Raw genomic sequence first — 230,686 nt, forward strand, 5'->3', positions numbered from 1 at the left:
TGCCGGCCGGGAACACCGGCTCGTAGGTGAAGACGCCGAGGATCCGGTTGTGCCGGGCGGCGAGCCGCCGGGCCACCGGGTCGGCGACGTACCCGGTGGCCCGGATGGCGCCCAACACCCGTTCCCGGGTCTCCGGGGCGATCCGGACGCTGCCGTCGTCGCGGCCGTTGAGCACCAGCGAGACGGTCGCCTGGCTGACGCCGGTCATCCGGGCGATATCCTGCTGGGTCACCCGCCTGCGCGATCCGGTCACGTTCCGTGTCCAATCGTTTCTTCGCTAATACGCATTAGCTACGTTGATGTGAAATCCTGCGATCCGTCACCGCCCGTCGTCAACCCCCGACGACGGAAAAGTTCTCCGGATAATCGGCGTGATAATTCGTATTAGCACCTTGACCCGGGCTCGTCGCCAACCGCAGACTCATCGATCACAAGGTTCGCTCCCGCATGGAGCCCGATCTCACGCACGGTCACCGGCATTCGGTGCGGCGACCGCCCCTGCACGCCGCCACCACACCGGCCTGTCACGTCCCAGCCGGCAGTGCGGCCCCACCACCGTCCCCAGCTCCGCCATCGACGAGCGTCCCACTCACGATCGGAGATCCGCATGACCGACCGATCCCTACCGGAACCCGCCTCGGTGAGCCGCCGGGGCCTGCTGCGCGGCGCAGCCCTGATCGGCACCGCCACCGCCGCCGGCACCGCCCTCGGCGGCACCCTCGCCGCCGGCACCGCCCTCGCCGGCCCGGCCGGCTTCCCCAGCTACCGGTACGTCCGCGACGCGTTCGCCGCGCCGCTGCGCTACGACCCCACCGGCGAGACGATCTTCCCCTGCGTACGCGGGGTCTACGACAAGATCTCCGGGGCCCGGGGCCGGTACTACCTCTACTACGCCCCGCACGACGCGCCGGGCGGCATCTGTCTGGCCTACGCCGACCGGCTCGAAGGCCCCTACACCGAACACCCCGCCAACCCGATCGTCGACCGGGTGCTGCCCACCACCACGGTCAGCCACGTCTCCTCACCGCACGTGGTGTGGAACGCCTCCACCAGGGAGTTCTTCCTCTACTTCCACGGGGAGAACTTCACCACCCGGGTGGCCCGCTCCCGCGACGGCATCACCTTCACCAACGAGACACCGATTCTGAGCACTCGGCTGGTGCCGAACACCACCGAGACCTCGTACGCCCGGGTCTTCGAACACTCGGTCGCCGGGAAGAACAACAAGTACGTCATGCTCTTCATGGGCGCGCACACCGTCGGCCCGGGCACCCGGAAGATCTTCTGGGGATGGTCACCGAACGGCTGGGACCAGTGGCAGTTCGCCCCGAACCCGCTGATCTCGCCGGCCGGCGACGGATTGACCGACATCTCCAGTCCGCACCTGCTCAAACGCAACGGCACCAGCTACGTCGCCTACCACGGCAACGACGGCCGCATCCGGCTCACCGAGGTCGGCAACAACTTCGACCGGGAGGTGCACCTCGGGGTCTTCCACGCCCCGATCGCCTCCGACAACGGTCGGGTCGCCGCGCCGGCCTTCGGCACCGACGGTGGCGTCTCGTACATGATCTACGAGGCCGGCCCTCGGCTGGACGCCCGCATCTGCATCGCCCGCGCCGTCTGAGCGGTGCGCGGAGGTCGCCCCGTACCGGTGGTCCTGGCCCGTTGCCGGACGGTCACCACCGCCGGACGGTGACGAAACCGGCGAGCGCCGCGGCGGCGACGAAGGTGACGACCACGGCTGACGCCTGACCCAGGGTGGCGCCACCACCCTGGGTCGGCTCCGTGCCGCCGGCCGCCGCGTCCGGCGGCGCGGCAGGCACCTGCGGCTGCTCGGCGAGCACGGCGTTGGTCGCGATCAACCGGGGTGCCGGATGCTCACTGTCGGCGGTGATGTCGATCCAATCGTACGAACCACCGTCGGCGCACCGCTGTAGTACCGGGAAGGTGAGGGTGTCCCCGGCCCGGGCCACGATCCGGGTGGTCACGCCCACCTCGGCGGTCTCCCGGCCGGGTCCGGTGAAGGTGACTCGCTGACCGGCGACCGTGGCGGTCCAGCCCTCCGGTGGCACGGTGCCGGACGCGGTCACCCCGTCCGGCAGGGCGACGACCAGTTCGGTGGTTGGGGAGTCGTCGCAGCTGTGGTCGAAGCTGAACGTCAGCGTTGTCGTACCGTCACCGTTCGGCTGCGCGCTCGCGACCTCGACATGGGCGGCGGCAGGTACGGCGCCGAGCACCAGGTACCCGATGGAGCCGGCCACCACCAGGCCCGCCATCCCGATCCATCGCCGTGGGCTCATCGCACGTCCACCGTGAACCGGGCGATCGGATTCTCGTACTTCGAGGTCCGCACGCTGGCCTGCACCACCCACGAGCCGGCGAGGGGCAGGTCGACGACGGCCTCGTACCGGCCCGGGCCGGTGGACGCCAACGTCCGTTCCAGCGGGCCGATGTCCATCGCCGGCAGCAGCACCGTCAGCTTCGGGTCCGCCACCGGGACCACGGGCTGACCGGCGGCGTCGACGAGTTCCAGTTCCATCGAGTTCACTCCTACCTTTCCGGGGGTGAACCGGGCGACCGCGCGACCCGTGCCGAGCGGCGTCTCCACCACTGTCGGACCGGTGGCGACGTCCGCCGCCGGTCGGGGCGCGGCCTCGACGACCGGGCTCTGTGTGACCAGGAACCCGGTGGCGACGACGACACCGACAAGCAACGCGGCCTCCACCCGGACGGTGCGGCGCAGCAGCCGCCAGGCCACCTCGGAGCCGTCGTCCCGGTCGGCGGCGACGACGCGGGGCACGAGGCGAAACCGGTTGTGGGCGGCGACGAGGAGCACCACGACGGTCAGCGCGATCTTGGCGAGCAGCGCCAGACCGTACGAGGTGGCCCACAGTGCCTCCCAGGACCGCAGGATGCGCCACGCGAGCAGCAGTCCGGCGGCGCCGAGCAGGCCGACCAGGACGGCGGCGATACGGGAGAACGCGGACACCGCCCGGACTGCCGCGCCTGCCCCCAGGTCGACCGACCGGCTCAGCGTCCAAGGCAGTGCCACCAACCCGCCCAGCCACACCCCGGCGGTGCTGACGTGCAGGATGTCGGCCGGAACGACCAGCCAGGCCGGACCGTAGGTGCGGGTATGCCCGACCAGGGCGACCGCTCCCCAGGCGAGGGTGACACCGGCGAACGCGAGAGCGGCCAGCACGGCGGGTCGAGCCGGTCGGCCGCCGGGGACGGCGGACCCCACGTCCGTCTCCGCCTCGACGACTGCCGGGCCTCCCGGCAGCGGCGGTGTCTCGACGACAACGGGCTCCTGGGGCGGTGCCCCGGGGGATCCGGACCGCTGTGCCGCCGGTGTCCCGACGGCGGCTGCGGTGGCAGGCTCCGGGCGCGCCCGCATCCCGGCGGCGGCGGTGGCGGGCTGCTGGATTGCCGGTGCGCCGGCGGCTGCCGTGGCCCACAGTGCGACGCCCAGCCCGAGGACGACCAGCACCGAACTCAGCGCCTCCTCCGACCGCAGACCGGTCAGCCACTGGGCCCCGTCGATGAGCCCGGTCAGTTCGCCACCGTCCTGCCATGCGGGGACGGCCGGCACCAACACCAGCCGGGCCAGCACGGTCAGGCCCGCCGACCAGCCGGCGAGCCGCAGCAGCCGCCGCCGCAGGATCGGTGCCTCCGCGCGCAGCAGTACGAGCAGGAAGACCAGCAAACCCGCACCGACCAGCAGGCCGAGGTAGGCGACCGCCTCGGCCGTTTGGCGCAGGAGGTCCAGGGCGCGGCTCGGGCTGCTCTCCGGCAGCGCGACTGCCGCGCTGCTCGGCGCACCGACGGCGAAGCTGAAGCCCCCGGATACGGGATGACTGTCCGCCGAGATCACCCGGAACGCCACGATGTAGGTGCCACTGGCCAGGTCCGGTGGGACGGTCAGGACCACGGTGGTGTCGACCGACCGGCTGTCGGTGGACAGTTCCTCGCCCGCCGCATCGAGGAGCCGGACCCCGCCGGGGCGTACCGTCACCGGCTCGTTGAACGTCAGTGACACCTCGGCCGGGACGGTGGCCAGCACGGCACCGTTTGCCGGGTCGGTGCCCAGCAGCACCGCGTGGGCGGCGGCCGGCGTCGCCGGCGCGACAGCGGCCAGCAGGCCGAGCAGCGCGGCGAGCGCGGCGGTCCACGCCCGCCGCGCACGCCGACCCGGCACCGCCCACGTGCCGCGCGACCTCACCCGCAAGGTCGCCCGCCCGTCAGGCGGCCTTGCGGGTACGCAGCAGCGCCAGCCCGCCGGCCACCAGGCCCAGGGCACCGAGCACCAGGGCGATCCAACCGACGACACCGGTGCCGCCAGCCGGCTCCTCGGTGGTCTGCGACACCGGCTGCACGGCCGCCTCCTCGGCGTCGGCGTCGGCCTTCGCGGTCAGCACGAACGTCGGTGCCGGGTGCTCCAGCTCATCGGCGTCCTGACCGGCGGCGGGCATCTCCACCCACGGCGTCTCACCCTGCTCGCAGGTCTGCACGGCCGGGAAGGCCAGCGTCTCGCCGGCAGCGTCCGGCAGTTTCAACGACAGCTCGAAGGTGTCCCGCAGGTCGGCCGGCAGCGGCGTCTTCGCGGTGTAGACCACCTCGGTGACCCGCTGCGTGATCTCGTTGCCGTGGCTGTCCTTGACCGGCGGGTTCAGCTCGGCCATCACCTTCTGCACGGTCCAGTTCGAGTTGACCGTCGGAGTGACCGAGACGATCTGCTCCGGCATCTTGATGGACACCTTCGTGGTGGCCGACTTGTCGCAGCCGTGCGGTACACCGAACGTCAGGACGGTGTAGGAACCTGCGGTGGTGACCGACGGGCTGACCGTGACGTGCGCGGCGGCCGGTGCTCCGGTGAGCGCCACCGCCGTGGCGGTGAAGACTCCGAGGGCGCCGGCCTGCGCGAGCCTGCGACGTCTGAGAACCATCATTGCAACAACCTTTCCGGAGGGTGGTCCGCGACCTGCGCGGCACGTCACGGTCAAGTGGTCGGTCGCGGGTCGTCCGAAGTTCCCGACCACGCCCACTTTTCGCGATTCGGGCGACGCTCGTGCCCGGCAGGGCGTGCCGAGTCGGGTCGCCTCCGGGCCGGCCGGATCGCGGACAGGCCGGTGGCGGCCACCGCCCTCAGCGGGCAGTGGCCGCCACCGGAACCACCTCACCGGCCCGGCGGCATGTCCGCCGCCGTGGCCCGGCCGGGTGTCACAGGTTGGCGCAGTATCCGATGCTGAAGGTGCTGGCGCCGGCGGCCAGGGTCCGGTTCCAGTCGACTCCCCGGATCCGGTAGCTGCCGTCGGTCAGTCGCTCCCGCTTGAAGTTCCAGGCGGTGTAGATGTCACCCTCCAGGTCGACCACGGCCGTCCACTCGACGGCCTTGTCGCCGTTGTTGGTGGCGGTGACGGTGGCGCAGTAGCCGCCGCCGCTGTCGGAGTTCCACCGGGCGATCCGCTCCATCGCGATCTCCACGTTCGAGCCCGCGACCAGCCGGCCGACGCCCCAGCGGGCGGTGGTCTGGTAACCCTCGCCGTTCTGCTCCGCCCAGTTGCGGATCGACGTGCGTGCGCCGTCGGAGGCGTCGTTGACCTGGAAGTCCAGGCCGTGGAACGTGCCGAGGCCACCGTATTCGAGCAGGCTGATCGCCGCCTCGACGGTGTATCCGGTGTCGGTACGCACGGCCGCGCTCTCCAGCCGTCCGGCCTGGAACGCCTCGTCGCCGGTGCCGAAGGAGACGACGTTGTCGGCGTTGATCCGGATCTGGGTGTCGTCGTAGCGGAAGGGACCGTTCTTGGCGTTGCCGGCGTCGACGTAGATCTCGACCGAGTCCTGGGTCCACGGGTCGGAGCCGGAGACGTCCACCACCGGATCGGTGACCTCGGCCAGCACGTACAGCGTCTGGCCCCGCCAGAGGGTGCGGACGTTCGCGGTCGCGCCGTCGGTGCCGGAGACCTGCTTGGCCGTGGTGACCGAGGTGGCCTGGGCCCAGCCGGCGTCCACGGTGCCGTCGATGGCCGGCGCGGTGGCCGTCTCCCGTACCTCCAGATACGACAGTTCCTCCACCAGGCTCAGGGTGCCCACGGCGCCCGGGGTGTTCCAGCCGGAGGTGGTGCCGTCGTCGGTCACCCGTACGTCGAAGGTGCGGGTCTGCCCCTCGGCGGCGTCGGCCAGCGGCAGGTGGGCGACCAGGTGGTAGCCACCGTCCCGCTCGGCCGCCACGGCCGGCACATCGCCGTCGCCGTCGCGGGCGACCCGGTACGTCTCGTCGCCCAGGGCGAAGGTGACCTGGTCGTCGCCGGAGACCGAGGCGTCGTCGACCGTGACGTACGCGGTCAGGTGGTCCGGTGCCCAGCGCAGCTGGAACCGGGCCGTGTCCTCGATCGGGTGCAGGGGCAGCTTGCGCCAGGTCAGGTCCTTCGGTGCGGCGGCGGTGAGGGCCACGTCACCGGCGAAGACGTTGGCCGTGCGCAGACGTGCCGGCAGGTCGCCGTCCACCGCCCCGTAGTAGGCCGGCTTGGCCCGCAGGTTGTCGTCGAACAGCAGCGGCGCGTTGGCCGACCGCCACGAACGGCCGTCGGTGAGCCCCCACACGGTGACGGCGAACAGGTCGTCGGTGTGCTCCCGGAAGATCCGGAAGGCGTCCCGGTAGAAGTAGCCCTGCTCGATCAGCCGTGCCTGGGTCACCGGGGTGCCGGTGGTGACGTCGAGTTCGGTGACGGCCTGGGTCAGCGGCAGGTCGGCGAAGGTGTCCAGGGTGGCCGCCAGGCTGCTGACCGGTGTGGCCAGCGAGACGTGGAACTGGTGACCCACCCCGTCGATCGGCACGTCCCGGTCGACCAGCCGCTGCACCAGCGCCCGGTAGCGGGCCTGCTTGCCGCTCTGCTCGGTGTTGTAGTCGTTGATGAACAGGGTGACCGGGTCGCTGCCGGGTACGGCGTGGACGTCGTTGAACGCCTCGTGCGCGTACTCGAACGACAGGTCGATGAAGCTCTCGCCGAGGATCCGGTACCACTCGCTGCGGCGCAGGCCGTCGGCGTACTCACCGCTGTCGCTGATGACCTCGTTGACGACGTCCCAGGCGTACAGCGGGTTGGTGGGGGAGCCGAACGGGCCGTAGCGCTCGGACAGTGACTCGGCGATGTCGAAGATGTGGGTACGCAGCCGGTCGCGCAGCAACTGCCGGTCTGCCGCGGACGTGGTCAGCGGCTGACCGTCGGCGTCCTGGAAGAACCAGGCCGGGGTCTGGCTGTGCCAGACCAGCACGTGACCGTAGACGCGCAGGTCGTTGTCGCGGGCGAAGTCCATCACCGCGAGCGCCTGCTCGTGCGGTCGGAAGGTGCGCTCGTCGTCGTACCAGGCCTCGGGCTTCATGTGGTTCTCGTGCGTGACCTGGTTGAAGTGCCGGTTCAGCAACTCGGCGGCGCCGCCGACGGTCTCCCGGGCGTCGATGGCCACGCCGACGGGGAAGTCGGTGGTCTCGTGAATCGGGGTGAGGTCCTCGATGACCGGTGGCTCCGGCACCCGGACGACGATGTCGTCGACCAGGAAGTCGCTGGTGTTGCCGGCCACGTCCGCGCCCTGCCAGCGGGTCTCGAAGTAGAGCAGCGCCTCGTCCGAGGCGGGCATGGTGAACCGGGCGCTCACCTCGGTCCAGCCCGTGTTGGTGATGGACTCGAACTGGGCGAGGGTGCTGAACGACTGGCTGCCGCCGGCGGTGCTGGCCAGGCTGAGCCAGATCTGGTCGGTCGGCTGCCCGTCGGCGAACCGCAGCCAGGCGTTGAACTCGTAGGTGACGCCCGCCTCGAACAGGCCGGCCACGTCACGTCCGAGCCCGGCACCCTGGTTGACCCGGTCGGTGACCAGCGCCGCGGCCGTACCGCCGTGCGCGACGTCGCTGATCTCGACGGTCGGGGCGCCGGGACCGCTGTCGCGGGGGCCCCAGCCGTCCAGCCCGTCCTCGAAGTCGGTGTCGATGACGACGGTGCCGGGCTCGGGTCCGCCCGGTTCGCCGTCCGGTGCGGTGATCAGCACGTCGTCCACGAGGAACGGGGTGCTCTCCGCCGCCTCGACGTAGAGGGTGGCGGCACTGAGCCCGTCGGGCAGCGTGTACGTGCCGCCGATCTGCACCCAGCCGTCGGCGGTGGTGGCGACGTCCCCGCCGATCCAGGTATAGGTGTTGTCGCCGCCGTCGGCGGGGGTCGCCTCGACGGTGAAGTGCACGCCCGCGGTGCCTTCGGTGCCAGCCGGAAGCTTCACCCAGGCGGTGACCGAGTACTGCGTACCGGGGCGGAACAGTGCCGTCGCGCTCGTGGCCGGGCCCTGCCAGTTCGCCGTGCGGCCGGTGACGGACAGGCTGCTGTCGCTCTCGTGGCCCTCGTCGGTGATGGCGAGGGTGATGTCGCCGCGCGGTCCCCACGGTGCGTACGAGCCGGACTCGAAGTCGTTGGCGAGGACGACTTCGGCGGCGGCCGCCGGTGCGGGTGCCACGGCGACCGCGGTGACGAGCGCGGCCGAGCAGAGCAGGGCGATGGTTCGGGATCGGCGTCGTGATCGGCGGGAGAGGTTCCAGAGGCGCATCGAAATCCCTCTATTTAATATCGGTGCTGGTGGGGTGTGTCTGACGTGGCTCTTCGGACGGATTCAAGCGCGTGCATGCTATGTCGACACCACCGTGGTGGCCAGAACTTCCGGAAGTTTCCGGTAACGACGCAGCGCCGCCCGCCGTCGAACCGGTGCCGGGCGACAGTGCCGTCGCCGCCTATCCGAGCGGTTGTCCGGCCGGCCGTGACGGCGCGGTCGGACGGGCCGTCGCGCCGGCCCGGTACCGGAAGACGTGCCGGTAGGTCTGTGGGGTCATTCCGCTGATCCGGCCGAAGTGCTGGCGCAGGTTCGCACCGCTGCCGAAGCCGGTGCGGTGCGCGATCCGCTCGACCGGATCCTCGGTGGTCTCCAGCAGCTCCTGGGCCAACCGGACCCGCTGCTCCAACAGCCACTGCAACGGGGTGGTGCCGAGCGAGTCGCGGAACCGGCGGGCCAGGGTGCGCGGACTCAGGTTCGCCGCGCGGGCCAGGTCGTTGACCGACAGCGGCCGGTCCAGGCGTTGCCGGGCCCACTCCAGCACCGGGCTCAGGTCGGCCGGCGAGACTCCCCGCACCGGCGGCGCCGGATACTGGGTGTGGTCGGCACCCCGCGGCGGTGCCACCACCATCCGCCGCGCCACCTCGTTCGCCACCGCGGCGCCGTGGTCCAGCCGCACCAGGTGCAGACACAGATCGATGGCGGCTGCCGTACCCGCCGAGGTGAAGACGGTGCCCTCCGCCACGTACAGCACCCGGGGGTCGAGGTCGACGAGTGGGAAGCGGCCGGCGAAGTCCTGCGCGTTCATCCAGTGCGTGGTGGCGCGGCGGCCGTCGAGCAGACCGGCCGCGGCGATCGGGTACGCGCCGGTGCAGATGCCGACGATGCGTCGGCCCCGCGCGTACGCGATGCGCAGCGCCTCGACCAGCTCGGCCGGGGGATTGGTCTGGGTCGGTCGGGCGCACCCGGGCACCAGCACGGTGTCGGCCTCGGCCAGGTCGTCCAGGCCGTACGCGGGGTCGAGCCACGATCCACCGGTGGTACGCAGCGGGCCCGGCTCGGCCGCGCACAGCCGCAGCTCGTACCACGGGTCGACGATGTCCCGCCGGTCGGTGCCGAACACCTCCTGCGGGACCGCCAGCTCGAAGATCGGCAGGTTGTCGGTCACCGCCACCGCGACGACGTGCGGACGCATGGCAGAAATCTAACGCAGCTCGTCGCCAATCCGGCTGTCCCGGCCGGCCGGCCCGGACGACGGTGATCACATGACCCAGACCCGTGCCACGCCGGTGACCGGCGGACGGCTCACCGCCGCCCAGGGCACCGCACTCTACGTCGGTGCCGTACTGGGTACCGGGGTGATCGCGCTGCCCGCGTTGGCCGCCGAGGCCGCCGGTCCCGCCTCGCTGCTCGCCTGGCTCCTGCTCGTGCTCGTCTCCGCCCCACTGGCGGCCACCTTCGCCGCGCTCGGTTCCCGCCACCCGGACGCCGGTGGCGTCTCGACGTACGCCCGGATGGCCTTCGGGTCGCGGGCGGCGGCCGTCGTCGGATGGTGTTTCTACTTCGCGGTGCCACCGGGCGCGGCCGCGGCGGCGCTGTTCGGCGCGGCCTACGTCGAGGCGGCGGTCGGCGGCGGTACGCGCACCGTCGCGGTCACGGCGGTGCTGCTGATGGTCGCGGTCACCGTCACCAACCACGCCGGAGTGCAGCTCGCCGGCCGGGTGCAACTCGCGCTCGCCGGGGCCCTTGTCGTGCTCCTGTTGCTGGCGGTGCTGTTGTCGCTGCCACACGCGGACGCCGCGAACCTCACGCCCTTCGCCCCACGTGGCCTGGCCGCCGTGGGCCCCGCGGCGGCGCTGCTGATGTGGAGCTTCGTCGGTTGGGAGGCGATCACCCACCTGACCGGCGAGTTCCGCCGTCCGGAGCGGGACCTGCCCCGGGCCACCGCCGCGGCGGTCGTCGTGGTTGGTGCGCTGTACCTGGCGGTGGCCTTCGCGACCGTCGCCGTACTCGGCTCGGCGGCAGCGGACTCCACGGCGCCGCTTGGTGAACTGTTCGCGGTCGCGCTCGGCGGCGACGTCCGCTGGTTGGTCGCCGGGGCGGCATTGCTGCTGACCTTCGGCGCGATGAACGCCTACTACGCCGGAGCGGCGAAGCTCGGTGCGGCCCTCGGCCGAGACGGGGCGTTGCCCGCCTGGCTCGCCCGGGGCAGCGTGGCGGGCGAGGTGCCCCGCCGCAGCCTCGCGGTCACCGCCACCCTGGCGTTGCTCGCGCTCGGCGCGACACTTGTCACCGGTCTCGACACCCACTCGCTGGTGCTGGTCACGACCGGTTCCTTCAGCACCGTCTACGTGATCGGTATCGCGGCGGCGCTGCGGCTGCTGCCCCGCCGCAGCGCCGCCTGGTACGCCGCCGCCGCGGCCATCGGTGTGGTGCTGTTCCTCCTGGCCATGACCGGTGTCTACCTGCTCTGGCCGGTGGCGGTGACCGCGGCGGCGCTGCTCTACCTGCGGGTGCGCGGTCGAATCCGGTCCTGATCGGCGACCCGCCCGCCGGGGTTCGGGGCTCGGCGGGTGGGTCGCCGGCTCGGGCCCGGCCGGGACCGGCACTTGCTAGGCTTGGCCCCCGCGGTTCAACCGCCCGGTACACAGCGAGGAGCGCGCGACATGCTTTCGGGGGACGACGACATCTCGGGGTGAGCACCCCCGCCGCCTGACGGCGGCCTGTCGTGTCGTGGCCCTGTCTGCCTGACCGGGGCGTAGTCTCCCCGGCTTCTCATCCGAGGTCTTACTCGATGTCCGACGCCTGCGTCGTCTGCACCAGTCTCTTCTTTTCCTGGCCGGACGACACCCCGGTCTTCCAGGACCTGTCCCTCACCGTCCCGCCGGGTCGCACCGGCCTGGTCGCGCCGAATGGCGCCGGCAAGTCGACGCTGCTGCGCCTGATCGCCGGTGACCTCGTACCCACCGGCGGCGGCGTCACCGTCGAGGGAGTGCTCGGCTACCTGCCGCAGCACCTGCCGCTCACCGGTGACCTGACCGTGGCGGAGGTGCTGGGCGTCGCCCCGGCGTTGTCCGCGTTGCGGGCCATCGAGGCCGGCGACGCCAGCGAGGACAACTTCGCCGCGATCGGTGACGACTGGGACGTCGAGGAGCGTAGCCGCGCCGAACTCGACCGGCTCGGGCTGGGCGAGGTGGCGCTGGATCGACGCCTGGACACCCTCAGCGGCGGCCAGGCGGTCTCCCTCGGTCTCGCCGCCCAACTGCTGCGGCGTCCCGATGTGCTGCTGCTCGACGAGCCCACGAACAACCTCGACATCGACGCCCGGCACCGGCTGTACGCGGTGCTGGAGAACTGGTCCGGCTGCCTGCTGCTGGTCAGCCACGACCGGATGCTGCTGGACCGGATGGACCGCATCGCCGAGCTCGACGGCGGGCAAGCGCGGATGTTCGGCGGGAACTTCACCGCCTACGAGGCGGCGGCACGGGCTACCCAGGAGCTGGCGGAGCGCCAGGTGCGCAGCGCCGAGTTGGACCTCAGGCGGGAGAAGCGGGAGATGCAGCAGGCCCGCGAGCGCGCCGAGCGGCGGGCCGGCAACGCCGCCCGCAATCTCGGTAGCGCGGGTCTGGCCCGCATCGTCGCCGGTGGGCTCAAGCGCAGTGCCCAGGAGTCGGCGGGCCGGGCCCAGCAGGCACATGCCAGCCGGGTCAGCGCCGCGCAGTCCCGGCTCGACGAGGCCGGTCGGGCACTGCGGGACGACCAGACGCTGGCCGTGGAACTACCGGAGACCGACGTCCCGGCCGGCCGCACCCTGGTGGAGGGGCAGCGGATGCAGGTCCGGTACGGCGGCCGGGCGGTGTTCCCCGGGGACGGGCTCGACCTGACCATCCGCGGTCCGGAACGGATCGCGCTGACCGGCCCCAACGGGGTCGGCAAGTCCACCCTGCTGCGCCTGCTGCTCGGCGACCTGGATCCGCAGGGCGGGCGGGTGCGTCGCGCCGACGGCCGGGTGGCCTACCTGTCGCAGCGGCTGGACCTGCTCGACCCGGAGCGCACCGTGTTGGAGAACCTCACCGGGTACGCCCCGGACCGTCAGCAGTCGGAGCGGATGAACCTGCTGGCCCGGTTCCTGTTCCGGGGTGCCCGCGCCCAACTGCCGGTGGGCGTCCTCTCCGGCGGTGAGCGGCTGCGCGCCACCCTGGCCTGTGTCCTCTACGCCCAGCCGGCGCCGCACCTGCTGCTGCTCGACGAGCCCACCAACAACCTCGACCTGGTCAGCGTGGGCCAGTTGGAGAACGCGTTGCACGCCTACCGGGGCGCCTTCGTGGTGGTCAGCCACGACGAGCGTTTCCTGCGCGACATCGGTGTGCACCGATGGCTGCGGCTCGACGGCAGCGGCGTGCGCGAGATCCCCGCTCCCGAGGCCGACCGAGCAGAACTGAGGGGCTTGCCGGGCGATTGAACAAGTGTTTAATCTGGTGGTGTGACGTCCCTGGGCGGAGCTTCGGAGGAGCGCGGCGGCGAGTTGGCCGCCGCGGGCCGCATCCGTGACGCCGCCATCGTCCGGTTCGCCCGCGACGGCTTCCGGGCCGGGCTGCGCACCATCGCCGCGGACGCCGGGGTGACCGCCGGTCTGATCGTGCACCACTTCGGCTCCAAGGACGGGCTCCGCCGCGCCTGCGACGAGCGGGTGCTGGAGATCATGCGCCGGGAGAAGAAGAAGGCGCTCACCGACGGCACCGGGACGATGCTGCTGGCGCAGATGGCCCAGGTCGAGCAGTTCGCGCCGATGGTGCAGTACCTGCTGCGCAGCATGCAGGCCGGCGGGGAACTGGCCGCCCAGCTGATCGAGCACATGATCAGCGACGCCGAGGCGTACCTGTCCGCCGGGGAGGCGGCCGGGGTGGTGCGGCCCAGCCGTGCCCGGGCCGCCCGCGCCCGCTACCTGGCCTACCAGGCGACCGGCAGCATGCTGCTCTGGTTCACCCTGCACGGCGCCGACGCGGAGCCCGAGAAGTTCCCCGCCCTGTTCCGTCAGTACATGGGCGAACTGACGCTGCCGGCGCTGGAGCTGTTCACCGAGGGGCTGCTCGTCGATCGGTCGATGCTCGACGAATACCTGATGTACGTGCCGGATCCGCCGTCGCCCGCACCGAACGCCGCCGACCCCGACGGTACGGCGAGCTGAACCGCCACCACGCCGCGGCGTGGCCCACTCATCCGCGCACCACCGCGAAACACACCGGACTCCGCGTGGCGCTGCCCCGGATCCGTCGATCGACCACATCGCACCCCGGTACGCCCCGGGACTACCTCGAATGAGGTCAAACGACCATGACTGCTGCCATCGACATCCACCACCTCGACAAGTCCTTCGGTCGGGTCAAGGCACTCGACGGACTCGACCTGCGCGTCGACGCCGGCACCGTGCACGGCTTCCTCGGCCCCAACGGCGCCGGCAAGTCCACCACCATCCGGATCCTGCTCGGGCTGCTGCGCGCCGACGGCGGCCGGGCCCGGCTGCTCGGCGGTGACCCCTGGGGCGACGCGGTCGCCCTGCACCGGCGGCTCGCCTACGTGCCCGGCGACGTGGAGCTGTGGCCAAACCTGACCGGCGGCGAGGCGATCGACCTGTTCGCCCGACTGCGCGGCGGCACCGACCCGGTGCGCCGGGACGAGCTGTGCCAGCGCTTCGACCTGGACCCGAGCAAGAAGGGCCGCACCTACTCCAAGGGCAACCGGCAGAAGGTGGCGCTCATCGCGGCGCTGGCCAGCGACGTCGAGCTGCTCCTGCTCGACGAGCCGACCGCCGGGCTGGACCCGTTGATGGAGGCGGTGTTCCAGGAGTGCATCCGCGAGGTCAAGGACGCCGGGCGCACCGTGCTGCTGTCCAGCCACATCCTGGCCCAGGTCGAGGTGCTCGCCGACCAGATCTCGATCATCCGACAAGGCAAGATCGTCGAGACCGGCTCGCTCACCGAACTGCGCCACCTCACCCGTACCTCGGTCGAGGCCGTCACCGACCGGCCGGCCGACGGCCTGGCCAACCTGGCCGGCGTGCACGGCCTGCGTACCGCCGACGGGCAGGTCCGCTTCGAGGTCAACGGCGACCAGCTCGCCGTCGTGGTACGCGAACTCGGTGACCTCGGTGTGCAGGGACTGACCGTCCGGCCGCCGACGCTCGAGCAACTCCTGCTGCGGCACTACGGTGACCGGCTCGTCGGCAACGGTGCCGGGGAGGTGGCGTGATGACCGCGACGACGCCGCACCGCGCGACACCGGTGGGCACCGGCACCGCCGTCACCGGGACCGGCAACCTCCTGCGGTTCATGCTGCGCCGCGACCGGTTCCGGCTGCCCGCCTGGACGCTCGGTCTGCCCCTGCTGATGACGTACTTCGCCGCTGCGCTGGACACCATCGCGCAGACTCCCGAGGACCTGGCGGGGCTGACCGCCTTCACCAGCAGCCCGGCCGGAGCCCTGTTCGGTGGACCCGGCTTCGGATTCGACGACCTGACCATCGAACGCTTCCTGGCCGGCCAGTACGGCCTCTACGTGCTGCTCGGCGCGGGGCTGATGGGCCTGCTCACCGTGGTCCGGCACACCCGGACCGAGGAGCGGACCGGCCGGGCCGAACTGGTCCGCGCCAACGTGGTCGGTCGGCACGCCCAGCTGACCGCCGCGCTCACCCTCACCACCGTGATGGCGGTGCTTGTCGCCCTGCTGATCGGCGCGATGATGACCAGCCGTGGCTTCGACGCGGGCGGATCCATGCTGTTCGGCGCTTCCGTCGGTGCGGTCGCCCTCGCCTTCGCCGGCATCGCCGCGGTCACCGTCCAGCTGTCGGAGTACCCCCGGGCCGCCTCCGGCACGGCCGGGACCGCGCTCGGTGCCGCGTTCGTGTTGCGCGGCCTCGGCGACATGGCCGCGGTGCAGGGCAGTGGGCCGTCCTGGCTGTCCTGGCTGTCACCGATCGGCTGGTCGCAGCAGACCGCCGCGTACGTCCACGACCGCTGGTGGCCGTTGGCCATCGCGCTGGCGTTCGCGGCGACGACCGCGGCCACCGGCTACGTCCTGTCGGCGCGGCGCGACTTCGGTGCCGGCCTGGTGCCGCCGCGCCCGGGCCCGCCCCGGGCCGCGAGCTGGCTGGCCGGCCCGCTCACGTTCGCCTTCCGGCTGCACCGGGCGAGCCTGATCGGCTGGAGTGCGGCGTTGCTGGTGGCCGGCGTGGCCTACGGATCGTTCACCCAGCCCCTGCTCGATGGCTTCGAGAACGCACCCGCGGACCTGGTGGAGGTCATGGGTGGTGGTTCGGGCGACCTGCTCGCCGGCTATCTCGGCATGATGGGCCTGACCATGGCGCTCGTCGTCGGGGTCTTCGCGGTGCTCGCGGTGCAGTCGCTGCGCGCCGAGGAGACCGAGGGCCGGACCGAGCCGGTGCTGGCGACCTCGGTCAGCCGGGCCGCCTGGATCGGCGGCCACCTCGCCGTCGTGGCGCTCGGCGTACCGTGGCTGCTGCTGGTCGCCGGTGCGGGCATGGGCGTCGGCGCGGCGGCGAGCACCGGCGACGCGGGTCTGCTCGGTGACCTGCTGGTCGGCCACCTCGCGCACACTCCGGCGGTCTGGCTGGTCCTCGGTGCCGCCACCCTGCTCTACGCGGCGGCACCGAGGATGCTGCCGGTGATCTGGGTGGTGCTCGGCTACGGGCTGATCGCCGGCTACTTCGCCCCGATCCTGGAGCTACCCGAGAATGTGCTGCGACTGTCGCCCTTCGAGCACGTGGGGGAGTACCCGCTCGAGGACGTCAGCGTGGTCGCGGTGGTGCTGCTCACCGTCCTCGCCGGCGCACTCGCGCAGGCGGCCGTGTCCGCCTTCCGCCGGCGCGACCTGGCCGGCGGCGCCTGAGCTGGCGTGAGCCTGTCGACGCGACGTGCGGCGCGTCGACAGGCTCGGCAGGCGGGTGGGCCACGCCGCCCGGTGACGGTCAGTCCCGGTGCGGCATCGGGAAGCCCGCCACCACGATGCCGTACAGGAGATGGTCGGCGACCAGGGCCACCTGCTCGTGCCAGTCGGACAGCCGACGGTCGATGCCCAGGGCCGGCGCGATGGTGGCGTGGAAGCCGAGCAGCAGCACCATGCCGTAGAGCGGGCCGACCCAGATCCGATGACGGAGGCGTTTCGGCAGCGCGCCGAAGGCCAGCCCGGCGCTGAGCCCGTAGCCCCAGTGTGCCGCCGCCAGGGCCGCCGGATGCTGGTCGCCGGGCAACCGGTCGAGCAGCCCGGGCACCAGCTTCTCCATCACCGACTTCGGCGGCGAACTCTGCACCAGATTCAGGGAGGTGGTGGCCTGCCGTAACCCGGACATCGCCATCGCGGCGATGACCCCTCGGATGCCACTGCGCATGATGATCGTCGTGCGTGCCGACAGCTCCATGACCCGTTTTCCAATCCGTAGCCGCAGCAGCGCGGCTACCCGCAACTCCCGGCGTCAAACGTGTGCCGTACACGCCAGCACACGCCCGGGGCCGCTGGTCAGAGGTTGTCCCGCACCCAGCCGGCGAGGACGCGGGCGCAGCCGTCCACGGACTCCTGCCAGCTGCGCTCCGCCCCGTCGCCGGCCTCGTCGCTCACCTGCTTCACCACCCGGACCGGTACCCCGAGGGCGTGCGCCGTCGACGCCACCGCGTACCCCTCCATGTCGACCAGGTGGGCGTGGCGGCTCAGGGCCGCGCGGGCCTCGTCGTCGGCGATGAACCGGTCGCCGGTGGCCAGCGTCGGCCCGTCACCCAGGGTCAGCGGCGCGCCGACGGTCTGCCCGGTGAGCCGGCGGATGAACTCGGTGTCCAGGTCGTGCTGGAGGATGCTGCCGATCTCGTGGGTGCCGGTCCAACCCGGATGCAGCGCGCCGGCGGTGCCGAGGTTGACAAGGACCGACGGCAACGGTGAGCGGGCCAGCGTCGCCGCCACCGCGGCCGCCGCGTTGACCTTTCCCATCCCGGTCAGCAGCACCGGAAACTCCGCGTCGAGGTGGGCGGCCTCCTCGGCGATGGCCAGGACGAGCAGCGGACGGTCCGGGCTGATCGTGCCGCGAAGATCCATCGGGCGATGGTAGCCGCCGTCCGTGACGGTCCCGCGTCGGCGCGGTGCCACCGGTGGGTACGGCCACACCGACGTACGCTGCCCGGGTGGAGCATGAAGACCGGATCGCCCTGTTTCTGGACTACGAGAACCTGGCGCTGGGGGTGCGCGACCACCACGGCGGGGCAATGTTCGACTTCCGACCGATCGCCGACGCGCTGGCCGAGCGCGGCCGGGTGGTGGTGCGCCGGGCGTACGCCGACTGGTCGTACTTTGACGAGGATCGACGGATGTTGACCCGCTCGCACGTCGAGCTGATCGAGATTCCGCAGCGGATGGGTGCCACCCGCAAGAACGCCGCCGACATCAAGATGGCCGTCGACGCGATCGAGTTGGCCTTCGAACGCGGGTACATCTCGACCTTCGTCCTCTGCACGGGCGACAGCGACTTCACGCCGCTGGTGCACAAGCTCCGCGAACTCAACAAGCAGGTGATCGGGGTGGGGGTGGAGAAGTCCACCTCGGCCCTGCTGCCACCGGCGTGCGACGAGTTCCTCTACTACGACCGGTTGGAGGGCGTCGACATCCTGCCGACGCGGGGGCGACGGAGCCGTCCGGCCCGGCTGCCCGAGCCGGAGCCCGTCGAGCAGATGGAACCCGAGGCGCCGCCGACCGAGGAGCCGGCCCGGGACGCCGACGCGCTCGCCGTCCTCGTCGCCCAGACCGTGGCGGGTCTGCAGCGCAGCTCCGGTGGGGAGGTGACCGCCTCGCGGTTGAAGCGGACCCTGTTGCGCAAGGATCCCACCTTCAGCGAGTCCGACCACGGGTTCCGCACCTTCGGAGAACTGCTGCGCCATCTTGCCGAACTGCGGGTGGTCGAACTGGCGGAAGGCCCGGCCAAGGGCGATCCGGAGGTCTCCCTGCCGGAACACGGCGACCGGGAGACCGGGTTCGCGTTGCTCAGCTCGGTGGTCCGCGACCTGGGCGGCGGCACCGGCGAGGTGGCCCTGTCCGGCCTGAAGAACCAGCTCCGACGGGTGCGGCCGGACTTCAGCGAGAAGAAGCTCGGTTATCGCGGCTTCCTCCAGTTCTGCAAGGCCGCCGCCACCGAAGGGGCGGTCGGCCTGCGGTGGAGCAGCGAGGCGGACGACTACCTGCTCTCCGCCGAGCCGTCCTGACCGACCGGTCCGGCCTCCTCACGTCCGGCCGCCGTTCGGCGGCGCCGGGGTCGGCGGGCGTGACCGGGACGGGTTCACTCCCAGCGGAACAGCACGCCCGCGACCACGGCTCCGCCGACCACCGTCGCGCCGAGGCCGACCAGGTTCGCCGTCGACACCGCGGTGCCGGCCCAGGCGGACGACAGGGCCTCGACGGCCGCGCCGAACGGCAGCCAGCCGCCGACCTCGGCGAGCGGCTCGGGTAGGGAGTCCCGGCCGCCGAACATGCCGCCGAGGGCACCGAGGACGAAGAAGGCGACCAGGCCGATGGCGACGGCGGAGTTGGGAGTGGGAGCGACCGCCGCGACGATCATGCCGGCGCTGTACATCGCCGTCATCGTCAGCGCGACCACTGCGACCGCCCGGCCGAGGTCGGCGGGCGGGTTGGCGCCGAAGGCCAGAAACGCCACGACCAGGGCGACCGCGATGCCGACGAGTGCCTGGAGAACGCTGACGACGGCCTGTGCGGCGAGGACCATGGCCGGTGCGGCGGGGGTCACCCCGAGCCGGCGGAGGATGCCCGAGCGCCGGTAGTAGGCGAGGAAGCTCGGCATGTTGATGATGCCGATGATCGCGACGACCATGGTGAACACGAGCGGCAGGACGTACAGGTCCAGCGCGGTGCGTCCGTTGGCGACCACCGTCCGGCTCGCGCCGGAGGCACTCGTCAACATGATCAGCAACGGCAGGCAGAGGGGAACCACCAGCCCGGCGGTGTCCCGGACGACCATTTTCGCCTCGCACCGGATCAGGGTCACCAGCGAACGCGGCCCGGGCCGGCGGGCCTGCACGAGCGGGGTCATGCGGGTTCCTCCGTCAGCTGCCGGCCGGTGAGCGCGACGAAAGCGTCGTCGAGGGTGCTGGTACCGGCGCGGGCGACCAGGCCCGCCGGGGTGTCGAGCGCGACGACCCGGCCGGCGTCGAGCACCGCCACCCGGTCGCAGAGCCGCTCGACCTCCTCCATGGTGTGGCTGACCAGCAGCACGCTGACCCCTTCGGAGCTGAGTCGCTCGACCGTGGCCCACATCCGTCGCCGAGCCGCCGGGTCGAGCCCGGTGGTCAGTTCGTCGAGGATCACCACCCGGGGGCGACCGGCGAGGGCGAGGGCGATGGACAGCCGCTGCTGCTGGCCGCCGGAGAGCTTGTCGAAGCTGGTCCGGCGCTGTCCGGTCAGCTCGACCAGGTCGAGCAGCTCGCCGGTGGGCCGGGGATCGGGATAGAAGCTGCGGTAGAGGTCGACCAGCTCGGTGACCCGGAGCGCGTGATGCAGGTGGGCCTGCTGCAACTGCACGCCGAGGACCTGTCGCAGCCGCGCCCGGTCGCGGCGCGGATCGAGGCCGAGTACGCGTACCCGCCCCTGTTCGGGTACGCGTAGCCCGGCGATCATCTCGACGGTCGTCGTCTTGCCCGCGCCGTTGGCACCGACCACACCGACCGCCTCGCCGAGCTCGACCCGCAGGCTCACGTCGACGACCGCTCGCCTGCCGCGGTAGCTCTTGGCGAGATGCTCGGCGAGGATCGCCGGTTCGGTGCTGGTCATGCCTTGAGGCTACGAACGCTCCCGGCCGGTGTCGGGTCCCGAAAGTCATCACCCGCGGGCATGACTTCCGGCACAGGTGGGCTGGCCACGGCCCGACCTAGAGTGGACCGGTGCGACGCGTCGGGACAGACGAATGGTCCGGCCTCGCGATGCTCGTGGTGGCGGTCGCCGTCGCCGGTCCAGGCCTCGTCGGTGCCGTCGGGACCACGATCGCGCGCGGCTGGTGGATCGTGCTCTTCGCCGGCTACCTGGTCGCCCTGCTCGGCGCGGTCGCCACCCGGGTGTCCCGGCTGGTGCGGTACGCGGCGTTCGCCGGGGCAGTCGTCGCCGCCTGGGCTCTGCTGTTGACGGCTGCCACCCTGGGCCTGCTGCCGGTGCTGCTGGTCCTCACCGCCGCCGTGAGCGTGTACGTGGTGCCGGTGCCGGTGGGCCTGGCGGTGGTGATCGCCAACACGCTGGTGATCACGTTCGGCGCGGCATCGCTGACCCGGGCCCCGGCCGACGGCGTCATGATTCTGGTTTTCTACCTGCTGATCCAGGTGGCGACGCTGCTCAGCTCGGTCACGCTGCTGCGGGAACAGCGCATGCGCCGCGAGTTGGCCGAGGCGCATGTCGAGTTGCAGGCCGCCAGTGTGCTGCTCTCGGAATCGGCCGCCACGGCGGAACGGCTGCGCATCTCCCGTGAACTGCACGACCTGATCGGCCACCAGCTGACCGTGCTGACCCTGGAACTGGAGACCGCCCGTCACCTGGAGGGTCCGGCCGTGCGCACCCACCTCGACCGGGCCGACCGGGTCGCCCGGGACCTGCTCGGCGATGTGCGGGCCACGGTCGGGCAGCTGCGGACCGAGAGCCCCGACCTGGAGCAGGCGTTGCGCCGGGTGACGCGGGATCTGCCCGGTCTCGACGTGACGATCGAGGTGTCGCCGGAGGTGCGGATCGACGAGGACGACAGCGCGGCGTTCGTCCGGGCCACCCAGGAGATCGTCACCAACACCATCCGGCACGCCGACGCGCGTACCCTGCGGATCTCGGTGACCGGCGACGATCGGGAGACCGTGCTCGACGCCCGGGACGACGGTCGGGGCGCACCGGAACCGTCGCTCGGCAACGGGCTGCGTGGCCTGGGCGAGCGGTTCGCCGCCCTGGGCGGTGAGCTCTCCGTGGACGGGTGCGACGGGTTCCGGGTGACCGCGCGGGTGCCGGCGCGATGACCAGGGTGGTGGTGGTCGACGACCAGACCCTCATCCGACAGGGCATCCGTGGGCTGCTGGAGGTCGCCGGCATCGACGTGGTCGGCGAGGCCGACGACGGTCGCGCCGCGCTGCCGGTCGTCGTGCGTACCGCCCCCGACGTGCTCCTGCTCGACCTGCGGATGCCCCGGTTCGACGGCATCTGGACGCTGGAACGGCTACGTGCGGAGAACGTCGACGTCCCGGTGCTGGTGCTGACCACCTTCGACGACGACGAACTCGTGCTCGCCGCGCTGCGCGCGGGTGCCCGGGGTTATCTGCTCAAGGACGTCACGCTGGAACAGCTCACCCGGGCCATCCGTACGCTCGCCGACGGCGGCACGCTCATCGCTCCGTCGATCACCGACCGGATGCTGCGGGCGATCCGCTCCGGGCCGTCCCCGGCCGGACCGCAGGCGCCACCGGTGCAGGGCCTCACCGAACGCGAGCAGGAGGTGCTGCGGCTGGTGGCGCACGGCTACAGCAACCGGCAGATCGCCGAGGTGCTCTTCCTCGCCGAGGGCACCGTCAAGAACCACGTCTCCACGATCCTGACCAAGCTCGGCGCGCGGGACCGCACGAACGCGGTGCTCCGCGCGCTGCACGAGGGCATCCTCGGCTGAGCGCCCACCGCCCGGCCGCCGCCGGTGCGGGACGGCGGCCGAGGGACGGTACGGCTATCGGGTGGTGAGTCCCAGACTGATCGTCCTGGTCAGGGTGGCGTGGTCGTCGTCGCCGTCGAGCGACCAGATCATCGCCCCGCCCAGGCCGGTCCGGCGGATGTAGAGCGTCTTCTGGAGCACCACCACCGGATCGTCGTACGTCCAGAAGGTCGTGCCGTCGAACAGCCAGGCGTGCCCGGCGCGCAGGTCGCGGTGGACGGTGAACCCGTCCCGGGCCAGGTTCTTGAGCTGTTTGTAGTCCTCGAACCCGGCGGCGTGGGTGGCCGGAGCGGGCCCGGTGGCCGGCTGGAACAGCCCGTCGCTGCCACCGGTGACGCCGGTCCAGCCCTGGCCGTAGTAGGGGATGCCCAGGACCAGCTTGTGCCGCGGCGCCCCACGGGCGATCCAGCCGTCGACCGCCACCTCCACGGAGAAGTCCGGGTCGTCCGGTGCGCCCTTTGGTATGCGCAGTGCGGACTGCTGGTTGGTCACCGCCTCCCAGGTGCCGTGGAAGTCGTAGCCCTGCACGGTGGCGAAGTCGAGGTACCTGAAGATCTCGCGTCCCTCGTAGCCGGCGTCCATGGCGGCCGGGTTGGCCGGGAGGAAGGCAGTCAGCGGGTGGTGGCGACGGGTCTGCCGGCCGTACGCGTCGAGCTGTCGGCGGAACTCGGCGAGCAGTTTGGTGAAGTTCTCCCGGTCCTCGGGGCGGATGACGTTGCCGGCCTCACCGGGCCAGTTGGGCCACTCCCAGTCCAGGTCGATGCCGTCGAACACGCCTGCGGCGGCACCGGGACCGCCGCTGCCGCCGTCCAGGATCGGCAGGTTGCCCCTGAGGTACAGGTCGATGCAGGAGGCGACGAAGGCTCGGCGGGAGGCGTCGGTGCGGGCGGCGTTGGAGAAGTACGTGGACCAGCTCCACCCGCCGAGCGAGATCATCACCTTCAGGCCGGGGTGCTTGGCCTTGAGCTTGGCCAACTGGCCGAAGTTGCCGTTGAGCGGCTCGCCCCAGGCGTCGGCGACGCCGTCGACGCTCTCCTGCGCCGGGACGGGACGCTGGTAGTCGGCCCACGCGTCACCCTCGCCCGGGCCGCCGTCCACATAGCACCTTCCGTCCTCGCTCACGTTGCCGAAGGCGTAGTTGACGTGGGTGAGCCGGCTCGCCGCGCCGGAGGTGTCGAGCTTCTTCACCGGGAACGCCCGGCCGTAGATGCCCCACTGGGTGAAGTAGCCGACCCGGTGGTACCCGTCGCTGCGGCCCGGGCTCGCTTTGGCGGCGGCCGGTGGCGCGGCGGCGACGAGCAGGGTGGTCAGGACGACGAGGGCGGTGAGGTGGCGGGGACGCAACGATCGCATCGGCACTCCCGGCGGGGTGGGCGAAATCAGTTAAGAGACCTTCCTGATCGATGAAGCTAAGCCGATCAGGGTTTCCGGTCAAGGGCCGGCGCGGGTGTACGCACAGGACCGAGCAGCCCCGGTGCGCCTGACGACGAAGGGATCTCGCGTGTGCCGACCACCGCAGGTGGGACCAATCGGTCCTTCCGCCGTCCCGCCCCTCCCGCCGCAGGTCAGTCCCGCGCTAACATCCGGCCAACCTCGACGACGGCGGGAGTCACGTGGTGCTGGGTGTACGGGTCCGGGAACTGCTCAGGCGGTCGCGCAGGTGGGTACTGATCGAGCTGGTGGTGTTGGCGGTGCTGGTCGTCGGGGCGACGCTGGCCCTCCGGTGGCCGGACGGCGATTCGGAGCCGACGGCGACGACCCGTACGCCCGCGCCGATCGAGCTGCCGGCGAACCCGGACGCCACCGCGCCGGTGCTGATGCCCGGACGCCCCGGCGAGCCGGCGACGTCGCTGCCGGCGAACGAGACGTCGGCGAGGCCGCGTCCGCCGTACAACAACGCCGACGTCCGCTTCGTGACCATGATGATCCCGCACCACGAGCAGGCGCTCGTGATGGCCCGGTTGGCCCCGGAGCGCGGCGAGAACCCGCAACTGAAGACGATCGCGGATCGGATCCTGGCCGCCCAGGGGCCGGAGATCAAGGTGTTGGAGGCGTGGCTGGCCGACCGTGGCCTCGACCGTGACGCCGCTGGCGACCATCGGCATGACATGTCCGGCATGCAGTCGGCGGCGGCGCTGAACCGCCTCACCGCCGCTCGGGGGGCCGAGTTCGATCGCCTGTTCGTCGAGTTGATGTCCGATCATCACCAGGGCGCGATCGACATGGGCAAGGAGGCGTTGACGCTCGGCTCCGACGTGGCCGTCAACGAGATGGCCGGCAGCGTCGTGGTGGAGCAGGGTGTCGAGATCAGCCGGATGCGCGCGGCGTTGGCGCAGGGAACTGTCGGTGGTGGCCGATAACATCCGGCTGACCGCCGACGAAGGGCCGACCATGACCGAAACCGATCTGCCAGCCGAGCGTGCCGACCTGCTCCAGGCCCTGCGCCAGCACCGCTTCTTCCTGCGAAACACCGCGCGGGGCCTGACCGACCAGCAGGCCGCCGAGCGCAGCACCGTGAGTGAGCTGTGCGTGGGTGGCGTGATCAAGCATGTCGCGCACACCGAGCGCGACTGGGTCGACTTCATCCTGAACGGCCCTACGGCGATGGGCAGCTCGGACGACCCGGGCGCCTACGAGCGCCACACGCAGTCGTTCCAGATGCTGCCGGGGGAGACCCTGGACGGCATTCTGGCGGCGTACGACGAGGTGGCACGCCGCACCGACGAACTCGTCGTCACCCTGGCCGACCTCGACGCCGGTCAGCCGTTGCCGGAAGCGCCCTGGTTCGAGCCGGGCGCCCGCTGGTCGGCCCGCCGGGTGCTGCTGCACATCATCGCGGAGACGTCCCAGCACGCCGGGCACGCCGACATCCTCCGGGAGGCCATCGACGGTGCCAAGTCGATGGGGTGATCCCGCGTGACGGACGCGGTTGCGGCGCCCGGGTCCTGATTCGACATCCGGTCACCGGCCCGGGTCCGGTCCGCCGGATCGGCCGGTTGTATCGAGGGACGTCGACTGAGAGACTCGGCTCGTCGACCGCGTCTGGGAGCCGGTGCGGTCGCTCGACGGGCGTTGGCGCGCGCCGTGCGTGCCACGCATCCGGGCAGTTCTCTCTCGCGTGCCGCCACCGTGACATCCGCTGACGACGCCGTCAGCGGTCCGTTGGCCGGCGCCCGACGACCTACCGGCCGTCGGTTGGCGCTGAGCCGACCCGGCCGGCCACCGTCCCTTGGAGGTAACGGATGCTTCGCACGTTCGGCGTGGTGCTGACCGCCGTGACCCTGGCCGCCGTCGCCGGGGTCACGGCGGCCGGTGCCGCCAACACCCAGGCCGCCCCACTCGGGACGCCACGCCTGATGACGACCGTGAGCCCGACCGCGACCCCGACGGTCGCGTGCCCGCCGGCACTGCCGATCAGCGGCAGGGTCACCGGGGTCACCGCCACCACCGTCACCATCAGCTACACCCTGCAGTTCAGCGGCCCGCCCTGCGGTTACGACCTGCCGATGACCGTGCTGCTCTTCGCCAGCTACGAAGACGCGGCGACCTGGCAGAATCCGGTGGCCGAGGCGGTCACCGGGCTGGAGCGCAACGGGCAGGTGACGCTCGACGGGCTGACCCCGGACACCGAGTACTGGTTCCGGTTCAGCGACGTCGAGGCCCGGCGTGACCCGTACGTAATCGGTGGGCCGGTGCGGACCGAACCGGTGTCGGGGTGCGGCGCGACGGCGACGATCGACGCTCGGTGGGGCAGCGGCTTCGTTGCCACGGTCACCGTACGCAACACCGGCAGCGAGTCACTCGACGGTTGGCTCGTCCGGTGGCGGTGGTCCGGCGACGAGCGGATCCAGTCGGTCTGGGGTGGCGTGTCCGACGGCACCGGCGCCGACGTCACGATCCGCAACGCGTCGTACAACGGCACCGTCGCGCCGGGCGGTAGCACCACGTTCGGGCTGCTCGCCTCGGCCGGCACGGCGCCGTCCGGGATCACGGCGACCTGCGCCGGCTGACAAGCGACCACGTTGGTCTGTGGACCGCTGACCGGTCCGCAGACCAGCGGGGTGCGCCGGGCCACCGGCGGGTCCACTGTCCGCAGGCTTGACTTTGCGTCATAAAGTAGTTTGCGTGACAGCCGACGATGACCTGCCGCCCGAGAACCCGGCCGCGGCCCTTCGACTGATCGACGAGCAGCGGGCGACCGCCGCGCGTCAGTTCGAGCCGGACCCACGTGCCTACTACTGGCCCTGGGGTCTGGCCTGGCTGATCGGCTTCGGGCTGCACTTCCTCTACTTCTCGCCGGGTGACGTGCCCCTGGTCGAGATGCCCTCCTGGCTGCCGCTGACCACGTTGTTCGTCCTGCTGGCCGCCGCGGGTGCCGTCTCGGCGGTGGCCGGCGCGCGGGCGTACGGGCAGGTGGCCGGCGAGTCCGCTCAGCGTGGCGCCTGGTACGGCTGGTCCTGGGGGCTCGGTTTCCTCACCCTCTTCGTGCTCGCCGGCCGGCTGTCCGACAGCCTCCCGCCGGACCTCGTCGGGCTGCTCTGGTCGGCCCTCGCGGTGGGCCTGACCGGCATCCTGCACATGGCCGGCGGCGCGGTCTGGTTGGACCGCACCCTGTTCCTGCTGGGCGTCTGGATCACCGTGGTCAACCTGCTGGGCACCATCGCCGGTCCCGGCTGGCACGCCCTGGTCGTCGCGGTCGCCGGCGGCGGGGGGATGCTGCTCGCCAGGCTGCTGGGCTGGCTGCGTCGCCGGGGCCGGCAATGACCGAACTCGACCCGGTGATCCACGCGCAGGCCCGGCTGCGGGTGGTCGCCTCCCTGTCCGCCCTGCCCGATCGTGATCAGGTGACCTTTCCGCGCTTGCAGGAGCTGCTGGGAATGAGCGCGGGAAACCTCTCGGTGCACCTGCGGCGGTTGGAGGAGGCCGGCTACGTCGCCGTCACCAAGACCCACCGGGGTCGTACCCCGACCACCCTGATCGCCCTCACCAGCCGTGGTCGCCTGGCCTTCGAGGAGTACACGGAGGCGATCCGGGCGCTGCTGGCGCCCGCCCACACCAAGGAGACGCCATGATCCTCGCCCGGGCCGAACAGGCCACCCGACGCTACGGTGACGTCCTGGCCCTCGACCGGGTGGACCTGGACGTGCGGGCCGGCGAACTGGTCGGTCTGCTCGGGCCGAACGGCGCCGGCAAGAGCACCCTGCTCAACCTGCTCGTCGGGCTGCGCCGCCCCACCGGCGGCCGGGTGCTGCTGTTCGACGGCGATCCCCGGGATCCCGCGTACCGCCGCTGGGTCGGGGTCACCCCTCAGGAGACCGGGCTGCCCGGCTCGCTCCGCGTCGGTGAGGTGATCGACTTCGTCGGCGCGCACTTTCCCGACCCGGTTCCACGGGCCGAGTTGCTCGACCGGTTCGGTCTGGCTGATCTCGCCCGGCGGCAGACCGGTGGTCTGTCCGGCGGGCAGCGGCGGCGACTGGCGGTGGCGCTGGCCTTCGTCGGTCGGCCCCGGCTGGTCCTGCTCGACGAGCCGACCACCGGGCTCGACGTCGAGGCCCGGCACGCGCTGTGGGAGGCGATCCGGGCCTTCCACGCCGACGGTGGCACGGTCCTGCTCACCAGCCACTACCTGGAGGAGATCGAGGCGCTGGCCCAGCGGGTGGTGGTCATCGGGCAGGGCCGGGTGCTCGCCGACGACAGTGTCGCCGCCATTCGTGGCGTCGTCGGCCTGCGTCGGGTCAGCCTGACCGCCGACGAGCTGCCGACCCTGCCGTACGTGGTCCGTGTGGAACGGGACCGGGAGCGGATCCACCTGCTCACCGGCGACGCCGACCAACTGGTCCGCGACCTGGTCACCGCCGGTGTGTCCTTCCGTGACCTGGAGGTCCGACCCACCTCGCTGGAGGAGGCGTTCCTCACCATCACCGCCGAGAGCCGGCCGGCGGAGGCCGGCGTACCGACCACCGCCTGAGGAGACGCCGTGCAGTACGCCCTGGCTCACGCCCGTTACCAACTGCTGGAACTCGTCCGGACCCCGGTCGCGGTGTTCGGCAGCGCGTTCTTTCCCGCCGTCGCGATGCTCTTCTTCGTGGTACCGGCCGTCGGTGACGACGCCGTCGGGGCCACCTACGCCACCGCCGCCATGGTCACCTTCGCGGTGCTCAGCGCGAACGTCTTCCAGTACGGCGTCGGCGTCGCCGAGGACCGGGCCCAACCGTGGGATCCGTACCTGCGGACCCTGCCGGTGGGGCCGGCACCCCGGTTCGCCGGCCGGGTCCTGGCCGGGCTGACCCTCACCTACCTGTCGCTGCTGCCGGTGGTGCTCATCGCGGCGCTGCTGACCGAGGCGCACACCACCGCCGCGGGGTTCGCGCTCGCCGCCGCCACCGTCGCGCTGGTGTCGGTGCCGTTCACGCTGATGGGGCTCGCCATCGGGTACGCCCTGCCGAGCAAGGCGGCGATCGTGGTCGCCCAACTGGTCTTCTTCCCCCTGGCCGTCGGCGGGGGTCTGCTCACCGCGCCCGGGCAGGCACCCGCCTTCATCGAGGCGATCGCGCCGTTCCTGCCGACCCGGGGGGCCGTGGAACTGATGTGGACGGCGGTTGGCGACTTCCGGCCCGATCCACTCTCGATGGTCATGCTGGGGGTGTGGATCGTCGGATTGGCGACGCTGGCCGGCTGGGCGTACCGGCGCGACGAGGGGCGGCGCTTCTCCTGAGAAACGTCACCGGGGCACCGAGGTGATCGCGCGTGCCACCATGCAAGGTGAGTCGACTTCGGTACCGAGGGGTGGCGCATGCAACCTGATCATTCTCGGCGCAGACACGTGGAGGCGATCCGCTCCGGTGAGGTCGAGTTCTTCGCGGAACTGCTGGACGGCGGTGGCCCGGAGAACGTCTCACCGGCGAGACTGCTCTCCTTCGACGGCGTCCGTGAGACGGTCGAGGTCATCGCCGACGAGCTGTCCCGAGCCTGGCAACAGGCCAAGCCGACGGAGGCGACCGTCGAGTTCGGCCTGTCGCTGACCGCCAAGGCGGGCCCGCTGACCGGGCTCATCGTAGCCGGCGACGGAGCGGCCACCTTCAAGATCACACTGGTCTGGAAAGGCGGTTCGTGACCCCGGTCGGTCAACCGTCCGGCGGTGGCCCGGTCGACTCTCGCCAGTTGCGCCGGCACGTGGTCCGGGTGGCCGGGCCGGACGGGACGTTGCTGGGCAGCGGCTTCTTCATCGCCCCCGGCTGGGTGGTGACGGCCGCGCACGTCGTGTTCGACCGCGACCGCCAAGGCTTCCACACGGCGGTCGATGTGACGCCGGCCGCCGCTGACGTCGGTGACGGTGCGGTGCCCGCCGACGTGGTCGCCCACTCCGATCCGCCGGAACGCACCATCCTGTGGCCGTTTCCGGATCTGGCGCTGTTGCGCCTGAAACCAACCCGGCCATGGGTGGGCCGACACCCTGTCGTGTGGACGGCCAGCGGTGAGCCACTGGGCGACGACTGCCACGCCTACGGATTCGCGGCACGGGAGTTGGTCGGCCCACCGCCGGGCGCACCGGCACGGTTCATCTTCGAGGGGGTCGACGGCGACGGGTTCTTCCGGCTCAAGGCGGGCCAGGCGGCTCCCGGCCTGTCCGGGGCACCCTTGCTGTGCCCGACCCGGCGGGCCGTCGTCGGGGTGCTGACCGGTACCCGGGACCGCGACGGTGACCTGGGAGGCTGGGCGGCACCGATCTCGGCGTTGCTCGGCGAGCTGCCCGGTGTGCCCGAGGCACTCGTGGCGCACGGGCGCGATCTGCTGCGGCTCGGGGCGCAAGCGGTGCTGGCCGACCGCCGGACATGGCACGCGGTCCTACCGGTGCCGGAGGCCGCGGCCCTGCGGCCGAGCTGGGAGGGGTTCGTCCGGATGCCCGGCTCCCTGCCGGCCGAGATGCTGCTCGCCGACGCGCGGGTGGTGCCGTACCGACTGCGCGACGAGGACCTCGCGCACGCCGTGCGGTGGTGCGAACGACCCACCGCGATGGAGGTGTGGCGTTTCGCCGGCGTCGGAGGTGCCGGCAAGACCCGGCACGCCATCGAGTTGTGCCGGTCCATGGACCGATGCGGCTGGCTGGTCGTCCGGTGGACCGAGCTCACCGCCCTGTCCAGCGCGGTGCACGAGGTCGCCGGACTGCCGCTGCCCCGGCTGATCGTGATCGACTACGTCGAGGCGATCGCGATCCACACGCTGCGGGAGCTGCTCGACAAACTGCGACGCAACGCCAGCCAGCTCGCGCCGGTACGGGTCGTGCTGCTGACCCGGACGACGGCCCGTGGCACGGCCAACGGGGACATCGTCCGGGAACTCGGCAAGGGCGCCGAGCCGGCCCTGCGCACGATCCTCAGCGGCAGCGGAGACCCGATCGCGATTCGTGGTCTGCCGCTGGCCGAGCGCCGTGATCTGTACGGGGCGTCGTTCAAGGCTTTCCGGCGTGCCTGGTTCGGCGAGAAGTCGCCGCCGACGCCCCCGGTGCCGCCGCTGGGCGAGAAGCGGTACGAGGTGCCGCTGGAGGTGTTGCTCGAGGCGTTCGACCGCGCGCTGTCCGACCAGGACGCGGCGCGGGACCGGCCGCCCGTCGACCGCGCGCTCGATCACGAGGCGCGCCACTGGAACGGGCAGGCGCCGGCGGCACTGGCCGAGCGGACCCGCCGTGCCGCGGTCGCCCTGGCCAGCCTGGCCGGCGCCGAGGACGGCGACCAGGCCGACGGGCTGCTCCAGATCCTGCCCGAGCTGCGCGGTGAGCGCAGGTCGGCAGTGCGGGGTGAGACGGTGCTCTGGCTCTCCGCGCTGTACGCCGGGCCGTTGCAGGTCAATCCCGTCCGTCCGGACCTGCTCGGCGAAGCGCTGGTCGCCGAGACCCTGGCCGGTCAGCGTGACGCTGGACGTGAACTGCTCGCGGCGGTGTTCGACCTGGCCGACGACGGGCAGGTCGCTCGGAGCCTCGACCTGCTCGCCCGGCTGGCGGCCAGCGACTCCGTCGCCGCCACGGCGGTGGCCGCGGCACTGTTCGACAGGCACACCAGCCTCACCGACCGGGCAGAGGTCCGGGCGCACGGCGGCGGTGACCGGCCGGGCAACCTCGACCTCGCGATCGGGCTGCAACGGCTGCTCGCCGGTGGCGTGGAGGCGCAGGTGGAGGAGGCGGCCCGGACCGGGCAGGCCGGCGACATCAGGATGATCGAACTCTCCACCTCGTACAACAGGATCGGTGACCTGGCCCGGGATTCCGGGCAGAGCGAACGCGCCGAGGCCCTCTACACCCGCGCGTTGGGCATCCGGGAGCGCCTCTCCTGGGCGCGGCCGGACGACGACCACCTCGCCCGGGAGTTGTCGATCTCGTACAACAAGCTCGGGCGGCTGGCGGCCTGGCTGGGTCAACCGGAACTCGCGCGTGGGCTGTACGAGAAGGGGCTGGCCATCCGGGAGCGACTGCACCGGGCGCATCCCGGCGACAGTGCCTACGCGCGTGACCTGGCGGTGTCCCGGCAACGGCTCGCCGAGGCCATCCGTGAGACGGGCGACCCGATCCGGGCGGAGGCGTTGTACCGGCAGGTGTTGGAGATCCGCGAGCGTCTGTTCACCCAGGAGCCGAACAATCCGACATTCGCTCGGGATCTGTCCATCTCCTACGACGTGCTCGGTGATCTCGCTTTGGAGAGCGGCGATCCCACGCAGGCGCGGCACCTGTACGAACGAGGCCACCAGTTGCGGGAGCGACTGTCGAGTGACGATCCGGACAACGTCACGTTCGCCCGGGACCTGTCGGTCTCCTACGAGCGTCTGGGCGATCTCGCGGCGGAGGCGACGCAGTTCGCGGAGGCCCGGCGGCGATACGAACTGGCACTGGACATCCGACGTCGGCTGCGGGACGTGCAGCCGCGCAACACCGAGTTCTCGCACGATCTGCTGGTGTGCCACGGCGGGCTGGGTGAGCTCGCCGTGCAGGAGGGCCAGTTGGCCGACGCCGAGCGGCACTACCGGCTGGGGCTCGACGTCGCCGAGGATCTGCTCGCGGTCGAGCCCCGCAATGCGAGGTTCGTCCGCGACGCGCTGTTCTTCTACTCCGGCCTCGGCGCACTCGCCGCCGAACGCGGCGACGGCGAAGCGGCGGAGCGCTTCTACCGGCTGGGTCGGACCAGGGCCGAGCAGATGCTCGCCGCCGAACCAGGGAGCATCCACTTCGCCCGGCACCTGGCGTCCTTCTACGACAGACTCGGTGAACTGGCGCTCGGCGGTGTGACCCGGCCGCGCTCCGGCAACGCGGAGACGCTGCTCAGCGCGGCGGCACACGTCCGCCGCGAGCTGAGGGGCAGGGATCCGGCGAACGTGGAGCTGGCCGAGGAGCTGGCGCAGTCGTTGCTGCTGTTCGGTCGGGTTCTCGCGGAGCCGGCACGGACGGCGACGCTGGCCGAGGCGCGCGAGGCGCTGGAACCGTTCGAACATTCGGGGAGACTCAGCCGAGGCGGACGCGAGTTGTTGTATAGACTGCGCCCGCTGGACCCGGCGGCACCCTGGTGATCCCATCCTGCCGCCGACATCTCGGCATGTCGGGCTGGGCAGTATCGACCGATTGACTATGTTCATCCCGATGCTGAGGAATCATGCTGAGCTGGGAAGGACCTGCGCCGTTCGTCGGGGGTGATCGCCCGTCGGTGCCGCTCCGCCCCGAAACATCGATGGAACATCCAACCCGGATCGTGGTGCCCGCGCTCCGCCCAGAAAGAGCAAGACCATGAACATTGCCGAGAACCAGCAAGTCAGCATGACCGAGTGGCTCTCCGAGCTGCGACGTCGGCCGTTGGGTGAGATCCCGGTGGCGCGGGCGGTGGACGTGACCCGAACGGTCCTGCGTCATCGCGACGACGCCGAGGGTGGCGTGGAGGTTGCCCGGTTCGGATCCGTCGCGTAGGCCCCGGTCGTCGTGCCGACCAGCGGGTCACCGGGGACGGCCTGGCCCATCAGCCAGTACGTGCTGAAGGTCCACAGCCGGTGCGACCTGGCCTGTGACCACTGCTACGTCTACGAGCACGCCGACCAGAGCTGGCGCGGCCGTCCGATGGTCATGGACGCCCGAACGGTGGCGGCGGTCGCCGAACGGATCGCCGAGCACGCCGCCACCCATCGGCTGCGGCGGGTGAGCGTCGTCCTGCACGGCGGCGAACCGCTGCTGCTCGGACCCGACCGCATGCGGCAGGTGCTGGCGGTGCTGCGGCGACGGATCACTCCCGTCAGCCACCTCGACCTGCTGATGCAGTCCAACGGGGTCCGGCTGTCCGAGCCGTACTGCGACCTGTTCGCGGAGTACGACGTCCGGGTGGGCATCTCCCTCGACGGTGACCGGGCCGCCAACGACCGGCACCGGCGGTTCGCCAACGGTGCCAGCAGCCACCCCCAGGTGCTGCGGGGCATCGGGCTGCTGCGAACACCGGCCTATCGTCGTCTCTTCGCCGGCATCCTCTGCACGGTGGACGTCCGCAATGACCCCATCGCCGTGTACGAGGCGTTACGAGCCGTCCGGCCGCCCCGCCTCGACCTGCTGCTGCCGCACGCGACCTGGGCGAATCCGCCGTACCGGCCCGCCGGGCGGGCCACGCCGTACGCGGACTGGTTGCTGGCTGTGCACGAACGCTGGACGGCCGACGGGCGGCCCATGCCGATCCGGCTGTTCGACTCGCTCCGTTCCACGGCGGCGGGCGGCCACAGCGGCAGCGAGTGGGTCGGTCTCGATCCCGCGGACCTGGTGGTCGTCGAGACCGACGGCACCTGGGAGCAGGTCGACTCGTTGAAGACGGCGTACGACGGGGCCGCGGCCACCGGCCTGAGCGTGTTCACGCACACCGTCGACGAGGTGTCGAGACTGCCCGAGATCGCGCTCCGGCAGACCGGACTGGCCGGGCTGTCGGCGCAGTGCCGGACCTGTCCGGTCGTGACCCAGTGCGGCGGTGGGCTGTTCGCCCACCGGTACCGAGAGGGCAACGGCTTCGACAACCCGTCGGCCTACTGCGCCGATCTCAAGGAGTTGATCGTGTCTCTGAGCGCCCGACACGACGTCGAACCGGTGCCGGTCACCGCACCTCTCGATCAGGACGGCACGGACCTGCCCGACGGTCTGCTGGACCGGATCGCCGCCGGTCGTACCGACGCCGACGCCGTCCGCTTCCTCGCCGAGTCCCAGCTCGCGATCACCCGGGCGATGCTCGTCGAGGTCGCCGACGGCACGCCGGTCACCGAACGGACCGGCTGGGAGGCGTTGGTGCGGCTCGACCGGGAGGTGCCCGACGCGGTCGAGGAGACGCTGCGACATCCGTACGTGCGGGTGTGGGCGGTCGACGCGCGGCGGCAGCTCGGCACCGACTCCGCCGCGGCGGCCCAGCTGTCCTGTGTCGCCGCGGCGGCCGCGGTGCGGGCCGGCGCCAACGTGGAACTCGACGTGCCGATGCGCGCCGGGGTGCTGCATCTGCCGTCGCTGGGCGCGGTGACGGTGCCGGAACCGGTGACCGGCGCCGCCGTCCTGACCGTCGAGCCCGGCAGGTGGCGCCTCCGGCACGCCGCCGGTACGACCCTGGTGTCCTTCGACGGGGATCTCCACGCCACGGCGCCGCAGGTGACGGGGGGCCGCTGGCAGGCCAACCGCCGGCTCGCCTTCGCCGGCACGACGATCCTGTTCGAGGACCTCGACCCGCACCGGGACTGTCACGACTGGAAGGCCGCGGAGCGCCCCGACGCGTCGACGCTGGCCCGCTGGGGTGAGGTCCTGGCCGGTGCCTGGTCGAGCATCGAGGCCGATCTGCCACACCAGGCCGCCGCCGTACGGGCGGGACTGCGGGCGGTGGTGCCGCTCGTCGACGACCCGACCGGTACGCTGCGCAGCTCCACCGCCCGGCAGGCGTTCGCGTCGGTCGGCGTCGCGCTGGCCGACGCCTCCGCCACGGCCGTGATGATCGCCCATGAGTTCCAGCACAGCGTGCTCGGGGCCCTGCTCGACCTGTGCGACCTCTTCGCACCCAGCCCCGCCGTCCGGTTGACGGTGGGCTGGCGATCCGACCCGCGGCCGGTCGAGGGGGTGCTCCAGGGCACCTACGCGCACCTCACCATCACCGAGATGTGGCGGCAGCGGGCCAGCCGGGAGGCACCGGGCGGCCCGGCGCACCAGCGCCACGAGCAGTTCCGGATCTGGACCGCGGACGCCGCCGACGCCCTGCTGGGCAGCGGTGCGTTGACACCGGCCGGTGACCGGTTCGTCCGTCGACTCGCGGCGGCGTTGACACCGTGACCACGGCCGTGCGGGTGGCCACCGCGACGGAGCTGGCCGACCAGCTCGCCGCGGTCGGGCTTGCCCCGGGGCGACACGTACTGGTGCACGCGTCGATGCGGGCGGTCGGTCCGGTGGAGGGCGGCGCGGCGACCCTGCTCGCCGCGCTGCGTCGGGTCGTCGGTCGGGCCGCCGTCGTGGTCCCCGCGCAGACCGCCCACAACTCCACGTCCAGTCCCGCGTTTCGCGCCGCGACCAGCGGACTCAGCCCCGCCGGGGTGGCCCGGCACATCGACCGGATCGAGGCGTTCGATCCCGCGGACACGCCGTCGCGCGGGATGGGGGTACTCGCCGAGCAGGTCCGCCGGAGTCCGTCCGCGGTCCGCAGTGGACATCCGCAGACCTCCTTCGCCGCCGTCGGTCCCGGCGCGACCGACCTGATGCGGGTGCACGACCTCGACTGCCATCTGGGGGAGCGGTCTCCGCTGGGCGCCCTGTACGACGCCGACGCGACGGTGCTGCTGTTGGGGGTGGACCACCGGGTCTGCACCGCCTACCACCTCGCCGAGTACCGGCTGCCGACGCGGCGGACCCGCGCCTACTGCTGCTTCGTGCGCGACGGCGACCGTCGGGTGCGAATGGACTTCACCGGTCTCGATCTCGACGACAGCGACTTCGGCCGGCTCGGCCGGGCGCTGGAGCGGTCGCCCGATCCGGTGGTGGTCCGCGGCCGGGTCGGCGGCGCGGTCGGGCGCAGCATGCCCGTGCGCCGCGCGGTCGACTTCGCGGTCGGCTGGCTGTCCCGTCACCGTCAACATCGCGACGCTGGTGAGTGTTGGCCCTTTCACGTATCGTGATGTTCGCCTGACGTGTGGACGGTTGGGGGAACGGCGGTGCGACTCGGCTCAGCCTCTCCCACTCGGGAGCGGCCTCGATGACGCCAGACGAGACAGAGTCGCCTTCCGGGCAGCAGCCCTGCTACTTCTTTCTCAGTCACGCGCATCCGACCACCGTGGACCGCGCCGTCGAGCTCGACTACTACGAGCGGACGGTGTTCGAGGACCTGGCCCGGGTGGTCGGTGGGCTGCCGAGGGAGCGGCCACACTGGCGGACCGGGATGTTCCGGCCGTGCGGCGACCCCTCGGCCCGGTCGGCGGCTCGCGTCGAGCGGGCGTTGGCCACGGTCGCGGTGTTCGTCGCCCTGCGTTCGGAGTGCTACGACACCGACGAGGTGGCCGCCACGGAACGCGCCGCCTTTCTCCGGCAACCGGCGACCCTGCACTCCCGGCTGCCGGGCCAGCGCCTGTTGCCGGTGCTGTGGGAGGTGCCGCCGGGCGGCGCGGGCGAGGACACCGTCGCGGCCATCCCGGGTGTGCCGCAGTACGCCGAGACCGGACTGATCGCCCTCAGTCGCCGGCGCGGTGAGCGCGACGCGTACGAGCGGGTGCTCGCGTACCTCGGCGACTCGATCATCGAGCTGGCCGAGGGGCGGGGCGACGCTCAACCCGTCCCCTGGCCGCCGCGCCCGGCCCAGACGCGGCCGGAGTTCGTGATCGCGACGCTCGCCGTGCCACCGGACCTCGATCCGTCCGGCGACGCTCAGCCTGCCGCCCGGCAGGACGGTCCCGACCGCCTGCGAGAGATCGCGACGCGGGTCGCCGCGACCGTCGACCGCGCCAGATTCGACGTGCAACTGGTCGAGGTGAGCGCCGGGTACGAGCAGTTGGGGCGGCGGCCTGCCGTGCTGCTGGTCGAGGAGCGGGTCTGGGTCGACCCGGCGACCGGGGTGAGCGTGCGGCGCCTGCTGGGGGCGCTGCCCGCCTGGGTGCAGCCGTTGATCGTGCCAGCCGGCGACGAACCCCTCCGGGCTCCCGAGGACGACGCGTGGGCCGGGCGACCGGCCCGAGCCGCCGTCGGGCACCGGGCGTCTCGACCCCGCATCATGGCCGCCGCCGACGATCCACTCACCATCATCGCGGTCACGATCGGCCGGGCCGTCCGCCACTTCGACGACGAACACCTGGTGGAACGCCGGTACCCGCCCCGACCTCGGTCGAACAGCCATCCGGAGGAGTAGCCGACATGACGGACACCCGGGACGGTCAGATCATCACGTTCTACTCCTACAAGGGCGGCACCGGCCGGACCATGGCGCTGGCCAACACGGCGTGGATTCTCGCCGCGAACGGCAATCGTGTGCTCGTCGTCGACTGGGATCTGGAATCGCCGGGCCTGCACCGCTTCTACCGGCCGTTCATCCACGAGGGCATGCTCCGTGGCGCCGGTGGTGTGATCGACATGTTGGTGGGCTACGAGGGTGCGGCGAAGGAGGCGGCCGGTCGCGACCCGGCCGCGCCCGGGGAGCTACGGCACGCGACCTTCGCCGACGTACGACGACACGCCTTCTCGATCAACTGGCGGTGGCCACCGGGCGGAACGCTCGACTTCCTCGGCGCGGGCCGGCACAACCACAGTTACAGCCGATCGATCTCCGGGCTCGACTGGGACCACTTCTACGAGGTGCTGGCCGGCGGCGCGTTCTTCGACGCGCTGCGCGCGGACATGAAGCGCAACTACGACTACACCCTCATCGACAGTCGTACCGGGCTCAGCGACGTGGCGGACATCTGCACGGTGCACCTGCCGGACACCCTGGTCGCCTGCTTCACCCTCAGCGAACAGGGCATCGAGGGTGCCGCCGAGGTGGCCCAGTCGATCAGCCGCAAGACGATGCCCCGGCGGATCCGGGTGCTGCCGGTGGCGATGCGGATCGACCCGGCCGAGAAGCTCAAGGCGGACACCGGTCGGCTGGTGGCCCGGCAGCGCTTCGACGGCCTGCCGGCGCACCTCGGTGACGAGGCACGGGAGCGCTACTGGGCCCAGGTGCAGGTGCCGTATCTCGCCTACTACGCGTACGAGGAGACACTGGCCACCATCGAGGACAGTTCGGGTGCGCCCGGCAACCTGCTCGGTGCGTTCGAGAAGCTGACCGACGTGATCAGCGAGGGCCGGGTGACCCGGCTGCCCACCATGGACGAGGCCGACCGGGTGCGGGTCAAGGCGCAGTTCGTGCGGATGGCGGCGGTCCGCGAGACCGAGGTGGCGCTGCGGTACGACATCGCCGGTGTCGGGTGGGCCGAATGGATCTCCTGGATCCTGCGTGAGGTGGGCGTTCAGGTGCACGACCCGGGTCCGGCGGGGCGGCTCGAGGGAATCGCCGTGGCCGCTCGTCCCCTGGTTATCAACACTGCCTCGGAGGAGGTCGAGCTGGGGCTCAACGCCGCCCTGATGCGCCCGTCGCGCCGGCCGCTGATCGTGCACGTCGGCACGGCCCAGTCCACCGTGCTCCCGGTGACCGCCGCCAACTCCATCCGGCTGGGCCGGCTGGACGAGCGGCCGGCCGCGGAGCAACTGCTGCAACTGGTCGGCTTCCCGCCACCGAAGACCGAGTTCCTGGTCGGTGCGCCGCGCTTTCCCGGCCGACCGCAGACCGTCTTCCAGGCGCCGCCACGCAATCTGCTCTTCACCGGTCGGGACGGGCTGCTCGCGTCGCTGCGCGGGCTGCTGCGCGCCCAGAGCGACGCCGCCGTGCCCGTGGTGCTGCAGGGCATGGGCGGGTTCGGCAAGACCCAGCTCGTCACCGAGTACGCCCACCGGTTCCGGGGCGCGTACGACGTGGTCTGGTGGATCGACGCGGACGGCGCCGCGGACGTCGACGGCGGGCTCTACGATCTCGGTCGCCGACTCGGCATGAATCTCTCCAGCAGCGTGCGCGAGGGAGCGCAGACGGTCAAACAGGCGTTGTCCCGTGGCGAGGGCGGGCTGCGCTGGCTGGTGGTCTTCGACAACGCCGAGCGGCTGGACCGGATCAAGCAGTTGCTGCCCAACGGCCCTGGGCATGTCGTCATCACCTCTCAGGGCCCCGGTTGGCTGGAGCAGGCGCACGTGGTGCCGGTGGACGTGTTCGACCGAGCCGAGAGCGTCAACCACCTGCGCCGCCTGCTGCCCGACCTCGGCGAGCGGGACGCCGACCGGATCGCCGAGGCGCTGGGGGATCTGCCGATCGCCGTGGCCGCCGCCGCGGCGTGGCTGGTCGAGACCCACTCGCCGGTGTCGGAGTACCTGGCGGCGATCGAGCAGGGTGACCTCGGTGCCCTCGGCTCGGAAGCGGACATCGGCCGGGTAGAGGCGGCGTGGCGGCTGTCGCTGGACCAGTTGGCGACCCGCCGGCCGGCCGCCTACCGCCTGTTGCAGCTCTGCGCGGTGATGGCACCCGAGGTGTCGCTCGACATCGTCTACAGCACCGCGATGGCCGAGCACCTGCGGGCCATCGACCCGACGGTCACCAGCCGACTGATGATCAACAGGCTGGTGGAGCAGATCAAGCGGTTGGCGCTGCTCCGGCTGGACCAGCAGAGCGAGTACGACAGCCAGGGCACCGAACGCGAGAGCACCCGGATCGTGATCCACCGGCTGCTGCACTCGGTGGTGCGATCCAGGATGACCGAGGAGGAGATCGAGGACGCCAAACACCAGGTGCACCTGCTGATCGCGTCGGCGGCCCGCACGCTCGGCGAGGTGGATCTGCAGGACGAGTGGCGTAAGTACCGGATGCTGTGGCCGCACGTCGAGGTCTCCGACGGCACGACCTGTGACTTCGCCCCGGTCCGGCAACTGCTCGTCGACCAGGTTCGCTACTTCTTCGTGCGCGGCAACCCCGACGGCGGGCTGGAGGTGGCCGAGCGCGTCGAGGCGGCCTGGACCGAGGCGCTCGGGCGGAACCTCGCCGAACCGGTGCGCCGCGAGGTACTCGTGCAGCTGCTGCAACTGCGGTTCAACAAGGCGAACGTGCTGCGCGACAAGGGTGCGTTCCAGGAGTCCTACGACCTGGACCGGGACGTGCACGCCCAGCAGGTCGACCTCCTCGGCGGCGACCACGCCGACGCGCTGATGACGGCCGGCAGCCTCGGTGGGGACCTGCGTGGGCTCGGACGCTACCCGGAGGCGCTCCAGCGCGACATCGACACCTACCACGCCTGGCGCCGGGAGTTCGGTGACGACCATGCGCGTACCCTCAACGCCCTGAGCAACCTGGCGGTCTCGCGGCGACTGATGGGTGACGTGACCGAGGCGTTGCGGCTGGACCAGGAGGTCTACGAACGACGCCGGCACCTGCTCGGCGAGGACAATCTCAGCACGCTGCAGTCCGCCACGTCTCTCGGGCGGGATCTGCGCGACGCCGGGCACTACGAACGCTCCGTCGAGTTGCTGACCCACGTGCGGGACGTCTACGTCACGGTAATGGGGGAGGACGCCCGCTTCGTGTACGACGCCAACGCCAACCTGGCCGTGTCGCTGCGCAGCGCCGGCCGTACCCGCCAGGCGGGTGACCTGTTGGAGGTGGCCTACCACCGACTGGCGGAGATCCTCGGGCCGGATCACCCGGAGACGCTCGCCTGCCGGCTGAGCCGTTCGGTGACCCTGCTGGAACTGGGGGACTGGGAGCAGGCGGAGACCGAGACCAGCGCCGTGCGCGACGCGTACGCCCGGCAGCTCGGTGACCGGCACCCGCACAGCCTGGTGTGCCTGAACAACCATGCCGCGGCGGTGCGGGCCGGCGGCGACGTCGACGCGGCCCGGTCGCCGGCTCGGCAGGCGTGGGAGGGGCTCGGGGCGGTCCTCGGCGATCGACACCCGTACACCGTGGCCGCCCAGATCAATGTGGCGGTCATCGAGGCCGACCTGCATGAGCCTACCGAGGCGCTCGCCCTGTTGAGTGCCGCCGCCGATCTGCTGACGGACCTGCTCGGGCCGGCACATCCGCACACCCTGCGGTGCCGGGCGAACCACGCCCTCATCCAGCGTCGGCTGCACGGTGTGGACCATCAGGCGCAGGTCGACGAGGCCGTCGAGGCCGTGGTGGCCAGGATCGGCGGCAACCACCCGTCGGTGGCGGAGCTGAAACGGGGACGTCCGGTCCGCCGGGTCATCGACCCGCACCCGTTCTGAGGCGGGTGTCCGGCTCACCAGTTCGACAGCCACTCCAGCATCTCGGGCAGGATCTCGACGGCACCGAAGTGGGCGGCGCCCGGCTGGACGTCGACCTGCGCGGTGTGGATCTGCCGGGCGAGCCACATGGTGTGGCTCACCGGCGCGAAGGTGTCCTGTTCGCCGTGCCACAGCCGGACCGGCGCGGTGATCGCCGACAGGTTGAATCCCCAGTCCTGCCGTAGCGCCAGCACGTCGTCGATCCACCCCTGCGGGCCGCTGCGCAGCGCCTCTCGGTACGCCTGGGCGATCAGGCGTCGGATGGCCAGATCCCGCACGACGCGCCGGTCCGGCCAGGTCATGTCCGTCTCCAACTGGGTCAGCAGACTCTCCGGGTCGCGCCGGGTCCGCGCGGCCTGTGCCCGCAGCCGCTCCGTCAGCCGGAGCCGATCGTCGGTGGCGGCGGTGAAGTCCCGCACGTTGCTGGCCGCCATCCCGCCGAACCATTCGAGATCGGCGACGTCGGGTCTGGCGAAGCCCACGAGCACCGCTGTCCGGGTGACCGCGTGGGGCAGCAGCGCCGCGCAGGCCAGCGCGTGTGGTCCGCCGCCGGAGCGTCCGACCACGGAGAACCGGTAGATGTCCAGGTCCGCCGCGATCGCGGCGATGTCCTCGGCCGCGTCGGCGACGGTACGTCCGGGGCGGGGGGTGGAGCCGCCGTAGCCGGGCCGGTCGTAGCTGATCAGCCGGATGCCGTACCGGTACAGAACTCCGCTTCGTGGCTTCGGGCCGCTGCGGCTGCCCGGGGTGCCGTGCAGCAGGAAGATGGGTACCCCGTCTGGCTTGCCGGTGATCTCCACAGTCAGCCGGCGACCGCCGGCACCGCTCGTGAACCGCACCTCCGTTGCCAGGCTCGTTCCCCCTTCCAATCGTCGGGGACCGCGATACCCGGCGGCGCCCAGGTCGCAGCCGTCGATGTCGTCAGGAACAGGGTAGCCCGCGGTGTCAGTCCGCCCGGCCATCCGACACCCGAAACATCGACCGGCGGTCATGCATTGTGCATCGATGGTCGTGTCCGTGACGCGACCAGGCGTCGGCGACGCGGCGTCCGGCCTAGAGTCGGGACATGCCGGAGATCGTCCAGTTGCTGGCCTCACCCGTACACCGGTTCGTGGGCCGCCCGGCGGACGGACCGGAGCCGGCACCGGCCGACGAGCTGGTCGACGAGATCCAGCTCCGGGCCGAGCTGGGCATCGTCGGGGACCGGTACTTCGGCAAGGCCGCGCACCGGCAGGCCAGCGTCACCGTCATCGCGGCCGAGTCGTTGCCACCGGGGGCCGGCCTGGCTCAGGTCCGGCGCAACATTCTGACCAGCGGGATCCCCGTGGACGACCTGGTCGGCTCGGTGCTGGTGCTCGACTCGGGTCAGGGGCCGGTGCGGCTGCGGCTGAACCGGGCGGCACACCCGTGCGCCTGGATGGACGTGACCGTCGGGCCGGGCACGTGGCGCGGCCTGCGCGGCCGGGGCGGTGTCCGCTGCACCCCGCTCACCGACGGCCTCCTGCGGGTGGGCCCGGTCGACGTGACCGTCGCTGACGACCCGACCCGGCCCAGCTGAGCCGGGCCGCGGGCGCCGGGTCCGGCCGGTGTGACCGGCCGGACCCGCGTCGATCGGTCTACGGGTACGCGGTCAGGTAGGACACCTGGTTGCTGGCGTTGACCGTGTTGCCGACATTGTTGATCATCCGGTTGATTGTGCCGACACCACCGAGAGACACGGTCACCATGTTGGTGAACCGCACGTTCGGATTGTTCGGCACCTCGAACGACCGCTCGGCGACCACCGATGGATCGACGTTGAAGTAGGCGTAACTGCCCAGCCCCCACGCCTGGTGACTGGTCACCGAATTGGCCACCTTGTACGCGGCGTAGCCCCGGGTCGAGCCGTTCATCCAGGCCGCCTGGTTGGGCGGGTCGTACGGCAGCTCGTTCTGGTAGAAGTACGTCCGCCCGCCGTTGCCGTTCCAGATGGTCTGGTACTTCTGGTAGTGCTCGACGAAGAGGCCGTACATGGTGACGTCGTCGCCGTTGACGATCAGTCCGGTGTCGGCGGTGTTGACCGTCCAGCCGACGCCGTCGCCGTGGTCGGCCCGCCACAGCCACATGTGGTCGCCGATGACGTTGTCGCTGTTGACCACCAGGCTGGTGGCGGCCCGGCCGACGCCCGGCCCGCCGATGCGGAAGAAGACGTCGTGCAGCGAGGTGGGGTTGGCGGCGTGGCTGGCCGTGGAGCCGGTGGGGCCGACCTCCATCAGCACCGGGGAGCTGACGGCGCCGGCCTCGAACATGATGCCGGCGACCTTGACCCCGTCGACGTCGGCGACCCGCATCGCCACGGTCCCGTTGTCGGCCTGGATGGTGGCCAGCCCGAGGCCGAGGACGACGGTGTTGGCCCGGTTGACCTGGATCGGCTCGGTGACCCGGTGCACGCCGGGTGTGAACAGCAGGTGCCGGCCCTGGGCCAGGGCGTTGTTGATGGTCGCCGCCGAGGTGCCCGGCCGGACGACGAAGAAGTCGGCGAGCGAGATCGACGAGCCGGCCGGGGTCTTGTTGTACCAGCTGGTGCCGGCGGAGTTGGCGCGCAGCGCCGGCACGAAGACCCGGTACTCGCCGGTGCCGTCGACGTAGAGGAAGGGCTTCTCCCGCACCAGCGGTGTGGTCGGGATGACGGTGTGCGACGGGTTCGGGAAGTTCGGCGTCGGCGCGCCGGCCACCCCCTGGAACACCATGTTCCACACCGAGCCGGTCCACCCGTTGCCGAACTCGCTGTTGCGGGAGTACCACTGCTGCTGCGAGCCGGAGACCACCAGCCCGTCGATGCGGGTGTCGGCCATCAGTCCGCCGCTGGACCAGCCGGTGTATCCGTCCCAGAGCTGGATCTGGTTCTGCCCGCCACGCAGGTGCATCCGCCGGTACGGCGCGGCCTGCGACACCGCCCACCGCTCGACGACCGTTCCGGCGGGCAGGGTCACCGACAGGTTCTCCGCGGCTCGCCAGAAGTTCTGCGTGGCGTTGCCGCCGAACCAGGCCGCCTCGGCGCGGACGTGCCCGTTGAGGTTGACGTCGTCGGGGGACATGCCGAGCCCGGCGACCTGGGTGAAGAAGCCGAGGTTGACGTCGGCGGTGTAGTTGCCCGGCTTGAACAGCACGGCGTACCGCTGCGGGCCGAACTGGTTGGTCTCCTGCTGGCTGAAGATGGTATTGAGCCGGCTCTGGATGGTGCGGTGGGAGTGGCGGGATCGAACACGTAGGTGTTCGGGCCGAAGTTCGGGTTCCGTGGATCGGTCGGTTCGACCGGGTCACCCGGTCCGCCACCGCCGAACTCGCCGAAGACCTGGAACTCCCACAGCGAGTAGCCGTAGCCGGTGCCCCGCTGGGTGCCGTACATCCGGACGTAGCGGCCGCTGCCGGTGACGGTCAGCGTCTGGGTTCCGCCGCCGCCGTTCGTGGTGTTGTGGATGGTGGTCCAGGCGGTGCCGTCGTCTGAGGTCTGGATCTGGAAGGCCCGGGCGTACGCGGCCTCCCAGCGCAGGGTGACGCCGGTGATGGTGGCGCGGCTGCCCAGGTCGACTCGGAGCCACTGGGGGTCGCTGAAGGCGCTGGACCAGCGGGTGCCGGTGTTGCCGTCGACGGCCGCCGAGGCGGGGAAGGCGCCGCCTTCGGTGGAGGACGCGGTGACCGGCCTGCCCTGGGAGAGCAGGACCGGCGCGGCCTGGGCGGGCACCGCGCCGACGGTCGGAACCAGCGCGGCGGCCAGAGCCACCGCGAGGCCGGTGAGCAGGCTGCGGGTGCGCGGTCTGCGGCCTGGCGCGGTTGGTACGAGGGAAACGGATGGTGTCATGACGTCGCCTGTCGGTCGAGGGGCTGCTGACGACGGGCGCGACGGGGATTCGGGACGGCTGACGCTGCCGCACGATGATGCCGCCGGGTTGGCACCGCTGTGCGGGGAGCGCGCTTGCCGAAGAGTGTTGCGGCGACGTTGCGTCGCCGTCAAGACATCGATCTGCATTCGCCCTGTCGATGACACTGGGTGGACCTCACTGAGCGTGTCGCCTTCGGCCGCCCTCTCCAACTGCACTCGCCACGCTTTGCTCTGCTTCAACCCACGCAATAGCCGTTGAGCAGCGGTAGCGCCTTGGAGGTAAGGCGCCGCTCGACCGCGTAGCGCCACGGAGCGTGACCGTTGCGTCGGTTGAAGCAGAGCAAAGCGTGCCGTGGGTAGCTGGCCGGTCGGACGTGATGTCGCCGAGGGTGACGGCTCGGCGGACCGGGTCGCCGGGATTCCCGCGCGGGAAGAAGTGCCCGCGGGGGAGGGCTGCCGTCGTATGACGTTCCGGCCGAGGCGGAGACGAGCGGGCCTGCCGGGTGTCCGGGGCCTGCGGCCGTGAGGGTCTCCGTCAGCGGCGGGTGCCGCCGTTGGCGAGCAGGCGGGCGATGGGGAGGGTGGCGGCGCCGAGCGCGACCGCGTCGACGCCGAGCCGGCCCAGCTCGATGGTGGCCTGCGCGTACGGCGCGCGCAGGGCCTGGCGGCCGGCGGCCGCGCGGATGGCGGGCAGCAGTCCGCCCAGCGCCATCGCGGCCCAGCCGCCGAGCACCACCCGCTCCGGGTTGAACAGGTTGATCAGGTTGGCCACACCGGCGCCCAGGTAGTCGGCGGTCTCGTCGAGGATCCGGCGCGCGGTCGCCGATTTCTCCGCCGCCGCCACCAGCGCGCCGAGCTGGGACTCCTCGTCCTCGCCGGGCACCGGTCGGCCGCGTCGGGCCTCCCGGTAACGGTCGATGACCGCCTCGGCCCCGACGTACGCCTCCAGGCAGCCGCGAGCGCCGCAGCGGCAGGGCCGGCCGCCGTACACCAGGGTGGTGTGACCCCATTCGCCGGCGCTGCTGGAGGCGCCCCGGTAGGTGACGCCGTTGGTCACCACGGCCGCGCCGACGCCCGATCCCACCAGGGCGAACACGGCGTGCCGGGCACCCCGCCCGGCGCCGAACCACATCTCCGCCTGGCCGAGGGTCTTCGCGCCGTTGTCGAGGTGCAGCGGCAGGTCGGTGCCCTCGGCGATCAGCCGTTGCAGCGGCACCCGGTGCCAGCCCAGGGTCTGTGCGTCCACGATCGCGTGGGTGCCCTGTTCGACCACCCCGGAGACGCCGATGCCGACGCCGAGCACCTCGGACCGGGTGATCCCGGCGTCGGCCAGCACCCGGTCGAGGCCGGCCAGCACGTGCCCGGCCACCGTCGCCGGCTCGGTGCCGTTGTGTTCCAACGGGTACTCGACGCTGCCCAGCACGGTCATCGTGAGGTCGAACAGTTCGACGCGTACCCGCGTCTCGCCCACGTCGACGCCGACCACGACGGCGTGGCGCGGTGCCACCCGCAGCATCATGCTCGGCCGGCCACCGTCGGACTCGGCGGCGCCGGCCTCCATCACCAGGCCCTCGTCGATCAGGTCGCCGACCACGTTGCTGACCGCCGGCTGGCTGAGCCCGGTGCCCCGGACGAGGTCCTGCCGGGTCAGCGGGCCGTCGAGGAAGATCCGGGACAGCAGGGCCGACCGGTTGCGTAACCGGACGCTGCGGTTCGTCGCCCGCGCCAGCTCCACGTGTCACCTCATCCCGTCGGCCGCCCCCGGCGACTGTACGACCCCGTGCTTGACGACCCCCCGCCGAACCATTTTAATGACGAAATTAATTAAGCCGTGATGTAACTCCCCCCACCACCACTCTGAGACCGAAGGGGCAGCTCGTGTCGAGACGACACCTCGCGATGCTCACCGCCACCGTCCTGGCCGCCGCGTCGCTGACCGCCTGCGGCTCCGGCGACGAGCCGGGCGACGGCGGCACGACCCTCACGTACTGGGCCAGCAATCAGGGCGCCAGTTTGGAGGCCGACAAGGAGATCCTCCAGCCCGAGCTGGACAAGTTCGAACAGCAGACCGGCATCAAGGTCAACGTCGAGGTCGTGCCCTGGTCCGACCTGCTCAACCGACTGCTGGCCGCCGCCACCACCGGGCAGGGCCCGGACGTGGTGAACATCGGCAACACCTGGTCGGCCTCGCTGCAGGCCACCGGCGCGCTCGTCGAGTTCGACGACGCCACCCTCGACAAGGTCGGTGGCAAGGACCGGTTCGTCCCGGCCGCGCTCGCCGCCGCCGGAGCACCCGACAAGCCGCCGGCCGCCGTGCCGCTCTACAGCCTCGCCTACGCGCTGTACTACAACAAGCAGTCCTTCGCCGACGCCGGCATCACCGCCCCGCCCACCACCTGGGAGGAGATGGCCGAGGTCGGCCGCAAGCTCACCGGCGACGGCACGTGGGGCCTCGCCGTGGAGGGCGCCAACCCGTCGGAGAACGCCCACCACGCCTTCACCTTCGCTCAGCAGTACGGCGGGGAGTGGTTCGACGCCGCCGGTAAGCCGACCTTCGACACCCCGCAGAACGTCGCCGCCGTCAAGCGCTACGTCGACCTGATGGCCGTCGACAAGATCGTCAACCCGAGCAACGCCGAGTACGCGCAGAACCAGTCCGTCTCCGACTTCGCCAACGGCAAGGCCGCGATGCTGCTCTGGCAGGCCGCCGGCGCGAACCTCAAGTCACAGAGCATGGCGGCCGACGCCTACGGGGTGGCCCCGGTGCCGTTCCTGGCCAACCCACCGGCCGGTGGCAAACAGGTCAACAGCATGGTCGCCGGGATCAACATCGCGGTGTTCAAGCACACCAAGAACCTCGACGGGGCGTTGGAGTTCGTCAAGTTCATGACCAGCGACACCGAGCAGGTCACGTTGAACAAGACGTACGGCTCGCTGCCGGCGGTCGGCACCGTCGCCGCCGATCCCGCCTTCGCCGCCGACGAACAGAAGGTGCTCGCGCAGACCCTGGCCACCACCGCGGCACCGCTGCCGCAGGTGCCCGAGGAGAGCACCTTCGAGACGCTCGTCGGCACCGCCATCAAGGAACTCTTCGCCGACGCGGCCAGTGGCAGGCCGGTCACCGAGGACAGCGTCCGGGAGAAGCTGACCCGAGCCCAGCAGCAGATGCGCTGACCACGGACCGCTGGCCGTGGGAGGTGCCGCCGACCCTCCCACGGCCAGCCCGCGAAGGGACCTCGATGACCACCACCACCTCGCCACCCGCCGCCGACCGGGCCGCCGGCACCGGCCGGCCGGCCCGACCCGCCGCCCGCCGCCCCCGCCGGTCCCTGCTGCCGTACCTGCTGCTCGCCCCGGCCGTGGTGCTGGAGCTGGCGATCCACGTGATCCCGATGCTCGTCGGTGCCTGGATGAGCCTGCTGGAGCTGACCCAGTTCCACATCCGCGACTGGTCCGGGGCGCCCTTCGTCGGGCTGGACAACTACCGGGTGGTGTTCGACGTCGACTCCGCCGCCGGAGCCGAGCTGCTGCGCTCGTTCCGGGTCACCGTGCTCTACACGGTGCTCTCCGTGGGCCTGTCCTGGATGCTCGGCACCACCGCCGCGGTGCTGCTGCAACGACCGTTCCGGGGCCGGGCCGTGCTGCGGGCACTCTTCCTCACCCCGTACGCGCTGCCGGTCTACACCGCGGTGATCACCTGGACCTTCCTCTTCCAGCGCGACACCGGCCTGGTCAACCACGTCCTGGTCGACCAACTGGGCCTGGTCGACGAGCCGCCCTTCTGGTTGATCGGCGACAACAGCTTCGTGGCCCTGCTGATCGTCTCGATCTGGCGGACCTGGCCGTTCGCGTTCCTCTGCGTGATGGCCGGCCTGCAGAACATCCCGGACGAGCTGTACGAGGCCGCCGCGATGGACGGCGCGGGGTTCTGGCGGCGGCTGCGCTCGGTCACCCTGCCGATGCTGCGCCCGGTCAACCTGGTCCTGCTGCTGGTGCTCTTCCTCTGGACCTTCAACGACTTCAACACCCCGTACGTCCTCTTCGGCGGCTCCGCTCCGGCCGAGGCCGACCTCATCTCGCTGCACATCTACCGCAGCTCCTTCCAGACCTGGGACTTCGGCACCGGCTCGGCCATGTCGGTGGTGCTGCTGCTGTTCCTGCTCCTGGTCACCGCCGGATACCTGTTGCTGACCAACCGACGGAGGAACGATGCGTGAGACCGCCGCCGAACGCTGGTCGCGCCGGATCGTGCTGACCCTGCTCGCCGGCTTCGTCCTCGTCCCGCTCTACGCGATGGTCAGCTCGGCGCTCAAACCCTTGCGGGACGTGCAGGGCGCCTTCACCTGGTGGCCCCGACATCCCACGTTGCAGGCGTTCGTGGACATGTGGTCGACCGTGCCACTCGGCCGCTACCTGCTCAACAGCCTGCTGGTGGCCAGCGTCGCCGCCATCTTCTCGGTCAGCGTGGCCATCTTCGCCGCGTACGCGGTCAGTCGCTACCGGTTCCGGGGCCGGCAGGTCTTCTCGGTGACCGTGCTGTCGACGCAGATGTTCCCCGGCATCCTGTTCCTGTTGCCGCTGTTCCTGATCTACGTCAACCTCGGCAACGCCACCGGCATCGCGCTCTACGCCAGCCGCACCGGCCTCATCATCACCTACCTCACCTTCTCGCTGCCGTTCTCGATCTGGATGCTGGTCGGCTACTTCGACTCCATCCCGCGCGGGCTGGACGAGGCCGCCCAGGTCGACGGTGCCGGCCCGCTGCGCACCCTGTTCCAGGTGGTGCTGCCGGCCGCCGTGCCCGGCGTGGTCGCGGTGACCGTGTACGCCTTCATGACCGCCTGGGGCGAGGTGCTGTTCGCCTCGGTGCTGACCAACGAGGACAGCCGCACCCTCGCCGTCGGACTGCAGGGCTACTCCACCCAGTTCAACGTCTACTGGAACCAGGTGATGGCCGCCTCCCTGGTGGTGAGCGTGCCGGTGGTCGCCGGGTTCCTGGCGTTACAGCGTTTCTTCGTCGCCGGCCTCACCGCCGGGGCGGTCAAGTGAGCCCGTCCACCACCAGAACCGAGGAGAACCCGCCCGTGCCGGACCTGTCCACGCTGCCGCCCGACTTCCGCTGGGGTGTCGCCACCTCGGCCTACCAGATCGAGGGCGCCGCCACCGCCGACGGCCGCAAACCCTCCATCTGGGACACCTTCTGCACTCGGCCGGGCGCCATCGACAACGGCGACACCGGGGAGGTGGCCTGCGAGCACTACCACCGGTGGCCGCAGGATGTGGCGCTGATGCGGAGCCTGGGTGTCGGTGCGTACCGTTTCTCGGTGGCCTGGCCCCGGGTCCGTCCCGACGGGGCCGGCCGGGTCAACGCCGCCGGCCTGGACTTCTACGACCGCCTGACCGACGGGCTGCTGGCCGCCGGTATCCGGCCGTACGTCACCCTCTACCACTGGGACCTGCCGCAGGCGTTGCAGGACCGGGGTGGCTGGCCGCGCCGGGAGACCGCCGAGGCGTTCGCCGACTACGCCGCGGTGGTCGCGGCCCGCCTCGGCGACCGGGTGACCGACTGGTGCACCGTCAACGAGCCGCTCTGCATCGCCTGGATCGGCCACCTGGAAGGGCGGATGGCCCCCGGCGAGCGGGATCTTGGTCGGGCCGTGTCAGCCGCGCACCACGTGCTGCTCGGCCATGGCCTGGCCACCGCCGCGATCCGGGCCCACGCCGGTCGGCCGGCGTCGATCGGCCCGGTGCTGAACCTCAGCCCGATCGACGCGGCCAGCGATCGCCCTGCCGACGTGGCCGCCGCTCACCGGCTGGACGGGCACGTTAACCGCTGGTGGCTGGACCCGCTGCACGGTCGCGGCTACCCGGCCGACATGGTCGCCACCTACGGTGTCGAGCCGCCGGTACGCGGCGACGACCTCGCGGTGATCGCCGCGCCGGCCGACTTCCTCGGTGTCAACTACTACTTCCGGCAGGTGGCGGCCGACGACCCGGACGGACCGGCACCGTACGCCCGGCAGGTCCCGGTGGCGGGCGCGGCGCACACCGCGATGGACTGGGAGGTGCACCCCGAAGGGCTGGAACGGCTGCTTGTCGAGGTGAGCCAGGAGTACGCCCCGGCCCGCATCTTTGTCACCGAGAGCGGTTCGGCCTGGCCGGACGTGGTCACCGCCGACGGCACGGTCGACGACACCGAGCGCACCGACCATTTGGAACGACACCTGGCCGCCTGCGCCGCGGCGGTCGGCCGGGGTGTGCCGCTGGCCGGCTACTTCGCCTGGTCGCTGCTGGACAACTTCGAATGGGCGTACGGCTACGACAAGCGGTTCGGTCTGGTGCACGTCGACTACGCCACCCAACGGCGGACGGTCAAGGCCAGCGGCCACCGCTACGCCGAGCTGATCCGCTCCCACCAGCGGCGCACCGCGACGGCCGACACCGTCGCGGTGCGCGGATAAGCGGGCCGACGGGGCCCGGGACGCCCCGGGTGCCGCGCCGGGCGGCACCCGGGGCACCCGTGTGTCGGCCGTCGGCGCCCGGCTGGTCAGGAGTCGGGCTCGTCGTGGCGTTTCGGCAGCGCCCAGGGGTCGATCGGGACGGGCAGGACGGTGATCTCGTCGGCTCGGGCGCGTAGCCTGCGGGCCAGGGCCTGATTGGCGAGGCTGAAGCCGATGGTGAAGCTGTCGGTCGTCCCGGCGTTCGGTGTCACGGTGTCGGCCTGCTGGCGCAGCTCCCCGGCCAGCGCATTGCGCCAGCGTATCTCGGGCTGGGTGAGCCCACGGTTCGCCTGCTCCTCGGCGAGCCGCTGCCAGCGAGAGAGCAGTTCGTCCTCACTGGCCCGCAGGGCGTCCAGCGCCTCCGGCAGGGTGTCGATCTCCGGTAGCGCGGTCAGCACGAGATCGGCGACGGTTGACGCCAGCTCGGTCGAGTTGACCCCGGTGTCGAGACCGTAGCGGACGAGTTCGTTGCCGACGAGGATCCGCCGGTCGTGCTGTCGCGCAGCCGGATCGGCCGGCAGCCTCGCGACGCGTGACTCGACGGCGAGCCGTACCGAGTTGGGACGTTCGTCCGGCACCGAAGGCGCCGGGCTGTCGCCGGCGGGATCCGGGCGCGACCGCGGGGGCACGGTGGAGGCGCGTGCCTCCAGGGAGCGCAGGAACGCCGCGCTTCCGGCGGCGAATCCGACGGCATAGGGGCCGGTCCGCGTCGCGGTGTTTCGCCGCAACAGCCGGGCCTCGCCCCGCAACGCCTCACTGAGGTCGGTCCCCGGCGGCGGCAGCTCGACCGTCCAGGGGCTGCGGTCCAACTCCGCCTGAATCCGCTCGATCGTCTGCTCCATGGTGGCCCGGGCGGCGCGGGCGTCGTCGAGTAGACGCAGGTCGGGCAGGACGTCGAGGATCTCGCGGGCCATCGCCAACGGCACGTCGGCGGCGGTCCCGGGCAGCGCCCTGGCCAGGACGGTCGCCACGGTGCTGCGGCGTTGCTGATCTGCGTCGACCATTCCCGACCTCTCCCTGTGACGGCCAGGCGATTGGCCGGCGGCGCTCACGACGCCGTCGGCGGACCGGCCCGTCCGTCGGAGACTCTACTGAAGACGGTGCGCGGCCGCCGCTGGCGCTCAGTCGCTGAACTCGACGCGGTCGACGGTGAAGAGGGTGCCGGGACCGCCGGTGAACACCAGGTAGAGGTCGTGGAAGCCGTTCGCCGCCTGCGGACCGGTGTCGATCCAGGTCGTCGCGGTCACCCAGTCGGAGCCGGACCCCGCCAGCACGGTCGTCGAGCCGACCAGCGGACCGTCCGGGCTGCCGATCCGTGCCTCGATGACACCGCCGGCCCTCGGGGCCACGGTGGCGTGCAGCCGAAGTTGACCCTTCTGGTCGGCGAAGCCCGCCGCCGAGCCGTCCGCGAAGTTGACGTTCGCCCAGCGCAGGTGGCTCCCGTCGCGTACGCCCGTGACGACCTTGCCGTGCTCGGACGTCCTGGCCACCCGCAGCCCGGCGGACTGCCCGTCGTTCTCCTCGGCCAGATAGGTGGAGAAGACGTCCTTGCGGTCGGGCAGCGCCGGCAGCTCGGACCACTTCGGCACGAACGTCGTGACGCTGCGGCCACGGAGGTCCGTGCGGAAGGACCCGCCGTGGATACGGATGTCGGCAAGCTTCTTCATGTTCTCGCTGCCCGAGGTGCGGTACGGCACCACCGACGGACGTGGACCCTTGCCGGCGGCGACGTGGGAGACGCACTCACCCTGGTTGCGGAACGTCGGGTTGACGAAGTGGGCCCACCCGCCCTTCTGGCAGTCTCGCCCGGTCTGCGGCGGCAGCGGGAAGCCGCCGGTGAGATCGACGGTCAGCGGGACGTCGTCCGTGTTGTTGTTGACCACGACGACCGTGAAGTCGTGCGTCGCCTCGTCCTTGTAGGCGGTGACCGTGACCCCGGGTGCCGGGGTGCTGGTGGCGCCGATCATCACGTCACCCGGGTCGAGGAAGCGGCTGTACTGGCCGAAGGTGTAGTACCGCTTGAAGATGCGGTACTGGCCGTTCTCGGTCGGGTTGCCGCTCTGCGGGGTGCCGGTGTTGACCAGGCGGATCAGGTCCGAGCCGTCCGCGCCGTTGTTGGCCACCGGCCACCACCAGAAGTATCCGCTCAGTCGGGTCTCGTCGAACAGGTTGCCGATCAGGGTCGCGTAGCGCAGGCCGTCGCTGATCGTGTTGTTGACGAACAACCGGTCCCGCGGCGCGCCCTGGTTCATGTACTCGGTCTGCCAGATGGTCTTGCCCAGCGTGTGTGAGGTGGTGAAGGCGGTGGGTGCGGCCCGGGTGGCGTCGTCGACCAGCCCGGCGTAGCCGTGCGCCGTCACCACGTCGACGTACCGGTTCGCCGCCGGGTCGCTGATCGCGGGCAGCGCGTACCCCTCGTGGAAGCCGACACCCTCGCCGAGCACGATCTTCGCGGTCACGCCCCGTCGCGCGAACGTGGGACCGAGGTGGTCGCGGACCAGGACACGTAGTTCCTCGGCGGTCCACTGGCAGCTGGAGTACCCGGTGGAGATGTCGGGTTCGTTGGTCGGTGACAGGTGCGTGATCCGGATCCCGAACTCGCGTTCGTAGCCGAGCACGTACTCCGCGAGGTAGTCCGCGAACTCCTGGTACATCTCGGGTCGGAGCTTGTTCGGTGGGCCGGACGGGCCGGAGGAGGTCACGCTGTCGTTCTGCTTCATCCACGCCGGCGGGCTCCACACGCTGGCGAGGATCGTCTCGACGCCGCGCGCCTGCGCCTGCCGCATCAGCCAGACCTGGTACGCGTCGAAGTCGGCCTTGCGCTGGGGCCAGTCGGGTCGGTCCCAGACGAAGGTGCCCGGTTCGGGGGCGATCGTCTGCGTCGGGCCGTCGTAGAGCTGGTCGCCCCACCCGCCGCCGTCGCCGACCATCACCCGCACGATGTCCAGGCCGATCCCGGCCCGGTCGTCGAAGACCATGTCGAGCATCTGGGCGGTGAGTGGCTCGCCGAGCCGTTGGATCCCGCCGGCCTTGTGGAACGCGAACGACCCGCCGAAGCCGTCGACCCGCTGCCGCTCGGCGCTCCAGTCGACCATGACGGTGGGTGTGGTGGTGGGTGGGTGCGCGGGGCTGCCCACCGCTGTCGAGACCACCAGACTGCCCGCCGCGATCAGGGCGGTGGCCAGCCGGATCCGCCACACCGTCCGTCGCATCAGGGATCCCCCCGCCGCCGCAACCACCCGGCGGTACGGCCGGCGGGAACGAAGCCGGCCACACCACAGCGACGTCGCGGGTGGTAATCCATTGACGTCGGCGAATCAAGGCTATGGGTTCGGGGATCGGCGGGCAAGGTGGGCGGCGGTCCGGACCGGTGACTGGGACGGCGGTGTCGCACCTCCGAGCTACTCTCGCCGCGATTCGTTCACGGGAGGAGTCCGGATGGTGCAGGAGTTCGTCGACCGGGACCTGGCCGGGGCGCGGTTCATCAGGTCGACGTTGGCCGGGGCGGTGATGCGCGGCGTCGAGGTGCGGGGGCTCGACATCGACGCACCCTGGTTGGCGGAGGGGTCGCTGCTGGTCAACGGGGTCGACGTCGTGCCGTTGGTCGAGGCCGAGCTGAACCGGCGGTTCCCGGGTCGGGAGCTGAGGCGGGCCGAAGATCCGGAGGGACTGCGGGCGGCGTGGGCGGCGCTCGAACGGGCCTGGGCGGCGGCGGTCGAGCGGGCGATCGCGATGCCCGCCGGCACCGTCGACGCCTCGGTCGGTGGTGAGTGGTCCTTCGCGCAGACGCTGCGGCACCTCGCCTTCGCCGCCGACGTCTGGCTCGGCCAGGCGGTGCTGCGCCTTCCTCAGCCCTTCCACCCGCTCGGGCAGCCGCACGCCGAGTACGCGATGGACGGCTTCGACACCTCGATCTTCGCCGCGGGGCAGCCGGGGCTGGCCGAGGTCCTCGACCTGCGTGCCGAACGGCAGGCCATGGTCCGCGAGTTCCTCGCCACCGTCACCCCGCAGATGCTTGCCGAGCCTCGACGCAACCCCTGGTCGGCGGAGACCGAGGTGTCGGTCCTGCGCTGCCTGCACGTGATCATCGGTGAGGAGTGGGAGCACCTCCGCTTCGCCCTGCGCGACCTCATGACGATCGACACTGCCCGGACCGGCGGCTGACGCGATGTACCGAGCCCCGCCGGAGCCCGGCAGGCGTCTATCGGGACAGGATCTCCACGTAGCCGTCGGTGGCGTGCACCCGGATCCGCTGCCCGTCGCGGATCAGCCGGGTGGCGTCTGCCACCCCTACCACGGCTGGCAGGCCGTACTCCCGGGCGATCACCGCGCCGTGGGTCATCAGCCCACCGACCTCCGTCACCAGGCCGGCGACGGCGACGAACAGGGGCGTCCAACTGGGATCGGTGTGGACGGTGACGAGGATGTCGCCCGGTTCGAGATCGGCCTGGGCCAGGTCCAGGATGACCCGGGCGCGTCCTGCCACGGTCCCGGCGGAGACCGGCAGGCCGACCAGCGCACCGGCTGGCACGTCGTCGCGCCGGTACGCCCCGTCGACGGCCTCACCGTCCGAGGTGAGCACTCGGGGCGGCCGGAGTGCCTGGTACGACCGGAACTCGTCCCGGCGCTGACGGATGAGCCGGTCGTCGACCTGGTTGGTGCGCACGGCGTCGCGGAACTCGTCGAAGGTGAGGAAGAAGACGTCCTCCCTCTCGCGGATCACCTGCGCCAGCGCCAGGCGGTCGGCCTCGACCAGCAGGGCCTGCTTGTAGAGGAAGTAGCGGCTGATGATGTCGTACTTCGGGTACTCCCGGTAGCCGGCGAAGGTCCGGACCCGGTCGATCATCCGTTTGGTCTCGGCGGCCTTGCGTTCCCCGTCCGGCAGGGCCCGTAGCCGGGACAGCACCTCGCGCGCCTTCTGCTCCGCGGCCTGCCGTCCCCGCTCGAAACGACGCTCGGCGGCACCCGGCTCGGCGTGCCGGACGTGTTCCAGCAGCACCGGCAGCAGGGTGGTGGGACGTTCGCGCCACCGTGGCCTGGTGATGTCGATCTCGCCGACGCAGCGCATGCCGTACCGGTCGAGGTACGCCTCGATGGCCTGGCGCGCCTCGGTGCCGCCGGGCAGCCTCGGCAACTCGTCGAGAAAACTCTCGTCCTCGACGCCGTGCAGGAACGCCACCACCTCGGGATGCGGGCGGGTCACGTCGGCGACGTCGAGCAGCGCCAGTCCCATCTCCGAGGTCACGTTGCCGGGAGCGGAGAGGGTAAGCGTGTCCACCGCGTTCTTCTCGCCCAGCCACTCCCGGAGGTGGTCGTTGAGCCACCAGGTGGCCTCCATCCCCGCCATGATCACCTGCATGCTCAGCGGGTCACTGAGCACCCGTTTGTGCTCGTCGAAGGCACTGGTCAGGAAGTCGAACAACGCCGCTCCGGTCTTCGTCCGGATCTCGCGCCGTAGGGCGGCGATGGAGGCTTGGCTGCGCTCGACCAGCCCGGCGACCACGGCCGGATCCGGGTCGATCGGAGTGACCGCCGGGCCGGCGGCCGGTGGGCCACCGGCCGTTCCGTCGGGCCGCGTCGCAACGGTCGGTTCCGGCCTCGTCGACCTGACGTCGGCGCGGTCGAGGACGGTCTCCAGTGCGTCCCTGACCAGCGGATCGCCCCTGCCCATGATCTCCAGGAGGGCGCTGCGGGTCGCGGGGGAGGCCAGCCGTTGGGTGACGTCGACGAACAGCCTCCCGCCGGCCGCCCGCATCGGGGCCATGGCCGTCAACTGCCACATCGACAGCCCAAGCGGCTTCATGGCGTCGGTCATCATCTGCTGATGGCCGACCGAGACGTAGACGTGGTCGTCCCAGTCGTGGGCGGCCGGGACGGGGAACAGCGTCGTGATGGGCCGACTCTGCACGATCTGGAAGGCGTCATCCACCAGGCACCATTCGATGTCCTGCGGGCGGCCGAAGTGCGCCTCGATCCGCCGGCCGAGCCGCGCGAGTCGTACGACCTGGGTGTCCGTCAACGCCGGCTGCTCCCGCCGTCGCGGGTCGATCGCCTGCTCCCGGGTACCGCCGCCGGGCAGGGCGTGCAGGGCCCGCTGCTTGGTGGCGACCGTCCGGGTGACGATCTCGCCGTCGCGCACGGTGAACACGTCCGGGTTCACCAGGCCGCACACCAGGGCTTCACCGAGACCGAAGCTGGCGTCCACGGAGGAGACCCTCCGGTTGCCGGTGACCGGGTCGGCGGTGAACAGGATGCCGGCCGCGTCCGGGAAGACCATCCGCTGCACGACAACGGCCATCCGGACCGTATGGTGGTCGACGCCGTTGCGCTGCCGGTAGGTCACCGCCCGCTCGCTGAACAGCGACCCCCAGCACCGGCGGACGTGCTCGACGACCGCGTTCGTACCCACCACGTTCAGGTACGTGTCGTGCTGGCCGGCGAAGGAGGCCGTTGGCAGGTCCTCGGCGGTCGCGCTGGACCGGACGGCGTACCCGGCCCGCCCGCCGAGTTCGTCGACGAAGCCGCTGATCGCCGCCGCCAGGTCGGCCGGCACGGGCGTGGCCTGGATGGCGTGCCGGATCTCGGCACTGACTGCCCGGATGGCATCCCGATCGTCCGGGCACAGCCGGGCCAGCCGATCGAGCCGATCGTCGATCGACGGCACCTCCGCCATGATCCTCCCGAAGGCGTGGGTGGTGACGCAGCAGCCGGCCGGCACGGGGACGCCGTCGATCCGCGACAACGCCCCCAGGTGCGCCCCCTTACCGCCTACGACGTCGACCCGCGTCTCATCGACGTCGTGCAGGCTCAACACATACCGCCCGGTCGTCTCGTCCGTCGTCAGCTCCCGCACGGTGTGCCCCGTCTCTTCGTCAGTTCCGCGTCCGGCCGACGATTCTGCGGCAGAACCCGGGTCTTGCCACAAGCCCCCTGGTGCGCTATACGTTAGGAGTGGCAGGGAGGTGACTCTCTGCCTTTTGTCTTTGTCGCCCGTCGCGGGGCTCCGCCACCGGCCGGACGGGGAGGCCAACCAGTGGATGTCACCTCGCGTCGCGAGCCGCCCCGGATCGGTCTGGACGGGCCGTTGGGTGGTAACGCCGCCTCGATGCAGGCCACCGCCCGTGCTCTGGCCCAGGCCGAGTCCGCCGTCGCCGTGGTGCTCGTCGAGGGCATCAGCGACCAGATCGCGCTGCAGGCGCTGGCGGCCGGACGTGGTCGCGATCTCGGTGCCGAGCGGATCGTCATCGTCCCGATCGGCGGGGCCCACGCGATCGGTCGCTTCCTGACCAGGCTTGGCCCGCCGGGCGTCGGCTTGCGCCTCGCCGGCCTCTGCGATCTGCGGGAGGAGGAGATCTTCCGGCGCGGGCTGACCGAGGCGGGCGTCGGTACGCCCCGCACCCGCGCCGACATGGCGCAGCTCGGCTTTTTCGTCTGCGTCGACGACCTGGAGGACGAGCTGATCCGGGCGGTCGGCGCCGCGGCCGTCGAAGCCCTCTTCGAGGCTCAGGGTGACCTGCGGCTGTTCCGTGGGTTCCAGAGCCAGCCCGCCTGGCGTGGTCGGGATCCCGAGGCGCAGTTTTGGCGGTTCCTGCGCAGCAGTTCGCGCCGAAACCAGCGTTACGTCCGCCTACTCGTCCAGGCCGCTGTCAGCCGGGACACCGTGCCTCAGCCGCTCGACGCCCTGCTCGCCAGCGTATGAGCAGCGTGGTGGCGTGGTCGGGGTCACGGGGTCGCGCACGGGGGCCACGGCCGGGATGAGTTTCCGGCTGGCCGCCTACGCCGTGTGCATCGACGCCGAGCGGGTGTTGCTCGTCCGATGTGTGGGGTCGTCGGGCGAGACGACCTGGTCTCTTCCGGGCGGCCGGGTCGAGCATGCGGAGGATCCGTTCGACGCGGTGCTTCGGGAGGTTGCCGAGGAGACCGGCTGCGACGGGATGATCGAACGCCTGCTGGGGGTGGACTCCCGGGTGATCCCCGCCGCCGAGGCACAGTCAGGACGCGAGCACCAGAATGTGGGCGTCTTCTACCAGGTCCGCATCACGGGTGGACTTCTCCGGCCGGAGCTGAACGGCGCAACCGCCGGATCGGTCTGGACTGCCGTGCCGGATGTGGTCCGCCTGCGCCGATCCTCCCTCGTGGACGTCGGTCTCGCCCTGGCGCGGACCCGTCCGGCCACCGGACACGTCCCGCCGGTCCCGGTCGGCGGGCTCGTCCAGCACTGAAACCACGGCCAGCCGTCGGCGTCCCCACCAGGGGCGCAGGGCGTTGGCCGGGCCGCGATCGGCTGGCTGCGGCGGTGACCTCAGTCGACGCCCACCCGGGTGTACGGCTCGGCCGGCAGCTGAACAAGGGCGGCAAAGCCGGGGGAATCTACCGATTCAAGTTTCGGCTGGCCGTGCTGGAGTGGGGTCATCGGCGGCAGGCGGTGCCGCGTCGGAGGGATGACCTATGGAGATCCTCAGCAGGCTGGTAAAGGCCGCGATCGTCGGTGCGGCGCTCGCCACGCTCGTGGCGTGCGGGGGTGAGGCGGGCACAGGTTCTTCGACGCCGGGGGACAAGCCGGGCGACGCCCGGACCGCCGACGATGCGGCAGGCTCTCTGACCGAGCCGGAGGGCGACGAGTGTGAACGCCTCACCACCGACGAGGTCGCGGACGCGATCGGGGCCCACGACGGTGGCCAGCACGACTACCAGCTCGGCGGTTGCGTCTGGACGGCGACCTCGGGCGGGCAGGCGCTCCACGCGTCGGTGCTGTCCAAGGACGAGTACGAGGCGGTGGCCGAGATCGGGGAGCCGGTGAGCGGATCGGCCGAGGGTGCGGTCTACGACGACACTCACGGCGAGCTGTGGTTCCCGTGCGGCGGCGGGGAATTCTGCGGCATCAAGGCCGACATCGGTGACTCGGACCGGCGCAAGGAGGTCGCGTTGCGGATGGGCACGGTCCTGCAGGGCCGGGTGTAGCAGGCGCCGCACCGGTGGCGCAGCCTGACCCACGAGCGCACCGGACGCACCCGACACGCCCGGCTCGCCTCGGTCAGACCTGAGTCCGGACCGGGGCGGCCGGGCGCGCCGAGGAGTTGTTGCCGCGTCCGCTGACGGATCAGCCCTTCACGGCTCCGGTCAGTCCGCCGACGATCCGGCGTTGGAACAGACTGAAGAACACCAGTGCCGGGATCATCGACAGGGAGGTGAACGCCAGGACCTTCGCCGTGTCGACCGAGTACTCCGAGGCGAAGGCCTGCACGCCGAGGGGCAGCGTGAAGGTCTCCTCCCGGTTCAGGATGAACAGCGGCAGCAGGTAGCCGTTCCAGCTCTGGATGAAGGTCAGGATGGCCACGGTGATGACGCCCGGCATGGCCAGCGGGAGCACCATCCGCCAGAAGAAGCCGAGTCGGCTGCAACCGTCGATCGAGGCGGCCTCCTGGATCTCGTCGGGGATCGCCCGTACGAACGGGACCAGGATGATGATGGTCAGCGGGATGCCGAAACCGATCTGCGGCAGGATCACCCCCGGCAGCGTGTTCATCAACCCGAGCGTCTTGACCAGGATGTACAGCGGGGTGATCGCCACGGTCAGCGGGAACATCAGACCGGCGGCGAACAGCGCGTACATCGCCCCCCGCCCCCAGAATCGGTAACGCGCGATGATGAAGCTGGTCATCAGACCGAGCGTGACCACCCCGGCCGTGGTGGCCAGGGCCACGATGGTGGAGTTGGCGACCTGCTGCCAGAAGGTGCTGCCGGTCAGCACGTCTAGGTAGTTCTGGGTCTGCCAGGTGGTGGGCAGTCCGGCCGGGTCGGTGGTGATCTCCGCGTTGGTCCGGAAGCCGCCCAGGATGATGTAGACGACCGGGGCCAGCATCGTCGCGATGAGCAGCAGTGCGACGAAGTACACCGACGGGTCCGTCCAGCTGAACGGCTTCTTCGACCGGGATGACCTGCGCGGTGCCCTGCGTCCGGCTACGGCGGTCACGGCCATCAGCGCCTCCCTCCGGTGATCGCGCCCTCGGTGTCCCGGCGCAGGATGAACCGCTGGTAGAGCAGGGCGGCGAAGAGCGAGATGAAGAACAGCACCACGGCGACCGCGTTGCCGTACCCGTACTCTCCGGCGTTCCGTCCGTTGGCCACCATGTAGGTGGCCATCGTCGACGTCCCGGCGGTCGCCGCCACGTACTGGCCCCAGATGATGTAGACCAGGTCGAACAGTTGCAGGGCGCCGATCATCGACAGGAAGGCCCAGATGCGGATCGTCGGCCCGAGCAGCGGCAGCGTGATGCGCCGCTGGATCTGCCAGTACGACGCGCCGTCGATCGCCGCGGCCTCCGTCAGTTCCTCCGGGATGCCCTGGAGGCCGGCGAGGAAGAGGATGACGGCGAAGCCGATGTACTTCCAGGTGAGGATGCCCATCAGCGTCCAGATCGCGATCTTCGGATCGGCCAGCCAGTCGTTCTGGAGCCAGCCGAGCCCGATCTTGCCGAGGACGGCGTTGACCACGCCCTCCCCGTGCAGCATCAGGCTCCAGCCGGTGCCGACCACCACTTCGGCGATCACGTACGGGATGAAGACCAGCACCCGGATCAGCGTCTGCCCGCGCATCTGCCGGTTCAGCAGCAGGGCGAGCAGGATGGCCGCCGGCCCCTGCAGCAGCAGTGACAGCACCACGATGATGCCGTTGTGCCGCAGGGCGTCGATGAAGGTGCTGTCTTCGAAGATCAGCAGGTAGTTGCGGAGGCCGACGAAGTCCTCAGCGGGCCCGTACCCCTGCCAGCTGAAGAAGCCGTAGTAGGCGGCCATGGCCACGGGAAGGATGACGAAGGACAGGAACACGATGAGTGTCGGCCCCGTCATCAGTGCGATTTCCAGCCGGGCGGCCCAGCCGATGCCCTTGCGCCGGCGGCGCCGGGCCGGGGGCGACACGACCGGCGTGTCACCCCCGACCTTCGTCAGACCCGGTGTCGGGTCCGGCGCGAGCCGTACGCTCTCGTGTTGCGTTTCAGACATGGCGGTTGGACTACTGTGCCCTCTTGGCGGCGTCCTTGACCGCGTTGACGATGCTCTGCGGGTCCCCCTTACCGGCCAGCATGTTCACCACGGCGGTGTTCAGCGCGTTGCCGACGTTCTGCCCGTAGACCGTGTCGAGCCACTGCGAGACGAACGGCGCCTGGTTGTAGGCGGCGAGGATGGACTGCAGGTGCGGCTCGGTGACCGCGGCCTGCGCCTCGCTGTTCACCGGCGGCGCGTTGAACGCCTCGTAGTAGGCCTTCTGCACCTCGGTCTTCGCGATGTAGTTCAGGAAGGCGGTGCACTCGGCCTTGGGGGCCTGTGCCGAGCAGGAGTAGCCGTCGACACCACCGAGGATCGCGCCGGGCTGACCGGCACCGCCCTCGATGCTGGGGAAGGGGAACCAGCCCAGGTCGGGCAGCGGCTTCTGGTCGGGGGTCAGGGAGGCGATGACGCCGGGGTTCCAGGCGCCCATGAGTTCCATCGCCGCCTTCTTGTTGGCGAGCAGACCGGCGGAGCTGCCGGCACCCTGCTGGGCCGAGGTGGTCAGGAAGCCGCTGTTGAACGGCTCGGTCGCGGCGAAGTTCTGCACGTCCTGGCCGGCCTTGAGCCAGCAGGGGTCGTCGAAGGTCATCGTCTGACCGGCCTGGGTGATGGTCTCCGAGCTGCACTCCCGCAGCGCGAAGAAGTAGTAGTAGAAGGCGGCCGGCCAGGCGTCCTTGGCGCCGAGCGCGATCGGCTGGACGTCTGCCGCCTTCAGCTTGGCCACGGCGTCCTGAAGCTCGGTGAGGGTGGCCGGCGGCTGGGCGATGCCCGCCTTGGCGAACAGGTCCTTGCTGTAGAAGAAGCCGCCGGGCAGTACCGCCACGGGCATGGCGTAGACCTTGCCCTCGATCGTCTGCGCGGTGAACGATCCCTCGGAGATCACCTTCTTGGTGTCGTCGGTGATCGAGTCGGTGATGTCCATCAGCTGGCCGGCCTTGACCATCGCGGCCATCTTGCCGCCGCCGCGCTGCATGAACACGTCCGGTGCGTCGCCGGAGTTGAGCGCGGTCTGCAGCTTGCCGTCCAGGTCCTCGTTCTGGATCGACTGGATCTCGATCTTCACGTTCTGGTTCGCGGCCTCGAAGTCGGCGACGGTCTTCTCCCAGAAGGCCTTGCCCGGGCCGGTGCTGGCGTTGTGCCAGAAGCTCATCGTGACCGAGCCGTCACTGTTGCGGCCCTCCGAGTCGCCACCGCCGCAGGCCGCCGTCGCCAGGACGCCGGTTGCCAGGGCTACCGACACAGCCAGTAGTTTTTTCGCCCTCATCAATCTCCCTCTCTACCGAGTCGCCCACCTGAAACATCCCTGGGGCGAGCCGCTGGCCGGAACATGCACCACGGCGACGCCGAAGGGTTGTCTCTCGTCGACAGGCGCTGGTCCGGGCTCGACTCGCGGTCGCATCGCGATCAACCTCGGAGTGACCCAGGCCACCGACGGCCAAAACGGTCGCAGACTTGTCCGAAAAAAACAACACACGTTTCCGAAACTTCCGTGACCTAGGGCCTGAGGTGGCGACCTCCCTGGTCAGTCGGTCTTGCCGACGGCGGTAGCAGGGCCGCCACGACCGTGGCTCTGTGTGACAGCGTGTTCGCGCTAACAAGCGCTGCCCCGCATTGGGGTCGGAATCGTCCGGTAGCTGAACCGAGCGGTCCTCCGCGCCGCTGCGGCGGCCTGGACGCTGCCGTCCTGGTCCCGGAAAAATCCCGGTAGGAGTTCCGCCGCCGTCACCCGGTCCGCGGGAGGGAATCGTTGTCGGCCCGTTACGAAGGTGATACCGGACCGCAGCGGGCGAGCCAGCCGGGGAAGCGCGGAGCAGATTGGTTGATCACGCTTACATCCGCAATTCGGCGAAAGCGTCATCGGCATCGGATGACCGTGACGAAACGCGGAAAACCGGCGGGTACCGCGTCACTGGAGTGTGGTGGCGATCGCGACCGCCTCCGCCAAGGTCAGGTCGCCTTCCAACCGATACGTCACCCCGGCGTCCTCCCAGATCAGGGTCGCGGCGGCGAGGCGGCCGCTCGCCTGGCGGACAACCCCGTCGCGGTCGACGTAGGAGATCGGGTGCGGTCCGCCGATCCAGATCGCCTGGGCCGCACCCACCTGCGTCCACTCGGCGTCCGACCCGCCGGCCTGCTTGACGAAGACCGGATCGAGGCGGCCGTCGAAGATGTCCAGGCGGAGGGTGCCGGCCCGGTAGAGCAGGCTCGCCACCCGGTGCCCGCCGGTGTCGTCCGGGTCGGCCAGCAGGACCTGCTCGGGTGGGCCCAGCACGGTCGGCGTCCGGATCGGGAAGCGCACCAGCCGCCGTGCCTCGTCGAGGGTGGCGGAGCGCTGCCCCGGCGGCGGCGACGGGACGCCCGACGGCGGCGCCCCGACCGGGGAGGCGCTGATGGTGACCCCGGCGAAGCGCAACAGGCCCGCCATCGCGTCGGCGAGCGCGGCCCGTCCCGGCGGCAACGCCGCCACCAGCAGCGCGGCCAGGGCCGCCGCCAGCACGTACCGCCAACGTCGTCGGCCGGTGTCGCGGCCGGCGGGCGGCGCGGCGGCCAACCGGGCACGGACCCGGGCCGTGACGTCCGGTGGCTCGGGGGTCGCCAACCAGGCGGACAGGTCACGCAGCTCCCGCTCCAGGTCATCCACGGCTGACCTCCTCGACGGCGAGCAGACCGCGCAGTTTCACCAGCGCCCGCGAGGTACGCGACTTCACCGTTCCCCGGGGCCAACCCAGCATGGTGACCGTCTCGTCCTCGGTCAGGTCCAGCAGGAAGCGGCAGACGATCACCTCCCGGTCCCGGGGCGGCAGCGTCCGCAGGGCCCGCACGAGGGCGGCCCGGCGCTCCCCGGCGAGGACCGCGCCGACGGCGCCGTCCTCGACGATTTCCGAGCCCGGTGCCACCCGCGCCGCGCGCAGCACCAGCCCGTCGCGCCGCTGCCGGGTGCGGTGCAGGTTGCGCGTCTCGTTGGCCACGATCGCCAGCAGCCAGGAGCGGAACGACGATTCGCCGCGATAGCGGTCGAGCTTGCGGTACCCCTTCACGAACGCCTCCTGGATGACGTCCTCGGCGTCGGAGCCCGCGCCGAGCAGCACCGCGGTGCGGTACGCGGCCGCGGTGTGCCGGGCGACCAGGGACTCGTACGCCGCCAGGTCACCTGCCTGCGCGCGGGTGACGAACTGCTCGTCGTCCAGGGCAACCTCCGGTGGGATCACCACTACTGACACCGCCCAGGCCGAACGGGTTCCATCGGGTCGAGGGGGAACCCGGGCCGCTCCGGCGGTGTCACCGGGTCATGATGGCGAACACGACGATCTCGCGGCGTACCCTGCTGACCACCCTGGCCGGGGTCGGAGCCGCCACCCTGGTCGGCTGCGACTCGACCCCGGCCGCCGCCGACCCGCTACCGGACCGCCTGCTCGTCACCCTCGACGGCGGCCTGACCGTGTTGCGGGGCACCGACCGGCAGTCGATCGGCACCGGGGTGGCCACCGCCGCCGGGCGGCTGGTGTGGACCGCCGTGGCCGACGGAGCCGACACCCTCCTGTGGCGCGTCGACGCCGGCCGGGGCAACGCCTCCGAGCGGGTACGGCTGCCGGGCCGGTGGGTGCCGCAGACCACCACCACCGACGGCACCCGGCTGGCGCTGACCACCGAACACCTCAGCGCCACCGGGGACCGTCCCGCCGGGCGCGACCAGACACTCGTGTTGATCGCCGACGCCGCCGGGGTGCGGCAACGGCTGCGGCTACCGGGCACCGTCGTACCGGAGGCGTTCACCCACGACCTGGCCGGACTGTTCGTGCTCGAATGGTTGCCGCCGGCCGCACCGGACCGCTACCGGGTACGTCTGGTCGACCTCGCCACCGGCGTCGCCGGGCCGCTGCTCACCCGCGCCAAGACGGCGGTTCCGCCGGGCGCGGAGGAGGAGATGCGCGGCGACGGACGGCAGGCGGTGCTGGCCCCGAACCGCACCGTGCTCTACACGCTCTACACCCACCAGCCCGACCACCAGCACACCCGGGACCGGATCAGCGGCCGGCCGGGCCGCGACGTGCACGCCTTCGTTCACACGCTGCACCTGGAACAGCGGTGGGCGTACTGCGTGGACCTGCCGCACCCGTTCGGGGAGGGCGGCGCCGACGGCCACACCATGGCGATCACCCCCGACGGCGGCCGGCTCTACGTCGCCGACGTCGGCTCCGGCGCCGTCGCGGAGATCTCCACCGAGGAGCTGACCGTACGCCGTGTCGCAGCCCTCGCCGCCGGCGGTGCTCCGGCGTACGCGGCGGCCTCCACCGAGCGGCTGTTCCTCGGCGCCGGCACCGCCGTGCGGACCGTCGACCTGACCGGTCTCGCCGTCACCGCGGAGCGGGCGACCGCCGACCCGGTCGGCGGCCTCGTGCTCAGCGCCGACGGTACCCGTCTCTACCTGGGCCAGCGGGCGGCGGTGTGCTGGCAGGATCCGGTCACCGGCGGCGAACTCGGCCGCGCCGCCGTGCCCGGCCTGGTCGGCCTGCACGGTCCCGCCCGGCCCGCCTGACCGGGTACCAGTCTCGGCGCGGCCGGTCGTCGTCTTCGCCCGGCGCGGTCCGGGAACGTTCGTGGACACCGGCCCTAGCGGGCGTGGGCGGCGGCCAGGTCGGCGAGCAGGCCCTCGCAGCTGCGGGCCACCACCCGCGCGCCGCGGCGCTGCGGCAACGGGAGTCCGGGGTCCTCAGCCCGTTCCCGCCACCGCCAGCGCGCCTCGGCGGCGGTCTCCCACAACCACGCCAGCGTCGCCTCGGGGGCGATGCCGAGCCGGGCCGCCGGGTCGTCACCGTCCCCACCGACCAGTCGCCGTGCCTCGGCGGCCAACTCGGTGTCGAGGCCGAGCCGGCCGTCGCGCAGCGCCGCCAGCAGCCGCGACTCGGCGAACTCGTGCGCACCGGCGAGCAGCTGCTCCAGCGCGGTGAGCAGGTCGCCGGTGGCCGGACCGGGTTCGTCGCGCAGCAGCGCCTCCACCGCGGTCAGCGCCGACCGGGCCTTGAGCACGTGCCGGCGGTCGACGAAGAGGCGGTTGAGGGACTCGCGTAGCTCGCCGAGGCCGCTGCGCCGGACCAGCTCGGCGGCCAGGGCCACCCGGTTGTCGCAGCCGGTGCGGACGAGGGTGGTCGCCAGGCGGATCCCGACCACACCGAGTCGCTCCAGCAACGCGCCACGGGTGGCCGCGTCCAACCCGGCCGGTGGCTCGCCGCGGGCGAACCGCTCGGCGGAGAGGAGGTACGGCTCAAGCTCGGCACGCGGCATCCGGGACAGGGTCGCCAGCGCGGCGAAGTCGGTCTCGCCGAGTACTCGACCGGCCAGGCCGAGCAATCCGCTGCACGGCACCACCGTCAGGCACAGCGCGTCCACGTGCGGGTCCCGCAGTGCCCGCCGGGCGAGCTGACGGGCACCGAGCAGCGCGTCGACCCGACCACCACCGGACTCGTCCACCCGGGACAAGACCATGATCGTGTGAACCGGTGCCGCCTGCCCCACGACGCCCTCCCGGGTCTCCGCCAGGATCCGCAGGTCGGCGCCCCTGGCGTCGCGGGACAGGTACAGCAGCGCGTCGGCCTCCCGCAGCACCCGGGTCAGCACCGGATCCGCGGTCGGCTCGTCGGTCGCGCCGATCGCCGGGGTGTCCAGCAGGGTAACCTGCCGCAACGAGCGTGCCGGCCACCGCACCACGATGTCGCGCAGCTCTCCGGCCCGCCAACCGGTGAGGTCGACCCGCATCCCGGTGCCGGAGCGCAGCACTGCCAGCCGCTGCGGCGGGTGACTCGTGGAGTATCCGGTGGCGTCCGGCTGCGGCCCGTCCTCGTACCAGGTGAAGGCGCTCCCGTCGACCGGGGCCACCTCCTCACCCATCAGGGCGTTGAGCAGCGTCGACTTTCCGCTGCGCCAGCCACCGACGACGGCGACCCGCAGCGGCTGGTCGTAGCGGGCCAGTTGGTGCCGCAGCAACTCGGTGGCGCGGGGGTTGTCGCGGTAGCCGTGCAGCACCCGGTGCAGCAGATCCCGGACCACCGCGTCCAGCCGCGCGCCGGTCATGCCAGTGACGCCGGGCGGGCGGCGGTGACCTGCTGCGCCTGCTCGTACAGCTCGGCCAGGCGGATCATCCGCTGCTGGATCTCGCGTTGCCGTCGTTCCCGAACCGCCGCGTCGGTGTCGGCCGCCTCCTTGGCGCTGCGCAGCGACTCGATGATGGCGGTCTGCAACTCGTCGGTGAGCGCGGCGAAGTGGTCCCGCAGCACCCGTTGCGCCCGGCGGGCCGCGTCCCGGCTGTCCTTGCTGACCTGGATGAAGAAGTCGTCGACGTGCCGCTGGACCGCCGCCTTGACCGTGGCCTGCCGGCGACGCAGCAGCTGCTTGCCCTCGTCGCGGATGCTCTTGCCACCGAACAGGGCACCGGCGCCGATCGAGATCGGGTTGATCATCGGCAGGCCGGCGAGCGTCAGCGCCAAGCCGAACATCAGCAAACCGCCGTAGGAGCCCTTCATGCCGGTGAACACCTTCTGGCCGACGGTGAACCGGTCGACGGTGGGGCGTTCCAGTTCCGGCACCGCAGCGCCGTACTCCACCGAGGCGGTCAGCGGCCACGGCGGCAGCGAGCCGTGCCCGTACCGGGCGAACGACTCGGCGACCCGTCGGGCGATCCAGTCGCACCGCTGGACCAGCCACCGCCGGTTCGCCGTGGCCGCCTCGACGAGGCTCTGTTCCAGCCACTGCGCGACGGCGTCCCACGCCACCAGCGGGTCGGCGGTCTCGAACGCCTCGTCGACCATCCGCAGGATCTGCCGGGTGCGCTCGCGCAGGTCGTGCTCGACGTCGGAGATCAGATCGGCCATCTCGTCGGTCAGCGTGTTCTGCCACCGGGTGGCACACCGGCGCAGCTCGTCGACCTCCCGCTGCGCCGCGTGCAGCCGGGCCATCGGTGCGGACTCCTCGGCCGAGCGCTGGTCGGTCAGTTCCGCCCGCAGCGGCGCGGCGAGCTGCTCCACCACGGTACGCGCGGTCAGCACCACGGCGGCTCGGGCCAGGGTGTCGGGCTTGGCGGCCAGATGCCGCCGGAGCAGGGCGATCAGCGCCGGGAAGCCGGACTCCGCGTTGAGCGCGTGGTCGTCGGTGGCGGCGGCGTGCAGGCGCAGCGCGGCGGACACCGGGATCAACGGGACCTGCACCCCGGCGTCGGCCAGGTGCCGCCGGTTGCGGTCGGCCACGGCCCGCCAGTCCGGCACCAGGTCCGTCTTGGTCTGCACCACGGCCACATTGGAGTGCGACCTGGTGAGGTGCAGCAGCATGTTCAGCTCGTTCACCGACAGGTCCCGAGTGGAGTCGGTGACCAGCAGCACGGTGTCCGCGCGGGCCAGGGCGGCGACCGGGGTGCCGGCACCCACGGCGGCGACGTCACCGCCGCCCGGCATGTCGACGAGCACCACGCCGGCGCCGAGCAACGCCCGGGGCAGGCCGATCTCGATGTACGCGGGACCGCCGCCGGGCAGCCGACCGGTGCTGCCACCGACTCCCGCGGCGATCTGGTCGGTCGGCACCGGTGTTCGTCGCACGGCCGGCGGATCGGCGGCCGGCGGCGTTCCCGGCCTCGACAGCGGCGTCTGCACCACCGTCGCCGAGGCGACCTCGGCGTGCCGCAGCACCGTCGGCAGGACGGTGGTGGTTCCGTCACCGACCGGGCAGACCGGCGCGTTGACGATCGCGTTGACCAGCTGGCTCTTTCCCTGGTTCGGCTCGCCGACGACGAGCACGGTCAACGTCGGATCGAGCAGGTGGGCGCGCTTGAGGCGAACCGCCTGAAGCAGGTCGCCCCGACCGTGTTCCTGGCACGTGCGGGCGATGTCGTCGAGCGCGTCGAGCCAGATTCCCGCCATCACCGCACCAAGTGTGCTGAATTCGGCGCAATTATCAAGTGCGAGGCGGCGGGTGGGGTCGACACCGGCCGGTGCCGACCCCACCCGCCGGCGGGTGTCAGAGGAGACCGTCGGTGAGGCCCAGCACCCCACCGGTCGAGGTGGAGGCCTCGCCGTGGGTTGCCGTGTCCCCGCTCACCGAGCCGCTGACGCCGCCGTCCAGCAGCCCCTTCGTGCCGCCGGTGACGTTGCCGGTCACCCCGCCCAACAGGCCGTCGACCTGCCCGGTCACACCGCCCACAGTGGAATCGAGATCCAGCGACGGCGCCACACCACGGGTGTCGCCGGTCAGGCCCAGCTCGCCGAGGGTGTCGTCGACACCGAGCGAGCCGACCAGGTCGCCGACCTGACTGGTGGTGCCGGGAAGCAGACCCGACGTGGTGTCCAGCAGCCCGGAGCCGGTGCCGTGCACCGCCGACGCGAGGTCACCCACCGTGCCGGTGACGTCACCGAGTGCCGGCTCGGTGACGCGATCGATCGGGGCAACCACGTCCGCGTCGAGGGTGTCGGCCACGTCGTGCACCCCGGACAGGTCCACACCGACCCCGGTGGGGGTCACGCCGACGCCGACACCCGGGAAGACACTCGCCCCCGCGGTCACCGTCGACGGGTCGACGGCGATGGTGCCGAGCACCCCGGCCTTGACGTCCACCCCGGAGTGGGAGCTGCCGACGCTGATCTGCTGGGCCACGGTCTGCAACTGGCTGATCGCGTCGGTGGCGTCACCCACCAGCGGATCGAGGCCGAGCTGTCCGGTGACCGGGGCGACCGGGGCCAGCCCCTGCACCGGGGCGTAGTCCACCACCAGCGGCACCACGTCCTGGACGTCGGCGGCGGTGATGTCGCCGAGGCCGGCGGCCCGCAGCGCGCCCTCCGGGTCGAGGTCGAACGCCGACCGGGCGTCCGCGTCGGTCAGCAGGTTGAGCACGAAGTCGTGCAGGGTCTGGTCCATGGTGGGGGTTCACTCCTCGGCGAAACGTCAACGACCGGTGATCGCCGACGACGCTACGGGCGGTGCCCGGGACCGGGCATCGGGGACGATCCCGCAATCCGACCCGTTCGATTAGGGGCGACGGGACTCTCGTACGTTAGGGGGAGTGGGGGACCGGCGCCCGCCGAAGTTGGGGCTCCTGATGCCGGAGTGATCTCTGGTACGAACGTAGGAGCCCACGGGGTTCCCCCGGGGCGGCCCGCATCGGCGGGCCTGTCCGGCCCGCCCCCACGGCCGACGCGGTCAAGGAAGAAAGCAGATGGCCTACGTGCTCGGGATCGACATCGGCAACACCAGCACCGTCGCCGCGGTCGCCCGCCACCGTGACGGGCACTGGGGTCACCCGGAGCCGGTCGCCCTGCACCCCGGGCCGGGCCCACTGCCGTCGACGCTGCTGCTGTCCACCGACGGGACCTTCACCCTCGGTGAGGGCGACGGGCCGGAGCGTACCGCCCGGGGAGTGCTGAGCCGGGTCGGCGACGATGTGCCGCTGCTGCTCGCCGGCGAGCGGTACCGGCCGGAGACGCTCGTCGCGCTGCTCGCCGCGCACGTGGTCGACCAGGTGCACGGTGCCCGGGGCGCGCCGGCCGAGATGATCGTGCTGAGCCACCCTGCGTCCTGGGGTCGGTACCGTCGCGATCTGCTGCACCACGCTCTGTGGGACTACGGCCTGGGTGCGGTGACGCTGCTGCCCCGCACGGTCACCGTGGCGGAGGGACACGCCGTCCGGGGCTTCGCCGGTGCAGTCGCCGCCGTGTACGCGCTCGGCGGCGGCACCTTCGAGACCGCGCTGGTCCGACGCAACGACCGGGACCGGTACGAGACCGTCGGCGTCCCCGCGACGCTTTCCCGGCTCGGCGGCACCGACTTCGACGAGGCGCTGGCCGCGCACGTACGGTCCGTGCTCGCCCGGGACCTGGCCGCCGCCGGACCCGGTGCCCGTGCCGCCCTGCGGCAGCTGCCCGTCGAGTGCGAACGTGCCAAACGGGAGCTGACCGTCGGGTCGCAGACCGACGTGGCGTTGGCACTGCCGGCCGGGACCGTCCGCGCGCCGGTGACCAGACTGGAGTTCGAGGAACTGATCCGGCCGGCCGTTCGGGCCACAGTGGAACTGCTGGCGCAGGCCGTCCGCGCCGCCGACCTGACACCCGCGCAACTCGACGGCGTGCTGCTGGCCGGCGGTGCCAGCCGCGTGCCGCTGGTCGCCGAACTGCTCGCCACCGCCGGCTTTCCGGTGGAGACCGCGCCCGACCCACAGCACACCGCCGCGGCCGGCGCGGCCGCCGCCGGCACCCGGATCCTGTCCCCACGCCCGCTGCCGGCCGGCCCGCCGCCACCGGCCGGTCCACCCGCGACCGTCGGCACCCCCGCCACCGTCGCAGCCGCCTCCGTCGGTTCGACGGCGCGCACCGCCGGCCTGCTCCCGGCCGACGACCTGACTCCGTCCGACGAGCCGCCGCCCCGCCCGCCGATCCGCTACCCGCCCCTGGACCTGCCGAAGCGATCCCGCCGGAAGCTGGTACGCAGCCCGGGGCACGAAGGATGACCGCAATGATGCCGAGCGCCGTGGCGGACAGCCCGCTGGTCCTCGCCGCCGACGCGACCGACCTGCTCGACGCGATCACCGCGGAGCCGGCGGCACCGCTCGCCCTCGGGGTGACCGGACCGGGCGGCCACGGCCGCACCACCTACCTTCAGGAGGTGGCCATCCGGTACGCCCGGGCCGGTGTCGCCGTGCACACCGAGGTGCCGGCCACCGACGACGCGTACGCCCCCGACACGGTGCTGCTGATCGACGACGCGCACCTGCTCGACGAGGCCCGACTGCGCACGCTGCGGCGACTGGTGGCCGACCGTCGACACCGCATAGCGATCAGCTACCGCCCCTGGCCGCGACCGGCGGCCCTGACCGAGCTGACCGACACGCTGCGCCGCGAGGGACGCCAGCTCCTGCTCACCCCGTTCACCCGGGCTCGCACCGCCGCGTACCTCGCCGCCGTGCCCCGCCTCGGCCGCCGCGCCGACCTGGTCGACTACGTGCACAGCCAGACCGGCGGGGTGCCCCGGCACGTGGCATGGCTGACCGACGGGCTGCGCGAGCAGGAGACGGTCGGTGTACCGAGCGACCTGCCCCGCCAGGTGGTGCTGCATCTCGGTCCCGACCTGGAACAGCTGCCCGCCGACGTGCGGCGGCTGCTGATCGCGCTGGCCGCCGGCGTTCCGCTGCCCGCGGAGGCACTGCGCCCGCTGCTGAACCGCGAACCGGCGGAGATCGACGACCTCGTCGCCGAGGCCCGGGCTGCGGGCCTGGTCGGCGCCGACGGCCGACCCACTCCGCTGGTGCGCCGGGCGGTGACCGTGCTGAGCCCGGCCGCCGACCGTACCGCCGTCTGGCACCTGCTCAGCGAACTCGCGTTCAACCGGGGCGCACCGGTGTTGCCGCTGGTGCGTTCGCTGCTGGCAGCCGGTGTCGCCGGTGACTGCCCGGCCGGCACCCTGGAGGCGGCGGCGGAGGAAGCCCTCGGCGGCGAGCCGGCGCTGGCTGCGCGCCTGTTCGCCGCGGCCGGTGCCGCCGGTCGACCCACCGCCGTCCGGCAGGCGGTCGCCGCCGCTCTGGCCGGTGACCTCGACCTGGCGTTGCGGTTGGCCGACCGGCTGCTCACCACGGGGGCGCCGGACGGCCGGGCGGAGGCCGCGCTGGTCGCCGCCACCGCCCTCGCCCACCGTGGACAGACCGACCGCAGCGTGGAGTTGTACCGCTGGTCCGGCGGGGGCAGCGCCCACGCCTTCGCGACCGTCGGCGCCCTCGCCACCGGCCGACCGGCCGGGCACCCCGAACCCGTCGCGGACGGTCCGCCGACGTTGCCGGCCGGTGCCGCCCGGCTGATGGCCGACGGGGTACGCGAGAGCGTGCACGGCACCCCGTCGGCGGCCCTGTCCACTCTGGTGCAGGCGGCGGCCCTGCTGGAACCGGACGGGCGGGCGGTGCTGCTGCCGGACAGCCCCGCCGCGCTGGCGGCGCTGACGGCCGTGCACTGCGGCGAACTGGACATCGCCGAACGGGTCCTGGACCGGGCCCTGACCAGCGGTATCGGTGGGCCGCTGCTGACCGGCCGGCACCGGCTGCTGCGTGCCTGGATCCTGATGACGCGGGGGCGGATCGCCGCGGCGAGCGAGCAGCTCGCCGAGGCGAGCGCCGGCGTCGCGCTCGGACCCCGCGACCTGCTCTTCGCCGCCGGGCTGACCATGGGTATCGCCCGGCGCGTCAGCGACCTCGGCGCGTTGCAGCGCGAATGGGTGCCCGCGTTGGAGGCGGTGGTCCGCCACCCGGTGGACCTGTTCACCCTGCTGCCGTTGGGCGAGCTGGCCATCGCCGGTGCCCGGCTCGGTGACCTGGGCCGCCTGCAGCCCTACCTGCGCGACGCCCACGAGCTGCTCGGCCGGCTGGCCGACCCGCCCCTGTGGCGTACCCCGCTGCACTGGAGCGGACTGCACGCGGCGATCCTCACCGACGATCCGGCCGCAGCCGACGGGCACGTGACCGCCCTGGTGGCCGCCGCCGGCCACAGCCGGTACGCCGCCGTGGTGGCTGCCGCGGCCGAGTGCTGGCTGGAGGCGCTGCGCGGCACCGTCGACCCGGTCCGGGTCGAGGCGGCCGCCCGGGGCCTGCACGACACCGGCCTGTGCTGGGACGGTGCCCGGCTGGCTGGCCAGGCCGCCATCCGGACCGCGGATCGGCGGGCGATGACGACGTTGCTGGACTGCGCCCGGGCGCTGCAGGGTCGGTCCGCCGCCGAGGACCGCAAACCGGCAGCCGGTACCGTCTCGCACCGGCTCAGCGACCGGGAGCGGGAGGTGGCCGAGCTGGTGGTCGCCGGTCTCACCTACCGGGAGATCGGGGACCGGTTGTTCATCTCGGCCAAGACTGTGGAGCACCACGTGGCCCGGATGCGTTCGCGGCTCGACTGCGCCAACCGCACCGACCTGTTGGCCCTGCTTCGAACCATCCTGGCCGAACCGTCGTACACCACGAACGGACAGCCGTGGTCCCGACGGGCCGTGAACTGAGCCACGGGGACCGGTCCGGATCACCGGTTCCGTAAACGAGAGGACCTGCCATGACTTCTGCGGTGGCCACCGCCGACAACCTCGGCCGCGCGCTCGACAACATCGTCGACCGCGTGCCGGGTGCCCAGTTCGCGGTGGTGCTCTCCCCGGACGGGCTCCTGCTGGGCGCCTCCCGGGGCATCGACGACGAACTCGCCGGCCAACTGTCCAGCATGGTCTGCGGGCTTCAGGCGCTGGGCCTGGCCGCCGCACGGGTCTGTGGTGACGGCGAGCTGCACCAGGTCGTGGTGCAGATGTCGCGGGCGTTCCTGTTCCATGCCACCACCGGCAACGGGGCCGTCCTGGCCGTCGGCATCGACGGCGACGCGGAGGTCGGCGACATGGCGTACGAGGTGGCCATGTTCGTCGCGCAGGCCGGTGACCACCTCCCGGTGTACCTGGAACCGGTGGCGCAGCGCGTCGCGCTGCACTGACTGCGACGTGGGTCGCCTCGGGTGCCGGTGCGTCGAGCCTCGCCACCCGCTCCCCGCGTGATCGGATCGGGCCAGAACGATCGGGCACTGGCTGGGCGGACGGGCCAGGCTGGATCTCGAAGGGGGGTCCCATGATCTCGGCACTCAACCGGCTCGTCGATCTCGTCGAGGAGCACCTCACCGAGGAACTCGACGTCACCGGGGCGGCTCGGGCACTCGGCACGACCGAGTACCACCTGCGTCGGATGTTCTCCTCACTGGCCGGCATGCCGCTGTCGGAGTACGTGCGCCGGCGGCGGATGACCGTCGCCGCAGCCGACGTCGTCCGCGGCGAGGACGACCTGCTCGGCATCGCGGTGCGGTACGGGTACGGCTCCACGGAGGCGTTCGGACGCGCGTTCCGGGCCGTCCACGGTGTCGGCCCCGGTGAGGTACGCCGTGACGGAGGCCCCCTTCGTACCCAGCCACAGCTCAGGTTCCGCCTGACCGTCGAAGGGAGCGTCCCCATGGACACCCGCATCGTCGAGCGCCCCGCGTTCCGGCTCATCGGACACGCCGCCCGGGTTCCGCTCATCCACCACGGCGTCAACCCGCACGTCCAGCGGCACGTCACCGGCCTGCCGGCCGAGGAGCACCAGCGGCTCAAGGAACTCGGTGACACCGAGCCGGCCGGTCTGCTCCAGGTCACCGACGACGTCGCTCCCGACGCCGTCGAGGGCACCGAGCTGACCTACCTGCACGGGGTCGCCGTCACCGGCGACACCACGGTGCCCGAGGACCTGGACAGCATCGCGGCGCCGGCCGGCACGTGGGCGGTCTTCCGGACCGCCGGAGCGTACCCGCAGACCCTGCAGCAGACCTGGGCCGCGACCGCGGCCGAATGGTTCCCGTCGAACCCGTGGCGGCTGCGGCCGGGCCCGTCGATCGTCGCGATCCTCGACCGCGCGGCCGACTTCAGCACCGCCACCTGCGAGCTGTGGCTGCCCGTCGAGCCGGCCTGACGGGGCTGATCGAAGAGCCGGTGGGCACCCCGCGCGGTGGTGCCCACCGCTGCCGGAACTTCCGGAAGTATCTTGACGTGTTTGGTGGGAACGTTACGATCTGCGCGATGACCGCCCCCGCCCCGACCGACGTCCACCCCGCCTGGTTGCCGCCCGAGGCGTTTCGCGCGATCGGCTCCCGGCACTGCCTCGTACTCGGTGACGGAGGGCTCGTCGACACGGTCGTCACCGAGGTCGAGCGGACCTGCGCCGAACACGGCGGCAGCGTCCGGCGAGAGGCGGAGGGGCCACCGCCGAGCCTGGTGCTCGCCCTGGTCCCGGCCGTCGGCGACGGCGTCCCGGCCGAACTGGTCGCCGCCCTTGCCGAGGTCGACGCGGCCGGTGCGGGGCCGCTCGGCCCGGAAGGCTACGCCCTGGCCCGCCACGGCGAGGTCACGGTGCTGCTCGCCGACCAACCGGCCGGGCTGCTCTACGGGCTGTTCCACCTGACCCGCCTCGGCGAGTCGGCGTTCGGCGCGCCGCAGGCGGCACGGTCGCACCGTCCCGCGATGCGCCGTCGCATGCTCGACCACTGGGACAACGTCGACGTGCACCCGGTGATGGGGCAGGTCGAACGCGGCTACGCCGGTGGGTCGATCTTCTGGCAGGCCGGCCACCCCCGCCGCGACCGGGCCCGGGTGCGCGCGTACGCGCGACTGCTGGCCGCGTGTGGGATCAACGCGGTGGCGGTGAACAACGTCAACGTCCACGCCACCGAGGCGCGGCTGCTCACCGAGCGGCTCGACGACGTCGCCGAGATCGCCGACGAGTTCCGCCCGTACGGCATCCGGGTGCACCTGTCGGTCACCTTCGCGGCGCCCGTCGTCCTCGCCGGCCTGCCCACCGCCGACCCCCTCGACGACGCGGTGCGGGCCTGGTGGGCCGGGACCACGGCAGCGGTGTACGCCCGCATCCCCGACTTCGGCGGCTACGTGGTCAAGGCCGACTCGGAGGGACAACCGGGCCCGTTCAGCTACGGTCGCGACCACGCCGACGGGGCGAACCTGCTCGCCGAGGCGTTGGCTCCGCACGGCGGTGTGGTGCACTGGCGGGCCTTCGTCTACAACCACCGGCAGGACTGGCGGGACCGCTCCACCGACCGGGCCCGGGCCGCGTTCGACCACTTCGCCCCGCTCGACGGCCGCTTCCGGGACAACGTCATCGTGCAGGTCAAACACGGCCCGATGGACTTCCAGACCCGGGAGCCCGTCTCCCCGGTGATCACCGCGATGCCCGGCACCCGGATGGCGGTGGAGTTCCAGGTGACGCAGGAGTACACCGGCCAGCAGCGGCACGTGTGCTACCTGGCCCCCTGGTGGAGCGAGGTGCTGCGGTTCGGCTGGGGCGACGACGGACACACCGTCGCCGGTGTGGCCGCCGACGGCGGCGGCCTGGTCGCCGTCTCCAACGTGGGCGACGACCCGTTCTGGACCGGGCATCCGCTGGCCCAGGCCAACCTGTACGCCTTCGGCCGGCTGGCCTGGGATCCGCGAATGCGTCCGGCGGAGCTGCTCGACGAGTGGATCGAGCTGACGTTCCATCCGGACACCACCGCCGACCCGGACCTGCTCCGCCGCACCCTGCACGAGATCATGGACGACTCGTGGCGCACCTACGAGCGCTACACCGCTCCGCTGGGCGTGGGATTCATGGTGCGACCGGGCCTGCACTACGGCCCCGACGTCGACGGATACGAGTACAGCCGGTGGGGGACGTACCATTTCGCCGATCGGGACGGTGTGGGCGTGGACCGTAGCCGGGCCAGCGGCACCGGGTTCACCGGCCAGTACCCGCGGCCGTGGTCCCGGGTGTACGAATCCCCGGAGACCTGCCCCGACGAGGTGCTGCTCTTCTTCCACCACGTGCCGTACGAGCACGTGCTGCACAGCGGTCGCACCGTCATCCAGCACATCTACGACACCCATTTCGACGGGGTGGCCGAGGTGGAGGCGGCCCGCCTGCGGTGGACGTCGCTGGTCGGCCTGGTGGACGCGGCGGTGCACGCCCGGGTGACCGAGCGGCTCGACGAGCAGCTGCGCTGTGCGCGGGAGTGGCGCGACCAGATCAACGCGTACTTCCACCGCAAGTCCGGGGTACCCGACGCGCACGGCCGGCCCCTGCACTGAGCCGGCCTGCGGTGCCGGCCGGTGTCGTCCGGCTCAGGGTGCCTCGGCGCGGTAGCAGGCGAAGCGGCCGAACCACGCCTTACCTCCGCCGTTCCTCGCCACGCCGGTCAGGCCGGCGTCGGCGAGCGCGGCCAGCACCCGCTCGGGAAGGCTGGCGGCCACCCGGGCGTTGCGGTGCGCCGCCGCGCCGCCCCGCCCGGAGGGGGTGCCGTCGATGTCGAGCACGTGCAGCTCACCGCCGCTGCGCAGCACCCGCCTGGCCTCCCGTAGCGCCCGGGCGCGCTCGTCGTCGTCCAGGTGGTGCAGCATGAACGCGGACAGCACCCGGTCGACGCTGTCGTCGGGCAGCGGCAACGCGCCGGCGAACGCCTGCTCGTACCGGATCGGCAGCCCGTACCGGGCGGCCTTGCGGCGGGCCCGGCGCAGCGCGGCGGGGTCCGGGTCGATGCCCAGCGCGTCGATGTCCCGCAGGCGACGCCCGAGCGCGGTCAGCAGGTTGCCGGTACCGCAGCCGATCTCCAGGATCCGCTGGTCGGACCGGAGGTTCGCCCGGTCCATCAGCTGTCCGTGGATGCGCCCGATACCGGCGAGGCGGGAGAACGGATCGTAGAGCGGAAGCAGCCAGTGCTTACCCATGCCGGGCAGGTACTGCTGCGCGTCGGTGTGATGGGACTGTCCGGTCATGTGCGGCTCCGATATCAGATGAAGTTTGGTCGTACTCTCAGCGTCATGGAGCGCGACACCGTGGACAATGGCGTAACTGTGGACCGGATGCGACAAAGTTCGGTTCCGGCGGCGCGCGCCGTCGGGGTGACCGGGCAGGGCGTGCCGGTCATCGGGTTCGACCGGGTGGCCGGCCTCGCCCCGGTGGCCGTGGCCCGCCTCGCACCGGGCTCGCCGGTCACGGGCCCGGCCGCCGGCGGCGCGCACACCCACGACTTCCTGGTGCTGTGCTACGCGCACCGCGCCGACGGCAGGCTGGTGATCGACGGCCGCAGGTGGACGGTGACCGACGGGGATCTGTTCGTCATCGCACCGGGGCAGGTCGTCTCCTTCCTCGACCCGATCGAGACCACGGTCACCGACGGATGGGCGGTGTGGTTCCCGACCGACGTGGTGCGGCCCGGAAGGTCGGGCGCCTACGCGTCGTGGCGGTCGCACCCGTTGCTCCTCCCGTTCGCCCACGGCACCGACCGGGCCCAGCGGCTGCGCGTCCCGCCGTCCGACCGGGCGGGCTGGGTCGAGCGCTTCGTCTCGCTCGACACCGAGTTGCGCGCCCGGCGCGACGGTCACCAGGAGGCCGCCCTCGCCCACCTGACCCTGTTGCTGGTGGCCGCCGCCCGGTTGCCGGCCGGGGTCGCCGACCAGCTGCGGTCGGCGGAGGAGCCGCTGCTCGCGGCCGTCTTCGACATCATCGAGCGGCGTTACCACGAGCCCATCTCACTCGCGGACGTCGCCGCCGAACTGGCACTCACGGCCGGGCATCTCACCACCGTGGTACGCCGCAGGACCGGCCGGACCGTTCAGCAGTGGCTCGCGCAGCGTCGCATGCAGCAGGCCCGCCTGCTGCTCAGCGACACCGACCTGACCGTGGCGACGATCAGCCGCCGCAGCGGGTACCCCGACGTCAGCTACTTCATCAAACGCTTCCGAGTCGAACACGGGGTCACCCCGTCCCAGTGGCGCCACGCCACCCCCGGCACCTCCTGACCGGCCGTCGGACAGTTCTGTCGGTCCCGCCGCGTAGCGTGCGGCAGAGTTCGCGACGAAGGAGGAGAGATGATCGACAGTGCCGGCAGCCCGGATCTCGCGCCCGCAGCCCGCGCGTTGCAGGCGCTGCTGCCCGGGGTCACCGACGACCAGCTTCCCGATCCCACTCCGTGTGCCGGCTGGACGGTCGGTGATCTGCTCGACCATCTCATGGGGCTGACACTCGCGTTCCGGACGGCTGCCGAGAAGGGACCGGATCCCGCACCGGACGGTCCGGGTGAGCCCTCGGCTGACCAGCTCGACCCGCAGTGGCGCAAGCTACTGCCGGGGCAACTCGACGAGTTGGTTGCCGCCTGGCGCGAGCCGGCCGCCTGGACGGGCGAGACCGCCGTTGCCGGGGTGCGGCTGCCGGCCGAGATCATGGGCGTCGTCGCGCTTGACGAACTGGTCGTGCACGGTTGGGATCTCGCCCGCGCGACCGGGCAGCCGTACGACGTCGACGACCGGACCCTGGAGACGGTCCACCGCCTCGTCTCCCAGCAGGCCAGCAGCGACGGCACGCCCGGCCTGTTCGGCCCGTCGATCGCCCAGCCCGACGACGCTCCGCTGCTCGATCAGGTTCTCGGTCTCACCGGCCGCAGCCGTGACTGGGAGCCGTCCTAGCGTTCGGAGCCCCGGCAGCATCGCCTCCTCCTCACGCGCTGCCGCCTGGACTTCCTCCCGGCCCCGATGTTCGACAGGCATCTGGTAGGTGGACAGCTGGAACGCCTCGCCCGACCACCTGAATGGCCGTCAACGGCCGCACCGGTCCGGGCGCTCCCAGGGCCAGTCGGTGGCGATCCAGTCCGCGACGGCGGTGGCGAGCGGTACGTCCAGCTCTGCGCGGTCGGCCCGCACCCAGGACTGGACGGTCACGTCGTACTCCGCCGAGGCTGACGGGTAGAGGTAGACGCAACCGATGACGTCGCCGTTGCCCGGGTCGAGGACGGTGAAGGTGAACCCGGTGCCGTTGACGAAGTCGTCGGCATGACGGCGCAGATCGGCAAGGTTCTTCTCCAGCGACATGCCGCTCGGCGGCGGCCAGTTGCCGTCCGGGTAACCAGGCGTGGCACGGATGTGCTCGATGCTCGACATCCACGCGGCGTGATCCGCCACGTTGTGCTGCGGGCCCAGCGGTTCGAGGCGGAACCGGTCGGTGACCAGCGACGTCGGTGCAGCGAAGCCGGCTGGTACGAAAGCGTCCGAGGTCATGGGTCGGGAACCTACCGTTCGTGCGGGTCCGCTCGCACCCGACTTTGGACCGGTCAGTAGCTGAATGTCGCGACAGGGTCGTCGCCGATCCACTGCCACATGGGTACGGTGCCGCCCAACTCGGCGTTGGCTATCAGCTGCCCCTTGTCGAGGCCCCGCGCATCGAAGCAGATGGGGCAGACCAGGAACGTGCCCGACGCCGCGACGTATCGCGCGACGAGGCTGTCCAGGGGTGGACAGCCGGCGCAGGCGACGGCGGTGGCGACACCGTCGAGCGCGAGGCGAGCGGCCTCCTTGGTCAGGAACATGAGGGTGGGTCGACCGGACTCCGCCGCGCCGACGGTCACGAGGAAGGCGACGGTCACCCGCTCGGGATCCTCCAGGCCGGTGGTGAGACTGACTACTGCCTTGTTCGCCATGACATCCTTCCGTCTGTCGTTCGGATCCTGTCGTTCAGGACTCACGGTCGGGCCGCTACGACGGCGGCGATGGGTGCCAGCTCGGGATCGGGCACGGTGCCGGCCGCAGCCAGGGCTCCGGCGAAGAAGCGGCGCACGCAGACAACCAGGATGACCTGGAAGATGTCCGTCTCGGACAGCCCATGCCCGCGCAGCGACTCGATCTCCTCGGCCGATGCCGACGACGGGTCCGTGGCGATCCGGGCCGCGAAGTCCATGACGGCCACCTCGGTTTCGTCCAGCCCGGCAGCGTGGTGGTCGGTGAGCACGGCGCGCAGCTGAGTGTCGCCGAGGTGCCGGTCACGCAGCACCGCCGCGTGTGCGAGCACGCAGTAGCGGGCCCCCATTGCGCTGGCCGCGGCCACGGTGACCAACTCGTAGCGGCGCTCGTCCATCCCGCCGCGCACCGCCGCGCCGAGCCCGATCCACGCCCGGTAGGCCTGCGGCGCCAGCGCGAAGACCCGCGCGTACGCCGGGACGTAGCCGTGCCGGTCGGCCTCCGCCGCGTAGAGTGCCGACTCGGCGGGTGTTCGCAGGTGCGTCATGTGACGGACGCTAGGGTCCTTCGGTCGGCGCGTCCTGGGGGATTACCCCTAACTTGGCGTTACGCCGGGGGCAGCCGTCGAGCGGCTAACCGGATCGTGTGCTCAGCCGACGAGGCCGCGTCGCCGTGCTGCGGCGACCGCCTGGCCGCGCGTGGTCGCGCCGAGTTTGTCGAGCACGGCTGCCACATGGTGCTCGATGGTCTTCGGTGCCAGGGTCAGCCGGCTGGCGATCTCGGCATTGGTGAAGCCCTCCGCGAGCAGTCCGAGCACCTCGGCCTGACGTGGCGTCAGCCCTGCGGCGTTGGCGGCGCTCGCCGGCCGTGGACCGCGCGGCACCCCCGGCACTCCGCGCCTGCGCAGCGCGGCCCGCAGACTCTGGGCCGGTCGTACGGCGTTCAGGCGGTCCAACTCGCGCAGCGCTGCCACGGCCGCCGCGCGGTCCCCGAACGTGAGCGCCTGGAGCGCGCGGTACGCGTCGCCGCGCGCCCGCCACACGGCGGCCGCTCCTCCCCAGTCGCCGCTCATCAACAGCCGGTACGGCCGCACGGCGGGCGTGGACGCGACGACGGTTGGGGCCGGTTCGTTGGTGGCCCGCCACCGCCAGAACGCGAGCTCGTCGACGAACCAGGGGTGTCCCCGGTCGACCGCGAGCCGAAGCGCCGGACGTAACTGCCGAGCAGCCGCTTCGGCCCCGCCATTGAGCAGGTGAAACTCGGCCCACGCGGCGTAGACCGGCGCCATCCGCTGAAGTTCACCGGTGGCTGACGCGGCAGCAACGGCCCGGGTCAGGGTCGCAGCCGCGTCCCCGCCCCGCGCCGCGTCGACCCGTCCCTTCGCGACCAGTGCGGGAACGGTCGCCACGCTGGCCACGCTCGCCCGGTCCAGCGACTCGGCCGCGTCGGACAGCGCGCCGTCCCAGTCGCCCCGCCCGACCCGCAGCACCGCCCGGACACCGAGCAGGTACTGCACGTAGCCACCCAGCTCGTGCGTGTCCGCGTACCGCAGCGCCTCCTCCGCCGCCGCATGGGCGGTCGCGTAGTCGCCGACCTGCTCATGGCAGGTGGCCAGGTTCACCAGTGCGCGTGCGGCGTCATCGACGCGTCCGGCGCGCGCCGCGGCGGTGTGCGCTGCCCGCAGAGTGGCCCGGCCCGCATTGTGGTCGGCGAACATCCGCGCCGTGCCGATGTTGATCGAGGCGTGCACCGACGTCGCCGGGTCGTCGAGCTGGTCGGCGAGCCGCCGTGCCCGCTCCCCCCACTCGACCGCCTCCGGGATCCGGTGCGACAGCATGTGTAGTTGCGCCAGATTGCTGTATGCCATCCCGAGCGCCTGGCTCGGGCCGAGCGGTGCGAGCACCCGTACGGCTCGATCGGCGGCGTCACGCGCCTGCTCCGCCTGCGCGCTCCACCACGCCAGCCGGGACAGCCGGCGCAGGGCTTCGCCGAGCGCGAACGGGTCCCCGAGCCGCTCGCGCTCGGCGATAGCGGCGGTGATCGGCTCCAGGCCCTCGGACGCCATCCCGGCCAGGTAGGCCTGCTCGGCGTACGACTCGAGCAGGCTGATCCGGTCACCTTCCGCCAGCATCGCCGCGTGCGGCCGGACCGCCCGGAAGTGGGCGACCGCCTCCCGGTGGGCGCCCTGCGCGGCGGCGCCGGCGGCGGCCCGCGGACCGAAGCGGACGAGCTCGGCATGGTCGCCGCCGAGCCGGGCGTGGTGTACCAGTCGGGCCGGGTCGGTTCCCTCGATCAGGGCGAGCCGGGTCAGCGCGAGTCGGTGTAGAGCCGCCCTCCGCGGCGGGGTGAGCGACTCCTCGACCGCCCGGCGCAGCAACTCGTGCCGGTAGGCCATCATGTCGCCCCGAGCCACCAGGACGCCGCCCGCGACACATTCGTCGACAGCGTCCTCCGCGCCGGCCAGTACGGCGGCCTCGGCGCTCGTCGGTATCACTGACACCAGATGCGCCACCTCGCGGGCGGCGGGCGACAACCGACGCAGCCGTGCCCGGGTCAGGTCGCCGACGGTGGCCGGGACGGCGTGGTCCGCGGCCAGCAGTTCGGTGACCAGCAGCGGGTTGCCGCCCGTGAGCTGGAAGACCTCGGCACCCGGCCGACCGTGGTCGGCAGCCAGCCCGGCGACGCAGGCCGCGGAGAGCGGTGTCAACGGGACGGGTTTGACCGCCGATCTGGGCACCGATGCGAGCGCGGCCCGTAACGCGTGGTCCGTCCCCACCTCGTCGTCGCGGTAGGTCACCAGCAGCAACGCCGGCAGTCGCTCGATCCGCCGGCCCAGGAACACCAGCAGGTCCAGCGTCGCCTCATCGGCCCAGTGCGCGTCCTCGACCACCATGACTCTGGGTGGCCGCTGACGTGGCCCGGACAGCTCGGCGACAAGCGCTGAGAACAGCTCGGACTGCCCGGCACCGGCGGCGAGCGCCTCGGCCAGCGCACCGCCGGTCTGCCGGGCGATGTCGTGCAGCGGCCCCAGCGCGCGCGGGGTGACCAGCGGGTCGCAGGCCCCCCAGAGCACGACGGCCCGGCCGCCGCAGGCCGCGGCGAACGCCTTGACCACCGACGACTTGCCGATCCCGGCCTCGCCCGCGATCAGCCCTACCCGACCGCCGTCGGCCGCGCCACGCAGCAGCGTGTCCAGGAGCCCGAGTGCGGCCGACCGCTCGTACAACTGCATCGCCGTGATTATCCACCCACCCGCTGCTCGTGAAGGATCGTGCGGGCGTGGCGCACTCGCACCAGCAACGGCACCTTCGGATACCGGCTGCCCGTGCCGGGGTCACCCGCGAACGAGTTCGCGACCACCGGCCAGCGACAACGTCTGCCCGTTGACGTGACCGTTCGCCGCCGAGGCCAGGTAGGTGACGGCGGTAGCGACGTCCTCGGGAGTGCAGATGCGACCGGTGGGAGTCTTGGCCGATTCGGCCGCGACCGCGTCCGGTCCCAGGAACGGGGCGGTCAGCGCCTTGTCGGTGAGGGTGAAGCCGGGGCGTACGGTGTTCGTCAGGATGCCGTGGCGGGCCTCCCGGACGGCGAGCACCCGCGCGGCGGTCTCGAGCGCGCCCTTCGCCGTGGCGTAGGCGAGTGGCCCGGCCATGGGTTGCGCGACGATGTCGGTCGACACGACGACGATGCGTCCCCAGCCGGCGGTGCGCATGGCTGGCAGAGCCGCATCGATCAGTGCCACCGAACCCACGGTGTTGGCGGACAGCGACGTGATGAGGCCACCGATCTCGTCGGCGTCGAAGGAGGGCCACCGCACGGCGTTGGCAACCAGAACGGTGACCGGCCCGAGACGTCCGGCGATGTCCTCGACGACCCGCGGCATGCTGGTGGGACTGCCGTGGTCCAGGTGGACGGCGCAGGCCCGACCGCCGGCTCGCGTGACGGCGTCGACCACGTCGAGGGCCCCGTCGTGGTTGGTGTGCCAGGACACGGCGACGGCGGCGCCCTCGGCCGCCAGGTGCAGGGCGATGGCGCGGCCGATGGCCCCGGAGGCCCCGGTGACGAGGGCGACCCTGTTCGACAAACCGGTTTCCATCATCATCTCCATAGTCGGCTATAGGTTAGCCGACTATGGAACAGGTGCTGGCGGCCCGTCAACTCGTACACTGCCCGGGTGGAACTGACGGATGTCCTGGCCACCAACAAAGCCCTGGTCAAGGTGGCCAAGCTGTACCGCAGCGCACAGGCCGACGCGCTCAGCGCGCTCGCCCTGCACCCGGGGCAGGACGTCCTGCTGTGGATCCTTGGCCAGGAACCCGACGGTATGACCATCTCCGAGATCGCCGCCCGCCTCGGCGTGGAACAACCCACGGTGACCCGCAGCCTCAGTCGCCTCGATCAGGGTGGTTGGTTCATCAGGGAACCCGTACCGGGCGATCGGCGTGCCACCCGGATCCGGTTGACCTCCAAGGGCCGCGCCGTCATCCCGAACATCGAGGCGGCCTGGCGCACGCTCGCCGAGACCGCAACGGCCGGCATGGCCGCCGACCAACGAGCCGCGCTCGTCGAACTGCTTGAAAAGGTACGCGGAAACCTCCGTACCCTCACCGCCGAGACGGAGTGAGCGCGTGTCCACGATGGATCGCACACTCACATCGACTGGGAATCAGCCATGCCGGAGGAGCGGCGGTACCTGGGCGTGACGGGCAGACTCACTCGACGAACTCCTCGGCGATGATGTCGGTCATCGGTGCGCCACCACGGACCAGCGCGAGCGCCAGCACCGAGCCGAGGGCGGCGAGCGCCGCCTCCGAGGCGACGATGGTGAGCGCGGTCGCCGCCACCAGCAGCAACACGGTGCCGACGGCGACCACCGGGGTACGCAGCACGAAGTACCCGGCCAGCCGGAACACGTCACGCAGCCGGAACGTGAACAGCGACGTGATCACCAGGGCGTTGACCCCGACCACCGACACCCCGGCACCGACCAGCACCAGCGGCACCGCCCACCAGCCGGGCACCCCCGCCGCCGGCAGGTTGACCAGGTTGACCGCGATGACGGTCAGCCACACCAGCGTCGGCACCCAGACCAGCAGCGAGCCGGTCAGGTTGGCCCGGTAGCCGCGCCAGAACAGCCGCCCCGGGTGCAGCTCGGTCAGGTCGAGACGCTGCCGATGCAGGGCGTACAGCGCGGCGGCGATGGCCGGGCCGAGCGGTACCGCACAGAGCGCGACCAGCGGCAGGTTGCTCACGTGCCGCTCCAGCGCGAACAACGCCACCAGGCCGGGCGCCGCGCAGACCAGCAGCAGCACCTCCACCACCAGCAGGGTGTAGATCAGCGCTGCCCCTCGGGACAGCGGGCCGGCACCGAACTCACGACGGGTGGTGGTGCTCATGACGCCTCACCGCCCAGCAGTCGCCGCTCGTCCCACCAGGGCGGAGTCTCGTCGGTCACCGGGCTCACCTCGGCCAGGGTCACCTCGTGCCGGGCCAGGTGCAGGTCCAGCTCGACGCGGCCGGCCAGCACCGGCAGCGAGCCGTGCCGTCGGGCCGGCTCGGCGGCCTGCCGCAGGACGTCCAGTTGACGGGCGGTGGGGGAGGGGGGTCGGCCCAGTTCGCACCAGGCCCGCCAGGCGTTGCCGGACTCCTCGCTGACCGAGGAGCGCAGCAGGAACGCGGTGCGGGCGGCCGGGTCGGTGACCGGCAGCGACAGGCGTACGGCGTGGCCGTCCACCGGTCCACCGCCGTTGACGTCGACCGGTGCCCAGGCCAGCACCGCGATGCGGCCGGTGTCGTCCCGGGTGACCAGATGGTCCGCGCCACGGGCCAGGATCTGTGTGCCCAGCCGGTTCATGAAGGCGTACAGGTGGTATGTGGGCTTGCGGATCTGCCGGTGGGTGAGCAGGCCGAAGCCGCCGTGGAACAGTGTGGTCGGGATACCCACCTCCTCGAACACGTCGCTGAAGGTCCAGTACGCGAAGGAGTCGACCAGGTCACCGCCGCCGGCCAGCACCGGGGCGAGGTAGGCGGCGTGGAAGGCGGTGTCGTGGATGGGGTTGTCCGGCCGGTACGAGCTGTTGAACTCGGTGATGTGCACCGGCAGGTCGGCCAGCGCGGTGCCGGCGAGCAGCCGGCGCGGGCTGGCGAACTGCTCCAGCAGCCGCTGCGCCGGAGCGAGGGTCTGGTGTACGCCGAACGGCACGTGCTGGGCCGGGCCGGAGCTGTAGGCGTGCCGACTGACGAAGTCGATCGGCACCGAACGGTCGGTGACGAACTCGGCGAACCGGGGCAGCCATCCGTCGTCGGCGCCGGGGGAGAGCGCCGGGCCACCGACCTGGAGGTCGGCGTCGACGTCCTTCACCGCGTACGCGGTCACCTCGTAGAGCCGGTGGTAGGCGTCGGCGTCGGCGTCCTGCCAGAACTCCTTGAGGTCGGGCTCGTTCCACACCTCGATCGGCCAACCGCGCACCTCGTCCAGGCCGTACCGGTCCACGAGATGACCGATGGTTGCCCGGACCAGGTCGGCCCATTCGGTGTGCGACCGGGGCGGGGTGACGTTGCCGCGCCACCAGAAGACCGTCTGCTCGCCGCTGGCCAGCCCGGAGGGCATGAAGCCCAGTTCCACGAACGGCCTGACGCCCAGTTCGAGGTAGGCGTCGACGATCTGGTCGAGGTAGCCGAAGGCGTGCCGAACCTGGCGTCGGTCCCGGTACTCGTACGGTCGGTGCACTCCGAGGCCGTCGCCGAGCAGGCCGTGCCCGCGGATGTACCGGAAGCCGATCTCGCGTTGGACCAGCGCCAACGAGTCCTGGTAGTCGCGGCGCAGGGCCAGGTCGAGCCGGCCGGTGCCGACGGCCAGGCGCCACGCGTCGCTCAGCCGGCCGACGGGTCGCTCCGCAACGGTGATCCGCATCGTCGTCCCTGTGCTCGGGGTGGAGGGTGCCCGGTCCGGTCGCGCCGACACGACCGGACCGGACAGGTCTGCTAGTTCTTCTCCTGGTAGCGCTTGTGCGCCTCGTTGACCAGTTCGAGGTAGGCGTCCATGTTCTTGCTCTTCAACTCCGCCACGTAGGCGTCCCACTCGGCGAAGTCACGCTGCCCGAGCACGAACTGGAGCGTGGCCTGGTAGACGTGGTCCTTCAGCGGGGTCTCCCAGAGCGACACCTGCTCGCGTTCCTCGTCGTTCAGCGGGTACGGCGGCGGCGGCGACTTCGGCGCTCGGGCGTTCATCACCTGCTGGAACTCCTGCTCCTCGGGCGAGAAGAACGCCTGCACCAGCTCGGGCTTGCCGCCGTAGGCGAACACGCCGTTGCCGAAGCCGAAGTCCTTCTGGAGGTGCTTGGGCGCGCCGGGGTTGAGCCCGATCATGTCGACGTCCGGAGCGAGGGTCTTCTTGCCGGTGGCGTCCTTGACGAAGGTGGTGCCCTCGACGCCCCACTTGGCGAACTCCTGCCCCTCGTCGGAGTACCAGAGCCAGTCGACGAACTGCATCATCGCCACGAAGTTCTTGCTGTCACGGGCCTTCGAGGAGATCATCATGCCGTTCTCCAGCCGGCTGGCCGGGTTGATCTCGCCAGCCGGGCCGATGGGCAGCGGGATCTTGGTGATCTTCGCCTTCGGGTTGGTCGCCGCCAGGTCCGGCCGGTAGTCGTTGACCAACGTCTGGGCGTTGCTGCTGATCACGAAGGACTTGCTGTTGGCGAGCTTCTGCCGGGCCAGGTCGTCGGTCTGGGTGAAGCTCTCCGGGTCGAGCAGCTTCTCCGACACCAGCTTGTTGAGGTACTGCAACATCTGCTTGTACTGCTCGGTGGCTCCGGTGTACTCGAACTGCTGCGCCTGGTCGTTCCAGGTGACGTGCTGGAAGTTCCAGCCCGCGCCCTGCAGACCGTACGACACGGCCAGCATGTTGAGCAGGTTGCCGGCCGGGTTGGGCTGGCTGAACCGGTCCGAGAACGGGTAGACGTCCGGGTACGCCGCCTTCATCGCCTTGAGCATGGTGTAGACCTCGTCCCAGGTCTTCGGGACCTGGAGGTTCAGCTCTTCGAGGATGTCGGTGCGGACCGCCAGGGAGTACTCGTGCCAGGGCTTCTCGTGCAGGCCGGGCAGCAGGTAGAACTTGCCGTCCTGCTGGCGCAGCGTGTCCATCTCAGCCTTCAGATTCCACTTCTCGATCTTGTCCTTGAAGTTCGGCATCAGATCGAGGTAGTCGCTGACCGGCAGGATCGCCCCCGAGGAGACGTAGGCGTGCACGTCCGGCGGATAGGTCTTCGGGATCAGCAACGGGGCGTCGCCGGCACCGATGAGCAGGCTGCGCTTCTGGTTGTAGTCGCTCAGCGGCACCGCCACCTTCTCGAGGCTGACGTTCGTCCGGGACTTCAACTCCGTCCAGAACAGCCAGTCCTCCTTCAGCGGGTAGTTCGGGTGGTTGTTGTAGAGGACGGAGAAGGAGAGCGGCTCGGTGGCCTTGAACTGGGTACCGACGGCGTAGTTCTCCATCGCGCCGGCCCGGTTCTCCGACAGGTCCTCGCTGTCGGACGAGTCGTCGCCACAGGCGGTGACGCTGCCGAGGGCCAGCAGCACGGCGGCAGTCGCCGCCGCGTGACGCCACGATCTGCGGAACATGGCGGGATCCTTTCAACTTGGTGGTGGGAGGGGTGTTCGCTACTGGTCAGCCCTTGACCGCGCCGAGCATGATGCCCCGGACGAAGTACCGCTGGACGAAGGGATAGACCAGGAGGATCGGCAGAGTGGTGAGCACGATGGTCACGGCCTTCAGCGTCGCCTCGGCCTGTACCTCGTTCGCCTCGGTGATCGCCCCGACGTTCTCCGCGCCGGTGGCACCGGCGATCAGGTTGCGCAGGTAGACGGTGACCGGCCACAGCTCCTGCCGGTCCATGTAGAGGAAGGCCGCGAACCAGGAGTTCCAGAAGGCCACCGCGTAGAAGAGCACCATCGTGGCGACGATGGCCTTCGACAACGGCAGTACAATCCGCAGCAGGATGCCGTACGTGTTGAGCCCGTCGACGGCGGCGGCCTCCTCCAACTCCGTCGGCAGGCTCTCGAAGAACGCCTTCATCACCAGCAGGTTGAACACGTTTATCGCGTTGGGCAGTGCGATGGCCCAGACGCTGTTCTTCAGGCCCAGGCTGGTGACCAGGACGTAGTTGGGGATGAGGCCGCCGGTGAAGAACATGGTGAAGACCGCGATGCCGACGAGCGCCCCGCGTCCCTTGAGCTGCTTCTTCGACAGCACGTACGCGTAGCAGGTGGTCATCACGATCGAGATGACCGTGGCAGTCACCGTGTAGAACACGGTGTTGCGGTAGTTCGTCCAGAACAGCGGGTCGGACATCAGCAGCTGGTACGTCTCCAGGGTGAACCCGCGCGGCACGAGGTTCACCTTGCCGGCGATGATGTACGCCTCGTCGCTCAACGACCGGGCCACGATGTTGACGAACGGGTAGAGCGTCACCACCACCACGAGGGTCAGGACGATCCCGTTGACCACCCGGAACACCCGGTAGCCCCGGGTCTCCTGGATGCCGCGGCGACGGGGACGGGGCGCGGACTCGGATGACCGCTCGGCGGTGTCGACGGTCACCACAGGCTCGTCCCCACCGTGCGGCGGGCGATCAGGTTCGCCGAGACGACCAGGATCAACCCGATCACCGCCTCGAACAGCCCGATCGCGGCGGCGTAGCTGAAGTTGCTGGACTGGAAGCCCATCCGGAACAGATACGTCGAGATCACGTCCGCGGTCGGATAGGTCAACGGGTTGTACAGCAGCAGGATCTTCTCGAAGCCGACCGCCATGAAGGCGCCGATGTTGAGGATCAGCAGCGTCACCATGGTCGGCCGGATGCCCGGCAGCGTGACGTGCCAGGTCTGCCGCCACCGGTTGGCGCCGTCGATGCGGGCCGCCTCGTAGAGGTCGTCGTCGATGGTGGTGAGCGCCGCCAGGTAGAGGATCGTGCCCCAGCCGACGGTCTGCCAGACCTCCGAGGAGACGTAGATGGTGCGGAACCACTCCGGCCGCTGCAGGAACGGAATGGCGTCACCGCCACCGGCGCGGACGAGTTGGTTGACCGTGCCGTCCATGGACAGCAGCTGCATGACGATGGCCGCCACGATCACGATGGACAGGAAGTGCGGCAGGTACGACACCGACTGCACGAACCGCTTGAGCTTGCGGGCCCGTACCTCGTTGAGCAGCAGCGCCAGCACGATGGGCAGCGGGAAGCAGAACAGCAGGGTCAGCGCACCCAGCACCAGGGTGTTGGTGAAGACGTTCCAGAACGTCGGATCGTTCAGGAACATCTTGAAGTAGCGCAGCCCGACCCAGTACTCGCCGAAGATGTTGCCGCCGGGCTGGAAGCGACGGAAGGCGATGATGTTGCCCAGCATCGGCAGGTACCTGAAGATCAGGAAGAACAGCAGCGGCAGGATCGCCAGCGAGTACAGCTGCCAGTCCCGCCGCAGCGCCCGCCGCCAGGTCTGCCGGGCGACGCGTGGCGGCGGGTTCGGTGTCGTCGCGTCGGGGCTGGCCGGCGACGGGGTCAGGGTGGTCACGCTGCTCATGGCCGGCTCCCCGCTGCGGGCCCGGCGACCGGTTCGACACGTACCCGGGACAGCAGCTCCCGGTGGTGGCCGACCTCGCGCTCGTCGCCCACCAGCCGCAGTGCCAGGCTGGCCACCACGTCGCCGCTGGAGCGGCTGAGCCGCAGGTGCATCTCACCGGGCTCAACCACGCGCCGGCCGTGCACGCCGGTGAACGAGGTGACGTCGGCGGGGACCGCGAAGCTGACCCGCGCCGCCCCGCCGGGCTCCACCGGTACCCGCGCGTACCCGATCAGGCGCACCACGGGCCGGGTGGTCTGCGCCACCGGATCGTGCAGGTAGAGCTGGACCACCTCGGTGCCGGCCCGGGTGCCGGTGTTGCGGACGGTGACCCCGACGGTCACCTCCCCGTCGACCGGCCAGGTCGTCGGCTCCCCGGTGTCGCCGCCCGGCGCGTCGCTCACCGCGGCGCCGCTCCACTCGAAGGTGGTGTAGCTCAGACCGTGGCCGAACGGGAATGCCGGCGTCGGGTCCACCGAGGACACCTTCGACTTCCGGCCCAGAATAGGCGTGAGGTAGGTGCCCGGTAGTCCACCGGCGTGTCGGGGCACGCTTACCGGCAACCTCCCGGACGGGTTCACCTCGCCGGTGAGGATCTCGGCCACGGCCTGACCGCCGAGCTGACCGGGAAAGAACGCCTGCACGACGGCGCTCGCGCGGTCCACCGCGTCGCCCAGGGCGTACGGACGGCCGGAGAGGACCACCAGGACGACGGGGGTGCCGGTGGCCAGCACCGCGCGTACCAGTTCGGCCTGCACCCCCGGCAACTCAAGATCCACCGCGTCGCAACCCTCGCCGGAGGTGCCCCGGCCGAACATGCCGGCCCGGTCGCCGACGGCCAGGACGCAGACGTCGGCGTCGGTGGCCGCCTGGACCGCCGCCGCGATGCCCGAGGTGTCCTCGCCGGTGATGTCGGTACCCGGTACGTGGGTGAGCTGCGGACACCGCCGCTGAAGTTCCTCGCGCAGGGACGGGATCTCGACGCCGGTGCCGTACTCGGGGTGATGCACCCCGACGTGCAGCGGGAACGTGTAACAGCCGAGCATGGCCATCGCGTCGTCGGCGACCGGCCCGACCAGCGCGACCCGCTGGTCGGGGGCGAGGGGCAGCAGGCCGTCCTGGTTGCGGAGCAGGACGACCGACTGGCGGGCCAGTCGCAGGGCAACGGCCTGGCTGGCCTCGTCGTCGAAGCGCAGCGCCTCGACGTCCGGCGGCAACTCCTGCCAGCCCTCGTCGAGCAGCCCCAGCTCGATCTTCTGAATCAGCACCCGCCGCAGGGCCCGGTCGACGAGCGCCTCGCTCACCTCGCCGGAGCGCACCGCCGCCGCCAGCGGCGCGCCGTAGGCGTCCACGGTGGGCAGTTCCACGTCTATGCCGGCCCGCAGCGCCAGCCGGGCCGCCGCCGCGGCGTCGGCGGCGACGCCGTGCAGGGTCTGCAGGAACCGAACGGCGAAGTAGTCGGCGACCAGCACGCCGTCGAAACCCCACTGGTCACGCAGCGTCCGGGTGAGCAGGCCCGCGTCGGCGGCCGCCGGCACACCGTCGATCTCGGCGTACGAGTTCATCACCGATCGCGCCCCGCCCAGGCGCAGGGCCATCTCGAAGGGCGGGAGGATCACGTCGGCCAGCTCCCGGTGCCCCATCGCCGTCGGCGCCAGGTTCCGGCCGCCCCGCGACGCCGAGTATCCGGCGAAGTGTTTGAGCGTCGCCACCACACCGGCCCGTTCCAACCCGCGCACGTACGCCGCGCCGACCGTGCCGACCAGGTAGGGGTCCTCGCCGATCGTCTCCTCGGTGCGCCCCCAGCGGTAGTCACGGGTGACGTCCAGCACCGGGGCGAGTCCCTGATGGACACCGGCGGCCCGCATCGACCGGCCGATCAGCCCGGCCATCTCCTCGACCAGCTCCGGGTCGAAGGCCGCTCCCCAGCTCAGCGGCGTCGGGTAGACGGTCGCCCGCCAGGCGGCGAAGCCGGTGAGGCACTCCTCGTGCACCTGCGCCGGGATACCGAACCGGCTCGCCGCGACGATCTGCGCCTGGGACGCGGCCAGGGACCGCGCGCCGAGGACCGGGTCGACCGGCGCGGTCCCGAACGGCCGGGTCAGCTGCCCCAGGCCGTGCCGGATCGCCTCCGACCACGGCGGGGTGTGCTCGACCATGTCGGTCTGATGGGGAGCGACCCCCTCACCGGACGCCTCCGCACCGACCCAGAGACCGACCAGTTGAGCGAGCTTCTCCTCGAGCGACATCAGCGGGATGAGCGCGTCGGCCCGTTCGTCCGGTCGCAACGTCGGATCACGCCACCGATCGGCGTGAGTGGACGCCAATCGGTCGTCGACGGGCAGCTGACTTGTCATGCGAACCCCTCCGGCCGGGGCCGGGAGGTTCTCCCGGCAGGCCACGCCGACCGCCGTGGAAGACGGCGATTGTCGAAATTTTCGGAAACCAGTCGGACACCTGTGTCGGGGAACTTAAGGGCGTCAACAGGGCGTGTCAAGGGTTGCGGAAAGACTGTTCAGACCGCACCTGTCGTGCTGGTAAGCGATTGCCGGAATTCATCGCCGCCAGTGGGCAGCATCGATTCGGGTCACCCTCTGGCGGCTCGTGGCGTGCTACAGTCTCCGAAATTTTCGGATTCGTTGCAGAGGATCGGATGGCAGAGAAGCGATCGTCGGCAGCGCTGGGCTCCGCCACCATCGCGACCATCGCCCGCGAGGTCGGTGTCTCCTCGGCGACGGTCTCCAAGGTCCTCAACGGACGGTCGGACGTCGCCGCCGTGACCCGCGCGCGGGTCGAGGCCAGCCTGCAACGGCACCGCTACCGTCGACGCGCCCGCCGCGCGCCCGGCGAGGGCCAGATCGACCTGGTGTTCCACGAGTTCGGGTCCGACTGGGCTCTGGAGATCATCAGGGGGGTCGAGGCGGTTGCCGCCCTGACCGGGGTGAACGTGATGCTGTCGCAGCTCAGTGCCGCCCGCCGGCCGCCGCAGTCCTGGGTCGACGCGGTGGTCGCCCGGCGTCCGCTGGGGGTGCTGCTGGTGATGTGCAACCTGACCGATCCGCAACGGCAGCAGTTGCAGCGCCAGTCGATTCCCGTGGTCGTCATCGACACCGACAGCGCCAGCGTGGCGTCCGTGCCCACCGTCGGCTCGAACAACTGGAACGGCGGACTGATCGCCACCCGGCACCTGTTGGATCTCGGGCATCGCCGGATCGCGGTCATCTCCGGTCCGCGCGACGTGCTCTGCGCCCGCGCCCGCACCGCCGGCTTCCGCTGCGCCCACGAGGAACTCGGCGTCCCGATCGATGCCACGCTGATCCGGCACGGCAACTTCCACCTCGACGCCGGCTACACCCATGGCATCGAGTTGCTCAGCCGGCCGGACCGGCCGACGGCGATCTTCGCCGGCTCCGACCTGCAGGCGCTCGGGGTGTTGCGGGCGGCTCGGCAGCTCGGCCTGGACGTGCCGGGCGACGTGTCGGTGGTCGGCTACGACAACCTGCCGCTCTCGGCCTGGGTGGGTCCGGCCCTGACCACGGTCAACCAGCCCCTGCGCGACATGGCCGGCACCGCCGCCCAGATGCTGCTCGATCTCGCCCGCGGCAACGCCCTGCCCACCAGCCGGATAGACCTGGTCGCCGAGCTGGTCATCCGGGAAAGCACCGCACCGCCACCGCATTCGTGACCGAGCCCGTTGCGAGGAGCCATGCCCCTGTTCGACCTTCCACTGGACCAGTTACGGCAGTACGCGCCGGCCGTGGCCGAGCCCGCCGACTTCGACGCCTTCTGGCGGTCGACCCTGGACGCGGCGGCGCAGTCACCGGTGCTGCTCGACGTGCGGCCTGAGCCGACCGACCTGCGGCTGGTGGACAGCTGGGACGTCACCTTCGCCGGGTTCGGCGGCGACCCGGTCCGGGCCTGGTACAACCGCCCGGCCGGGGTGGACGAGGCGCTGCCGGTGATCGTGGAGTACGTCGGCTACGGGCGTGGCCGGGGGCTGCCGCACGAACGCCTGATCTGGCCGGTCGCCGGCTACGCCCACCTGCTCATGGACGCCCGGGGACAGTCCGGCCGGTACGGCGCGGGGGACACCCCGGACCCGCACGGCGAGGCGCCCGGGGGGCCGTCGCCGCTGACCCGCGGCATCCTGAGCCCGGAGGGCTACTACTACCGCCGGCTCATCACCGACGCGGCACGCGCGGTCGAGGCGGCGCGCGCCCTGCCGGGGGTCGACCCGCACGGTGTGGTGGCGGCGGGCAACAGCCAGGGTGGCGGACTGGCCCTTGCCGTCGCCGGGCTCGACGTCGAACTGGCGGCGGTGCTCACCACCGCGCCGTTCCTCTGTCACCCGCAGCGGGCCCTCGAGATCACCGAGGTGGGGGCGTACGGCGAGATCGCCAACTACCTCGCGGTCAACCGCGACGCGGAGCCGGCGGTACGTCGCACGTTGTCCTACGTCGACGGGGTCAGCTTCGCCCGTCGGGCCCACGCACCGGTCCACTTCGGCATCGGCCTGCGGGACATGGTGTGCCCCCCGAGCACCGGGTTCGCCGCCTACAACCACTACGGCGCCACCGCGTTCGGCCCCCGACCCGAGCGCGCGATGCACGTCTACCCGTTCAACGGACACGAGCACGGGGAGGCCACCCACACCCGGCGGCAGCTACGCTGGCTGGCCGATGTGCTCGACGGCGTCACCGCGGACCGGTCGCACCGGCCGAAAGTTTCGGGGGCCCAGATCTCACCGGCGTGACACCCCACCCCGCCGCTACGACGGCAGCCGTTTCGGACGGTGATTGGGACGGACGGGCAAAGAGTTCCCTGGCGCGTTGAGCTTTCGGACCTGTTTCGATAAGGTTTTCGATACAACAGCCTCGATCTACTCACGATGGCGGGCTGAGTGCACCGGCCGACGCGGCATCCGGGCGACCGCGTCGGCGACGGAGAGTCATCGTGCTGGGCAGTAGTCGGGGCCGGCTTCTCATCAGCACGGCTTCGTCGAAAGGCTCATGCCATGAACAACGCCCACGCCCGCGCCAGCGGGCGGCCGGCCACCCGACTGCGACCACGCGCCGCGTTGGTCTCGGCCGCAGTCGGTCTCGCCCTCGTCGCCACCAGCGTGGTGGTGGCGACCTCCAGCGCCCAGGCCGCCGAGTCCACCCTCGGTGCGGCCGCGGCCCAGTCCGGGCGGTACTTCGGTGCCGCGGTGGCGGGGCACAAGCTCTCCGACTCCACCTACGTCAACATCCTGAACCGCGAGTTCAACTCGGTCACCGCCGAGAACGAGATGAAGATCGACGCGCTCGAGCCGCAGCAGAACAACTTCACGTTCGGCAACGCGGACCGGATCGTCAACCACGCTCTGTCCCGGGGCTGGAAGGTCCGGGGTCACACCCTGGCCTGGCACTCGCAGCAGCCCGAGTGGATGCGGAACATGTCGGGCACCGCGCTGCGCAACGCGATGCTCAACCACGTCACCCGGGTCGCGACCTACTACCGCGGCAAGATCGACTCGTGGGACGTGGTGAACGAGGCGTTCGACGACGGCAACAGCGGCGCGCGGCGGGACTCGAACCTGCAGCGCACCGGCAACGACTGGATCGAGGCGGCGTTCCGGGCCGCCCGGGCCGCCGACCCGGGCGCCAAGCTCTGCTACAACGACTACAACACCGACAACTGGACCTGGGCCAAGACCCAGGCCGTCTACCGGATGGTGCAGGACTTCAAGCAGCGTGGCGTGCCGATCGACTGCGTCGGGTTCCAGTCGCACTTCAACGCCCAGTCGGCGTACAACAGCAACTACCGCACCACGCTGTCCAGCTTCGCCGCCCTCGGGGTGGACGTGCAGATCACCGAGCTGGACATCGAAGGCTCCGGCACCCAGCAGGCGGACACCTACCGTCGGGTGGTCCAGGACTGCCTCGCGGTCCCGCGGTGCAACGGCATCACCGTGTGGGGCATCCGGGACAGCGACTCGTGGCGCTCGTACGGCACGCCGCTGCTGTTCGACAACAACGGCAACAAGAAGCAGGCGTACAACGCGACGCTCGAAGCCCTGAACGCGGGCGGGACCACCCCGCCGCCCACGACCCCGCCGCCCACCACCCCGCCGCCGACGACTCCGCCGCCCACCACTCCGCCGCCGAGCACCCCGCCACCGAGCACCCCGCCGCCCGGTGGATCCGGATGCACCGCATCGGTGGCGTCGCTGGACCAGTGGAACGGTGGCTTCGTCGCTCAGATCCGGGTCACCGCAGGTTCCAGCAGTTTGAACGGCTGGGCGGTAACCATCGGACTTCCGGGCGGTAGCTCGTTGACCAACACGTGGAACGCCAACGCCAGCGGTACCAGTGGCAATGTGACGTTCCGCAACGTCAGTTACAACGGCAACGTCGCCGCCGGCGGCACCGCCAGCTTCGGCTTCCAGGGCACAGGTACCGGGCCATCCGGTAGCCTCGCCTGCTCCGGGAGCTGATCCGTCAGCACGACACCCGGGCCCGGCGCGGACATGTCCGCGCCGGGCCTTGGCGCGCCAGGTGCGGCCTGGCTCAGCTGTTCAGGCCGAGGCCACGTCACCAGTTGTGCAGGGTGCCGTCCTCCAACCGGTTGACCGGCAGTGAAGCCGGCCGGTACGGGTGCCGCGCGGCCGACTCCTCGTCGATGTCGACGCCGAGCCCCGGCTCCTCCGACGGGTGCAGGCAGCCGTCGGCGAAGCGGTACGAGTGCGGGAAGACCGCGTCGGTCGCCTCGGTGTACGGCAGGTACTCCTGCAGACCGAAGTTGGGGATGCTGACGTCGAGGTGCAGGGCCGCGGCCAGGGACACCGGGGACATGGTGGTGGTGCCGTGCGACCCGCTGCGGACGTGGTACAGGTGGGCGAGATCGAAGATGCGGCGCAGGTGGGTGATGCCTCCCGCGTGCACGACGGTGGCCCGTACGTAGTCGATGAGCTGCTCGGTGATGAGCTGCTGGCAGTCCCAGACGGTGTTGAACACCTCGCCGACGGCGATCGGCGTGGTGGTGTGCTGACGGATCAGCCGGTAGCCCTCCTGCAGCTCCGCCGGCACCGGATCCTCCAGCCAGGTCAGCGCGTACGGCTCCAGGGACTTGCCCAACCGGGCGGCCTCGATGGGAGTGAGCCGGTGGTGCACGTCGTGCAGCAACTTCACCTCCGGCCCGAACTCGCTGCGAACCTGCGCGAAGACCGACGGCACGTGGTGGAGATACCGTTCGCTGCTCCACACGGTCTCGGCCGGGACGGCCGTGCCCGCCGGCTTGTCCTGTCCCACTCCGTAGGTGTCGGTCAGCCCGGGCACGCCGCACTGCACCCGAATTGCGCGGTACCCGAGATCGAGGTGGCGGGCCAGCTCGGCGAGGAGCCCGTCCACGGTGGGTGCGTTCGCGTGGCCGTAGACGGTCACCCCGTCGCGACTGCGGCCGCCCAGCAGCTGGTAGACGGGTAGCCCGGCCACCTTGCCCTTGATGTCCCAGAGCGCGGTGTCCACCGCCGCGATGGCGCTCATCGTCACCGGGCCACGTCGCCAGTACGCCCCCCGGTACAGGTACTGCCAGGTGTCCTCGATCCGGTCCGCCTCCCGGCCGATCAACAGCGGCACGACGTGCTCGGTCAGGTAACTCGCGACCGCGAGCTCCCGGCCGGCGAGCGTCGCGTCGCCGACCCCGGTCACCCCGTCGTCCGTCACGATCTTCAGCGTGACGAAGTTGCGGCCGGGACAGGTGACGATGACCCGGACATCGGCGATCTTCATCCAGGCTCCTCACCGGCGGCCGACGGATCGACGCGAGCCAGTCTGGGATCGCCTCCATGATCTGTCAACCGGCTCCGGCCGGGGTGCCTGGGGGTGGCGTCCGGTCGCCGGACGTCCCCGGCGTACCCGCGCCCGGGTGGGTGCCTGCCGGGCCGACGTGGCCGGGGCCGCCCGGGAACATCCGGGCGGCCCCGGCACGGTCAGCAGCGGCTGATGCTCGAATTGCTGAGGGTGACGTTGCTGATGGTCAAATTGGTCGTGCAGGGGCTCTCCAGGATCCGGCTGTTGACCAGGGTGAAGTTTCGCAGGGTGATGTCCCGGTTGCCGGGGAACTCCGTCCGCGCCGCCAGCCGGACCTCTCCGCCGCCGCTGATGGTGCCGCCGCCGGCCGCGATGTCCACGCCGTAGCAGTTCTCGATCAGGATCGCGTTGTTGCCGGTGTTCGCGATGTCGACCCGGTTGACCGCCACGCCGCCGGATTCGGAGACGCAGAAGATGCCCCGACCGCCGCCGCGTGCCCGGACGGTGCCGACCCGGATGTTGGTGGGGTAACCGGACCCGATCCGGCCGGCGCGGTTGGCGGTGCGGAACGCCGCGTAGCCGGTGCCGGTGCCGGCGTTCTCCGCGTCGACAGTGGTCACGGTGGCGTTGATGGTCTCGTTGAGCAGCAGGCCGGAACCGCCGACGTTACGGGCGGTCACGGTGCCGACGGTCAGTCCGTCCACGCCGTAGGTCTCCACGCCGTGGGTGCTGGTGCCGGAGACGTACACGTTGTCGATGCGCACGTTGCGCGTCCACTGGCTGGTGTCGCCCCGGTTGTCGATGCGTATCCCCAGCCCGCTGGAGACGCGCAGGTCGATCTGGCCGAGGATCACGTTCGTCACGTTGCGCATGAAGATGCCGTAGAGCGGCGTGCCGGTGACGGTGAGGTTCTGCACCTCGACCTGGGTGGTGCCGCGCGAGTAGATCGGGGCCTGGTCACCGGAGCCGGAACCGGTCACGTTTATCGTGCCGCAGACGTCGATGGTCGTGTAGCTGGGCAGGGAGATGCGCGAGCCGGCGCTGATCGAGCCGGAGCCGCGTACCACCACCCGCTGCTTGCTGGTCCGGCCGGCGCTGAGGCTGTTCACCGCGGCCTGGACGGCGGACCGCATGTCGCTGCCGGTGTAGACCGTGCTGCCACCGTTGCGGGCGGTCCAGGTGCCGCCGTTGAGCACCGCCTCGGCCTGGAACGAGCCGCTGCCGCAGCCGTTGCCGTTGCCGCCGCCGAGGGTGACCAGCTGCCACTGCTGGTTGGCGCCGTCGTGGTCCTGGTACTGGGAGATCATGCCGCCGTCGGCGGTGGACCAGCCCCACACGTCGAGGACCTTGTCGGAGTGCCGGTTGACGAACCGCACGTACCCGCCGGCGGAGTCGGCGAGTCGGAAGTGCTGGCGGGTGTTGCCGCTGGCCGCGGTGTTCTGCACGAGTTGGACGCCGTCGTTGGCGTTCGGCAGTTCGAGGACCTTGCCGCTGTGCACGGAGCGGACCTGGTAGTAGCCGCTTCCCACGTCGACGAACCGCCACTGCTGCACGGCGGCGTCGTTGCGGGTGTACTGGTTGACCGGGGCGTTGTCGGCGGTGGACCAGTTCCACACGTCCATCGCCTTGCCGCTGTGCCGGTTGACGAACACGTAGGTGGCGTTGGGGTCGACCGTCGCGGCCTGGGCGCTCGGCGAGGCCACCAGCACGCCGACGCCGAGCAGCGCCATCGTGGTGACGACGACCAGCCAGCGCCGAGGGGTTCGTCTTCCTGTCCTGAACAGCATGCGGGTTCCTCCGGGGACGGGTGTGGTGGCGGAGCGCGTGCCGGAGTGGTGAACGACGCAGAGCAAGCGCTTTCCTGACATTGACAGGAATATATCTTCCGGGTTGCCGCAAACCAAGTGAGCGGTGGCGACGCCGGTGTCCGTACGGCGGGACCGTACGGACACCGGGGCCGGCCGGGAGAGGGCGACGGTCAGCCGACCGCGCAGGCGGTGCCGTTGAGGGTGAACGAGGGCGGGCTGGCGGTGTTGCCGCTGTGGTTGGCCTGGAACCCGATGGTGACCGAGCCGTTGGGGGCGATGGTCGAGTTGTAGGAGACGTTGCGGGCGGTCACCGCCCCTGACGTCGGCGAGTAGGTCGCGTTCCAGCCGTTCGTGATGGTCTGCCCGCCGGGCAGGGTGAACGACAGGTTCCAGCCGTTGACCGCCGTGACGCCGGTGTTGGTGATGGTCACCGACGTGGTCAGCCCGGTGTTCCAGGCGTTCACCGCGTACCCGACCCGGCAGCCCGTGCCCGGCGGCGGCGTGGTGGGCGTCGGCGTGGGAGTGACCGTCGGCGTCGGCGTCGGCGTCGGCGTGGGCGTGGGAGTGGGAGTGGGAGTGGGAGTGGGAGTGAGCGTCGGCGTCGGGGTGGGCGACGCGGCGTCGAGTCCGAGGAACCGGATCGCCTGCGCGGCGTCGACCGGCAGGTTGTGCGACACGCCCTGCATGCTGATCGCCTCGACCGGTGCGTTACCGCCGGAACCGCCGTACCGGGTCCGGGTGTAGCCGGACTGCGGACTGTCGGTGAAGGTCGGGGTCTGGCTCAGCCCATGCAGGTTGGTCCACTGCTCGATCTGCTCGCCGAAGTTGGGGTAGCGCAGGATCTCGTCGTTGGTGCCGTGCCAGATCTGCATCCGCGGCCGGGGTCCGGTGTAGCCGGGGTAGGCGTTGCGCACCAGGTCCCCCCACTGCTGCGGGGTGCGGTTGATCTGCCCGTTGGCGCACTCGCTGTTCCACTCCGAGCCGCCGGTGGTGGCGAAACAGCCGAAGGGCACCCCGGCGAAGGCCGCACCGGCGCGGAACACGTCCGGGTAGAGCCCGAGCAGGACGTTCGTCATCATCGCTCCGGACGAGGTGCCCGTCGCGGCGATCCGGGCCGGGTCCACCGGGTAGCGGTTCCGGACGTGGTCCACCATCGACATGATGCCGACCGGGTCGCTGCCGCCACCGCGCCGCAACGCCTGCTGCGAGTAGACGTCGAAGCACTGGCTGCTGCGGGTCACCGACGGGTAGATCACGATGTAGCCGTACTGGTCGGCCAGGCGGGCGTACTGGGTGCCCGAGTACATCGCCGGCCCGCTGCCGGTGCAGTAGTGGACCACGACCAGCAGGCCTGGCCGTGGCGCGACCCGGTCCGGTACGTAGAGGTACATCCGCAAATTGCTCGGGTTGGTGCCGAAGTTCGTCACCTCGGTCAGCGTCGCGGCCGAGGCCGAGGTCGGGAGCGACAGCGCGGCGAACGCGGTCAGGACGATGGTCGCCAGGGCGGCAGACCACAGTCGGAACGCTCTTCTCATGGAACGGGTCCTCCGGACGGAAGGGGACATGGTGGTGTTCCGATCGAGGGCTGCCCGGTGCCCTACCTCGTCCGGCTCTCAGAACATTGATGATTGTCTTCACCATCGGGGAGGCGTCACAAGCTGTGGTGCGGCAGCCGCGCTGAGCGGTGGCGGAGCCGCGCCGAGCGGCGAACGGCCGCACGCCCAGTGGTCCGGGGACATCTATTCTCTGTCCATGCGGGATCGTCGGGCAGCGCTGCTGTGGGTCGGATTCGCGGTCGCGGCGCTGGTCTCCGTCGCACTGGTGCTACGACGCCCGGACCGCCTGTCCGACCTGCACATCTATCACGGAGCGCTTACCGACCTGCGCGCCGGGCGACCGCTCTACGGGTACGTGGCGCCGAACGGAGGGCCGTTCACCTACCCACCCTTCGCGGCGCTCGTCCTCTGGCCGATCACGACCGTGCCGCTCGGCGTGGTCGAAGCGCTCTGGCTGGCGGCGACCTGCGCCGCCGTGATCGCCCTCGCCGTCCCGGTCGGTCGCGCGCTCGCCGCCGGCCGCCGCACCGCCACACCGTTCCCCGGTGGAAGCGAGGGCCGGGCGACGACGTCGGCGGCCGTCAGCATCGCGGCGGTCGCGGCGGTGCTCATGGTCACCGCGCCGGTGCAGAGCAACCTGCGCTTCGGTCAGGTGAGCATCTTCATCGTGCTGATGGCGTTGCTCGACGGGATGGCACCACCGTCGCGGACGCGTGGCCTGCTGGTCGGCGTGGCGGCGGCGATCAAACTGACCCCGCTGCTGTTCGTGCTCTACTTCCTGGTCTGCGGCCGGTACCGCGACGCCGCCCGGGCGCTGGCCACCTTCGTCGCCTGCGGGGCGCTCGCCCTGGCCATCCTGCCCGCCGAGAGCCTGACCTACTGGGCGGGCACGGTCACCGAGACCTCTCGGATCGGCAACCTGGCGTCGTTGGGCAACCAGTCGGTGCACGGGATGTTGCTTCGTCTCGGCCTGGACTCGGGAGCCCTGCCGCTGGTCTGGGTGGCCCTGGTGCTCGTCATCTGCGCCCTGGCGGTGCTGCGGGCGCGGGCGCTGTCCCGGCTGGGACGTCCGGGGCACGCGGCGGTGCTGGTCGGCTGCGCCACCGTGGCCGCGTCCCCGGTCTCCTGGACCCACCACCAGGTCTGGACGGTGCTGGCCGCGATGCTGCTGGTGGGTTCCGTCGGCGTGACCCGGAAGGTCGCCGGCGCTCTGCTGCTGGCCAGCATGGTGCTGTCGCTGGGTGCGGTGCTGGCTCCGGTGTCGATGCGACCCGGCGTGCAGTTCCTCTTCGAGAACGCCCGGGCCGTGGGCGCGGTCGCGCTCTGTGTGGCGGGGTTCGGCGCGGTCGCGCTGACCGCCAACCGCGCCCAGCCCGCTCGGTCCCTCCGGCGAGGGTGGCCGCGGGTGGCCGTCGCGTCCCTCGGTGCGCTGGCGTTCTTCGCCGTGCAGCCGTTGCCGGCCGGAGCCGATCCCACCTTCAAGGCGTACGGCCTCCCGGATGTGGTCAACTCGCGGTACTTCTTCGTCTGCCGGGGGCAGGTGGAGTGTGCCCGCTACAGCACCGGTGCCCCGGTCACCTTCGGCACCCGCAGCGAGAAGACCAAGGTGCGCGTCAACGGTGTGGTCTCCGAGCAGGTGGCGCGGCTGGACTACCACTCCGCGCCGGGCGGCCCACCGCGGACCATCCCGCTGCTGGCCGCCTATCCCGGTGTGCGGACGTTCTCGTTCCGTTCGGCCACCATGGCCCACGGACGGCTGATCGCGTACGCCGCCGACGGACGAGCCCTCGCCCGCTACGACGACGAGTTGGCCGCCGCGGTCGGGACGTGAGGGACTCAGCGGCGGTTGGGGTAGTTGTGGGCGGAGCGGCGACCCCGGACGAAGGCCAGCACGATCACCGCGGCGAGCGCGACCAGACCGATGATCACCAACCACTGGACCGCTTCGAGTAGCAGCCCCAGCAGGACCAGCACCCCGGCGACCACGCCCACGACCCAGAGCAGGGCACGCATCTCCACCTCCCACCCGGCCGCCCGGCCGGTCCGGGCGCGGTTGCCGAACCGGCTACCCGCTACCAACCGGATCATGCCGAACGCATGGCTGCACGGGCGAGATCAGTCGGGCAGTTTCCCCAGGTAGACGGTGTTGGCCGACTGGCCACCGGTCAGCGGGTTGGCGAACCGCACCACGTGACTGTGATGGATGGGAAAGACCGCGGCCAGGGCGGCCTCGAAGTCCGGGTCCGGTGGATCGTCCGACCAGAGGGCGAACACCCCGCCGGGATGCAGCAGCCGCGTCAGCCGGCGCAACCCGTCCGGCCGGTAGAAGGCGGCGTGGCTCGGGTGCAGCGGATGGCGGGGGGAGTGGTCGACGTCCAGCAGCACCGCGTGGAAGCGACGCCCCGCGTCGTCGGGGTCGAGGCCGTCCGGACCGGCCACCTGGGCGAAGAAGTCGGCCCGCACCAGCCGGGTACGCGGGTCCGTGGCCAGTCCGGCGGCGAAGGGCAGCAGGCCCCGCCGGTGCCAGTCGATGACGTCCTCGACCGCCTCCACCACCAGCAGGGCGGCGACCCGGTCGTCCGCCAGCGCGGTGCGGGCGGTGTAGCCGAGCCCCAACCCACCGACGACCACGTCGAGGCGGTCACCGGCCAGCGCCGCCAACCCCAACCTGGCCAGCTCGACCTCTCCGGCGGTGAACAGGCTCGACATCAGAAACTCGTCGTCGAGCTTGACCTCGTACACGTCCTGGTCGAGCCGGGGATCGCGACGTCGGCGCAGACTGATCTCGCCGATCGGTGTCGGCCGCCAGGCCAGTTCCTCGAAACGTACGCTCACCGCCGGAATGTTACCGACCGGTGAGTGACCGTCCGTCGGATGACGCACGGTCCTCGGGACATCGACGCAGCGCATATCCTGTGCGCCGATCGTCTCGCCGGAGGGGGGAACGATGCCGTCGCGGCAGGACCAGCTGCACTCGTACCAGTTCGCCGTGGCGCGGACGGTGGCCGCGCTGGTGACCCGGGACAGCGATCCGGCGCTGTCCCCGACGCGTCGGCTCGCCGGAGCCGCGCTGGCGAGCATCCTGGTGGCGGCCGTCGGGCTGGGTGCCACGGCCCTGTACGGCCTGTTCACCGGCGGCGGTGGAACATGGCGCGACGCGGGCGTGGTGATCGTCGAGAGGGAGTCGGGCGCCCGGTTCGTCTACCGGGACCAGCGGCTGCACCCGGTGCTCAACTACGCCTCCGCGCTGCTCATCATCGGCGCGCAGCGGCCGAAGACCGTACTGGTGTCCCGCCGGTCGATCGACGGGGTGCCGAGGGGGCTGCCGTTGGGCATCCGCGACGCACCCGACTCGCTGCCTCCGGCGGGCCGGCTGGCCACCGCCGGGTGGACGGTCTGTTCGGTGTCACCGGCCGGGGACGGACCGGGCCCGCCCCGGTCGGTGCTGCTGGTGGGTGCCGGCGGCACCGGCGGCCGACCGCTGGGCCGGGACGCACTGCTGCTGCGTGCGGCGGACGGCCGGCTGCACCTGCTCTGGCAGCAGCGTCGACACCTGATCCGGGACACCGAACGGGTGCTGGCCGCGCTCGCGACCACCCGCTCCCGGTCCGTCCCGGTGGCCGCCGCCCTGCTCAACTCGGTGCCCGCCGGTCCCGATCTGACTCCGCTGAGCCCGCCGGGCCTGGGCCGGCAGTCCGCCCGGGTGACCGGAGCCCGGATCGGTGACGTGCTGGTGGTCCGCAACTCCGGCGGCGGACGGCAGTACGCGGTGGTGCTGCGCGACGGGCTCGCCGGCATCACCGAGCTACAGGCCGGTCTGCTGCTCGCGCGTACCGGTCAGCGGGAGCCGGAGCAGATCAGCCTCGGCAGGTTCGCCGCCCTGCCGCAGCTGCCCGACCTCGTTCCCGCCGGGCCCGACGCGCCGCCGGCTGCCCCGCCCCCGCTGGCCACGCCGGACGCGTCGACGGTCTGCGCGCGGGTCGGCGACGACAGCGGGTCGGTCGAGCTGCGGCTGGGGGTGGAACTGCCGGTGCTGGTCCGGGCACCGGATCGGTCGGCCGAGCCGACGACCGCCGACCACGTGTTCGTGGAGCCGGGTCGGGGTGCGGTCGTCGAATCGGTCGCCACGCCGGGCGCCAGCGGTGGCGCGATCTCCGTGGTGACCGACCTGGGCCGCCGGTACGCGCTCACCGGCCCCGAGGTGACCGGCATGCTCGGCTACGCCGATGTCCGGCCCGTGCAGCTGCCCGCGGGTGTGGTCAGCCTCGTACCGGCCGGTGCGCCGCTCGACCCGGACGCGGCCCGCCGGCGCGCCGCCCCCGCCTGACGTGCTCGGACGCGCGCCGCGAAAGTGGTAGGAATTTTCTCGGCGTGGGCTGTCGAATCCGGCGACTCCCGCTCGTCGCACTGACGACAGCACGTCAGACAACCAGCAAGGAGCAACCTGATGCGTACCCTCATCGCCACCGCGTTCGTCTCGCTCGACGGCGTCGTCGAGGCACCCGGTGGAGAACCGGGCTACCGCAACTCGGGCTGGACCTTCAACGACATCGAGTTCGACGAGGCCGCCTACGAGATCAAGGGCCGGGAGCAGGACGAGGCCACCGCGATGATGATGGGCCGGGTCAGCTACCAGGCGTTCGCGCCGGTGTGGCCGAAGATGACCGTGGAGTTCGCCGGCTACAACGCGATGCCGAAGTACGTCGTGTCGACGAGCCTCAAGGAGCAGGATCTGGTGTCCAACTGGGGGGAGATCATCATCCTCCGGTCGCTCGACGACGTCGCCGCCCTCAAGCAGACCGACGGCGGACCGATCAGCATCCACGGCAGCGCCACGCTGAACCGCAACCTCTCCGACGCCGGCCTGATCGACCGCTACCACCTGCTGGTCTTCCCGGTGCTGCTCGGCGCGGGCAAGCGGCTGTTCAGCGACACCGACCGGGACAAGCAGAACCTCAAGCTGGTCGAGAGCGAGTCCTACGCCAACGGCATCCAGAAGCTGGTCTACGACGTCGCCCGGTGACCGGTCGACCGGCCCTGCCGGTGGTGCGGTCCGGTCCCGCGTGCCCGCCGAACCGAGGTGGGTACATCTGTTGTCGCTCCGACGACGACAGATGTACCCACAGCGAAAGCTGCGTCGATGACCGAAGCGGGTCAGCGGCTGGGCACTGACCGGATGCTCATGGCGATGGTGTCGGCCACCTGGTCGGGCGGCTGGGACGCGTCGACGAGCTGAGCGCCGGTCACGGCAGCAAAGGTGGTGAGCGCCGGGGCAACATGATCGTGTCGCCACTGGCGGGCGGCGACATCCACCTGGTCGGCATCGATGCGGGCACGCAACTGCTCCTCGGGCAGCGTGAGCACGACCTCGTGCACCTCGACCCCATCCGCGCGGATACCGCCGAGAATTTCCTCGCGGTACGCCGGGTTGATAAGGCTCATCGGCGCTATCCAGGGGTGCGGGTACTCCCGGGCGAGGCCGCTCATCGTCTCGACGACGAGGTGACGCCACAGTGGAAGATCCTGGAAGTCCCCGGTCGGCGAGCCGACGAACGGAGTCAGCAGGTAACCGACGTACTCGGGGTCGAACACCTTGGCATCCGGGAGACGCTCCACGAGCAGGCCCGCCGTGGTCGTCTTGCCGACGCCGAAGGCACCGTTGATCCAGACAATCATGCCGATGATGCTGCCACGGCGACGGCTTGCTGCTTCCCAGGCTGTCGGCTGCCTCTCTCGTCTGGTCGGTCGACTTCCTGCCGGTTCACGGCTGTCGGGTCAGGCCGACCACCGTGGCGAGCCGGGTGACGTCGGCTGGGCAGGGACCGGCGGTGAGCGTGGCGCGGTCAGCCGTGCCAGGAGCGCCAGAGGGCGGCGTAGGCGCCACCGGCGCGGACGAGTTCGTCGTGGCTGCCGAGTTCGGTGATCCGGCCGTCCTCCAGCACGGCGACCCGGTCGGCGTCGTGCGCGGTGTTGAGCCGGTGCGCGATGGCGATGACGGTACGCCCGTTGACCACGGCGGCGAGGGCTCGCTCGGTGCGTCGGGCGGTCGTCGGGTCGAGCGCGGCCGTCGCCTCGTCGAGGATCAGGGTGTGCGGGTCGGCGAGCACCAGACGGGCCAGCGCGAGCTGTTGGGCGTCGGCGGCACCGAGTTCGCGGGCCCCGTCACCGAGTTGTGTGTCGAGTCCGTCGGGCAGGTCGGCGTACCAGTCGGCGCTCACCGCGCCTAGGGCGGCGCGCATCTGCTCGTCGGACGCGTCCGGCGCGGCGAAGGCGAGATTGTCGCGCAGCGTACCGATGAAGACGTGATGCTCCTGGGTGACCAGGGCGATCCGGCGACGGCGCTCGGCCGGGTCGAGGTCCGTGACCGCGACGCCGTCGAGGCTGACCACGCCCTCGCGTGGCTCGTCGATGCCGGCGAGCAGCCGGGCGAGAGTGGACTTTCCCGCGCCCGAAGGGCCGACGATGGCGAGGCGTTCGCCGGGACGCACCACCAGATCGATCCCGTGCAGCACGTCGGGGCCGTCGGCGTACGAGAACCGGGCGCCGCGCACGACGAGCCGACCGGGTCGGGCGGACGCCGGAACCCTCGGTCGCGGTGTCCCGGTGGCGACCGAGGTGGCGGCGGGCTCGCTCTGCTGACCGACACCGAGTACCCGGGCGAACGAGGCGAGGCCGCGCTGGGCCTGTTCCATCCAGAGCAGCAGCCGGTCCAACGGCTCGATCGCCTGTTGCAGGTAGAGCGCCGCCGCGACCACCTCGCCGAGGGTCACCATGCCACGGTCCAGCAGGAAGCCACCGAACAGCAGCACGACCGCGATCGGTAGCGCGTAGCTCGCCTCCACCACCGGAAAGAAGACCGACCGCAGGGCCAGGGTCGCCCGGCGGGTGGCCCACACCTGGCCGATGCGCTGCCTGCCGTACCCGATGCGCTCGGCGCCGAGGCGGAGCGCCTCGACGGTGCGGGCGCCCTCCGCGGTGGTGGTCAGCGCCTCGGTCAGCTCGGCGGTCGCCGCCCCCTCCGCCAGGTAGGCCGGCCTGGCCCGCCGCAGGTACCACCGGGTGACCGCGACGATCGTCGGCAGCCCGGTCAGGGCGACCAGGCCGAGCAGCGGGTGCAGCAGGAAGATCGCGCCGAACAGCAGCGACAACTGCGTCGCGGCGATGACCATGACGGGCATCACGTCCCGCACGGTCGTCCCGACGGTCGTCACGTCCACCGAGCTGCGGGTGGCGAGTTCGCCGGTGCCGGCCCGTTCGATGACGGAGATGGGCAGGTCCAGCGCTCGCGCGACGAACGCCTCACGGAGCCGGGCGACGGACCGCTCACCGAACCGGTGGCCGACGTACTGGGCGTAGCGGGCGAGCAACCCGTGAGCCAGCACGCAGCCGCCGATCGCGAGGGCCAGACGGTCCACCGCGGCGGCACCGGCACCGGCGGTGACCTCGTCGACGATCCGGCCCAGCAGCCACGGCGGGGCGAGCCCGGCGACCGCGGCGGCACCGTGCAGCACCAGGACCACGGCGACCGCGCGGCGGTCCGCGGCGATGAGGTTCAGCGCCGCGCGGCGGACGACCTGGCGGTCCGCGACGGGCAGGCCGCTCACCGCAGTGATCCGTCCACGTCGGCGGGTTCGTTGTCCCGGGACACCAGGGCCCGGTAGCTCGGATCCTGTTCGAGCAGGTCGACGTGGGCGCCGACGGTGACGATCCGGCCGTCGCGCAGGTGCGCGACCAGGTCGGCGCGACCGAGCAGCAGCGGCGAGGTGGTCAACACGACGGTGGTCCGTCCGGCCCGCGCCGCCCGGAGCCGCTGCGCGATGCGCGCCTCGGTGTGCGCGTCCACAGCCGAGGTCGGGTCGATGAGAATGAGCACGTCCGGCTCGGCGAGCAGGGCGCGGGCCAGGCGTACCCGTTGCCGCTGGCCGCCGGAGAGCGTCCGGGCCCGGGTACCGACCGGCATCGCGAGCCCGTCCGGGTGGGCGTCGAGAAGATCCTCCGCCGACGCCGTACGCAGCGCCGCGCGCAGATCGGCGTCGCCGAGATCCGCCCGGACGTGCAGGATCTCGCGCAGCGTGCCGGCGAAGAGATAGGAGTCGTGGTCGGCGACGAGGATCCGGGCCCGCACCTCGTCCAGCGCGATGCTGGTCAGCGGTACCCCGTCCCAGGTCACCTCGCTGGCGACGAACCGCCCGAGCCGGTCGGCCAACGCGCTGGCCTCGGCCGGATCGTCGGCGGCGACGGCCAGCAGCCGTCCGGCGGGTACGGTCAGCCCGGACGCGGGATCGTGCAGGTCGGCGGGCCGGTCCGGTGCCTGACGCGTCCCGCCACCCGGCGACGTCGGGCCGGCCGTGTCCGGCCGCAGGTTGAGCAGCGCGACGATCCGGCGGGCGGCGACCCGCCCCCGGATCACCTGGTGACCACCTTCGAGCAGGAACCACACCGGCACGATGAGGACCGCCACGTACCCGTAGACGGCCACCATCTGCCCGATGGTGATGTCACCGGCCGAGGCCATCCGCGCCGCCAGCCACACCACGGCGGCCAGGAACACCCCCGGGACGACGATCGTCAGCGACTCGATCCAACTGTTCACCGCACCCACCCGGTACCCCTCGGCCAGCAGCCGCTGCGAGCGGGCCGCGTACCGGCGGGCGAACAGGCCCCGCCCACCGACTCCGGCGAGCACGCGTAGCCCGGCCACGATGTCGGCGGCGCGGGTGGTGAGCAGCCCTTGCTGGTGGCGGTAGACCGACTCGACCCGTTCGAGGCGGCGCAGCAGCGGCCCGACGAGCAGCACCACCGTCGGCACGCCGAGCAGCACGAACACCGCGAGCGACGGCGACACCGACCACAGGAGAAAAGCGACGAAGACGTACGCGAGGACCGCTCCGACGCCCGGCCCGGTCATCGTCAGCACCGCCGAGGTGTGGGTGATGTCGGCACCGCCCACCGTGGCTACCTCACCGGCGGCGAGTCTGCGGGGCAACACGGCACCGATCCGGGACAGGTGACGCAGCAGGACGGCGGCGGAGCGGGCCGAGGCGTCCTCCCGGACGAACGTCATCGTGCGGTGCCGCATGATGCCCAGGTAGGCCAGACCCATCCCGGCGACGACGATCGCGGCCACCCACCACAGCAGCGTCCGGTGGTCGGCGGCGCGCAGCCCGTCATCGATGGCCCGGGCGACGAGGTACGGCCGCAGCGACAGCCCGAGCATCCAGGCCGTGCCGATCAGACCGCCGCGCAGCACCCGCCACGGCTGGCAGCGGACCAGCCACCAGATGTACCGCAGTGGCCCCCTCGTGTCCGGCGTGCCCGGCTCGGCATGAGGGAGCTGTGGGGGCATCGGTTCAGGCTACGGTGCGGTTCGGGACGCTTCCACGTCAATATCAGCCGGTTCGGGCGTCGACGGGCGTTCCGGAGGAGTCAGGTGGGACGGCGCAGGATGGTGACGGCGAAGTCCGCGTCGTCGCGCCACGGACGCAGGTCCCAGGTGGCGAAGCGGTGTTCGAGACGCAAGCCGGCGCCGACCGCGTCGGCGTCGAAGTCGGTGAGCGGATACCCCCGGTCGGTGCCGAATCCGACCGCCACCACGCCGTCCGGGCGCAGGTGCGCGGCGACTCGGCTGAGCACCTGGCGTTCGGTGCCGGCGGCGACGAACGCCATCACGTTGCCGGCCAGCACCGCCGCGTCGAACGGCTCGCCCTCGCCGGCCGCCGCGAGGTCCAACTCGGCCAGGTCGGCGACGATCCAGCGGGGTGCGGGGTGGTCGGCGCGGGCGGCGTCGATCAGGACCGGGTCCGCGTCCACCCCGACCACCGTGTGGCCGCGCGCGGCGAGTTCAGCGCCGACCCGGCCGGTGCCGCAGCCGGCGTCGAGGATCCGGGAGGCCGGCGGCACCAGCGTGTCGAGCAGTCGGGCCTCACCGGCCAGGTCCGCCCCTTCGGCCGCCAACTGCCGGAACCGGTTGACGTACCACTGGGAGTGCTCGGGGCCGGTGTCGGTGGCCCAGCGGGTCCTGTTGGTCATGTCTTGCACCGTAACCGTGCCGGCTCACGGAAGCCTGGCGACGGTGACGAACTCGTTGTAGGTGAACACCCTGCCGGCGGCGCGGTGGAACGGGAAGGAATATTGGCGCAGCACGGTCAGGCCGAGATCCCGGCAGGTTTGCGCCGTCTCGTCGAAGCCCACGAAGCGGACGTGCGAGGCGTCGCTGCGGTAGCCCCGCTCCTGTGGGGTGATGAACACCGCCCGGCCGCCGGAACGGACGAACGGCAGGTAGCCGGCGACCACCTCGTGCGCCTGCTCGGCCGGCATGTGTTCCAGCAGGTGCGCGGCGAGTAGCGAGTCGAACGCGTCTGGCCGGGCGTGCTCCGACCGGAAGAATTCCGCGACGGTGTACGCCTCCAGCCCCAGTGCCCGGGAGTGGGCCACCGAGGTGGGGTTGTGGTCCACCCCGACCGCATTCGGTCCGAGGTTGATCAGGTTGCGGCCGAGGCCCGAGCCGACGTCGAGGGTCCGACCCAACTCCAGCCGCCGCAGGTTCCACCGGTAGGGCGCCTGCACATCCAGCCACCGCTTCCAGCGCGCCCCGCTGAGTCGCCGCAGCCGCTGGGTGTAGCTCTCACTCTGCGTGTCCGCTGGACCGGGTCGTGGCTGTCTCATCGGGAATCCTTGCCTCGTCGTCTCGCCGTCCTGATTCACCCCCATGTACCGCGACCTGCGCTGCGGTCGTCCTAGCGTAGCGTCGGGCGCACCGCTACCATGTTGTGACTCATGGTGAACCGAACTGCTCCGTCGGCCGGGCCGGGACCGGCTGCCAGTGCTGATGCCGCAGGCGAAGGCGGCCGGCTGTGGGAGTTGGCCCGCGACACCCTCGACGGCAACTGGGCGGGCGGACACACGGTGCCGTCCCGCACTCTGTACCCACACCAGTGGAGCTGGGATTCCGCGTTCATCGCGATCGGTTGGGCGCATCTTCGTCCCGACCGTGCCTGGTCGGAGCTGACCAGCCTGTTCCGCGCCCAGTGGCGCGACGGCCGGGTGCCGCACATCGTGTTCAACCCGGCCGTGTCCGGTGGCGCCTACTTTCCCGGGCCGGGATTCTGGTCGTCGGCGACCGTCGAGGGGACGCCGTCGGTGGCCACGTCCGGCCTGGTGCAGCCGCCCGTGCACGCGCTGGCCGCCTGGCACGCGTACCGTCGGGTGCCGACGCAGGAGGGCCGCTCCGCGTTGCGTCGGCTCTATCCGCACCTGGTGGCGCAGCAGCGCTACCTGGCCAGCTGCCGCGACGTCGGTGGTGCCGGGCTGGCCAGCATCGTGCACCCGTGGGAGTCCGGACTGGACAACAGCCCCGCCTGGGACGAGCCGATGTCCGCGGTGGCTGCGGAGGCGGCGGTGATGCGCGCGTACCGGCGGCGCGACACCGTGCACGCCGATCCCGCCCACCGACCCACCGACCTGGACTACGCGCGGTACGTCACCATCGTCACCGCGTACCGCGCGAACGGTTACCGCGACGACGGCTTGGCCGACCGGCATCCGTTCCTGGTGGAATGTCCGCTGTTCAACGCGGCCATGGGTGCCTCGGAGTCGGCGCTCGCCGGGATCGCCGAGGTGATCGGCGTCGACCCGGGCCCGCACCGGGAACGGGCCGTCGCCATCACCGAGGCCGTGGTCACCCGGCTGTACGACCCGGGCAGCGGCACCTTCCGCCCGCGTGACCTGCGTACCGGCCGACTGACGCCGGCCCGTACGGTGCTCGGCCTGACCCCGTTGATCCTGCCCGACCTGCCGGCGCGGCAGGTCGAGGCGGTGCTCGCCGAGGCCCGCTCGGCCCGCTTCGGTCTCGCCGCCCGGATGGCCCGGCCGCTGCCGAGCCACGACCGCACCGCCGGCGACTTCGAGCCGCTGCGCTACTGGCGCGGCCCGAGCTGGACGAACATCACCTGGCTGGTCCGGCGGGGACTGCTGCGGCACGGACACGACCGGTTGGCGGCCGGACTGCGCACCTCGATGATCGACCTGGTCTCGGCGGCCGGTTGCCACGAGTACTTCCACCCGGACACCGGCGCCGGCCTCGGCTCACCGGCGTTCAGTTGGACGGCGGCCCTGCTGCTGGACGTGCTGGCCGACTGACCGGTGCGGCGCGTGACCCGCCCGGTGCCGCCTTCCGGGTGGCGTGGAAGGTGGTGTCGTCCGGGGGCAGGTAGGTTGCTGTCCAGGGTCGGCCGGCCGCCGCGCCGGTTCCGGGTGCCGCCGAAACGGGTGACCCGGCTGGACGGAAGGGACACACGATGAGCCGGGACAGCTACGACGAGCAGCTCGACCGGCTCACAGGTGTCCTTGCGGTGATGAGCCGGGACGCCAGCGCGGCGATCCGGCGGGCTAGCACCGCCCTGCTGGAGGTGGACCGGGGCGCGGCCGAGACCGTACTCGCCGAGGACGCGACGCTCGACGCCCGGCGGGCCGAGGTGGAGGCGATGATTCCCGAGGTGCTGGTGCGACACCAGCCGGTCGCCTCGGATCTGCGCCTGGTGGTGTGTGCGCTGCGGATCGCCGGTGCCCTGGAACGGATGGGTGACCTCGCGGTGCATGTCGCGAAGGTCGCGCTGCGCCGGCATCCGGTCGGGGTGGTGCCGGAGCCGGCGATGCCGGTGATGACGGCGCTGGCCGAGGCGGCGGCACGGGTGGCGGACAAGTGCGCGGTCGTGCTGGCCACCCGGGACCGGCTCGACGCGATGCAGCTCGGGCTGGACGACGACGAGGTCGACGCCGCCCAGGAACGCCTGCTGTCGCTGCTGGTCTCCGGTTGGCCGTACGGGGTGGAGTCCGCGATCGACCTGGCCCTGCTCGGCCGCTACTACGAGCGTTACGCCGACCACGCGGTGAACGTCGCCCGTCAGGTCGTGTACCTGGTGACCGGCACCATCCGTCTCTGACGAGGCCGGCAGAGGTCAGTAACCGGGCCGCGAATTCCGGACATCCGGTACGGCGCGCCCGCAACGTCACATCCCGGCTCCCACGTGGCCGCCACCGAGCCGGCAAGTTCATTTTTCGTTCACCTGGGTCCGGGAGTCCGGCTACCTGCGCCTCCTAACTTGACTCGCGTACGGCCCGGACGGGCTGATGCACCCCGATAGAGAGGCTTACCTGGTGAACCGCAACGTGCTTTCGCGGCGCGTCCTTGCCGGCGTCGCGCTTGCCGCGCTCGCGCTTACCGGCTGTGGTAGCAATGACAACAGCTCGGAGCCGGGCGGCAGTGGCGGCGACAGCGCCTACGCCGACCTGTCCGGCGAGTTGAAGGCGTCGGGCGCCAGCTTCCCGGACGCTTACTACCAAGAGGTCGTCGAAGCCTTCAAGGCCGAGGCCCCCGACGTGACGGTCACCTACAACGCGACCGGCTCCGGCACCGGAAAGAAGCAGTTCGGTGAGGGCCTGGTCGACTTCGCCGGCACCGACAGCCTGGTGAAGGACACCGACGGCGTGGCCGCCGGTTCGTTCATGTACGTGCCGACGGTGGCGGCCCCGATCACGGTTTCCTACAACCTGGAGGGCGTCGACAAGCTCCAGCTCAGCCCGGAGACGCTCGCCAAGATCTTCCAGACCGACATCAAGACCTGGGACGACGCGGCCGTCAAGGCCGACAACCCGGGTGTCGAGCTGCCCAGCACCCCGATCGTGGTGGCCCACCGCTCGGACGGCTCCGGCACCACCAGCAACTTCACCAAGTACCTCGACGCTGCCGCCGCGGGCACCTGGAAGCTGGGCAGCGGTGACACGGTCGCCTGGCCGGCCAGCACCCAGGGTGGCGAGAAGAACACCGGTGTCGCCCAGATCGTCAAGCAGACCAACGGCGCTGTCGGGTACGTCGACCTGAGTGACGCCAAGGCCACCGGCCTGAAGTACGCGGCCATCAAGAACAAGGACGGCCAGTTCGTCGAGCCGTCGCTGGAGGGCACCACCGCCGGCCTGGAGGGTGCCGAGGTCGCCGAGGACCTGAGCTACAACCCGCTTAACGCCGCCGGTGCCGCCGCCTACCCGATCACCGCGCCGACGTTCATCATCGTCAAGACCTCCTACGACGACGCGAACAAGGCCGCGCTGGTCAAGGGCTTCCTCACCTACCTGCTCAACGACGGCCAGGAGCTGGCCAAGGACGTGGACTTCGCGCCGCTGCCGGCCTCGCTCAAGGAGAAGGCGTTGGCCCAGGTCGAGAAGATCCAGGGCTGATCACAATCAAGATCGCTAGGGCGTTCCAGCTAGGGACGGGATCACGTCGATCCCGTCCCTAGCGGGGTACCTGAGCTGGAGTGAAGATGACCTTGACGAACAATCCCCCCGCCACCAAGCCGACGTTGACCCAGCGCGGCAGCAGCGCCCTCGGCGACCGCGTCTTCTCCTGGTGGACGCTCGGCACCGGCCTGCTGGTGCTGGCCATCCTCGGGCTGATCCTGATCACCACCGTCCGGGAGGCCTGGCCCGCGTTCGACGCGATGGGCCTGCGCTTCATCACCGAGCGGGTCTGGGACCCGAACCCGGCCACCGGCGACGCCGTCTTCGGCGCGCTGTCGTTCGCGTACGGCACCGCGGTCTCGTCGCTCATCGCGCTGCTGTTCGCGGTGCCGGTGTCGGTCGGCATCGCGCTGTTCCTGACCGAGTTGGCCCCGCGTCGGTTGCGCGGCCCGGCGGTGACCGTGATCGACCTGCTGGCCGCCGTGCCGTCGGTGGTCTTCGGCCTCTGGGGCATCCTGGTCGTCGCACCCGCCCTGGTCCCGATCTACCAGTGGATGCACGACCTGCTCGGTGGCATTCCACTGCTCGGCCGGCTCTTCGGGCCGGTGGCCAGCGGCCGCAACTTCATGACCGCCGGCCTGATCCTGGCGATCATGGTCACGCCGATCATCACCTCGATCACCCGCGAGGTGTTCAGCACCGTGCCGCGCGCCGACAAGGACGCCGCCCTCGCCCTGGGCGCTACCCGCTGGGAGATGATCCGGGGCGCGGTCTTCCCGCACAGTTTCGGTGGGGTGGTCGGCGCGGTGATGCTCGGCCTGGGCCGGGCGATGGGCGAGACGATCGCGGTCGCCCTGGTCATCGGCGGTGCCACCAACATCACCGCCAACCTGTTCGCCCCCGGCAACTCGATGGCCGCCGTGATCGTGCAGCAGTTCGGCGAGTCCACCGGCACGTTCACCGCCGCGCTCATCGGTCTCGGCGTCGTGCTGTTCGCGATGACCGTGCTGGTCAACCTGCTCGCCCAGGTGGTCGTCCGTCGGGCCGAGGCCCGGATGAAGGGAAGCGTCGCGTGACTCTCACCGCACCACCCGCCGCCCGCCCGGCCGCCGGCGGACCCGACCTGACCCGGGCCGCACTTTCCGGCCGCCGCCGGTTCACCAACCACCTCGCCACGGCGGTCATCTGGTTCGCCGTGCTGCTCGCCGTCATCCCGCTGGCGCTGGTGACCTACACCGTCATCGCCAAGGGCGGTGGGGTGATGAGCCTGTCGTTCCTGAACGAGGACATCCCCAACTCCTACCGCCGCGAAGGTGGTGGGATGGGCCCGGCGATCGTCGGCACGCTGCTCATCACCGGGATGGCCGCCCTGATGGCGATCCCGCTCGGCGTCTTCGGCGCGATCTACCTCAACGAGTACGGCAAGCAGCGGCCACTGGCCCGGATCATCCGGCTGATGGCCGACGTGATGACCGGCGTGCCGTCGATCGTGATGGGGCTGTTCATCTACATCTCCTGGGTGCTGCTCGTCGGCGAGTTCACCGGCTTCGCCGGCGCGTTGGCGTTGGCCTGCCTGATGCTGCCGGTGGTCATCCGCAGCAGCGAGGAGATGCTCCGGCTGGTTCCCGACGAGCTGCGGCAGGCCAGCATGGCGCTCGGTGCCCGTAAGTGGAAGACCACGCTGACGGTCGTGCTGCCGGCGGCGATCTCCGGGATCACCAGTGGCTCGCTGCTGGCCGTGGCCCGCGCGGCTGGCGAGACCGCCCCGATCATCATCGTCACCGGCATCGTCTTCTCGCCGAACTGGAACCTCTTCGACGGCTCCAACACGGCACTGCCGGCGCAGATCTTCCGCAACGCCAGCACCTCGTTCCCCGCTGCACAGGACCGGGCCTGGGGTGCGGCGCTGACGCTCATCGTGATCGTGCTCGGCTTCACCATCATCGCCCGATTCATCTCCAGCCGGTTCGCCATCAAGGAGCGCTGACATGGCCAGCAACGACACCAACCTCACCACCCGCCCGTCCGTGGCGGTGCACGCTCCCGGCACCACCGTCTCCGGTGCGGACTCCGCCGACTCGTCGGTGATGCAGTTGCGCGACGTGAGCGTCTACTACGGCAGCTACGAGGCTGTCCGCGGCACCACGATGCCGATCCAGCAGAACCAGGTCACCGCGATGATCGGGCCGTCCGGCTGCGGCAAGTCCACCGTGCTGCGCGCGCTCAACCGGATGAACGACCCGATCCCGGGTGCCCGGGTCAGCGGCGACGTCCTGTTCCACGGTCAGGACCTGTACGCCAAGGACATCGACCCGATCCAGGTGCGCCGCCGCATCGGCATGGTGTTCCAGAAGCCCAACCCGTTCCCCAAGTCCATCTACGACAACGTCGCGTACGGGTTGCGGATCAACGGCATCAAGGGCCGGCTCGACGACCACGTCGAGGAGGCGTTGACCAAGGCCGCGCTCTGGGACGAGGTCAAGGACAAGCTGCGCAAGAGCGCCTTGGCGCTCTCCGGCGGCCAGCAGCAGCGGCTCTGCATCGCCCGGACGATCGCGGTGAAGCCCGAGGTGATCCTGATGGACGAGCCCTGCTCGGCCCTCGACCCCATCGCCACGGCGAAGATCGAGGATCTGATCTTCGAGCTGACGAACGACTACACCATCGTCATCGTCACCCACAACATGCAGCAGGCGGCCCGGGTCAGCCACTACACCGCGTTCTTCACCGCCGAGGTGGACGAGGCGCAGGAGCGGCACGGGCGACTTGTCGAGTTCAGCCAGACCGGCAAGCTGTTCACCAACCCCGCCGACAAGCGTACGGAGGACTACATCACCGGTCGCTTCGGCTGAGGCCGAACGCGACGGTCGACGGTGGGTCGCCGTTGGTCAAGGGTGACCCACCGGGCCCGGCTGGCTCGTCGTCGTGCCCAGCCGGTGTCCGGCCGACCGTCCGTCGTCGACCTGTAGTGCGGGGGATCGCCCGGCGCGCCCAAGGGTGTCGCGGCGGGCCTGAACTGAACCGGAGCCGGTGTGCGATGAACAATCTCGTCGAGGCCACCAGGGGTGACCATCGATCCGACGGGCGTTTCGTGCTGCTCGTGGTGGACGACGACGAGAGCGTCGGTGCCGCGTTGGTCGCCCAACTGGCCGACCACCGGGTACGCGGCCACCACTTCGCGCACGCCGCCGAGGCGCTGCTGGCCACTGGGGCGCTGCAACCGGACGCGGCCGTGGTCGCCGCCGGTCTGTCCACGATGAGCTGCACCGAGCTGGTGCGGCTGCTCGCCGGCCGGGCCGGCATCCCCACGGTGGTCGGGGTGGGCGACGAGGACGGTGGGGTGGCCGCCGCCGCGCTCAAGGCCGGTGCCACGGCCTGTGTCCGGCGTCCCTACCGGGCCGAGGAGGTCCTGCCGATCCTGCGGGCCATCCGTCCGGAGACCTCCGGCGCCCTCGATCCGCCGATCGAGCTGGGTGGGCTGCGGGTGGACCCGGCGACGTTCGAGGTGAGCCTGGACGGCCGGACGGTGGCCCTGCCGTTGAAGGAGTTCCGCCTGCTGTACTTCTTCATGAGCCACGCGGAACGGACGGTCACCCGCGAGCAACTGCTCGCCGCCGTCTGGGGCGGTATCTCCGACGACACCTCGAACACCCTGACGGTGCACATCAAGCGACTGCGTCGACGGTTGGCGCTGGACGGGGACCGGGCACCGATGATCGTGACCGTACGCGGCCTGGGCTACCGGTTCGTGCCCGCCCAGGCCACGGCAACACCGTCCACGTCGTGAACATGCCGGCGCTGCCGCCGTACCCGCCGTCGGCGGGTGTGCCGGGGACGCCTACCGAGGGGATAATCCTGGTGGCGGTCCCGCTGGCGTACGTCCCGCACGTGGCCCGGTTGCTGGCCGACCTCGACGCCCGCCAGCGGGTGACGCCGGCGCCCCGACGGCGGGCCGACCCGGTGTCCCGTCCGCCCGAGTCGGACTGGACGGTGGCGGACCTGCGCCGGCTCAGCCAGGGGCGCAGCGCCACCCACCGGACGGTCGCCGCGGTGCTCGACGCGCTCGCCGCCGAGCCCCAGCGGCTGTTCACCGTGGGGGAGCTGGCCGAGGCGACCGGCCGGCCGCGCAAGAAGATCGTTGGTGCGATGGCGGGGCTGACCCGACTGTTGAAGGCCCACTACGACTACGCCGGCCGGGGATTCCCGTTCGATCGGGTGCCCGGGCGGCCGGAGGCACCCCGGGAGCTGTGCTACACGATGGACCGGGCACGCGCCGGGCGCTGGCGGGAGGCGCGGCTGCCGGGCCCGGAGGCGGATGCCGGTGCGGTGCCGCCGGTCGGCCCAGCCCAGCGACGCGAGGAACAGGGCACGGATCGGCGGGCCGGGCGCGGCACCGACGACCGCGCGGCCGAGGGCCCGGTCGCGCGCTCCGAGGCCTGAGCGGCGGCGCGACGCTCAGCTTCCGGTCAGTCGCGCGGTGTCGCGGCGCCGACTCCCGGCGGCGACCTCCAGCCGACGGACCTGCTCGATCACCGCCACCACGACGGCATGGCCCTCTGGCGACAGGCGGGCGTCGACCAGCCGCCGGGCCACCTGCCGGACGTACGGGTCGGCCAGCAGGTGGACGAGGTCGTCGTCGAGCGGCGTCCGGTCGGTCGGCCGACAGGTGAAGAACGAGGGCGGACGTCCGAAGAAGGCGGCTATCGCCTCCACCACCGACCGTCGTGGGTCCGGTGCCCGGCCTTGGCGCAGGTTGTTGAGGTGGGTGTGCGATATCCGGCAGCCGCGCCGGGTCAGCTCGACGGCGACGCGGCGGACGCTGTACGGCTTGCCGGTCGGGTCCGGGGTGGTGCGGAACAGCCAGTCGAGACGCTCGGCGAAGGTCTCGCCGAGGTGGTCCGGCTCCTCAGGCATGGAGGCTCCTCGGACGGCGGAACACCATATTTACACAACGACTGGATCCGGAATCCAGCATTGACAGGACTCCTTACTGTCCGCGTACGATGACATTCGCCTGGCAACCCAGCGGCCGACGGACCGGCCCGCAGGGTTGCCAGCGTGGTCTTTCGGGCCGGCACACGTGGTGGCGAACGGGGGCGCGACGTGCGCCGGCGAGCCGCACCGTCGGCCGAGGGACCGCCGGGCGGCGCTCGTCCCGCCGGCCTCGCTCGTGGTCGGTCCCCGACGGGCCCGCCCGGACACCGCGCGGGTCCGGCCCGGGCCGGGCGGCCCCCGGCCGCCACGGGCGGGCGTTTGCCCGGTGCCGGCGGGGGTATCCAGCGCGGCGCCGACGACAGGAGGGCGCCGTGCGGTTTCCGCTGTTCGTCGCCGCGGTGTCACGTCGTTCCGGGCTGGCGCCCGAACCTGCGGCCGACGTCGCGCGGGCGGTTCTGGACACCGTCGTGGAGCGGATGACCGGCGCGCAGCCGCCCGACCCGACCGGGTATCTACCGACTGATTTGACCGACGCGCTGTCGCCGGGCGGGCCGGCGGACTTCCTGCGCCGGGTCGGCGAGCGGGCCGGAGTCGACGAGAGCACGGCGGCCGCCGGGGCCGCGGCCGTCTTCGCCACCCTGCGCGAGACGGTGACCGTCGGCGAGTTCCACGAGATGGTGGCGCGGCTGGCCACCGCCGGCGATGGTAGCGACCCGGTCGCCGGGTGAGACATCATCGCCACGCGGCCCAGGAGGGCACAGTCCCTGCCGGCCGGGGGACCGGTGACAGCGGATAGGCTGCCGCCGTGGCAGGTCTGTTCAGGAGTGTGGCGTCCCGTGTCGGTGCGGTGATCCCGAGGCCGCGCGCGGCCGGGCCCACCCCGGCGAAGCTCGCGCGACGGCGTCAGGTCAGCGCGTTGCAGCGCCGCGAGTTGTCGTACGCCCCGGAGCCCGACGGGCAGGCCGACCCGGGGGAGATCGTCTGGACCTGGGTGTCCTACGAGGACGACCCCCGGCAGGGCAAGGACCGGCCGGTGCTGGTGGTGGGCCGGCACAGCCGGACCCTGTTCGGGCTGATGCTCTCCAGCCAGCAGGACCGCCACGGTGACCGGCACTGGCTGGCCCTCGGGCCGGGGGACTGGGACCGTGACCGGCGGCCGAGCTGGGTGCGCCTGGACCGGGTGCTGACCATGCGAGAGGACAGCATCCGGCGGGAGGGCGCGGTGCTGGACCGGGCCCGGTTCGACCGGGTGGGCCAGGCCCTGCGCGCCGGCTACGGCTGGCGCTGACCGTCCGGCTCGCCCGGTCCGCAGCCTCAGCCGGACTGCTGGACCGGGGTGGGCCGGTGACCTCAGCCGGACCGCTGGGCCGGGTCGACCGCGGCGTCGCGGGCGTCCGGCGGCGGGTACGGCTGTTCGGCGAGCAGCCGCGCCAGGTGGGCGCTGTTGAGCGCCAACGCCTTGGTCGCCCGACCGGTGGTCTCCGGCTTCGGGCGCGCGTCGATGTAGTCGGTCTTGTGCAGTGCCTCGCCGACCCAGTACGTCGCGCCGGCCGCCGCGCAGGTGAAGCCGACCTCGTTGAGTGCCTGCTGTACCTGCCCGATCGTGTGGTGGGCGCCGTCCTCGTTGCCGACGACCGCCACCGCGGCCACCTTGCCGTAGGTGAGCAGCCGGCCCTGGTCGTCGGTCTCGCTGAGCTCGGCGTCGAGGCGTTCCAGGACCATCTTGCACACGCTGGACGGTTGTCCGAGCCAGATCGGTGTGGCGATCACGAAGATCTGCGCGGCCAGCAGTTTCGCCCGGATCTGCGGCCAGGCGTCGCCATCGCCCTCGTCGGTGGAGACACCGAAGCGGACGTCGTGGTCCACGACCCGGATCAGTTCGCCGGTGACCCCCTGCTCGCCGAGGGCGTCGAGCACCTCCCGGCCCAGCACCTCGGAGCTGGACCGGGCGGGAGAGCGTTTCAGGGTGCAGTTGAGGACCAGCGCCCGAATGTCTGACATGTTCTTCCCTCCGCCGTACCAGCCTGGTAACGGCGGAGTACCCACCTGGGAGGCGGCGACGCGTGGTGCGGGGTGATGTCAGCACTCGGCGAGGTACGCGGTGTCGCGCAGCGCCCGGCCCGGTCGACCGCTGCCGAGCGCCTTGGCCTCGTACATCGCCGCGTCGGCGCGGTTGAGCGCCTCGGTGAGCTGGCTGTCCAGCACGGGTGCCAGACCGACCGAGGCGGTCACCCGGAGGGTGAGAGCACCCATCGGGATCGGCGCGGCGAGCATGTCGTACAACCGCCGGGTAGCGTGGTCGATCCACCGTCGGTCGAGGGTCGGGCTGGCCAGCAGTCCGGCGAACTCGTCGCCGCCGAGGCGGGCCACCAGGTTGTCACCGGCGAAGGTGGCCAGTCGCTGGGCGACACTGACCAGTACCTGATCTCCTGCGGCGTGCCCGTACCGGTCGTTGATCTGCTTGAAGTCGTCGAGGTCGAGGACCACGGCGATCAGGTGGCAGCCGGAGCGGTCGGTGAGCAGCGTCGCGGCGAGGCGGTAGAAGGCCCGCCGGTTCGGTAGGCCGGTCAGCGGGTCGTGGCTGGCGGCGTGCCGCTCTGCGGTCAGTTCGGCCTGGAGACGCCCGATCTCCGTCTCGGCCCGCACGGCCCGGCGTCCCAACTGCCAGGAGGAGAGCAGCGCTCCCGCGGCGCAGATGCCGGACGCGACGGTCAGCGGATCCGGCACCACCATCTCCCTTCTCCGCGAGACACGCCCGACACCGGATGGCGGACGCTGTCAGACACCTCGTTTCCCCTGATGGTCGTCAGGTTCGCGGGACAGAGCGTGCGCAGGTAGGCGTCACGCACGTGCGTTATCATCCCCGGTGTCCATTGCAGATGCAATAGCAGATGCACGTGCATAACGAGCCGACGCCGCCCCTCAAGCCGCTACCGCTCCTCCCACGGCACCGGCGCCAATCGGAGAGAACAGAAGCCCCTCATGCAGCAGCCGCCAAACGGTGTACCCGTTGACCACTTGCCTCCCCTCGCCTGGCAGAAGAGCCGGCGCAGCAATCCCAGCGGAAACTGTGTCGAGCTGGCGGAACTGCCCGGCGGTGCCGGAATCGCCCTGCGCAACTCCCGGCACCCGGACGGACCCGCGCTGATCTACACGGTGGACGAGATCGCCGCGTTCGTGCTCGGTGCCCGGGACGGTGACTTCGATCATCTGATCGGCTGACCCCACATCCCATCGACGGGATTCGTCCCGCACGGGATGGGCGGTTCACCTCACTGACGGTTCATGGCATGCTTACACGTCGGTCGACTCGGTCCACCGGTTCGACCACTGACGGCGTGTGGAGGACGGTAGGTGACCATGGTTTCCGCCGAGGAGGGTCCGGCGGCCGGCCCGACCGTGCTGCGGATGCTGCTGGGTGCGCAACTTCGACGCCTGCGGGAGTCGCGGGGTGTCTCCCGGGAGAGCGCCGGCTGGGAGATCCGGTCCTCCGAATCGAAGATCAGTCGGATGGAACTGGGTCGGGTCGGGTTCAAGGAACGTGACGTCGCCGACCTGCTCACGCTCTACGGCGTCACCGCCGAGCAGGAGCGCGCGGCGCTGCTCAAACTGGCCCGCGACGCGAACAACCCGGGCTGGTGGCACCGGTACGGCGACGTCCTGCCGTCGTGGTTCCAGTCGTACCTCGGGCTGGAGGCCGCGGCCGCGCTCATCCGCAGCTACGAGGTCCAGTTCGTCCCGGGCCTGTTGCAGACCCGGGAGTACGCCCGCGCCGTGGTGCTGCTCGGTCACAGCACGGCCGGTCCGGAGGAGATCGACCGCAGGGTGGATCTGCGGATGCGCCGCCAGGAGCTGTTGGCCCGGCCCCGCCCGCCGCGCCTGTGGGCGGTCGTCGACGAGGCGGCGCTGCGCCGGCCGATCGGTGGCCCGCAGGTGATGCGCGGCCAACTGGAGGCGCTGCTCGCGGCGACGCGTACGCCGAACGTCCGGCTTCAGGTGATCCCGTTCGCCGCCGGTGGGCACGCCGCCGCCGGGGGCGCCTTCACTATTCTGCGCTTCGGTGACCAGGACCTGCCCGACATCGTGTACATCGAACAGTTGACCAGTGCCATCTACCTGGACAAGCGCGAGGATCTCGACTTCTACGCGGTGGCCATGGAGCGGCTCTGCGTCGAGGCCGAGCCACCGGAGCGCACCCCGGAGATCCTGGAACGCATGATCGCCGACCTCGCCCCCCGCTAACACCCCCACCCCCGCACCCCCACCCCCCGCGCGCACCGCCCGCCCGGGGGTGCGCTGCGTTGCGCGTCGACACGGGTGTTGATCATGAAGTTGTCATCCGGGCAAGCGCTTGCCCGCAGCAACAATTTCATGATCAACGTGGGAGTGGGGGCGGGGTGGGAGTGGGGTTGACGGGGGTGGGGGTGAGGGGTAGCGTCTGGATCGATTCAGTTGCTGGATCGATCCAGACGGGCGCGGGAGGGGCAGGGGGATGAAGCCGACCTTGCGGGCCGTGGCTGAGGCCGTCGGTGTCTCGCGCAGCACCGTCTCCAACGCCTACGGCCGTCCTGACCAACTCTCGCCGCAGCTGCGTCAGCGCATCCTGGAGACCGCGCGGCAGATGGGGTACCCGGGGCCCGACCCCACCGCCCGGTCGCTGCGCCGGGGCTTCGTGGGCGCCATCGGGGTGCTGTTCACCTCCCGGCTGTCGTACGCGTTCACCGACCCCTTCGCCGTCCGGTTCCTCACCGGGGTGGCCGAGGCGGCCGAGCGCCACGGTAGCAACCTGCTGCTGATACCCCTGCCCGACGACGCCGTCGGCGCGCGCACAGCGGTGGAGAACGCCGCCGTCGACGGGTTCTGCGTCTACTGCGCCGGCGACGAGGAGGGCATTCTCGACACGATCCGTGGCCGTGGCCTGCCGTTCGTGACCACCTCCTCACGTCCTCGGGCCGACGACCTCTGGGTCGGCATCGACGAGCGGTCCGCCGCCCGGTCCGCCGCGGCGCACCTGGCCACCCTCGGCCACCGGAAGGTCGCCCTGCTCGGCCACGACGTGCTGCCCGACGCGCCTGCCGGGCCGCTGCTGGTCGACGACGTGGCCGACGTGCCGCATCCCACCACCCGGGACCGGCTGGCCGGCTTCGCCGAGGCCTTCGCGGCGGCCGGGGTCGCCTGGCCCGACCTGACCGTGCTCACCGCGACCGACAACACCCGAGCCGCGGGCGCCGCCGCGGTCAGCGCGCTGACCCACCTGCCCGAACCGCCCACCGCGGTGCTGGCCTGCTCCGACGTGCTCGCCCTCGGTGCGCTCGACGTCCTGCGTGCCGACGGCGAGTGGGGGCGGGGCGTCTCGGTGACCGGCTTCGACGACATCGCCGAGGCCACCCCGGCCGGCCTGACCACCATCCGCCAACCCGGCGAGGCGAAGGGCCGAAGCGCCGCCACGCTGCTGCTCGACCCGCCCGTGGACGCCGCCGCGGGCCAGATCCTGCTGCCCACCACACTCGTCGTCCGGAGCAGTTCCGGACCGGTTCCGAGGAGTTGACCATGGAACAGTCCACCGGCTTCGTCATGGCCGTCGACGCGGTGACCCGCCATGTCATGTCCGCCCGCCCGGACGCGCCGGTCCGACCCGACGTACCCCGGCCGGAGCGGCTGGTGGTCACCCGCCGGCTCGCCGCCGGGGCGCTGCGCCGACTCGCCGACCAGATCCAGCCCCGTCCGGTGCCCGCACCGCCCGCCTGCCGGACGTAGGGCGGGTGGTGCGCGGGGCGGTGCGGCAGGCAGACTGGAGGCCCATGTCTCCGTTCACCCCCAGCCTGCGGTTGCACGACCGCTACGTGCTGCACGACCGCGTCGGCCTCGGCGGAATGTCCGAGGTGTGGCGCGCCGACGACGAGGTCCTGGGCCGGTCGGTCGCGGTGAAGGTCCTCGCCGGGACGTTCGCCGTCGACCCGGACCTGCGGGCCACCCTCCGGCGGGAGGCCCGCGCGGCGGCACGCCTGGCCCACCCCCACGTGACCCAGGTGTACGACTACGGCGAGGCGGCCCTGACCGACGGCAGCGTCGTGCCGTACCTGGTGATGGAGTTGGTCGACGGGCGGAATCTCGCCGACCGGCTGACCGACGGTCCGCTGCCCTGGCGGCCGGCCCTGCGGATGGCCGCCGAGGTGGCCAGCGCCCTGGCTGCCGCGCACCGCCTCGGCGTGGTGCACTGCGACGTCAAGCCGGGCAACGTCATGCTCACCGACAACGGTGCCAAGGTGCTCGACTTCGGCATCGCCGCACTCGCCGGGGCGCCCACGCCCGGTGGGCGACCGGCCGGCGGCGCCCTGATGGGTACGCCCGCGTACCTGGCACCGGAGAGGTTGGGCAACGACCCAGCCCACCCGGCCAGCGACGTGTACGCCCTGGGTGCACTGCTGTACCGCGCCCTCACCGGTGACGTGCCGCTGCCCGTGCGCAGTTGGCCGGACGCGGTCCGGGTGCATGCCAACCGACCGGCCGTGGCACCCCCACGGGCGCCGGGCCTGCCGGCGGACCTCGCCCAGCTCGTGCTGGCCTGCCTCGACCCTGATCCGGAACGACGTCCCACGGCCGGACTACTGGCCACCCGGTTGCGTGCCGCCGCCTCCGGTCCGGCGGCGCCGACCACGGACGACGGGCCGGTCACCGGGCCGGTCGTCAGCGGCGGCGAGCAGCAGCCACCGGAGTCCAGCCGGCCGGTGCGCCACCATCCGCCGACCCTCATCGAGCCGGCGGACCGCCCGACCGTCGTGTCCGGCATCGCACCACGATCCGCGACTCGCCGACCACTGCGTGCCCGCGGCCGGCCGGCAGCCGGACGGCCGCCGGGCCGGCGCGGGCCTACCGGTCCGCCCACCGGCGCGCTCGTCACGTTCGCACTTGTCCTGCTCCTGGGTTTGGGCGCGGCACTCGTCCTCGGCGACCGGAGCGACGGGCAGCCGACGGCCACCCCCACCACGCCCGCGGCCGACCGGCCGTCCTCCGCCGCGCCGGTCTCACCACGACCCGCCGCGACCTCACCGGCCAACCCGCCGGAGCCGGCGAGCCTGCGGCGGGCGGCGGTCGAACTCATCGCGCTGCTCACCGAGGCACAGCTCACCGGCGAGATCGAGCGGAAGGCGGCCGACCGGCTGCGCAAGGAGTTGACCGAGCTGGTCGGGAGCCGGTCGAAGGACCAGGAGAAGCGACTGGAGGATCTGCGCGAGCGGCTCGACGACGAGGTGGACCGCGGTCGGCTCCCCGCCGACTTCGCCGACCGGGTGGACGACGTGCTGGACCGGTTCGAGGAGACCCTGCCGCAGGGCTGACCCCCGTCCGGCACCGGCCAGCAGCCGGTCGGTGCGCACGGTCAGGTCAGGGTCGCCTGGACGAACTCACCCGGTGCGGTTCCGGCGCGGGCGAGGACCGAACCATCCGACGACCAGATCGCCGACCGTCCGGCCGTCTCGGCGTAGCCGCCACCGGTGGAGCCGGCGAAGCTGGCGACCGCGACCACGACCCGGTGGGTGGCGCAGATCCGCATCGCCCGCTGATCCGGCACGTGCGCCTGAGCGGCGGCGTCGACGATCGAGGCGGCGTACACGTCGACGCCGGCAGCGCAGGTCTGTTCCGCGTGCGCCACGACCCCGGTGTCCTTGCAGATCGCCAGGCCGATCCGCCAGCCGTCGACGTCCAGCACGACCGGTGCCGGTCCGGGGCGGAAGCGGCGGGCCTCGACGTCTCCGAGCCACATCTTGCGGTACGCCACCCGTGCCCCGCTGCCGTCCACCGCGAGGGTGGCGATGTGCTCTCCGGCCACCGGCGCGCCGACCAGCGCGACCGCCCCTGCCGCCGTACACGCGGCGACCAGCGGCGCGAGCCGCGGATCCGCCGGGTCGACCGGCGCGGCGTCGAGTTCGTAACCGGTGAGCGACAGCTCCGGGAAGATCACCACCCGGGTCGCGGCGGCACGGACGATGGCGGCGTGCGCCGCCACGTTCGTCTCCACGTCGTACGACACGCACGAGGGCTGGGCGACGGCGATCCTCAGCGGAGGGCGGGACACCCGCGCAGCCTAGTTCCGAAAAGTCGACGCCGATGCAGCGACTCTCAGGTGCGGTTCGTAGCGTGTAGGACATGACGCATGTCCGGTACGCCTCGCCCTCGGTCGTCGGCCAGTCCGCACCACCCGAGGACGGTCTGGTCGGTTTCGTCACCGACCTGGTGGAGCGGCTTGGTGGCCCGGGTGCTGGGCTGGCCGTGGCGCTGGAGAACCTGTTCCCGCCGATTCCCAGCGAGGTGATCCTGCCGCTCGCCGGGTTCGTCGCGGCGCAGGGGCGGATGAACGTCATCGGGGCCATCTTCTGGACGACACTCGGTTCGCTGCTCGGCGCCCTCGCGCTCTACTGGGTCGGCGCCGCGCTGGGCCGGGAGCGGACGCGGGCCATCGCGGCGCGGCTGCCGCTGGTGAAGCTCAGCGACATCGACCGGACCGAGGAGTGGTTCCTGCGGCACGGCGTCAAGGCCGTCTTCTTCGGACGGATGATCCCGATCTTCCGGAGCATGATCTCCATCCCGGCCGGGGTGGAACGCATGCCGCTGCTGACCTTCGCGGTCTACACCACGCTGGGCAGCCTGATCTGGAACACCACCTTCGTGATGGCCGGTTACCTGCTCGGCGACAACTGGCACCTGGTCGAGGGGTACGCCGGCATCCTGCAGAACGTGGTCATCGTCGCCACGGCGTTGGCTGTCGTCTGGTTCGTCGTCACCCGGTTGCGCCGCTCGCGTCGAGCCGGCGGACTGCGGTCGAACGACAGCGGTGCCGGCCTGACCGACGCGACGCCCACCGGGGTGCCGGATCCCGACGGGCGGGGCACCATCTACCGCAGCGTCTGGTCGGACGGCCACGAGCGGACCGACCAGGAACCCCGGCGCTGATTCCGGCCGGCCCGGTGCGGACGGCACGCCCGCCGCAGCGGCGCCGGACGTGTCGGTTGCTCCCGAGGAGGTGTGGTGCGCGGATCGGACTGGGCGGACGAGGTCGGTGTGGTGGAACTGCCCGGCGGGGTCCGGATGCGGGGCCGCCGGATCGGTGATCCGGCCGCACCGGCCGACTTCAGCCTGCTGCTCGCTCCTGGGCCGGTGCCCGGTTGGGCGTACCGGCGGGTCCGGTGGCCGGATTTCTGGATACCACTGGACCGGGCGGACGCGTTGGACGCGCTCGGCGAGGCGCTGCGTCGCGGGTACGCCGGCCAGCGGGTGGAGGTGGCCTGCCGGGGTGGCACGGGACGGACCGGCACCGCCTTGGCGGCGCTGGCCATCCTCGACGGGTTGCCCGCCGAGGACGCGGTCGGCTGGGTACGCGCCGCCTACCGGCCGGGCGCGGTGGAGACACCCTGGCAACGGCGCTGGCTGCGCCGGCTGTCCGCGGCGTAACGGGACCGACCGCCGGTGTGGTGGTCGGTCCGGCGGGATGTGCAGCCTGCGCAGCGTCGACGCCGGAGGAGCACCCACCCACGGCCAGGCGGGTGCCGGAGCCGGCCGACGGGCGCCACCGGCTCCGGCGGTGGTCAGCCGGCCACGTAGTCGCGCAGGTGGCGGGCGGTGAGCGTGTCGCCGCGCGCCACCAGGTCGGCGGGGGTGCCGGTGAACACGATCCGGCCGCCGTCGTGACCGGCACCCGGCCCGAGGTCGATCAGCCAGTCCGCGTGGGCCATCACCGCCTGGTGGTGTTCGATGACGATCACCGTGTTGCCGGCGTCGACGAGCCGGTCGAGCAGCGCGAGCAGTTGGTCGACGTCGGCCAGGTGCAGTCCGGTGGTCGGTTCGTCCAGCACGTAGGTGCCGGCCTTGTCGGCCATGTGGATGGCCAGCTTGAGCCGTTGTCGCTCGCCGCCGGAGAGGGTGGTCAGCGGCTGGCCGAGGGTGAGGTAACCCAGCCCGACGTCGGCCATCCGGTCCAGGATGATCCGGGCCGGCCCGCTGGGGAAGAAGTCCCGGGCCTCGGCCACCGACATGCCGAGCACCTCGCTGATGTTGCGCCCGCGCAGCCGGTAGGTGAGCACCTCGTCGGTGAAACGGCGACCCTCGCACTGCTCGCAGACGGAGGCGACGCCGGCCATCATCGCCAGGTCGGTGTAGACCAGCCCGATGCCCTTGCAGGTGGGGCAGGCGCCCTCGGAGTTGGCGCTGAACAGGGCGGCCTTGACCCCGTTGGCCTTGGCGAAGGCGGTGCGTACCGGGTCGAGCAGGCCGGTGTAGGTGGCCGGGTTGCTGCGCCGGGAGCCACGGATCGGGGCCTGGTCCACGATCACCACACCGTCGCGGCCGTGCAGTGAGCCGTGCACCAGGGAGCTCTTGCCGGAGCCGGCCACCCCGGTGACCACGGTCAACACGCCGAGCGGGATGTCCACGCTGACGTCGCGCAGGTTGTGCAGATCGGCGTGCCGGATCGCGAGGTGCCCTTGAGGCGTACGGACCGGTTTCCGCAGCCGTACCCGGTGGTCCAGGTGCCGACCGGTGAGCGTGTCGGAGCGGCGCAGGCCGGCCACGTCCCCGGTGTAGCAGATCCGACCACCGGCGGCACCGGCACCGGGACCGAGATCGACCACGTGGTCGGCCACCGCGATGGTCTCCGGCTTGTGCTCGACCACGAGCACCGTGTTGCCCTTGTCCCGCAGCCGCAGCAGCAGGTCGTTCATCCGGGCGATGTCGTGCGGGTGCAGGCCGACGGTGGGTTCGTCGAACACGTACGTGATGTCGGAGAGGCTGGAACCGAGGTGCCGGACCATCTTGACCCGCTGCGCCTCACCACCGGAGAGGGTGGCCGACTCCCGGTCGAGGCTGAGATATCCCAGACCGATCTCGACCAGCGAGTCCAGCAACTCCCGCAGGTTGCCGGTCAACGGGGCGACCGACGGGTCGTCGATGCCGCGGATGAACCCGGCCAGGTCGCTAATCTGCATGGCGGCGCATTCGGCGATGTTGCGGCCGGCGATGCGGGAGGTCAGCGCCGCCGCGTTCAGCCGGGTGCCTCCGCAGTCGGGGCAGGTGGTGAAGGTGACCGCCCGGTCGACGAAGGCCCGGATGTGCGGCTGCATGGATTCCCGGTCCTTGGCGAGGTAGAGCCGGCGTACCTTGACGACCAGACCCTCGTAGGTCAGGTTCGTGCCGCCTACCTTGATCTTCGTGGCGGGCTTGTGCAGGAGGTCCTGCCACTGCTGCGGCGTGAAGTCCTGGAGCTTGACGTCCGGGTCGAACAGGCCGGAGCCGACGATGGTCTGCCAGTACCACGTGTCGACGGCGAAGTTCGGCACGGTGATCGCGCCGTCGTTGAGCGACTTCTCCACATCGACCAGTTCGTTGACGTCGAGATCGGAGACCCGGCCCAGGCCCTCGCAGGTGGGGCACATCCCCTCGGCCAGGTTGAAGCTGAAGGCGCCGGCCCCGCCGACGTGCGGCTCACCCAGCCGGCTGAACACGATGCGCAGCATGGCGTACGCGTCGGTGGCGGTGCCGACGGTGGAGCGCGAGTTGGCGCCCATCCGTTCCTGGTCGACCACGATGGCCGGGGTGAGATTGCGTAGCGAGTCCACGTCGGGCCGGGAGAGGTTGGGCATGAACGACTGGAGGAAGGCGCTGTAGGTCTCGTTGATCAGCCGCTGGGACTCGGCGGCGATGGTGCCGAAGACAAGTGAGGACTTGCCGGAACCGGACACGCCGGTGAAGACGGTCAGCCGGCGCTTGGGGATGTCGACCGAGACGGCGTCGAGGTTGTTCTCCCGCGCCCCGCGTACCTCGATGACGTCGTGACTGTCGGCGGCGGACCCTGCTGGCTGCTGCATGCGAACCCTTCGCGAGATCGTGGACGGACTCCCGCCCGGGAACTGGCTTCAGATGGCCTGGCCGGGTTAAATTGTCTCATTCACATGCATGTGGAGACTTTCGCGGCATACTGAGCGCTGGTTGGCGTGATAGATGACGAAAAGTCTCAAACAACGCGGGAAGCTAGGCTGAGCCGGTGGTGGATCGTCGGGGCAGCGGACGGTTGCGTGCGGTGGATCTCGCCGCGACGGCGGGTGTCTCCGTACAGCAGGTCCGCAACTACGTCGACCTCGGCGTGTTGCCTCCGGTCGAGCGCACCCCGAGCGGTTACCGGATCTTCACCGACGCGCACGCGCGGGCCCTGGCGGTGGCCCGGTCGGTGGCCGACGGGCACGGCTGGACGCGTACCCGGGAGATCATGGCCGCGGTCCACCGGGGTGACCTGACGACGGCGCTGGCGTCGCTGGACGCCGGACACGCCGAGTTGGACCGCGAACGGGCCGAGATCCGGATGGTGCTCGGCGCGTTCGAGACGGTGGTCGTTGGTCCACGCCGGCCCACCGCCGGGCCACGTCGGGCGGTACGCGTCGGCGTCGTGGCCGACCTGGTCGGGGTCCGCACCTCACAACTGCGGTTGTGGGAGGCGCGCGGCCTGCTGCGCCCGGCCCGCGAGGCGGGCACCGGCTACCGGGTGTACGACGAGGCCGAGCAGCGTGCCGCCCAGGTGGTGGCGCTGCTGCGCCGGGGCGCGTACCCGTTCGAGATCATCACAGCGGTGCTCGACGAGATGCGGACCACCGGGAGCCCGCAGCGGGTCCGGGCCGAGCTGGCCCGCCGCGAGCAGGAGCTGCACCGCCGCAGCCGGCGGCGGCTGGCCGCCTCGGCGACCCTGCACGACTATCTGTGCCAGCTGGCCGGCTGACACCGCTCGGCCAGGCACCTGGACCGAAGGCGGTGATGTCACGACGACAAGTTCATGTCTGAGTGACATCACCGCCTGAAGGCGACCTCGCAGCGGAGGCTCGGTCAACGTGGTGCTCGAGGGAGCACTCGTGTCACCACCGCTCGCCGCTGCGGTGGATCAGGTCGTCAACGCGCCGAGCAGGGCCTGGCCAGGTTGACCAGATCGGCGGGGCGGTTGCCGTCGACCCGGCCGATCGCGGTGGCGATGCGGTTGATCGCCGCGACGCGCCGGTCCTCCAGCGGGCCGATGATGGCGTTGCGCACGAAGTTCGGGCCGCCCTGCGGGTTGGCCGCCTGCCGGGCGAGGCGGGCGTTGGCGTCGGCGATCTGGCTCTCCAGGTTGGCGAGTTCCCGCCGCACCTCCGCCGCGGCCTGAGCCGGCACCGTCGGGAGCCGGTCGGCCACCGTCGGGCAGTTCACCCGCTGCGCCACGCCGGCCCCCGCGTTGCCGTTACCGGCATTCCCGTTGCCGTTGCCGTTGCCGTTGCCGTTGCCCGCGTTGCCGTTGCCGGCGTTGCCGTTGCCGGCGTTGCCGTTGCCGGCGTTGCCGTTGCCGGCGTTGCCGTTGCCGGCGTTGCCGTTGCCGGCGTTGCCGTTGCCGGCGTTGCCGTTGCCGGCGTTGCCGTTGCCGGCGTTGCCGTTGCCGGCGTTGCCGTTGCCCGCGTTTCCGGCGTTGCCGTTGACGGCGCTGGGCACACCTGCGGCGTTGAGGCCGCAGGTGGCCAGGCTGGCGAGGTCGGGGCGTTGACCACCGACACGCGAGATGTTGATGCCGATGCGATCGAGGGCGGCGGTTCGCTTGCTGGCCAGGGGCCCGAGGATGGCGTTCTGGACGAAGGCGGGGCCACCCTGGGGGTTGGCGGCCTGCTGGGCGAGGCGGGCGTTCGCCTCGGCGATCTGCTTGTCGAGGTTGGCCAGTTCCTGCTCCACCCCGGCGACGGCGGCGGCGGGCACGTTGGACAGCTTGTCCCGTACCGTCGGGCAGTTCGCCGTCTGCGGCTCGGCCGCGTCGTCGGCGGAGGCCAGCGTCAGACCGCCTCCCAGGAGCACCACCGCCAGCACACCGACGCCACCGAGCTTCAAGGCAGCGTGCTTGCGGTGCTGCTGCGTACGCCTGACCATGCTTCTCTCCTCATGATTGACCGCCCGACGGGTCGGCCCGTCGGCTGGTGCGCAAAGGGGTGCCCGGAAAGACACTCGGCGACGGCGGCCGGCCCCGCCCCGCCTGCCGAGGACCCTCGCGGGTGACGTCGGACCGAGCCGCGCGGGAGCGCTCCCGCCGCAGGTCCGGGCGTTTCATGTGTTCGGTCGTGGATACGGGGGGTGGGCGCGAACGGTTCAACAATCCGCGGCGAGGATCGCGACCTGCACCCGACCCGAGCCGGCCGGGCGGGGTGGGCGACACCGACGATCCTGCCGTTAGTCTGCGTCTTCATGAGAATCCGGGCCCTGGCCACCGGTTGCGCCGCCGTCGCCGCCGTGCTGATGCCGGCGACTGTCGGTGCTGCGGTGACCACTGTCGGTTCCGGATCGTCCACCTCGGTCGCTCTCCCGGCCGCCGCCGTGCCACCGCTACCCCCGTCGGTGCCCGCGACGCCGGCCCCGACGGTCGTGCCCTGCCCGAAAGCGGTGGCGCCGAAGGTGTCCCGGTCGCCGAAGCCGACGCCACCGCCACCCGTCGCGGCGCACCGGATGGTCGGCGGAGACGCGCTGGCCACCCCCGGCCTGGTCGTGCCGCCGGGAGTGCCGGCCCCGCCGAGGGTGACGGCGACCTCGTGGCTGGTGGCGGATCTGGACACCGGCGAGGTGCTGGGTGGCTGCGGTCCACACGAGTACGCCACCCCGGCCAGCGTGCAGAAGCTGCTGCTCGCCGCGACCATGCTGCCGAAACTCGATCCGGCGCAGGTCGTCACGGTCACCAGGGAGGACCTGGACATCGCCCCCGGCAGCTCGGCGGTCGGGCTGTTGCCGGGCGGTCGCTACCGGGTGGAGACGCTCTGGCTGGGGCTGCTGCTGCAGTCCGGCAACGAGGCAGCGAACGCGCTGGCCCGCCTCGGTGGCGGCGCCGACGGCGTGGCCGGCGGGGTGCGGGCGATGAACGAGCAGGCCAGACTGCTCGGCGCGTACCAGACCCACGCGGTCACCCCGTCCGGGCTGGACGCCCCCGGCCAGTTCACCAGCGCGTACGACCTGGCCCTGATCGCGCGCGTTTGCTTCGCCAATCCGACCTTCCGGCGGTACGCGCTCACGGAGCGCGCCCGCATCCCGGCGCAGAAGGCGGTGCGGGGCAGGGGCTTCGAGATCCAGAACGAGAACCAACTGGTGTACCGCTATGCCGGTGCCCTCGGCGGCAAGACCGGCTTCACCGACTACGCGCGGCACACCTATGTCGGCGCGGCCGAGCGGGACGGTCGCCGACTGGTCGTCACGCTGCTCGGTGCCGAGCCCCGGCCGCAACGCGGTTGGGAGCAGGGTGCCGCGCTGCTCGACTGGGGCTTCGCGCTGCCCCGGCGGACGAGCGTCGGCCGGCTGGTGGAGCCGGGGGAGTTGGACGCCGCACCGTCACCGACGGTGACCGGGTCGGCTGAGGTGGCACCGCCGCTCGTCCCGCCGCGAACCGGCACCGTTGCCGCTCAGCCGGCCGGCACCGCCTCGGCCAGCGGCGGGCCGGGCGCGGGGATGCTCGTGGCGCTGGCCGTCGGAGCGCTCGCGATCACCCTGGCCTTCCTCGCCGCTCGCCGGGCCCGCCCCACCGAGTAGGGCCTGGTGCGAATCCGCCCTCGTCGAGGGCCGGCCAGATCCAGGATCCGAGGGTGGGTGATGGTCGATTTGCGGGCCTCGTCGGAATTCACCCGATAGTGTCGCTGATTGTGAGAGCTTCCGCACTTTCGGTCGCGGTGGCTGCCGCGCTGCTGACGACGCCACTGGTACCGGTCGCCGACGCCCAGGCGGCGGCGCCGGTGCGGTGTCCGCGTCCAGCGCCGCCCGCCCCCGGCCCCACACCTGCGGCGGCGCCGTCACCGGACCCGGTGCAGCGGGCCGTCGGCGGACCCCGGTTGGCCACCTCCGGTCTGGTGGTGCCGCCGGGCGTACCGACGCCGCCGAAGGTGGCCGCCACCTCGTGGCTGGTGGCGGACCTGGACACCGGCGAGGTGCTGGGCGGCTGTGGTCCGCACGAGTACGCCACCCCGGCCAGCGTGCAGAAGCTGCTGTTGGCCGCGACCATGCTGCCGAGACTCGATCCGACCGACGTCGTCACCATCACCGCCGGTGACCTCGACATCGAACCGGGAAGTTCCGCGGTGGGGCTGGTGGCGGGCGGCCGGTACCGGGTGGAGACGCTCTGGCTCGGGTTGCTGCTGCGCTCGGGGAACGAGGTGGCGAACGCGCTGGCCCGCCTCGGTGGCGGCGCGGACGGCATGGCCGGCGGGGTACGGGCGATGAACGAGCAGGCGAAACTGCTCGGCGCTCACCAGACGCACGCGGCGACGCCCTCCGGGTTGGACGGTCCCGGACAGTTCACCAGCGCGTACGACCTGGCTCTGATCACCCGGGCCTGTTTCGACGACGCGCGTTTCCGGCGCTACGTGGCCACCCGGGAGGCGACCATCCCGGCCCAGCCCAGGCAACGCGCCAAGGGCTTCACCATCGACAACGACAACCAGCTGCTCTACCACTATCCCGGCGCGCTCGGCGGCAAGACCGGCTACACCGACCTGGCCCGGCACACCTACGTCGGCATCGCCGAGCGGAACGGACGGCGGCTCGTGGTGACGTTGCTGGGCGCGGACGTGATCGACAAGCGGGGCTGGCAACAGGGCGCGGCCCTGCTCGACTGGGGATTCGAGCTGCCTTCGGCGGCCTCGGTGGGGGTGCTGGTGAGCCCGGGCTCGGCCACCGCCTCGGCTCCACCGGCCGCCGTACCCCCACGGGCGTTGCCGGGCGGCGCGTCCGGCGCGGAGACCTCGCAGGCGGCGACCCTGGCCGGTCGCCTGCGGTCGGCCTCCCTGATCGGCCTCGCCGTCGGGTTGACGCTTCTCGCCGGCGGTCTGGTGGGCCGCCGGCGCTGGCGGCACCGTACCGCCGCGACGCGCGCCGGCCGGCGGTGAGGTGACCTCGCCGCGCACCCTCGCCCTCGGCCTGACGGCGACGCTGGCGCTGGTGACCGGTGGCTGCGGACGGGGTGACGAACCGGAGCCGACACCACCACCACCACCGTCGCCATCGGTGTCGCCGGGCTTCGTCGTTTTGTCCGATGTCGACGATCGCATCCTCACCGACATCCGGTACGCCACGGCGGCCAACTTCGTCGGCCGCCGCGTCGACGGCTACCAGGAACCGCTGTGCCTGCTCACCGCCCGCGCCGCCGAGGCGCTGCGCCGGGTGCAGGACGCGGCGCTCGCCGTCGGCCGCAGCCTCAAGGTGTACGACTGCTACCGCCCGCAGCGGGCCACCGACGACTTCCTGCACTGGGCCGCCCAGCCGGATCAGGACGCCACGAAGGCCGAGTTCTACCCTCGGGTGCCAAAGACCGAGCTGGTCGACCGCGGCTATCTCGGCGCACCCAGCGCACACAGCCGGGGCAGCACCGTCGACCTCACCCTGGTCGACGTGCCGCCGCCCGAGCAGGCGCGCGTCGAGCCTGGCCGGCCGTTGGTGGCCTGCACCGCCCTGTACGCGCGGCGTCTCGCCGACAACAGTGTCGACATGGGTACCGGCTTCGACTGCTTCGACCCGCTGTCGCACACCGACTCGGATCGCGTCGGTCCCACCGCGCGGGAGAACCGGCGGCAGCTACGGCACCTGATGACCGACGGTGGATTCGTCGGCTACGACCGGGAGTGGTGGCACTTCCGCTACCGCGACGAACCCTGGCCCGACACCTACTTCGACCTGCCGGTGACCCGCTCCTCGGCCGGCTGACCCCGTCCAGGGTCAGCGCGGCCCGACGATCCTGACCGACCCGACGAACAACCGCCACGCGGACGGCGGACGGGGCGGCTATGCCGTGGGCAGAATTGCACGCGTTCCGGCGGGAGTCGCGGGCAGGCTGGCGAGGTGAGGGCGGACTTCAGCGGTGAGGTGGCGGCGTACTACGCGAGGCATCGACGCGGTTACCCACCCGAGGTGCTCGACGCCCTGGCCGCCGCGTGCCGGCTCGGCATCGAGGACACCGTGCTCGACCTCGGCTGCGGCACTGGCAAATTGACTCTCCCGCTCGCCGCCAGGGTCGGAGCTGTCATCGGCGTGGACCCCGAGCCGGACATGCTGGCCAAGGCCCGCGAGGCCGCCTTGAGCGCGGCGAGAGCCAATGTCACCTGGGTACTCGGCACCGACCGCGAGCTGCCCACGCTGGGCCGGCTCCTCGGCAATCGGTCGATCGGCGCGTTGACAGTCGCCGTCGCCGTCCACTTCATGGACCGCGACACGCTGTTCGCCGACGCCCGCCAACTGCTGCGACCCGGCGGCGGTATCGCCGTGATCACCAACGGCGCTCCCTTGTGGGCGCAGGACGACGAGTGGTCGGTGGTGCTGCGCGACTGTCTGCAACAGCTGCTCGGGCATCCGGTCAACGCCACCTGTCAGACCGACGAGACAGGTCGCCGGCTCAACCAGGAGGCTCTCGTCCGGGCCGGCTACCGGTACGCCGAGTCGTTTGTGCGGTACGACGCGCAGCTCACCGTCGAGGACATGGTCGGCGGCGTCTTCTCCGCCATGTCGGCCGACCGGCTGCCCTCGGCGTCGGGCCGGGCCAAGTTCACCGCCGAGGTGCGTGGTGCCCTCGGCGGGCGGGACCACGTCACCGAGCGCGTCCAGGTGTGGTTGCAGTTCGGCGTCGTGGACTGATCGCAGCGACAGGGCACAGCGGAGACCGGGGGAGAGGTCGTCGACAGCGACCGGCACCACTGCGCGGCCTTGCGAGGTGTGGATCGCGGTCATGTCGGCGGTGACGCAGGTCACGCTAGCGTCGCCGTACGCCGACACCACCGCCGGCGCTCACCGAACCACAGGGAGCGTCATGATCAGACCTGTCTCGCGCCTGCTCGCCGCCGCCGTCGCGGCCCTGCTGCTCACGCCCGCGATGCCGGCCCAGGCCGCCACCACCCCGCACACCAAGACCCCCGTGTCCGGAAGCTTGTCGACCTACCGCATCTCGGGGGTGTACGTCGCCGGGGTCTCCTCCGGCGCCTACCTGGCCGGCCAACTCCAGGTGGCCTACTCGCGACGGATCAGGGGAGCGGCGCTGTTCGCCGCCGGCCCCTACTACTGCGCGCAGAACAACGTCGCGCAGGCGCTGTACGGCTGCGGCGACAACATCTACCCGACATATCTGAGCAGCCTCCAGGCGTACACCCGGACCTGGGCCGGATATGGCTGGGTCGACCCGGTCAGCGGGTTGTCCGGCGAGCCGGTCTACGTCTTCCACGGTGGATCCGACGGCACGGTGAAGCGGTCGGTCAGTGACGACCTGGTCCGCTACCAGCAGCACTTGGGCGCCAGCGTGCAGTACGACAGCGGCTCCTCGGCCGGGCACGGCTGGGTCACGCCCTACGGGACGGTGGGCTGCACGGCCACCGCAGCCCCGTATCTCAACGACTGCGGCACCGACCCGCAGCACACCTTCCTGCGCAAACTGTTCGGGTCGGTCCAGTCGCCCAACACCGGCCCGCTCGGCGGCACGCTTGTGCGGTTCAGCCAGAACAGCTTCGCGGTGAACGGCTGGGCCAACGGCCTGAGCATGGACGCCAACGGTTTCGCCTACGTCCCTTCGTCGTGCGCCTCGGGGGCGAGTTGCCGGCTGCTGGTGGCGCTGCACGGTTGCCTCCAGGGGCACAGCCGGGTCGGGACCGCCTTCGTGGACCGCGCCAACCTCAACCAGTACGCCGACACCAACGCCATGATCGTGCTGTACCCGCAGGCCATCACCGCAGCCAGCAACCCGAACGGATGCTGGGACTGGTGGGGTTACCTCGGTGCCACCAACTACCCGATAAAGGGTGGTGCCCAGGTGGAGACGGTGATGAACATGGTGCGCCGGTTGGGCGGCTGAGGACGAACGCACGACCGTCCACCAGCGCGAGCTCGTCTTTGACCAGGATCACGACGCATGCGGATAACGGGCGTCACCGGATAGGGTCGTTACACCGGCTGATGATCTCTGGGGAGGGTGCGTGCTGGCACTGGTGGCGGTCCATGCGCTGACAGCCGTGATCGCCCCCGGTCTGGTGCGACTCTGGGGGCGCAACGCGCTCTACCTGGTGGCGCTGGCACCGGGCGCGACGCTGATCTGGGCGCTCACCCACACCACCGGCGTACGCGACGGTGTGCCGGTGGTCGAGACGGTGCCGTGGGTGCCGCAACTCGGGCTGGAACTCGCCCTCCGGATGGGCACGCTGTCCTGGCTGATGGTGGTCCTCGTCGGTGGGGTCGGCGCACTGGTGCTGGCCTACAGCGCCCGCTACTTCCGCACCGACGACCCCGGCCTCGGACGCTTCGCCGCCGTCTTCGTCGCCTTCGCCGGTGCGATGCTCGGCCTGGTGGTCTCCGACGACCTGCTGCTGCTCTACGTGTTCTGGGAACTGACCACCGTCTTCTCCTACCTGCTGATCGGCAGCGACCCGGCGAAGCGGGCCAGCCGGCGGGCCGCCATGCAGGCCCTGCTGGTGACGACGCTGGGCGGTCTGGCCATGCTCGCCGGGTTCGTCATGCTCGGCCGGCACGCCGGCAGTTTCCGCTGGTCCGAGATCGCCGGGAACCTGCCCGGTGGTGGCTACCTCACCGTCGCCGTGGTGCTGATCCTGCTCGGCGCCCTCAGCAAGTCGGCGATCTTCCCGTTCAGCTTCTGGCTGCCCGGTGCGATGGCGGCACCGACACCAGTCAGCGCGTACCTGCACGCCGCCGCCATGGTGAAAGGCGGCGTGTTCCTGGTCGCCCTGCTGGGGCCGGCGCTCGCCGAGGTCACCCCGTGGCGGCCGGTGCTGCTGACCGCCGGCCTGATCACCATGTTCCTCGGTGGGTGGACGGCGTTGCGCCAGGCCGACCTCAAGCTGCTGCTGGCCTACGGCACGGTCAGCCAGCTCGGCCTGCTGATGGTGATCCTCGGCGCCGGCACCCGCGACACCGCCCTGGCCGGTGCGGCGATGGTGCTCGCGCACGCGCTGTTCAAGGCCACTCTCTTCCTCACCGTCGGGATCATCGACCACGTCGCCGGCACCCGGGACCTGCGCGAACTGAGCGGGTTGGGTCGACGGGCGCCGGCGCTCGCCGTGGTCGCCGGACTCGCGGCGGCCTCGATGGCCGGCCTGCCGCCGATGGCCGGCTTCGTCGCGAAGGAAGCCGCCGTCGAGGCGCTGCTGCACGGCGGTGGGTCCGACCTGGTGGTGCTGGCCGGTGTGGTCCTCGGCTCGGCGCTGACCGTCGCGTACACGCTGCGGTTCCTCTGGGGAGCCTTCGCCGGTAAGCCGGGCGTCACGCCCGCCGAGGTGACGGCCGTGTCCTGGCCCTTCCTCGGCCCGGCGGCGGCGCTGGCCGTCGCCGGGGTCGCGGCCGGACTGCTCGCCCCGGCGGTGGACCGCCTGCTCGCCCCGTACGCCGACCGTTTTCCCGGTGCCGAGTCGGGCTACCACCTGGCGCTCTGGCACGGGCTGACCCCGGCGCTGGGGCTGTCGGTGCTGGCGGTGGCCGGCGGTGCCGCGCTGTTCCACCTGCTGCGCCGGGAACGGGTGCGGGCCACACTGCGGCTTCCCTTCGACAGCGCGACCGGCTACACGCGGGTCGTCGGTGCCGTCGACCGGCTGGCGGTGGAGCTGACCGGTGCCACCCAGCGTGGATCGTTGCCGTTCTACCTCGGCGTCATCCTGGTGGTGCTGGTGCTGCTACCCGGTGGGGCGCTGCTGATCGGGGCGCCCTGGCCGCGGCGGTTCCACGTCTGGGACACCCCCCTGCAGGGGGTTGCCGCCGCCGTGGTGATCGTGTCGGCGGTGCTGGCGGCCCGGGCTCTGCGCCGACTCACCGCGATGATCCTGGTCGGCGTCGCCGGCTACGGCACCGCGCTGCTGTTCATCCTGCACGGTGCCCCCGACCTGGCGCTCACCCAGTTCCTGGTGGAGACCGTCACCATCGTCATGTTCGTGCTGGTGCTGCGCCGTCTGCCGATCACGTTCTCGGAGCGGCCGATCCGGTCCAGCCGGCGTGGTCGCGTCGCGATCGGGATCGCGGTGGGCGCGGTCACCGCCGGCATGGCGTACGTCGCCACGGGCTCCCGTCAGGCCGTCCCGATCTCCGTCGGATTTCCCGACGAGGCGGTGTCGTACGGCGGCGGCAAGAACATCGTCAACGTGGCCCTGGTCGACATCCGAGCCTGGGACACGATGGGTGAGATCGCCGTGCTGGTGGTGGCCGCCACCGGCGTGGCCAGCCTGATCTTCCGGCGTTCGGGTGACCTGCACCGACGCGCCGAGATTCCCGGTGGCGGCCGGGCCGAGTCGACCTGGCCGCGTTGGCTGACCACCGGTGCCACCACCCGCGCCCGGTCGGTGGTCCTCCAGGTGGTGACCCGGCTGCTGTTCCACGCCATCGTGCTCTTCTCCATCTACCTGCTGTTCAGCGGCCACAACGCCCCGGGTGGCGGCTTCGCCGCCGGCCTGGTGGCCGGTCTCGCGCTGGCCGTTCGTTACCTGGCCGGCGGGCGTACCGAACTCAACGGCGCGGCACCCGTCGACGCCGGTGTGGTGCTCGGCGCCGGGCTGTTCGTCGCCGTCGGCACCGGGGTGGGCGCGATGCTGCTCGGCGGCGAGTTCCTGCAGAGCGCGGTCCTCGACTTCCACCTGCCGGTGCTGGGGCACGTCCACTTCGTCACGTCGGTCTTCTTCGACGTCGGCGTCTACCTGATCGTCGTCGGTCTGGTGCTGGACATCCTGCGCAGTCTCGGCGCGGAGATGGACCGGCAGAGTGAGACCGAGGATGCCGAGATCCGGGAAAGGGAGCTGGTGTGACCCCCAACCTCACCTACGTGATCGTGGTCGGCGTGCTCGTCGCCGCCGGGGTGACACTGCTGCTGGAACGCAGCCTCACCCGGGTGCTGATGGGGGTCATCCTGCTCGGCAACGGCGTCAACCTGCTGCTGCTGACCGGCGGGCGGGCCGGTGGCGCGCCGATCGTCGGCACCACCGAGCCGGAGCAGATGAGCGATCCGCTGCCCCAGGCGATGATCCTCACCGCCATCGTCATCACCCTCGGCATGACCGCGTTCCTGCTCGCGCTGGCGTACCGCAGTTGGCATCTCAACGGGCACGACGAGGTGCAGGACGACGTCGAGGACCGTCGGATCATGGATCTCGCGATCCGCGACGAGGATCCGGGCACCGCCGACACCGAGGGCGGCACCGACGACGGCGACGGCGAGCCGACCGGCGACCCCCGGCCGGTCGCCAACATGGTGGAGGCGGGTCGGGCCGGATGACGTACCTCGTTCCGCTGCCGGTGGTGATGCCGCTGCTCGGCGCGGCACTGACGCTGCTGCTGCTCGGCCGGCCGCAGGCCCAGCGATGGGTCAGCCTCACCGTGCTCACCGCCACCGTGGCGGTGTCCGCCACGCTGCTGGTGCAGTCCAGCCTGCACGGTCCGCTGGTGGTGGAGGTCGGCGGCTGGGTCGCCCCGTTGGGCATCGTGCTGGTCGCCGACCAGTTGGCCGCACTGATGCTCGTGGTCTCGGCGGCGGTGACGCTCTGCGTGCTGGTGTACTCGATCGGGCAGGGTATGGCCGACGGCCACGAGGAGACGCCCCTGTCGGTCTACCACCCGACCTACCTGGTGCTGACCGCCGGTGTCTGCAACGCGTTCCTCTCCGGCGACCTGTTCAACCTCTACGTCGGTTTCGAGATCCTGCTGGTCGCCAGCTACGTCCTGCTGACCCTGGGCAGTACGGAGAACCGGATCCGCGCCGGCACCACCTACGTGGTGGTGAGCCTGCTCTCCTCGGTGATCTTCCTGATCGCGATCGGTCTGGTCTACGCCGCGACCGGCACGCTCAACCTCGCCCAACTCGTCGACCGGCTGGACACCCTGCCGGACGACCTGCGCCTGGTGTTGCAGGGCATGCTGCTGTTGGCCTTCGGGATCAAGGCGGCGGTCTTCCCGCTGTCCGCCTGGCTGCCCGACAGCTATCCGACGGCGCCGGCCCCGGTCACCGCGGTCTTCGCCGGCCTGCTCACCAAGGTCGGTGTGTACGCGATCATCCGTACCGAGACGTTGCTGTTCCCCGGCGGACGCACGGCCACGCTGCTGCTGGTGACGGCGGTGCTGACCATGGTGGTCGGGATCCTCGGCGCGGTGGCCCAGTCGGACATCAAACGGCTGCTGTCGTTCACGCTGATCAGCCACATCGGCTACATGCTCTTCGGGGTGGGCCTCACCTCGTCGCTCGGCCTGTCCGCGGCGATCTTCTACGTGGTGCACCACATCACCATCCAGACCACCCTCTTCCTCGCCGCCGGTCTGGTCGAGCGCCGGGGCGGCAGCACCGCCCTGGACCGGCTCGGCGGCCTGGCGCGGCTGTCTCCGCTGCTCGCCGTGCTGTTCTTCGTGCCCGCACTGAACCTCGCCGGCATACCGCCGTTCTCCGGGTTCCTCGGCAAGCTCGGCCTGATCCAGGCGGGTGTCGACGACGGCGGTGCGCTGGCCTGGATCCTGGTGGCCGGCGGCCTGGTCACCAGCCTGCTCACCCTCTACGCCATCGCCCGCGTGTGGAACCTGGCCTTCTGGCGGACGCCGCACGCGGACATGCCGGCCGACGACGACGCCGCAGAGGCGGCCCGCACCGAGGGCGCGATGGAGCCCGACCGGAGCGGCGGGCGGTCGGGAGCGGTGCTGCCCGGCTTGATGATCGCGCCGACGCTCGCGCTGGTGGTGCTCGGGCTGGCGTTGACCGTGGTCGCCGGTCCACTGTTCGACCTCAGCACCGACGCCGCCGACGACCTGTTGCGGCGGACCCCGTACGTCGATGCCGTCTTCCCGGGAGGTGCGCCGTGAGGTCCGATCCGCCGACGGAGCCGACCGACCCGGCACGTCCGCCGCTGAGCCGTACGGCCCGGCGACGCAACCAGGTCGTCGCGGTGACCGCGTTGGTCGCCGTCTGGGTGCTGCTCTGGGGCACCTTGTCCTGGGCCAACATCATCGGTGGCCTGGTGGTGGCCGCCGTCCTGCTGGCCGTCTTCCCGCTGCCGCCGGTGACCTTCGCCGGCCGCGTCCGTCCGTTGCCGCTGCTCCGCTTCTGGCTGCACTTCCTGCGCGACCTCGTGGTGGCTTCCGCGCAGGTCGCCTGGCTGGCGGTGCGGGTCGGCCCCACCCCGCGGAGCGCGATCATCGCGGCGCGGCTGCGGGTCAACACCGACCTCAACCTCACGCTCACCGCCGAGGCGTTGTCGCTGCTGCCGGGCAGCCTGATCCTGGAGGCCGACCGGCGGACCGGCACGCTCTACATCCACGTGCTGGGCGTGACCAGCCGGGACGAGGTCGAACGGTTCCGCCGAGGCGTGCTGGAACTGGAGGCCCGCATCATCGAGGCCATCGGTTCACCCGAGGAGTTGCGCCGCGTCCGGGAGACCCCGGCCGACCGGGAAGGGGTACCCGCATGAGCGCGGTCGCCGTGATCGTCACCGTGCTGCTCGCCGCGGCCGGCGGGCTCACCCTCACCAGGATCATCCGTGGGCCGTCGATCCTCGACCGGGCCGTGGCCACCGACGTGCTGCTGGCCGTCATCGTCGCGGCGATCGCCACGGAGGCCGCCTACAGCCGGGACGCCACCGCGCTGCCGGTGCTCGTCGTCCTCGCCGTGCTCGGCTTCGTCGGCTCGGTGAGCGTCGCCCGGTTCGCCGCCCGACGCAACGACACGTCCACCTCGGCCACGTCGGACGGGAGCCGCAGATGAGCCTGGACGTGGCGTTCGACGTCGCGGCGTCGATCTGTCTGATCGCCGGGGCGTTGCTCAGCCTGGCCGCCGGGATCGCGTTGGTGCGCTTTCCCGACCTGCTCACCCGGATGCACGCCGCGGCCAAACCGCAGGTGCTGGGGCTGCTGCTGGTGCTGGTCGGCTGCGCGTTGCGGCTGCGTACCGGGGTGGACATCACCACGCTGGTGCTGGTCGGTGCCTTCTCCCTCGCCACGGCCCCGGTCGCGGCGCACATGGTCGGTCGGGCCGCGTACCCGCACGAGGACATCCGCACCGACCTGCTGGTCACCGACGAACTCGCCGCCCACCTGGACCGTGTCGCCGAGGAGCGGGAGCACTCGGCAGCGGCCTGACCAGTCCCTCGACGGCCGGCAGTCTCGCCCTTCGCACAACTGCGCCGGCCGGGACGGCGTCGGTTGTCCTGACCAATATCCATTGCGGGCGCGGCGAATCCTCCCTAGCCTTTCCGGCATCAGGTCGATCACGACGGGAGCCGGAAGGAGTATGCCGTGCGAGAACTGAACCGCAGCCAGGTCGGTCGTTGTTCGTGGTGCCCCGCCGTCGCGCTCGCCGGCAGATCCGCCCTCCTGACGACCAGCAGGTAGTCCCGGCGCTCGGCACGTCGCCGCAGGGCAGACCCTGACCGGCACGGATTCGCCGACGATTCCGCGACCGCCCCAACCGATCCGGGGCTGCCTCCGGCATCTCTCACACCAACCCGCCACCCGCGCCCCGCGCGGCCGTGGATCATGCAGTTGTGGTCACTCCAGACCGGGACAAAAGCCGCATTCCATCGACCACAGCTGCATGATCGGCGGGCTTCGCCGCAGAACCAGGAGAACGTCACCATGGGTTTCAGCCTGCTCGCGGGAACGCGGGCGCCGGTGCGGGTGTGGACCGACCCGTACGCCATCGAGCCGCAGGCCGCGCGGCAGCTGCGCAACATCGGCGCGCTGCCGTGGGTGCACGGCGTGGCGGTCATGCCCGACGTGCACTTCGGTAAGGGTGCCACGGTCGGCTCGGTCATCGCGATGCGGCAGGCGGTCTCACCGGCGGCCGTCGGAGTCGACATCGGCTGCGGCATGTCGGCGGTGCGTACCTCGCTGACCGCCGCCGACCTGCCCGACGACCTCGCCGGGCTGCGTCGGGCGGTCGAGGAGGCCATCCCGGTCGGCTTCGCCCAGCGCGACGAGCCGGTGGACCCGCGCCGGGTACGGGGGCTGGAACAGCGCGGCTGGGACGACTTCTGGCGGCGCTTCACCGACCTCGACCGGCGGGTGGCACAGCTGGAGACGCGGGCGAAGCGGCAGCTGGGCACCCTCGGTGGCGGCAACCACTTCATCGAGGTCTGCCTGGAACAGGGTGGCCTCGACGCCGGCCGGGTCTGGCTGATGCTGCACTCCGGATCCCGCAACATCGGTAAGGAACTGGCCGAGCGGCACATCGCGGTGGCCCGTCGGCTGCCCCACAACGCCGACCTGCCCGACCGGGACCTGGCGGTGTTCCTCGCCGGCACCACCGAGATGGACGCCTACCGCCGGGACCTGTGGTGGGCGCAGGAGTACGCGCGGCGCAACCGCGCCGTCATGCTCGCTGTCCTGATGAACCTGATCCGGGACCGGTTCCCGCAGGTCAGCTACGACGAACCGATCAGCTGCCACCACAACTACGTGGCGGAGGAGACCTATGAGGGGGTGGACGTGTTGGTGACGCGCAAGGGTGCCATCCGGGCCGGCCTCGGTGACCCGGGCATCATCCCCGGTTCGATGGGCACCGGCTCGTACATCGTCCGTGGCTCGGGCAACGACTGGAGCTACCGCTCGGCCTCGCACGGGGCGGGCCGGCGGATGTCCCGGGCCCAGGCGAAGCGGACGTACAGCACCGCGGACCTGGCGGCGCAGACGTCGGGCGTGGAGTGCCGCAAGGATGCCGGGGTGGTCGACGAGATCCCCGGCGCCTACAAGGACATCAACGAGGTGATGGCGCAGCAGGAGGACCTGGTCGAGGTGGTCGCCCACCTCAAGCAGGTGATCTGCGTCAAGGGCTGAGGTGCGGTCGGCGCCCGTCGGGGGGCGGGCGCCGGCCGTACCCGTCGTCCGCCGCCGAGATCTCCGCGTGCCAGTCCGGAGCGTGCGCCTCGGCGAGCCGGTGCCACGTGGCCGGGCCGCCCCTCAGGGGCCAGGCGCGGCTGGTGCCGTAACCGGTGCCGACGCCGCCCAGCTCGCGGGCGAAACGGCGGTGCGTGGCGGCGAGGGCGTCCGCCGCGCCGGGCGTGCCGGCGGCCACCTGGTGTCGGACGGCCTCGGTGGTCGTCGCGTAGCGGCGCACGGCGGTGTCCGTGTCGGCATCGACCTGGCGCTGGCTCACCGAGGAGAGTCTGAGCAGCGGCGGCGGTCCGTCCTCGGCGAGCGCGGCGGCCAGCCGATCGTGACCGTCCAGCACGACGTGGCAGTCGAGGCCGCTGATCCACCAGAGCAGCACCGGCGGCAGGACGCCCTCCCGGAACTGCTTCCGATAGGCCTTGACCCGACTGTCGCCGGGGCCGGCCAGCGGGCGAAGCGGCAGGATCTGCCGGTGCCGGTCCCCACCGAACCAGTCGATCCAGCCCCGATGCTGCGGCAGTGGAACGGGCATCCGCCGCTGGGATGTCCCGGAGTCCGGCTGCGCGGGCTCGCCGGCGATGACCCAGCGACCGGCATGCAACGGGCCGTCGCCGGTCCCGGTCAGCGCGGTAGCGAAGTGATGAGCCCACCGAGCCAGCCCGGCACCGCCCGCGTCGGCGGTGCCGACGGCCGCCGCCCGGGCCGCGCTTGTCGGCGGCACCGGCGAGCGGTGATGGCCCGTCGCGACGTACGCGACGCCGAAGTGGTCGTCAGCCACGCTGGCCAGCAGCAGGACGGCGTCGCCGCGCCGTAGCACGAGCAGGCCGCCCCCGGCTGCCTCCACCCGCAGGGCGGGGCGCGTCGGCTCTCCGACGTCGAGAACCAGCGCCTCCCACGCCCCCGCCGCGCTCGACGCGGGCAGATTCGACCTACGCACCACGGGCATCGTCCCGGCCACCGACCCATGCTCCCTCACCGTGGGCGCCGGCCGCCCACCGATTACCCCCCCCAGGGCGCGCCCCTCACCGTGAACCGCACGGGACGACCGCCGAAAACGGTTTGACGGCCCCAATATTCTGATCCTCCGTGCCTTCGGCAGACCGTGAGTCGCGAGGGGGCCCTGCCCTCTCGACACTCAGGAGCCGCAATGCGCCGGGCACCCACCGTCACCGTTCTCCTCGGCACCGTCGTACTGGACATGCTCGGGCTCGGCCTGATCGTGCCGATCGTGCCGGCCCTGATGACGTCGGTCACCGAGGACATCGCCGCCGCTGTCTTCTGGTCCGGCCTGCTCGGCTCGGTCTACGGGCTGCTCCAGTTCTTGGCCGCGCCGCTGCTCGGGAGGCTGTCCGACCGCTACGGCCGCCGTCCGGTCCTGCTCGTGTCGCTCACCTGCCTCGGCGTCGACTGGTTGGCCCACGCGGCGTCGCCCAGCCCGTGGACCCTGCTGGCGTTCCATGCTGTCGCTGGTGCCTGCGCGGGCACGTACACAGTGGTCAACGCCTATCTCGCCGACGTCACGGAACCCGGGGCGCGGGCGCAGGCGTACGGGCTGGTCGGCGCCGCGTTCGGGCTCGGCTTCGTCGCCGGTCCGCTCCTCGGTGGCCTGCTCGGCGCGGTCGACGTACGCCTGCCGTTCGTCGTCGCCGCCGCGCTCTGCTTCGCCAACGTCGCCTACGGCTGGTTCGTCCTGCCGGAGTCGCGTCCCGGTGACCCGAGCACCCCATTGACCCTGCGGCTGGCGAACCCGGTCGGTGCCATCGCCGCCGTCCTGCGCCGACCGGTGATCGGCCGCCTCGCCCGCGCCCGATTCTGCGCCGACGTCGCCCGGATGACGCACCAGTCGACCTGGACGTTCTTCCTCACCCACCAGTTCACCTTCGGCACCACTCAGATCGGCGTCGTGCTGGCCGTCTGCGCGCTAGCCGGCGCGCTCTACCAGGCCCGGGCCGTGGGACCGCTGGTGCGGCGTCTCGGCGACAAGCGCGCCGCGGTGCTCGGCAGCCTCCTCGGTGTCACCTCGCTCTGCGGTACGGCGTTCGTGTCGGTGCCGTGGCTGCTCTATCTCCTGTGCGCGGTCGGCGTGCTCGGCTCGCTCGCGGGTGCCGCCGCACAGTCATGGATCTCCCGTGCTGTTCGGTCCGCCGAACAGGGCGCCGTGCAGGGCGCGCTGACCGGCATCGGTGCCGTCGCGGAAACCGTCGTGCCGATCACGGCCGGAGTGGCGTTCGGCTGGTCGCTGACGTACGCGTCGCCGGGCTTGGTTTATCTTGGCGCGGCCGTCTTCGCGGCCGGGGCGGCGCTGCTGCTGGCCGCGACGCCCGACGTCCCGCACGGGCGGCGAAGTGGATGTCAGGTGATGGTCGACCGCCACAGCCACCGCAGCGCGTCGGGCAGGAGGACGCCGCCGTGGTTGGGGTTGTGGCCACCGTCGCCGAGCACGAGCCGGAAGTCGTAGCCGGCCTCGGCCAGGGCGGCCGCGACCCGCAGGTTGTGGGAGAGCCAGTTGCGGCGCGGCTCGTTCCAGTGCAGATCCCGATGACCGGCCTGCATGAAGATGCGTAGGGGTTTGCGGGCTTCGTTGGCGATGAGTTGCGGGTACGGATTCCCGCCGGGCATCTGGGCGAAGCTGGACAGGCAGCACAGCACCCGCCGGAACCTGTCCGGGCGTAGCCAGGCGGCGGTGAACGCGGCGTTGCCGCCGCTGCTGCCGCCACAGATGGCCCATCGGTCCGGGTCGTCGGCGATCGAGTAGCGTTCCGTGACCTGCGGGATGATCTCGGTCAGCAGGAAGGTGACGAGGCGGTCGTCGAACGCGTCGTACTCGACGTTGCGGTTCTTCGGCTGCTCGGCATCGACGAGGACGCCAGGTTCGACGAACAGGCCGACGGTGACCGGGATGTCGCCGCGATGGATGAGATTGTCCAGGACGATCGCGCCACGGACCTCGCCAGCCGGATCCAGGTACCACTGCCCGTCGAGGAACACGATCAGCGAAGCCGGCCGCGAGGGGTCGTACCGGTCCGGCAGATGGATCCAGAACTTCCGTGACGTGCCCGGATAGACGGTGCTTTCATCCCAGCCGAACTCGATGGTCTGACCTCTCGGCGTGCCCGGCTGTTGGTGGGAGTCGGGGCCGTGGTGGTAGCGGACGTCCGACTGATCGATGGCGAGGGAACGGAACGGCACCTCAACGGTCACCCGGCGACGCTACGAGCCGTCGTCACGTCGGGCAACGGCATTCACCGTCGTTGCGGCTGTCAGGGCGGTGATGGCGCGGCGGACGCGGGTGGGCGCCGCCGGGTTCTCTCCGTCGGTGAGGGCGACGTGGTGCAGCGCCCCGACCACCGCCACCGCCAGCGCGTCGGTGTCGGCGGCGGCGGGTAGTCGTCCGATGTGCCGCTCGGCGGTCAGGTAGCCGGCGACGGTGCGTTCGAGGGCCGGCAGCGCGGCGTTTCCGCTGCCCAGTACCGCTTCGACGGCCTGCGTCAGGGTCGGCCGGTGGGCGAAGAGTCGGGTGACGGCCAGCAGCGTGATCATCGGGGTGGCGAGCAGCGTCTCGCCGAGGTTCGCGTCGACGGTGCCGGTGCCGGCGCGTTCGCCGAGCCCGGCCGCGGTGGCGGCGATCTGGAAGCTCCGGTCGACCGCGTAACCGGTCAGGAAGTCGTCGAAGCTGGCGAAGTGGGCGAACAGCAAGCCGGTGGCGACGCCGCCCTCCCGGGTCACGGCCCGGCTGGTGAGCTGACTGGGCCCCGCTGCCGCGATCAGGCGTTCCGCGGCGGCGAAGAGGTGCTGCCGGGGTTCGGTGATGGCGACTCCGCGTGGCATGCCGGCAGTCTACGCACCCTTGCGCTCGGATGAGCACACGCTCATCATGTTTGAGCAGATGCTCATACTAGGGGGTCCGAATGAAGCGAACCGTGATCGTCGGTGCGGGCATCGCCGGTCTCGCCACCGCCCTGCGCCTGGCGCGCGACGGTTGGCAGCCGATCGTCGTGGAACGTGCGCCGGCCCGGCGCAGTGGCGGTTACCTGGTGAACCTGCTGGGTCGGGGCTACGACGCCGCCGAGCGACTCGACCTGGTTCCCGCCCTCGCCGAGCGCGCGCTGGGCCTGTTCACCACCGTGCTGGTCCGGGCGGACGGTCGGCCGAAGCTCACGGTGCCCTCGGTCGTCGCGGAGGCCGCACTGGGTCCCCGCGCCATGACGGTGTTCCGGGGCGATCTGGAGGGCGTGCTGTACGACGCGGTCCGCGACCGGGTCGAGATCCGCTTCGGCACCACCGTCGATGCCGTCAACCAGGACGCCGACCGGGTGGCGATCACCCTCAGCGACGGCACCACCGAGGAGGCCGATCTGCTCGTCGGCGCCGACGGCGTGCACTCCGCGACTCGGACGACACTGTTCGGTGCCGGTCATCGGGTCGACCTGCCGTACGTGGTGGCGGCCTTTCCGCTCGCCCGCCCGCCCGAGGGCGTGCCCGCCTCGTCCGCCACCACGTTCATCGGTCCGGGACGTACGGCGGCGCTCGTCAACCTGGGTCCGGGGCGCTCCTCGGCCTTTGCCACCTACCGTTGCGCGGACCCGGACCGGGAGTTGGCGCGCGGGCCGGTGCCCGCGTTACGCGCCGCCTTCGCCGACCTGGCCGGCGGCGTTCCCGAGGCGCTGCGTGACCTGGAGGCCGATCCGGCCGTCGCCTACTTCGACCGGGTCAGCCAGGTGAAGGTGCCGCAGTGGAGCGTCGGTCGGGCGGTTCTGCTCGGTGACGCGGCCTGGTGCGTCAGCCTCTTCGCCGGGCACGGCGCGGCCCTGGCGCTCGCCGGTGCCGACCGGCTCGGCGCCGCCCTGACCCGGCACGGCGACGACATCCGGTCGGCGTTGACGCAGTGGGAAGCCGGCCTGCGCGCCGAGGTCGCCAAGCGGCAGGCGCTCGCCCGCCGTGGCATGTACCAGTACGCACCGCCGAGTGGCCTGCACGTCTGGCTGAACGAGGTCGCGATTCGGGCGGTCACCCTGCCCGGCATCCGTGGCCTCGTCCGTCGCGGCATCGAACGCCAGAACCGGTGACCGCGTGGCCGACCCGGCGTGCGGTGGGTCAGCCGTACGGGTCGAAGGGGATCCCGGCGGGCTTGGCGGCGGCGAGCAGGTACTCGAACGAGCCATCTTTGATCTTGATGGTGGCGGCGCCGAAGTCGGCGTCCATCAGCCGGGTGCGCAGCTCGGTGCTGGGCCAGCCGTTCCAGTCGACCACCGGTGGGTAGTGCCAGACGTGGTAGTGGTTCTCCGGCGGCTCGTCGTTGTTGTTGGCGAGCCGGAAGAAATGCGTCGACGCGCCGTCCTTGTGGTAGACGACCTTCGGATGGGTGCCGTCGAACCGCACCTGCGAGCGCGGGTAGGTGCGCCGGCTGCTGTGTTGGGTGGTGCTCACGTACTCGACCCGGTTGGCTGCCTGGTCGACCCAGGAGATGACGTGCTCCCAGTCGTGCCGATGGCCGCCGAGGCCGCTGCCATGCACGGCCTGGTCCTTCTCGAAGTAGCTGGCGTAGACGATCGCGCACCAGCCGTTGTTGCACTTGGCGCGGGCGTACGTCTGCGACATGTCCAGATCGGAGCGGTCCCGGCAGCTGCCGTTGATCGCCCCGGTGGTCTTCAGCCCGCCGTTGATCGTGCCGTCCGGGCTGATCGCCGACACGGCGTAGCAGCCGTCGGTGTCGTAGTCGTAGGCGGGCGAGAACGACGACTCGTAACCGCCGGCGTTGTGCGGCAGGTTGGGCAGTGAGTTCGCGTGTGCCGGTGCCGCCGGGACCAGGATGCCGAGCGCGGCCAGCCCGGCGACGAGCCGGGCCAGCCAGCGCCGGTCGGACCCCGGCGGCTGGCCGGTGGTGGATGTCGGTGGGGGAGATGACGGCGATGACACGGGATCCATTCGTCGCCTTCCTGGGCCGGAGCGCTTGTCGGGGCGCCGATGCGTGAGCATCTATATCTCACGTTGGTAGGAGGCCGGTCAACGCTTAACGCGAGGCGGATTCATTAACGGTCGGTGGGGCCGGACGCGCCGGCGTCACCGAGCCGCTGTCAACGCGGCCATCCGGCCAGCCGCGCGTCGATCCGGGACGAGCCCCGGGGCGGAACGGTCTACCGGGCGGCGGCCAGGGTCACCGGCACCGCGACCACCTTCGTGCGGGAACCGTCGTCGGCGGACACCTCGTACACCTCGATCGTGCCGGCCTGGGCGGCCGGCAGCCGGTATCGCACGGCGACCCGGTAGGCGCCCCGGCAGCCGGTGCCGCAGGTGGCGGTGGTGAAGGCGGTGGCGAGCTGGCGGCCGGCGGCGTCGAGCACCCGGACGCTGACGGTTCCCTCGAACACGTCGGCGCTGCCGGTGACGGTGACCGGGCTGTTCACCCGGTCGCCGATGACCGGTCCGGTGACCACGATCGGTGGCAGCAGGTCGGTGTGGGCGGCGCGGCCGGCTGGCGCGGCGGTGCCGAAGTCGACCTGTCGCACGGTGGGGAACTGGGTGAGGGTGTAGACCACCTGCGCCTCGCGTAGCCGGGCGGTGACCGGGTCGGCCACGGCGGCCAGCCGGACGCTGGCGACGCCGTCGGCGATCCGGCTCACCTCGGCGCCGTCGGGCAGCAGGGTGACCAGGCCGGCGTCGGCCTCGCGTCGGGTCGGCCCCGCGGCCAACTCGGCCAGGGCCAGTCGGGAGGTGGCCACGGTGGCGGGTCGGGTGCGTCGGGTCGGAACGAGCCGCCCGTCCCGGACGTACCACAGCTCCAGGGTGAGGGTCGCCGGCCGGGCGACTCCGGTGGTGCCGGTGGTGCCGGCGCGCGGCGTGGCTGGTGCGGAGGTGTCGGTGGGCGGCGACGCGATGCTGGCGGACGGGCCGACGCTGGTGGGGGCGGGCGCGGTCGGCGCGGTGGCGGTCGGCGCGGGGCCGAGCGAGCCGGACCGCGCCGGCGCGCACCCGGCGACCAGCAGCACCAGGGCGACAAGCGTCACGAGTCGGCGGCGGCTCATCCGGTGCCGCCGGTCGGCTCCTGTCCGAGCGTGCCGGACAGTTCCGAAGGCGCCCGCGCGGAGCCGGTGCGCTCCGCCGTCGGTACGCGGGGCAGGTCGAGCCGGAAGCGGGTGCCGACGCCGGGGGTGCTGTGCACGGTCAACCGGCCGCCGAGCAGTCGGGCGTTCTCCAGGGCAATGGCCAGACCGAGCCCGCTGCCTCCGCCGGAGCGGGCCGGGTCGACCTTGTGGAAGCGGTCGAACAGGCGGGGCAGGTGCTCGGCGGGGATGCCCGGCCCCTGGTCGTCGACGTCGACGTGCACCCGGTCTCCAGCGCGGGCCGTCCGGACCCGGACCGCACCGGTGCCGTGCTGCACCGCGTTGGCGATCAGGTTGCCCAGCACCCGCTCCAGTCGGCGCGGGTCGGTGCGCAGCCACAGTGGGCCGCCGTCGACTGTCACTCGATCAGACCAGCCGCGCGCGGCCACGATCCGGCGCACCAGGACCGGCGCGTCCACGTCGGTCACGCTCACCGCCTCCCGCCCGGCGTCCAGCCGGGAGATCTCCATCAGGTCCTCCACCAGCCGGCGCAGCCGGACCACGTCGGTGACCAGCAGCTCACCGGCGCGCCGGGCGTCGCCGGGCAGTTGGTCGAGGTGGTCGCGCAGCAGCGAGGCCGCCCCCACCAGCGCGGTCACCGGGGTACGAAGTTCGTGCGCCACGTCGGCGGTGAACCGCCGCTCCCGTTCCTGCGCGCGGTGCAGGGCGGCGATCTTCGCCTCCAGCGCCTCGGCCATCTCGTTGAACGACGCGGCCCACCCGCTGAACTCGTCCCGCCCGGCCACCGGCAGCCGGGTGGCGAGCAGACCCTCGGTGATGGCCCGCGCGGCCCGGCTGGCCCGCCCCACCGGTTCCAGGGTGCGCCGGGCGAGGGTGTGCCCGACCGTGGCGGCCAGCAACACCACGAGCACCCAGCCGGCGCCGAGCGCGTTGCGGAGCTGCTCCAGCCCGGCGGCGAGGTCCCGCTCGTCGGTGATGACGTACAACTCGGCGGTCGAGCCGGGAATCCGCCCGCCCACCACGAGCAGCCGGGTCGGTTCGAAGCTGCGCTGGTAGCCGAGTTGCCCGGCCGCGACGGTGCTGCGCAGCCGCTCGGTCAGCGGCGGCGCGTACGCCGGGTCCGAGGGCCAGGTGTCCCCGGCGATCAGCACCACGTGCCGGCCGCTGCCCTCGAAGCTGGTCAACAGTTCGGTGCGGCGCTGCTCGGTCAGCGGCAGGAACTGCCCGGCGAGCACCAGCCGGTACCGGGCGTCGGCCGCGGCGGCGTGCAGCGACGCGTCGTAGCGGGCCTGCCGCAGCAGCAGGTACGACCCACCGGCGAGCACCCCGGCGGAGATCCCGGCGACCAGCACGAACGCGATGGTCAGCCGGCGGCGCAACCGGCCGGGGCGGACCGTCTGCCGGTCCGCTGGCGTCCGCGGTGGCGGCTTGCTGCCCATCGCCGTCGCCCGCTCACCCGGCGACGAGCTTGTATCCGGCGCCGCGTACCGTGCGGATCAGCCGAGGGTTGCCCGGGTCGGCCTCGACCTTGGCGCGCAGCCGCTGCACCGCCACGTCGACGAGCCGGCTGTCGCCGAGGTAGCTGTGGTTCCACACGCGGTCCAGCAGCAGCTCCCGGGTGAACACCTGTCCGGGTCGGCGGGCCAGCTCCAGCAGCAGCCGGAACTCGGTCGTGGTCAGCGGCAGCTCGGCACCGTCCCGGCGGGCCACGAACGCGCCGGGGTCGATCTCCAGGTCGCCGACCCGCAGCGGCCCGGGCTCGGGCGGCACCACCGCCCGGCGTAGCACCGAACGGACCCGGGCCACCAACTCGGGCAGGTCGAAGGGCTTGCGCAGGTAGTCGTCGGCGCCACATTCGAGGCCGACCACCACGTCGATGGTGTCGGTCCGGGCAGTGAGCATGAGGATCGGCACCGCACTGCTGCGTCGGATCTCCCGACACACCTCGAGGCCGTCGACGCCGGGCAGCATGACGTCCAGCACGATCAGATCGACGGTCCCGGCCCGCCAGGTGGCCAGAGCCTGCCGGCCATCCGCGGCGGTCGCCACCCGGAAACCGGCGCGGCGCAGCCCGAGGGCGATGACCTCCCGGATGGAGGCGTCGTCCTCGACCACCAGCACACGGCCGTCCATGATGCACCCAGGGTAGTCCCGGACGGTCGGCAGGTCGCTCGGCGTGACGGGCGACGACGGGGGGCCGGCCGGCGCCGGACCCCCGTCGCGGCGGTCGGTCATTCCTGCCACTGGTGTGCCACGTCGAGCACGATCCGGCTGTGGTCCCCGGGGCCGGTCAGCACGAACACCCGGAACGGCAGCCGGGCGCGGACGCCGACAGCGAAGGTGCTGTAGCCCTCGAAACTGCCGCCGAAGACCACGTCGCGCAGGGTCTGGTAGCGCAGCACGTTCGCCACGTGCTCGCCGGTCCGGTACGGCACCGTCGCGAGGTGCTCGTCGTCGTACGCCGGGGCGCGCAGCGAGACCCGCAGCAGCGCGTCACCGGCGGTGTACGGCGACAGCGCCAACCCTTCGCCCTCGGTGTACGTCTCGCCGTAGCCGACGGAGTAGCCGGTGACCGGGCCGTCGAACTCGAACACCACCCGGTCGTGACAGTCGTGCCGACCGGTTCGTACGTCGACGAGCGGCGCGGAGCTGAGCGCCCCGGCGGTCTTGTCGCCGCTGCCCCAGGTGATCCCGCAGTACGGTGAGCCGGTCGCCGCCTGCCTGGCGGCGGTGGGTGCGGCTGTGGCGGTCGCGGCGATCAGCGTGGCGAGCGCCACGACCAGCGTGGTGACGGTCCTTCTGATCCTCATTTTCTGCTCCCTTCCGGCCCGCCGATTCCTGAGACGTGCGGGCTCGACCTGGTGAAGTCCCACCGTCGCGTCGCTACGCCACGGCAGTTTCGCCGTGGCGTAACGCGCGGGTAACAGCGGTGGGCGGTATGACGCTTTCGCGATGACTACCAGCGAAGGGCGGCCATTAATATTCACGCACATCGATAGCGGCGTGTCGGCGCGCCGCTCAGTCCGCAGGGAGTGCGTGATGATCCGACGACAACTGCTGCGCGCGGCCACCGCCGCGCTGGCGGCGGTGCTGGCGGCGACGGGGCTTCAGGTGGCCACCGCCGCCGGCGCCTCGGCGGCCCGGACCGTCTACTACGACGCCAGCCGGGCCGGCGAGTTCCGGACCAACTTCGACCAGGCCGCGCAGATCTGGAACAGCCGGGTCAGCAACGTGCGGCTGGTGCCCGGCACGCCCGCGAGCGTCACCATCTACGTTGACAGCGGCTGGCCCCGGGCGCAGGTCACCGGGCTCGGCTCCGGACGCATCTGGATGGGCTGGCAGGCGGTCGACCAGGGCTACCACCGCACCCGGATCGCCACCCACGAGTTCGGTCACATCCTCGGTCTGCCCGACCGGCGCACCGGGCTCTGCTCCGATCTCATGTCCGGCAGCAGCGCGCCGGTGTCCTGCACCAACGCCTACCCCAGTGCCGCCGAGGCGAGCCGGGTCAACCAGCTCTTCGCCGGCAGCAGGAGCGCGTCGGCCGCCGGCAGCTACACCTGGACCGAGGACACCGGAGTCGGGATCCTCGTGGTCAACGGTCGCCCGGCCACCGAGAACTACCCGTGGCTGGTCTACACCTCCGGCTGCACCGGCACCCTGATCAAGTCCAACTGGATGGTCACCGCCAAGCACTGCCCGACCCCGTCGTCGGTGCGGGTGGGCAGCATCAACCGCACCAGCGGCGGCACTGTCGTCCGGGTCAGCCGGGCGGTCAACCACCCGAGCATCGACGTCAAGCTGTTCCAACTCGCCAGCTCGGTCAGCTACGCGCCCGCGCCGATCCCGACCAGCTCCGGTGCCGTCGGCACGGCCACCCGGATCATCGGCTGGGGCCAGACCTGCGCACCCCGGGGCTGCGGCTCCGCGCCTACCGTGGCACACGAGCTGGACACCTCGATCGTGGCCGACAGCCGGTGCAGCGGCATCAACGGCCCGTACGAGATCTGCACCAACAACACCAACGGCAACGCCGGCGCCTGCTACGGCGACTCCGGCGGCCCGCAGGTGCGCCGGATCAACGGCGTGTGGAACGTGATCGGCGCGACCAGTCGAGCCGGTAACAACAGCTCCACCTGCGCCACCGCCCCGTCCATCTACGGTGACCTGACCTCGATCCGCTCCTGGATCAACACCCAGGTCGGCGGCCTGCCCTCCTGACCCGCACCGCCGTGATCATGCAGGTGTGGTGCCCCACGAACGCCCGAAACGGGCTGATCCGGGTGCCACACCTGCATGATCGGCGAGGGTTGTGCGGGGAGCGCGGGGTGGGGTGGGATAGTGGGCGGTCGTGGCGAGATATGGGGTGTTGAGTCTGCCGTCGAGTAACCGGGTGTACTCGGGGGCGGCGGTGGAGTTGACCCGGGCGGAGCTGGAGATCTTCGGCGACGCGGTGCTCGGTGGGCGCGTCGGTGACGTGTCCACCGCGACGATCGGCGGAGCGCGCTACGTCACGTTCGAGGCCGTCGGTGGCCTGAGCGAGCGGGACGCCGCGCTGCTGGGCAACCTCTCCAGCGCGTACGCGATCTTCGAGTTCGTCGGCGACCTGCTGCGACCCGTGCCGTTGACCCGGCTGGACCGCTTCGACGACGACCTGCTCACCATCCAGAAGTACCCGGGCAAGACCAACGAGCAGTTCACCAAGCTGCTGCTCAACGTCACGCTGCTCGCCTCGGACGGGGCCGGCGAACTGCTGACCCGACGGTTCCGGGTGCTCGATCCGCTGTGCGGCCGGGGCACCACGCTCAACCAGGCGATGATGTACGGCTTCGACGCCGCCGGCCTGGACCGCGACAGCAAGGACTTCGAGGCGTACCAGACGTTCCTGAGCACCTGGCTGAAGCGCAAACGGATCAAGCACCGGGTGCTGGAGTCCGGGCCGATCCGTCGGGAGCGCAAGGTGGTCGGCCGGCGGCTACGGGTGGAGCTGGCCGCCTCGAAGGAGGCCCACAAGGCCGGCGACGTGCAGTGCGTGGACGTGGTCAACGCCGACACCACCCGGGTCGGTGAGTTCTTCCGCCCGGAGACCATCGACGTGGTGGTGGCCGACGCGCCGTACGGCGTGCAGCACGGCAGCCGTACCGCCGAGACCGGCCTGGCCCGCGACCCGCTCGCCCTGCTCACCGCCGCCGCGCCGGGCTGGGCACGAGTGCTGCGCCCCGGCGGCGCGCTGGGCATCTCGTGGAACACGAACGTCGCGCGGCGGGAGGAGGCCGCCGCCCGGCTGGCCGCGGCCGGCCTCACCGTCCTCGACACCGGCCCCTGGCGCACCCTGACCCACCGAGTCGACCAGGCCATAGTCCGCGACGTCCTGGTAGCCCAAAAACCCACCTGACCCCGGCGGGGTCAGCGGGGGTGGGCTTGGGGGCGGGATCCGGTGGAGGCGAAGGCGGTCAGGAAGCGGTCGCGGAACTCGTGCATCGGCCAGACCGGGGCGTTGGCGTCCGGAGTAAGGCCGTCCTGCCAGCCCCAGTCGTTGATCCGCTCGAACACGGCCGGGTCCTTCGCCACGATGTGGATCGGCACGTCGTGACTCGGGTTCTCGCCGGTGACGACGGGCGCGGGCTGGTGGTCGCCGACGAAGACCAGCACCGTGTCGTCGTCGCCGTAGCGCTCCACGTAGGAAATGAGCGTACGCAGCGTGTAGCTGATCGAGTGCCGGTAGCCGGTGCGGGCCTGCGCCGTCGGCGTGCCGATGATGCCCCGCCGGAACACCTCGCCGTCGTCGATGGTTTCCCAGTCGACAAGCGACGGCACCTTCGTCCAGGGGGAGTGGCTGGAGACCAGGGCCAGCTCGGCCATGACCGGACGGTCCTGCTGCCCGGCCAGCTCCCGCTGGTGGAACTGGTGGATGGCGAACTGGTCCGGCATCGGGGCGAAGGCGAACTTGGGGCCCTGGTAGCCCAGGTCGGGGCCGCTGTAGAACTGCTCGTAGCCGTAGAAGGCGCCCTCCGGCCAGGCCTGGTTGACCGCCGGCATCACCCCGACCGTACGCCAGGAGGCGCGCCGGAACGCGTCACCGAGGGTGAACCGATCGGTGGCGAGCAGGTTCCGGTAGCGCTGGTTGTTGTCCACCCACAGGCCGGAGAGCAGCGTGGCGTGTGCCAACCAGCTCGCACCGCCGATCGTCGGTGAGGTGAGGAAGCCGCTGCGGGTGCCGAACCCGGCCGTGGCCAGCCGGTCGGCGCTCTCGTCGAGCATCCGGGGGATGGAGGCGAACTCGGCGTCGGTTACCGCGTCGCGGCCGTAGCTCTCCACGAAGGCGATCACCACGTTCTTGCCGCGCAGCCCGGTGAGCAACTGGTCGCCGGGCACGTCCCGGAACGGGTCGACCCCCACCTCGTTGGCGAACGCCTGGCGGTCGTACAGCCGGTCCCGGACCTCGGCGGCGTGCTCCTGCACGAGGATCGTGGCGTTGGTGTCGGCCATCGGCATGGCGGGCACGATCCGGGCCCCGAAGGCGGCCAGCACCGCCCAGACCAGCACCAGCGTGGCGATCGCGCGCGTGCTGCCGGTGCGGTGTCGGGCCAGCAACCCGGACAGCCGCACCGCCGACAAGGCGGTCAGTACCGGTACGGACAGCAGAACCAACCCGACCCCGAGTGCGATGGCGATCGCGCCCGGTCGGCCGATCGACTCGGCCACGAAGGTGAACGCCTCGTCCAGCAGGGACCAGTCCAGCACCAGGTCGAACGGGCGGCCCAGTGACGAGTAGAAGCCGAGGTCGCCGACCTTCACCACGGCGACGAGCCCGAGCAGCCCACCGGCCAGCACGGCCACCACCCGGCGGGGCCGACCGGGCAGCGCGAGCAGCAGCGCGGCCAGCAACAGCCCCTCCAGCGGGATCCGCAGAAACGCGCCGGGTTCCAGCTGCCACGGCCGGTTGGGCAGGGTGAACGTGACAAGCACCAGCAGCGCGGCGAGCGCCGTGACCACCCGCGCGACGATCCGTCGGCGCAGGGTGACCGGCGCCGGCCGGGACGCGGCGTCATCCGCCCCGGTCCCGTGTGTGTGTTCGGGCGGGTCGGTGATGGCGCTCGGGTTCTGGTCGGCGTCGGGCGTGGATGCCGGATCGGCGATCGACAACTGGGTCTCCGGGCTCAGCGCAGCGACAGGACGGGGGCGGTGGACAGGTCGCGCTCGTCGGCCCGATCGGCCCGCCGGACGCCGATCGGCACCGTCGGCATGGTCGGAACCACCGGCACCACCACGGCCGGGACGGGCCGGACCTGCCGGTGGCGCCACAGCCAGCCGACGTCGCGGCCGAACGACTCGACCAGCAGCCCCAGCGCGACCACCAGCACGACAGTGGTCAGTACTCCGGGCAGCACCTGGGCGGCGGCGACCGCGAGCATGACTCCCTGGACCGCGGCGACCACCTTACGCCAGTACCGGTGCGGCAGCTGCGCGTTGACCCAGGGCAGCAGCCAACCGGCGACCAGGAACACGTACCGCATCAGGCCGATGGCGAGCACCCAGGCACCGACCGACGGCGCGACGTGCAGGCTCAGCATCAGCACCAGGAACGAGTCGACCTCCATGTCGAACCTGGCGCCGAGGGCGCTCGTCGTCCCGGTACGGCGGGCCACCTTGCCGTCGACCGCGTCGAGCGCCAACGCCACCGCCGTCATCGCCACCAGCAGTGCCACCGGGGCGGGGCGACCGTCGGTCAGCGCGTCGGCGATCAGCGCGGTCACCGCACCGACCAGCAGCCCACGGCCCATGGTCACCCAGTCGGCCGGTCCCAGTCGGTCCGAGCCCGCGTGACGGAGCCCACGCACGAGTGCCAGGTAGGTCACCGCCCCGTACGCCAGGCCCGCCAGCCAGCCCGCGACACCGAGACCGACCGTCGCGGCGAGCCCCGCCAGCAGGACGATCTGGACGATCAGCCCGATTTGCGGACCGGTTCGAACTGTGGACACCGTGCCTCCGTGTTTATGATCGACGACCCCCCGACAGGGAACTACGGAAAATACGACGGATCGGTTCGGTCTGGACGCAGGTAAGGAGAAAAACCGGTGACGCGTTCCGCCCTCGCCTTCTGGCTCCGGGCTCCCGGCGCGGGTGAGCTCCGTCCGGTGACGCTGCCGGAACCGAGCGCCGACGAGGTCCTGGTGCGTAGCCGGTACTCCGGGGTCAGCCGGGGCACCGAGACGTTGGTCTTCACCGGCGGCGTGCCGGCCAGCCAGTACGCCGCGATGCGTGCCCCGTTCCAGGAGGGTGACTTCCCGGCCCCGGTCAAGTACGGCTACCTCAGCATCGGCGAGGTCGAGCAGGGTCCGGCGCGCCTGCTCGGGCGTACGGTGTTCTGCCTGCACCCGCACCAGAGCGCGTACGTGGTGCCGGCGGAGGCGGTGACCGTCGTACCGGAAAACGTGCCGGCGGCCCGCGCGGTGCTGGCCGGCACGGTGGAAACCGCCGTCAACGCGTTGTGGGACGCCCCGCCCCTGGTCGGCGACCGGGTGACCGTGGTCGGCGGTGGCATGGTCGGCTGCGCGGTGACCGCCCTGTTGGCCCGCTTCCCGGGCGTACGGGTGGAACTGGTGGACACCGATCCGGCCCGCGCCGAGGTGGCTGCCGCGCTGGGCGTCGACTTCGCCACCCCCGAGACCGCCAGCGACGGCCGTGACCTGGTGGTGCACGCCAGCGCCAGCGCCGCCGGTCTGCAACGCGGCCTGGACCTGCTCGCACCGGAAGGCACCCTGCTCGAACTGAGCTGGTACGGCGACCGGCCGGTGCAGTTGTCCCTCGGTGGTGCGTTCCATTCTGGACGGCTGAGCATCCGCAGCAGCCAGGTCGGCATGGTGGCTCCGGCGCGACGTGGCAGTCGCAGCTACGCCGACCGGATGGCACTCGCCCTGGACCTGCTCGCCGATCCGAGGTTCGACGCGCTGATCACCGGCCGGTCGCCGTTCGCGGAACTGCCCGACGTGCTCGCCCGACTCAGCGGGGGCGACCTGCCCGCGCTGTGCCACCTCATCACCTACGACGGGGAGTGAACCGTGTTCAGCGTGACCGTCCGTGACCACATCATGATCGCCCACAGCTTCCGCGGCGAGGTCTTCGGCCCCGCCCAGCGGCTGCACGGCGCGACGTTCGTGGTCGACGCCACCTTCCGCCGCCCCGACCTCGACGACGACGGCATCGTGGTCGACATCGGACTGGCCACCGACCAGCTCAAGGCGGTGCTCGGCGAACTGAACTACCGCAACCTCGACGACGAACCCGCGTTCGCCGGGCGGAACACCACCACCGAGGTGCTGGCCCGCACCATCGCCGACCGGCTCGCCGACCGGGTGGCCGCCGGTCAACTGGGCGGCGGCGCCCGGGGCCTGACCGGCATCACGGTCACCCTGCACGAGTCGCACGTGGCCTGGGCCAGCTACGAGCGGGCGCTGCCCGGCTCGACCGCCGTCGGTGAGGGCACCGCCTGACGTGCCGATCCTGCACGTGATCCTGCCGGGCGACATCGACGACCCGGCGTCGCCCAGCGGCGGCAACGGCTACGACCGGCGGATCTGCGCCGGGCTCACCGCCGCCGGCTGGTCGGTGCGCGAGCACGCCGTGGCCGGTGACTGGCCGCGACCGTCCCCGGCGGCGCGGGCAGCGCTGGCGGACGTGCTGGCCGGCACGCCGGACGGGGCGCTGGTGCTCGTCGACGGCCTCGTCGCCTCGGTGGTGCCGGACGTCCTCGCCGCCCACCGCAGGCGATTGCGGCTGGTCGCGCTGGTGCACCTGCCCCGAGACGACGACACCGAGGCCAGGGCGCTGGCCACGGTCACCGCCGTGGTGGCCACCAGCGCCTGGACCCGCGACGCGCTGCTGCGGCGGTACGCGCTGCCCGCCGAGCGGGTGCACGTCGCCCCGCCCGGGGTGGACCCGGCCCCGCCGGCGCCCGGGTCGGCCACCGGATCGGCCCTGCTCTGCGTCGCCGCGGTCGCCCGACACAAGGGACACGACGTGCTGGTCGAGGCGCTGACCACGGTGACCGACCGGCACTGGACGCTCACCTGTGTCGGACCGCTGCACCGGGAGCCGGAGTTCGTGCACCGGCTGCGCGAGCGGATCACCGCCGGCCGGCTCGGCGACCGGATCCGACTCACCGGACCGTTGGTCGGCGACCGGCTGCACGCCGCGTACGCCGCCGCCGACCTGCTGGTGCACCCGTCGCGGGGCGAGACGTACGGGATGGTGGTCACCGAGGCGCTGGCGCGCGGCGTACCGGTGCTCGCCACCGCCGTCGGCGGACTGCCCGACGCCCTCGGTCGCACGGCGGCGGGCGACCGGCCTGGTTTGCTGGTGCCGCCCGACGACCCGACCGCCCTCGCCACGGCGTTACGCCGCTGGCTCGACGACGCGGCCCTGCGCGAGCAGTTGCGGCACGCCGCCGTGCGGCGACGGGACACCCTCGCGGACTGGGACAGCACGGTCGCCCGGATCACCACGGCCCTGAAGGAGGCGTCGGCATGAGCATCGAACTCCCGCCCGATTTCGCGAAGTGGCTCGCGCTGCGCGAACCCGCCGACGTGGCGGCCCGGTCCACCGAACTTGTCGACACGCTGCGTACGGCGCTGCCCGGCCACGGCCCCCTGGTGGTGCATGATCTTGGCGCCGGGACCGGCTCGCTGGGCCGCTGGTTGGCCCCGCTGCTGCCCGGCGCCCAGCACTGGATCCTGTACGACCAGGATCCCGACCTGCTGGCCCGGGCGTGCGCCGGCATGCCGGCCACCGCCGCCGACGGGGCGCCGATCACCGTCGAGACCCGCCAGGGCGACCTGACCCGGCTGACCGCCGCCGAGCTGGCCGACGCCGCCCTGGTCACCGCCTCGGCCCTGCTCGACATGCTGACCGTCGAGGAACTCGACCGCCTGGTCGCCGCCTGTGCCGAGGCCGGTTGCCCGGCGTTGTTCCTGATCTCCGTGACCGGCGCGGTGCGGTTGACCCCGGCCGACCCGCTGGACGGGGAGGTCGCCGCCGCCTTCAACGCCCACCAACGTCGTACCGTCGGCGGCCGGCGGTTGCTCGGACCGGACGCCGTCGACGCCTGCGTCGCCGCCTTCGCCCGCCACGGCGTGGACGTGCAACTGCGGCCCAGCCCCTGGCGGCTCGGGTCGGAGCAGGCCGCCCTGACGACGGAGTGGTTCACCGGCTGGCTCGACGCGGCCCGTGAGCAACGCCCCGACCTGACCGTCCACACAGACGAGTACGCACGACGTCGGCTGGCGGAGGCTGAAAGCGGTCGCCTCGGGGTACTGGTCGGTCACGTCGACCTGCTGGCGCTGCTCCGTTGAACCGGCAGCCGACCAGCTACGTGCGTACAGTCAGGGAAGATCGTCATGCCGGGGAGGCACGAGTGGGGGAAGAAGCTGGCGACGCCGCACCCACGGCGACCCCGGCGCGCCGGTCGTTCTGGGGCTGGGCCCGACTGGCACTGGGAGTGGCCGTCCTCGTCGGGCTGCTCTGCTGGCTCGGCACCGGGCCGTTCCTGGCCGGGCTGCGGCTGATCGACGCGCCCGCGCTGGCCGCCGCGCTCGCCATCGGCGTCCTCACCACCGTCTGCGCCGCCTGGCGGTGGAGCCTCGTCGCCGGTGGCCTCGGCGTACGTCTGCCGCTGCGGGAGGCGGTCGCCCACTGCTACCGGGCGATCTTCCTCAACGCGACGCTGCCCGGCGGCATCCTCGGTGACGTGCACCGCGCGGTGCGGCACGGCCGCGACGTGGGCGACGTCGGACGCGGCATCCGCGCGGTGGTGTGGGAACGGATGGCCGGGCAGGTGGTGCTGGTCGCGGTAGCCGCGGTGCTGCTGTTCGCCTTCCCGTCGCCGGTGCGCCCGTTCCTGCCGGTGGCGACCGCCGTGGCGGTGGCGGTGCTGGTCGCCGTGGTGGTGGCGGCCCGGCTGCTGCCGCACTCCGGCGCCTCCCGGTGGGCCCGAGCACTGGGCACCGCCGTGTCGGACGTACGGCTCGGGCTGCTCGGCCGGCGTACCTGGGCAGGGGTCCTGCTCGCCTCCGCGCTGGCGGTGGCCGGGCACCTCGCGACCTTCCTGGTGGCCGCACGCACGGTGGGTTCGACCGCCCCGCTGACCCTGCTGTTGCCGCTGACCCTGCTGGCCCTGCTCGCGATGGGGGTGCCGGCGAACGTCGCCGGGTTCGGCCCTCGCGAGGGGGTGGCCGCGTGGGCGTTCGCCGCCGCGGGCCTGACCGCCGCCGAGGGGGTGGCCACCGCGACGGTGTACGGCGCCCTGGTGCTCGTCGCGAGCCTGCCGGGAGCCGCCGTGCTCCTGGCCCGACGTGTCCGTGTACCCGCCACCGCCTGACGAGGAGACCCATGTCCGAAACACTGCCTGTCGCCACCATCCGGACGCAGGTCACCGTGCCGCTGCGGTTTCCCGACGGTTACACCACCACGGCTCGACTGTTCACCTTCGACGGGCTCGTCGACGGCCGGGAGCACCTCGCCTTCCGCCTCGGCGATCCCGGCGCGGCGGAACGCGCCGGCGACGTGCCGCTGGTCCGTCCGCACAGCGAATGCCTCACCGGCGACGTGTTCGGCAGCCAACGCTGCGACTGCGGGCCGCAGTTGCGCGAGGCGGTGCAGCGTATCGCCGACGTCGGCGGTTACCTGCTCTACCTGCGTCAGGAGGGCCGGGGCATCGGGCTGTACGCCAAGCTCGACGCGTACGCGTTGCAGGACGCGGGGCTGGACACCTTCGAGGCCAACGTCGCGCTCGGTCACGCCGAGGACGAACGCGACTACACCGTGGCGGCGCAGATGCTCGCCGCGCTCGGTGTCGGCCCGATCTCGGTGCTGAGCAACAACCCGGAGAAGACCGAGCAGTTGGGGCGGCTCGGGATCACCGTGACCGAGCAGGTGCCCACCGGCGTGTTCCTGTCCCCGGCCAACGCCGACTACCTCGCGGCGAAGGCCAGCCGCGCGGCCCGCGCCGCCGACCTTCCCTTCGTCCGGTGACCGCCTCGTCCGGGGCGGCCCGGCCGTACGTGCTGCTCAGCTGCGCCACCTCGATCGACGGCTACATCGACGACGCCACCGACGAGCGGCTGCTGCTGTCCAACGACGCGGATCTCGACCGGGTCGACGAGGTCCGGGCGGGCTGCGACGCGATCCTGGTCGGTGCCGGCACCGTTCGCCGTGACGATCCCCGGTTGCTGGTGCGCTGCGAACGGCGCCGGGCCGACCGGGTCGCCCGTGGCCTGCCGGCATCGCCGACCCGGGTGACCATGACCGGCTGCGGCGACCTGGACCCCGAGGCCCGGCTGTTCACCGTGGGGGACACCGACCGGATCGTCTACAGCGCCGGTGGGGCGGTCGAGAAGACCCGACACCGGCTCGGTGAGCTGGCCACCGTGGTCGACGCCGGTGATCCGGTCGACCTGCGATGGATGCTCACCGACCTGGCCGAGCGGGGTGTCGGTCGCCTGTTGGTGGAGGGCGGCGCGGGCGTGCATGGCCAGTTCCTCGCCGCCGGGCTGGCCGACGAGCTGCACCTGGTGGTGGCCCCGTTCTTCGTCGGGGACGGGCGGGCGCCGAGGTTCGTCGGCGAGGGCAGCTTCCCGTGGCACCCGGGTCGGCGGGCGCAGGTGGTCGAGGCGCGTCAGATCGGTGACGTGGTGCTCACCCGCTACGCGTTGTCCGAACGCTGCGAGCCGCCGTCGACCGACTGACGGTCGCGCCGCATGCCGCATCTCGCGGTGTCCGGCGCGGCGGCGGGCGCGACATGCGGCGTCTCGCGGTGTCGGTGCGGCGGCGGTCAGCGACATGCGGCATCTCGCGGTCTCCGGGCGGCGGGAGGGCGCGACATGCCGCATGTGGGGCTACGCCGACGGGCGGTCGAGGAACATCAGCCGGGCGCGTTTGTCGGGCAGGTCGATCAGCGGACCGTCGACGAAGCCGGCCCGGCGCAGTCGGGCGATCGCCTTGTCGTTGCGGGCGTCCGGTTCCATCACCAGTCGTAGCCGCCGGTGGTCGGTGAAGACGAAGGCGACGAACTCGGCCAGCAGCGTGCCGGTGAACCCCGGTTCGGGGCGTACCGGGGTGCCGATCAGCAGGTGTCCACCGTGGTCGCCGGGGCGTACCGGGTAGCACCTGCCGACCGGGTCGTGCTCCGGTTCGTAGGTCTGGAACAGCGCCACCGGGTGCCCGTCGCGCAGGGTGAGGTACGCGTGGTGGGTGGACAGCGAGTCCACGTACCGGTAGATCTCGGCGACCCGCTCCCGGTCGGCGTCGCGCATCCCCCAGAACCGGGCCCGCTCCTGACTGACCCAGGAGTGGATCACCTCGGCGTCGGCGTCCGGCTCGACCGGCCGGAAGGCCACCACACCGAACCGGGGCACGTGACGTTCGTAGTGGTGGCGGTCAGTCATCGTGCTCCTCGGTCAGCCGGTCCCAGTCGCAGCTGGTCTGGATCAGGTCGCCGCGCAACCACAGCGGCAGTTGGTCGTCGCGGTGCGGTCCGGCGCCGGCGGCGCCGAACGGCACCACCCAGCGGCTGTCGTCCCGCCGGGCCAGGTCCCACACGTAGCGGGCCGCCGGCCCGCGCAGACACAGGTCGGTGACCCCGGGGACGCTCGAGGTGGCCAGCACGCAGTCGTGGTCACCGGACAGTTGCGGCCCCGGCGACGCGGCCGGCTCCGGCAGGGCCCGCCATGGCAGCAGCCGGTGCCGTTCGCCCCAGCGGTGGGTGTCGCCGGCGGCGGCCACCTCCGTCAGGGCCTCGCGCAGCAGGTGGGCCTGATCCAGGCCGGGAAGGTCGGCGTGCAGCAGCGGTGTCACCGCGTACCCGACGCGGGCCGGTAGGCCCAGCCACGGCCGGAACACCTCCGGGTAGGGGGGTGGTTCGGCAAGCGCCGCTAGGGCGGGGTGGGCGGCGAGCCGGCGGGTCACGGCGGCCCGCAGGTCGGCGAAGGCGGCGGCGTCGACGCTGTCGGCGTCCATCCGGCGGTCCCAGGTCAGCAGACGTTCCCGCAGCTCGGCGGCGGCCGGTTCGAGCCCGTCCAGCGGGACGAGCAGGTCCAGCAGCGGGCCGGCGGCGGCCAGGTGGGTGTCGGTGTGCACGGTCGCGAGCTGCTCGGCACGCCAGTCGTCGGTGGTGTCCAGCAGGTGGCGGATCCGGTCGGCCCGGTACGGCGGCGCGAACTCCACACCGAGCCCGGCGGCGAGGCCACGCTCGTTGGCCATCACCGCCACCTGACCGACCGGGCTGCTCGGCATGTCGTGCCAGCCCTGCCAGGCGTGGCTCGCCTCCCAGCCGGGGACCACCCCCAGCCCGTTGGCGGGGTGGCGTCGCGGCACCCGCCCGGCCACCCGGTGCAGCAGCCGGCCGGCGGTGTCGGCCGCGAGGACCACGTTCACCGGTTCGACCCAGTCGTCGAGTGCCGCGTCGACATCGTCGACGGTGCGCGCCCGCAGTAGCGCCGGCAGGACGCCGAAGCCCAGCTCACCCAGGACACGGGGCGGATAGCGCAGGCTGACCGTGATGGCCGGGTCGTCGTCCGGTCCACCGGAGACCAGCGGCCCCCGCTCGGTCTCGATCACCTCGACCTCGATCGGCGCGGCGCCGGCCACCTCGATCGTCTCGACGTGCCGGTGCGCCGGCCGCCACCCTTGCGGCCCGTACGCCTCGACCCGGTCGCCCCGGCGGCGCAGCCGTTCGGCGTATCCGTCCTGGTAGTCGGCCATGGCGTTGGTGATCGCCCAGGCCACCGCCCCGGCGTGGCCGAAGTGCGGGATGCCCGGGATGCCGGGCACCGCGAAGCCGAGCACGTCGTACTCCGGGCAGGCCAGCCGGATCTGCTGGTAGATGCCGGGCGCCTCGATGAACCGGTGCGGATCACCGGCGATCAGGGCGGCGCCGGTGGCGGTGCGGTCGGCGGCGAGCAGCCAGCCGTTGCTGCCCGAGGTGACCTGGTTGTCGACGGCGAACAGGCCGGCGGCCTGCGGGCCGAGCCGACGGGCCACGTGGTCGCGCCAGAGTTTGGTGCCGAAACCCGCGAAGAGCACGTGATGTCCGAGCCAGAGCGCGAGCGGCGTCCACGGCTGCCAACGCCCCGGCCGTAGGCCCGTGGCGGCGAACTCGGGGGCCCGTGCCGCACCGGCGGACAGCCCGTCGTTGACCCCGTCCACGTAGCGCCCCACCCACTCGGCGGTGCCCGGGTCGAGGGCGGCGTGGCAGCGTCGCGCGGTGTCGGCGAGCCGGGCCCGGCGGGCGAAGCTGTCCCAGGCCACCGCCTCGGTACCGAGGAAGGAGGCGGAGGTGCCCTGGGACCGGTGCCGTTCCACCTCGATCTGCCAGGCCCGGTCCAGGGCGGTGACCCGACCCTGGGCGTAGGCCAGCGACGGGTGGTCGTCGGCGCGCAGGTGGGGGACGCCGTAGCCGTCGCGGTAGCGGCGGGCGTTCACCGCGTCACCGTACCGGCGCGCGCTCGGGCACGGGCCGCCGGCACCACCAGCGGGGTGCCCGTCTCCGGGTCGTCGATGACCCGGCAGGGCAGGCCGAAGACCTCCTCGACGAGTTCGGCGGTGACGATCCGGCGGGGTTCGCCGGCGGCCACCACCCGTCCGTCACGCATCGCGATCAGGTGTGTGGCGTAGCAGGCGGCGTGGTTGAGGTCGTGCAGCACCGCGACCAGCGTGCGACCCTGCTCCTCGTGCAGCCGGGCGCACAGGTCGAGCACCTCGATCTGGTGGGCGATGTCGAGGTACGTGGTCGGCTCGTCCAGCAGCAGCAGGGGTGTCTGCTGGGCCAACGCCATGGCCAGCCAGACCCGCTGCCGCTGGCCGCCGGAGAGTTCGTCGACCAGCCGGTCGCCGAGGTCGTCGACGCCGGTGGCGGCCATCGACTCCGCGACGATCCGCTCGTCGTCGCGGGACCACTGTCGCAGCAGCCCCTGGTGCGGGTAGCGCCCCCGGGCCACCAGCTCGGCCACGTCGATGCCGTCCGGGGCGATCGGCGACTGGGGCAGCAGCCCGAGCGTACGGGCCACGGCGCGGGCGGGTAGCCGGTGGATGTCCGTCCCGTCGAGCAGCACCGCCCCGGCGGTCGGCCTCAGCAGCCGCGACAGCGCCCGCAGCAGGGTGGACTTGCCGCACGCGTTCGGGCCGATGATGACCGTGAAGGAGCGGTCGGGCACGGCGACGGTGAGGTCCTCGGCGACGACGCGTCGGTCGTAGGCGAGCCGCAGCCCGTCGCCACCGAGCCGGGAGGTCGACATGCTTGTTGCTCCGTTCTGAGGTGTGGTGGTCAGGACCGACCCGCTGGTCCGGCCCGGTCCGCCGGACTGCCGGGCGGTCACAGCCGGCCCGCCCGGCGCTCGGTGGCCAGCAGCCACACCAGGTAGCCGCCGCCGATCACGCCGGTCACCACGCCGACCGGTAGTTGGCCGGGCAGGGCGCGCAGCGCGACCTGGTCGGCGAGGACGGTGATCAGCGCGCCGACGACCGCCGCCGGCAGCAGGGTGACCCCGGGCGCCCGGGTGAGTCGTCGGGCCAGGTGCGGGGCGGTGAGCGCGACGAACGGCACGGGTCCGGCGGCGGCCGCGGACAGCGCCACCAGCAGCACGGCCCCGGCGAGCAGCAGCATCCGCAGCCGGTGCACGCTGACCCCCAGCCCGCTGGCGGCGTCGTCGCCCAACTCGGTCATCCGCAGCGCCGGCGCGCAGGCCAGCAGCGCCGGTACCAGTACCGCGAGGGCGGCCAGCAGCGGTGCGGCGTCGGACCAGCCGCGACCGTCGAGGCTGCCGGTGAGCCAGAGCATCGCCCGGGAGGCGCTCATCAGCGGTACCCGGGTCATCAGGTAGCCGTTGACGCCGGTGAGGATGGCAGACATGCCGATGCCGACCAGGACCAGCCGGTAGCCGTGCACGCCGCGCCGCCAGGCGATCAGGTAGATGAGCAGGCCGGTGACCACCCCGCCGAGGGCCGCGGAACCGGCGAGGGCGGCACTGCTGCCGCCGACGGCGACCACGACGAGCGCGCCGGTGGCCGCGCCCTGGGTGAAGCCGAGCACGTCCGGGCTGCCCAGCGGGTTGCGGACCAGCGACTGGAAGACCGCTCCGGCCAGGCCGAGCGCGGTGCCCACGGCCAGTCCGGTGACCAGCCGGGGCAGCCGCAGCTGGGTGACGATGAACTCCTCGGCGGGGCTGCCGCCACCGGTCAGCGTGCGCAACACGTCGATCGGTGACATCGGGTACTCGCCGTGCCCGATGGCCAGTACGCCGACGCCGACGGTGAGCAGCAGGCAGACCGTGCCGACGGCGAGGACGCGGGGACGCAACCGGACGGAGAGCCGGGCGGGCGTACGGATCACGATCATGATCGGATCGTCCTCGTCCGGAGCACCAGCGCCAGGAACAGCGGACCGCCGACGACCGCGGTGATGAGTCCGACCTGGAGTTCGCCGGGGCGGCCGAGGACCCGCCCGAGCACGTCGGAGCCGAGCAGCAGCACCGGGGCGAGCAGTGCGCAGTAGGGCAGCAGCCAGCGCAGGTCGGGGCCGGTGAGGGCGCGGACCAGGTGCGGCACGAGCAGACCGACGAAGACGATCGGTCCGCACGCGGCGGTGGCGGCCCCGCAGAGCAGGGTGATGGCGATGATCACACCGGCTCGGGCCACGGCCGGTCGGGCACCCAGGGCCTGCGCGGCGTCGTCACCGAGGGCGAGGGCGTTGAGCGGACGGGCGGCGGCCAGCGCGACCAGCAGCCCGACCGCGATGAACGGCAGTACCCGCAGCACCGTGCCGGTGTCGGCGCTGGCCAGTGAGCCGACGGTCCAGAAGCGCAGCCGTTCCAGGCCGGCCGCGTCGAGCAGCATCACCGCGCTGACGTAGGAGTAGAGGGCCGCGTTGAGCGCCGCGCCGGCCAACGCCAGGCGGGCCGGGGTCGCGGCGCGACCGCCACCGACGGCGTACACCCCGACGGTGACGGCGGCGGCGCCGAGCAGGGCGAACCACACCTGCCCGGTGCCGCCGCCGAGGCCGAACAGGGCGGTGGCGGTGGCGATGGCGGCGGCGGCCCCGGCGTTGATGCCGAGCAGGCCGGGGTCGGCGAGCGGGTTGCGGGTGAGGGCCTGCATCGCCGCGCCGGCCACGCCGAGCGCGGCACCGGCCAGCAGACCGAGCAGCGTACGGGGCAGCCGCAGTTGCCGTACAACGGTGTACTCGGCGGCGTCGCGTTCGGTCAGGGCGTGCCAGACGTCGGACGGGGGGATCGGCTTGGCGCCGACGGCGATGCTGAGCGCCGCGACCGCGAGCAGGGCGAGCGCGGCGACGAGGAGACCGCCGGCGCGCAGGGCGTTGCGGCGCTGCCGGGGTGCCGTGGTCGGCCGGGTCGGTTGCTCGCGGGGTGGCGACTCGATGACGGACAGGGTGAACTCCAGTGTGGTGCGAAACGCCGTCGGGACTTGACAGGAGCCGAGTGTAGGCAGGAAGTTAGGTTAGGTTAGCCTAACCCCGGCTGTCCATGGTCCGAGACCCTGATCGAAAGACGAGACGCATGTCTGAGCACCACTCCGCCCGTCGCCTCTCCCGTCGGGGGCTGCTCGCCATCGGCGGCGCCGCCATGGCCGCCGCGCTCGTCGGCTGCGGCCGTGGCGACACCTCCGGCACCGACACCGGCAACGGCTCCGGGCCCTGGTCGTTCACCGACGACCGCCCCGAGACGGTGACCGCCGACGCCCGGCCCGACCGGGTGGTCGCCTTCACCGGCTCCGCCGCGGCGCTCGTCGACTTCGGACTCGGAAGCGAGATCGTCGGGGTCTTCGGCGAGACCAGGAAGGCCGACGGCAGCGTCGAGCCGCAGGCCGGCGACCTGGACGTGGAGAGCGTCGAGATCCTCGGCAACGTCTGGGGCGAGTTCAGCGTCGAGAAGTACGCCGCCCTGCGCCCGGAACTGCTGGTCACCCACATGTACGACCCGGGCGCCTACTGGTACGTCCCGGACGAGAGCAAGGACAAGATCCTGCCGCTGGCACCGGTGGTGACCATCACCACCGCCCGGGTGCCGATGACCAAGCCGATCGAGCGCTACGCCCAGCTCGCCGAGTCCCTCGGCGCCGACCTGTCGGCGGCGAAGGTCACCGACGCCAAGGCGCGGTTCGAGGCCGCCGCCGAGGCGGTACGCCAGGCCGTCGCGGCAAATCCGGGCATCAAGGTGATGGCCGCCTCGGGCAGCCCCGACCTGTTCTACGTCTCCAACCCCAAGGTCAGCACCGACCTGATGTACTTCGCCGAACTCGGCGTCGACATCGTGGTGCCGACCAAGCTGGAGGCCGGTGACTACTTCGAGGCGCTCAGCTGGGAGAACGCCGGAAAGTTCGCCGCCGACCTGATCCTGCTCGACAACCGCGGCACCGCCCTGCAACCCACCGACCTGGCCGCCAAGCCCACCTGGAAGCAGCTGCCCGCCGTACAGGCCGGGCAGGTCACGCCGTGGGACGCGGTGCCACGCTTCTCGTACGCCGGCGCGGCGCCGCTGCTGGAGAACCTCGCCAAGGCGATCCAGGGCGCCAAGAAGCTCACCTGACCTGGGCGGGGCGGCCGGCTGCGGTCAGCACCGGCCGCCCCGCCACCGCCCTGCCAGACCCGATCCGAGCGCCGCCCACCTGTCGTGCGGCCCGTTCCGGCTGCCCGAAAACCGAACCGCTGAGCGTGGAGGACACGTCCATGACCCTGCCGGTGCACACCGCCGAGGCAACGCCGACCCCCCTGCGGCCCGGCCCCACACCCGCCCGGGCCCACCTGCTCAGCGACGACACGGTCGAGCAGTACCGCCGGGCGGTGGCCGCCGGCACCGACCGGGTGGCCCGGCGGATCGCCGAGGCCACCGGACCGTTCACCGGCGTACGCCCGGACGAACTCGCCCCCCAGGTGGAGGCGATCGACCTGGACCGGCCGTTGGGCGACACCACCGCCGCGCTCGACGAGTTGGAGGACGTCTACCTGCGCGACGCGGTCTGGTTCCACCACCCCCGGTACCTGGCCCACCTCAACTGCCCGGTGGTGATTCCGGCACTGCTCGGCGAGGCGGTCCTCAGCGCGGTCAACTCCTCGATGGACACCTGGGACCAGAGCGCCGGCGGCACCCTGATCGAGCGCCGGCTCGTCGAGTGGACCGCCGACCGGATCGGCCTCGGTCCGGCCGCCGACGGGGTCTTCACCAGCGGCGGCACCCAGTCGAACCTGCACGCCCTGCTGCTGGCCCGGGAGGAGGCGCTGGCCGCCGCGACCCCCGCCGACCGGCGGATCCTGCTGCCCCAGCTGCGGATCATCGCCTCGGCGGCCGGTCATTTCAGCGTGCAGAAGGCGGCCAAGCTGCTCGGCCTGGCACCGGACGCGGTCGTGGTGGTGGAGACCGGCCCGGACCGGCGGATGCGTCCGGGCGCGGTCCGGCACGAGATCGCCCGTTGCCGGCGGGCCGGCCTGACCGTCATGGCGGTGGTGGCCACCGCCGGCACCACCGACTTCGGCACCATCGACCCGCTCGACGAGATCGCCGAGGTGTGCGCCACGGCCGGGGTGTGGCTGCACGTCGACGCCGCGTACGGATGCGGGTTGCTGGTCTCGCCGACCCGCCGGCAGCTGCTCGACGGCATCGAGCGCGCCGACTCGGTGACCGTCGACTACCACAAGTCCTTCTTCCAGCCGGTCAGCTCCAGCGCCCTGGTGGTCCGTGACCGGCGGACCCTGCGGCACGCCACCTGGCACGCCGACTACCTCAACCCGGCCCGGACGGTCGCCCAGCGCATCCCCAACCAGGTCGACAAGAGCCTGCAGACCACCCGCCGGTTCGACGCGCTCAAGCTCTGGCTGACCCTGCGGGTGATGGGGCCCGACGCGGTCGGTGAACTCTTCGACGAGGTCTGCGACCGGGCCGCGCAGGCGTGGGAGCTGGTCGCCGCCGACCCGCGATTCGAGGTGCTGACCCGTTCGCAGCTGAGCACCGTGGTGTTCCGCTGGCGACCCAGCGGGCCGGGCCCGGACCTGACCGACGCGGCCAACCTGCGCGCCCGCGAGGCGTTGGCCGCCTCCGGCCTCGGCGTGGTCGCCGGCACCAAGGTCGACGGCCGCCAGTACCTCAAGTTCACCGTGCTCAACCCGGCCACCACTGTCGCCGACGTCGCCTACGTGCTGGACCTGATCGCCGAGCACGCCGGGCGCTACCTGCACGAACACGTGCCCGCCGCCGACCTGACCTGCCCGGTCGGCTGACCATGCCAGCTGCCAACCCGAGCCTGGAGGGCCGGATGCGAAGCTACGACTTCATCGGGATCGGCCTCGGGCCGTACAACCTCGGCCTGGCCTGCCTGACCGCACCCATCGCCGAACTCGACGGGCTGTTCCTGGAGGCCCGCGACGACGTCTCCTGGCACCCCGGCATGCTGCTGGAGTCGTCCCGGTTGCAGACGCCGTTCCTGGCCGATCTGGTCACCCTCGCCGACCCCACCTCGCCCTTCTCCTTCCTGAGCTACCTCAAGGAGATCGGCCGGCTCTACCCCTTCTACATCCGGGAGAACTTCTTCCCGCTGCGGGTGGAGTACGACGCATACTGCCGTTGGGCCGCCGCCAAGCTGCCCAACCTGCGCTTCGGTCACCAGGTCACCGCCGTCGAGTACGACCCGACCGACGACCGCTACGTGGTGACCGCCACCGTCGACGGTGCCGTCGTGACCCACCGGGCCCGGCATCTGGTGCTCGGCACCGGCACCCCGCCGCACCTGCCGGACGCCTGCGCCGGCCTGACCTCCGACGCGGTGCACAACTCCCGGTACCTGGCGCACCGGGACGCGTTGCGGGCCAAGCGGAGCATCACCGTCGTCGGCAGCGGGCAGAGCGCCGCCGAGATCTACCACGACCTGCTCGGCGACATCGGCACCCACGGTTACCAGTTGAACTGGGTGACCCGCTCGCCGCGCTTCTTCCCGCTGGAGTACACGAAGCTCACGCTGGAGATGACCTCGCCGGACTACGTGGACTACTTCCACGCGCTGCCGGAGCCCACCAGGTACCGGCTGGAGGCCGAGCAGAAGGGGTTGTTCAAGGGCATCTCCGCCGACCTGGTCAACGACATCTACGACCTGCTCTACGCCTGCAGCGTCGACGGACCGGTGAACACCCGGCTGCTCACCAACACCGAGCTGACCGAGGTGACGTACGACGAGAGCACCGGGAAGCACACCCTTCGGCTGCGCCACGTCGAGCAGGAGCGGGACTTCACCCTGGACACCGAGGGGCTGGTGCTGGCCACCGGGTACCGGTACGAGGTACCCGCGTTCCTGGAGCCGATCCGGCACCGGCTGCGCTTCGACGACCACGGTCGGCTCGACGTCGCCCGCAACTACAGTGTGGACTCCACCGGGCGCGGCGTGTTCCTGCAGAACGGTGGCACCCACACCCACAGCGTCACCTCGCCCGACCTCGGCATGGGTCCGTACCGCAACAGTTGGATCATCCGGGAACTGCTCGGCCGCGAGCCGTACCCCATCGAGAAGTCGATCACTTTCCAGGACTTCGGGGTGCCGGGGTGACCCAGCTCGTCCACGTCCGCCATGATCGGCGACTCGGCGAGTTCGCCCTGCGTACGATCGACGTGGCCGTCGACGCGCCGCTGCTGCACCGGTGGGTGACCCACCCCAAGGCGGCGTTCTGGCTGATGCAGGACGCCGACCTCGACGCCGTGGCCGCGGAGTACCGCCGGATCGCCGAGCACCCGCACCACGAGGCGTACCTCGGCCTGTGGCGCGGCGAGCCGGCCTTCCTAGCCGAACGGTACGACCCGGCGCACGTCGAGCTGGTCGGCCTGCACGACGCGCGGCCCGGCGACGTCGGGATGCACTTCCTCTGCGCACCCACCGCCACCCCGGTGTCCGGCTTCACCCGGGCCGTCATCACCACGGTGATGGCCTGGCTGTTCGCCGACCCGGCCACCGAACGGGTGGTGGTCGAGCCGGACGTGCGCAACACCGCCGTGCAGGCGCTCAACGCGGCGGTCGGCTTCGAGGTGGTCGGACCGGTCACCAAGCCGGAGAAGATCGCCCTGCTGAGCATCTGCACCCGGCAAGGATTCCGCGCCGCCACCGACGTGACCGCAGCGGCCGGCACCGAGACGAAGGAGCATCACCGTGACCACGCCTGACCCGGTCGCCCACCTGCGCCCGGAAACCTGGGAGCGGGCCAACCGCCTGCTGGTACGCAAGGCGCTGGCCGAATTCAGCCACGAGCGGCTGCTCACCCCCGAACCGGAGGGCTCGGCCGCCGACTCCACCGGCCGCCGCTGGTACACCGTCACCGCCGCCTCCGGCGCGGTCCGGTACCGGTTCGCGGCCCGGGTGATGACCCTGGAGCACTGGGACATCGACCCGGAGAGCATCAGTCGGCACCGGGACGGTGAGTCGCTGCCGCTGGACGCGGTCGACTTCTGCCTCGACCTGCGTGACGCGCTCGGCCTCACCGACCGGATCCTGCCGGTCTACCTCGAGGAGATCACGTCCACCCTCGCCGGCCTGGCGTACAAGCTGGACCGGGCGCTGCCCGGCGCGGCGAAGCTGGTGGCGGCCGACTTCCAGACCATCGAGACCTCGATGACCGAGGGTCATCCCTGTTTCGTGGCCAACAACGGACGGCTCGGCTTCGGCGTCGACGAGTATCACCGGTACGCCCCCGAGGCGGCCCACCCGGTACGGCTGATCTGGCTCGCCGCCCACCGCGACCACGCCACCTTCACCAGCTCGGCGGACCTGGACCGGGAGACGCTGCTGCGCACCGAACTGGGCGAGGCGACCCTCGCCCGGTTCGCCGCGACCATGACCGAGCTGGGCCTCGACCTCGCCGACTACCACCTCATCCCGGTACATCCGTGGCAGTGGTGGAACAAGCTGTCGGTCACCTTCGCCGGCGAGGTGGCGCGTCGCCGGCTGGTCTGCCTCGGCGAGGGCCCCGACGAGTATCTCGCCCAGCAGTCCATCCGCACCTTCTTCAACGTCAGCCACCCCGAGCGGCACTACGTCAAGACCGCGCTGTCCGTGCTGAACATGGGCTTCATGCGGGGCCTGTCGGCCGCGTACATGGAGGCCACCCCGGCCATCAACGACTGGCTGGCCGACCTGATCGACGGCGACGAGGTGTTCCGGGCCACCGGACTGACGATCATCCGGGAGCGGGCCGCGGTCGGCTACCGGCACCGCCAGTACGAGGCCGCCACCGACCGCTACTCCCCGTACCGGAAGATGCTCGCCGCGCTGTGGCGGGAGAGCCCGGTACCCGACCTGGCGGACGGCCGGAGACTGGCCACCATGGCGTCGTTGCTGCACGTCGACGCCGACGGCCGGTCGTTCGCCGCCGAGCTGATCGCGGCCTCCGGGCTGGCACCGGCGCAGTGGCTGCGCCGCTACCTGACCGCCTACCTGACCCCGCTGCTGCACGCCTTCTACGCCTACGACCTGGCGTTCATGCCGCACGGCGAGAACGTCATCCTGGTGCTGCGCGACGGCGTCGTCGAGCGCGCGATCTTCAAGGACATCGCCGAGGAGATCGTGGTGATGGGAGCCGACGCGCAGCTGCCGCCGGCGGTCGAGCGGATCCGGGCCGACATCCCGGAGGACATGAAGCTGCTGTCGATCTTCACGGACGTCTTCGACTGCTTCTTCCGATTCCTCGGCGCGACCCTTGCCGACCAGGGCGTCCTCGGCGAGGAGGAGTTCTGGCGTACCGTGGCCGACTGCGCCACCGAGTACGCCGGCCGGGTACCGCACCTGGCCGACCGGCTGGCCCGCTACGACCTGTTCGCCCCGGAGTTCGCACTGTCCTGCCTCAACCGGCTGCAACTGCGCGACAACCAGCAGATGGTCGACCTGGCCGACCCGTCGGCGGCCCTGCAACTGGTCGGTGCCCTGACCAACCCGCTAGCCCGGTTCGCACCGTCCTGACCGCCGGCGGACCTCGATCCCGACCGGCCGTCGCCGTCAGTCGGGATCGGGGCGGCTCGCGGTGACGGCACCGCCGCCGGTCGTCCGCGAATCGGTGGTGTCGGCCGGGCCGAGCTGGTCGATGGTGTAGCCGTCCGGGTACGTCCGGGTGCTGATCACGCCGCCGGCGAACAGCGGCGCGGTGCGCGGCCGGCCGAGGTGGCGCAGCAGCCACGCCCGGACGCGCAGGCCGGCGTGCAGTCCGGCGCGTACCGGCCAGGCCGGGGTGGCGACCCGGGTGGCCGCGCGCAGCCGGTCGTCGTACAGCGCGGCGACCAGGGCGTCGCCGATCGGAGCCAGCGGGCGGGGCAGCCGGCCGAGCAGCAGCTCCCGGGTGGCCCGTTCGATCGCCGCCGCGTCGTCGTTGGGGCGCAGGTGCGCCGCGTCGTAGGCGTCGAACCAGTCGGCGAACTCCTGGTAGGTCTCCGGGATGTCGGTGATGCCCATCCGGCGGCCCAGCTCCCGGTAGAGCGCATGGGTGGCGCGCCGCTCGTGACAGCAGGTGGGACGCCAGCCGTGCCGGTCGATCCAGCGGGTCGGGATCACCACCAGACAGCCGAGCACGTACCGGTAGTGGTCGTTGCCGATGCCGTACGGGCGATGGATCTGGTTGACCCGGCGCAGCGCGGCCCGCCCGCGCGGATGGTCGAAGCCGTTGAGCACCATCTCGTACATCAACAGCCCGGTGTCGTCGATGCGCTTGCGGGTCCGCTGGGTCAGCTCACCGGTGGCGGTGTGCACGGCGGCGATCTCCGGAATCGAGAAGGAGCGGTTGAACGCCAGGTTGAGCCCGAGCCGCAGATCCCAGCAGAACTCGTGGCGCAGCATCGTCTGGTAGATCTCCAGGTGGTCACGCTCAGGGTCGAGCGACCGGATACGCGCCAGGTTGGCGTGACGGTCTCGCAACAGCGGCACCTCCAGCGGTGGTCGACTGCCGGCCCGGCCAACTGGTCCGGCCGGCCGTTGGGCCGTCGGCTCAGTCCGCGGCCAGCTCGACCAGGTCGCGGTCGAGCAACTCGGCCAGCAGCGCGTGCCGGCCAGGGTCGATCTTCGGCGTGATGCCCCGGCTGGGCATCTCCACGGTCATCAGCAGGTGCAGGTGCATCCGGTACAGCGTGAGCCGGCGGCGTGCTCCGTCGTCGAAGGCGAGCGGCACACCGGTGGCCTCGGCGTAGCCGCGCAGGAACGGGTGCGTCGGTTCGTCCTCGGCGCGGCGGAACAGCAGCGGTGAGACCAGGTCGAGCAGCGGATCACCGTAGAGGAACCGCTCGCCGTCGACCAGCCCACGCATCCGGTACGCGCCGTCGGCGTCCCGGTCGGCGAGGACGTTGCCGTCCCAGCAGTCGAAGTGCAGCAGCGCCGGCCGGCGTACCGTGTCGAGCACCTCGCCGTGCCGGGTCACGAGTGCCCGCAACCGCTGCGGCGGCACCGGCAGCGGCACCTGCCAGTCGGCCGCGTCGGCGATCAGGTCGTTGATCATCGCGGTGAACGCAGCCGACCAGGTCGCGCCGCCGGTGCGGCCGGCGTCATAGCCGAACCGGTCGCCGGTGACCCGGTGCAGGGCGGCCGTCGCCGCGCCCAGGTCGGCGCGGACCGGCCCGTCGTCACCGTTTAGGTCGGGCAGGGCCCGGCCGGGCAGCCGGCCGGTGACCAGCCACTCACCGAGCCGCCGGTCCCGGCCGTGGTGCAGCACCGGCGGCACCGGCACCCGCGGCGCCCGCTCGGCGACCAGCCGGAAGTATCGGGCCTCGGCGGCGAGCAGGTCGGTCTCGTAGCGCAGCAGCCGCGCGGTGGGCGGCGGGGCGACCTTCAGCACCACGTCGCGGTGACCTGGTGCCACGCGGCCCGCTCCCGGCCGCTCGCCGTCGAGGCGGACCCACCACACCGCGGCGAAGCCGCCACCGGAGAGCGGCCCGCAGTCCGCCACCCGCCGGTCCGGCCCGAACGAGGACCGGACGAAGTCGACCACGTCGTCGGGGGAGAGGACCCGCTGTGTTGGACTGACCGGCACCACCCGGCCAGCGTAGGCCGCGCTCCGCACGCTGTCCGTCCCGTGTCAGCACCACCTCCGGCACCGGCCCGTCGACGGCGTTGTAGACCTGCAGCTGTGCGAACCACTCCGGGTCGACGTCAGTGGCGTGATCCGGTCGACGCGTCCGGCACGTACTCGAGCACGACCCCCCGCAGGTAGCGCGGGGTGGTGGGGAGATCTGCCGCGCCCACCGCGAACATCAGGGGGCTGCCCGGGGTCCCGGCGATCCCGTGCAGGCTCAGCCCGACCGCGTCCGGCGGCTGCGGCGCCGCAACGCCGGCCCACCCGCCCGTCCGGTACGTGACGAGCGAAGCGCTCGGCGTCGGCGAGTTGTCGATCAGCCACGGCTGTCCGGCGTGGTCGGTGACCACGTCGGGCAGTGCGCCACCCGGCGGCGCGTACCTGAGCAGTTCGAACGATCCACCGCCCCCGCGCACGGCCAACCCACCGTCGCCGACCGCCCACAGCTCGCTGGAGGATCGACCCGCGAGCGCGCGGAACGAGGACTCGTCGTTGTTGACGCCCACCTGGACCGTACGCCAGCCCGAGCCGTTCCAGTGGAATAGCAACGGGCCCTTGAAGCCCTGCCACGCGCCGTTGCCGGCGGCCCAGACGTCATCCGGCCCGATGGCCTTGATCGCGGTGACGGTGCAGAGGTTCGGCATTCCACCGAAGGACGTGCCGCCGGTGCGGCACTCGGCGGGCGGCTGGTGTGACCGCCAGGATCGTCCGTCCCACTGCTTGATGATCACATTGCTGCCGTCGTTGCCCACCAACCAGGTCTGTTCGCCGAGGACGGCAAGTCCGGTGATCAGTGCCTGGCTCTCGCCGTCGCCCCGCGCGAACGGCACCTCGCGCCAGGCGCTGCCGTCGTAGTGCAGGACGTGCGTCACCTGCTCCTCCGGGGTGGCGGCGGCCGTGCTGCCGACCGCCCAGACATTCGACGGCGAGTCGGCCGCGACGAGGTCGAGCCGGCCGTGCCATGAGATCGCCGGCACGGCCGCTCGTGTCCAGTTCGTTCCGTCCCACGGAAGGACCAACGGGGTGCCGGTGTCGTTCGGCTGGTCGGGCGAGTAAGCCTCGCTACCGACGGCCCACGCGTGCCTGGCGTCCACCGACACCACGTCCCACAGCACGCTTGTGGGCCCGGCCAGCTCCGGCAGCGTGGCCAGCCGCCAACCCGGTTCCGGCGCGTCGGCGGCGACGGCTCCGGGTGGTCCGTCGGAGGGGGCCGAGGTGCTCGTGCCTGCCGATCCGCCGGTGCACCCCGACACCAGCAGGACCGCGGCCGTCGTCACGACAATCTTGCGCATGGCCCTGATGATCGCATCGCGAATCCACGTATGCGATCACGTCTGTCCCATGCGTGCGGCCTGCGGCGGCTTGCCGGGTTCCGCGATGTGTCCAGCGCCTGGCCTGGCGGGTGGTCGATACGCTCGGCGGCGTGGAGGTCCCGGAGTCCGGATCGCCGGTCCAGCCGGAGCCGGAAGAGCCACGTCGCTTCGTCATCTGCGGCGACGACAGCCTGGCGTACCGGCTCGCCGACGAACTCACCAACCGGCACGGCGGTCAGGTCACGGTGATCCTGCGGTCTCGGACATCCCGGTACGGTCGACGCATCGCCCGGCTGCCCGGCGTCCGGTGCATCGTGGCGGAGCGGCCGGACGCCGACGCCTACCAGACGGCCGGGCTGGGCACGGCCGACGCGTTGGCCCTGGTCGACCGCAACGACGTGGCGAACATCGAGGCCGCGCTCCAGGCCCACGACCTGCATCCGACGCTGCGGATCGTGGTGCGGATGTTCAACACCGGACTGAGCCGAGGACTCGACCAACTGCCCTACTGCACCGTCCTGTCCGACGGGGCGCTGGCCGCGCCGGCCTTCGTCTCCGCCGCCGTCGGCCAGGCCACTCCCCGGCACGGCCTACGCGACGGCACGATGTTCGTCGCCGGACGCGACGAGGTACGCGAGCACGAGGTGGTCTGTGGCCTGGCGATCACCCGCAACGGCGACGAGGTCGAGGTACTGCCGGCCCGCCAGCACGAGGCCGACCTGGTGCTCGCCGCCGTGGCACCCTGGCGTCCGGAGACGTCCCGCCGCCGCCCGATGACCCACGGCTACCCGCTCGGAACGATCGCGGGCCGGGTCTGGCGCCGGATCCGCGTCGTCCTGGGCGTCTTCCTCGGACTGCTGCTCGCCGCCGCCGTCGTGCTCGCCCTGAGCCGTCCGGCAACCACCTGGTCCCAGGCGTTTTTCGAGGCGGTCCTCGCCACCTTGGGTGGCGCGGACGTCGAGCCGACCGCCACCGGGGTGGAGAAGGCGACGCTGGTTGTCCTCACCATCGCCAGCATCGCCCTGATTCCGCTGCTCACCGGCGCCGTGGTGGACGCAGTGATCAAGGTACGACTGGAGGTGGCGGACGGTTCCCTGCCGAGGCGGGCCAGCGGACACGTCATCGTGGTCGGGCTGGGCGGGGTCGGCAGCCACGTGGTCGAAGGTCTGCACGCCCTCGGGGTCGACGTGATCGCCATCGACCGCTCGGCGGACGCGCGCGGCGTATCGGCTGCGCGGGAGCTGCGGATTCCGCTGATCGTCGGGGACGCGAGTCGTCGAGAGACGCTGGTCGCCGCTTCGCTGGCGACCAGCCGCGCCCTTGTCGTACTCACCTCGGACGATGTGACGAATCTGGAGACCGCGCTGGTCGGCCGCGCCGTCCGGCCCGATCTGCGGGTGGTGCTGCGGCTCTTCGACGGCGACTTCGCCGACCAGGTGCAGCGCGCCTTCGACCTCACCATCTCCCGCAGTGTCAGCTATCTCGCGGTGCCGTCGTTCGTGGCGCGGATGCTGGGTCACGAACTGGAGGCGATTCCCGTCGCCCGGCGGGTGTTGCTGGTCGCCGAGACGACGGTCGGCGAGCGCTCGTTGCTGGCCCGGATGACCGTCGGTGATCTGCGTCGGCCGGGCGAGGCATGGTTGCTGCGGTTGACGAACCTCGTCGGCAGTCAGCTGCCGGCGACCGTCGCGGACGGACGGCGGTTGCGTCCCGGAGAGAAGATCACGGTGGTGGCGACCAGGGCCGGGCTGGCCCGGCTGATGGCGGAGGCGGCAGCCCGCCCCGACGCGGTGCGGCACATCGTGCCGCACGAGTGACAACGGCGCTCATGGTGTGGCTTGCGGCCGACGGTGGCGTCCTTACGGGACGTCGACGTCGCGGAGCGCTCCGGCGATCATGCGATGGCCCTGCGCCTCGAACGCCTCGTCGCCCACCCGGTACGCCCAGGCCGCGGTGCCGATCGCCTCGCGGACCCGGTTCCGGTGCCACGCGTCCGGCTCACGGGGATCGGTCCCGTACCCGTCGAGGAAGGCTGCCTCGAGCCTCGGATCGCGCAGGAAGTCCCGGGCGGCCAGCCGACCGAAGTCCGTGTACGCGGGACGCAGGGCGGCGCGACCGAAATCGATCACACTGAGCACGCCTTCGTGGACCAGCCAGTTCCGGGGCTGCCAGTCGCCGTGGGTGGGCACCAGGGACGCCGACGGGGTCGGCCAGGAGGTGATTTCGGCCCGCAGCCGCCGCACGGTGTGCGCGGCGATCCGATGTGGTCGGCGCAGCCAGGCCAGGGCCTTCTCGTTCTCGCGTCGCTCGTGGTCGTCGTCGGTGACGACGAACTGGGCGTGCAGCAGCGCCAGCAACTCGCCGGCCTGCCGGTAGAGGCGAGGATCGTCGGCGTGCTCGCTGCCGAGCACCAACTGACCGGGCAGGTAGCGGGTGACGAGCAGTTTCGCGTCCACGTCGCCGTGCACCAGGGCCGGCGCGCGGCCCCGATCGGTCCAGGGCCGCAACCAGTTGGCATGGGCGTCCAGTTCGCGCCGGATGCCGTGGTCGTCGTCGCCGCCGGCCTTGACGATGAATCGCGCACCCGCGCAGGTCACCTCGAGGACGGTGGTGGCCACCAAGCCCCAGCTGTGCTCGGCCTCGACGCTCGCCCCGGGAAGCCACCGCGCCAGCAGCGTCTGCTGCTGGCGGGTGAGGTTCCCGAGCGCCGAGGTCACCACGAGAGGATACGAGCCGACCGTGGGTACGGTCAGGACCCGCCGGACCCGGTTGCCTGCGGGACCGTCAGCGCGGTCCAGGACACGGGCGGCAGCTCGACGGTGAGCAGACCGTCGGAGAGCCGCGCGGTGTCGTTGTTGCGCAGCCCGACCCGGTGCGGGTCGCGCAGGTCGTTGGCGGCGCGCACGTCGGTGTCCCAGATGCCCTGGGCCGAGACCGCACCGGTCGGCTGGAACGCGCGCAGGTCGATCGTCACCGTCGTCGCCTCGGTGAGGTGCCGGTTCTGCAGGAACACCGACAGCCCGGTGCCGTCGCTTGTCGCCGCGGCGGCCACCACCGGCACCGAGCCGAAGGTCGCGGTGGTCGTCTCGTCGGCGTCGGCCAGGACCCGCAGCGCGTCACCCCGGGCGGCGTGCGAGGTCACCGAGAACGGGAAGAACGTCGTCTGCCGCCAGGCCGGGCCGCCGGGCTCGGTCATGATCGGGGCGATCACGTTCACGAGCTGCGCGAGGTTCGCCGAGGTGACCCGGTCGGCGTGGTTGAGCAGGGAGATCAGCAGACCGCCGAGGACGACGGCGTCCGCGACGGTGTAGCGGTCCTCCAGCAGGCGTGGTGCGACCGGCCACTCGTCGATGGTGAAGGTGCGCGCCTTCTCCTGCCACCGGCTCATGTACCAGATGTTCCACTCGTCGAACGCGAGATCCACCCGCTTGGACGAGCGTTTGACCGTGCGTACGTGATCGACGGTGGCGACCACCGACTCGATGTAGGTGTCCATGTCGACCCCGGAGGCGAGGAAGCTCGCGAGATCGCCGTCGTGTTCCTGGTAGTACGCGTGGCAGGAGATGTAGTCGACGTCGTCGTAGGCGTGGTTCAGCACGACGCGTTCCCACTCACCGAAGGTCGGCATACCCCGGCCGGACGAGCCGCAGGCGACCAGCTCCAGGTTCTGATCCACCTGGCGCATCGCCTTGGCCGTCATCGACGCGAGCTTGCCGTAGTCGGTGGCGTCGCGGTGGCCGAGCTGCCAGGGACCATCCATCTCGTTGCCGAGGCACCACATGGCGATGCCGAACGGCTTCTCCCGACCGTTGGCGGCCCGTTGCTCGGCACGGGCGGTGCCGGCCGGCAGGTTCGTGTACTCCAGCAGCTCGACGGCCTCCTTCGGGCCGCGGGTGCCGAGGTTCACCGCCAACATCAGCTCGCTGCCGACCAGGTCGAGCCAGTGTTGGAACTCGTGCAGGCCGACCTGGTTGGTCTCGGTGGAGTGCCAGGCGAGGTCGAGCCGACGCGGTCGCTCGGCCACCGGCCCGACGCCGTCCTCCCAGTTGTAGCCGGAGACGAAGTTGCCGCCCGGGTACCGGACCGTGCTGACACCCAGCTCCTTGACCAGCTCGACGACGTCACGCCGGAACCCGTCCGGTCCGGCGCTCGGATGCCCGGGCTCGTGGATCCCGTCGTAGATGTGCCGGCCGAGATGTTCGACGAAACCGCCGAAGAGTCGTCGACGGACCGGCCCGATGGTGAACGCCGGGTTGATGGTGAGGTGCGCGCGGGGCATGAGACTCCTTACCGATGATCACCTACGATAACGTTTTCGGTGCCGGCGGACGAGCCCTCGGCAGGTCGTCGGCGTCGCGCGGTGCCCACCGTCGGCCAGCGGCCCGCCGCCTCACCCCGGGGCGGGGCCGGCGCTGTCCCGACGGACCAGTTCGGCCGCGAGCGACTCGATCCGGGGATTCGCGGCTCCCGGGTCGAGGGCCAGGGCCATCGCGCGGGCGCCCATCTCGACGAGTGGCAGGCGGACCGTGGTCAGCGCCGGGGTGACGTCCCGGGCCACCGGCATGTCGTCGAAGCCGAACACGCTCACCTGCTGCGGCACCGGCACCGCGCGGGCGCGCAGCAGCGCCAACGCGCCGATGGCCATCGAGTCGTTGAGCGCCGCGATCGCGGTCAGCCCGGGCTCGGCGTCGAGCAGCTCGGCGGTGGCCCCGGCGCCGCCGTCGCGGTCGAAGTCGGCGTACCGGATGCGGTGTTCCGGCAGCTCCCGGCCGTGGTCGGCGAGTGCCGCGCGCAACCCGGCGAGCCGGTCGGTGATGGTGGTCAACACCCGGGGGCCGGCCACCACACCGATGCGTTCGTGGCCGAGGCGGCACAGTTCCCGACCGAGGAGTTCGCCGCCGCCCCGGTTGTCCGGCATCACCGCGTCACCGGAGTGTTCGTGACGGCCGATCACCGCGACCCGCCCGCCGGTGGCCTCGTACGCGGCGAGCTTGCCGTTGAGCAGCCGGGTGAAGTCGGCGTCGTGGTACCCGGAGCCGGCCAGGATGATGGCGGCGACCTGCTGGCCCCGCAGCAGCTCGACGTACTCCAGTTCCCGCTCCGGGTCACGGTAGCTGTTGCAGATCATCAACAGTCGGCCCTGGTCGGTGGCGACCCGTTGCAGGCCCCGGGTGATCTCGGAGAAGTACGGGTCGGAGACGTCGTGCACGATCACCCCGACGGCGCCGCGATGCGACCGGGCCAGCAGTTGGGCGTGGGCGTTGGGGACGTACTGCAACTCGGCGACGGCGCGCAGCACCCGCTCGCGCAGCTCCTCGGTGACCGGCTTGCTGCTGCCGTTGATCACGCGCGAGGCGGTGGCGGGTGAGACACCGGCCCGTCGGGCCACATCGGACAGCGTCGCCACACCCGCCCCCTCACGCGTCGCGCCGGCCGCTGTAGCGGCGACCAGCGACACCGTACCCCAGGGCGGGGGCCTGCATCGGGGCGTGGTTAGCGCAGGTCAAGCCCGCAGGTCCGGCCGGTCCCGCCCGATGTCCGACGGATCGCCGACGGTGCCCCGGGCGAGCAGATGGGCACTCGCCGTGACCAGGGCGGGCTCCCGTCGGTAGACGCGGGCGAGCCGCAACGCGGCGGTGAACACGGTCTCCGCCATCGGCCCGTGGGCGGCCGCCTCGGCGGCGATCCAGGCCGGCCCCTCGATACCGTCGACGACCAGGTCGACCAGGCCGGCGGTCCGGCATTCGTCGAGCAGTTCCTCGACCCGGTGGAAGTAGGCGTGGGTGAAACCGAGACGCGCGTCGTTCCGGCCGTCGGTGAGCAGCACCGCGGCTTCCTCGACCATCCGGTCGTCGAGTCGACCGGTGGCGGCAAAGTCCAGCGGCCCGGCGAATCGTGAGATCGCGGCGGCGAGGACGCGACCGCCGGGTCGCGTGACCCGGACCGCCTCGGCCAGGGCCCGGCACCGGTCGGCGCGCCGGGGCAGGTGGTAGAGCGGCCCGAGCAGCAGGGTGGCGTCGTAGCCGTCGTCGGGCTCGGGCAGCGCGCGAGCGTCGGCGACGTCCGCGTCGACGGTGGGGTGGCCGGCGCGGGCCTGGGTGACGTGCGCGGGCACCAGGTCGAGCAGGCGTACCCGGTAGCCGAGGGCGACGAGGGCCCGGGCGTACTCGCCGGTTCCTCCGCCGACGTCCAGGATCCGGGCGGGTGGTGCGGGCAGGTACTCGCGTAGCAGTTCCAGCGTGCGGGTCCGCTCCAGCCGGGCCTGCGGCCGTGCGGCGAGCCGCAGGTCCTCGCGGTACCGGTCGGTGTAGTACGCGACGATCTCGTCGGACTGGCGATCCATCCACTGATGGTCCTCGTTGCGGTGGTGAGGTGGCCAGCGCTTTGTTCGGCCCGCCATCGGCCGCCGAGGCCGGACGCACCATCGTCAGGTAAGCCCTTGCCTGGCTTCGGAGGTGCGGCCTAATCTGGGCGGGAAAGCGCTTACCTCACCCGGTCCGAGCGCGTACGACGGAAGGACCCCCATGACCCGCAGGTCGATCGGCATCATCGTGAACGGCGTCACCGGCCGGATGGGATACCGGCAGCATCTGGTGCGCTCCCTGCTGGCCATCCGGTCCGCCGGTGGGGTGCCGCTGGCCGACGGCACCACCGTCTGGCCGCATCTGGTCCTCGTCGGCCGCAGCGAGGCCAAGCTGCGCGAGATCGCTGAACGACACGGCCTGGACGACTGGACCACCGACCTGACCGCCGCCCTGGCCCGCGACGACACCCAGGTCTACTTCGATGCTCAGGTGACCCAGCAGCGGGAGAAGGCGATCCGGCAGGCCATCGACGCCGGCAAGCACATCTACACCGAGAAGCCCCTCGCCGAGGACACCGCCGCCGCCCTGGACCTGGCGCGTGCCGCCCGGGCGGCCGGCGTACGCACCGGCGTGGTGCAGGACAAGCTCTTCCTGCCGGGGCTGCGCAAGCTCAAGCGGCTGCTCGACGGTGGCTTCTTCGGCCGGGTGCTCTCGGTACGCGGCGAGTTCGGCTACTGGGTCTTCGAGGGCGACTGGCAACCCGCCCAACGGCCCTCGTGGAACTACCGGGCCGCCGACGGCGGTGGCATCGTGGTGGACATGTTCCCGCACTGGCACTACGTGCTCGCGGAACTGTTCGGTGAGGTACGCGCCGTCTCCGCCACCATCGCCACGCACATCCCACGTCGGGTCGACGAGGCCGGGCGGCCCTACGATGCCACCGCCGACGACGCCGCCTACGGCATCTTCGAGCTGGACGGCGGCGTCATCGCCCAGCTCAACTCGTCCTGGTGCGTCCGGGTGCACCGCGACGAGCTTGTCGAGTTCCAGGTCGACGGCACCGAGGGCAGTGCGGTCGCCGGGCTGCGGCGTTGCCGGGTGCAACACCGGGCGGTCACCCCCAAGCCGGTCTGGAACCCGGACCTGCCCGCCACCGAGGACTTCCGTTCACAGTGGACGGAGGTGCCGGACAACGAGGACTTCGACAACGGCTTCAAGGTGCAGTGGGAGGCGTTCCTGCGGCACGTGGCCACCGGCGAGCCGTTCCCGTGGGACTTCCTGGCCGGCGCCCGTGGCGTGCAGCTGGCCGAGCTTGGCCTGCTGTCGGCCCGCGAGGGACGCCGCGTCGAGGTGCCGGAGCTGAGCCTGTGAGCGGCACCGAGGTGACCCTGCCCGGCGGCCGTCGCCTGCGGCTTTCCGGCGGCACCGGGCATCCCCACCCCGACGGCCCGCCGACCTGCCGCGTCGCGTACGCCGCCGCGCACGTGGTGGCCGACCCGGCCGGCGACAACACCCCGGGCGCCCCGGCGGTCCTGGACTGGGACCGTACCCTCGCCTTCCGCCGCCACCTGTGGTCCTACGGCCTGGGGGTGGCCGAGGCGATGGACACCGCGCAGCGCGGCATGGGTCTGGACTACCCGGCGACCCGGGAGCTGATCCGGCGCAGCGCGGCCGAGGCGCGGTCCGTCGGTGGCCGGATCGTCGCCGGGGCCGCCACGGACCAGTTGCCGCCCGGCCCGGCGACGCTCGCCGAGGTCACCGCCGCCTACCGGGAGCAGCTCGACGACGTGCGCGACGCGGGGGCGGTGCCGGTGCTGATGTGCAGTCGGCACCTGGCCGCCGCCGCCCGTGGCCCCGAGGACTACCTGCGGGTGTACGACGAGCTGCTGCACGCCGCCGACGAGCCGGTGGTGCTGCACTGGCTCGGTCCGATGTTCGACCCGGCCCTGTCCGGCTACTGGGGCACCACCGACCTGGACCTGGCGGCCGACACCGTCGTCGAGCTGCTCAAGGCCCACGCCTGCCGGGTGGACGGCATCAAGGTGTCGCTGCTCGACGCCGGGCGCGAGGTGGCGTTGCGCCGCCGGCTGCCCGCGGGGGTACGCCTCTACACCGGCGACGACTTCAACTACCCGGAACTGATCCGGGGCGACGGGGCCGGCCACTCCGACGCGCTGCTCGGGGTCTTCGCCGCCATCGCGCCCGCCGCGTCGGCCGCGCTCGCCGCCCTCGACGACGGTGACCTGGACCGGTACGACGAGATCTTCGCCCCGACCGTGCCGCTGGCCCGGCACCTGTTCGCCGTACCCACCTGGTACTACAAGACCGGCATCGTCTTCCTCGCCTGGCTCGCCGGGCACCAGGAGCACTTCACGATGGTCGGCGGGTTGCAGTCCGGCCGGACACCCGAGCACCTGGGCACCCTGCTCACCCTCGCCGACGCCGCCGGCCTGCTGCCCGACGCCGAGCTGGCCGCCGCCCGCGCCCGGGCCTTCTTCACCGTGGCCGGGGTGACCCAGTGACCGGCCCGGCGGGCAGGGCGGCCCTGCGCCGGTTCTCGTTCAACCAGGCCACCGCCCAGCACTGGCCGCTACCCGATGTGGTCGCCGGGTGTGCCGCCGCCGGGGTGCCGGGCATCGGCCTGTGGCGGGAGCCGGTGATCGAGTACGGTCTCGGCCGTACCGCGAAGCTGGTCCGCGACGCCGGGCTGACGGTCACCACCCTGTGCCGGGGTGGGTTCTTCACCGCCGACGACTGGCGGGAGCAGAACCTACAAGCCATCGACGAGGCGGCCACGCTCGGCGCCCCGGTGCTGGTCCTGGTCTCCGGTGGCCTGCCCGCCGGCAGCCGGGACATCGACGGCGCCCGCGCCCGGGTCGCCGACGCGATCGCCGAACTCGCTCCGCACGCCGACGCCGCCGGGGTGAGGCTGGCCATCGAACCGCTGCACCCGATGTTCGCCGCCGACCGGTGCGTCATCGCCACCCTCGGTCAGGCGCTGGACATCGCCGAGCGGTTCGACCCGGGCGTGGTCGGTGTGGTGGTGGACGCGTACCACGTGTGGTGGGACGACACCGTGCACGACCAGATCGCCCGCGCGGGGGAGTGGATCGCCGCGTTCCAGGTCTGCGACTGGATAACCCCGCTGCCGGAGGGGGTGCTGCTCGGCCGGGCGCTGCCCGGCGACGGCTGCATCGAGCTGCGCCGGCTGCGCGAGGCGGTCGACGCGGCCGGCTACACCGGCGCGATCGAGGTGGAGGTCTTCAACGCCGAGGTCTGGGCGCGTCCCGGCGAGCAGATCCTGGCCGCCGCCATCGACGGCTACCTGCGCGAGGTGACCTGAGCCGCGGCGCGGCTACCGACGAGCACGGCATCCATGAGAGTCTTACCCGGCTCAGCTCCCGCGGTATCACCGTTCTCGAGGGACCCGCCATGCAGACTCGTGTTGTTCGTCGGTGGTTCGCCGGCGTGGCCGTCGTCGTGCTCGCCACCGTGGCCGCCGGTGCGCCGGCCGCCGCCGAGCCGGCCGCGAAGCCGGTGGCGTACGTCAACAACGTCGTCGTCGCCACCGACGGCCCGCAGAAGTGGGCCTCGCTCCGGCTGCTCGGCGATCAGCAGGTCGGCACCTACACCGTGCGGGTGGACCGCCGCGACGTCATGGCGTTCGCCGATGTCGAGCCCGGCGACGAGCCGGGCGTCTGCACGGTGGCGGGCGCGGTCGTCACCTGCGAGCTGACCATCGACGGCGACTGGGGTTCGGAACTGCTCAGCCTGGCCGTGACGGCGGCTGCCGGCGCGCAGCCGGGCCAGCAGGGGGAACTGCTGTTCACCGTCACCGCACCGGACGGAACCACCGGCACCTACCGGTCCACGGTCGCCGTCGGCGGGGGCGTCGACCTGGCCACCGAGCGGACGCTCACCCTCGACAGCAGCCTGGGCGGCCGGGTGGACGTGCCGCTGACGGTGCGGAACCGGGGCACGAAGACCGCGCACGGGATGGTGCTGTACCTGTCCGGCTCCTACGGGTTCACCCCGTCGAAGCGGTACGAAAACTGCGAGTACAGCGACCCGGACCTGGACAGCAGCACCTTCGCCTGCACGTTCGACGACTCGCTGGAGCCCGGTGCGGCGCTCCGGGTGGATCCGACGTTCGGCGGCACGGTTCCGGCCGACAGTTGGGCGCCGAACCTGCACCACAGCTACGCGGTCTGGTTCACCCCGGCCGACTGGGCGGAGTTCCGTTCCCAGTCGCCCACGACCGGGCCGCTCGGGCCGAAGGGCACCGACGAGGCGCTGACGCTGGTGCCGGTCGGCGGTACGCAGGCCCGCGCGCTCGGCCAGACCGACACCGACACCCTCGACAACGAAACCAGGATCACGCTGACCGTCGACGGCGACCAGCGTGGCGACGTGGCCGCCGAGGGGGCCACCGTCACGGGTGCGGTCGGCGACACGGTCGAGATGCGGGTCGGGTACCTCAACAACGGCCCGGCCAGCGCCGGACCCAACGGCCAGCGGGGGCTCAACGTCGAGACCATCGTGACCCTGCCGACAAACGTCACCGCGGTCACCGCCCCGCAGTCCTGTGTCGACCGGGACGCGGACGAGTGGCAGCCCGGCAAGCCGGGCGCGCGGGTCTACGTGTGTCTGGCGCGCGGCACGATCAGCCGCGGTGAGCGGCTGAGCTTCGATTTCGACCTGCGGATCGACCGGGCCGATGGCAAGGGCGGCACGGTCCGGCTGCACACCTTCGACGGCGCCGGCCCCGTCAAGGACCTGGACCCCGCCAACGACACCGCGAAGATCCAGGTGCGGCTCTCCGGCAGCGGCGGAGGCGGCGGCTCGCTGCCGATCACCGGTGCCTCGACCGGCCTGCTCGTCGGCATCGGTCTGGCGCTGATCGCCGCCGGTGCCCTCGGCTACCTGCTGGCCCGGCGCGGCCGGCTCCGCTTCACCGTCTGAGCCGGCCCGGAACGGGTCAGCTCGTCGCGGTGCGGGTGGCGAGCGCGTCGACCAGGCGCCGGGTCGAGCCGGCGAGGTTCCACCGCTCGGCCAGGTCGAGCAACCGTTGCGGGTCGGCCGGCGACACCGGCAGCTCGGTGGACAGCGGTGGCAGCGGCACGTCCAGGGCGACCCGGACCACCTTGGGCGCCACCGCCAGGTAGTCCCGGGCCGCGACGAGCTTGGTGCGCAGCCCGGGTGCGAAACCGGCGGCCGGGTCGTCCAGGGCGGCGAGGATGCCGGCGATGTCGCCGTACCTGTCGACCAGCCGGGCTGCGGTCTTCTCGCCGACGCCGGCCACCCCCGGCAGCCCGTCGGACGGGTCGCCGCGCAGCGCGGCGAACTCGGCGTACCGGTCGGCCGGCACCCCGTAGCGGGCGCGCACGGCGGCGTCGTCGCAGTCCTCCAGCTTGGCCACCCCCCGCCCGACGTAGAGCAGTCGCACGCCCCGGGCGTCGTCGATCAGCTGGAACAGATCCCGGTCACCGGAGACCACCTCCACCGGACCGGGCTCGCTGACCGAGAGGGTGCCCAGCACGTCGTCGGCCTCGTAGCCGGTCGCGCCGACCACGGTCACCCCCAGCGCGTCGAGCACCTCCAGGATCATCGGCACCTGCGGGGAGAGGGTGTCCGGCACCACCTCGCCCCCCTCCGGAGCCACCCGGTGCGCCTTGTACGACGGCAGCAGCGCGACCCGCCAGTCGGGCCGCCAGTCGTGGTCCATCGCGCACACCATCCGCCCCGGCCGGCGGGTGCGGACCAGGTGGGCGAGCATGTCCAGGAACCCGCGCACCGCGTTCACCGGCTGGCCGTCGGCGGTCTTCGCGGCGGACTCGGGGATGCCGAAGTACGCCCGGAAGTAGAGACTGGGCGCGTCGATGAGCATGATCGGGGTCTGCGCTGTCACGCCCGACAGCCTGGCACACCGCACCGACGTTCACGACGTACAGCAGGTCGGCGGTGCGTTCCGCCGGCGCGACGAGGGAGGGCCCGATGACCGTACCGACCCGGCTGACGCTGACCACGGTGAACCTCGACACCCCCGACCCGGCGGCGCTGGCCCGCTTCTACGCGCGGTTGCTCGGCTGGGACATCGCGGTCGAGGAGGCCGACGACGTGATCCTGCGTGCCGCCGACGGCGGGGTCGGGCTGTCCTTTCAGCGGGAACGCGCGTACGTGCGGCCGAGCTGGCCGGCGCAGCCCGGCCGGCAGCAGATGATGATGCACCTGGAGATCGGGGTGCAGGACCTGCCGGCGGCGCTGGAGCACGCGCTGGCCTGCGGGGCGACGCTCGCCGCTTTTCAGCCGCAGGAGGACGTCCGGGTCTGCCTGGACCCGGACGGCCACCCGTTCTGTCTCTGGCTGATGGAGTGAGCCGGTCGTGCCGTCAGCGCGCACCGGCCGTACCCGGCCCGCGACGCCGCCTGACGACGTACGGCAGCACGAACAGGTACAGGCCGGTGATCATCAGCAGGGCCAACGGCAGCAGCGGCAGGTAGGCGATCCACTCGACCGGATTCTCCTGCGCGAGCGCGACGAAGGTGACGACGACGGTCACCGTGAACGCGATCGCCAGCCACCGATGGGCCTGCCGGATCCAGTTGCTCCCACTCATCACGAACCTCCCGGGTGACTCTCCGCACCGGCCCGAGCGGCTGCCCGGCCGGATATCCACCCTGGTCAAGCTAGTGACGTCCCGCTGGTCGGTGCTTCTTGATTCCTGACCGGTGCGTCGTGGCGGTCCGGCACCGTGGGCGCCGGCTGGCCCAAACGACCGTTAAGCTAGCGGTGTGGGGTTCGAGGAGCTGTATCCGCCGGGGCGGCTGGCCGCCGCGCAGCGTGCCGTGGCCGCCGCCGGGTTGGACGCGCTGTTGCTCAGCCCCGGCTCCGACCTGCGCTACCTGACCGGCTACGACGCCCACGCCGGTGAGCGGCTGACCCTGCTGGTGCTGCCCGCCGAGGGCGAGCCGACGCTGATCGTGCCGACCCTGGAACGGCCGGCGGCCGAGGCGTCGCCGGCGCCGGCCACCGGGGTACGCATCGTCGACCACCCCGACGGCACGGACCCGTACCCACTGGTGACCGCCGCGCTCGGCGGGCCGGTCGGCGCGGTGGGGCTGGCCGACCGGATGTGGGCCGAGCAGGTGCTGGCACTGCGTGCGCTGCTGCCCGACGCCCGGCAGCGGCTCGCCTCGACGGTCCTGCGCGAGGTGCGCGTCCACAAGTCGGCCGCGGAGGTGGCGGCGCTCGCCGAGGCCGGCGCGGCGATCGACACGGTGCACGCCCGGATGGGGCAGTGGCTACGACCGGGACGGACCGAGGTGGAGGTGGCCGCCGACATCGCCGCCGCGATCAGGGCAGCCGGCCACGTCACCGTCGACTTCGTCATCGTGGCGGCCGGCCCCAACGCCGCCAGCCCGCATCACGGCACCGCCGACCGGCCGATCGGCGTGGGCGAGCCGGTCGTGGTGGACATCGGCGGCACCATGGCCTCGGGCTACCGCTCCGACTGCACCCGTACCTATGTCAGCGGTGGGCCGGCACCGGCCGAGTTCGTCGACTACTACGCGGTGCTGCACGAGGCGCAGCGCGCCGCCGTGGCGGCGGTCCGCCCCGGGGTGAGCGCCGCGGCCGTCGACGCCGCCGCCCGCGCGCCGATCACCGCGGCCGGTTACGGCGACGCGTTCCTGCACCGCACCGGCCACGGCATCGGTCTGGACGGCCACGAGGAGCCGTACGTGGTGGCCGGCAACGACCGTGCCCTGGCGGCGGGAATGGTCTTCTCCGTCGAACCGGGCATCTACCTGGCCGGGCGGCACGGCGCCCGGATCGAGGACATCGTCGTCTGCACGACGGACGGCGTACGACGGCTCAACACCATCCCCACGGAGCTCATCGCGCTATGACTGTCGACCGGATCCTGCCCACCGACGAGGCTCGTGACCTGCTGGAGTTGACCACCGAACTGGCCGACCGGGAACTCGCGCCGAAGGTGGTCGAGCACGAGCAGCGGGCCGAGTTCCCCCGGGAGGTGCTGCGCACGCTGGGCCGGGCGGGTCTGCTCGGCCTGCCGTACCCGGAGGAGTACGGCGGCGCCGCCCAGCCGTACGAGGTCTATCTTCAGGTGCTGGAGATCCTGGCCGGCCGCTGGCTCGCGGTCGCCGAGGCGGTGAGCGTGCACACCCTGTCCTGCTACCCGGTCGCCGCCTACGGCAGCGAGGAGCAGCGCAAGCTGCTGCCCGACATGATCGGCGGCGAGTTGCTCGGGGCGTACTGCCTGTCGGAGCCGCAGGGTGGTTCGGACGCCGCGGCGCTGACCACCAGGGCGGTGCGCGACGGCGACGGCTATCTGGTCACCGGCACCAAGGCGTGGATCACCCACGCCCAGGTGGCCGACTTCTACAACATCTTCTGCCGCACCGGCGGCCCGGGCCCGAAGGGCATCTCCTGCCTGCTCGCCGACCGCGCCACACCAGGTCTGCACCCGCAGGCCGCCGAGCGCACCATGGGGCTGCGCTCGTCTCCGGTGGCGCAGGTCGTCTTCGACGAGGCCCGGGTGCCGGCCGACCGGCTGATCGGCGGCGACGGGGCGGGGTTCACCATCGCCATGTCGGCCCTGGACTCCGGTCGCCTGGGCATCGCGGCCTGCGCGGTCGGGCTGGCCCAGGCGGCGCTGGACTACGCGGTGGACTACGCCCGGCAACGTGAGCAGTTCGGCCGGTCGATCATCGACTTCCAGGGGCTCGGGTTCACCCTGGCCGACCTCGCCACCCAGATCTCCGCCGCCCGGGCGTTGACCCTGGCCGCGGCCCGGCTCCGCGACGCCGGTCGGCCGTACTCGATCGAGGCGGCCAAGGCGAAGCTGTTCGCCACGGACGTGGCGATGCGGGTGACCATCGACGCGGTACAGGTGCTCGGCGGCGCGGGATACGTGGCCGATCATCCGGTCGAGCGGTACCTGCGGGAGGCGAAGGTGTTGCAGATCGTGGAGGGGACCAACCAGATTCAACGGCTGGTGATCTCCCGGGCACTGGCGAAGGGCTGACCGTACGCGAGCATCCGCCCGCCGAACGCGACGGCGGGCGGGCTTGTCAGTCGCGTCGACCGGTCGTACCCGGTAGGTTGCACGCCGTGGAGGAGATCGACCGCGCCATCGTGGTGGCGCTGACCGCGGACGGCCGACTGTCGTACACGGATCTGGCGGAGAAGGTCGGCCTGTCGGTCTCCGCGGTGCATCAGCGGGTACGACGGCTGGAGCAGCGCGGGGTGATCAAGGGTTACGCCGCCCGGGTCTCGTTCGAGGCGCTGGACCTGCCCCTGACGGCGTTCGTGGCGATCCGGCCGTTCGATCCGTCGCAGCCGGACGACGCGCCGGAGCGGCTGGCGCATCTGCCGGAGATCGACTCCTGCTACTCGGTGGCGGGGGAGGACTTCTACCTGCTGCTGGTCCGGGTGGCCGGGCCGGTCGACCTGGAGCGGGTGCTCCAGGAGATCAGGACGTCGGCGAATGTCACCACCCGCACGACTGTGGTGCTGTCCACCCCGTACGAACATCGGCCACCGAAGGTGGGGCAGGATCCGGCGCGGCAGCAGCCGTCCCGCTGATCGACGCCGCGGTCCGTCACCGCCGGCCCGGCGAATGGTCAGTGGCGGGCCGGCGACTGCGCCGTGGGTGGGTCGAGCGGTGGGGGAGGCGGCTGGTTCCAGCGGAGGAGCACCCGCCGGCCGTGTTCGTGACCGAGCAGGCTGAGGGTGGCGGTGTCCAGCCGGAACAAGCCACCGGCCGACGGGGGCAACCCGATCCACCGGGCACCCAGCACGCGGAGCGCGTGCGCGTGCCCGACCACGGCGACGGGACCTCGGTCGAGCAGGGGGTGCAGCCGGGCGAGCAGTCGGTCCAGGCGTTCGCCGACCTCGCTCGGTGACTCGCCGCCCGGGCATCCGTCGGTCCAGACGCTCCACCCGGGACGTTCGTCCTGGATCTCCGCGGTGGTGCGGCCCTCGTAGTCACCGTAGTGCCATTCGGCGAGATCGTCGTCGGAGTCGGTGACGGGCAACCCGGCCAGCTGCGCGGTGCGCAGCGCCCGGATCCGTGGGCTGGTCAGCACCGCGACGAAGCGTCGTCCGGCGAGAGCCGGTCCGAGTGCGCGGGCCTGCCGCTCACCGTCGGGCGTCAGGTTGAGATCGGTGTACGAGGTGTGGCGGCGGCTGGCGCTCCAGGTGGTTTCGCCGTGCCGGACGAGCAGGATCTCGTTCATGCCGTCGCACCACCGTGCGGCGCGATGCAGTGCGGTCTGACGGCGCCGATCCGGAGAATTCGCTCACCCATGTCCTCAGTCAACCAGGACACCGGGTCCGATGTCGGGCGGCGAACGGATCGGACGGACCGCACTCGACAATCAGTGATCTCGTCCCGCGCTGCATCGAACCAGGCTTCACCATACACCTAGTGTCCTAGGATGCCTTAGCGGTTGTGCCATCCGCCACCGAGACACCAGACCGTTTCAGCTCACCGCACGGGGGGACTCGAGAAAGAGCGGAGCGATCCGCTCCGCTCTACCGCCGAACAGACAGGGAGACGACATGAGCTTCACCGACAAGGCGAAGAACAAGGTCGAGGAACTGAGCGGTGCCGCCAGGGAGCGGATCGGCGACATGACCGACAACGAGCGCATGCGGGCCGAGGGCGCCAGCCAGCAGAGCGATGCCCGGGCCCGTCAGGCCGGTGAGAACGTCAAGGAGGCCGGACGTAACACGAAGGACGCCTTCACGAAGTGATCGCCCGGCACGGAAGCGGGCCACCGGATGATCCGGTGGCCCGCTTCGCGGTGTGGCACAGGTCGGCGATGACGCCGCCCGGTCGGGCTCAGTCGTCGCGGTGGACGCGCCACCACTGCTGGCCGGCTTCGGGGAGGGTGTCGATCGGGTCGTAGTAGGCGTAGCGCTTGCTGAGCGCCTCCAGGTCGGCGAACTCGATGGAGGTGCGGTAGTTCTTCGTCCAGTAGGAGATGCCGCGCTCCCGGTCGTACTCGGTGACCATGTGTACCCAGCGCTTACCGACGAAGGGCACGTCGCAGACGATCCGTGGGGTGGCGTAGCCGGGCAGGTAGCCCATGATGTCGTGCTGGAGCTGCTGGGCGTGCCAGACCGGAACCCGCCAGTGCTCGGCGTTGGGGATCATGTCGCACATGTAGAAGTAGTAGGGCAGGATCCCTGCCTCGCCCTGGAGTGCGAAGCAGAGGTCGAGCAGGTCGGTGCTGGTCGCGTTGACGCCGCGCATCAGGACGCCCTGGTTGCGTACGTCGCGCACGCCGATGTCGAGGGCGGTCTGGGCGGCCCTGGCGACCAGCGGGGTGAGCGACTGGGCGTGGTTGACGTGGGTGTGGATGGCGAGGTTGACCCCGCGGCGGGCGGCGGTGCGGGCGACTCGTTCCAGGCCCTCGACGACGTCGGGTTGCAGCCAGTGCTGGGGCAGACCCATCAGGGCCTTGGTGGCGAGCCGGATGTCGCGGATGGTTTCGATCTCCAGCAGCCGCATCAGGTAGGACTCGAGGTTGCGCCAGGGCACGTTCGCCACGTCGCCGCCGGAGACGACGACGTCCCGTACGCCGGGGTGGGCCTTCAGGTAGCTGATGTGGGCGTCGTAGCGGTCGACGGGCTTGAGGCTGAGCTTGAGCTTGTCCACCGTGGGGGTGGAGTTGCCGACCAGGTCCATGCGGGTGCAGTGCCCGCAGTACTGCGGGCAGGTGGAGAGCAGTTCGGCGAGGACCTTGGTGGGGTAGCGGTGGGTGAGGCCTTCGGCGACCCACATGTCGTGTTCGTGCAGAGAGTCGCGGGTGGCGTAGGGGTGTGACGGCCAGTCGGTGCGGCGGTCGGAGGCGACCGGGATCATGTAGCGCCGGATGGGGTCGGCGAGCAGCGTCTCGGTGGTGGGTGGGCCGTACGGCGCCATGGTGTTGATCATCTGTGGGGTCACCAGCATGGACATGGTGGCCAGGGCGCGCTGGTCGGCTTCGAGGTCGGCGTAGAAGGTGTCGTCGACGGTGTCACCCAGCACGGCGCGCAGCTGTTTGATGTTCTTGACGCAGTTGACGCGTTGCCACTGGGCGCTTTCCCACTGGTCGCGGGTGACCGCGCGCCAGCCGGGGAAGCGGGTCCAGTCGGGTTCGACGAGGGGGCTGCGGCGGTATTCGTACGGCTGGCCGGTGCGGGTTGTGGTGGGGGCCGGCGGGGGCGCCGGGATGGTCTGCACCGGCGGTCGGGTCTGGGTCACGGCCCCTCCTCTGGTCTGCCTGGGTGATCAGCGACCCGAAGGCTACTGGAAAAATTTCGGTAGAGAAATTATTCTGCCGTAAGTTTTCCCGCCATGCGAGTCCAAGGCGAGGCTTCAGGCGGCCGGACAGGGGGAGGTCGGTGTGACGTCACCGGTGGGTCTGCACCGTGTCGTGGAGCCTGCGGGCGTGTTGCCACAGGCCGCCTGGCGGCTCGACACGCGTCCGGAGATCGCGCCGAACGAGGTGCGGATCCGGGTGGAGCGGCTGAACCTGGACGCGGCGAGTTTCCGGCAGTTGTCCGTCAAGCACGACGGGGACGGTGCCGCGGTCCGGGCCGAGGTGCTCGACATCATCTCCGCCCGGGGGAAGATGCAGAACCCGGTGACGGGGTCGGGCGGCATGTTGATCGGCACGGTCGAGGAGGCGGGTCGGCGTTCACCGTTGGGGCTCAAGGCGGGCGAGCGGGTGGCCACGCTCGTGTCGTTGACGTTGACTCCGCTTGTGGTCACCGACGGGTTGGCCGGCTGGGACGGCCGGAGCGAGCAGGTGCCCTGTGCGGGGTGGGCGATTCTGTTCGCCCGATCGGTCGCGGCGGTGCTGCCGGAGGACCTGGACCCGCAACTGTCCCTGGCGGTGCTGGACGTGTGCGGTGCGCCGGCGTTGACGTCGCGGGTGGTGTCCCGGTATGTGGCAGAGCGGGCGGCCGAGGCGGACGCCCGGCCGGTGACGGTGGCGGTGGTCGGCGGCGCGGGCAAGAGTGGTTCGTTGTCGCTGGCGGCGGCGCGGCGGGCGGGTGCGGGCCGTACGGTCGGCGTGGTGCCGGTGGTCGCGGAGCGTGACGCGCTGGTGGCGGCGGGCCTGGCCGATGCGGTGGTGGTGGCCGATGCCCGCGATCCGGTGGCCCTGTCGACGGCGGTGACCTCGGCGTTGGGGGTGCCGGCGGACGTGACGGTGGTGTGCGTGGATGTGCCGGGTTGTGAGCACGGCGCGGTGTTGGCGACGGCGGACGGCGGCACGGTGATCTTTTTCTCGATGGCGACGAGTTTCGCGGCGGCGGCGTTGGGTGCGGAGGGTCTGGCTGCTGACGTGACGATGCTTGTCGGCAACGGGTACGTGCCGGGGCACGCGGAGTTGGCGTTGGGGTTGTTGCGGGGCGAGCCGGGGGTGCGTGGGCTGTTCGAGGCGCGGCTGGCGGCAGACTGAGGCCATGACGAACTTCCCCTCGACGTTGTACCGCGCCGGTGTGCTGCACTGCCCGGCGGATCCGTCCGCGACGGCGTTGCTGGTCCGTGACGGGCGGATCGTGTGGCTGGGTTCGGATGCCGACGCGCCGCCGGCCGATCGGGTGGTGGAGCTGGACGGTGCGTTGGTGACGCCGGCTTTCGTGGACGCGCACGTGCACGCCAGCGACACCGGGTTGGTGTTGTCCGGGCTGGATCTGTCCGGGGTGCGGTCGGCCGGTGAGCTGTTGGACGCGGTGTCGGCGTACGCGGCGGGTCTGCCGGTGGACGCGGTGGTGTTGGGGCACGGGTGGGACGAGTCGACGTGGTCGGTGGCGCAGCCGCCGTCGGCGGCGCAGTTGGGTCGGGCGGCGGACGGTCGGCGGGTGTACCTGTCGCAGGCGTCGATCCATTCGGCGTTGGTGTCGGAGGCGTTGCTGGCGGCGTGTCCCGAGGCGGCGGCCGCGCCGGGCTACGACGGGTCGGGTTGGCTGCGTCGGGACGCGCACCATGTGGTGCGGGCGGTGGCGCGGGCGTCGGTGACGCGGGCGCAGCGGGTGGCGGCGCAGCGGGTGGCGTTGGGGTACGCGGCGTCGGTGGGGATCGCGGCGGTGCACGAGTGCGGCGGGCCGGAGATCTCCGACGAGGAGGATTTCACCGGCCTGATGGCGATCTCCGGTGCGGGGATGCCGGAGGTGTACGGGTACTGGGGTGAGTTGGGTGGTGCGGCGCGGGCGCGGGAGCTGGGGGCGGTCGGTGCCGGTGGTGATCTGTTTGCCGATGGGGCGTTGGGTTCGCGGACGGCGCACCTGTCGCAGCCGTACGCCGATGGTGACGGGTGTGGTCACGGTTATCTGAGCGCGGACCAGGTGCGTGATCATTTGTTGGACTGTGCGGCGCACGGGATGCAGGGCGGGTTCCATGCGATCGGTGACGCGGCCGTGTCGACGGTGCTTGAGGGTTTCGCGGGGGCGGCGCGGCGGTTGGGCACGGATCGGTTGCGGGCGGCGCGGCATCGGGTGGAGCACGCGGAGATCGTGGATCGGCGGTTGATCGCCGGGTTCGTGGAGTACGGGGTGGTGGCGTCGATGCAGCCGGCGTTCGACCGGTTGTGGGGTGGCGCGGGGCGGATGTACGAGACGCGGTTGGGGTTGGCGCGGTCGTTGGCGTCGAATCCGATGGGTGCGATGCACGGGGTCGGGGTGGCGTTGGCGTTCGGTTCGGATTCGCCGGTGACGCCGTTGGATCCGTGGGGTTCGGTGCGGGCTGCGGTGGCGCATCACAATCCGGTGCAGCGGATGAGTGTGCGGGCGGCGTTCGCGGCGCACACCCGGGGTGGTTGGCGGGCGGTGCATCTGGACAGCGAGGGCGTGCTGGCGTTGGGTGCGCCGGCGACGTTCGCGGTGTGGTCCACGCCGGCCGGGGTGGAGCGGGGGTTGCCGGTGTTGCAGGCGGAGGATCCGGAGGCGCGTGGTGCGGATGATCCGACGCCGTTGCCGGTGTGTCGGCGCACGGTGTTGCGCGGTGAGGTGATCTATGAGGAAGGGTCCGCGTGACGGGGAAGCTTGACCTGGATCCGGTGCTGGTGGCGCGGGCGCGGGAGTTGGCGCGGCGGGCCGGGCGGCCGGTGGTGGAGTTGGCGCGTGGTCACACCACGGTGTCGGTGGAGCGGGCGGTGTTGCGGCTGGCCGGGGTGGCCGGTGCGGATCCGGACGGTATTCCGTGGGTGAACCGGCTGGTGGATGCGGTGGTGGCGGATGTCGGTCTGGGTCACGGGGTGGCGTTGCCGGTGTTCGACGCGCTGGTGCGCGAGCAGATCAGTGACGTGACGCTGCTGGCGCAGAAGGCTGCCGCCGGTTCGGTGCGGTTCACCGTTCCGGCTGGCCGGGCGGCTACCGCCGCTCGGCGGGCGGCTCGGCGGGCGGTTGGTGCGGGGATTCGGCGGGTCGATCGGCGTCGTGTGGAGCGGGACCGTCTGGTGCGGCGGTTCGGGGATCCGCCGCGGCGGCCGTGGATCTATCTGATCGTGGCGACGGGGGACATCTACGAGGACATTCCGCAGGCGCAGGCGGCGGCGCGGGCGGGCGCGGATGTGATTGCGGTGATCCGGTCGACGGGGCAGTCGCTGCTGGACTACGTGCCGGAGGGTGCTACCCGGGAGGGGTTCGCGGGCACGTATGCGACGCAGGAGAACTTCCGGTTGATGCGGGCGGCGTTGGACGTGTCGTCGAAGGAGTTGGGGCGGTATGTGCGGCTGACGAACTACGCGTCGGGGTTGTGCATGCCGGAGATGGCGACCCTCGCGGGCCTGGAGCGGTTGGACATGATGCTCAACGACTCGATGTACGGGATCTTGTTCCGGGACATCAATCCGGTGCGGACGTTCGTGGACCAGCGGTTCTCGCGGCAGGTGCACGCGCGGGCGGGGATCATCATCAACACCGGTGAGGACAATTATCTGACCACCGCGGATGCGGTGGACGAGGCGCACACGGTGACGGTGTCGCAGTTGCTCAACGAGTACTTCGCGCATGAGGCGGGGTTGGCGGACTGGCAGTTGGGGCTGGGGCACGCTTTCGAGATCAACCCGGAGGTGCCGGAGTCGTTGCGCCTGGAGTTGGCGCATGCGTTGCTGGCGCGGGAGTTGTTTCCGGATGCGCCGTTGAAGTGGATGCCGCCGACGAAGCACATGACGGGGGACGTGTTCCGGGGGAATCTGCTGGACGGGTTCTTCAATCTGGTGGGCACGATGACCGGGCAGGGGATCCTGCTGGTGGGGATGATGACGGAGGCGGTGGTGACGCCGTGGTTGTCGGATCGGGACATCGCCCTGCAGAACGTGCGGTACGTGCTCGGCGCGGCGGGTGGGTTGCACGAGGATTTCGTGCCGGCGCCGGGTGGGTTCATTCAGCAGCGGGCGAACCGGGTGCTGGCCGAGGCGGTGGGGTTGTTGGAGCGCATCGGTGAGCAGTCGTTGTTGACGGCGATCGCCGAGGGCACGTTCGGGATCATGAAGCGGCCGGCGGATCGGGGTAAGGGTCTGGACGGTGTGGCGCGGCACGAGGTGGGTTACTACAACCCGGCCACGGAGATCCTGGAGCAGCCGCGACCCGAGGAGGCCCGGCCGTGACGGGCGGCGGTGTGGTGCGGCCGTACGGGGACACCACCGGTGACGGCATGGTGCAGGTGTCGTTCACGTTGCCGGTGCCGCATGACAAGCGGGCCGAGGGTGCGGCGGTGCAGTTGGCGAACAAGATGGGCATCGATCCGGCGTTGCTGGTGCACGCGAAGCCGATCGGTGACGGGTTCACGTTCTTCGTGGTGTACGGGCGGGTGAACCATCTGGTGGACCTGTCGGCGGTGCGGGTGGTGGAGCGGGACTTTCCGTTGCTGAGCGCCAAGGAGGTCAACGCGGTTGTCAAGCGGCGGTTGCGGCGGAAGTTGTCGGTGGTGGGTGCGTGTATCGGTACGGACGCGCACACGGTGGGCATCGACGCGATCCTGAATGTGAAGGGGATCGCGGGGGAGAAGGGTCTGGAGTACTACCGGGAGTTGGCGGTGACGAACCTGGGTGCGCAGGTGAGTGTGCCGGAGTTGGTGGAGGCGGCGCGGGTGGCGCGGGCGGATGCGGTGCTGGTGTCGCAGGTGGTGACGCAGCGGGATGCGCATCTGCACAACACGCGGGAGATGTCGGCGGCGTTCCGGGAGGCGTTGCCGGCGGCCCGGCGACCGTTGTTGATCGTGGGTGGGCCGCGGTTCGACGAGTCGCAGGCCGCCGAGTTGGGGGTGGATCGGATCTTCGGTCGGGGTACGACGCCGGGTGAGGTGGCGTCCTATCTGGTCCATGCGTTGATCACGGGTAGGAGGGCGAGGGTGGCATGACTGACCGTCGGTTGGGTGTGACGGTGACGCATCGGCGGTATGTGCCGTACGCGCACGCGCACTATGCGGGTGATCTCGTCGACGGGGCGTACGCGTTGGGGCTGTTCGGGGATGTGGCCACCGAGGTGTGTATCCGTACCGACGGTGACGAGGGGTTGTTCGCGTCGTACTCGGATGTGCAGTTCAAGGCGCCGGTGCGGGCCGGTGACGTGGTGGAGGTGGTGGCGACGGTGACCCGGGTGGGTACCCGCAGCCGCACCATCGATTTCGAGGCCCGGGTGGTGTGCCGGGGTCGGCCGGATCGGGGCGGGTCGGCGGCGGAGGTGTTGGCGCAGCCGTTGGTGGCGGTGACGGCGACCGGCACGGTGGTCGTGCCCGCTGCGGTGTGAACGTCGCGGTCTGCGCCGACGTCGGTTCGACGTACACGAAGGTGGCGGTGGTCGATCTCGACGGTGGTGGGCTGGTGTCGGCGGCGGCGGCGCCGACCACTGTGGGGTCGGATGTGCTGCACGGCCTGGATGCGGCGGTGGGTGCGGCGACGGCCGGGTTCACCTCGGGTGAGGTGCCGTGGTTGGTGTGTTCGTCGGCGGGTGGTGGGTTGCGGCTGGCGGTGATCGGTTACGAGCCGCTGGTGACCGCGCAGGCGGGTCGGCGGGTCGGCCTGTCGGCGGGGGCGGACGTGGTGCACGTGGCGGCGGGGCGGCTGGGTCGGGCGGAGCTGGCGGCGTTGCGGGCGGCCCGCCCGGACGTGGTGCTGCTGGTCGGTGGCACCGACGGCGGGGACGCGGAGACGCTCACGCACAATGCGACGCGGCTGGCGCGGGCCAGGTGGCGGGTGCCGGTGGTGCTCGCCGGCAACGGTGACGTGCGCGATGATCTGCACGGGCTGTTGGCCGGGGCGGGGGTGCCGGTGACGGTGGCCGACAATGTGCTGCCGCGCATCGGGGTGTTGGCGCCGGTGTCGGCGCGGTCGGCGATCCGGCAGGTGTTCCTGCGGCATGTGATCGGTGGTAAGGGGTTGTCGCGGGGTGGCCGGTTCACCCGGCTGGTGCGGGCGGCGACGCCGGACGCGGTGCTGTCGGGGGTGGAGGTGCTCGCCGACGTGGCCGGCGGTGACCTGGTGGTCGTCGACGTGGGTGGTGCGACCACGGACGTGTACTCGGTGCTCACTCCGGACGAGCGGGCCGGTGGGCCGGGCCGGGAGGTGGCCGGTGAGCTGTGGCGGGCACGGACGGTCGAGGGGGATCTGGGGGTGCGGTGGAGCGCGCCGGGGGTGGTGCGGGCGGCCGTCGAGGAACGTCTGGTCGCGGTGACCGAGGCCGACGGGTTGGCCGGCGAGGCCGCGGCGCGGGCCGCCGATCCCGGGTTCCTGCCGGCGGACGCCGCCGGTCGGGTGGTCGACGCGCGGATCGCGGCGTTGGCGGCGACGGTGGCGTTGCGTCGCCACGCCCGCGGGGTGGGTACCGGTGAGCGGGCCGGTCGGGATCTGCGGGACGTGCGGCTGCTTGTCGGGTCGGGTGGGGTGCTGCGGCACGCCTCGGACAACGACGCGGCCGGGGTGTTGGACGCGGTGTTGACCGACCATGCCGGTGGGTGGGCGTTGCCGAGGGCGGCCCGGCCGGTGGTGGACACCGACTATGTGCTGGCCGCGGCCGGGATGCTGGCCGAGGGGCATCAAATGGCGGCGCGGGGGCTGCTGGGGTCACTGCTCGGTTGACCGGGGTGGATGGTTGCTGTGGCCGGGGGCGTCGGCGAGGTGGTGGCCGCCTCGACACGCCGGGTCGGGGCGACGACTCGTCGGGGGTGGGTTGACAAGGTCGGGGGTGGGCCACGTACCGTCTTTGAGTCCTACCACGGGAAGCGGCTGTTGTTCGCTTCGTCCCTTCGTCCGCTGGCCGAGCGACACGGTGCATGTTCAGTCGCGGCGGCCAGGTCCAGCGGGCGGGGGTCGGCGGGGCGGCGCGAACCGGCTGCGGTTACCGGTGTACGGGCAGGATGGGGTGCACGGCCAGTAGACAACGGCCAGGCGGGGACAGCCAGTCACCGTCGGGTCGGTCCGAAGGTCGGCGTGCCGCATTCCGCCGCACCGGCCGGGAGGGGCCTGGGAGCATCGGGGCGCGGCGTATGCCGCGCCCCGACTTCGTCGTGGCCGCCGGTGTGGTTCAGGGGCGGGCGCGTACGTGCAGGTGTTCGCCCTGCGGGCCGAACAGGTTGAGCACCTCGGTGGGTTCGGGGCCGGGGTTGGTGACGCAGTGCGGCACCCGGGTGTCGAACTCGGCGACCTCGCCGGGGGTGAGGAGCAGGTCGTGGTCGCCGAGGCGCAGTCGTAGCTGGCCGCAGAGCACGTACAGCCACTCGTAGCCCTCGTGGGACTGTGGTTGCGCGTCGGCGGGGGTGTGTGGCGGCAGGATCTGTTTGAACGCCTGCGGGCCGCCGTGGCGGCGGGTCAACGGCAGGAACGTCATGCCGTGCCGGACGATGGGGCGGGGGCGGACCCGGGGGTCGCCGACGGCGGGGGCGCCGACCAGTTCGTCCAGGGGCACCTGGTGGGCGCGGGCCAGTGGCAGCAGCAGTTCCAGGGTGGGGCGGCGCTGCCCGGATTCGAGCCGGGACAGGGTGCTCACCGAGATGCCGGTGGTGTCGGCGAGTTCGTTCAGGGTGGTGCCGCGTTGTTTGCGGAGGGCTCGCAGTCGGGGTCCGACCGCTGCCAGCACCGCCGCCACCTCGTTTGCCATAACAGCAACATTACTTGTCGATTGTCGCGGCTGGTCGCAGGGTGTGCGGCAGGTGGGCCGGCCGCCGCTGACGGTCGCCCGCCACCGACCGGCCACCCGGGCAGGCGGGCGGGTGGTTACGGCGGGCGGGTAGCCTTCGGCGCGTGATCGCGTCCGACCCGCCCGTGACGACCGTGGACCGCGCCGCCGGGCCCGAACCGCCGCCGCCCGGTCAGGTGCCGGCGGGCCCGGTGCGCCTGCCGGTGGCCGTCGCCATGGCGGTGGTCGCCGGCCTGGCGTTGCTGCTGGCCTTCCCGCCGTACGGGTGGTGGCCGCTGGCGCCGGTCGGGGTGGCGCTGCTGGCCGCCGCGACCCACCGGCGGCGGCTGCGCGCCGGCGCCGGTCTGGGTTTCCTGACCGGTCTGACCCTGTTCGCGCCGTTGCTGGCCTGGACGAACCTGCACACCGGCTACCTGCCGTGGGTGCTGCTGTCGCTGTTGCAGGCCGGCTACCTGGCGGTGCTGGGGCTGGCCACGGCGTGGGTGTCGCCGCTGGTCGACCGGTTCCCGGCGGTGTGGCCGGCGGTGACCGGTGTGCTGTGGGTGGGGCAGGAGGCGCTGCGCGACCGGACACCGTTCGGCGGGTTCCCGTGGGGCCGGTTGGCGTTCGGTCAGGACGAGTCGCCGCTGCTGCGGCTGGCCGCGCTCGGCGGTGCGCCGCTTGTGACGTTCGCGGTGGCGCTGGCCGGTGGGCTGCTGGTCACCGGGGCGTGGTGGACGGTCCGGGCGCGGCGCGGCGCCGGCGGTGCCCGGCGGTGGGTGCCGGCGGCCGGGTGCGCCACGACGGTGCTGCTGCTGCTCGCCGGTGGGCTGCTGGTGCCGGTGGCCACCACCCGGGACGCGGCGGGCGTGACGGTGGCGATCGTGCAGGGCAACGTGCCGCGACTCGGATTGGACTTCAACGCCCAGCGGCAGGCGGTGCTCGACAACCACGTCGAGGCCACCATCGCCCTGGCCGGTGAGGTCGCCGCCGGCACCCGGCCCCGACCGGACCTGGTGGTGTGGCCGGAGAACTCCAGCGACATCGACCCGCTGCGCAACCCGTCGGCCGGAGCGCGGATCTCCGCCGCCGCGGACGCCGTCGGGGTGCCGATCCTGGTCGGTGCGGTGCTGCTCGGGCCGCAGCGGGGGCAGGTACGCAACGCGGGGCTGCTGTGGCGTCCGGGCAGCGGCCCCGACCTGGAGCAGCTGTACGTCAAGCGTCATCCGGTGCCGTTCGCCGAGTACGTGCCGCTGCGCCGGATCGCCCGGATGGTCAGCGACCAGGTCGACCGGGTGCGGGCCGACTTCGTGGCCGGTACCGAGGCGGGAGTGATCGACAGCGGGCCGGCGGTGCTCGGGGACGTGATCTGCTTCGAGGTCGCCTACGACGGGCTGGTCCGTGACACCGTCGTCGGTGGGGCGCAGCTGCTGGTGGTGCAGACGAACAACGCCACCTTCGACGAGGCCGAGGCGCGTCAGCAGTTGGCCATGGTGCGGTTGCGTGCGGTCGAGCACGGGCGTGCGGCGTTGATGGCCTCCACGGTCGGGGTGTCCGGGTTCGTCACCCCGGACGGGCGGGTAAGCGACGCCACCGGGTTCAACACCCGCGCGGTCGTGGTGCGGCAGCTGCGGCTGACCGAGGGACGCACGCTGGCCACCCGGGTCGGGGTGCTGCCGGAGGTGGTGCTGGCGGGGCTGGCCGTGGCCGCGGTGGTCGGCGCGGCGGTGCTGCGGCGTCGGCGGGACGGCCGGCCCGTACCGGGGGCCGCCCACCCGGGGTGAGGGGGCAGCGGTGGTACGCGGAACCGACATCCGTCCGGTGATGACCGGGGTGCCCGGTGTGGGTCGGGTGCTGGTGGTGATTCCCACCTACAACGAAGCCGACAACGTCACGGCGATCGTGCGGCGGGTTCGGCGGGCCGCGCCGCAGGTGGAGATCCTCGTCGCCGACGACAACAGCCCGGACGGCACGGGTGTGATCGCCGAGGGCATCGCCCGGGCCGACCAGCGGGTGCACGTGCTGCACCGGGAGGGGAAGCAGGGGCTCGGTGCGGCGTACCTGGCGGGGTTCGCGTGGGCGCGGCGGCGTGGCTTCGACGCGGTGGTCGAGATGGACGCCGACGGCTCGCACGCCCCGGAGGACCTGCCGGCGTTGCTGGCCGCGGCCCGCGACGCCGACGTGGTGATCGGATCGCGGTGGACCCGGGGTGCCCGGGTGGTGAACTGGCCGCTGCGGCGGTTGCTGCTGTCGCGGTGCGGCAACCTGTACGCGCGGCTGGCGTTGGGGATGCCGGTCGCCGACGCCACCGGCGGTTACCGGGTCTACCGGGCCGGGGTGCTGGACGCCCTGGACCTGGATTCGGTGTGTTCGCAGGGGTACTCGTTTCAGGTGGAGCTGTCGCGGCTGGCGCACCGGGCGGGAGCGCGGATCGTGGAGGTGCCGATCACCTTTGCCGAGCGGGAGCGTGGTGCCAGCAAGATGAGCCCGCTGATCGTCGTGGAGGCGTTGTGGCGCATCACCGGCTGGGCGGTGCGCGACCGGCGTACGGCGGTGCGGCGTGGCATGCGCGCGGCCACGGCCGGACAGGCGCGGTGGCCCTGAGAGCGGCCCGGCCGGGTCGGCGGCGACGCTACCGGTGCGGCTCCGCGAACCTGCTCTGCGCGGCGGCGTGTCATGCTGGACGGACGGGACGGCTGCGCCCGCCGGGGCGGGGCCGAGATGACGAGGCGCCGTGAGGCGGTTGGGGTGAGATGCGCCGAGCACTGAGGTTCGTACCGTTGGCTCTGCTGGTGTCCGCGGCCGTGGAGATCGCCGTGTTCGTGGTGGTGGGTCGGGCGCTCGGGTTCGGTGCGGCGACGCTGCTGGTGTTCGCGGCCTCGCTGCTGGGTCTGGTGTTGCTGCGCCGGGAGGGTGTGCGGGCGTGGCGGGGTTTCCGGGAGGCCGCGCAGTCGGGTCGGCCGCCCGGTCGGCAGGTGACCGACGGGCTGGTGGGGCTGCTCGGTGCTCTGCTGCTGGCGACCCCGGGTCTGGTCAGCGGCCTGGTGGGGGTGCTGCTGCTGGTGCCGCCGGTGCGCCGGTTGGCCCGGGGTGGGGTGCAGCGGGTCGCGGAGCGCCGGGTGTCGTCGATGACCGCCGGTGACCTGTTCGGGCCCCGGCGGGTGCGGGTGTACCGGGGCGGGCCGCAGCCGGGGTCGACGCCGCCGGGTCCGACGCCGCAGACGCCGACCTCCCCGGCGCGTCCGGTGGTCGAGGGTGAGGCCATCGAGGGCGAGATCGTGGAGCCGCGCTGACGTACGCGAAACGGCGCCCCGGGGATCCCCGGGGCGCCGTCGACGGTATCGGGTCAGGCGCGGCCGCGACGGGTGCGGACCTCCTGCAGCCGTTCGGCCAGGATGTCCTCAAGCTCGGCGATCGAACGTCGCTCCAGCAGCATGTCCCAGTGGGTACGCGGCGGCTTGGCCTTCTTCTGCTCCGGCTCGCTGCCGTCGACCAGCCGGGCCACGCTGCCGTCGAACTTGCACTCCCAGGTGGTGGGCACCTCGGCGTCGACGGCGAACGGCACCTCGAACTGGTGACCCTTGGCGCACAGGTACTCGCGGGTCTGCCGCGGCGCGAGCTCCGTGTTGCGGTCGGATTCGTAGCTGACCGCGCCCAGCCGGCTTCCGCGCAGCATACGCTCGCCCATGATCGACTTCCCCTCTTCGGTGGTGCAGGTCCTAACGGTGTAACGGTCCGTCTCCGCCGGGCCATTCCCGATCCCCGGGCTCGACAACCCGTACACCCGGGTGCGCAATCCAGGGTAGCCGGCCATCACGTACGCCCGGCGGGGTCGTCCCGGCCGGGTCGTCTCGGCGGACCGTCACCGCCAGCGGGAATGGTAACCGGCCGAGGTCCTGGTGCGGCAGAGCGGCGGGTCGACGCGCCGGGCAGGCACCCGTCGGTGTCGCGGCCCACCCCGTGCGGTCAGCCGGTCCGCGGCGTCGGCGGTAGCGGCAACGGCAGCCCCGGCAGGCCGTCGATGCTGGTGGCGATGTCGTCCTTGCCGGCGAAGTAGGCGTCCAGTGACGTGTCGTCCTCCCGGGCGAAACGGCGGGCGTGCAGGTCCCGGTCGCTGTCGTAGGTCATGAACGGCACCGCGTAGCCGCAGGTGTCGCGGATCAGCCGGGCGTGCACCACGATGATCGCCCGGAGGCCGTGCCGGGTGGGGTCGATGTCCGGGAAGTGCGTCAGCAGGTCGGGGAAGCGGGGGTCGTCGCGGAACACGGGTTCACCCTGGCCGTGTACCCGCACGATGTTCGGCGGGCCGGCGAAGGCGCACCACATCAGGGTGATCCTGCCGTTCTCCCGCAGGTGGGCGATGGTCTCGGCGTTGCTGCCGGCGAAGTCCAGATAGGCCACCGTCTGCTCGTCGAGCACGGCGAGACAGCCCCGCAGGCCCTTCGGGGAGAGGTTGACGGTGCCGTCGCCGGCCAGCGGCGCGGTCGCGGTGAAGAACATCGGCTGCGCCTCGATGAACTCCCGCAGCCGCCCTTCGATGCGCTCATGCGTCTTACCCATGCGGCCATCCTCCCGCACCCAGGCCCGCCGATCATGCAGTTATGGTGGTCGATTTGTCCGAACTGATGCGCTTTCTGGGGTACCACAACTGCATGATCGGCGCGGGACGGGGGAGGGCCGGAGGTCAGCGGGTGGGACGGGTGAGGGCGGTGGCCAGGTCGGCGACCTGGGCGGCGAGTTGGGCCACCCGCTCGCGGGCGTCGTCGCGGTCGGCCTCGGTGGCGCGAAGGCGCACCGTGAGCTCACTCACCTGGCCCTCGGCGGTGCCGAGGGTCGCCCGCAGGCCGGTCAGCTCCGCACCCAACTGCTCGACGCGGGCGGCCAGCGCGGCCTGCCGCTCGCCGGCCTGCCGGGCCTGCGCCTGGGCGTGCTCCCGGTCGGCGTCGGCCTGCGCCCGGGCCTGCTCCGCCCGCTCGGCCTCCGTTCGGGCCGAGGCCGCCTCCGCCCGCGCCCGCTCCGCCTCCGCCCGAGCCCGCGCAGCCTCGACCCGAACCTGCTCGGTCTCCGTCCGGGCCTGCTCGGCCTGCGCGTGGGCCCGCTCGGCCGCGGCCCGCGTCTGGTCCATCTCGGCCCGCAACCGGTCGACCTCGGCGAGGGCCGCCGCGGCGCGGTCGGCGGCCCGCTGCGCGTCGGTACGGGCGGCGTCGCGTTCAGCGGTCAGGTCACCGCTGCGCCGGCGTTCGGCGGCCAGGTCGGCCCGTACCGAGCTCACCTGGGCGCGGGCGGCGTCCCGGTCCGCCTCGGCCTGGGCCCGCAACGCCTGCGCGGCCGCGGCCTCCCGCCGCGCCTCGTCCCGGGCGGTCTGCGCATCCTGCGCCCGGTCCACCGCCGATTCGGCCCGCTCGGTCGCGCGGGCGGCCTCCGCCCGGGCGGCGTCACGTTCGGCGGTCGCCGCCTGAGCCTGCCGACGCTGCCGCTCGGCGTGGGCGGCGGCGTCCTCGGCGGCCCGTAGCGCCTCGTCGCGTTCGGTCTGCGCCGCCGCGATCTCGCCGGCGGTCTCCGCACGCAGCTGGGACAGTTGCCGCTGCACCCCGGCCGGCGACAACTCGGCGTGCAGCGCCTCGGTGAGAGTGGCCACGATCTGGTCGAGCCGGTCCACCGCCTCCCAGGTCCGGGCCACCTGCCCGGGCAGGCCCGGGGCGTTGCGGTGCCGCATCCGGCTGTTACGGGAGGCCCGCTGGCAGGCACCGTCGTTGTCCCGGCAGTACCGGAACGGGCGGCCCGCGCCGGCCCGCTGCGGCACATCGCGCCCACAGTGGGCGCAGGGGCGGGTGTCGGCGGCTGAAGTCGACTCAACGTCCATCGAGCGGGCAGTCTAGTGCCCGCCCAGCGCCGCCGACCGGGTCGCGGCGACGCCGGCTACCCGGTGAACGACACCTCGACCGGTTCGCCGGCGGCCACCTGTCGGACCGTCTCGCCGTACGGGCTGCGGACCCGCAGTCGTCGGGGGACCGCCGAGACCAGCCGGGCCCGCACCGCGCCCGGCCGCCAGGCCAACTCCTCGACGGTGACCCGTCCGGGACAGCGCACCCCGCGTAGGGTGCCGTGCGGCAGCCCCGGCAACGGTGCCGGCAGCAGCCGCAGCCGACCGGGCCGACCCTGCACCAGTGACTCGATCAGCACCGCCGGCAGGGCGTGCGCGGCATCGGCGTTGTAGGTGACGCGACCCGGGTTGTGTGCGCTCATCAGCGACCGGAAGAACATGTCGTTGCCGACGATCTTGAGCAGGTTCGTCTCGACCAGCGGTCCGTCGTGCAGCCGGGCGGCGGCCAGCGCCCGGTGCAGGCTGCCGTGCGCGGACAGGTTCTCGTCGCCCCGGCGGCGCAGCGCCCGGTACGCGGCGGTGGCCAGCTCCGGGGTGTCCTCGGGATTGATCTCGTCCAGCGGCCACACCGGATACAGGTGGCTGACGTGGCGGTGGTCCTCGTCGGTCCGGTAACCGGGCCAGGCCCACTCGGTCAACGCCCCGTCGGCGTCGAGGCGGTACGGCGGCAGCCGCGCCGCCAACCGCGTCCACCGCCGGTCGCCGGTCAGCGCGGCGGCCACGGTGAACGCGTGCCGCGCCGCGGCGATGTCCATCGTGGCGTTGACCGCCACGTGCACCGCCGTACCCGAGGCGTCGAGTGGCCCGGTCTCCGCCGAGTACGACGGCACGAACCCGCACGTCCCGCCTTTCCCGGTGGTGGTCAACACGTCGGCGAGGAACTCGGCCACCTCCACCAGCCAACCCGCCACCTCACCCAACGGCTCCCCGGTCACCAGGTGCCGTTCGTAGAGCGGGAACAGCAGCCAGTGCGCGCCCGGCAACCACGCCGCGAACGGCCAGTCCGGATGCATGTGGAACAGGTGGCCGTGCTCGCCGTCGGTGCGGCTCGGGGCCAACAGCCCGCGCGCCCCGTAGATCGCCTCGGCGTTGCGCCGCCAGTGCTCGACCTGGGCGCGTACCAGCCGGGTGTGCGCCTGTGTGACCTCCGGCAGGGCAGCCAGGTTGGCCGAGGCCAGTTGCAGGTTCAGGTTCGCGTCGGTGGTGAAGTCACCGGCCCAGGCGGCGTCCCACGAACCGAGCCACAACCCGGTCAGCCGGGGCGGCAGCACGCCGCTGGCGCTGAGCAGCAGGTAACGGCCGGCGTGGAACAGCCGCTCCAGCAGCGCCGCGTCAAGCGTGTGCGGGTCGGCGGCCTGCCGGGCCAGCAGCTCACCGACGGGCAGCTCCCGCTGCGCCGCCGGCACCGCCAGGTCCAGCTCGACCCGCCGGTACGCCGGGGTGTGTCGGGCCGTGTGGCGGGCCAGCAGATCGCCGTAGCGGGCGTCGCGGTGGCCGGTCAGCCGGCGCTGCAACGCACCGGTACGCCACCGGTCGCGTGGGCGGTCGAGCACCGTCACCAGCAGGGCGGGCCCGTCGACGCGCACCCCGTCGCCGTCGATCTCGACCGCGCCACGCAGCAGCGTCAACCCCTCGAAGCCGTACCCGGCGCCGGCCGTCGGATAGCGGGCCCGCGCCCGGAGGAAGACCAACCCGTCGCGGCGGTACGCCGACACCGTGTAGCGCAGCCCGGCGGGGCAGCCGGGCAGGTCGCCGGTCACGCCGACCCGGCAGGGCCCCATGTCGAGCCGGGTGACGATCAACCGGTCGGTACGCGAGACGAACGAGTGGCGGCTCCCGCCGGCCCACCGCACCACGACCTCGCCGGTGTCGAAGTCGGTGTACCGGCGGTAATCGCGCACCGGCCCGCCGTCGGCGTCGACGGTCAACGCGAAGCCGGGATGGAACGACTGCGTCCAGCGCAGCACGCCGTCACCGGCCAGTAGCCGGCTCGCCTCCGCGCGGCGGTCGGCCAGGATCAACCGCCGGATCCGGGGCAGCAGCGCGGCCAGCCGCGGCGCCCGGGCGTCGTGGGTGCCGTTGGGCAGCACGAACCGGTGATGGTTGACCACGATGCGTTCCGCCCACGGCCGACCGTGCACCATGATCCCGTACTCGCCGTTGCCGGCGAGCAGGGCGTCCTGCCAGTCGTCCGCCGGTGCGGTGTCCCAGATCCGGTGGACCGGACCGGTCACCGGGCCGCCGCCCGATTGTCGTACGGCGCCGTCGTGCCGGTCGCCGCGGCCGTGCTGTCCCGCACGGTCAGCCGGGGTTCCAGCAGCGTCACCTGCGGGGTCGGCTCGTCCCGCAGACGACGCATGAGCAGCGACACGGCCTGTCGACCGATCTCCTCGGCGGGTACCGGCACCGAGGTCAGGCGCGGGCTGGCGTGCTCGGCGAACTGGTCCGGGCAGACGGCCACCACCGACACGTCATCGGGCACCCGCCGGCCCAGCGCGGCCAGCGCCGCCTGCACCGGGCCCACCGCCGCCTCGTTCTGCACCACCAGAGCGGACAGTTCCGGCTGCCGGGCGAACAGCTCGACCACCCGGGCGTGCACCTCGGCGGCGTTCTCCTCGCAGGGCAACGTGACTGCCTCGACGCCGTGCCGGGCCGCCGCCTCGACCACGCCCGCGCGGGTGCGGTGGGCGAAGCCGGTGCCCCGTTCGTAGACGGCGGCCGGCGCGCCGAGCAGCGCGACGCGGCGGTGTCCGAGCCCCGCCAGATGCTCCACGCAGACCTGCCCGGCGCGGTGGAAGTCCAGGTCCACACAGGTCAGTCCGTCGGTGTCGGCGGGCAGGCCGATCAGCACGCTGGGCCGACCCAACGCACGCAGCAGCGGCACCCGGGCGTCGTGCAGTTCCACGTCCATCACCAGCACCCCGTCGACCAGGGCGCCGGCGGCGATGCGGTGCAACCCCTGTGGGCCCTCGTCGGAGGTCAGCAGCAGCACGTCGTGGTCGTGACCGCGGGCGGAGGTCACCACCGCCGTGGCGAACTGCATCACCACCGGCACCTGGATGCCCGAGCGCAGCGGCAGCACCAACGCGATGACGTTGGCGCGTCGGCTGGCCAGGGCCCGGGCGCCCGCGTTCGGGTGGTAGCCGAGCAGCCGGACGCTGGCCAGCACCCGGTTGCGGGTCAGCTCCGAGATGGCCCGCTTGCCGCTGAGCACGTACGACACGGTGCTCACCGCGACACCGGCGTGCCGGGCCACGTCGGCGATGGTGGGTTGACCGGACGGCACCCGGCCCCGCCCGCTCACCGGACCCCGCTGGCGGCGTGTGGCCGGGCCGGCCGGGCCTTCGGCTCACCGCGTACGGCCACCGCGCCGACCAGCCGCACGTCGGTGGCCGAGCGACCGACCAGCACGGTGTGGGTGGCGTCCTCCACCACGAAGCCCTCCCGGTCGGCGTCCCACCAGCTCAGCTCGGCGCTGCGCAGCCGCAGCGTGACGGTACGCCGTTCGCCCGGCGCGAGCACGATCCGGGCGAAGTCGCGCAGTTGCCGCAGGGGCTGCTTCACCCGGGAACGCCGTTGCCGGGTGTAGAGCTGTACCACCTCCACCCCGGGACGGTCGCTGACGTTGGTGACCTCCACGCTCACCTCGACATCGTCGCCGACGTCGACCGACGTGGCGCTCAGCCGCAGATCGCGGTAGTCGAACTCGGCGTAGGACAAGCCGTGCCCGAACGGGTACAGCGGTTCGCCCCGGTAGTACAGGTAGGTGGAGTCCGCGCCGATCACGTCGTAGTCGAGCAGGTCGGGCAGCTCGGCGGTGTCGGCGTACCAGGTCTGGGTGAGCCGACCGCCCGGGTCGGCGTCGCCGAGGAGCACGTCAGCGAGGGCGTTGCCGTGCTCCTGCCCGCCGTGCGCCGACCAGAGCACCGCCGGCAGGTGGCGTTGTGCCCAGCCCAGCGCGTACGGGTAGCTGCTGGTGACCGCCAGCACGGTGCGTGGGTTGGCGGCGTGCACGGCGCGCAGCATCGCCTCCTGCCGGGCCGGTAGGGCCAGGTCGAGGCGGTCCTCGGTCTCGCGTCCGTTGACCATCGGATGGTTGCCCACCGTCACCACCGCGACGTCGGCGGCGGCGGCCAGCTCGGCGGCCCGCGCGGCACCGTCGGTGACCACGTCGATGCCGAAGCCGGTGCCGGCCCGGTCGTCGCCGTCGACCCGCAGCCGGCCGTGCTCGTCGACGGTGACGTAGCGGTCGGTGGCCAGGTGGCGCAGCAGCACGCTGCCGTCGGGCAGCGGATCGAACTGGAAGGTCTCCCGGACCACCCAGCCGCCGGGCCCGGACCGGTCGTTGACCAGCGCGCCGTCGTCGTCGACGCCGACGTGGCGGCCGTTGCCGACGGCCCGCAACGCGACCGTGTCCCGACCCCAGTCGAACACGTCGAACGAGGCCGGGTCGACACCGATGGTCAGCGGACCACCCTCGGCCTCGTCGGTGCATCCGACGTAGCGGTCACCCACCCGCAGGGTGATCCGGTCGGTTCCGGGGTCGCTGGTGAGTTCCGGCAGCCGCTGCGCCAACCCCTGGACGGTGCTTGTCGCGTAGGGCAGGGTGCCGCTGTACCAGTCGGTGTGCACGGCGTCGGCGAGCGGACCGAGCACCGCGATCCGCAGGCCCGGCGACAGTGGCAGCAGGCCACGGTTGCGCAGCAGCACGATGGACTGCCGGGCGGCCGTCCGGGCCAGGTCGCGGTGCGCCGGGCAGTCGACGACCTCCGGTCCGGTCCCGGCGTACGGGTCGGTGTGCGGTGGATCGAGGTCGCCCAGTCGCAGCCGGAGGGTGAGCACCCGACGGACCGCCCGGTCCAGGTCGGACTCGGTGATCAACCCACGGTTCAGGGCTTCGGTGAGGTGCCGGCGGGTGGGCTCTATGTCGGCGTCGTCCTCGGTGAAGCTGTCGATTCCGGCGCGCAGCGCCGCGGCGAACCCCTCGACGTGGTCGGGCAGGTGGCCCTGCACCCCGGCGATGTTGCTCACCGCCCCCGCGTCGCCGACGACCAGGACCTCGCCGGGTGCCCACCGGCGCAGCTCACCGTCGATGAGCGGGCTCAGGTGCGCCGGCACCCCGTCGACCAGGTTGTAGCTGGCCATCGCGGCGACCGCCGCGTCGGCGGCGAGCGGGGCACGGAACGCCGGCAGCTCGTACTCGTGCAGCACCCGGGGTGGCAGGTCGTTGGAGGTGGTGGCCCGGTCGGTCTCGTTGTTGTAGCCGAGGAAGTGCTTTACCGTCGGGGCGGTGCGCAGCCGCTCGGGATGCCCGCCGCGCAGCCCCTGCGCGTAGGCGGTGGCGAGTCGACCGGTCAGCCACGGGTCTTCCGACCAGCCTTCCTCGTTGCGTCCCCAGCGCGGGTCGCGCAGCGGGTTGACCACCGGCGCCCACACGTTGAGGCCGACGCGCTGCGGGTCGGCGTGGTGCTTGGCGCGTACCTCGTCGCCGACGGCGTCACCGACGGCGCGTACCAGGTCGGGGTTCCAGGTGCTGGCCAGGCCGACGGCCTGGGGGAAGACGGTCGCCGGGCCGAGCCAGGCGACGCCGTGCAACGCCTCGGTGCCGGTCCGGAAGCCGGGCAGGCCGAGCCGGGGGACGGGGGCCTGCCACTGGTGCAGCAGCCCGATCTTCTCCGGCACGGTGAGCCGGGTCAGCAGGTCCTCGACCCGGTCCCGGATCGGGGGTGTGGTGCGGTCGGTCATGGTGGATCGCCTTCCAGTGCCCGGCGCGCCGGAGGTCGAAGCGCTTCGACGGCGGATGGCCGAGCGGCCTCGCAGGTCATGGTGGGATGACGGTCGTCGGCCCGGACGCTGGCGAAGCGCTTCGACAAACCGTGGAAAGCAAGCCGCCCCGGGTGCCCGTACGGAGCGGCTCGCTTCGAGGTTGGCACCCTCGGCGGGTCGGGTCAAGACTCCGAGCGGCCGGGGACGCATCGACCGGGAGCGTTGCGGTCGATCAGCGGGCGGGTAGCCGTCCGGCCTCGATGGTGGCCAGGGCGGCGGTGGCGCCGCCGAGCGCGCCGGCGGTGTCCAGGGTGGACGCTTCCAGGCGGCACCCGCCGGCGCCCGGGGCGTGCGCCCGGGCGGCCAGTTCCGACCGGGCCGCCGGTAGCAGCCAGGGTGCCAGGGTGGCGAAATGGTCACCGAGCACGACGGTCTCCGGGTTCAGCAGGTCCGCCAGGACGGCGACACCACGACCGAGGTGCCGGCCGGTCTCGGCCAGGCCGCTGCACACGCCGGGGTCGTCCTGCTGGGCGAGCGCCACGATCCGCGTCAGTTCCGGCAGGTAGTCGACGACCGGGCCGTCGGCCTCGACATCGGGCAGCAGCCGGCGTACCACGGCGGGCAGGCCGACCAGGGCGGTCAGGCAGCCGTGGGCGCCGCAGGCGCAGGGTGGGCCGGCCGGGTCCAGCGACAGGTGCCCGATCTCGCCGGCGAAGCCGCGCCCGCCGCGCAGCAGTCGTCCGGCGGCGATGATGCCGGCGGCGACGGTGACCCCGCCGGTCAGGTGCACCAGGTCGGTGGTGCCGGCGTACGCGCCGTGCCGCTGCTCGGCGAGAGCGGCGAGGTTGGCGACGCTGTCGACGCCGACGGCGAACTGCGGATCCCGCAGGGCGGCGCCCAGTTCGGCCGCGACCGGCACGTCCCGCCAGCCCAGGGCACTGGCCACCGGCACCGCGCCGGACGGGTCGACGAGGCCGGGTACGCCGACGGTGAGGCCCAGCACCGTGCGGCCCTGGGCGGTGACCCGCCCGACCGCCCGCCGGGCGAGCGCGGCCAGGGCGCGCAGCGTCTCGGTGGGCGGCACCGTGGTCGCGGCGAAGGCCCGTCGCCAGGTCAGCAGCCGGTTGCCGCCGAGGTCCACGGCGACGGCCACCAGCTCGTCGGCGCCGATCTGCAAACCCAGCGCGGCGTACGGCTCACCGTCGAGGACCAGCATCGTGGCCGGTCGGCCGACCCGGTTCTCGGTGAGCCCGGTCTCGCGGACCAGCCGCTGGTCGATCAGCTCGGTCACCAGGCTGGAGACGGTGGCCTTGTTCAGGCCGGTGCGCGCGGCGATGTCGGCGCGGGAGCAGGGGGCGTGCAGGCGGACGTGCCGCAGCACCACCGCCCGGTTGGCGACACGGACGTCGCCGAGGTCGGTCGGCTGCGGTTCGTTGTGGATGCTGATCACGCTCTGCCCGCTCCCTGCGCCGGTGTCGTGGCGCGCGTCCATCATCGCGTACCGCGCTGGCGGGACCGACCAGGCCGCCCGCGCTGTCTTGTGGGACGGATTGCCGTCGATTAGTTTGTTCGGCTAGAACCCCAACTAATCCTAGCCGGAGTCCCCCGCTCCGCAAACCGTTATCGACGACGAAGGGAGTGCGCCGTGACGCCTTCTGCGCGCACATCCACCGACCGCCGGACCATGCTGCGGCTGATCGGCCTCGGCGCCGCCGCGACCGTGGGCGGCGGCGCCCTGGCCGGTTGCAGCAAGGAAGCCGGCAGCCAGGGCAGCGCCACGAACGCCGACGCCATCAAGGCGGTGCTGCCCACCTACCAGCCGGCCGAGCTGCTCAAGCCGGACATCCCCGGTGAGGGCCCGATCCCGCACGGCTACCTCAGCTATCCGCGCGAACTCGTCGACGCGGTCACCGAGCCACCCGGCCGGGGTGGTCCGCCGATCCAGACGATGAGCCCCTGGTGGGGTCCGACCCCACCGCCGCTGGGCCGCAACTCCTACCTGGGCGCGGTGAACGGCAAGCTCGGCGTGGAGGTCAACCCGAGCCTGCAGGACGGCCTGACCTACGCCGACAAACTCAACGCCATGCTCGGCGCGCGCGACGTGCCGGAGCTGCTGTCCGCGCCGAACTGGGAGGTGGACAAGGTCGCCCGGTTCTCCGACGCGGTCAAGGCGTTGTTCACCGACCTGACCGACCACCTTCAGGGCGACAACGCGGCGAAGTACCCGTACCTGGCGGCGTTGCCCAGCGGGGCCTGGGAGTACTCGGTCTGGGGCGGACGGCTCTACGCCGTGCCGTTCCCCACCGACGGTCCGTTCGCGTGGGCCATGTTCTACCGCAAGGATCTGCTCGGCGCCGCCGGACTGGCCACCCCCACCAGCCCCGACGAGCTGTACGAGTTCGGCAAGAAGGCCACCAACCCGGCCAAGGGCGTGTGGGCCTTCGGCAGCGTCTTCGAAATGATCCAGCAGTACTTCGGCTGCCACCAGACCTGGCGCAAGAAGCCCGACGGCGGTCTGCAGCACAAGTTCGAGGACCCGGCGTTCGAGGCGGCGCTGGCGTTCACCGCCCGGCTGTTCGCCGAGGGCCTGGTACACCCGGACACGGCGGAGAGCAAGGGCGAGGACGAGAAGCAACTGTTCAACTCCGGCAAGATCCTCATGTACCGCGACGGCCTCGGTGCCTGGCAGGGCATGCAGAGTGAACGGGTCAAGGAGCTGCCCACCTTCGACATGCAGCCGCTGCCGGTCTTCGGCGCGCAGGGCGCCCAGCCGGTCATCTGGGGCAGCGAGAAGCCGATCTTCTACACCTTCCTCAAGAAGGATCTGCCCGCCGAGCGGGTCGACGAGGTGCTGCGGGTGCTCAACTGGTGTGCCGCCCCGTTCGGCAGCCGGGAGTTCGAGCTGCGCGAGTACGGCGTTGAGGGACAACACTTCACCCAGGGCGCCGACGGCACGCCGGCGCTGACCGAGCTGGGCCGTAAGGAACTCGGCGCGCAGTACACCCACATCGGCGGTCGGGTGCCGGTCAAGGTGCGCAGCGGCGACACACCGAACTACGTGCAGGACTACATCGGGTACTACCGCAAGCACATCGGCCAGATGGAGCCGGACCTGTTCGCCGGGATCAAGCTCGAGCTGCCGGCGAACTGGTCGAAGATCATCCAGCCGACCGATGACAAGATCCGCGACATCCTGCGCGGCCGTCGCCCGGTCAGCGACCTGGCCCAGGTACGCAAGGAGTTCCTCGACACCGGTGGCGAGGAGGGCCGCGCGTTCCACGAGAAGGCGCTCGCCGACAACGGCCGATGAGCGGGCAGGCGAGTGCGCCGCCGACCGGTGCCCGGGTGCGGTCGTGAGCGCCCCCGGCGCCGTGGACACGCGGCCACCTGCCGGGCGTACGCCGTCACCGCGGCGTCCCCAGCGGCGCAGCCTGCGGACCCGGCTGCGCCGCGACTGGCCGCTGCTGGCGATGGCCGCACCGGCGGCGGTGCTGCTGCTGGTCTTCCACTACCTGCCCACGCTGGGCAACATCATCGCCTTTCAGGACTACAACCCGTTCGTCGGCGACGACCCGCTGGACGCGTTCCTCAACAGCGAGTGGATCGGCTTCGGCAACTTCGAGGCACTCTTCCGCGACCCGCTGTTCTGGGACGCGGTCCGCAACACGCTGAGCATCACCGCCTTCCAGCTGGTGTTCTTCTTCCCGCTGCCGATCCTGCTGGCACTCATCCTCAACAGCGTCGTCTCCGGGCGGCTGCGTGGCTTCGTGCAGAGCGTCGTCTACCTGCCGCACTTCTTCAGCTGGGTGCTGGTGGTGACGTTCTTCGTGCAGATGTTCGGTGGGGCCGGACTGCTGGCCCAGGAGATGCGCCAGGCCGGTCTTGAGCCCTGGGGGATCATGACCAACCCGGACACGTTCATCGTGCTGGTCACCGCCGAGGCGGTCTGGAAGGACCTGGGGTGGGGGGCGATCGTCTTCCTGGCCGCGCTGTCCGCCATCGACCAGAACCTGTACGAGGCGGCGGCGGCCGACGGGGCCGGCCGGTGGCGGCGGTTGTGGCACATCACCCTGCCCGGCCTGCGTCCGGTGATCGTGCTGCTGCTCATCATGCGGCTCGGCGACGCGCTCTCGGTCGGGTTCGAGCAGTTCATCCTGCAACGGGAGGCGGTCGGCCGGGAGGCGGCCGAGGTGCTCGACACGTTCGTCTACTACCAGGCGATCAGCACCCAGCA

Annotated in this window: 198 protein-coding genes and 4 pseudogenes (2 of these 202 running past the window's edge); 115 read left to right on the forward strand and 87 right to left on the reverse strand. The window is 71.9% G+C overall.

Annotated elements, in window-relative coordinates; genetic code table 11:
• Positions 1-232, reverse strand: the start of a protein-coding gene (locus O3597_RS08785; protein WP_281603788.1) for a LacI family DNA-binding transcriptional regulator. The gene continues 779 nt to the left of window position 1, outside the view; only the first 232 of its 1,011 coding nucleotides appear in the window; it begins with the start codon at positions 230-232; the stop codon falls past the left edge of the window.
• Between the two features lie 375 nt (positions 233-607).
• Here O3597_RS08785 and O3597_RS08790 point away from each other — a divergent pair, with 375 nt between their 5' ends.
• Entirely contained in the window at positions 608-1,627 is a 1,020-nt protein-coding gene (locus tag O3597_RS08790) for a hypothetical protein (protein WP_281603789.1), read from the forward strand.
• Positions 1,628-1,679: 52 nt separating this feature from the next.
• Here the strand turns inward: O3597_RS08790 and O3597_RS08795 are convergent, their stop codons facing one another.
• The 5 genes from O3597_RS08795 to O3597_RS08815 all read right to left on the reverse strand — a co-directional run bounded on the left by O3597_RS08795 (position 1,680) and on the right by O3597_RS08815 (position 9,787).
• Positions 1,680-2,303 carry a DUF1775 domain-containing protein gene (locus tag O3597_RS08795; protein WP_164449125.1) on the reverse strand — a complete coding sequence of 208 codons (624 nt, stop codon included), beginning with the start codon at positions 2,301-2,303 and terminating at the stop codon, positions 1,680-1,682.
• Complete coding sequence (locus O3597_RS08800; protein ID WP_281603790.1) at positions 2,300-4,201, reverse strand: copper resistance protein CopC; 1,902 nt, start codon at positions 4,199-4,201, stop codon at positions 2,300-2,302. Before O3597_RS08800 ends, O3597_RS08795 begins: the two co-directional genes overlap by 4 nt.
• Before the next feature lie 43 nt (positions 4,202-4,244).
• A complete protein-coding gene (locus tag O3597_RS08805; protein ID WP_164448966.1) occupies positions 4,245-4,952 on the reverse strand; it encodes a YcnI family protein in 708 nt (235 codons plus the stop codon).
• Between the two features lie 271 nt (positions 4,953-5,223).
• Positions 5,224-8,592, reverse strand: a complete 3,369-nt coding sequence (locus O3597_RS08810; protein WP_281603791.1) for an endo-1,4-beta-xylanase — start codon at positions 8,590-8,592, stop codon at positions 5,224-5,226.
• A gap of 181 nt (positions 8,593-8,773) precedes the next feature.
• Positions 8,774-9,787: a helix-turn-helix domain-containing protein gene (locus O3597_RS08815; protein ID WP_348650338.1), complete on the reverse strand. Its 1,014-nt coding sequence runs from the start codon at positions 9,785-9,787 to the stop codon at positions 8,774-8,776.
• 70 nt (positions 9,788-9,857) lie between these two features.
• On the opposite strand from O3597_RS08815, the gene O3597_RS08820 reads away from it, so the two are divergent.
• The 6 genes and pseudogenes from O3597_RS08820 to O3597_RS08840 all read left to right on the forward strand — a co-directional run bounded on the left by O3597_RS08820 (position 9,858) and on the right by O3597_RS08840 (position 16,496).
• Positions 9,858-11,129: an amino acid permease gene (locus O3597_RS08820; RefSeq protein WP_348650339.1), complete on the forward strand. Its 1,272-nt coding sequence runs from the start codon at positions 9,858-9,860 to the stop codon at positions 11,127-11,129.
• 257 nt (positions 11,130-11,386) lie between these two features.
• A complete protein-coding gene (locus tag O3597_RS08825; protein WP_281603792.1) occupies positions 11,387-13,054 on the forward strand; it encodes an ABC-F family ATP-binding cassette domain-containing protein in 1,668 nt (555 codons plus the stop codon).
• A 21-nt stretch (positions 13,055-13,075) separates the two neighbouring features.
• A pseudogene (locus O3597_RS28535) lies at positions 13,076-13,261 on the forward strand (helix-turn-helix domain-containing protein); the annotation flags it as partial.
• A 33-nt stretch (positions 13,262-13,294) separates the two neighbouring features.
• Positions 13,295-13,780 carry a hypothetical protein gene (locus O3597_RS08830; protein WP_328824350.1) on the forward strand — a complete coding sequence of 162 codons (486 nt, stop codon included), beginning with the start codon at positions 13,295-13,297 and terminating at the stop codon, positions 13,778-13,780.
• Between the two features lie 146 nt (positions 13,781-13,926).
• Positions 13,927-14,841 (forward strand): ABC transporter ATP-binding protein, encoded by a 915-nt coding sequence (locus O3597_RS08835; RefSeq protein ID WP_281603793.1) that lies wholly within the window; start codon positions 13,927-13,929, stop codon positions 14,839-14,841.
• Complete coding sequence (locus O3597_RS08840; protein WP_281603794.1) at positions 14,841-16,496, forward strand: ABC transporter permease; 1,656 nt, start codon at positions 14,841-14,843, stop codon at positions 16,494-16,496. Before O3597_RS08835 ends, O3597_RS08840 begins: the two co-directional genes overlap by 1 nt.
• 79 nt (positions 16,497-16,575) lie before the next feature.
• Here the strand turns inward: O3597_RS08840 and O3597_RS08845 are convergent, their stop codons facing one another.
• Positions 16,576-17,025 carry a DUF1440 domain-containing protein gene (locus tag O3597_RS08845; RefSeq protein WP_164448958.1) on the reverse strand — a complete coding sequence of 150 codons (450 nt, stop codon included), beginning with the start codon at positions 17,023-17,025 and terminating at the stop codon, positions 16,576-16,578.
• A gap of 98 nt (positions 17,026-17,123) precedes the next feature.
• Positions 17,124-17,690 (reverse strand): nucleosidase, encoded by a 567-nt coding sequence (locus tag O3597_RS08850; RefSeq protein ID WP_164448957.1) that lies wholly within the window; start codon positions 17,688-17,690, stop codon positions 17,124-17,126.
• A gap of 86 nt (positions 17,691-17,776) precedes the next feature.
• On the opposite strand from O3597_RS08850, the gene O3597_RS08855 reads away from it, so the two are divergent.
• A complete protein-coding gene (locus tag O3597_RS08855; protein ID WP_164448956.1) occupies positions 17,777-18,847 on the forward strand; it encodes a PIN domain-containing protein in 1,071 nt (356 codons plus the stop codon).
• Positions 18,848-18,921: 74 nt separating this feature from the next.
• On the opposite strand, the gene O3597_RS08860 is transcribed toward O3597_RS08855, so the two are convergent.
• Together O3597_RS08860 and O3597_RS08865 are read right to left on the reverse strand one after the other, a co-directional pair.
• A complete protein-coding gene (locus O3597_RS08860; protein ID WP_281603795.1) occupies positions 18,922-19,689 on the reverse strand; it encodes an ABC transporter permease in 768 nt (255 codons plus the stop codon).
• Positions 19,686-20,426 carry an ABC transporter ATP-binding protein gene (locus tag O3597_RS08865; RefSeq protein ID WP_164448954.1) on the reverse strand — a complete coding sequence of 247 codons (741 nt, stop codon included), beginning with the start codon at positions 20,424-20,426 and terminating at the stop codon, positions 19,686-19,688. Before O3597_RS08865 ends, O3597_RS08860 begins: the two co-directional genes overlap by 4 nt.
• A gap of 110 nt (positions 20,427-20,536) precedes the next feature.
• Here O3597_RS08865 and O3597_RS08870 point away from each other — a divergent pair, with 110 nt between their 5' ends.
• On the forward strand, positions 20,537-21,640 hold the full coding sequence (locus tag O3597_RS08870) for a histidine kinase (RefSeq protein WP_281603796.1): 1,104 nt from the start codon (positions 20,537-20,539) through the stop codon (positions 21,638-21,640).
• Positions 21,637-22,281, forward strand: coding sequence for a response regulator transcription factor (locus O3597_RS08875; protein WP_164448952.1), 645 nt, complete (start codon positions 21,637-21,639; stop codon positions 22,279-22,281). Before O3597_RS08870 ends, O3597_RS08875 begins: the two co-directional genes overlap by 4 nt.
• A gap of 54 nt (positions 22,282-22,335) precedes the next feature.
• Here the strand turns inward: O3597_RS08875 and O3597_RS08880 are convergent, their stop codons facing one another.
• Positions 22,336-23,673: a glycoside hydrolase family 18 protein gene (locus O3597_RS08880; protein WP_281603797.1), complete on the reverse strand. Its 1,338-nt coding sequence runs from the start codon at positions 23,671-23,673 to the stop codon at positions 22,336-22,338.
• 263 nt (positions 23,674-23,936) lie between these two features.
• On the opposite strand from O3597_RS08880, the gene O3597_RS08885 reads away from it, so the two are divergent.
• The 14 genes from O3597_RS08885 (at position 23,937) to fxsT (ending at position 41,614) form a co-directional block, all read left to right on the forward strand.
• Positions 23,937-24,680, forward strand: coding sequence for a DUF305 domain-containing protein (locus tag O3597_RS08885; RefSeq protein ID WP_281603798.1), 744 nt, complete (start codon positions 23,937-23,939; stop codon positions 24,678-24,680).
• A complete protein-coding gene (locus O3597_RS08890) occupies positions 24,667-25,230 on the forward strand; it encodes a DinB family protein (RefSeq protein WP_281603799.1) in 564 nt (187 codons plus the stop codon). The genes O3597_RS08885 and O3597_RS08890 overlap by 14 nt, the downstream gene beginning before the upstream one ends.
• A gap of 332 nt (positions 25,231-25,562) precedes the next feature.
• Positions 25,563-26,330, forward strand: coding sequence for a cellulose binding domain-containing protein (locus O3597_RS08895; RefSeq protein ID WP_281603800.1), 768 nt, complete (start codon positions 25,563-25,565; stop codon positions 26,328-26,330).
• A gap of 115 nt (positions 26,331-26,445) precedes the next feature.
• Complete coding sequence (locus O3597_RS08900; RefSeq protein ID WP_281603801.1) at positions 26,446-27,084, forward strand: transporter; 639 nt, start codon at positions 26,446-26,448, stop codon at positions 27,082-27,084.
• Positions 27,081-27,392 (forward strand): transcriptional regulator, encoded by a 312-nt coding sequence (locus tag O3597_RS08905; protein ID WP_164448948.1) that lies wholly within the window; start codon positions 27,081-27,083, stop codon positions 27,390-27,392. Before O3597_RS08900 ends, O3597_RS08905 begins: the two co-directional genes overlap by 4 nt.
• Positions 27,389-28,288 (forward strand): ABC transporter ATP-binding protein, encoded by a 900-nt coding sequence (locus tag O3597_RS08910; protein ID WP_281603802.1) that lies wholly within the window; start codon positions 27,389-27,391, stop codon positions 28,286-28,288. The genes O3597_RS08905 and O3597_RS08910 overlap by 4 nt, the downstream gene beginning before the upstream one ends.
• A gap of 9 nt (positions 28,289-28,297) precedes the next feature.
• Positions 28,298-29,035 (forward strand): ABC transporter permease, encoded by a 738-nt coding sequence (locus O3597_RS08915; protein ID WP_164448946.1) that lies wholly within the window; start codon positions 28,298-28,300, stop codon positions 29,033-29,035.
• Between the two features lie 78 nt (positions 29,036-29,113).
• Positions 29,114-29,434: a CU044_2847 family protein gene (locus tag O3597_RS08920; protein WP_164448945.1), complete on the forward strand. Its 321-nt coding sequence runs from the start codon at positions 29,114-29,116 to the stop codon at positions 29,432-29,434.
• Positions 29,431-32,871, forward strand: coding sequence for a tetratricopeptide repeat protein (locus tag O3597_RS08925; protein ID WP_281603803.1), 3,441 nt, complete (start codon positions 29,431-29,433; stop codon positions 32,869-32,871). The genes O3597_RS08920 and O3597_RS08925 overlap by 4 nt, the downstream gene beginning before the upstream one ends.
• A gap of 214 nt (positions 32,872-33,085) precedes the next feature.
• Positions 33,086-33,262: a hypothetical protein gene (locus O3597_RS08930; RefSeq protein ID WP_164448943.1), complete on the forward strand. Its 177-nt coding sequence runs from the start codon at positions 33,086-33,088 to the stop codon at positions 33,260-33,262.
• A gap of 60 nt (positions 33,263-33,322) precedes the next feature.
• Positions 33,323-35,626 (forward strand): FxsB family cyclophane-forming radical SAM/SPASM peptide maturase, encoded by a 2,304-nt coding sequence (locus tag O3597_RS08935; RefSeq protein ID WP_281603804.1) that lies wholly within the window; start codon positions 33,323-33,325, stop codon positions 35,624-35,626.
• Positions 35,623-36,462: an AAC(3) family N-acetyltransferase gene (locus O3597_RS08940; protein WP_281603805.1), complete on the forward strand. Its 840-nt coding sequence runs from the start codon at positions 35,623-35,625 to the stop codon at positions 36,460-36,462. Before O3597_RS08935 ends, O3597_RS08940 begins: the two co-directional genes overlap by 4 nt.
• Before the next feature lie 77 nt (positions 36,463-36,539).
• Positions 36,540-37,682 (forward strand): hypothetical protein, encoded by a 1,143-nt coding sequence (locus O3597_RS08945; protein WP_281603806.1) that lies wholly within the window; start codon positions 36,540-36,542, stop codon positions 37,680-37,682.
• A 5-nt stretch (positions 37,683-37,687) separates the two neighbouring features.
• A complete protein-coding gene (gene fxsT, locus O3597_RS08950) occupies positions 37,688-41,614 on the forward strand; it encodes an FxSxx-COOH system tetratricopeptide repeat protein (protein ID WP_281603807.1) in 3,927 nt (1,308 codons plus the stop codon).
• A 14-nt stretch (positions 41,615-41,628) separates the two neighbouring features.
• Here the strand turns inward: fxsT and O3597_RS08955 are convergent, their stop codons facing one another.
• Positions 41,629-42,492 carry an alpha/beta hydrolase gene (locus tag O3597_RS08955; RefSeq protein WP_281603808.1) on the reverse strand — a complete coding sequence of 288 codons (864 nt, stop codon included), beginning with the start codon at positions 42,490-42,492 and terminating at the stop codon, positions 41,629-41,631.
• 227 nt (positions 42,493-42,719) lie between these two features.
• Between O3597_RS08955 and O3597_RS08960 the strand changes: the two genes are divergently transcribed.
• Positions 42,720-43,211, forward strand: coding sequence for a molybdenum cofactor biosysynthesis protein (locus O3597_RS08960; RefSeq protein WP_281603809.1), 492 nt, complete (start codon positions 42,720-42,722; stop codon positions 43,209-43,211).
• A gap of 58 nt (positions 43,212-43,269) precedes the next feature.
• On the opposite strand, the pseudogene O3597_RS08965 reads toward O3597_RS08960, so the two are convergent.
• Both O3597_RS08965 and O3597_RS08970 read right to left on the reverse strand, forming a co-directional pair.
• Positions 43,270-45,494, reverse strand: a pseudogene (locus O3597_RS08965) (discoidin domain-containing protein).
• Between the two features lie 556 nt (positions 45,495-46,050).
• Positions 46,051-47,250, reverse strand: coding sequence for an ROK family transcriptional regulator (locus tag O3597_RS08970; RefSeq protein ID WP_281603810.1), 1,200 nt, complete (start codon positions 47,248-47,250; stop codon positions 46,051-46,053).
• A gap of 143 nt (positions 47,251-47,393) precedes the next feature.
• Here O3597_RS08970 and O3597_RS08975 point away from each other — a divergent pair, with 143 nt between their 5' ends.
• The 4 genes from O3597_RS08975 (at position 47,394) to O3597_RS08990 (ending at position 51,976) form a co-directional block, all read left to right on the forward strand.
• Entirely contained in the window at positions 47,394-48,689 is a 1,296-nt protein-coding gene (locus O3597_RS08975) for a sugar ABC transporter substrate-binding protein (RefSeq protein WP_216592300.1), read from the forward strand.
• 65 nt (positions 48,690-48,754) lie between these two features.
• The gene (locus O3597_RS08980; protein ID WP_281603811.1) at positions 48,755-49,732 is read left to right on the forward strand and encodes a sugar ABC transporter permease; all 978 of its coding nucleotides are present in this window, start codon (positions 48,755-48,757) and stop codon (positions 49,730-49,732) included.
• Complete coding sequence (locus O3597_RS08985) at positions 49,725-50,564, forward strand: carbohydrate ABC transporter permease (RefSeq protein WP_281603812.1); 840 nt, start codon at positions 49,725-49,727, stop codon at positions 50,562-50,564. Before O3597_RS08980 ends, O3597_RS08985 begins: the two co-directional genes overlap by 8 nt.
• Positions 50,561-51,976 carry a GH1 family beta-glucosidase gene (locus O3597_RS08990; RefSeq protein WP_281603813.1) on the forward strand — a complete coding sequence of 472 codons (1,416 nt, stop codon included), beginning with the start codon at positions 50,561-50,563 and terminating at the stop codon, positions 51,974-51,976. The genes O3597_RS08985 and O3597_RS08990 overlap by 4 nt, the downstream gene beginning before the upstream one ends.
• A gap of 86 nt (positions 51,977-52,062) precedes the next feature.
• Here O3597_RS08990 and O3597_RS08995 read toward each other — a convergent pair whose 3' ends face one another.
• Both O3597_RS08995 and O3597_RS09000 read right to left on the reverse strand, forming a co-directional pair.
• On the reverse strand, positions 52,063-53,019 hold the full coding sequence (locus O3597_RS08995) for a hypothetical protein (RefSeq protein WP_281603814.1): 957 nt from the start codon (positions 53,017-53,019) through the stop codon (positions 52,063-52,065).
• Positions 53,020-53,136: 117 nt separating this feature from the next.
• Positions 53,137-55,227: a glycoside hydrolase gene (locus tag O3597_RS09000; RefSeq protein ID WP_281603815.1), complete on the reverse strand. Its 2,091-nt coding sequence runs from the start codon at positions 55,225-55,227 to the stop codon at positions 53,137-53,139.
• 226 nt (positions 55,228-55,453) lie between these two features.
• Here O3597_RS09000 and O3597_RS09005 point away from each other — a divergent pair, with 226 nt between their 5' ends.
• A complete protein-coding gene (locus O3597_RS09005; protein ID WP_281603816.1) occupies positions 55,454-56,179 on the forward strand; it encodes a DinB family protein in 726 nt (241 codons plus the stop codon).
• A 37-nt stretch (positions 56,180-56,216) separates the two neighbouring features.
• Here the strand turns inward: O3597_RS09005 and rph are convergent, their stop codons facing one another.
• On the reverse strand, positions 56,217-58,868 hold the full coding sequence (rph, locus tag O3597_RS09010) for a rifamycin-inactivating phosphotransferase (protein ID WP_281603817.1): 2,652 nt from the start codon (positions 58,866-58,868) through the stop codon (positions 56,217-56,219).
• 180 nt (positions 58,869-59,048) lie between these two features.
• Between rph and O3597_RS09015 the strand changes: the two genes are divergently transcribed.
• From O3597_RS09015 to O3597_RS09025, 3 genes are all read left to right on the forward strand, one after another.
• The gene (locus tag O3597_RS09015) at positions 59,049-59,714 is read left to right on the forward strand and encodes a TOPRIM nucleotidyl transferase/hydrolase domain-containing protein (protein WP_281603818.1); all 666 of its coding nucleotides are present in this window, start codon (positions 59,049-59,051) and stop codon (positions 59,712-59,714) included.
• A gap of 55 nt (positions 59,715-59,769) precedes the next feature.
• Positions 59,770-60,237: an NUDIX domain-containing protein gene (locus O3597_RS09020; protein ID WP_348650358.1), complete on the forward strand. Its 468-nt coding sequence runs from the start codon at positions 59,770-59,772 to the stop codon at positions 60,235-60,237.
• 226 nt (positions 60,238-60,463) lie between these two features.
• Positions 60,464-60,976 (forward strand): hypothetical protein, encoded by a 513-nt coding sequence (locus O3597_RS09025; protein WP_281603820.1) that lies wholly within the window; start codon positions 60,464-60,466, stop codon positions 60,974-60,976.
• Positions 60,977-61,115: 139 nt separating this feature from the next.
• Here O3597_RS09025 and O3597_RS09030 read toward each other — a convergent pair whose 3' ends face one another.
• The 5 genes from O3597_RS09030 to O3597_RS09050 all read right to left on the reverse strand — a co-directional run bounded on the left by O3597_RS09030 (position 61,116) and on the right by O3597_RS09050 (position 66,273).
• Positions 61,116-61,994 (reverse strand): carbohydrate ABC transporter permease, encoded by an 879-nt coding sequence (locus O3597_RS09030; protein ID WP_164448933.1) that lies wholly within the window; start codon positions 61,992-61,994, stop codon positions 61,116-61,118.
• A complete protein-coding gene (locus O3597_RS09035; protein WP_164448932.1) occupies positions 61,994-63,016 on the reverse strand; it encodes a sugar ABC transporter permease in 1,023 nt (340 codons plus the stop codon). Before O3597_RS09035 ends, O3597_RS09030 begins: the two co-directional genes overlap by 1 nt.
• 10 nt (positions 63,017-63,026) lie before the next feature.
• Complete coding sequence (locus O3597_RS09040; RefSeq protein ID WP_281603821.1) at positions 63,027-64,301, reverse strand: extracellular solute-binding protein; 1,275 nt, start codon at positions 64,299-64,301, stop codon at positions 63,027-63,029.
• Positions 64,302-64,967: 666 nt separating this feature from the next.
• Complete coding sequence (locus tag O3597_RS09045) at positions 64,968-65,702, reverse strand: hypothetical protein (protein WP_281603822.1); 735 nt, start codon at positions 65,700-65,702, stop codon at positions 64,968-64,970.
• On the reverse strand, positions 65,695-66,273 hold the full coding sequence (locus tag O3597_RS09050) for an RNA polymerase sigma factor (protein ID WP_281603823.1): 579 nt from the start codon (positions 66,271-66,273) through the stop codon (positions 65,695-65,697). Before O3597_RS09050 ends, O3597_RS09045 begins: the two co-directional genes overlap by 8 nt.
• 77 nt (positions 66,274-66,350) lie before the next feature.
• Between O3597_RS09050 and O3597_RS09055 the strand changes: the two genes are divergently transcribed.
• Positions 66,351-67,598, forward strand: coding sequence for a hypothetical protein (locus tag O3597_RS09055; RefSeq protein WP_281603824.1), 1,248 nt, complete (start codon positions 66,351-66,353; stop codon positions 67,596-67,598).
• 74 nt (positions 67,599-67,672) lie between these two features.
• On the opposite strand, the gene O3597_RS09060 is transcribed toward O3597_RS09055, so the two are convergent.
• The 3 genes from O3597_RS09060 to O3597_RS09070 form a co-directional block, all read right to left on the reverse strand.
• The gene (locus tag O3597_RS09060) at positions 67,673-69,130 is read right to left on the reverse strand and encodes a hypothetical protein (RefSeq protein ID WP_281603825.1); all 1,458 of its coding nucleotides are present in this window, start codon (positions 69,128-69,130) and stop codon (positions 67,673-67,675) included.
• Positions 69,127-70,965, reverse strand: coding sequence for a dynamin family protein (locus O3597_RS09065; RefSeq protein WP_281603826.1), 1,839 nt, complete (start codon positions 70,963-70,965; stop codon positions 69,127-69,129). The genes O3597_RS09060 and O3597_RS09065 overlap by 4 nt, the downstream gene beginning before the upstream one ends.
• Positions 70,966-71,062: 97 nt before the next feature.
• Positions 71,063-71,956, reverse strand: a complete 894-nt coding sequence (locus O3597_RS09070; RefSeq protein ID WP_281603827.1) for an IniB N-terminal domain-containing protein — start codon at positions 71,954-71,956, stop codon at positions 71,063-71,065.
• A gap of 298 nt (positions 71,957-72,254) precedes the next feature.
• Here O3597_RS09070 and O3597_RS09075 point away from each other — a divergent pair, with 298 nt between their 5' ends.
• From O3597_RS09075 to O3597_RS09095, 5 genes are all read left to right on the forward strand, one after another.
• Positions 72,255-73,541 (forward strand): Hsp70 family protein, encoded by a 1,287-nt coding sequence (locus O3597_RS09075; protein ID WP_281603828.1) that lies wholly within the window; start codon positions 72,255-72,257, stop codon positions 73,539-73,541.
• Between the two features lie 5 nt (positions 73,542-73,546).
• The gene (locus O3597_RS09080; protein ID WP_281603829.1) at positions 73,547-76,063 is read left to right on the forward strand and encodes a LuxR family transcriptional regulator; all 2,517 of its coding nucleotides are present in this window, start codon (positions 73,547-73,549) and stop codon (positions 76,061-76,063) included.
• A gap of 50 nt (positions 76,064-76,113) precedes the next feature.
• Positions 76,114-76,536, forward strand: coding sequence for a roadblock/LC7 domain-containing protein (locus O3597_RS09085; protein ID WP_164448927.1), 423 nt, complete (start codon positions 76,114-76,116; stop codon positions 76,534-76,536).
• A 131-nt stretch (positions 76,537-76,667) separates the two neighbouring features.
• On the forward strand, positions 76,668-77,537 hold the full coding sequence (locus O3597_RS09090; protein WP_164448926.1) for an AraC family transcriptional regulator: 870 nt from the start codon (positions 76,668-76,670) through the stop codon (positions 77,535-77,537).
• Positions 77,538-77,644: 107 nt separating this feature from the next.
• Positions 77,645-79,702 (forward strand): alpha-glucuronidase, encoded by a 2,058-nt coding sequence (locus O3597_RS09095; protein WP_281603830.1) that lies wholly within the window; start codon positions 77,645-77,647, stop codon positions 79,700-79,702.
• Positions 79,703-79,735: 33 nt separating this feature from the next.
• Here O3597_RS09095 and O3597_RS09100 read toward each other — a convergent pair whose 3' ends face one another.
• Complete coding sequence (locus O3597_RS09100; protein ID WP_281603831.1) at positions 79,736-80,386, reverse strand: class I SAM-dependent methyltransferase; 651 nt, start codon at positions 80,384-80,386, stop codon at positions 79,736-79,738.
• Between the two features lie 141 nt (positions 80,387-80,527).
• Here O3597_RS09100 and O3597_RS09105 point away from each other — a divergent pair, with 141 nt between their 5' ends.
• Together O3597_RS09105 and O3597_RS09110 are read left to right on the forward strand one after the other, a co-directional pair.
• A complete protein-coding gene (locus O3597_RS09105) occupies positions 80,528-81,412 on the forward strand; it encodes an AraC family transcriptional regulator (protein WP_164449114.1) in 885 nt (294 codons plus the stop codon).
• Positions 81,413-81,481: 69 nt separating this feature from the next.
• Positions 81,482-82,075 carry a TIGR03086 family metal-binding protein gene (locus tag O3597_RS09110; RefSeq protein WP_164448924.1) on the forward strand — a complete coding sequence of 198 codons (594 nt, stop codon included), beginning with the start codon at positions 81,482-81,484 and terminating at the stop codon, positions 82,073-82,075.
• A 129-nt stretch (positions 82,076-82,204) separates the two neighbouring features.
• Here the strand turns inward: O3597_RS09110 and O3597_RS09115 are convergent, their stop codons facing one another.
• From O3597_RS09115 to O3597_RS09135, 5 genes are all read right to left on the reverse strand, one after another.
• The gene (locus O3597_RS09115) at positions 82,205-82,663 is read right to left on the reverse strand and encodes an N-acetyltransferase (RefSeq protein ID WP_164448923.1); all 459 of its coding nucleotides are present in this window, start codon (positions 82,661-82,663) and stop codon (positions 82,205-82,207) included.
• A gap of 53 nt (positions 82,664-82,716) precedes the next feature.
• The gene (locus O3597_RS09120) at positions 82,717-83,082 is read right to left on the reverse strand and encodes a DsrE family protein (RefSeq protein WP_281603832.1); all 366 of its coding nucleotides are present in this window, start codon (positions 83,080-83,082) and stop codon (positions 82,717-82,719) included.
• 41 nt (positions 83,083-83,123) lie between these two features.
• On the reverse strand, positions 83,124-83,666 hold the full coding sequence (locus O3597_RS09125; protein ID WP_164448921.1) for a carboxymuconolactone decarboxylase family protein: 543 nt from the start codon (positions 83,664-83,666) through the stop codon (positions 83,124-83,126).
• A gap of 102 nt (positions 83,667-83,768) precedes the next feature.
• On the reverse strand, positions 83,769-86,351 hold the full coding sequence (locus O3597_RS09130; RefSeq protein ID WP_281603833.1) for an AAA family ATPase: 2,583 nt from the start codon (positions 86,349-86,351) through the stop codon (positions 83,769-83,771).
• A 102-nt stretch (positions 86,352-86,453) separates the two neighbouring features.
• Positions 86,454-87,215 carry an SDR family oxidoreductase gene (locus O3597_RS09135; RefSeq protein ID WP_164450133.1) on the reverse strand — a complete coding sequence of 254 codons (762 nt, stop codon included), beginning with the start codon at positions 87,213-87,215 and terminating at the stop codon, positions 86,454-86,456.
• A 78-nt stretch (positions 87,216-87,293) separates the two neighbouring features.
• On the opposite strand from O3597_RS09135, the gene O3597_RS09140 reads away from it, so the two are divergent.
• The gene (locus tag O3597_RS09140) at positions 87,294-87,743 is read left to right on the forward strand and encodes a MarR family transcriptional regulator (protein WP_164450134.1); all 450 of its coding nucleotides are present in this window, start codon (positions 87,294-87,296) and stop codon (positions 87,741-87,743) included.
• Between the two features lie 88 nt (positions 87,744-87,831).
• On the opposite strand, the gene O3597_RS09145 is transcribed toward O3597_RS09140, so the two are convergent.
• The 6 genes from O3597_RS09145 to O3597_RS09170 all read right to left on the reverse strand — a co-directional run bounded on the left by O3597_RS09145 (position 87,832) and on the right by O3597_RS09170 (position 96,093).
• Positions 87,832-88,515 carry a DUF624 domain-containing protein gene (locus tag O3597_RS09145; protein WP_281603834.1) on the reverse strand — a complete coding sequence of 228 codons (684 nt, stop codon included), beginning with the start codon at positions 88,513-88,515 and terminating at the stop codon, positions 87,832-87,834.
• Positions 88,512-90,032 (reverse strand): xylan 1,4-beta-xylosidase, encoded by a 1,521-nt coding sequence (locus O3597_RS09150; RefSeq protein WP_281603835.1) that lies wholly within the window; start codon positions 90,030-90,032, stop codon positions 88,512-88,514. Before O3597_RS09150 ends, O3597_RS09145 begins: the two co-directional genes overlap by 4 nt.
• A gap of 71 nt (positions 90,033-90,103) precedes the next feature.
• Positions 90,104-91,741, reverse strand: a complete 1,638-nt coding sequence (locus tag O3597_RS09155; RefSeq protein ID WP_281603836.1) for an extracellular solute-binding protein — start codon at positions 91,739-91,741, stop codon at positions 90,104-90,106.
• 46 nt (positions 91,742-91,787) lie between these two features.
• The gene (locus tag O3597_RS09160; protein ID WP_281603837.1) at positions 91,788-92,720 is read right to left on the reverse strand and encodes a carbohydrate ABC transporter permease; all 933 of its coding nucleotides are present in this window, start codon (positions 92,718-92,720) and stop codon (positions 91,788-91,790) included.
• Positions 92,717-93,697, reverse strand: coding sequence for an ABC transporter permease subunit (locus O3597_RS09165; RefSeq protein ID WP_281603838.1), 981 nt, complete (start codon positions 93,695-93,697; stop codon positions 92,717-92,719). The genes O3597_RS09160 and O3597_RS09165 overlap by 4 nt, the downstream gene beginning before the upstream one ends.
• Positions 93,694-96,093, reverse strand: coding sequence for a glycoside hydrolase family 3 N-terminal domain-containing protein (locus tag O3597_RS09170; protein ID WP_281603839.1), 2,400 nt, complete (start codon positions 96,091-96,093; stop codon positions 93,694-93,696). Before O3597_RS09170 ends, O3597_RS09165 begins: the two co-directional genes overlap by 4 nt.
• A 296-nt stretch (positions 96,094-96,389) precedes the next feature.
• Between O3597_RS09170 and O3597_RS09175 the strand changes: the two genes are divergently transcribed.
• From O3597_RS09175 to O3597_RS09185, 3 genes are all read left to right on the forward strand, one after another.
• Positions 96,390-97,421: a LacI family DNA-binding transcriptional regulator gene (locus O3597_RS09175; RefSeq protein ID WP_281603840.1), complete on the forward strand. Its 1,032-nt coding sequence runs from the start codon at positions 96,390-96,392 to the stop codon at positions 97,419-97,421.
• Positions 97,422-97,442: 21 nt separating this feature from the next.
• Positions 97,443-98,489 (forward strand): acetylxylan esterase, encoded by a 1,047-nt coding sequence (locus O3597_RS09180; protein WP_281603841.1) that lies wholly within the window; start codon positions 97,443-97,445, stop codon positions 98,487-98,489.
• A gap of 261 nt (positions 98,490-98,750) precedes the next feature.
• A complete protein-coding gene (locus O3597_RS09185) occupies positions 98,751-100,211 on the forward strand; it encodes an endo-1,4-beta-xylanase (RefSeq protein WP_281603842.1) in 1,461 nt (486 codons plus the stop codon).
• A gap of 97 nt (positions 100,212-100,308) precedes the next feature.
• Here O3597_RS09185 and manD read toward each other — a convergent pair whose 3' ends face one another.
• From manD to O3597_RS09200, 3 genes are all read right to left on the reverse strand, one after another.
• Positions 100,309-101,505, reverse strand: a complete 1,197-nt coding sequence (gene manD / locus O3597_RS09190; RefSeq protein ID WP_281603843.1) for a D-mannonate dehydratase ManD — start codon at positions 101,503-101,505, stop codon at positions 100,309-100,311.
• 200 nt (positions 101,506-101,705) lie between these two features.
• On the reverse strand, positions 101,706-103,313 hold the full coding sequence (locus O3597_RS09195) for an RICIN domain-containing protein (RefSeq protein WP_281603844.1): 1,608 nt from the start codon (positions 103,311-103,313) through the stop codon (positions 101,706-101,708).
• A gap of 191 nt (positions 103,314-103,504) precedes the next feature.
• Complete coding sequence (locus O3597_RS09200) at positions 103,505-104,869, reverse strand: PHB depolymerase family esterase (RefSeq protein WP_281603845.1); 1,365 nt, start codon at positions 104,867-104,869, stop codon at positions 103,505-103,507.
• A 217-nt stretch (positions 104,870-105,086) separates the two neighbouring features.
• On the opposite strand from O3597_RS09200, the gene O3597_RS09205 reads away from it, so the two are divergent.
• A complete protein-coding gene (locus tag O3597_RS09205) occupies positions 105,087-106,721 on the forward strand; it encodes a glycosyltransferase 87 family protein (RefSeq protein WP_281603846.1) in 1,635 nt (544 codons plus the stop codon).
• A 5-nt stretch (positions 106,722-106,726) separates the two neighbouring features.
• Here the strand turns inward: O3597_RS09205 and O3597_RS09210 are convergent, their stop codons facing one another.
• Together O3597_RS09210 and O3597_RS09215 are read right to left on the reverse strand one after the other, a co-directional pair.
• Entirely contained in the window at positions 106,727-106,978 is a 252-nt protein-coding gene (locus tag O3597_RS09210) for a hypothetical protein (RefSeq protein ID WP_164449744.1), read from the reverse strand.
• Between the two features lie 27 nt (positions 106,979-107,005).
• Positions 107,006-107,725 (reverse strand): spermidine synthase, encoded by a 720-nt coding sequence (locus tag O3597_RS09215; RefSeq protein WP_281603847.1) that lies wholly within the window; start codon positions 107,723-107,725, stop codon positions 107,006-107,008.
• Between the two features lie 112 nt (positions 107,726-107,837).
• On the opposite strand from O3597_RS09215, the gene eccB reads away from it, so the two are divergent.
• Both eccB and O3597_RS09225 read left to right on the forward strand, forming a co-directional pair.
• A complete protein-coding gene (eccB, locus tag O3597_RS09220; protein WP_281603848.1) occupies positions 107,838-109,217 on the forward strand; it encodes a type VII secretion protein EccB in 1,380 nt (459 codons plus the stop codon).
• A 120-nt stretch (positions 109,218-109,337) separates the two neighbouring features.
• Positions 109,338-109,913, forward strand: a complete 576-nt coding sequence (locus tag O3597_RS09225) for a dihydrofolate reductase family protein (protein WP_281603849.1) — start codon at positions 109,338-109,340, stop codon at positions 109,911-109,913.
• Between the two features lie 131 nt (positions 109,914-110,044).
• Here O3597_RS09225 and O3597_RS09230 read toward each other — a convergent pair whose 3' ends face one another.
• From O3597_RS09230 to O3597_RS09250, 5 genes are all read right to left on the reverse strand, one after another.
• Positions 110,045-110,566: an AAA family ATPase gene (locus tag O3597_RS09230; RefSeq protein ID WP_164449762.1), complete on the reverse strand. Its 522-nt coding sequence runs from the start codon at positions 110,564-110,566 to the stop codon at positions 110,045-110,047.
• 167 nt (positions 110,567-110,733) lie between these two features.
• Entirely contained in the window at positions 110,734-112,494 is a 1,761-nt protein-coding gene (locus O3597_RS09235) for an ABC transporter ATP-binding protein (protein ID WP_164449763.1), read from the reverse strand.
• Positions 112,491-114,236, reverse strand: a complete 1,746-nt coding sequence (locus O3597_RS09240) for an ABC transporter ATP-binding protein (protein ID WP_164449764.1) — start codon at positions 114,234-114,236, stop codon at positions 112,491-112,493. The genes O3597_RS09235 and O3597_RS09240 overlap by 4 nt, the downstream gene beginning before the upstream one ends.
• Before the next feature lie 80 nt (positions 114,237-114,316).
• Positions 114,317-114,919 carry a class I SAM-dependent methyltransferase gene (locus tag O3597_RS09245; RefSeq protein ID WP_164449765.1) on the reverse strand — a complete coding sequence of 201 codons (603 nt, stop codon included), beginning with the start codon at positions 114,917-114,919 and terminating at the stop codon, positions 114,317-114,319.
• A 24-nt stretch (positions 114,920-114,943) separates the two neighbouring features.
• Positions 114,944-115,555 carry a class I SAM-dependent methyltransferase gene (locus tag O3597_RS09250; RefSeq protein WP_164449767.1) on the reverse strand — a complete coding sequence of 204 codons (612 nt, stop codon included), beginning with the start codon at positions 115,553-115,555 and terminating at the stop codon, positions 114,944-114,946.
• Between the two features lie 111 nt (positions 115,556-115,666).
• On the opposite strand from O3597_RS09250, the gene O3597_RS09255 reads away from it, so the two are divergent.
• The 8 genes from O3597_RS09255 (at position 115,667) to O3597_RS09290 (ending at position 123,565) form a co-directional block, all read left to right on the forward strand.
• Entirely contained in the window at positions 115,667-117,028 is a 1,362-nt protein-coding gene (locus tag O3597_RS09255) for a hypothetical protein (RefSeq protein ID WP_281603850.1), read from the forward strand.
• Positions 117,029-117,186: 158 nt separating this feature from the next.
• A complete protein-coding gene (phoU, locus tag O3597_RS09260) occupies positions 117,187-117,831 on the forward strand; it encodes a phosphate signaling complex protein PhoU (RefSeq protein ID WP_164449768.1) in 645 nt (214 codons plus the stop codon).
• A gap of 214 nt (positions 117,832-118,045) precedes the next feature.
• Complete coding sequence (gene pstS / locus O3597_RS09265) at positions 118,046-119,122, forward strand: phosphate ABC transporter substrate-binding protein PstS (protein ID WP_164449769.1); 1,077 nt, start codon at positions 118,046-118,048, stop codon at positions 119,120-119,122.
• A gap of 86 nt (positions 119,123-119,208) precedes the next feature.
• A complete protein-coding gene (gene pstC, locus O3597_RS09270) occupies positions 119,209-120,201 on the forward strand; it encodes a phosphate ABC transporter permease subunit PstC (RefSeq protein ID WP_166459158.1) in 993 nt (330 codons plus the stop codon).
• Positions 120,198-121,112: a phosphate ABC transporter permease PstA gene (gene pstA / locus O3597_RS09275; protein ID WP_164449772.1), complete on the forward strand. Its 915-nt coding sequence runs from the start codon at positions 120,198-120,200 to the stop codon at positions 121,110-121,112. The genes pstC and pstA overlap by 4 nt, the downstream gene beginning before the upstream one ends.
• A gap of 1 nt (position 121,113) precedes the next feature.
• Positions 121,114-121,977 carry a phosphate ABC transporter ATP-binding protein PstB gene (gene pstB / locus O3597_RS09280; RefSeq protein WP_164449773.1) on the forward strand — a complete coding sequence of 288 codons (864 nt, stop codon included), beginning with the start codon at positions 121,114-121,116 and terminating at the stop codon, positions 121,975-121,977.
• 185 nt (positions 121,978-122,162) lie between these two features.
• A complete protein-coding gene (locus tag O3597_RS09285) occupies positions 122,163-122,912 on the forward strand; it encodes a response regulator transcription factor (protein ID WP_164449774.1) in 750 nt (249 codons plus the stop codon).
• Complete coding sequence (locus O3597_RS09290) at positions 122,909-123,565, forward strand: hypothetical protein (protein ID WP_281603851.1); 657 nt, start codon at positions 122,909-122,911, stop codon at positions 123,563-123,565. The genes O3597_RS09285 and O3597_RS09290 overlap by 4 nt, the downstream gene beginning before the upstream one ends.
• Before the next feature lie 15 nt (positions 123,566-123,580).
• On the opposite strand, the gene O3597_RS09295 is transcribed toward O3597_RS09290, so the two are convergent.
• A complete protein-coding gene (locus O3597_RS09295) occupies positions 123,581-124,039 on the reverse strand; it encodes an XRE family transcriptional regulator (RefSeq protein WP_164449777.1) in 459 nt (152 codons plus the stop codon).
• A 392-nt stretch (positions 124,040-124,431) separates the two neighbouring features.
• On the opposite strand from O3597_RS09295, the gene O3597_RS09300 reads away from it, so the two are divergent.
• Positions 124,432-124,788, forward strand: coding sequence for a DUF2267 domain-containing protein (locus O3597_RS09300; protein WP_164449779.1), 357 nt, complete (start codon positions 124,432-124,434; stop codon positions 124,786-124,788).
• A gap of 77 nt (positions 124,789-124,865) precedes the next feature.
• A complete protein-coding gene (locus O3597_RS09305) occupies positions 124,866-125,348 on the forward strand; it encodes a type II toxin-antitoxin system PemK/MazF family toxin (protein WP_164449780.1) in 483 nt (160 codons plus the stop codon).
• Positions 125,349-125,410: 62 nt separating this feature from the next.
• On the opposite strand, the gene O3597_RS09310 is transcribed toward O3597_RS09305, so the two are convergent.
• Positions 125,411-126,061, reverse strand: a complete 651-nt coding sequence (locus O3597_RS09310) for an NAD(P)H-dependent oxidoreductase (RefSeq protein WP_164449781.1) — start codon at positions 126,059-126,061, stop codon at positions 125,411-125,413.
• A 78-nt stretch (positions 126,062-126,139) separates the two neighbouring features.
• The gene (locus O3597_RS09315) at positions 126,140-126,787 is read right to left on the reverse strand and encodes a GGDEF domain-containing protein (RefSeq protein WP_164449782.1); all 648 of its coding nucleotides are present in this window, start codon (positions 126,785-126,787) and stop codon (positions 126,140-126,142) included.
• Positions 126,788-127,042: 255 nt separating this feature from the next.
• Here O3597_RS09315 and O3597_RS09320 point away from each other — a divergent pair, with 255 nt between their 5' ends.
• The 5 genes from O3597_RS09320 to O3597_RS09340 all read left to right on the forward strand — a co-directional run bounded on the left by O3597_RS09320 (position 127,043) and on the right by O3597_RS09340 (position 131,397).
• On the forward strand, positions 127,043-127,282 hold the full coding sequence (locus O3597_RS09320) for a DUF397 domain-containing protein (RefSeq protein WP_164449783.1): 240 nt from the start codon (positions 127,043-127,045) through the stop codon (positions 127,280-127,282).
• A 132-nt stretch (positions 127,283-127,414) separates the two neighbouring features.
• Positions 127,415-128,302, forward strand: a complete 888-nt coding sequence (locus tag O3597_RS09325; RefSeq protein WP_164449784.1) for a helix-turn-helix transcriptional regulator — start codon at positions 127,415-127,417, stop codon at positions 128,300-128,302.
• Positions 128,303-128,573: 271 nt separating this feature from the next.
• A complete protein-coding gene (locus O3597_RS09330; protein ID WP_281603852.1) occupies positions 128,574-129,608 on the forward strand; it encodes a substrate-binding domain-containing protein in 1,035 nt (344 codons plus the stop codon).
• Positions 129,609-129,610: 2 nt separating this feature from the next.
• Entirely contained in the window at positions 129,611-129,817 is a 207-nt protein-coding gene (locus O3597_RS09335; protein WP_164450244.1) for a hypothetical protein, read from the forward strand.
• A 44-nt stretch (positions 129,818-129,861) separates the two neighbouring features.
• A complete protein-coding gene (locus tag O3597_RS09340; protein WP_281603853.1) occupies positions 129,862-131,397 on the forward strand; it encodes a serine/threonine protein kinase in 1,536 nt (511 codons plus the stop codon).
• A gap of 41 nt (positions 131,398-131,438) precedes the next feature.
• On the opposite strand, the gene O3597_RS09345 is transcribed toward O3597_RS09340, so the two are convergent.
• Complete coding sequence (locus O3597_RS09345) at positions 131,439-132,134, reverse strand: carbon-nitrogen hydrolase family protein (protein ID WP_281603854.1); 696 nt, start codon at positions 132,132-132,134, stop codon at positions 131,439-131,441.
• A 71-nt stretch (positions 132,135-132,205) separates the two neighbouring features.
• Between O3597_RS09345 and O3597_RS09350 the strand changes: the two genes are divergently transcribed.
• Together O3597_RS09350 and O3597_RS09355 are read left to right on the forward strand one after the other, a co-directional pair.
• Entirely contained in the window at positions 132,206-133,009 is an 804-nt protein-coding gene (locus O3597_RS09350; protein WP_164449785.1) for a DedA family protein, read from the forward strand.
• A gap of 75 nt (positions 133,010-133,084) precedes the next feature.
• Positions 133,085-133,507 (forward strand): protein phosphatase, encoded by a 423-nt coding sequence (locus O3597_RS09355; RefSeq protein ID WP_281603855.1) that lies wholly within the window; start codon positions 133,085-133,087, stop codon positions 133,505-133,507.
• A 134-nt stretch (positions 133,508-133,641) separates the two neighbouring features.
• Here O3597_RS09355 and O3597_RS09360 read toward each other — a convergent pair whose 3' ends face one another.
• Positions 133,642-135,915 carry an excinuclease ABC subunit UvrA gene (locus O3597_RS09360; RefSeq protein ID WP_281603856.1) on the reverse strand — a complete coding sequence of 758 codons (2,274 nt, stop codon included), beginning with the start codon at positions 135,913-135,915 and terminating at the stop codon, positions 133,642-133,644.
• Between the two features lie 176 nt (positions 135,916-136,091).
• Here O3597_RS09360 and O3597_RS09365 point away from each other — a divergent pair, with 176 nt between their 5' ends.
• On the forward strand, positions 136,092-136,817 hold the full coding sequence (locus tag O3597_RS09365) for a MerR family DNA-binding transcriptional regulator (RefSeq protein ID WP_281603857.1): 726 nt from the start codon (positions 136,092-136,094) through the stop codon (positions 136,815-136,817).
• Between the two features lie 167 nt (positions 136,818-136,984).
• On the opposite strand, the gene O3597_RS09370 is transcribed toward O3597_RS09365, so the two are convergent.
• Entirely contained in the window at positions 136,985-137,980 is a 996-nt protein-coding gene (locus tag O3597_RS09370) for a hypothetical protein (protein ID WP_281603858.1), read from the reverse strand.
• A gap of 312 nt (positions 137,981-138,292) precedes the next feature.
• Between O3597_RS09370 and O3597_RS09375 the strand changes: the two genes are divergently transcribed.
• The 12 genes from O3597_RS09375 to O3597_RS09430 all read left to right on the forward strand — a co-directional run bounded on the left by O3597_RS09375 (position 138,293) and on the right by O3597_RS09430 (position 151,855).
• Positions 138,293-139,618 carry a serine hydrolase gene (locus O3597_RS09375; RefSeq protein ID WP_281603859.1) on the forward strand — a complete coding sequence of 442 codons (1,326 nt, stop codon included), beginning with the start codon at positions 138,293-138,295 and terminating at the stop codon, positions 139,616-139,618.
• Positions 139,619-139,728: 110 nt separating this feature from the next.
• Positions 139,729-140,967, forward strand: a complete 1,239-nt coding sequence (locus O3597_RS09380) for a serine hydrolase (RefSeq protein ID WP_281603860.1) — start codon at positions 139,729-139,731, stop codon at positions 140,965-140,967.
• 1 nt (position 140,968) lies between these two features.
• The gene (locus tag O3597_RS09385) at positions 140,969-141,781 is read left to right on the forward strand and encodes a M15 family metallopeptidase (RefSeq protein ID WP_281603861.1); all 813 of its coding nucleotides are present in this window, start codon (positions 140,969-140,971) and stop codon (positions 141,779-141,781) included.
• Positions 141,782-141,916: 135 nt separating this feature from the next.
• Positions 141,917-142,705, forward strand: coding sequence for a class I SAM-dependent methyltransferase (locus O3597_RS09390; protein WP_164449792.1), 789 nt, complete (start codon positions 141,917-141,919; stop codon positions 142,703-142,705).
• Between the two features lie 172 nt (positions 142,706-142,877).
• Positions 142,878-143,909 carry a PHB depolymerase family esterase gene (locus tag O3597_RS09395; protein ID WP_281603862.1) on the forward strand — a complete coding sequence of 344 codons (1,032 nt, stop codon included), beginning with the start codon at positions 142,878-142,880 and terminating at the stop codon, positions 143,907-143,909.
• Between the two features lie 121 nt (positions 143,910-144,030).
• Complete coding sequence (locus tag O3597_RS09400) at positions 144,031-146,853, forward strand: Na+/H+ antiporter subunit A (protein ID WP_281603863.1); 2,823 nt, start codon at positions 144,031-144,033, stop codon at positions 146,851-146,853.
• A complete protein-coding gene (locus tag O3597_RS09405; protein WP_281603864.1) occupies positions 146,850-147,320 on the forward strand; it encodes a Na(+)/H(+) antiporter subunit C in 471 nt (156 codons plus the stop codon). The genes O3597_RS09400 and O3597_RS09405 overlap by 4 nt, the downstream gene beginning before the upstream one ends.
• The gene (locus tag O3597_RS09410; RefSeq protein ID WP_281603865.1) at positions 147,317-148,888 is read left to right on the forward strand and encodes a Na+/H+ antiporter subunit D; all 1,572 of its coding nucleotides are present in this window, start codon (positions 147,317-147,319) and stop codon (positions 148,886-148,888) included. The genes O3597_RS09405 and O3597_RS09410 overlap by 4 nt, the downstream gene beginning before the upstream one ends.
• Positions 148,885-149,493, forward strand: a complete 609-nt coding sequence (locus tag O3597_RS09415) for a Na+/H+ antiporter subunit E (protein WP_281603866.1) — start codon at positions 148,885-148,887, stop codon at positions 149,491-149,493. The genes O3597_RS09410 and O3597_RS09415 overlap by 4 nt, the downstream gene beginning before the upstream one ends.
• The gene (locus O3597_RS09420; protein WP_164449798.1) at positions 149,490-149,786 is read left to right on the forward strand and encodes a monovalent cation/H+ antiporter complex subunit F; all 297 of its coding nucleotides are present in this window, start codon (positions 149,490-149,492) and stop codon (positions 149,784-149,786) included. The genes O3597_RS09415 and O3597_RS09420 overlap by 4 nt, the downstream gene beginning before the upstream one ends.
• A complete protein-coding gene (gene mnhG, locus O3597_RS09425; protein WP_281603867.1) occupies positions 149,783-150,160 on the forward strand; it encodes a monovalent cation/H(+) antiporter subunit G in 378 nt (125 codons plus the stop codon). Before O3597_RS09420 ends, mnhG begins: the two co-directional genes overlap by 4 nt.
• 495 nt (positions 150,161-150,655) lie before the next feature.
• Positions 150,656-151,855, forward strand: a complete 1,200-nt coding sequence (locus O3597_RS09430; protein WP_281603868.1) for an RtcB family protein — start codon at positions 150,656-150,658, stop codon at positions 151,853-151,855.
• Here the strand turns inward: O3597_RS09430 and O3597_RS09435 are convergent.
• On the reverse strand, positions 151,845-152,846 hold the full coding sequence (locus O3597_RS09435; protein ID WP_281603869.1) for a hypothetical protein: 1,002 nt from the start codon (positions 152,844-152,846) through the stop codon (positions 151,845-151,847). The genes O3597_RS09430 and O3597_RS09435 overlap by 11 nt on opposite strands.
• A gap of 210 nt (positions 152,847-153,056) precedes the next feature.
• Here O3597_RS09435 and O3597_RS09440 point away from each other — a divergent pair, with 210 nt between their 5' ends.
• Positions 153,057-154,367 carry an MFS transporter gene (locus O3597_RS09440; RefSeq protein ID WP_281603870.1) on the forward strand — a complete coding sequence of 437 codons (1,311 nt, stop codon included), beginning with the start codon at positions 153,057-153,059 and terminating at the stop codon, positions 154,365-154,367.
• On the opposite strand, the gene O3597_RS09445 is transcribed toward O3597_RS09440, so the two are convergent.
• Positions 154,262-155,110 carry an alpha/beta hydrolase-fold protein gene (locus O3597_RS09445; protein ID WP_281603871.1) on the reverse strand — a complete coding sequence of 283 codons (849 nt, stop codon included), beginning with the start codon at positions 155,108-155,110 and terminating at the stop codon, positions 154,262-154,264. The two genes, O3597_RS09440 and O3597_RS09445, sit on opposite strands and share 106 nt — an antisense overlap.
• 9 nt (positions 155,111-155,119) lie before the next feature.
• Positions 155,120-155,737 carry a TetR family transcriptional regulator gene (locus O3597_RS09450; protein ID WP_281603872.1) on the reverse strand — a complete coding sequence of 206 codons (618 nt, stop codon included), beginning with the start codon at positions 155,735-155,737 and terminating at the stop codon, positions 155,120-155,122.
• Positions 155,738-155,817: 80 nt separating this feature from the next.
• Here O3597_RS09450 and O3597_RS09455 point away from each other — a divergent pair, with 80 nt between their 5' ends.
• Positions 155,818-156,975, forward strand: coding sequence for an FAD-dependent oxidoreductase (locus O3597_RS09455; RefSeq protein ID WP_281603873.1), 1,158 nt, complete (start codon positions 155,818-155,820; stop codon positions 156,973-156,975).
• A 28-nt stretch (positions 156,976-157,003) separates the two neighbouring features.
• Here the strand turns inward: O3597_RS09455 and O3597_RS09460 are convergent, their stop codons facing one another.
• The 5 genes from O3597_RS09460 to O3597_RS09480 all read right to left on the reverse strand — a co-directional run bounded on the left by O3597_RS09460 (position 157,004) and on the right by O3597_RS09480 (position 161,780).
• The gene (locus tag O3597_RS09460; RefSeq protein ID WP_164449805.1) at positions 157,004-157,834 is read right to left on the reverse strand and encodes an NPP1 family protein; all 831 of its coding nucleotides are present in this window, start codon (positions 157,832-157,834) and stop codon (positions 157,004-157,006) included.
• A 209-nt stretch (positions 157,835-158,043) separates the two neighbouring features.
• Complete coding sequence (locus O3597_RS09465; protein WP_281603874.1) at positions 158,044-158,931, reverse strand: Gmad2 immunoglobulin-like domain-containing protein; 888 nt, start codon at positions 158,929-158,931, stop codon at positions 158,044-158,046.
• Entirely contained in the window at positions 158,928-160,409 is a 1,482-nt protein-coding gene (locus tag O3597_RS09470) for a HAMP domain-containing sensor histidine kinase (protein ID WP_164449806.1), read from the reverse strand. The genes O3597_RS09465 and O3597_RS09470 overlap by 4 nt, the downstream gene beginning before the upstream one ends.
• Before the next feature lie 13 nt (positions 160,410-160,422).
• Positions 160,423-161,103 (reverse strand): response regulator transcription factor, encoded by a 681-nt coding sequence (locus O3597_RS09475; protein WP_164449807.1) that lies wholly within the window; start codon positions 161,101-161,103, stop codon positions 160,423-160,425.
• A 98-nt stretch (positions 161,104-161,201) separates the two neighbouring features.
• On the reverse strand, positions 161,202-161,780 hold the full coding sequence (locus O3597_RS09480; protein ID WP_281603875.1) for a hypothetical protein: 579 nt from the start codon (positions 161,778-161,780) through the stop codon (positions 161,202-161,204).
• A 229-nt stretch (positions 161,781-162,009) separates the two neighbouring features.
• On the opposite strand from O3597_RS09480, the gene O3597_RS09485 reads away from it, so the two are divergent.
• Positions 162,010-163,191, forward strand: coding sequence for a snapalysin family zinc-dependent metalloprotease (locus tag O3597_RS09485; RefSeq protein ID WP_281603876.1), 1,182 nt, complete (start codon positions 162,010-162,012; stop codon positions 163,189-163,191).
• A gap of 130 nt (positions 163,192-163,321) precedes the next feature.
• On the forward strand, positions 163,322-164,365 hold the full coding sequence (locus O3597_RS09490; RefSeq protein ID WP_281603877.1) for an SAM-dependent methyltransferase: 1,044 nt from the start codon (positions 163,322-163,324) through the stop codon (positions 164,363-164,365).
• An 11-nt stretch (positions 164,366-164,376) separates the two neighbouring features.
• On the opposite strand, the pseudogene O3597_RS09495 reads toward O3597_RS09490, so the two are convergent.
• A pseudogene (locus O3597_RS09495) lies at positions 164,377-165,957 on the reverse strand (sulfatase-like hydrolase/transferase); the annotation flags it as partial.
• 293 nt (positions 165,958-166,250) lie between these two features.
• Positions 166,251-166,952, reverse strand: a pseudogene (locus tag O3597_RS09500) (CDP-alcohol phosphatidyltransferase family protein); the annotation flags it as partial.
• Positions 166,953-167,048: 96 nt separating this feature from the next.
• Between O3597_RS09500 and O3597_RS09505 the strand changes: the two are divergent.
• From O3597_RS09505 to O3597_RS09535, 7 genes are all read left to right on the forward strand, one after another.
• Entirely contained in the window at positions 167,049-168,029 is a 981-nt protein-coding gene (locus tag O3597_RS09505; RefSeq protein ID WP_281603879.1) for a zinc-binding alcohol dehydrogenase, read from the forward strand.
• A 3-nt stretch (positions 168,030-168,032) separates the two neighbouring features.
• Positions 168,033-168,464, forward strand: coding sequence for a 6-carboxytetrahydropterin synthase (locus O3597_RS09510; RefSeq protein ID WP_281603880.1), 432 nt, complete (start codon positions 168,033-168,035; stop codon positions 168,462-168,464).
• Positions 168,448-169,500: a glycosyltransferase family 4 protein gene (locus O3597_RS09515; RefSeq protein ID WP_281603881.1), complete on the forward strand. Its 1,053-nt coding sequence runs from the start codon at positions 168,448-168,450 to the stop codon at positions 169,498-169,500. The genes O3597_RS09510 and O3597_RS09515 overlap by 17 nt, the downstream gene beginning before the upstream one ends.
• A complete protein-coding gene (locus O3597_RS09520) occupies positions 169,497-170,321 on the forward strand; it encodes a class I SAM-dependent methyltransferase (RefSeq protein WP_164449813.1) in 825 nt (274 codons plus the stop codon). The genes O3597_RS09515 and O3597_RS09520 overlap by 4 nt, the downstream gene beginning before the upstream one ends.
• A gap of 134 nt (positions 170,322-170,455) precedes the next feature.
• Positions 170,456-171,346: a lysylphosphatidylglycerol synthase domain-containing protein gene (locus O3597_RS09525; RefSeq protein ID WP_281604505.1), complete on the forward strand. Its 891-nt coding sequence runs from the start codon at positions 170,456-170,458 to the stop codon at positions 171,344-171,346.
• Between the two features lie 11 nt (positions 171,347-171,357).
• Positions 171,358-171,999, forward strand: coding sequence for a GTP cyclohydrolase II (ribA, locus tag O3597_RS09530; RefSeq protein ID WP_281603882.1), 642 nt, complete (start codon positions 171,358-171,360; stop codon positions 171,997-171,999).
• A complete protein-coding gene (locus tag O3597_RS09535) occupies positions 171,996-172,712 on the forward strand; it encodes a dihydrofolate reductase family protein (RefSeq protein WP_281603883.1) in 717 nt (238 codons plus the stop codon). Before ribA ends, O3597_RS09535 begins: the two co-directional genes overlap by 4 nt.
• Positions 172,713-172,862: 150 nt before the next feature.
• Here the strand turns inward: O3597_RS09535 and O3597_RS09540 are convergent, their stop codons facing one another.
• The 5 genes from O3597_RS09540 to O3597_RS09560 all read right to left on the reverse strand — a co-directional run bounded on the left by O3597_RS09540 (position 172,863) and on the right by O3597_RS09560 (position 178,467).
• The gene (locus tag O3597_RS09540) at positions 172,863-173,411 is read right to left on the reverse strand and encodes a GNAT family N-acetyltransferase (protein ID WP_281603884.1); all 549 of its coding nucleotides are present in this window, start codon (positions 173,409-173,411) and stop codon (positions 172,863-172,865) included.
• Positions 173,404-175,446, reverse strand: coding sequence for a penicillin acylase family protein (locus tag O3597_RS09545; RefSeq protein WP_281603885.1), 2,043 nt, complete (start codon positions 175,444-175,446; stop codon positions 173,404-173,406). Before O3597_RS09545 ends, O3597_RS09540 begins: the two co-directional genes overlap by 8 nt.
• A complete protein-coding gene (locus O3597_RS09550; protein WP_281603886.1) occupies positions 175,443-176,258 on the reverse strand; it encodes an ABC transporter ATP-binding protein in 816 nt (271 codons plus the stop codon). Before O3597_RS09550 ends, O3597_RS09545 begins: the two co-directional genes overlap by 4 nt.
• Before the next feature lie 77 nt (positions 176,259-176,335).
• Positions 176,336-177,358: an iron chelate uptake ABC transporter family permease subunit gene (locus O3597_RS09555; protein ID WP_281603887.1), complete on the reverse strand. Its 1,023-nt coding sequence runs from the start codon at positions 177,356-177,358 to the stop codon at positions 176,336-176,338.
• Positions 177,355-178,467 (reverse strand): iron ABC transporter permease, encoded by a 1,113-nt coding sequence (locus O3597_RS09560; RefSeq protein WP_281604506.1) that lies wholly within the window; start codon positions 178,465-178,467, stop codon positions 177,355-177,357. Before O3597_RS09560 ends, O3597_RS09555 begins: the two co-directional genes overlap by 4 nt.
• Positions 178,468-178,535: 68 nt before the next feature.
• Between O3597_RS09560 and O3597_RS09565 the strand changes: the two genes are divergently transcribed.
• The 5 genes from O3597_RS09565 to O3597_RS09585 all read left to right on the forward strand — a co-directional run bounded on the left by O3597_RS09565 (position 178,536) and on the right by O3597_RS09585 (position 184,962).
• Complete coding sequence (locus O3597_RS09565; protein ID WP_281603888.1) at positions 178,536-179,564, forward strand: ABC transporter substrate-binding protein; 1,029 nt, start codon at positions 178,536-178,538, stop codon at positions 179,562-179,564.
• A 140-nt stretch (positions 179,565-179,704) separates the two neighbouring features.
• Positions 179,705-181,249, forward strand: coding sequence for an aspartate aminotransferase family protein (locus O3597_RS09570; RefSeq protein ID WP_281603889.1), 1,545 nt, complete (start codon positions 179,705-179,707; stop codon positions 181,247-181,249).
• Positions 181,250-181,284: 35 nt separating this feature from the next.
• Positions 181,285-182,565: a SidA/IucD/PvdA family monooxygenase gene (locus O3597_RS09575; protein WP_164449821.1), complete on the forward strand. Its 1,281-nt coding sequence runs from the start codon at positions 181,285-181,287 to the stop codon at positions 182,563-182,565.
• Entirely contained in the window at positions 182,562-183,173 is a 612-nt protein-coding gene (locus O3597_RS09580; RefSeq protein WP_281603890.1) for a GNAT family N-acetyltransferase, read from the forward strand. The genes O3597_RS09575 and O3597_RS09580 overlap by 4 nt, the downstream gene beginning before the upstream one ends.
• Positions 183,160-184,962 carry an IucA/IucC family siderophore biosynthesis protein gene (locus O3597_RS09585; RefSeq protein WP_281603891.1) on the forward strand — a complete coding sequence of 601 codons (1,803 nt, stop codon included), beginning with the start codon at positions 183,160-183,162 and terminating at the stop codon, positions 184,960-184,962. Before O3597_RS09580 ends, O3597_RS09585 begins: the two co-directional genes overlap by 14 nt.
• A gap of 36 nt (positions 184,963-184,998) precedes the next feature.
• On the opposite strand, the gene O3597_RS09590 is transcribed toward O3597_RS09585, so the two are convergent.
• The 3 genes from O3597_RS09590 to O3597_RS09600 form a co-directional block, all read right to left on the reverse strand.
• Entirely contained in the window at positions 184,999-185,907 is a 909-nt protein-coding gene (locus O3597_RS09590) for an oxygenase MpaB family protein (RefSeq protein ID WP_281603892.1), read from the reverse strand.
• Positions 185,908-185,977: 70 nt separating this feature from the next.
• The gene (locus O3597_RS09595) at positions 185,978-187,015 is read right to left on the reverse strand and encodes an aminoglycoside phosphotransferase family protein (RefSeq protein WP_281603893.1); all 1,038 of its coding nucleotides are present in this window, start codon (positions 187,013-187,015) and stop codon (positions 185,978-185,980) included.
• A 116-nt stretch (positions 187,016-187,131) separates the two neighbouring features.
• Positions 187,132-188,346 (reverse strand): hypothetical protein, encoded by a 1,215-nt coding sequence (locus tag O3597_RS09600; protein ID WP_281603894.1) that lies wholly within the window; start codon positions 188,344-188,346, stop codon positions 187,132-187,134.
• A gap of 131 nt (positions 188,347-188,477) precedes the next feature.
• Here O3597_RS09600 and O3597_RS09605 point away from each other — a divergent pair, with 131 nt between their 5' ends.
• Positions 188,478-190,184, forward strand: a complete 1,707-nt coding sequence (locus O3597_RS09605; protein WP_281603895.1) for an NAD-binding protein — start codon at positions 188,478-188,480, stop codon at positions 190,182-190,184.
• 42 nt (positions 190,185-190,226) lie between these two features.
• Here the strand turns inward: O3597_RS09605 and O3597_RS09610 are convergent, their stop codons facing one another.
• The 4 genes from O3597_RS09610 to O3597_RS09625 all read right to left on the reverse strand — a co-directional run bounded on the left by O3597_RS09610 (position 190,227) and on the right by O3597_RS09625 (position 194,710).
• A complete protein-coding gene (locus O3597_RS09610; protein WP_281603896.1) occupies positions 190,227-191,084 on the reverse strand; it encodes an aminoglycoside phosphotransferase family protein in 858 nt (285 codons plus the stop codon).
• Positions 191,085-191,116: 32 nt separating this feature from the next.
• Positions 191,117-192,646 (reverse strand): alpha-N-arabinofuranosidase, encoded by a 1,530-nt coding sequence (locus tag O3597_RS09615; protein WP_164449828.1) that lies wholly within the window; start codon positions 192,644-192,646, stop codon positions 191,117-191,119.
• A gap of 111 nt (positions 192,647-192,757) precedes the next feature.
• On the reverse strand, positions 192,758-193,774 hold the full coding sequence (locus tag O3597_RS09620) for a LacI family DNA-binding transcriptional regulator (RefSeq protein ID WP_216592336.1): 1,017 nt from the start codon (positions 193,772-193,774) through the stop codon (positions 192,758-192,760).
• Between the two features lie 96 nt (positions 193,775-193,870).
• Positions 193,871-194,710, reverse strand: a complete 840-nt coding sequence (locus O3597_RS09625) for a class I SAM-dependent methyltransferase (RefSeq protein ID WP_281603897.1) — start codon at positions 194,708-194,710, stop codon at positions 193,871-193,873.
• Positions 194,711-194,891: 181 nt separating this feature from the next.
• Between O3597_RS09625 and O3597_RS09630 the strand changes: the two genes are divergently transcribed.
• The 4 genes from O3597_RS09630 (at position 194,892) to O3597_RS09645 (ending at position 199,634) form a co-directional block, all read left to right on the forward strand.
• Positions 194,892-196,043, forward strand: coding sequence for a Gfo/Idh/MocA family oxidoreductase (locus O3597_RS09630; RefSeq protein WP_281603898.1), 1,152 nt, complete (start codon positions 194,892-194,894; stop codon positions 196,041-196,043).
• Positions 196,040-197,194, forward strand: coding sequence for a dihydrodipicolinate synthase family protein (locus tag O3597_RS09635; protein ID WP_281603899.1), 1,155 nt, complete (start codon positions 196,040-196,042; stop codon positions 197,192-197,194). The genes O3597_RS09630 and O3597_RS09635 overlap by 4 nt, the downstream gene beginning before the upstream one ends.
• A complete protein-coding gene (locus tag O3597_RS09640) occupies positions 197,191-198,015 on the forward strand; it encodes a sugar phosphate isomerase/epimerase family protein (protein WP_164449831.1) in 825 nt (274 codons plus the stop codon). Before O3597_RS09635 ends, O3597_RS09640 begins: the two co-directional genes overlap by 4 nt.
• 89 nt (positions 198,016-198,104) lie before the next feature.
• Positions 198,105-199,634, forward strand: a complete 1,530-nt coding sequence (locus O3597_RS09645; protein WP_281603900.1) for a cell wall anchor protein — start codon at positions 198,105-198,107, stop codon at positions 199,632-199,634.
• 16 nt (positions 199,635-199,650) lie between these two features.
• Here the strand turns inward: O3597_RS09645 and O3597_RS09650 are convergent, their stop codons facing one another.
• Entirely contained in the window at positions 199,651-200,559 is a 909-nt protein-coding gene (locus tag O3597_RS09650) for a 5'-3' exonuclease (RefSeq protein WP_164449917.1), read from the reverse strand.
• Positions 200,560-200,666: 107 nt separating this feature from the next.
• Between O3597_RS09650 and O3597_RS09655 the strand changes: the two genes are divergently transcribed.
• Complete coding sequence (locus tag O3597_RS09655; RefSeq protein WP_281603901.1) at positions 200,667-201,047, forward strand: VOC family protein; 381 nt, start codon at positions 200,667-200,669, stop codon at positions 201,045-201,047.
• 13 nt (positions 201,048-201,060) lie between these two features.
• Here O3597_RS09655 and O3597_RS09660 read toward each other — a convergent pair whose 3' ends face one another.
• Positions 201,061-201,288, reverse strand: a complete 228-nt coding sequence (locus O3597_RS09660; RefSeq protein WP_164449834.1) for a hypothetical protein — start codon at positions 201,286-201,288, stop codon at positions 201,061-201,063.
• A gap of 175 nt (positions 201,289-201,463) precedes the next feature.
• Here O3597_RS09660 and O3597_RS09665 point away from each other — a divergent pair, with 175 nt between their 5' ends.
• The 3 genes from O3597_RS09665 to O3597_RS09675 all read left to right on the forward strand — a co-directional run bounded on the left by O3597_RS09665 (position 201,464) and on the right by O3597_RS09675 (position 204,278).
• Complete coding sequence (locus tag O3597_RS09665; RefSeq protein ID WP_281603902.1) at positions 201,464-202,579, forward strand: Xaa-Pro peptidase family protein; 1,116 nt, start codon at positions 201,464-201,466, stop codon at positions 202,577-202,579.
• Entirely contained in the window at positions 202,576-203,718 is a 1,143-nt protein-coding gene (locus tag O3597_RS09670; RefSeq protein ID WP_281603903.1) for an acyl-CoA dehydrogenase family protein, read from the forward strand. The genes O3597_RS09665 and O3597_RS09670 overlap by 4 nt, the downstream gene beginning before the upstream one ends.
• An 86-nt stretch (positions 203,719-203,804) precedes the next feature.
• Positions 203,805-204,278, forward strand: a complete 474-nt coding sequence (locus tag O3597_RS09675) for an Lrp/AsnC family transcriptional regulator (RefSeq protein WP_164449836.1) — start codon at positions 203,805-203,807, stop codon at positions 204,276-204,278.
• 38 nt (positions 204,279-204,316) lie between these two features.
• On the opposite strand, the gene O3597_RS09680 is transcribed toward O3597_RS09675, so the two are convergent.
• Complete coding sequence (locus O3597_RS09680; protein WP_164449837.1) at positions 204,317-204,931, reverse strand: histidine phosphatase family protein; 615 nt, start codon at positions 204,929-204,931, stop codon at positions 204,317-204,319.
• 325 nt (positions 204,932-205,256) lie between these two features.
• Here O3597_RS09680 and O3597_RS09685 point away from each other — a divergent pair, with 325 nt between their 5' ends.
• Positions 205,257-205,451: a CsbD family protein gene (locus O3597_RS09685; protein WP_164449838.1), complete on the forward strand. Its 195-nt coding sequence runs from the start codon at positions 205,257-205,259 to the stop codon at positions 205,449-205,451.
• 88 nt (positions 205,452-205,539) lie between these two features.
• Here O3597_RS09685 and O3597_RS09690 read toward each other — a convergent pair whose 3' ends face one another.
• On the reverse strand, positions 205,540-206,946 hold the full coding sequence (locus O3597_RS09690; RefSeq protein ID WP_281603904.1) for a lysine 2,3-aminomutase: 1,407 nt from the start codon (positions 206,944-206,946) through the stop codon (positions 205,540-205,542).
• A 154-nt stretch (positions 206,947-207,100) separates the two neighbouring features.
• Between O3597_RS09690 and O3597_RS09695 the strand changes: the two genes are divergently transcribed.
• The 6 genes from O3597_RS09695 to O3597_RS09720 are packed head-to-tail and all read left to right on the forward strand — an operon-like array spanning position 207,101 to position 213,766.
• Positions 207,101-208,150: a zinc-binding alcohol dehydrogenase gene (locus tag O3597_RS09695; protein ID WP_281604507.1), complete on the forward strand. Its 1,050-nt coding sequence runs from the start codon at positions 207,101-207,103 to the stop codon at positions 208,148-208,150.
• Positions 208,151-208,154: 4 nt separating this feature from the next.
• A complete protein-coding gene (locus O3597_RS09700) occupies positions 208,155-209,723 on the forward strand; it encodes an amidohydrolase family protein (RefSeq protein ID WP_281603905.1) in 1,569 nt (522 codons plus the stop codon).
• On the forward strand, positions 209,720-211,297 hold the full coding sequence (locus O3597_RS09705) for a lysine 5,6-aminomutase subunit alpha (protein WP_281603906.1): 1,578 nt from the start codon (positions 209,720-209,722) through the stop codon (positions 211,295-211,297). Before O3597_RS09700 ends, O3597_RS09705 begins: the two co-directional genes overlap by 4 nt.
• The gene (locus O3597_RS09710; RefSeq protein WP_164449843.1) at positions 211,294-212,049 is read left to right on the forward strand and encodes an OAM dimerization domain-containing protein; all 756 of its coding nucleotides are present in this window, start codon (positions 211,294-211,296) and stop codon (positions 212,047-212,049) included. Before O3597_RS09705 ends, O3597_RS09710 begins: the two co-directional genes overlap by 4 nt.
• On the forward strand, positions 212,046-212,438 hold the full coding sequence (locus O3597_RS09715; RefSeq protein ID WP_281603907.1) for a hotdog domain-containing protein: 393 nt from the start codon (positions 212,046-212,048) through the stop codon (positions 212,436-212,438). Before O3597_RS09710 ends, O3597_RS09715 begins: the two co-directional genes overlap by 4 nt.
• The gene (locus tag O3597_RS09720; protein WP_281603908.1) at positions 212,435-213,766 is read left to right on the forward strand and encodes a glutamate mutase L; all 1,332 of its coding nucleotides are present in this window, start codon (positions 212,435-212,437) and stop codon (positions 213,764-213,766) included. Before O3597_RS09715 ends, O3597_RS09720 begins: the two co-directional genes overlap by 4 nt.
• Before the next feature lie 445 nt (positions 213,767-214,211).
• Here O3597_RS09720 and O3597_RS09725 read toward each other — a convergent pair whose 3' ends face one another.
• Positions 214,212-214,784, reverse strand: coding sequence for an XRE family transcriptional regulator (locus O3597_RS09725; RefSeq protein WP_281603909.1), 573 nt, complete (start codon positions 214,782-214,784; stop codon positions 214,212-214,214).
• A gap of 215 nt (positions 214,785-214,999) precedes the next feature.
• Between O3597_RS09725 and lnt the strand changes: the two genes are divergently transcribed.
• From lnt to O3597_RS09740, 3 genes are all read left to right on the forward strand, one after another.
• On the forward strand, positions 215,000-216,586 hold the full coding sequence (lnt, locus tag O3597_RS09730; protein ID WP_281604508.1) for an apolipoprotein N-acyltransferase: 1,587 nt from the start codon (positions 215,000-215,002) through the stop codon (positions 216,584-216,586).
• Between the two features lie 40 nt (positions 216,587-216,626).
• Positions 216,627-217,406 (forward strand): polyprenol monophosphomannose synthase, encoded by a 780-nt coding sequence (locus O3597_RS09735; protein WP_281604509.1) that lies wholly within the window; start codon positions 216,627-216,629, stop codon positions 217,404-217,406.
• Positions 217,407-217,555: 149 nt separating this feature from the next.
• The gene (locus O3597_RS09740) at positions 217,556-218,095 is read left to right on the forward strand and encodes an FxsA family protein (protein WP_281603910.1); all 540 of its coding nucleotides are present in this window, start codon (positions 217,556-217,558) and stop codon (positions 218,093-218,095) included.
• Between the two features lie 53 nt (positions 218,096-218,148).
• On the opposite strand, the gene O3597_RS09745 is transcribed toward O3597_RS09740, so the two are convergent.
• The 7 genes from O3597_RS09745 to O3597_RS09775 form a co-directional block, all read right to left on the reverse strand.
• Positions 218,149-218,490 (reverse strand): RNA polymerase-binding protein RbpA, encoded by a 342-nt coding sequence (locus tag O3597_RS09745; protein ID WP_046564157.1) that lies wholly within the window; start codon positions 218,488-218,490, stop codon positions 218,149-218,151.
• Between the two features lie 278 nt (positions 218,491-218,768).
• Positions 218,769-219,362 (reverse strand): pyridoxamine 5'-phosphate oxidase family protein, encoded by a 594-nt coding sequence (locus O3597_RS09750; RefSeq protein ID WP_164449847.1) that lies wholly within the window; start codon positions 219,360-219,362, stop codon positions 218,769-218,771.
• A 124-nt stretch (positions 219,363-219,486) separates the two neighbouring features.
• A complete protein-coding gene (locus O3597_RS09755; RefSeq protein WP_281603911.1) occupies positions 219,487-220,665 on the reverse strand; it encodes a hypothetical protein in 1,179 nt (392 codons plus the stop codon).
• 56 nt (positions 220,666-220,721) lie between these two features.
• The gene (locus tag O3597_RS09760) at positions 220,722-222,920 is read right to left on the reverse strand and encodes a glycoside hydrolase N-terminal domain-containing protein (protein ID WP_281603912.1); all 2,199 of its coding nucleotides are present in this window, start codon (positions 222,918-222,920) and stop codon (positions 220,722-220,724) included.
• Positions 222,917-223,990 (reverse strand): LacI family DNA-binding transcriptional regulator, encoded by a 1,074-nt coding sequence (locus O3597_RS09765; protein ID WP_281603913.1) that lies wholly within the window; start codon positions 223,988-223,990, stop codon positions 222,917-222,919. The genes O3597_RS09760 and O3597_RS09765 overlap by 4 nt, the downstream gene beginning before the upstream one ends.
• Positions 223,987-226,431 (reverse strand): glycoside hydrolase family 3 C-terminal domain-containing protein, encoded by a 2,445-nt coding sequence (locus tag O3597_RS09770; protein WP_281603914.1) that lies wholly within the window; start codon positions 226,429-226,431, stop codon positions 223,987-223,989. Before O3597_RS09770 ends, O3597_RS09765 begins: the two co-directional genes overlap by 4 nt.
• Positions 226,432-226,684: 253 nt before the next feature.
• The gene (locus O3597_RS09775) at positions 226,685-227,902 is read right to left on the reverse strand and encodes an ROK family transcriptional regulator (RefSeq protein WP_281603915.1); all 1,218 of its coding nucleotides are present in this window, start codon (positions 227,900-227,902) and stop codon (positions 226,685-226,687) included.
• A 195-nt stretch (positions 227,903-228,097) separates the two neighbouring features.
• Between O3597_RS09775 and O3597_RS09780 the strand changes: the two genes are divergently transcribed.
• Positions 228,098-229,762, forward strand: a complete 1,665-nt coding sequence (locus tag O3597_RS09780; RefSeq protein WP_281603916.1) for an extracellular solute-binding protein — start codon at positions 228,098-228,100, stop codon at positions 229,760-229,762.
• 43 nt (positions 229,763-229,805) lie between these two features.
• Positions 229,806-230,686, forward strand: the 5' portion of a protein-coding gene (locus O3597_RS09785) for an ABC transporter permease subunit (protein ID WP_281603917.1). 118 nt of this gene lie beyond the right edge of the window; the window shows 881 of its 999 coding nt (coding positions 1-881); it begins with the start codon at positions 229,806-229,808; its stop codon lies beyond the right edge, outside the window.

The sequence above is a fragment of the Verrucosispora sp. WMMA2044 genome, assembly GCF_027497155.1.
GTDB classification, from domain to species: domain Bacteria; phylum Actinomycetota; class Actinomycetes; order Mycobacteriales; family Micromonosporaceae; genus Micromonospora; species Micromonospora palythoicola.

Coding starts and splice junctions, on each gene's coding strand:
- O3597_RS09555 (WP_281603887.1), bottom strand. CDS start 177,358: ATGATCGTGATCCGTACGCCCGCCCGGCTCTCCGTCCGGTTGCGTCCC.
- O3597_RS09735 (WP_281604509.1), top strand. CDS start 216,627: ATGACCGGGGTGCCCGGTGTGGGTCGGGTGCTGGTGGTGATTCCCACC.
- O3597_RS08995 (WP_281603814.1), bottom strand. CDS start 53,019: ATGGTCGACGCAGATCAGCAACGCCGCAGCACCGTGGCGACCGTCCTG.
- O3597_RS09485 (WP_281603876.1), top strand. CDS start 162,010: ATGATCCGACGACAACTGCTGCGCGCGGCCACCGCCGCGCTGGCGGCG.
- O3597_RS09565 (WP_281603888.1), top strand. CDS start 178,536: ATGTCTGAGCACCACTCCGCCCGTCGCCTCTCCCGTCGGGGGCTGCTC.
- mnhG (WP_281603867.1), top strand. CDS start 149,783: ATGAGCCTGGACGTGGCGTTCGACGTCGCGGCGTCGATCTGTCTGATC.
- O3597_RS09250 (WP_164449767.1), bottom strand. CDS start 115,555: ATGAGACAGCCACGACCCGGTCCAGCGGACACGCAGAGTGAGAGCTAC.
- O3597_RS09130 (WP_281603833.1), bottom strand. CDS start 86,351: ATGCAGTTGTACGAGCGGTCGGCCGCACTCGGGCTCCTGGACACGCTG.
- O3597_RS09210 (WP_164449744.1), bottom strand. CDS start 106,978: ATGATCCGGTTGGTAGCGGGTAGCCGGTTCGGCAACCGCGCCCGGACC.
- O3597_RS09075 (WP_281603828.1), top strand. CDS start 72,255: ATGGCCTACGTGCTCGGGATCGACATCGGCAACACCAGCACCGTCGCC.
- O3597_RS09600 (WP_281603894.1), bottom strand. CDS start 188,346: ATGCGCAAGATTGTCGTGACGACGGCCGCGGTCCTGCTGGTGTCGGGG.
- O3597_RS09335 (WP_164450244.1), top strand. CDS start 129,611: ATGGAACAGTCCACCGGCTTCGTCATGGCCGTCGACGCGGTGACCCGC.
- O3597_RS09420 (WP_164449798.1), top strand. CDS start 149,490: ATGAGCGCGGTCGCCGTGATCGTCACCGTGCTGCTCGCCGCGGCCGGC.
- O3597_RS09320 (WP_164449783.1), top strand. CDS start 127,043: ATGCAGCAGCCGCCAAACGGTGTACCCGTTGACCACTTGCCTCCCCTC.
- O3597_RS09005 (WP_281603816.1), top strand. CDS start 55,454: ATGGTGCAGGAGTTCGTCGACCGGGACCTGGCCGGGGCGCGGTTCATC.
- O3597_RS09000 (WP_281603815.1), bottom strand. CDS start 55,227: ATGCGACGGACGGTGTGGCGGATCCGGCTGGCCACCGCCCTGATCGCG.
- O3597_RS08930 (WP_164448943.1), top strand. CDS start 33,086: ATGAACATTGCCGAGAACCAGCAAGTCAGCATGACCGAGTGGCTCTCC.
- O3597_RS09575 (WP_164449821.1), top strand. CDS start 181,285: ATGCGAAGCTACGACTTCATCGGGATCGGCCTCGGGCCGTACAACCTC.
- O3597_RS09100 (WP_281603831.1), bottom strand. CDS start 80,386: ATGACCGGACAGTCCCATCACACCGACGCGCAGCAGTACCTGCCCGGC.
- O3597_RS08905 (WP_164448948.1), top strand. CDS start 27,081: ATGACCGAACTCGACCCGGTGATCCACGCGCAGGCCCGGCTGCGGGTG.
- O3597_RS09615 (WP_164449828.1), bottom strand. CDS start 192,646: ATGCCCCGCGCGCACCTCACCATCAACCCGGCGTTCACCATCGGGCCG.
- O3597_RS09135 (WP_164450133.1), bottom strand. CDS start 87,215: ATGGAAACCGGTTTGTCGAACAGGGTCGCCCTCGTCACCGGGGCCTCC.
- O3597_RS09060 (WP_281603825.1), bottom strand. CDS start 69,130: ATGACCGGCGCGCGGCTGGACGCGGTGGTCCGGGATCTGCTGCACCGG.
- O3597_RS09755 (WP_281603911.1), bottom strand. CDS start 220,665: ATGGACGTTGAGTCGACTTCAGCCGCCGACACCCGCCCCTGCGCCCAC.
- O3597_RS09185 (WP_281603842.1), top strand. CDS start 98,751: ATGAACAACGCCCACGCCCGCGCCAGCGGGCGGCCGGCCACCCGACTG.
- O3597_RS08805 (WP_164448966.1), bottom strand. CDS start 4,952: ATGATGGTTCTCAGACGTCGCAGGCTCGCGCAGGCCGGCGCCCTCGGA.
- O3597_RS09080 (WP_281603829.1), top strand. CDS start 73,547: ATGATGCCGAGCGCCGTGGCGGACAGCCCGCTGGTCCTCGCCGCCGAC.
- O3597_RS09520 (WP_164449813.1), top strand. CDS start 169,497: ATGAGCATCGAACTCCCGCCCGATTTCGCGAAGTGGCTCGCGCTGCGC.
- ribA (WP_281603882.1), top strand. CDS start 171,358: ATGTCCGAAACACTGCCTGTCGCCACCATCCGGACGCAGGTCACCGTG.
- O3597_RS09625 (WP_281603897.1), bottom strand. CDS start 194,710: ATGGATCGCCAGTCCGACGAGATCGTCGCGTACTACACCGACCGGTAC.
- O3597_RS09470 (WP_164449806.1), bottom strand. CDS start 160,409: ATGGGCAGCAAGCCGCCACCGCGGACGCCAGCGGACCGGCAGACGGTC.
- O3597_RS09440 (WP_281603870.1), top strand. CDS start 153,057: ATGCGCCGGGCACCCACCGTCACCGTTCTCCTCGGCACCGTCGTACTG.
- O3597_RS08820 (WP_348650339.1), top strand. CDS start 9,858: ATGACCCAGACCCGTGCCACGCCGGTGACCGGCGGACGGCTCACCGCC.
- O3597_RS08835 (WP_281603793.1), top strand. CDS start 13,927: ATGACTGCTGCCATCGACATCCACCACCTCGACAAGTCCTTCGGTCGG.
- O3597_RS09340 (WP_281603853.1), top strand. CDS start 129,862: ATGTCTCCGTTCACCCCCAGCCTGCGGTTGCACGACCGCTACGTGCTG.
- O3597_RS08795 (WP_164449125.1), bottom strand. CDS start 2,303: ATGAGCCCACGGCGATGGATCGGGATGGCGGGCCTGGTGGTGGCCGGC.
- O3597_RS09410 (WP_281603865.1), top strand. CDS start 147,317: ATGACGTACCTCGTTCCGCTGCCGGTGGTGATGCCGCTGCTCGGCGCG.
- O3597_RS08985 (WP_281603812.1), top strand. CDS start 49,725: ATGCGTGAGACCGCCGCCGAACGCTGGTCGCGCCGGATCGTGCTGACC.
- O3597_RS09465 (WP_281603874.1), bottom strand. CDS start 158,931: ATGAGCCGCCGCCGACTCGTGACGCTTGTCGCCCTGGTGCTGCTGGTC.
- O3597_RS09645 (WP_281603900.1), top strand. CDS start 198,105: ATGCAGACTCGTGTTGTTCGTCGGTGGTTCGCCGGCGTGGCCGTCGTC.
- O3597_RS09570 (WP_281603889.1), top strand. CDS start 179,705: ATGACCCTGCCGGTGCACACCGCCGAGGCAACGCCGACCCCCCTGCGG.
- O3597_RS08880 (WP_281603797.1), bottom strand. CDS start 23,673: ATGCGATCGTTGCGTCCCCGCCACCTCACCGCCCTCGTCGTCCTGACC.
- O3597_RS09450 (WP_281603872.1), bottom strand. CDS start 155,737: ATGCCACGCGGAGTCGCCATCACCGAACCCCGGCAGCACCTCTTCGCC.
- O3597_RS09150 (WP_281603835.1), bottom strand. CDS start 90,032: ATGCGGATCACCGTTGCGGAGCGACCCGTCGGCCGGCTGAGCGACGCG.
- O3597_RS09285 (WP_164449774.1), top strand. CDS start 122,163: ATGAACAATCTCGTCGAGGCCACCAGGGGTGACCATCGATCCGACGGG.
- O3597_RS09200 (WP_281603845.1), bottom strand. CDS start 104,869: ATGAGAAGAGCGTTCCGACTGTGGTCTGCCGCCCTGGCGACCATCGTC.
- O3597_RS09165 (WP_281603838.1), bottom strand. CDS start 93,697: ATGAGCAGCGTGACCACCCTGACCCCGTCGCCGGCCAGCCCCGACGCG.
- O3597_RS08790 (WP_281603789.1), top strand. CDS start 608: ATGACCGACCGATCCCTACCGGAACCCGCCTCGGTGAGCCGCCGGGGC.
- O3597_RS09455 (WP_281603873.1), top strand. CDS start 155,818: ATGAAGCGAACCGTGATCGTCGGTGCGGGCATCGCCGGTCTCGCCACC.
- O3597_RS09095 (WP_281603830.1), top strand. CDS start 77,645: ATGACCGCCCCCGCCCCGACCGACGTCCACCCCGCCTGGTTGCCGCCC.
- O3597_RS09540 (WP_281603884.1), bottom strand. CDS start 173,411: ATGACTGACCGCCACCACTACGAACGTCACGTGCCCCGGTTCGGTGTG.
- O3597_RS08830 (WP_328824350.1), top strand. CDS start 13,295: ATGCGCCGGGAGAAGAAGAAGGCGCTCACCGACGGCACCGGGACGATG.
- O3597_RS08960 (WP_281603809.1), top strand. CDS start 42,720: ATGCCGGAGATCGTCCAGTTGCTGGCCTCACCCGTACACCGGTTCGTG.
- O3597_RS09480 (WP_281603875.1), bottom strand. CDS start 161,780: ATGAGGATCAGAAGGACCGTCACCACGCTGGTCGTGGCGCTCGCCACG.
- O3597_RS09475 (WP_164449807.1), bottom strand. CDS start 161,103: ATGGACGGCCGTGTGCTGGTGGTCGAGGACGACGCCTCCATCCGGGAG.
- O3597_RS08810 (WP_281603791.1), bottom strand. CDS start 8,592: ATGCGCCTCTGGAACCTCTCCCGCCGATCACGACGCCGATCCCGAACC.
- O3597_RS08825 (WP_281603792.1), top strand. CDS start 11,387: ATGTCCGACGCCTGCGTCGTCTGCACCAGTCTCTTCTTTTCCTGGCCG.
- O3597_RS09155 (WP_281603836.1), bottom strand. CDS start 91,741: ATGTTCCGCAGATCGTGGCGTCACGCGGCGGCGACTGCCGCCGTGCTG.
- O3597_RS08840 (WP_281603794.1), top strand. CDS start 14,841: ATGACCGCGACGACGCCGCACCGCGCGACACCGGTGGGCACCGGCACC.
- O3597_RS09125 (WP_164448921.1), bottom strand. CDS start 83,666: ATGACGCACCTGCGAACACCCGCCGAGTCGGCACTCTACGCGGCGGAG.
- O3597_RS09360 (WP_281603856.1), bottom strand. CDS start 135,915: ATGCAGCAGCCAGCAGGGTCCGCCGCCGACAGTCACGACGTCATCGAG.
- O3597_RS08895 (WP_281603800.1), top strand. CDS start 25,563: ATGCTTCGCACGTTCGGCGTGGTGCTGACCGCCGTGACCCTGGCCGCC.
- O3597_RS09740 (WP_281603910.1), top strand. CDS start 217,556: ATGCGCCGAGCACTGAGGTTCGTACCGTTGGCTCTGCTGGTGTCCGCG.
- O3597_RS09715 (WP_281603907.1), top strand. CDS start 212,046: ATGACTGACCGTCGGTTGGGTGTGACGGTGACGCATCGGCGGTATGTG.
- O3597_RS09680 (WP_164449837.1), bottom strand. CDS start 204,931: ATGAACGAGATCCTGCTCGTCCGGCACGGCGAAACCACCTGGAGCGCC.
- O3597_RS09090 (WP_164448926.1), top strand. CDS start 76,668: ATGATCTCGGCACTCAACCGGCTCGTCGATCTCGTCGAGGAGCACCTC.
- O3597_RS09750 (WP_164449847.1), bottom strand. CDS start 219,362: ATGGGTAAGACGCATGAGCGCATCGAAGGGCGGCTGCGGGAGTTCATC.
- O3597_RS09700 (WP_281603905.1), top strand. CDS start 208,155: ATGACGAACTTCCCCTCGACGTTGTACCGCGCCGGTGTGCTGCACTGC.
- O3597_RS08980 (WP_281603811.1), top strand. CDS start 48,755: ATGACCACCACCACCTCGCCACCCGCCGCCGACCGGGCCGCCGGCACC.
- O3597_RS09550 (WP_281603886.1), bottom strand. CDS start 176,258: ATGTCGACCTCCCGGCTCGGTGGCGACGGGCTGCGGCTCGCCTACGAC.
- O3597_RS09655 (WP_281603901.1), top strand. CDS start 200,667: ATGACCGTACCGACCCGGCTGACGCTGACCACGGTGAACCTCGACACC.
- O3597_RS09110 (WP_164448924.1), top strand. CDS start 81,482: ATGATCGACAGTGCCGGCAGCCCGGATCTCGCGCCCGCAGCCCGCGCG.
- O3597_RS09170 (WP_281603839.1), bottom strand. CDS start 96,093: ATGACAAGTCAGCTGCCCGTCGACGACCGATTGGCGTCCACTCACGCC.
- O3597_RS09225 (WP_281603849.1), top strand. CDS start 109,338: ATGCGTACCCTCATCGCCACCGCGTTCGTCTCGCTCGACGGCGTCGTC.
- O3597_RS08850 (WP_164448957.1), bottom strand. CDS start 17,690: ATGGATCTTCGCGGCACGATCAGCCCGGACCGTCCGCTGCTCGTCCTG.
- O3597_RS09065 (WP_281603826.1), bottom strand. CDS start 70,965: ATGGCGGGAATCTGGCTCGACGCGCTCGACGACATCGCCCGCACGTGC.
- O3597_RS09660 (WP_164449834.1), bottom strand. CDS start 201,288: ATGAGTGGGAGCAACTGGATCCGGCAGGCCCATCGGTGGCTGGCGATC.
- O3597_RS09725 (WP_281603909.1), bottom strand. CDS start 214,784: ATGGCAAACGAGGTGGCGGCGGTGCTGGCAGCGGTCGGACCCCGACTG.
- pstB (WP_164449773.1), top strand. CDS start 121,114: ATGGCCAGCAACGACACCAACCTCACCACCCGCCCGTCCGTGGCGGTG.
- O3597_RS09630 (WP_281603898.1), top strand. CDS start 194,892: ATGACCCGCAGGTCGATCGGCATCATCGTGAACGGCGTCACCGGCCGG.
- O3597_RS09240 (WP_164449764.1), bottom strand. CDS start 114,236: ATGCCCCCACAGCTCCCTCATGCCGAGCCGGGCACGCCGGACACGAGG.
- O3597_RS09030 (WP_164448933.1), bottom strand. CDS start 61,994: ATGGCCGTGACCGCCGTAGCCGGACGCAGGGCACCGCGCAGGTCATCC.
- O3597_RS09375 (WP_281603859.1), top strand. CDS start 138,293: ATGAGAATCCGGGCCCTGGCCACCGGTTGCGCCGCCGTCGCCGCCGTG.
- phoU (WP_164449768.1), top strand. CDS start 117,187: ATGAGCCGGGACAGCTACGACGAGCAGCTCGACCGGCTCACAGGTGTC.
- O3597_RS09020 (WP_348650358.1), top strand. CDS start 59,770: ATGAGTTTCCGGCTGGCCGCCTACGCCGTGTGCATCGACGCCGAGCGG.
- O3597_RS09180 (WP_281603841.1), top strand. CDS start 97,443: ATGCCCCTGTTCGACCTTCCACTGGACCAGTTACGGCAGTACGCGCCG.
- manD (WP_281603843.1), bottom strand. CDS start 101,505: ATGAAGATCGCCGATGTCCGGGTCATCGTCACCTGTCCCGGCCGCAAC.
- O3597_RS09295 (WP_164449777.1), bottom strand. CDS start 124,039: ATGCCTGAGGAGCCGGACCACCTCGGCGAGACCTTCGCCGAGCGTCTC.
- O3597_RS09685 (WP_164449838.1), top strand. CDS start 205,257: ATGAGCTTCACCGACAAGGCGAAGAACAAGGTCGAGGAACTGAGCGGT.
- pstC (WP_166459158.1), top strand. CDS start 119,209: ATGACCTTGACGAACAATCCCCCCGCCACCAAGCCGACGTTGACCCAG.
- fxsT (WP_281603807.1), top strand. CDS start 37,688: ATGACGGACACCCGGGACGGTCAGATCATCACGTTCTACTCCTACAAG.
- O3597_RS08815 (WP_348650338.1), bottom strand. CDS start 9,787: ATGCGTCCGCACGTCGTCGCGGTGGCGGTGACCGACAACCTGCCGATC.
- O3597_RS09770 (WP_281603914.1), bottom strand. CDS start 226,431: ATGACCGACCGCACCACACCCCCGATCCGGGACCGGGTCGAGGACCTG.
- O3597_RS08910 (WP_281603802.1), top strand. CDS start 27,389: ATGATCCTCGCCCGGGCCGAACAGGCCACCCGACGCTACGGTGACGTC.
- O3597_RS09310 (WP_164449781.1), bottom strand. CDS start 126,061: ATGTCAGACATTCGGGCGCTGGTCCTCAACTGCACCCTGAAACGCTCT.
- O3597_RS08865 (WP_164448954.1), bottom strand. CDS start 20,426: ATGACCAGCACCGAACCGGCGATCCTCGCCGAGCATCTCGCCAAGAGC.
- O3597_RS09175 (WP_281603840.1), top strand. CDS start 96,390: ATGGCAGAGAAGCGATCGTCGGCAGCGCTGGGCTCCGCCACCATCGCG.
- eccB (WP_281603848.1), top strand. CDS start 107,838: ATGCCGTCGCGGCAGGACCAGCTGCACTCGTACCAGTTCGCCGTGGCG.
- O3597_RS09395 (WP_281603862.1), top strand. CDS start 142,878: ATGATCAGACCTGTCTCGCGCCTGCTCGCCGCCGCCGTCGCGGCCCTG.
- O3597_RS08860 (WP_281603795.1), bottom strand. CDS start 19,689: ATGACCCCGCTCGTGCAGGCCCGCCGGCCCGGGCCGCGTTCGCTGGTG.
- O3597_RS09055 (WP_281603824.1), top strand. CDS start 66,351: ATGATGGCGAACACGACGATCTCGCGGCGTACCCTGCTGACCACCCTG.
- O3597_RS09670 (WP_281603903.1), top strand. CDS start 202,576: ATGACTGTCGACCGGATCCTGCCCACCGACGAGGCTCGTGACCTGCTG.
- O3597_RS09145 (WP_281603834.1), bottom strand. CDS start 88,515: ATGAGCACCACCACCCGTCGTGAGTTCGGTGCCGGCCCGCTGTCCCGA.
- O3597_RS08875 (WP_164448952.1), top strand. CDS start 21,637: ATGACCAGGGTGGTGGTGGTCGACGACCAGACCCTCATCCGACAGGGC.
- O3597_RS09230 (WP_164449762.1), bottom strand. CDS start 110,566: ATGATTGTCTGGATCAACGGTGCCTTCGGCGTCGGCAAGACGACCACG.
- O3597_RS09255 (WP_281603850.1), top strand. CDS start 115,667: ATGGTGAACCGAACTGCTCCGTCGGCCGGGCCGGGACCGGCTGCCAGT.
- O3597_RS09195 (WP_281603844.1), bottom strand. CDS start 103,313: ATGCTGTTCAGGACAGGAAGACGAACCCCTCGGCGCTGGCTGGTCGTC.
- O3597_RS09650 (WP_164449917.1), bottom strand. CDS start 200,559: ATGCTCATCGACGCGCCCAGTCTCTACTTCCGGGCGTACTTCGGCATC.
- O3597_RS09245 (WP_164449765.1), bottom strand. CDS start 114,919: ATGACCAACAGGACCCGCTGGGCCACCGACACCGGCCCCGAGCACTCC.
- O3597_RS09745 (WP_046564157.1), bottom strand. CDS start 218,490: ATGGGCGAGCGTATGCTGCGCGGAAGCCGGCTGGGCGCGGTCAGCTAC.
- O3597_RS09350 (WP_164449785.1), top strand. CDS start 132,206: ATGACGCATGTCCGGTACGCCTCGCCCTCGGTCGTCGGCCAGTCCGCA.
- O3597_RS09430 (WP_281603868.1), top strand. CDS start 150,656: ATGGGTTTCAGCCTGCTCGCGGGAACGCGGGCGCCGGTGCGGGTGTGG.
- O3597_RS08845 (WP_164448958.1), bottom strand. CDS start 17,025: ATGGAGCTGTCGGCACGCACGACGATCATCATGCGCAGTGGCATCCGA.
- O3597_RS09120 (WP_281603832.1), bottom strand. CDS start 83,082: ATGGCGAACAAGGCAGTAGTCAGTCTCACCACCGGCCTGGAGGATCCC.
- O3597_RS09115 (WP_164448923.1), bottom strand. CDS start 82,663: ATGACCTCGGACGCTTTCGTACCAGCCGGCTTCGCTGCACCGACGTCG.
- O3597_RS09070 (WP_281603827.1), bottom strand. CDS start 71,956: ATGGACCAGACCCTGCACGACTTCGTGCTCAACCTGCTGACCGACGCG.
- O3597_RS09205 (WP_281603846.1), top strand. CDS start 105,087: ATGCGGGATCGTCGGGCAGCGCTGCTGTGGGTCGGATTCGCGGTCGCG.
- O3597_RS09025 (WP_281603820.1), top strand. CDS start 60,464: ATGGAGATCCTCAGCAGGCTGGTAAAGGCCGCGATCGTCGGTGCGGCG.
- O3597_RS08945 (WP_281603806.1), top strand. CDS start 36,540: ATGACGCCAGACGAGACAGAGTCGCCTTCCGGGCAGCAGCCCTGCTAC.
- O3597_RS08920 (WP_164448945.1), top strand. CDS start 29,114: ATGCAACCTGATCATTCTCGGCGCAGACACGTGGAGGCGATCCGCTCC.
- O3597_RS09460 (WP_164449805.1), bottom strand. CDS start 157,834: ATGGATCCCGTGTCATCGCCGTCATCTCCCCCACCGACATCCACCACC.
- O3597_RS09370 (WP_281603858.1), bottom strand. CDS start 137,980: ATGGTCAGGCGTACGCAGCAGCACCGCAAGCACGCTGCCTTGAAGCTC.
- O3597_RS09085 (WP_164448927.1), top strand. CDS start 76,114: ATGACTTCTGCGGTGGCCACCGCCGACAACCTCGGCCGCGCGCTCGAC.
- O3597_RS09035 (WP_164448932.1), bottom strand. CDS start 63,016: ATGTCTGAAACGCAACACGAGAGCGTACGGCTCGCGCCGGACCCGACA.